The organism is Actinoplanes sp. M2I2 (assembly GCF_023544445.1).
Classification (GTDB): Bacteria; Actinomycetota; Actinomycetes; order Mycobacteriales; family Micromonosporaceae; genus Actinoplanes.
The window spans coordinates 112,816-309,733 of sequence record NZ_JALPVJ010000011.1; the positions used below are offsets into that span (position 1 = coordinate 112,816).

The window sequence follows — 196,918 nt, forward strand, 5'->3', positions numbered from 1 at the left end:
GTGCGGCGGCGACCGTGCAACGTGGTTGCTCAGGCGGTGACGGACTGCCGCTCGGGCTGGGTGGCCTGACGCCGGCCGCTGTAGGACAGCAGGGCGGCGTACGCGAGACCCAGGGCGGTCCACAGCACGACCTGGGTGCCCAGCGAAGCCAGCCGGAACGACCACAGCAGATCCGGCGGGAACGTCGCCGGCACCTCGCTGATGTTCGGCAGCAACGCGTAGCCGACCACCACCACGACCAGGAAGCCGACGACCGCGGCGATCGCCTGGCGCCACTCCGAGGGCTGGGTGCGTTTGGCGACGACCGCGGCCCAGACCGCCACCAGGCCGATCACGACGATCGCCAGGTAGCTGATCGTGCGTTGGTTGATCGTGGCGGGGTCGCCGACGGCCGGTGGGTTGGGCGGGTACTTCACGTACGGCACCAGCACCAGACCGAGCAGGGCCGCACCGGCCAGGCTCAGCGCCGCGCGGGTGTTGCTCGGTGTGCGCAGGCGGCGGCGCAGCAGGGTGTACGCGGTGGCCAGGATGCCGCCCATGGCCGCGCCGTACAGGGCCGTGGCCAGGAACAGGCCGCCCCGCTGGCCGTCGCGGCTGACGAGTTCGTCGGCGTGGTGGCTGGGCTCGCCGGTGGCGTGGGCGGCGGCTTCCTCGAGGGCGATCGCGGCGTCGACCTTGGGCTCGCCGAAGGCGTACGCGAAGACCCCGGCCAGCAGACCGGCGATGAGACCGGCCAGCAGGCCCCGCAGCAGCAGCGCGCCGAAGCCCGGCGCTTTCGAGCTCGTGCTCAGTGACACGGGACGCCGAGGAGGTGGCGGCCGTCGTGCATGAGCTCGTGCAGGAACATGCCGCTGCGCGACACCGCGCCCTGGTCGAAGGCGACCAGGTAGGTGACGAGCAGCATGAGGGCGACGACGGCGAGGGCCGTGACGAGTAGCCGCGGGGAGACAGTGGGCGTGCTCAGCTGGCCGGCGGTGGTGAGTTTGGGCATGACAGAGAACCTCCTTGCGGGATGACGCGTCCCGTTGGACAGGCTGCGACGCGTGAGCGTCCTGACTCACGAGGACCGGGGTCCTCGTTCACAGTGGCGCGACCGCACCGGACTCTCACCGGTTTCCCTCACGACGCCGCAGATGGTTCCCACAACCTAGCTGTGTGATCCCTGGGCGCACAACCGGAACTGTCGCACCCCCTCGATACCATCCATGGGAGTCGTTGCCACAGGCCTCGGAGGTGATCGATGGGCGCGCGTCAGGTGGTCGCCGCCGCGGCGGTGTTCGCCGCGGTGCTGACGGTTCCCGCGCCGGCCCGCGCGGCCGCGGTCTGCGAGCAGCCGGGGGCGGCGGCGCCGGTCGCGGCCGGCGTTCCCGTCGAGGATCGGGTGTACGACCCCGGGCGGCTCGGCGGGTTCGCCACGGGCGCGGGGGTGCGGGTCGCAGTGATCGACTCCGGTGTCGACGCCGAGCATCCCCAGCTGCGGGGACGTGTCGCCCAGGGCAAGGATTTCCTGCGTGGCGAGCGGTCGGGCCGGCAGGATTGTGCCGGGCACGGCACGGCGGTCGCCAGCATCATCGCGGCGGCTCCGGCGGCCGACACGGGCTTCCAGGGTCTCGCCCCCGACGCGGTGATCGTCCCGGTGCGGATCAGTGAGCAGCTCGAGATCGGCGACGACGTCAGGGGCGACCGGGGCAGCCCGGCCGACTTCGCCGAGGCGATCGACTGGGCGGTCGACGAGGGTGACGCCGACGTGATCAACCTCTCGCTGGTGAGCCAGGACAACGACGCCGTCCGGGCCGCCGTCGCCCGCGCGATCGCCGCGGGCGTCGTGGTCGTGGCGGCCGTCGGCAACAAGGGCGGCCCCGACGACGCCAATCCCGACCCGTTCCCGGCCAAGTACGAGGGCGTGATCGGTGTCGGGGCGATCAACAACAACGGCGAACGCGCGACGTTCTCTCAGCGTGGCGACTACGTCGACCTGGTCGCGATCGGTGAGCCCGTCACCGTGGCCAACCGGGTGGCCGGCCACGCCTCGGTGAGCGGCACGAGTTTCGCCACGCCGTTCGTGTCGGCCACGGCCGCCCTGCTCAAGCAGCGCTTCCCGGCGATCACCCCGGCCCAGGTGCGTCAGCGGCTGATCGCCACGGCCGACCCGGCTCCGGGCGGGGCTTCGAGCATCGAGTACGGCTCCGGCGCGCTCAACCCCTACCGGGCGCTCACCGCGACGCTGAACACCCGCGGCCGCCCGGCCCCGGCCCCCGAGGTGGTCAAAGGCGCCGACCCGGCCGTCGCAGCCCTGGCCGCCCGCCGCGAACGCTCCCAGCAGAACGCGATGCTCTTCGCCGCGATCGGCGCCGGCGTGGTCCTGCTGCTCGCCGTGGTGGCCGTCGTCCTCCGCTCGGGCCGCCGCCGCGGTTGGGGTCCCGCCGGCCCAGCCGCCCCCGACTGAGCCGGTCCCGCCGCCCCCGACTGAGCCGGTCCCGCCGTCCCGACCGAGCCGGTCCTGACTGGGCCGGTCCTGACTGGGCCGTCCTGCCGTCCGACTGAGCCGATCCCGCCTCTGCTCGGTCCGCGCCGACACCGACAGGCCGGGCATCATCCGCGCGGCGTCGGTCGGAGAACCGGCCAGTCCGGCGGGGGCGGGGGCAGGGCGACCTCGGGTGAGGGCCATACGATCACCCGGCATCATGACGGCCGGAGATCGACGGACATCACGACCGGCGGAAGCGGCCGGGTGCGAACGCGGGCGGAGGTGGGACGTGCGGCCACTGCGGCACGGGTACACGAACGACACCCAGGGGGACGGGGTCGTGGTGGTCAAGCGGTACCGGGGCGGTATCGACGAGGCGTTGCGCCGGGCCACCGAGCTCGAGGTGCTGGAGCGGCTCCCGGCCGGGCTGCCGGTGCCCAAGGTGCTCGGCGTACCCGAGGGGGCGCTCCACCTGGAGCAGCTGCCGGGAATGCACGGTCAGGATCTGATCGATCAGGGGCTGGCGCGGCCGGTGCTGCGATCCTGCGGGGAGCTGCTGCGGCGGCTGCAGCAGGTGGATGTGAGCCGGGTCTTCCCGGGCACGTCCGCCGGTACGGGATGGGTCGTCGTGCATGGCGACTTCGGCCCGAACAACATGCTGTTCGACCAGGACACGTTCCGGGTGACCGCGCTGCTGGACTGGGAGTGGGCCCACCCGGGGGACCCCGTCGAGGATGTGGCCTGGTGCGAGTGGATCGTGCGGCGTCACCACCCGAAGGCGGTGGACGCGCTCGGCGAGTTGTTCGGCGGCTACGGCGTGCGGCCGTCGTGGGCGCGGCGGCGGCAGGCGGCCGCGGCCCGGTGCCAGGGCTTCGTCGACCGGTTTCGGGCCGGGCCGGCGGCCGCCCGGCGCGAGTGGCAGGACAACCTCGCGGCCACCTTGTCGTGGGCGGAATGAGCAGCTGAACGAACGATCGGCGGGCGGGAAAAATCGCTGCTAGTGTCCGCCGTCATGATCTTGTTTCGGCGTTCGGCCCACGCCGGCCGGCGGCAGCGGAGGGCTCCCGGTCGCGGACTCGAGCGGCTGGCCGTGCTGGCCGGCGCGTTCGCTCTCACGCTGACCGGCCTGGCCGCGCCCGCGCAGGCCGCTCCCGTCGACCTCTCCGTGAGCCTGGACAGTTTCGGCGAGGTTCGCCCCGGTCAGACGCTCGAGGTGAGCGCCCTGGTGTCGGGCGTTGCGCGCGACTTCGACATCAGCTCGGTCCGGACCGTGGTCGACCTGCCCGCGGGCGTCACCCTCGTCCCGTGGACGGGCGGCACCGGCCGCACCGTCGGCGACTGCCTCGGCCCCGGCTCCACGCTGACCTGCACGGTCACCCGCCCGGACAGTCAGGACGACCAGAACTACACGTTGAGCTGGTGGTTCATGGTGCGCGTGGACGCGCCGGCCGGGTCCAAGCTGCCGATCAGGGCGACGGTCACCTCCGACGGCGAGGAAGAGGAGCCGGCCTCCAACACCAGCTCGATCACCGTCACGGTCATCGAGCCGGTCGACGTCGGCATCACGGTGGAGAACGTCTCCGGCCCGTCCGGGCCGGCCAACACCGTCAAGTACACGTACGTGGTGCACAACTACGGCTCCCGGCCGTTGACCGGGGTCGGTTTCGCCGAACGTCAGGAGCCGATGGTTTTCGGGTCGGGCGGTTTCACCCCGGCCGACCTGTCCTGCGTGGCCGAGACGTCGCCCGAGCTGCAGTGCGTCGACGGCAACCCGCTCGCGGCGGGCCGGGACTATCGGGCCACCCGGACCGTGTCGGTGCCGGCCGGCAGCAAGGTGTGGGGCAAGAAGGTCACGGTCACCGCGTCGGTCTCCGACCTGCCGCCGGGCGGCGGCCGCAACGACAACAACGTGGTGTCGTTCGAGCTGGACTTCACCGGTCCCGGCCCGGCGAGCCCCACGGCCGCGCCGACCGATGGCGCCGCGCCGGTGCCGGACGGTGACGAGGGCAGTGGCGAGGGCGGTGGCGGCGGTCTGCCGGTCACCGGCTCGGCCACCGTGCCGCTGCTGATCGGTGGCGTCGTGCTGCTCGTCGCCGGGGTGGGCGCCGTGCTGCTCACCCGGCGCCGCCGCATCTGACGCTCCCCGAGGGCCGCTCCGCTCAGGGGCGGCCCTTTTTACCGGACACGCAACTGTACCGTCCGGACGGTACAGTAAAGCCATGGCGACATCGCGGGAACGCATCCTGGATGCGGCCGAGGAACTGATCACCGCGGGACAGGTGCCCCCGGCGCTGGACGCGGTGGCCGCCCGGGCGGGCGTGAGCAAGGGCGGCCTGCTCTATCACTTCGACAAGCAGTCCCTGTTGCGCGCGCTGGTGTCCCGGGCCGTGCGACGTTTCGACGAGCAGCTCACGGCGGCCGCGGCCGAACGGTCGATGGCGGCGGCCTGGCTGAGGTTGTCGGTGCCCGAGCCGGGCGACCGCACGGTGTACCGGGCGATGATGTCGATGATGCGGCTGACCGCCACGGGCGAGTTCGATCTGCCCGGGGAGGTGGGCGAGGCCGAGCAGCGCTGGCAGCAGATGCTCGTCGCCGAGCTGGGCGACCCGGTCCGGGCCCGGTTGGTGCGGCTCGTGGGGGACGGGCTCTTCCTGTCCGCGCTGACCGGTCAGCCCCCGACGGCGGCCGAGGTGGAGCAGTTGCTGGCCCACCTGGGCCTGCCGGTGCGGCCGTGACCGCGGCGCTGCTCGCCGGGGTGGCCGGCCTGGCTCTGCTCGACGCCCTGAATCCCGCGACGATCGCCGGAGTGGCCCTGCTCCTGCTCGCTCCGATGGCGCATCCCGTCCGGGCGGCGGCGGGCTTTGTGGCCGGCGCCTATCTGACCGTCTTCGCGCTCGGCGCCGTGGTGTACGCCGGCGCCGACGCCGCGGCCGACGCGGTCGGCAACGGTCTGGTCTGGCTGCGCCGGACAGCGTTCACGGTGGCCGCCGTGGCGCTGGCCGTGGCCGGTCTGCGCCGGTTGCGGACCCGGATCCGCCCGGCGGTCACCGTTCCGCGCTGGGTCAATCCGCTGACCGCGGCCGGGCTCGGTCTGCTGATGACCGGCGCCGACCTGCCCAACGCCTTCCCGTACTTCATCGCCATCGAACGGATCGTCGGCGCCGACGTCGGCACCGCTGCGTCCCTGGCGGTCATCGCCGGATACGCGTTGGTGTACTGCCTGCCCTGTCTGCTGCTGCTCCTCGCCGGCGCCGCTCGCGGCGATCGGGTCCGCCGTCGCCTCGGCGTCCTCTACGAACGGCTCGGCGCCGAGAAGAAGCAGCCCCGCAGCGTACCGATCGCGGCGGGTCACCTCGTGGTGGCCGCGGGCGTCCTGGCCGTCGCCGTCCTGGCCTGAGCCGCGAACCGGTCAGATGCGTCCCGCCTCGTCGAGGGCGGCCCGCATCGACTCCTTGGCCGCCGGCAGCAACGGCAGCCGTACGTCCGCGGTCGGGATGCGGCCCTGCTCGTGCAGCACGGCCTTGAGGACGGTCGGGTTCGGCTCGGCGAACAACGCCGCCGACAGCCGGGCCAGCCGGTGACCGAGCGCGGGCTCCCAGGAGCGGGTCAGCCGGGCGAACGAGGCGGTGGCGAGGTGGGCCGACGCCAGGATGCCGCCCTGGGCGCCCAGCGCCAGCAGCGGGGAGATGACGATGTCGTCGCCGCCGAGGATCGCGAAGCCGTCCGGCGGGTCGGCCAGCAGCGCGATCGTGTCCGCGTCGATGCCGCCGACGGCCAGCTTCATGCCGGCGACGCTCGGGAGGGCGGCCAGCCGGCGCACGGTGCCCGGCGTGAGCGGCTGCGCCGTCCGGTACGGCACGTGGTAGATCACCAACGGCACCGGGCTCGCGCCGGCCAGGGCGCTCAGGTGGGCGACCACCCCCTCGTCGCCGGGCCGCACGAACGGCGGCACGAGGGTGAGCGCAGCCGTGGCCGAGGCCGGTACGGCGTTCAGCGTGGCCCGGTCGTTGGCGCCGACGATCAGCTGGCCGCCGGTCGAGCCGCAGACGCCGGCGAGCACGTCCAGGACGGCCGACCGTTCGGCCGGGGACAACGACGACGGCTCGCCGGTCGTGCCCAGCGCGACCACCCCGCTCGCCCCGGCGCCGAGCACGTCCTGCGCCAGCCGTTCCAGCGCGTCCAGCGCGACGCTTCCGTCCGGCGCGAACGGGGTGATCAACGGGACGTAGAGGCCACTCGGAGTCATGCCTGTACGGTCCCAACCCGTACGCGTAAGGTCTATTTAATTCTGCTGGCCCACCGTTAAGCGATGCTGAAATATGCCGCGCAGGCCAGGTTGTCCGGCGCGCCGGCGGTCCGGGCCTCGGCGATCAGCCGGTCGACCGCCTCCTGCGGCGACCCGGCCGAGGCGAGCACCTCCGTGAGGGCTTCGCGGGCGACGACCGTCCACAGCCCGTCCGAGCACAGCAGATAGCGATCGCCCGGCAACGCCGTGCGCAGCGCCAGATCCGCCTCGACGCCGTCGCTCCACCCCAGCGCCCGCACCAGCAGCGCCCGCTGCGGATGGGTCGCCGCCTCCTGCGCGGTGAGCCGGCCCTGGTCGACCTGCGCCCGCACCCAGCTGTGGTCCTGCGTGAGCAGCGACAGCTCGCCGTCGCGCAGCAGGTAGGCCCGGGTGTCCCCGACGTGCACGAGGGTCAGCTGCGAACCGCGGAGCACCAGGGCGGTCAGCGTCGTCACCGGTTGATCGTCCGGGGAGAGCCCGCGGATCGTGCGGTCGGCCGACGCCAGCGCGGTCAGCACCTCCGCGCCGTCCTTGAGCGCGTCGATCGCCGCCGCCGCGGCCGCCGCCCCGAACGGTCCACGGGCGCCGTCGGCCACGGCGATGAGCTGCTCCCCGGCGTACGCCCGGTCTTCGTTGTCGTCGCGGGCGGTCCCGGGGTCGATGGCCGCCGCGTAAGCGAAGTCGTTCATGGTGTCCCTCCCGGACAGGTGCTGGACGAGGGCGGACGTCAACCGGGCCCGGGCCGACGTGTCGGCGCTGACCCGCTGCCAGAAGCCGGCGACCGCGTCGGCCGCCTGCGACGGCGGCAGCGCGCACACCTCCCGGACCGCGGCCAGCGGCATCCCGATCTCGCGCAGCCGCGCGACCAGCCGGGCGTGGGCCACCTGGGACGGGTCGTAGAACCGGTACCCCGACTCCGCGTCGACCGCCGCCGGCGTGAGCACGCCCAGCTCGTCGTAGAGCCGCAAGGCCTTCGGTGTCAGCCCGGCCGCCCGGGCGAACGCCCCGATCGTCAGCAGACCCACGTTCTCCTCCTCGTGCCGGCCACCGCGACCGGCCCGCTCACCCTCGGCCTTGCCCCGAGGCGAAGGTCAAGCCCCGAGGCGAAGGTCAAGGCCCGCGGTCAAGGTCGAGGCCCCGGCGTACGGGCGTTCAGGCGCGCCGCCCGCAAGGTCAGATATCGCCGTTCGGGTTCGCTGCCGGTCGCGGCCGCCGCCACCCGGTACTGCGCTGCGGCGGCCTCGTGGTCGCCGGCCAGCTCGAGCAGGTGCGCCCGGGTGGCCGGAATCCGGTGGTGATCCGGCAGCCGCTGCGCCAGCGCGCCGACCAGCCCCAGACCGGCCGCCGGTCCGTCCACCTGGGCGACCGCGATCGCCCGGTTCAGCGTCACGACCGGGCTGCCGGTGAGCCGCTCGAGGACCCCGTAGAGCGCGACGATCTGCGGCCAGTCCGTCTCGAGCACCGAGGGCGCGCGGTCGTGCAGGGCGGCGATCGCGGCCTGAAGCTGGTATTCGCCGACCCGCCCGCGCCGGAACGCGGCGTCCACGAGCGCGGTGCCCTCCCTGATCCGGTCGGGGTCCCACCGTGAACGGTCCTGCTCGGCCAGCGGCACCAGCTCACCGCCGGCCGCCACCCGGGCCGGTCGGCGCGCGTCCGTGAGCAGCATCAACGCCAGCAGACCGGCCACCTCGCCGTCCCCGGGCAGCCGCTCGTGCACCAGCCGGGCCAGCCGGATGGCCTCGGCCGCCGGCTCGACCCGGTGCACGGCCGGCCCGCCGCTGCTCGCGTACCCCTCGTTGAAGATCAGGTAGAGGACCCGCAGCGCGGCGGTCAGGCGCGGCGGCCCGCCGAACGGCGCCCCGGACGCCCGGATCCGCTGCTTGGCCCGGCTGATCCGCTGACCCATGGTCTTCTCCGGTACGAGGAACGCGCGCGCGATCTGTGCGGTGCTCAGCCCGCCGACCGCCCGCAGCGTGAGCGCGACCGCCGACGTGTCGCTCAGCGCCGGATGGCAGCACAGGAACAGCACGTCCAGGGTGTCGTCGTGCTCCCCGGCGCCGCCGCCCACCTCGCGCGACGCGGCCACGATCTCCCGCCGGCGCCGGGCCTGGTCGCCGCGCACCTGGTCGAGCAGCTTGCGCTGGGCGGCCTGGATCAGCCAGCCCCGGGGGTTGTCCGGCGGGCCGCCGGCCGGCCAGTGCGTGGCTGCCGCGAGCAAGGCTTCCTGCACCGCGTCCTCGGCCGCCGCGAAGTCGCCGAAGCGGTGGGTGAGCACCCCGACGACCTGCGGCGCGAGCCCGCGCAGCAGGTCCTCGACGGCCCGGCCGGTCACCGCTGGGACTGCAGGGCCTCGAAGTCGGCCGCTTCCAGCACCCGGCGTACGCCGATGGGCTGTCGCAGCGGCACCCCGCCCGGCCCCGGCGCCGCGGAGACGCGCGCGGCGATCGCGAAGGCCCGCTGCTCGTCGGCGACCTCGACGATCTGGAAGCCGGCCAGGAACTCCTTGGACTCCGGGAAGACCCCGTCGGTGACCACCGGTGGGCCGCCGTCGCTGGTCACCTCCTTGGCGTACTCGGGCCCGGTCAGCGCGTGCTGGTCGACGAGCTCGCCGCTGTCCAGCAGCTCCTGGCGCAGCGCCCCGTAGTAGTCCATGTGCGCCTCGACGTCATCCGGCGCCCACTCGTCCATCGGGGTCTCCACGGCGCCGGGCCGGTGGTCGACGATCAGCAGGTACTTCGGCATGGGCCTCTCCCGTTCTCGGATGTCTCACCCTCAGGACGGCGCCGCCTTACGGATTTCTACTCCCGTACGGACGATTCTCCGTTCCGCGGCCTCACCGCTGCATGATCCAGGTCGGCAGCGGGTCGGTGAGCTCCCGGGTGACCCGCCAGCCCGCGCGCCGGTAGAAGCCGACGTTGGCCGGGTTGCTGGTCTCGAGCACGGCGGGCAGTCCGTCGGCGGCGGCGCTGTCCAGGCCGGCGTGCATGACGGCCTGCGCCCACCGCTTGCCCGTGTGGTCAGGGTGGGTGCCGAGCACGCCCAGATACCAGAACGGCTCGCGCGGCAGGGCGTCGTGGACGGCTTCGTCGTACGCCCGGACCCGCCGCAGGACGTCGGGCGGCAGCTCGCCGTCGAGGCCGTCGTCCGGGTGCGTGGCGTCCGGCGGCTCCCAGATTGCGGTGGCCGCGCCGCTGTGGACGGTCCAGACCGTACGCCGGTGGACGCGCTTGTCGAAGCAGACCCCGAAGAAGGCCTCCGCGTAGCGCGGGTACGTGTCGTCGTCCGGGAACAGATGGCGCAGCACGGGATCCTTGACGAACGCGGCGACGAGAGCGTCGAGAATGCCCCGGCGGTCCCCGGGCCCGGCAACAGTGATCACGGCGTCCGAGCCTATCGCGGTGATGCGTTGCGTCCGGCCGGTCCGGCGGGCTGAATGTCCGCATGGCCCTCGACTTCGCCGCCGCGTACGACGAGCTCAACCCGGACGACCGGGATCACCGCTTCTATGCCGCGCGGGCCGCCGAGCTCGGGGCCACCCGCGTCCTCGACCTCGGATGCGGCACAGGCGCGCTGTCCCTGCGGCTGGCTTCGGGCGGGCTGACGGTGGTGGGCATCGACCCGGACGCCGGGATGCTGCGGACCGCCGCCCGTCGACCCGGGGCCGATCGCGTCGACTGGCGGCTCGGGTACAGCGACCGCGCCGGCACCGCCTCGGCCGACTTCGCGGTCATGTCCGGGCACGTGGCCCAGGTCTTCGTCGACGACGCGCAGTGGTCGCGCACCCTGCGGGACCTGCACCGGGCGCTCGTCCCCGGCGGGACGCTGGCCTTCGAGTCGCGCAACCCGTCGGCGCGGGCGTGGGAGCGCTGGACCCGTGAGGCCACCCTGCGCACGGTGGACGCCCCGGAGGGCCCGGTCGAGTTCTGGCACGAGACCGCCGAGGTGACCCTGCCGCTGGTCGCCTACGACACGCTGACCCGCAGCCGGCGCACGGGTGAGGAGACCTCGAACCGGGAGGTGCTGGCCTTCCGCGACGCTCCCACCCTGGTCCGCGATCTCGAGGCGGCCGGCTTCGAAACCGTCAGCCTGTACGGGGACTGGACCCGCTCACCGCTGACCCCGGCCGCACCCGAGATCATCGTGACAGCGCGCAGGCGTCCATGATCGTGCCCTCATACGCGGACCGCGGCCAGCTGCGTCGCCTGGGCCACCAGCGTGTCGCGGGCGTCCCAGACCTCGACGATCTCGTCCATGCGGCCGGAGGTGATCTCGCTCGAGTGCATGACCACGCGCACCGGCCCCGGCGCGGGCAACCGGCGGACGTACGCGGTCAGGCTCAGCGTCGGCGCCCACCCGGTGACCCCGAGCGTGAGCGACACCGGGGGCGCCGGATCGGTGGCGATGAGCAGGCTCAGCGGGTCCCAGTCGGCGCCGTCGACAAGCCTGAGCCAGCCGGCGACCCGGCCCTCGCGCGACGGCCGGCCCACGGCGAAGCCCAGGACGGCCGGGTCGTGCCGGTGTTCCACCACGTCGAGCAGCGGAACCGTGAAGGGCGACCCGGGCGCGTCGGAGGGCAGGCGCTGACAGTCCTCCTCGGCCGGCAGCTCGGGCGGCTTGGCCCGGCCCCACCACGGCTCGGCGGCGTCGAGGGTTCCCTGGGTGACCAGCGCCTCGGCGCACGGGCCGTCGTCCTGCACCAGCCGGGCCCGGTACTGCCCGGCCGTACGCCCCTCGCGCAGCGCCTCGACCTCGACCCGGGCCGGTCCCGCGGCCGGCGGGCGCAGGAACGTCGTGCTCATCGCGACGAGGTGGGGGAGCGGCGCGCGGACCGCCACCGCGCGGGCCAGCACCGCCATCAGGTAGCCACCGTGCAGTTTGTCGCCGATGGCCCATTGCGGGTCCAGGTCGGCGCGCAGGTCGTCGTCGACGGCGGTCGCCTCGCGGAAGCTCTTCATCCGTCTCACTCTACGATCGGCCGGCGAAGGCCACGCTCCGGTCGGAGCCCGTCGGACATCACACACCGCGTGGATGGTCGCTCAGTTTCCTTGCGTGCCGGTGAACAGGTCGATGAGTTCGCCGATGCGGTGATCGGCCTCTGCGGGGTGCCGAAAACGGCCGGCGGTGTTGATCGTGTACTCGTTGCGGCGCCCGACGCGTTCGCGGTGCAGGTAGCCGGCGGCTTCGAGGTCGGCCACGATCGCCTGCGCGGCGCGTTCGGTGATGCCGATGGATGCGGCTACGTCGCGCAGCCGGGCGGTCGGCTCGCGGGCGATGGCCAGCAGGACGTGAGCGTGGTTGGTCAGGAACGTCCACGCTCGCACCGTCGCGGGCGTGGTGGCCGGTTGAGCTGCCGGTGACATGTGGCGCCTCCAGGGAGGAATCGGATGGTCGCCCCAATATACGTATCCTGATACACGAAATCAGCATCGTACTTCTTGCGCCGGATCCGTTGACGTGCGAACCGTGCTTCCTGAATACTGGGTCGTAGTTCGAGGGGGAGTACCCGACGATCCGCGCACCGCCGTCAGTACGGGCCGGCCTATCCGATCCCGGCGGTGCAGCCACTGATGCAGTGGCCCGGGGAGACCTTCGTCCAGCAGCGCCGACTTCGCCTCTGTCTCCGCAGGGTTCGGCCGGGACGAAAGGTCTTCCCTTCACCATGTCTGTGTCCTGGTGGATCTGGGCTTCACTCATGCTGGCGATCGCGGCGATGCTGGCCGTCGATCTGTTCCTGCACCGCGACAACCACGTCATCGGCTTCCGTGAGGCGGCGATCTGGTCCGGCGTCTGGATTGCCGCCGGACTGCTCTTCGGCGTCCTCCTGTGGGCCTGGCAGGGCGGTGACGTCGCCGGCACCTACTACGCCGGCTACCTGATCGAGAAGGCCCTGTCGATCGACAACGTCTTCGTCTTCGCGCTGATCTTCACCTACTTCGCCGTACCCCCTGCGTTCCAGCACAAGGTGCTGTTCTGGGGCGTGATCGGTGCCCTGGTCTTCCGGCTGGTGTTCATCTTCGTCGGCGCCGAGCTGCTCGAGACATTCTTCTGGACCGCGTACGTGTTCGGTGCATTCCTGATCTACACCGGCTACAAGATGGCGTTCCGCCACGACGAGCAGACCCCGCCGGACCGCAACCCTGTCGTCCGCCTGGTCCGCCGCATCATCCCCACCGACGCTCGGTACCACGGCGACAAGTTCTTCACCCGCGTCGACGGCAAACGCGTCGCCACCCTGCTGTTGGTCGTGCTCATCGCCGTCGAGGCCACTGACCTGATCTTCGCCATCGACAGTGTCGCCGCGGTTCTGGCCATCACCACCAGCACCTTCATCGTCTGGACGGCCAACGCGTTCGCCATCCTCGGACTGCGCAGCCTCTACTTCTGCCTCGCCGGACTGCTGCGCCGCTTCGTGCACCTGCACTACGGCCTGGCCGTCCTGCTCGCCTTCGCCGGCGTCAAACTCATCCTGTCCGAGACCCCGGTCGGCAAGCTGCCCATCCCGGTCACCCTCGGCGTCATCGTCGTCACGATCACCGTCTCGATCGTGTGGAGCCTGCGCAGCACCCGCGGCATCACCCCGGGACTCGGTGCGGGTGACGACGCCGGCTCCACCGCCGGCTCCCCGAACAGCACGGCCCATTGACCTGCCCGCGGCCCCAGCTGGAATAAGCACGGTGATGACGACGACCCGACTGCGGCTGCCTGCCGATCTGCCGACCTTCACCAATCTGCCGGGACGCCGGACACGGGCTTCATGCGTGCGCCAGTGGCGCCGCCGCATCAGTCGGTCGGTGTCGCGGTCGGACCTTCCATGTGCGTTCGAAGCTGGTAAGCCCCTTTCCTATCTTCCTAGGATGCCTTGCGCGCAGAGATCAGGAACACAAAGGAGAAGCGACCCTTCGGGCCGCTCCCACTCCGATCAAAAGCACTTGGCCGGGTGAGGGGAGCGGCGGCTTGTTGCCACCGGAGGTTCTCGACTATTACGAGCGCGGAGGCGAAAGAGACCGGCTGACGGCCGCGTCCGAGCTTCCCGGGTGGAGGCGGTCGTCGGTGATGCCCGTGACCTGCCGGCCGTCGACGCGAGCGCGGATGTGGTGCCAATGTTCGGTCCGCTGTATCACTTGCAGGACCGGGCCGACCGGGTGTCGGCCTGCCGGGAGGCCGCGCGGGTGGTGGGTCCGGTGTGGATGGCCCGCTCCGGGCTGGCGGATCCTCTCGAGGATCCGGCGCTGGTGCTGGATCTGCTGCGGGAGGTCGAGGACGAGCCGAGCTTGCTGGGGGCGAGCAGTCATCTGCTGACGGTGGCGGTGCGCGACGCGCCCGTGGGTTGATCGCCGGATTTGTCGGTTCGTTGTGGCAAACTGCCGCGCGTGGCTGACGAGAAGGGCGGGCCGGCGGCTCGCGCGTTGATCGCCGCCGAGGGTGGCGGCTGGTCCGGGCTGCTGTTCGACAACCCGGTGGTCGGGGTGGCTCCGGCGTTGACCTGGACGTCTTCGGTGCCGTTGGAGCCGGTGGAGGGTGAGCCGGCGGCGCTCGATCTGGAGTGGTTGCCGTGGGTGGTGGCCGATTGGCGGGCGATGACGGGGCTGGTGGTGTCGAGCGGTTCGTTCGCGGAGCCGGCTGAGGCTTCGGTGCGTTTCCGGGGCCATCATCGGTACGACCGGGTGGTGGCGCGGGTGGCCGAGCAGCGTGGTGAGCGGATCCGGGTGGTCGCGACGGTGTCCGGTGACATCGACGGTCTGGGGCCGGACGAGATCGTGGTCGACTCGTGGCTGGGCTTCGAGGGGATCACCGTGCAGTTGCGGGGTGTTTCGACCGCGGCCGCGGCGGTGGAGCGGCTGGCTGGTTTCACGGCGACGGCGGGGCTGGTGGAGGTTGACGATCCGCGGGGCATCGCGTTCCGGTTCCGGCCCGGTTAGCGTGAGGCATGGCCGACGCGGTGGTGATTCCTGGACGTACGTTCGGGCCGGGTGCTCCGTTGCCCATGTATGCCGGTGATGTGGCCGAGGATCGTGGCGCTGTGGTGCATCGGCATGAGTGGTCGGAGGAGCCACCGGGGCTGGAGGCGTCGCCCGGGGGTTGGGTGCGGGCGCAAATCGAGCCGGTGCTGGCGGGTTTGCCGGGGCAGCCGTTGCTGATCGGTAAGTCGTTGGGGTCTTTCGCGGCGGGGCTGGCCGTGGAGCGGAGTTTGCCGGCGGTGTGGTTGACGCCGGTGTTGACCGCGCCGGAGGTCGCGGCGGCGCTGGGCCGGGCGACGGCGCCGTTCCTGTTGGTGGGTGGCACGGCCGACAAGGTGTGGGACGGCGGGTTGGCCCGGCGGTTGTCGCCTTATGTGGTGGAGGTGCCGGCCGCGGATCATGGCATGTATGTGCCGGGGCCGTTGACGGATTCGATCGCGGTGCTGGCGCGGATCGTGGTGGCGGTGGAGGAGTTCCTCGACGAGGTCGGGTGGCCGTGAGTAATCCGGTTTCGTGGCGGTGCCGGCTCGGCTGATACTGGCCGCTGTTGTCGTCGGAGGGTGTGAAGTGATGGGCCGGACGGTGCGGGTGACCGTGCGTGGCAGTTTCGACGGGTTGAGCGCGGAGCAGGTGGGTGAGCTTCGGGCGGTGGCCGGGTCGCACGATTTCATGAATACGCGGTACACGTCGGAGGGTTATCTGGCGTACGACCTGCCGGCCCGGCCGTTTTTCACGTTCCGGTTCGCGGAGGAGGTCGACGGGGCCGAGGACGTGCCGAAGGCGGCGGTGCGGGCTCGGGCGAAGGCCGAGGCGTGGATGGCTGAGCGGGGTTATCCGGTGAAGAACGTGTCGGCGCAGGCGGTCGACATGGCTGAGGTGCCGCTGGGCAAGCGGGCCCGCCGGGAGGCGGAACGCAGGCTGTAGCGCGGTGTCCCGGGAGCCGGAAAATTTTCTGGGGTGCTGATGTCGATGGGCGGCGGTTCCGATCGTCGTGATGGTGGGCGGCGGGGTTGCCGCTCGGGCCACGAAGGAGGATGACCGTGAAGTACATGCTGCTCATCAATGCCGGTGCGATCACCGGGGAGGGTTCGGCCGCGGACTGCGACGTGCAGGACTGGGTGAACTTCGACAAGGCGGTGCAGGACGCGGGGATCTTCGTGTCCGGTGAGTCGCTGGCCGATCTGGTGACCGCGACGAGTGTGCGGGTGGCGGCCGACGGTTCGCGCACCGTGGTGGACGGCCCGTTCGCCGAGACCCGGGAGGTGCTCGGCGGTTTCTACGTCATCGACGTGCCCGACCTGGATGTGGCGCTGGACTGGGCGGCGCGGTGCCCGGGTGCTCGCGGCAGCGGTTCGGTGGTGGTGCGCCCGGTCGCCGATTTCGGGGCGTGACGGTGTCGTCGGCCGGCGGTTCGGAGCCGTCGGCCGCCGGCCCGCCTCCCGTACCGGTGGAGACGGTGGCGGGGGCGGTGGAGTCGGTGTTCCGGGAGGAGCACGGGCGGTTGCTGGCGGCACTCGTACGGCGTTTCGGGGATCTGGATCTGGCCGAGGAGGTCACCTCGGCGGCGCTCGAGGCGGCGCTGGTGCATTGGCCGGTGCAGGGGGTGCCGCGCAGCCCGGGGGCGTGGTTGATGGCGACCGCGCGGCGTAAGGCCGTGGACCGGTTGCGCCGGGATCAGGCGTACGCGGCGAAGCTGGCCCTGGTGCGGGTGGACATGGTCACGGAGGTGCCGGAGGCGGCCGAGTTCCCGGATGATCGTCTGCAGTTGTTCTTCACGTGTGCTCATCCGGCGTTGCCGGAGGAGGCGCGGGGCGCGTTGATGTTGCGGTGTCTGGCCGGCTTGAGCACGGCGGAGGTGGCGCGGGCCTATCTGGTGCCGGCGGCGGCGATGGCGCAGCGGATCGTGCGGGCGAAGCGGAAGATCCGGGAGGCGCGGATCCCGTTCCGGGTGCCGGGGGCCGACGAGTTGCCGGGGCGCCTGCCCGGGGTTCTGCAGGTGTTGTATTCGGTTTTCACCGAGGGTTATGTGGCGAGTTCCGGGCCGCTGTTGCAGCGGGTGGATCTGGCCGGTGAGGCGATCCGGTTGGTGCGGATCCTGCGGCGGCTGTTGCCGGCCGAGCGGGAGGTGACCGGTCTGCTGGCGTTGATGCTGCTGGTGCATGCCCGGCGGGCGGCGCGGACGGGGCCGGGTGGTGCGGTGGTGTTGCTGGAGGATCAGGATCGGGCGTTGTGGGACGGGCCGATGATCGCGGAGGGTTTGGCGCTGGTGCGGGTGGCGTTGACCGGCGGGCCGGCCGGGCCGTACGCGGTGCAGGCGGCGATCGCGGCTCTGCACGACGAGGCGGCGTCGGTGTCGACGACGGATTGGCCGCAGGTGGTGGCGTTGTACGACGTGTTGCTGGCGTTGGACCCGTCGCCGGTGGTGGCGTTGAACCGGGCGGTCGCGGTGGCGATGCGCGACGGTCCGGCGGCGGGGCTGGCCGCGGTGGATGCGGTGGGTGGTGCGGGGCGGTTACGGGATTACGCGCCTTTTCACCTGGCCCGGGCTGATTTGTTGCAGCGGCTCGGCCGGTTGGTGGAGGCCGTCGAGGCGTACCGGAGGGCTTTAGATCTGGCCGGCACCGATCCGGAACGGGACCATCTGCGCCGGCGCCTGGAGGGGGTGGGCGCTCAGGTCGGTCGGTTGTCCTGAGCGGGGGTGCGGGGCGCGACGGGGGTGGCCACGACGAACGAGCTGTGGGTCTGGCCGTGGATGAGGAACTGGTCGAGGACCGTTTCGAGGTCTTCGATGGTGGCGACGTGCACTTTGAGCAGGAAGCAGTCCTCGCCGGAGATGCGGTGGCATTCGCTGATCTGGGGGGTGCGCCGGGCCAGGTCGGCGATCTTGGGGAGCTGGCCGGGGCCGGGCCGGATCCGTACCCAGGCGGCGACGGGCAGGCCGAGGGCGGCGGGGTCGACGTCGAGGCGGTAGCCGCGGATGACTCCGGCTTCTTCGAGCCGGGTGAGCCGTTCCCGGACGGCCGGTGCGGACATGCCGACCTGGCGGGCGAGTTCGGCCGCGGTGGCGCGGGGGTCGGCGCCGAGCGCGTCGAGCAGCCGTTTGTTGGTCGCGTCGAGCAGGTTTCCGGCGGGAAGGCCGGCTTGGCTTTTGCTTTCTCTGGTGGACATGTGGGGACCCCCGGGCCTTCGATCGTGCCTGGCCTTGCGGTGGTTCTGTTTCGAGAATAGAGGCATGGCGGCGACGCGGACGGTCGGGCAACGGGTGCCGCCGCAGGTGTACTTCGTGGTGAGTGCGGTTTTTCATTACCTGGGGCCGGCGCTGGCCGTGTTGTTGTTCGCGCGGGTCGACGTTCTGGGGGTGGCGTGGCTGCGGATCGCGACCGCCGCGGTGGTGTTCGTGGTGTGGCGCCGGCCGTGGCGGTTGTGGCGGCGCCTCGACCGGCCCACCCGGTGGCTGCTGATCGGGTGGGCGGCGGTGCTGGCCGTGATGAACACCGTGTTCTACCTGGCCATCGACCGGTTGCCGTTGGGCACGGTGGCCGCGATCGAGTTCCTGCCGGTCGTCGTGCTGGCCGCGGTGGCCGCGCGGACCCGCCGCAATCTGGCCGCGCTGGTCGCCGCGGTGGCCGGGGTGTATCTGCTGACCGATGTGCGGCTGGTCGCCGAGCCGCTGGGGATCGCTTTCGCCGTCGTCAACGCGGTGTTGTTCGCCCTGTACATCGTGCTCGGTCATCGGGTGGCGCGCAGCAGCGAGGTCGCGGGTATCGACGGTCTGGCTCTGTCGATGCTGATCGCCGCGGTGGTCGCTCTGCCGGTGGGGTTCGGGCCGGCGGCGCCGGCGTTCACCGACGGGGTGGCGTTGGCCGCGGCGGCCGGGGTGGGTGTCTGCTCGTCGGTCATCCCGTATGTCAGTGACCAGCTGGCCATGGCTCGGCTGCCCCGGGCGACGTACGCGTTGATGGTGTCGTTGTTGCCGGCCACCGCGACTGTGGTCGGCGTGGTCGTGCTCACCCAGATCCCCGGTGTCGCCGAGGTCGTCGGCGTGGTGCTGGTCGTCGCCGGGGTCGCCCTGCACCAGGAGGCCCCGTCCCGGCAGCCCGCTTGAGCCGGTTCTGCTGACGGCGTTCTCTCACGGTTTCGCGGATCACGCGTTCGCCGCTTCGTGGGTTGCTTGCCGCGACGGCGAACGCGAGCCTTTTAGGATGGCCGTGGAGGTGCCCGCGGTGCACACCGACGTTGTTCTGGTTCGTCATGCGGTGGCCGTGCCGTTCACAGCCGACGGTCCCGGCGAGCTGACCCGCCCGCTGACCGGCGACGGGCTCCGGCAGGCGCTCGAGCTGGTGGAGCCGCTGACCGCGTTGCGGCCGGTGGCTGTGTGGTCGAGCCCGTACCGGCGGGCGATCCAGACCGTCGAGCCCACGGCGCGGGCGCTCGGCCTCACCGTTCACACCCGGGTCGAGCTGCGGGAATGGGATGACGGGCTCCGCTACACCGACGACTGGGAGCCGCACTACGCCCGCAGCTGGGCCGATCCCTCGTACGCGAGACCGCCCGGGGAAAGCCTGGACCAGCTCAGCACCCGAGCCGTCGGTGTGGTGCGGGCCCTGGCTGGTGAGCATGCCGGTCGGGTGGTGGTCGCGGCCGGGCACGGCACGTTCATCGCGCGGGCGCTGTGCGGCTTCGGCGTGCCGGTGGACTGGGCCTTCAGCCGGCGGATGCCGATGCCGGCGATCTACCGGCTGCGTTTCGCCGGCCCGCGCGACGGCCCGGCGGTGACCGGCGACGGCCTCTGACCGCAGCCGGCGCCGGGGCCGTGGCCCGCCGGATGGTCAGTACTCCCACCGGGCGTACTCCGGGTTGCGGTGCTTCATGTCCTCGAACAGCAGCACCTGGCGGTCGATGTACCACGCCTTGGCGGTCAGCAGGATCACCAGGCCCCCGATGGTGTCCACCGGGTCGAGACGGATCAGGCCGTAGGTGAGCAGCGCGGCTCCGAGAAGCTGAATGGCGTAGGTGGGGGCCAGCGCCGCCGCGGTGAACTGCGCCGGGACCGGCACCTTGATGCGGTCGGCCCAGACCCGTTCGCCGAAGACGCCTTTGGAGGCCCAGTTCCGGGTGGAGCGGGGTTTCGGGAACAGCAGGGGGTTGACCACCATGAACACCAGGGACAGCACGATCGGTACGAGGCTCCACCAGCCGATCCAGTCGCGGCTCCAGATCGACAGGGCGAGCAGGGGCAGCACCGCGAAACGTGTCCAGACGCTGACCGGGTTGGCGCGCCGGGCCCAGCTCTCCCCTTCCAGTCCGAACATCTTGGCCACCCGCTGCTCGCTGGTGATCCTGGTCGTGGGGGGCGGCGCCGCCGCGGGAGTGTTCATGGGAAGCTCCTTGGTTCGCTCGTTCTACCGGTATGTTCTCGGGCCGGACGTACGTGACCGGCGGATCAGCTTCGGGAGTCCAGATGGGCGCGCAGGCGGACGGTGTCGGCGGTGGTCCAGCCGGGTGGGGCGGCCACCGCGGCCCAGCCGTCCACCGGGCCGGAACCGTAGACGTGACCGTGACCGGCCGGTACGCCGTTCGCGGCGAACTGGTCGACCAGCGTCTGCCAGAACGTGACACCCGGGTACCAGCGCATGTCGGGCGACACGTCGGGCCCGCGCGGGTGCTCGAGCCACACCGGCCGGCTGAGCAGCAGGCCGGGAGTCCACCAGACGATCGGGTCGGAGGCGTTCTGCAGGTAGACGACCCGCGGCCGGGGACCCTGGGTGGTGCGCAGGTCGGCCGGGTCGTGGGCGAACCGCACCGCCGGCCCGGTGGGGACGGGGTTCCAGACGGGGCTGCCCGCGGCCCGGGTGTCGGTGAGGTGCCGGTGGATCGGGTTCGCGAACGGCGGTCCGACCAGCAGCACACCGTCGGCGGCGCCGGTCAGGCCGGACAGACCCGCGAAGGCGCTCTCGGCGCCGTACGAGCCGAGGCTCTCGCCGGACAGCAGCAGTTGGGGCCGGGTCCGCGGGGGCATCGCCGCCCACCGTTCGCGGACCGCCCCGATCAGCTCGGTGGCGGTCTCGCGCACCTTCGAGCGGTCGGTCAGGAACGAGATCCAGCTCGGCAGGTACGAGTACTGCATGGACACCAGCGCCGTGTCACCGCCGTACATGTACTCCAGCGAGTCGGTGACGGCGCTGTCCACCCAGCCGGTGCCAGTCGGCACGATCACCGCGATCGCGGCGCGACTCCAGGCGCCGGTGCGGTCCATCTCGCGCACGAGAAGCTGGGCCCGTTCCCGCGCCGAGCCGGCCGATCGCAGCCCGGCGTAGAGGCGGATCGGTGCGGCCGCGGCGGTGCCGGTGAACGCGCTTAGGTCCTCGGCGGCGGGTCCGGTGCCGACGAAGGTGCGGCCTTGCCGGCCGAGCGTGTCCCACGGCGCCGCCGAGCCGGGACCGCCCGAGCGCAGCCCGGTCACCGGTCGCCGGGCGGCGGCGTCGGTGCCGCCGTCGGTGATCGAGGCGGTGCGGTCGGCCACGTCGAGCAGCCGTTCCTGTGCGAAGCCGTCGACGAAGCCGACGGCCAGCAGCGTGACGATGGCGAAACCCGTGCCGTACGCGACCGGCTTGGGCAGGAAGCGCCCGGCCTGCCGGGCGATCTGCCGGGTGGCCAGCCGCAACGACCGCCCGAGCAGGAGCAGCAGGACGAAGGTCAGGACGCTCACGCCGACGATCCGCAGGATGTCGTACGTGACCATCCGCTCCAGCCCGACCCGGGCCCGCAGTTCCTGTTGCCAGCCGGTGCCGAGCGCCAGGAACACCAGCCCCAGCACCGGACCGGCGACGAACACGACGCCCCAGCCGATCCGGGCGGCCCGCGGGTTGCCGTGCCGCCGGAACCGGCGCACGACCGCGCCGAGGGCCGCGCCGGTCGCGTACCCCATCGTCGCGGTCAGCCCGCTGACCACCCCCTGCAGCAGGACCGGGCGGGGGAGCAGCGACGGGGTCAGCGACGCGCAGAAGAACACGATCGCCAGGGCGCAACCGGCCAGTCCCAGCCGCGCGCGGACCACCCGCAGCCGCCGGTAGGGCGGGTGCGGGTTGCGCCGGTCGGCTGCCGGTGTCACGGTAGCGGGTCGATCTGGACGGCGCCGACGTCGGTCCGCACCTGGATCCGGTGGGCTGACGCCGGGTCCCGGTCGACCCGCACCCGCTCGGCGCCGGCCGGTGTGCGGACGTCGACGGCGTACGCGGTGGTCCCCGGCACCCGCAGGTCGACGGCGCCCATGCTGGTGGTGGTGTCGACGGCCGACGGCGCCTCGGCGAACTCCAGGGAGGTCGCCCCCAGTTCGGTTCTGACGGTCACCGCGTCGCTGGTCAGGGCCCGCCCTTCGACGGCGCCGGCCTCGGTGGTGACCGAGATCTTCCCGCCGACGCCGTCCATCGTCACCGCGCCGGCCTGGGCGGTGATGTCGACCGACACGGCCGCGGGCATGCGGATCCGGTAGCGGACGTCGCAGCGGGCGTCGTCGTCGCCGCAGCCCGACTCGGTGAGCCGCAACGTCGTGCCGTCGACCCGGTGCGCGGTCGTGGGCCTGCCCCGGGAGTAGTGGTGGTCCTCGGTGACGGTCACCGGGCCGTCACCGGTCACGATGTCGACGTTGGCGGCGCGGGCGCCGATCACCAGGGCGGTGACCGACTCGTCGATCCGGTATGCGATCGCGTCGCTGGTGGAGTCGCCGGAGCAGGCGGCGACGGGCAGCAGGAGAATGGCGGCTGTGGTTGCCGCGACACGTCGGGACATGGCGCTCACCTCTCGCAGAAGGAACGGTCGAGCAGGGCGTAGTAGGCCGCGTTCGCGGCGTCGCCCACCGTCTGCGGGTCCTCGTTCATCATCAGGACGGTCTCGTGCCGGGCGTCGGGGCTGATCCACGTGTAGACCACGTATCCGCCGACGTTGCCGCTGTGCCCCCAGGCGACCCCGCACGGCGTCCAGCGCTGCACCCCCAGACCGGACCGGCTGGGCAGGTCGCTGTCGGTGACCGCGATGGTGCGGCGCAGCTCGCGCATCATCGACGGGCCGAGCAGCCGCCCGGTGAACAACGCCCGGTAGAAGGTGGCCGAGTCGTCGGCGTTGGTGGTCAGGCCGCCGGCTGCCCACGCCCACGGGTACATGTAGGCGAGGTCCACCTCGGCCGGCGGGTCGCCCATGACGAAGTAGCCGTGCGCGTGTGGTCCCCAGATCGCGGTGGTCACCGGCAGGTCGGTGTGGCGCAGGCCCAGCGGCCGCAGGATGCGGTGGCGCAGCTCGCGGTCGAACGTGCGCCCGGTGACGGCCTCCACCACGTACGCGGCCAGGAAGTAGTTGGTGTCGGAGTAGTTGAAGGCCGATCCCGGTGCGAACAGCGGCTCGTGCTCGAAGGCGATGTCCAGCAGTTGCTGGGGTGTCCACACGTGACCGAGGTCGCCGGCCAGGTAGGGCGCGATCACCCGCGGGTCGGAGTTGAAGTCGAAGAGCCCGCTGTTCATCTGCAGCAGGTGCCGCACGGTGACCCCGCGGCCGTAGCCGTGCGGGATCACCCCGGGCAGCAGCCGGTCGACCGGGTCGTCCAGCCGCAGCCGTCCCTCCTCGGCCAGTTGCAGGACGACGGTCGCGGTGAAGCTCTTCATCTGGCTGGCCGCCCGGAACCGGTCGGTGGCGCGCATCGGGCGTTGCGTCGCGAGGTCGGCGTGGCCACTGCTGAGCCGGGCGGTCCGGGAACCGTGCCGGTCCAGCAGGACGGCGCCCGGGGCCCCGGCGGTCACCAGCGCGTCGAGCGCGGCCTGCAACCGGTGCGGGCGCGCCGGGGTCGCGTTTGCCGCTGTGGGTGCGGCCACGGCCAGGGCGATGCCGGCGGCGAGGATGCGAACTGCGGTTGCTGTCATGCGGTCCACGCTCGCAGCCGCCGACCGGCCCGGTAAGGCGGTGAACTGGCCGTTCCAGGGGGCGGTTTTCTGGTGTGGAGGGTATGGTGCCGCAGCTATGGAAGGTACGGCCCGGTCGGCGTAGCGTGAGCGGCGACTGCAGGGGGTGCCGATGCCGGCCCGTCCGTCTCCACTTCTGCTCCTCACGATCGGGACAGCGCTGCTGCTCGGTCTGGCCGGCGCCGTGTCGCTGAGCCTGGCCAACGGCCTGTCCCCGGTGAACGCGGCCATCCTGAGCTGGCTGACCGTGACGTACTCGGTCAGCGGACTCGTCGCGTGGTGGTGCCGGCCGGCCAACCGGCTCGGCCCGCTGCTGCTGCTCACCGGCGTGGGTGGCCTGGTGAGCGCGACCGGGCGGGCCGAGCAGGGCATCCTGCAGACCGTCGGCCAGGCCGCCGACCTGGTGCCGCTGGTGCTGATCGTGCACGTGTTCGTGAGCTTCCCGACCGGGCGGTTGCACGGCCGGGCCGAGAAACTCCTGATCGGCGTGGGCTACCTGGCCGCCGTCCCCGGTCAGCTCGTCGTCATGATGCTCGGCGGTCTCCCCCCACATTTGCTGACCGTCGTGGAAGCACCCGGCCCGGCCGTCGTGCTGCACAACGTGGTGCTGACCACCGTGAGCGCCGTCGCGCTGGGCGGCGTGGCCCTGCTGTTCACCCGGCGCCGCACCCACGGACGGCACCTGCGCCGGTCGCTGACCCTGCTGGTCGACTCGTTCGCGCTGGGCCTGGTGATGATCGCCGCGCTGATGGTCGTGGGCGCGTTCGGCGGCCCCGCCTTCCCGGCGGTCCAGCGGATCAGCCTCATCCTGCTGGGGGTCGCCCCGGTCGCCTTCCTGGCCGGCCTGCTGCAGGCCCGGCTCGCCCGCAGCTCCGTCGGTGACCTGGTCGTGGCGCTGCGCGGTGAGCCCGCGGACGTGCGGACCCCGCTGGCCCACGCTCTGCGGGACCCGTCCCTGGTGCTGCTGTACTGGCTACCGCGCTTCGGTGTGTGGGCCGGGCCCGACGGGCGTCCGGTGACGCTGCCCGACGACCCGGACAGGGTCAGCCTGATCGACGACGACGGCGAGCCGATGGCCGCCCTGATCCACGACCCCGCCCTGCGCGACGAGGCGGCCCTGCTCGACGCGGTACGCGCGGCGGCGTGCATCGCGCTGCGCAGCGGCCGGTTGCAGGCCCAGCTGCGAGCCAGCGTGGAAGAGTTGCGCGGCTCGCGGGCGCGGGTGCTGGAAGCCGGCCGGCGTGAGCGGCAGCGACTCGAACGGGACTTGCACGACGGCGCGCAGCAGCGGCTGGTCGCGCTGTCGCTCAACCTCGGCGTGCTGCAGACCCGGCTGGGCGACGACCCGGAGGCGGCGGCGCTGCTGATCGAGGCCCGCGGCGAGATCGCGGTCTCGCTGACCGAGCTGCGTGACCTCGCCCGCGGCCTGCACCCGGCGGTGGTCAGCGCGCACGGGCTCGCGGTGGCGCTGGAGTCGCTGGCCGCGCGGGCCCCGGTGCCGGTCCGGCTGTCCGTGGACCTGCCCGGGCGGGTCGACGAGGCGATCGAGGTCGCGGCGTACTACGTGGTGTGCGAAAGCCTGACCAACGTCGGCAAGCACGCGCGGGCCACGGCCGCCACGGTGGCGGTGTCGCAGCGCAACGGCACCATGGCCATCGAGGTGGTCGACGACGGGTGCGGCGGCGCGGACACCGAGCGGGGCACCGGCCTGCGCGGCCTGGCCGACCGGGTCGAGGCCCTCGGCGGATGCCTGCGATTGTGGACACCGGCCGGCGGCGGCACCGAGCTGCGGGCGGAGTTGCCGTGCGGGTAGCCATCGCCGAGGACAGTGTCCTGCTCCGGGAGGGCATCGCGCGGCTGCTCACCGACGCCGGGTTCGACGTCGTGGCCCGGTGCGGCGACGCCGTCCAACTGCGCTCCGAACTACGCGTCCGCGTCCCCGACGTGGTCATCGTGGACATCCGGCTGCCGCCCACGCACACCGACGAGGGCCTGCGCGCGGCCATCGAACTGCGGGCCGAGCATCCCGGGCTGGCCGTTGTCGTGCTGTCCCAGTACGTCGAGGTGGGGCTGGCCATGAAACTGCTGGCCGACTCGGCCGACCGGGTGGGCTACCTGCTCAAGGACCGGATCAGCGACGTGCCCGACTTCATCGCGGCGGTGCGCCGCGTCGCGGCCGGTGGCTCGGCGATCGACCCCACCATCGTCTCGACGCTGCTCGGCCGGCGCCGTCACGACGACCCGCTCGCCCGGCTCACCCCACGCGAACGCGAGGTGCTCGAGCTGATGGCCGCGGGCACCTCCAACCAGGGCATCGCGGACCGCCTGGTGATCACCCTGCGGGCGGTGGAGAAATACGTGTCCAGCATCTTCGGCAAACTGGGCCTGCCCGCCACCGGCAGCGAAAGCCGCCGCGTCCTGGCCGTCTTGTTATTCCTGCGCACCTAGGGCTTATCTGGTGGGGGCCGGGTCGGCGTCCGGCTCAGGCCAGGCGAAGTTCGACAACCTCCAGTACGTGCCACAGCAGGGCACCGGTCGCCGCGGTGACGGCCGTGGCGCCGAGCAGCGAGGGCCAGGCCCGGCCGAGCCGGTGAACCACGGTCAGCCAGGCGAGCACGGCCAGGGGCAGAACGATCTGGATGTTCTGCCCCAACGCGAACGGGCTGAAAGACGGAACGTCGAAAGTGAGCGGACTCCCGGGCGGTGTCCACGTCGCCGCGTACCAGCCCTCGGCGGACAGCAGCCCGCACCCGACGCCGGCGGCGAGGGCCGCGACGCGTACGGAAGCAGCCCGGATCGCGTGGCCGAGAAGTCCGAGCAGTGGCCCGCCGAGGATCGACCCGGCCAGCCAGACGGCGGCCATCACGGCGACCGAGCGCAGGCCGGACAGACCGGCGGAGCTGCCGTCCTGCAAGTAGCCGCCGCTCCACCGGCGGCTGACCACCGCGATCAGCAGGTAATACAGCGTGGTGGCCCCGATCAGCAGGGCGGCGGCGCCGACGGCGGCCAGCCGGGCGGTGTCCGCCGACCGGCCGGCCAGGATCGCGGCCAGCCCCCAGGCGAACCCGCTGGACGTCAGCGCGATCAGCACCCGGCCACCGGCCCCGTCGACGAAATCGGCGGCGAAGGCCAGCAGACCCAGCGCGGCCGCAGCGGTGGCGACACCAGCCGCGTACATGGGCCGGCGTAGCGGTGTGGCGGTGTCGGTCACGCAGAACCTCCCGGTGGGTGGGCATCCTAGCCGCAGCCCGCGATCCATCGCCGCTGATGGGCCATTGCTGACGGTGTGCGGCCGGGACCGAAAAGGGGAAGTCGGTCGCCGCCTGGTCGATCACTCGGTGCGGAGGGCATCCGCGATGGTGAGCCGGGACGCCGAGCGCGAGGCGAACAGGGCGCCCACTGCCGCGATCACGGCGCCCGCCAGGATGAGCAGGACCACGATCGGCGCGGAGTAGACGTCGAGCATGTGGTCGGGGATGACGATCTGGGCGGCGTGCGCTATGGCGTGCATGGCGTACCGCTGGAACACGATGCCGATCGGGATGCCCACGAGGCCACCCGCCAAGCCCAGTGCGGCCATCGACGTGACCATCATGAGGACTACTTGGCGGGGTGTCATGCCGATCGACTTGAGCGTTCCCAGGTCCCTTCGGCGTTCACGGGCGTTGAGCACGACCGTGTTGAAGACACCGAGCGCGGCGACCGCACCCAGCAGCAGGGTGAGCAGCGTGATGGTGGAATAGACGGCGACGATGACCGACGGTGCGGAAGCCGGTTCGGCGATGAGACCGGGGTCGCCGGCCTTCACGCCGGCAACGTAGGCGGAGACGTCGGCTCCGGTGGCGAGCTTCACCTCGTAGCTGTCGGCTCGGCTGTCGGGCGCGATCCGGGTCAGCGTCGCCCAATGGGACAGCACCGGTTCGGCAGCGCCCATCAGGACCTCGCCGACGATGCGTACGGGCAGTTGCTTGCCGTCCCTCTCGAGCGTGAAGGTGTCGCCGAGGGCGAGCCGGCTCTGCGTCAAAAAGCGCGGGGAGACCGCCACCTCGCCCGCGGCGGCCGGCCAGCGCCCTTTCGGCATTTCGAAGCCGGCGTCGGAACCGCGGTAGAACCGTACCTGGGTGGGCTCCGTACCGCCGATCTGCCGCATGGTCAGCTCTTTGCTCGCCACCACGCGCTCGGCACCGGGCAGGGCGCGAAGCATCGACTCATCGGCCTGGTCGCTCAGTGTCGGCCCGCCTTTCGCCGGGCGCACATCCAGGTGGACGGCGTCGGCGCGGGTGTCCGCGTCCACGTAGGCGGTCACCGAGCTGGACAGCCCGATCGCGACGGTCACACCGGCCACGCCGAGCAGGACGGTGGCCGCGGTGAGCGCGCTGCGGGCCGGCCGGGCCAGCGGAAGGCCGACGCCGAGGCTGACCGCCCGGGGCAGGCGGGTACCGCCGAGCCAACGCTGGACGCGCAGGCCCCGGCCGGGCCTCGGTGCGCTTCCCGCGCTGATCGCCTCGACTGCCGACAGGCGCCGCGCTCGGACGCTGGACAGCAGAGCGGTCAGACCGACAAGGACCGGCACCCCGAACAGGGCAGTGATGGTGACCCAGGGCGCCACGTGGAACGCGCCGGCGCCGTAGCTTTCGAAGAAGGCACCGGAGAGCACGGTGACGGCCAGAACGTTGCCGAGGATCGTGCCGAGGACGGCGGCGGCGACCGTGGGCAGCAGCACCATGGTCAGGTAGACGGCCATCACCTGGTTCGGCGTGAATCCGAGGGCCTTCAGCACGCCGATGTGCCGTAGCCCGGCCACGACGGCCCCGCTGATCACGTTCGCGACGATGAGGACGGCGACGACGAGACCGAAACAGCCGAAGATCATCAGGAACGGGAGGAAGACTCCCGCGGTCAGTTCCGCGTTGAACCGGAGCGTGAGATAGGACTGGGTGCCGAGCAGAGCGCCCGCCGGCATCCCGGCCGTCACAGCCGCCTGGCCGGCGCTGATCTCTGCGTCGGTAGCCGCGGCGGTGAACCGGTAGAGCATCTGTTTGGTGGTCGGGTGCAGGGTCGCCATCTCGCCGGAAGTGACCCAGGCCTGCGCCGACTGGCTCACCGTGTAGGCAAGACCCACGACCTTCACCGTACGGCCGTCGCCCAGCGTCGCCGTGTCGCCGAGCGTCATAGGTACGTCAGCGGTGGGCTCCACATTGATGACGATCTCGCCGGAGCGGACGGCCCAGCGGCCCTGCCAGACATGAAGCTCGTCCACCGCGGTGTCGGGCTGGTCGCGTCCCACGACGGTCATCACCAGCGGAGGAGGCTGCGAGGCAGTCGAGGGTGCCCTGGGGTCGGGCGCGAACGTCACCTCGACGGCGGCTTGATCGAACGGACCGGCGGCAGCCGACACACCGGACCGGTGGGTCGAGTCGGCGAGCGCGGTGTCCGTTGCCTTGCCACTGTCGAAGGAGGCGACCAGGTGGGCACCCCGCTGCTGGGCATAGGCCTGGTCGAACGGGCCGGACGCGGCGGCCAGAAGCGCGAGCGCCACTACGATCAGCACGCAGGAGAGGCCGACGACGATCCCGATGACGGCGGTCTGCAGCCGACGTCGCCGTACTGCCGCGCGCGCCGCACGCCACACCGCGCTCACGCCGTACGTTCCAGGGCACGTTCGCGCAGCACCCGGCCGTCCGCGAGCTCGACGACGCGGCTCGCGCAGCGGGCCGCGAGGCGCTGATCATGCGTCACGATCAGCAGGGTCTGACCGATCTGGTTGAGGTCGAGCAGCAGGTCCATGACCTGCTCGCCGGAGCGGCTGTCGAGTGCACCGGTCGGCTCGTCGGCGAGCAGCAGGGCCGGCCGGTTCATCAGCGCGCGGGCCACCGCGACCCGTTGCCGTTCACCGCCGCTGAGCGCGGCCGGGTAGACGTCGCGGCGATCGGCCACGCCGAGTTCGTCGAGCAGCTCGAGCGCCCGGGCGCGCGCCTGCTTGGCGGGGGCGCCGACCAGTTGCGCGGCAAGCGCGACGTTGTCGAGCGCGGGCAGGTCGTCGAGCAGGTTGAAGAACTGGAACACCATGCCGATGCGGTGCCGACGGAACAACGCGCGCCGAGTCTCGTTCAGTTCTCCCAGGTCCTCGCCCTGCACGACGACCGTGCCGGAGGTGGGGCGGTCCAGCGCGGCGACCATGTTGAGCAGGGTCGACTTCCCGCACCCGGACGGGCCCATCACAGCGACCGCCTCCCCGGCACGGATCTGAAGGTTCACGCCGTCCAGCGCGGTCGTGCCGCCGTATTCCTTGCGGACGTCCTCAAGGCGTACGACATTCTGGTCTTCGGTCATGCCGGAAAGTCTGTGGGGGCCGCCGCCGCCATGCATCAGCCCACAGATGTATGTCACTGGACATGCGGGATGACGCTCGCCGTACGGAATTCTGCGAAGCTGACGTGGTGTGGATGTCCGGTACCGTCTGGCTGGTGCTGAGCCTGGCCGTGGCCTCTCTCGCCGCCGGCTGGCTCGGCGCGGCGCTGTCCCGGTCGCGGCGGCGTCACCGCGCGACCATCGAAGAGCGCAGCTGGCTGCTCGAACGGGAGCGGCAGAGCGCCGCCCGCAGTGCCGTGCACGTCGAGCGGGCGCGTATCGCGCACGAGCTGCACGACATCGTCAGCCACAACGTCAGTCTCATGGTGGTGCAAGCCGGCGCCGCCCGCGACGCGCTCGCCACGATGCCCGGCGAGTCCGCCAAGGCGCTGCTGGCCATCGAGCACGCGGGCCGGGACACGATGACCGAGTTGCGGCACCTGCTCGGTCTGCTCGCCCCGTCGGCCGACGGCGACGAGCTCGAACCGCAGCCCAGCCTCACCAGGCTCAGCAGCCTGATCGACCGGATCTCCTTCGCCGGTCTGCCTGTCGAGGTGCGCTTCTCGGGTGAGCAGCGCCCGCTGCCGACCGGCATCGACGCCACCGCGTACCGCATCGTGCAGGAGGCCCTCACCAACGCCCTCAAACACGGCAACCGGGACAAGGCCGAGGTCTCCATCCGATACGCGGAGCGCTCGCTGCGGGTGGAGGTGCTCAACGGCGGCCCGAGCGTGCTTTCCGGCGACTCCCGGCCACCGTCCACCGACCAGGGCGACGGTACGGGCCGGGGCCTGCTCGGGCTCCGCGAACGCGTCGCCGTCTACGGTGGCCACCTGGACGCCCGCCGGCGCCTCGGCGGCGGCTACCGGGTACGCGCCCGCATCCCCCTGCAGGCGCCATGACCGCCGCCGAACCGCGCGTCCTCATCACCGATGACCAGGCCCTGGTCCGCGCGGGTTTCCGCCTGATCCTGACCGTGCGCGGCATCGAGGTCGTCGGTGAGGCCGCCAACGGCGCCGAGGCGGTGGAGGCAGCCCGCCGTCTGAAACCCGACGTGGTCCTCATGGACATCCGCATGCCCGTCATGGACGGTCTCGAGGCGGCCCGGCTGACCCTCGAACACGTCCCCGGTTGCCGCGTCATCATGCTGACGACCTTCGACCTCGACCGGTACGTCTACACGGCGCTACGACTCGGCGCCAGTGGCTTCCTGCTCAAGGACGTCACCCCGCAACACCTCGCCGCCGCCGTGCGCCTGGTCAACACGGGCGATGCCCTTCTGGCACCGTCCATCACCCGGCGGTTGGTCGAACGCTTCGCCCCTGACTGCCCGGTGTCGTCATCGACGCACCCGGAACTCGCCGCACTGACGCCCCGCGAGCTGGAGGTCCTCGCCCTGATGGGCCGCGGCCTGTCCAACACGGAACTCGCCCGAGAACTCACCCTCAGCGAAGCCACCGTGAAAACCCATGTCGCCCGCATCTTCATGAAGCTGAACCTGCGGGACCGCGCCCAGGCAGTCGTGGTGGCCTACGAGACAGGGCTGGTCTCTCCAGGCCCGTGATCGGCAGTCTTCGGTCTCCCCAGCCGGGGCGGTGATTGCTGGTTCGAGTTCGGGGCGTGCACTCCACGAAGCATCGCCCGGGACGGGGACGTCGTCGTGGCCGACTTCTACGCCGACCTAATTATCGGATTACTAATATTGACAATCCAGTAATAGGAAAATGGACATAACGTTGAACGCACCATAATGACTGCTATGTTGTAACGGCGTGGCAGCGTAAGTAGCGCCCGGGGCGCACCGGTTGTCCTGGCTCCGCGTATCTGGCGAAGGCTCTGCGTATCTGGCGAAGGCTCTGCGTAACTGGCGAAGGCTCCGTGAATCTGGCGGACGGCTCTGGCTATCTGGCAAGCCGGCGGGTTTTGGGTGCGCGGATGGCTGACGTAGGAGCGGAGGCGGGGCTAGCCCGGCTCATTCCCGATAACGTTCCTTACCGTGATTGAGAACCCCGGCAAGCCAGACACAAGCGATCCTCACGTCCCGGTGCTCCCGGACGACTCCGGAGCCGGTGCGGTGGAGTTGTCGGCGAGTACCCGCGACCGGCTGCGCCGGGCCATGCCGGAGAGCACCCGCCGCGCCTACACCGGCGACCTGCGCCGGTTTCTCGCCTGGAGCGCCGACCGCAAGCTGCTCGCCGCGACGGTGCTCACTGACGACGAACGACTCGCGGACGGGATGCAGCACCTGCTCAAGCGGCACGGCGATCTGCACGTGATCGTCACCGAGTACGTCAGCGCCCTGGCCGACCTCGGCCGTGCCCCGGCCACCATCGAACGCGCGCTCGCCGCGATCACCGCCGCACACCGGGCCGCCGGCGCCGGCGGTTTACGCACGGATGGGCCGCGGCAGGTGCTGCGCAGCTACCGCCGGGACCGGGCCAGCACGGGCGCAGGGGTACGGATCCGTAAGGCCGCCCCAGTCACCATCGCCGCGCTGCGCGCCATGACCGACGCTTTGGACCGCAACAGCCTGGTCGGGATCCGCGACACCGCGCTGCTGATACTTGGTTTCGCGCTAGGCGCCCGGCGCAGCGAACTGGCCGCCCTCGACATCGCTGACCTGATCTTCACCGCCGAAGGCGTGCAGGTCGAGGTCCGGACCTCCAAGACCGACCGGGACTCCCACGGCCGTACCGCGGCCCTGCCCTACGGCGCGCACTCGGTGACCTGCCCGGTGCGCACCGCCCAGACATGGCTGGCCGCCCTCGCCGACCACGACCGCAGCTCAGGTCCGCTGTTCGTGCGCATCGACCGGCACGGCGGGCTCGGCCGCACGCCCACGGGCCGCGGCAGCAGCGACGGCCGGCTCACCGGCCAGGCCGTCGCCCAGATCGTGGCCCGCACCGCCACCGCCGCCGGCCTGGATCCGAAGGCCGCGTGGTCAGGGCACTCCCTGCGGCGCGGATTCGCCACCGAGACCTACCGCACCGGTGCCGACCCGTTGCGCATCGCCCGTGCCGGCGGCTGGAAAGATGGCTCGGCCACGCTGCTCGGCTACATCGACGACGTCGACCGCTGGCAGGCCAACCCCCTGGCAGACGTCGGGTTGTAGCGCCTCGTAGTGCCGATCACCGACGGTCGCGAGAGGCCACACGCGCGTCTGTCGGCTGGTGGTGCCTCCGGTGTTCTGGGGCACGTCATGCCGGAGTGCTTCGACGTGTGTTCGCCATTGCCGAATTGCGTTGAGTACCCGTCACCTGTTGTCGTGTTGCTCGTTATTGAGGTCGCCGATCGTTGTTGATGGATCGGTTGACGATGTCGGAGCCCGGACCGGAGGAGGTCGGCATCTCCATCCTGGAGGATCTTGAGGTCGGTGCTGTTGAGCCGTTCCTGGCTTTGGTGCACCGGGTGGTCGGTGTGCAGGTGCGGCGTCGTCCTGGCGCGTACTGGGCGCAGCGGGCGGACTCTGACCTCAGCGCCGTGGTCACCCACGATTTCGTCGCTGATCGTTGGGAACGGACCGTCGCCGCGTTCGTAGGTCAGGGCGGCGACGACGCATCCGTGGAGCGGCAGCTACACACAATTGTGGAGCGCTGGCTCATCGACAAGTTCCGCGACACCGACCGTGGATCGGTGAGCAGGACTCTGGTCAAGCACCTGAGCGCTCACGATGAATTCGCCAAGGTGCCCGCCGATCAGACAGGCGCCGGCCGGTGGCGGCTGGCCGGCACGCAGCAGCCACCGTGGGGTGGCAGCCTGGACGAGCTGGTGGCGGCGGCGTGGACGGTGCGCGCCGCAGCCGTGCGGTGGACGAGTGACTCCCGCCGCGCACCGATCGCCGCGGCGGGAGACTTGTCCGCGGTTTTGCGGGCGGTGATGGTGGCCGCCGCGGGCAGCGTGAGCGAGCAGCAGCTCGTCGAGGTCGTCGTGCGACGGTTCCCCGCCACCTTGTCCACGCCGGCGTCCCCGCCGGGCGTGCTGGATGAGGCGAGCGAGCAGGTCGCCGACTCTCGGCCGTTGCCCGCCGATGTCTGGCAGGCGCGGCAGGATGCCTCCGCGGCCGCGGAGGGTGCTGGCGTGGTGGTGCGGCAACTGGCCGGGCAAGATCGTCACGTGCTGCGGCTGCTCGCGGACCTCGGGTCGGCGGAGGCCGCGCGGCAGGTGCAGAAGGAGTGGGGGTGCGGACGCACCCGGGCGTACCAGCACATCGAGCGGGTGCGCAGCCTCGTGCGGGAACTCGCCGGAGCGTTCGACGACGAGGAGCAGGTGGTGCTGGACGTGCTCGCGGTGTGCCAGGCGGAGGTCGACGTGTCCGCGAGGGTGGACGACGACGGCGATGGGCCGTCGAATACCAGTAAGAGCCCGGCGAACGCGGAAGGGAGGACGTCGTGACGGACTTGCCTGAGTCGCTGCGGGTGCTGGCCGGCTCCCTGCGCGTACCACCGGCGCTGACCACCGACGGTCTCCGACAGCGGTTCGGCGACCCGGACGGCATCGATCCGGTGGCCGGGCAGGTCCGCCGTGCCCAGTGGGCGGAGGTGTCGCTGTTGGTGTTGCTGCTGGGTCCGGCCGATGAGCGGCATTGGCGAGCGGTTCCGGTGTCGGTCGATCCGACCGGGCAGGACGAGGACAGCCTGGTGCTCGGCCCGCAACGCACCACGTTCCCGGTGGACGTGACGGCGTGGGCGGGGCTAGCTGCTCGGCTGCCGACCGGCGTGTTGAGCCGGGTGGTCGACATCTGGGACGCCGACGTGACGACGTGGTGTGCCAGCCCGGGATCGTCGCCGCCGCCGGATACGCGCCGTGGCCTATCGGCTGTGCCGTATGGGCCCGACGCCGAGGTGCGCGCCGACCTGCAGGACATGCTGCAAACCTTGGCTGAGGCCCCGCTGGTCCCGGTCCGCACAACCGCCGCCCTGGATGTGGCTGCGGCGGCGGCCCGAGTCGGGCTGCCTGCGGTGGTCTCGGCGCTCGGCGTGCCGCTGCCCACCGCGGTGAAGATCGTCAAAGGCAAGGCGACGGTGACCGAGGAGCAGGCCGCGATCCTCGCCCGGCTGTTCGGCTCGCCCCTCGGCGACGTGCTGACATCGGTGAACGGGCTGCCCGCCGAGTTGGCCGTCGAGCTGGAGCAGCCGCGGTGGCGCACCGTGTGGCGATCCTGGGCCGCCCAACTACGCCGGGCGGAGGACACTGTCCGGCTGCAGATCGGGACCAGCGTGTCCGCGCTCGGTTACCGGCAGACCGGCGGGACCGGCGCACCGGACTGGACCAGCCGGATCGACCATTGGCTTGCCGACCACGACGTCGAGGACGTGTCCGGTGGGGCGTGACCGGTCACCGGCGGTGGCCGGGCAGGTGCAGGCGATGCTACGGGTGCTGGACCGCCAGCGCCCCGGTGTCATCGAGCATCTTCACGCCGACGCGCTGACCGAGTTGACCGGTTGGCCGGAGATCCAGGTCCGCCTGGTGGACGAGCAGTCCGGGGTCGGCGGTTGCTCGGTGGCGGGCAGCTACGACGACCTGATGCATCCTCCGGCGCTGTGCGTGGCCCGGTCCGCGTCGCATCGGCGGCGTCAGTTCACCGTGCTGCACGAGTTGGGCCACCATCTGCAGATCAACGACATCGGTCTGGCCACCACGTCGCTCGGCTTCGACGACGAGGCCACGGACGCCGCCTGTGACGGCTTCGCCGCCCGGGTCCTGCTTCCGGACGACTTGGTGGCTGGCTGCTTCGCCGGCGGGACACCGTCAGCTGGTGACATCGTGCGGCTGTATGAGGCGTCCACCGCGTCGCGAGCCGCGTGCGTGGTCCGGGCGGCGGAACATCTGCTCAGCTCAGGCGCGGTGGTGCTGTACGACGCGGCAGGGGTCGTCTCGTTCGCGGCCGGTCACGGCGTCTATCCGCCGGCGCGGGGCAGTGACCAGTCCCGCACGGCGCTGGTCGCCGCGGCTCTGCAGGATCCAGGCCGGGCTGACGGTCTGGCGGTGACCGTCGACGCCACCACGATCCGGTACCGCACCCACGACAGCGGCCCGCTGTACGGGCAGGCCGCCTGGTGCGACGGCTATCTCGTCGCCGTGCTGGTCGAGCATCACGCCCCATGGACGATGTTCTCTCCGAACCGAGGGCCGGCCGCGCCGCGGGTGCCGAGATCGGCCGACTGCGGGGTCTGCGACGAGACGTTCCCGGTCGTCGACGTGTGCCCGACCTGCGGTGAGCCGCGCTGCCCGTCCGGGCACTGCCAGTGCATTCACGACCGGGAGCGCCGATGCGACCGGTGCTTCCTCAAGTGGGCGCCCGGGCGATTCCCCGGCGGCGGCACGACCTGCGTCGACTGCCGCTGACGTACCCGGCAGCGGGTTTGTGGACGATCTCCGCGATGCGTCGTCAAACAGGGGTGAGGACCACCGTGGACCTCCGGCACCCGCCGGGCGCCGCACCACCGCACTGTCCAGCGCGGAGAACGGGAACACCTATGTCACTGCAAGAGCAACTCGACGAGGGCCGCCGCAACCTTGAGGTCACGCTCGAAGAGCTGCACGAAGCCCGCCGCCGGCGCACCCTGCTGATCAATGCGTTGCTGAAGAAGTTCCCGGGGGCCCGGGCGTTCATCAACGGATCTGTCGCCCACGGGGACGCGAACACTCCGCTCACCGATGTCGACTGCGGCGTCGTCGTGCAGGAAGAGGGATACGGACCGGACGGCGATGGTCCGCTGGCGTTGATGGAATCAGCCCGAGAGGCGATCAAGGCCGACCTCGGCGACGAGTTCCCCAACCTGGTGGTCACCATCAAGGGGCAGAAACGCGCGGTGCTCGTCCGGTTCGGCGCGCCGGTGACGCCCGGGCAGATCGACTTCACCGCGGACGTCATCCTCGCACTGGACCACCCCAGCGGCACCGGCCTGCTGATCCCGAACACCCGTACCGACGCAGGCTGGGACCGGGCCCACCCGGAACGCCACACCGAACTGGTGCTGGCGGCCAGCGACGCCACCGACAACGTCTTCGCCCGCACGGTCCGGCTGCTCAAGCACTGGCGGCAGCACCACGGCAACCCGCTGTGCTCGTGGAACATCAAGGCGCTGGCGCTCGGCTGTATCGCCGACAAGCCGCGCACCCTCCTGGATGCCTTGTACGTGTTCTTCGAGTACGCGGCGGACGAGATCGACGCCGGGCTCACCGATGATCCGGCCGGTGTCGCCGGCACCATCAAACTGCCGAAGGGAATGACCCGCGAGGGGGCCGCCCAGCGGCTGCGGGAAGCCCGGGACAAGGTCGCGGAAGCCATCGGGCACGAGGAAGCCGGTCGGCCGGCACTGGCGCAGCACGCACTGCACTCGGTGCTGCCGGGCGTGATCGCCGACAGCACCGAGGACGCGCAGATGGTGGAGCAGGCCGGTGTTGTCCTCGGACCGGCCAGCGCCACGTTGGTCGCCGCCCGTACGCCGGTGCGGGCGTGGGCGTCACGGTGACCGGCTGGTACGCGACCGATGCCGCCTGGTGGGCTCCGCTGGAACGCGACGCGCGTCGCCGGCTGGGGCCCGCCCTGCGGCACCGGTACGGCCCAGCCAGGCTGCGGCACCGCGAGGACACCCAGACGTTGAGCTACTTCGTCGACGGCCTCGACGTGGTGGGCGACCGCGATCCGGTGGACGTCGAGATCCAGTTCTACGCCGAGCCGCCCTACGACACCTACGGGCTGGCACCCAGCGAGTATCCGCGGGTGTTCGCCAAGCCGGGCGCGAGTTCCAAGCACCGCCAGCCGGACGGCAGCCTGTGCCTGTGGACGCCGTGGGATCCACCGGATCGGCGCTGGACCGCCGACAAAGGGCTGCTGGAGCTCATCGAACTGACCCGCCAGCACCTTTTCCTGGAAAACTACTGGCGGCGCTTCAAGGTCTGGCTGGTCCAGGACAGCCCACACGGGCTGCCGCAACCCGCCGCGTCACGGGGAAGGACGGTGCACGGTGCTCGTCAGCGCAGCCGCTGATCCGGGCTGGACGGCAGCGCAGACCGCTACCATCCTGGTCCCGCTGATCGCGTTGATCGGCCTCGTCATCGCGGCGGCCGTCACCTACTGGTTCAACCAGCGCGCGGCGCGGCGGGAGCGGCGTGCCGCTGCGTTCGCAGCCGCGATCGGGGTCGTTGAACGGTACGCCGAACTGCCGTACCGGGTACGTCGACGCCGCGACGACGACGAGGCACGGCACAAGCTCACCGAAGAGATCAGTGAGATCCAGTCCGAACTCGCCAATCACCAAGCACTGCTGGAAATCGAGTGCCCCAGGGTGGCCGAGAAGTATGCCGCGCTGGTCCGGGCCGCCAAGATCCAAGCCGGTGGGCAGATGAAGGAGGCATGGCGACAACCGGCTCTGCAGGGCGATGACGCGATGAATCTTGAGGTCCGCTACCCGCGCGAAAAGATCGACACGGCCCGCAACGGGTGCATCAACGCGATGCGGCTCGCCCTGCCCGGGAACCGGCGCAGGAACACGCCGTTGCTTCCCACCGCGAACAGCGATCCGATCCGTCCGGCCGTACCCCCGCAACAGAGCGATCAGATTGGTCCGGCCACCCCGCCGCGGTAGGCCGCAACCATGGCCAGGACGTTCGCCCGCTCGCCGGTGATCGCAGCAGGGGCTTGCACCTACCTTCGGGCAGCATCTGGAACACCTGGCTCGCCCGCATCCCTCCGGAAGCGGGCCAGGTTCGTCCTGCTTCAGTTGCTGATCGCCGGGGCGGCGTTGTGGTAGCGGTTGTCGGTGAGCTGGGCGGCGGTGAAGGCGGCGATGTCGGCGCGGGTGACGCCGAAGCCGATCTTGTCGGTGCCGAAGAAGCCGTGGCGCATGACGCCCTTGGCGGGGCCGTCCTTGGGGGCGATGAACCGGACGATGGTCCAGTCGATGCCGCTGTTCATGATGAGGTCGGACATGCCGAGCAGTTCCTGGTAGGCCCGCGGCAGCATGGTGCGGCCCATGAACCCGACGAACTTCTGCTGCAGGGTGCCCTTGTCGCGCTTGTCGGTGACGCTGGGCGTGCCGTTGCCGATGAAGCGCTTGACGCCGTGCCGGTGCATGGCCTCGATGATCAGCTTGGTGCCGTCGACCAAGGGCAGGCCGGTGGCCTTCTTGTCCATGCTGGGGCCCAGGGCGGAGATCACCGCGTCGGCGCCGGCCACCGCGGTGTCGATGGCGCCCGCGTCGGTGATCTCGCCGACGACCACGCGGACGTCGGCGGGCCACGACGCGGGGACCTTGGCGGCGTTGCGGGCGTAGGCGGTGACCGTGTGCCGGGAGGTGAGCAGTTCGGCGACGACGATCTGGCCGATGGCACCGGTGGCGCCGAAGACGGTGACGTTCATGGGGTCAGTCCTTGTGTGTCGAGGGGTAGGGGAGGTCTGTTGACTTCGGGCGAACCGTTCATCCGACGGCAAGTGGAGCTTGCGCTCCACTTGCCGTCATCATGGTAGCGCATAAGTGGAGTAGTGCTTCCACTTAACGTATGCTGTCGGATGGATCACGTCACACCGCCGTGGAGTGGCTCTTCCGCTTGCGCCGTTAAGCTGCTGGGATGCCCCGAACGAAGACCGCCGCGGACGGCGACCGCGACTTGCGGGTCGACGCCGAACGCAACCGCAACCTGGTCTTGGCCGCGGCCCGCGACGTCTTCGCCGAGCAGGGGCTGCAGGCGCCGATGGCCGCCGTGGCCCGCCGCGCCGGCGTCGGTATCGCCACCTTGTTCCGCCGCTTCCCGACCAAGGACGACCTGGTCACGGCGGTGTTCGCCGACAAGATGCGCATGTACACGCAGATCATCGACGAGGCTCTGGACGACCCGGACCCGTGGCACGGCTTCCGGACCTGCGTCGAGCGGGTCTGCGCGATGCAGGCCGCCGACCGTGGCTTCACCGACGTGCTCACCGTCGCCTTCCCGTCGGCGACTGCGTTCGAGGCGGAGCGCGACCGTGCGGTGGCCCGGCTGTCCGAGCTGATCGACAAGGCCAAGGCCACCGGGCGGTTGCGGGCAGACTTCGTCCACCAGGACATGATCATGGTGTTGATGGCGAACAGCGGGGTCCTCGCCGCGACCACCGAGGCCGCCCAGGACACCTGGCGGCGCCTGGTCGCGTACCTGATCCAGGCCTTCGCCGCCGAGGCCGCCAGCCCGCTGCCCGATCCGGCCACCCCGGACGAGGTGACGTTGGCGCTGTTGCGCCGCAACGCGGCGGCGGGCGACGGTCCGTCCGAGTGAGCGGCGACGCGGGACGGGCCTCGACCACGAGCTCATCCCGCGTCGGCATAGTTGCCCGGGTCAGCCCTGCCGCAGGCCCTCGACCAGGGACATGGTGGGGTGGCCGGTCAGGCGGGACAGGTCGTCGCCGGTGTACGCCATGATGCCCGCGCCCATGCTGGCGTCGAGGGCGACCAGGAACCCGGCGGTGCCCTCGTCCAGGCCGGCGCCGGTCAGCATCGCGTGGTACTGCTTGGCGGGAACCGCCTGATAGGTGACCGGCTTGCCGAGCACCTCACTCATGGCCGCGGCGAGCTCGGCATAGGTGTAGTCGCGGTCGCCGCTGAGGTCGTAGGTGCGGTTGTCGTGATCGTCGCCGGTGACGGCGGCGGCCAGGGCCTCGGCGAAGTCCTGCCGCCCGGCCGGGGCGACGCGCCCGTCACCGACGGCGGCGGCGAAGACCCCGGTCTGCGCCGCGCCCTGCATGGCCTGGATGTAGTTCTCGATGTACCAGCCGTTGCGCAGGATCGTGTAGGTGATCCCGGAGGCTTCGATGGCGTCCTCGGTGGCCTTGTGGTCGGCGCCGAGCAGGAAGGTCGGGTCGTCGACGCGCAGCCCGCTGGTGTAGTAGAGGTGTCCCACGCCGGCGGCCTTGGCGGCGTCGATGACGTGTCGGTGCTGCTGCAGGCGGGTGGGTTCGCCGCCGGAGATGAGCACTACCCGGTCGTGACCGGTGACAGCCGCACGCACCTGCTCGGCGTCGCCGAGCTCCACCTGCACGGTGCGGTAGCCCTCGGCGGCCAAGCCGTCGAGGACCTCCTGCTTGCGGCCGGCCGCGGTGATGTCGGCGGCGGCGGTGCCACGCTTCTGCAGTTCTGGCAGCAGCAGGCGGCCGAGCTTGCCGGTAGCACCGAAGACGAGGACAGACATGTTTGATTCTCCTGTTTTCGTACGGCTGGAAGTGCGGTGTCAGGGAGCCGGACATCGAACGCCGTCCGGTTGACGGTGGGCGCCGCGCCCGCCGGGCGTCGAGGGCCGGGCGGGCGTGCAGCGCCAGCGAGCGGGGGTCAGGAGACCGTGATACCGATCTTGCCGAGGGTGCCGCCGGCGAAGTCACCGAACGCGGCGGGGACCTCGGTCAAGGTGTAGGTCTTGCCGACCGGCACGGTGAGGCGGCCGGCGGCGAGGTCACCGGCGAGACGGTCCAGGGTGGCCTCGGCCGGGTTGGCGTACACGAACGTGGCCGCCGGGTGCTGGTCGGCGCCGAAGCCCATGGTGCTCGCGACGCGGCCCTTCTCGGTCAGCAGGTGCACCAGGGCGGCGGCGTCACCGGCGAGGTGCACGATGACATCGACGCCGTCGGGGCTGGCCGCACGCACCTGGGCGGGCACGTCGCCGGTGTGGTCGACGACCTGGTGGGCGCCGAGGCCGCGCACGAAGTCCTCCTCCGCACCGGGCTTGGCGGTGGCGATCACCGTCGCGCCGGCGGCCACCGCGTACTGCAGGACGATTGCGCCGACACCGCCGGTGGCGCCGCTGACCAGCACGGTCTCGCCCGACTGCGGGGCGGCCGCGGTGAGCGCGTCGACGGCGGCGGTGCCGGCCAGGCCCAGCGCGCCGGCGGCGTTGATGTCGACGCCTTCGGGAAGCTTGGCCAGGCCGACGGCTTCCGGGACGGTCACGTACTCGCCGAAGCCGCCGTCGCCCAGGTAGGCCTTGGTGACCACGCCGAAGACCGTGTCGCCGGCCGCGAATCGGGTGACGCCCTCACCGACCGCCTCGACGGTGCCGGCGAAGTCCTTGCCCAGAACGACGGGGTAGCGGTGCTCCATCATGCCGACCACGTGACCGCCGGCGACCGACAGGTCGAAGCCGTTGATCGACGACGCCTGCACCTTGACGAGGACCTCGCCGGCGGCCGGCTCGGGCTTCGCGACGTCGGTGACCTCGACCTTGGCGCCGTGCTCGCTAACGACTACTGCCTTCATCTCGAATCTCCCAGCAAGAAGTGGAGTGTGCTTTCCAGTTGCTGCACCGAGCGTAGCAGACAAGTGGACGGGCACTTCCACTTGTACGTACTCTTCAGCTATGAGCTCCCCGACAGCACCCCGCGCCAGCACTTCCGGCCTGCGCGTCGATGCCGAACGCAACCGGCAGCGCATCGTCGCCGCCGCCCGCGAGGCCTTCGCCGAATCCGGACTCGACGTGCCGATGGAGGACATCGCCCGCCGCGCCGGTGTCGGTGTCGGCACGCTGTATCGCCGTTATCCCACCCGCGCCGACCTGGTCGCCGCCGCCTTCGAGGTCAAGATGCGCGCCTACGCCGACGCCGCTCGCCAGGCCCTGGCGGACCCGGACCCGTGGCACGGGTTCTGCGTCTACGTCGAGAAGATCTGCTCCATGCAGGCCGGCGACCGCGGCTTCACCACCGTGCTCACCATGACGTTTCCCACAGCCAAGCAGTTCGAGGCCTCGCGTGACCGGGCTTTCGGCGACTTCACCACGCTGATCGAGCGTGCGAAAGCCGCCGGCCGGCTGCGTGCCGACTTCGTCACCGAGGACATGCCGATGTTCCTGATGGCCAACGCCGGCGTGCTCACCTCGATCGGGGATGCCGCCCCCGAGGCGTGGCGCCGGTTCGTCGGCTACCTGCTGCAGGCCTGCGCCGCGCAGTCCGCCCAGCCGCTGCCCGATCCGCCCGCACCGCGGCAGATGTACCGCGCCATGCTGCGCGCCACCGGCTATCAGCGGGGAGCCAGGCGCACCGGTGCGGCAGCGGTGACGGGGCACGGTGGGGATCAGTCCGGGCCCGCAGACGCCGGCGAGCAGGCTCCGCAGACCTTCCTCGCCGGGTAGCCCGAGTGCCGCGTCCGAGCATGCCCGGTGTGGCCTGCAGAGCTCAGAGGTCTGTGTCCGCCTCGCCGCCGCAGGCGCCGGGGTGAGTGGTGCGGACACGGGCGAGCAGCGAGAGCAGGGTGTCGCGTTCCCGTGCCGTGAGGTCGGCGAAGAGTTCGTCCTCGACACGGCCGATGGCGGCGTCGAGAACGGTAGCGGCAGCCGCGCCCGCTTCGGTGATCTCGACGATATGGCGGCGTCGATCGGCCGGATCCCGGCGCCGGCGTACCAGGTCGCGATCCTCCAGGGCGTTGAGGAGAGTGACCAGAACGCTGGGGTCGACACCGAGCCGGGTGCCGAGGTCACGCTGGCTGACCTGACCGTCGTCAAGGTGCATCAGAACGATGGCGTGGCGGGGAGTGACCCCGGAGGTCGTGAGTGCCTCACGGATGCGGGCGTCGGTGCTGCCGCCGTGCCGGGCCAGGAGCAGGGAGAGGCGAAACTCCGGGCCGACGGATGCGGGCGCGCCATCGGCGCCGGGGGTGTCGGCGGGAACGCTGACGGTGAGGGCACTACCGCCGGATCGTGGAGCCATGACCCGACCATACCAAGCTGAACATCGTCGTTTGACGTCGATCGTTGAGGCACTTACATTATCGGCACCCGTACATTAATGCCGCAGTGTGGTCGCGGCAGCTCGGGCCCGTCCCGTCTTTCTCTGGAGCTCTCCATGTTCATCGCCTATGTCGTCGTCGCTGTCCTGCTGTCGCTGGTACTGCTCATGTCCGCCCGTGGCGACATCACCCGCGACCCGAAGATCACTGAGCCACTGAAGGCGATCGGCGTACGTGACAGCTGGTTCCTGCCCCTCGGCCTTGTCAAGATCGCGGGCGCGCTGGGGCTGCTCGCCGGCATCGTCTACCGCCCGTTGGGCATCGCGGCGGCGATCGGTGTCGTCCTGTACTTCCTGGGTGCCGTGATCACGCACCTGCGTGCGGGCGACACGAAGGGCGTCGGTGCGCCGGCCGCCATCATGCTCGTCGCGGTGGCTCCGCTGGTGCTGGGCCTCGCGACGCTCTGAACGCCTTCCACGTTGCTCGCGGCGATCGCGGGCGCAGCGGCGACCTGACGACGGTGCGGCCCGCGGGCCCGGGGGAGGGGCGCTGCCGCCGGCGACCGTCGGCAGCTACTCGCCGCCCCGCAGTCCGGCACGTCATGGCTGCTGAGCCTGGACGGCCTGAACCCGAACGGAGAGAACCCGTGAACGTCACCGTCTTCGGCGCCACCGGCGCTATCGGCTCCCTGACCGTCGCCGAGCTCCTCGATCGCGGCCACAGCGTCACCGCGTACGCGCGCCATCCCGGCAAGGTTCCCGCGTCCTGGGGCGACCGCGTCCGCGTCGTCGTCGGCGAGATGTCCGACAAGGACGCGATCGACGCCGCGATCGCCGGAGCCGACGCCGTCGTGTCCGCCCTCGGCCCCGTGCTCACCCGTGACGAGCGCGGGCACCCGCTCACCGAGGGCACCCGTCATCTGCTCGACGCCATGCAACGCCACGGCGTGCGGCGCTACGTCTGCCACGCCACCCCCGCCGTCTGGGACCCCCAGGAGCGGCCGACCTGGCAGACGCGGCTCATCCGTTTCCTGCCCAAGACGTTCGGCCGCCGCGCCTACGAGGAGATCCGCGGTATGACCGACCCGGTGATGGCCTCCGGTCTCGACTGGACGATCGTGCGCTTCATCCGTCCCACCAACGAGGCGAAGAAGGGCCGGGTGCGCTCCGGCTTCTTCGCGACGGACCGGATCGGTTTCGCCGTGACGCGCGCCGACATCGCCGCGTTCACCGCCGCCCAGGTCGACGACGACACCTACGTCCGCCGGGCCCCCGCCATCAGCAACTGACCTCGCGGGTCCACGTTCTGCGACATCGCCCCCTGGCACCAGGGCAAGATCGTTCTACATCGCCGAGCGGGGCTGCACCGCCTGCCGGCCGCGGCGTTCCAGGGCGTACGCGCCGGCAGCGGCGAGGGTCATCGCGACCGCCGGGAATCGCTCGTTGATCCACACACCACGCACCTGGGGGACGTACTGCGGGAACTCCACCTCCATGCCCGCGGTGCCGGGAAAGGTGAAGGCGGCGCCCATGGAAGCCCAGAACAGCGCCGGCAGTGCCGCGCCGAGGGCCACGTCCCGGTCGTCTGCCCGGTCCCGCAGCAGGTACAGAGCCGTACCACCCAGGGCGGTGCCCAGGGCGATGGTCATCGCGTCGTGGAAGCGGGCATGTGGCGGCCAGGCCGGGTTGAACAGGTGCGTGCGATTCCAGTCGGCCACGAAGCCCGCGACGGCGGTGGCCGCCGCCAGTGTCCGCAGCAGGCCGCGCCCGGCCGTCACCGCGGTGCCACGTTCGTCAGGAAGTGGGTCATGCCGGTCGGCGTACCCGATCGCCTCGGCGCTATTCCCCGCCCGGGCGGGAAGCAGCAGCGACCGTACTGCGGCGATGTGGTCGCCGGGGCGCGGCTCGAGCAAATGGAGACTATCTTCCACTTCACAGGCTGATTAAGTGGTAGATACCTTCCACTTGTGCGACCGTAGGGATGTGACCGCACCCGGCCGACTGGGCCCGGCAGTCGCTCGACCACCTGATCTCGACTAAGGAGCACGCCATGGCGCTTGAACTCGGCGTCTACTCGTTCGGCAACACCCCCCACACCGCCGACGGCGGCCCCGGCACCACCGCTCAGGCGATCCGCAACGTGCTGGAGGCCGTGCACGTCGCCGAACAGGTCGGCCTGGACTTCTTCGGCTTCGGTGAGCATCACACCCCGTCGATGCCGCTGTCGTCGCCGACCTCGCTGGTCAACGCCGCCGCGGCCTCCACCCATCGGATCGGGCTGGGTACCACCGTCACGGTGCTGTCCACCGACGAGCCGCTGCGGGTCTTCGAGCAGATGGCCACCGCCGCGGCGATCGCACCCGGCCGGGTCGAGATCGTCGCCGGGCGCGGCTCCTCCGACATCACGTTCTCCCTGTTCGACCTCGACAGCCGCAACTACGACATGCTCTTCCGGTCCAAGCTCGACCTGCTGATCGCGGCCAATGCAGGCGACCGCGTCACCTTCAAGGGCCCGCACCGGCAACGAGCCCTGCGCGACGCGCTGATCGTGCCGCGCCCGGAGCAGCCGCTGAAGATCTGGCTCGGCACCGGAGGCAGCCCCGAATCGGTGCTGCGAGCCGCCGAACTCGGCCTGCCGATGTTCCTCGGCATCCTGGGCGGCACCGTGGACCGCTGGGCACAGTACGGCCACGCCTACCGCGAAGCGTGGACCCAACTCGGGCACCCCGCCGAGCAGGCGGACATCGCCGTCGCCGTGCACGGGTTCGTCGGTGCGGACAACAAGCAGGCCAAGGCCGACTACCTCGACTACGAGATGGCGATGTTCGCCACCGGCGCCGCCGAGGTCGGCCGCGCACCGATGGCCCCGTCCGGCCGGGAACTCAACTACGAGCCGGGCGCCATGGTCTTCGCCGGTGGGCCCGACGAGATCGCCGACCGCATCCTGCACCTGCACCAGCAGCTCGGACACAGCCGGCAGATCCTGCAGATGGACGTCGGCGGCATGTCCCACGCCACCTTCCTCAAGGCCATCGAACTGCTCGGCACCGAAGTCCTGCCGCAGGTCCGTAAGGAACTCGGACAGCTCTGACTCAGCCGGTGCGCCGGCACCGGATCCGGCGCACCGGCAGCATCGAGGGGAGGCCACCGGTATGAGCGTTTCGGCCGACGACTTCCGCGCCGTGATGGGCGCGGTGGCCACGCCCGTCGCCGTCGTCACCGCGATGGACCACGGCCGCCCGCACGGCACCACCGTCAGCGCGTTCACCTCGCTGTCCCTCGACCCGCCGATGGTGCTCGTCGCGCTGGACCGCGACTCGGCACTGCTGAGCATCGTCACCCGGACCCGGCGGTTCGGGCTCAACGTCCTGACCGCCGAGCAGAGCGGGCTCGCGCTGACGTTCGCCCGCAAAGGCGACGAGAAATTCGCCGGCGTTGCCTGGGCGCACCAGCACGGGCTACCCCGGCTCGACGCCGTCAGCGGCTGGCTCGCCTGCGACGTGGACCAGCTGATACCCGGCGGCGACCACATCGTGGCAATCGGCCGCGTCACGGCCGCCGAGCACGATCCGCGGGCTCCGCTGACCTATCACCGCAGAACCTTCGGGACGCACGCGGTGCTGAGCTGAGTGTCCGCCGGCTCCCACAAAAATGGACGGCCCGTTCCACTTCTTGTGGGGACGTCGGTAGGCTCACCACTCATGACGACCCTTGCCGGCCACACGATCGCGGCCCTGCGCAGCGAGCACGACACCCTCACGGGTGTGGTCTCCGCGCTTTCCGCCGAACAGCTCACCGCCGCGTCCGCCGCGTCCGCATGGACCATCGCCGACGTCCTGTCGCATCTGGGCAGCGGCGCGCAGATCACGCTCGCCGGGCTCCGGGCGGCGCTCGGCGAGGCGCCGGCACCCGGCCCCGACTTCAACCAGGGCGTCTGGGACCGGTGGAACGCGCTGAGTCCGCAGGACCAGGCGACCGGCTGGGTGCAGGCCGACACCGCGCTGGTCACGGCCCTCGAAGCCATCCCGCAGGAACGGCACGACGACCTCAAGGTCGCGATCGGGTTCATGCCCGAGCCGCTGTCGCTCGCGTCGTTCGCCGCCATGCGCCTGAGCGAGGTCGCCCCGCACGTCTGGGACGTCCGCGCCGGCGTCGACCCGGCCGCGGGCCTCGCCGAGCCGTCGGCGGTGCTGCTGGCCGAACACCTCAGCGGTGGCCTCGGCTTCCTGCTCGGCTTCATCGCCAAGCCGGCCGCGGCGGGCGAGCACGCGGTCCTGGACATCAGCGCGACGCCGTACCGGATCGTGCTCGACGACACCGCCCGGCTCACCACACAAGCGCTGCCCGCAACCGCGACGTTCACCGGGCCGCTGGAATCGGCGATCCGGCTGATCTACGGCCGGCTCACCCCGCAGCACACCCCGGCCGACGTCGCGGTGACCGGCAACGTCTCGCTCGACGAGCTGCGCGCCGTCTTCCCCGGCTTCTGACCCGAGTCGAGCCGCCACAGTCGACAACTGACAGGCGGTTCGCCGCTCCGCCATGACCCGGTGAGGCCTACCCGTTCGGGTGACATGCCGGTGGCCCGGACACCTGCATCGATAACGTTGATGCATGGCCCGTCCGGCGCCCCTGCCCAGGCAGAGCATCGAAGCCCTCGATGCGGGCCGAGCCGCGAGCCCAGCGCGACGCCACGACCACGGCGCCTACGAGGTACCCGCCAGGTTCCTGACGACCTGGCTGATCGGCAGGCCCGCGAACACCCGTGACGCGTACGCGACGGACCTGGCTCTGTTCACGGCCTGGTGTGCCGAACAGGGTCTACAGCCGCTGAGTGCCGCGCCCGCCGACATCGACACCTTCATCAACACGCAGGTCAGCACGTACGGGCCGGCCACGGTCGCCCGGCGGGTGTCCACCCTGACGAGCTGGTACCGCCACCTGGTCACCATCGGACGGGTCGCGGCCAGCCCACTCGACCAGGTGGCACGACCCCGCCGTGCCTGGTACGGCAAGCAGCGTCGCACGTTGTCGGCCACGGACCTGGACCGGCTGCGCGCCCAGGCCGACGCCGACATCGTCGCCGCCGCCCATGCCGCACGGGCACGTGCGTACCTGACGGCGTTGTGCCGTGCCGCGATCCTGCGCATGTTCATCGGCACGGACATCGGTCCTGGCCTGGTCGTCGGGTTGGACATCGAACACCTCGGCTTCGACGGTGACGGCGCGCGGGCAGTGATGTGGCTGCGCGACGGCGACGGCGGTCGGTACCGCCACCGGGTACCCGATGACGCGGCGGCCGCCATTCACGCCTACCTGGCGGCCCGGGCGCACACGGACGGCATCGGCGTGCACGAGCTGACCGGGCCGCTGTTCGTCACGGGCCACGGTGCCACCGGTACGCGACTCGGACCCGCGACACCCGCGGCGATGATCCGGCGCGTCGCGGCCACGGCCGGCCTCGACGACCCCGGTCGCGTGTCACCGTCGGTGCTGCGCCACGCTCCCGGCCTCGCCCTGACCCGCAGGACCGCCGCATCCCCGGCAGAAGAGCCACCGGAGCAGACCGCCGACGTGCGCGCCCGGTACCTGCGCCGCTGGGTGAACGAGCCACTCGAACGCGATCCCGCCATGCTCATGGCGGACGTGTATATCGCGCACCACGGCCCGGAAGACACCACCCCGGCACACCCAGCCCCTCCGGCCATGCGGGTGGAACCCACCTTCACACCGCCGCGCAGCGAACGGCGCCCCCGGCGATCGTCGGCGCCGCGTGTCAGCGGACCACGACCGGCTGCTCGTCAACCCGCACCACCGACGGCGACGGTGCGGCGGTTGCCCCGCGACGTGGCACCGTTTCGCGACGAGACAGTGCGGTCCTACGAGGCTCGCCTGGCCGCAGCCAACCATCTGCCCGTGGCCGGCCTGCGCGCCGCCGCCGGCTGTCGTGGCCTGCTCAGCGCCGACGCCCTCGGGGCCCTCACCGGGCGGGCGCCCCGCACACTGCTACTGGCGCTGCCCGAACTACGCGCAACCCAGCACGACCTGCAACTGCCGGCGGACAACCGGTGGCCGCACCCACCGACGCCCCAGCACGCCCGCTCGGGCCGGTCGGTGTTGATCAGGCCGGTATGCCGGCGATGCGCCGCCGCCCATGGTGCCACCGGCGAGGTTCTCGCGTGGACGCCCAGTGAAGTGCAGATCTGCCTCAAGCACGCGCTCTGGATCGGTGGCCAGGATCCCCACGGTCAGTGGGACCTGCGCGACGTCCCCGAGTTGCCGGCCGCCCAGCGTCACCACACCAACCTCGTCCGACGGCACGGCCGGCCCGCGGTGCAGACCGCCTACAGCCAGGCGGTTGAGGTCACGGCATGGTGGGCGCAGCACGGCTGCTGGAGCAGCGGCGCCGTGACCCGCCGACACCTTCTCGCCGGGCTCACGAGCGGCACACCGCGCGACCGTGATCCGATCGTCGCCCTGATGTACTACCCGGAGACGGTCGGACTGCTCAGCCTGTTCGTGTCCCGGTACTGGATCAGGGTTCTCGGCGAGCAACCACGCCGTGATCTGTGGGACAGCCCGCTGATACGACGCTTCCACGCCGAGGTCCGCCGCTGCACCGGATACGACGTCACCGGTGACGCGGTCGATCCGCTGCACCGGTGGTGCGAACAACTCGCCGTACGCGCGGCCGCAGGTCCCCGGATGCCACCGTGAGCGCCGCCGGCATCGACGTGGCGAGGTTGTCGCCGGGACACGATCGGGAAGGCTGCTGATGTCCAGCCTCCTCACGACCGCGCCGCAGCAACCACCCACCAGCGCCCACGGTTGTGTGGTGCGCCACCGCGATCCGGTTCGCGGCGACACCGACGAGTCCCTGACGCTCGCGATGGCGCAGCCGTTCGAACACACCCCACCGGTGGCGCCGCTGCCGGTGTACAAAGGCCAACGCAGCCCGCCGGGCCACTACTGGTCCGCGCGGCTGGGCGATCACGTCAGCTACCGGACCCGCCTCGAACGCGACACCGCCATGGTCCTCGACCACGACAACACGGTGCGCGCCTTCGCGAGCCGCCCGTTCACCCTGTCCTGGACCGGCCCGCACCCTCCGCGGGCACACATCCCCGCATTCTTCGCCCGGCGCGTCGACGGCACCGGCGTCGTCGTCGACTGCCGCTCCCGCAACACCGCAAAGCCCGACGACCCGGCGGCGAACACCGCGATCCGTGACGCCTGCGCGTACGCCTGCTGGGATCACCTGCTGGTCACCGGGTACGACCCGGTGTGGATCGAGAACCTGCGGTGGCTGGCCGGATACCGCCATCCCCGCCACCACCACGACGGCGTCGCACAAGGCCTGCTCACCGCGTACGACCGGCCGGGACCGCTGATGGCGACGGCGACCGCCGTCGGAGATCCGCTCGCCGTGCTGCCGGTGCTGTATCACCTGTTGTGGAACCAGCGGCTGCACGCCGACCTCACCCTGCGCCTCGACAGCGTGTCGATCGTGAGCGTGCCCCGGTGAGGCAGGTACTGCACCTCGGCGACCAGGTCCGCTACGAGGACCGCGAGTACCGGGTCGTCGCGCTCACCGGCACCCATCTGCGCCTCGCCGGCGCCGACGACACCACGATCGCGGTGCTGCTGACCCACCTGCTCACCTCCGACGGCTTCGCACTGCTCAACGCCGCGCCGGTCCCGGCCGTGATCAACCCCCATCTCGACGACCTGGACACTCCCACCGCCGACCTCGCCCGCCAGTGGGAACAGCACATCATCGAAATGGAGACCGGCCTGCCCCTCGGCGCCGGACCCCACGCCCAGCCCCGCCCCGAATACGACCCGGCCACCACCACCCTGACCGAACGCTGTCACGCCAAGGCCCGCGAGTTGACCGCCCTGGGCTGGCAGGCCAGCCCACGCACGATCGACCGGATGCGCCGACGCCTGCGCACCACGGGCGACCCCCGCGCGCTGACCGACGGCCGGGCCCGCCGGCCGGTCAGCATGACCGGCGACACCGACCCCCGGGTCGTCGAGGTGATCCGGCAAGCCCTGCAGGCCGAGGTCCCCGACTCCACCGGCACCAGGGACCGGTTCCGGTGGCGCGTGCAGCAGATCATCACCGACCGGTACCCCGACGACCCGCCACCCGTGCCGGCCAAGAGCACCTTCAACAAACTGCTGCGCACGATGACCACCGGCACCTACACCTTCGACGCCGCCGTCACCCGCAGAAACATGGACAACCGGCCCGCCGGTGGTTTCACCACCCTGACCTTCCCCCGCCCCGGGCAGGTCGTGCAGATCGACACCACCACCATCGACGTCCTCACCCACCTCGGCGACGGCGTCGCCGAACGCGGCGAACTGACCGCCGCCGTCGACGTGGCGACCCGGACGCTGTGCGCGGGCATCCTGCGCCCCCAGGGCACCAAAGCCATCGACGCGGCGCTGCTGCTGCCGAGGATGCTGGTGCCCGACCCGATGCGGCCCGGCTGGGACGACGCCCTGCGGATCACCCACTCCTGCCTGCCCTACGAGCGGCTGATCGGAATCGACGACCGGATGCGGCTGGCCGCCGCGAAACCGGCGATCTACCCGGAGACGATCGTCTACGACCAGGGCAAGGTGTACGTCTCCGCGACCTTCGTGCAGGCCTGCCGCCGGCTCGGTATCTCCCTGCAACCCGCCCCGCCGGGCACACCCACCTACAAGGGCGTCATCGAACGGACCTTCGGATCGATCAACACGTTGTTCTGCCAGTACGTCGTCGGCTACGTCGGCCGCGACACCACCCGGCGCGGCGCCCGGATCGCCGACAAACCGCTCTGGAGCCTGGCCCAACTGCAGGACCTGTTCGACGAATGGGTCATCGCCAGCTGGCAGTCACGCCCACACGACGAACTGGCCAGCCCGGACACCGGCCGCCGCCTGTCACCGAACGAGATGTACGCGACCCTCGTCGAGGCCGCCGGCTACGTGCCGGTGATGCTGCGCGGCGACGACTACCTCGAACTGCTCCCCACCTTCTGGGCGACCATCAACGACTACGGCGTGCGCTGGTCCGGCCGGATCTACACCACCCGCGGCCTGCCCCGGCGCCAACCGTCCGGTGTCACCGCCCAGAAGAACAAATGGCAGGTCGCCTACGACGAGTACGACATCACCCGGATCTGGGTCCGCAACCACCACGGCACCGGCTGGTTCACCCTCGACTGGACGCACCGGGCCATGGTCAACGCCCCGCTGGCCGACTTCACCTGGCGCCACGCCCGCCGTAAAGCCGCCACCATGGACAGCACCGAGCCGTTGGAGACCCGTACCGCCCGGGTGCTCAATGACCTGCTGCGCCGCGCCGGCCAGGGGCCACCGGACCAGCCGCCGTCACCGGGCACGGCCCTCACCCCCGATGAGCGCCGCGTCGTCGGCCGTACCCGAGCCGGTGCCGCCGCCCACCGCCCGACCCTCGACGACCCGCCTTCGGACGGCATCGCCGACGAGCACGACGACGCGAGCGTTGAGGAGCCGCCGGGTGCACCGTTCGGTACGTTCGACGCCGCCGACCACGCCCAGCGGTGGCTGCCATGAGCCCGTCGGACCTGGTCGCCGAACGGTTGGTCCCGACCACCTGGGAAGGCTGGTTCCACTGGGCGCACCACCAGATCCCGAAACCGCAGCCACCCGCCCGAGACACACCCGCGGCCTGTGAGCGCTACGACGCCGACCGGCTCGACTATCTCGGCAAACCGTTCGTGCTCGAGACCCCGACGATCCGCACCGTCATGACCGCCGTCCGCCGGCTGCTGATTCTCAACCGGCACGCCACCTCAGCGCGCCGCGGCCTGATCCTCGAAGGCCTCGGCGGCACCGGCAAGAGCACCTCGGTCACCGAACTCGGCCGCACCCACCACCTCAGCATCGACCTGCGCCACCCCGGCCACGACCGGATCCCCGTCGTCTACATCACCGTGCCGGCCCCCGCCACCGCCAGGATGATCGCCGTCGAGTTCGCCCACTTCCTCGCCCTGCCCGTCAGGTCCCGCGCGAATATGCCCGACATCACCGAATCGGTGTGCCGGACCCTCATCGACGCGCGCTGCGACCTCATCATCGTCGACGAAATCCACAACCTCAACATCAACACCACCCACGGCGGCGAGGTCTCCGACCAGCTCAAATACCTCTCCGAACGCATCCCCGCCACCTTCGTCTACGCCGGCATCAACGTCCGCGACAACCTGTTCACCGGACCCCGCGGCCAGCAACTGGCCAGCAGATTCGCCCTCGTACCCACCCGCCCCTTCGCTTACGGCACCGCCGGCCAGCGCAAGGAATGGGAGACCATGGTGGCTTCCTTCGAAGCGGCACTCTGCCTACGACAACACCGCACCGGCACCCTGGCCCGCCACAGCGAATACCTGTACACCCGCACCAACGGACGAATCGGAAGCCTGTCCACCCTCGTACGCGGCGCCGCCATCGACGCGATCCTCACCACGAAGGAACGCATCACCCGCGACATCCTCGACGACCAACTACTCGACCACGCCGCCGAGAACCCTGGAGCCGCCAAGAACGGTCAGTCCGCCTAAGAGTTCCTAACAGGTCTTGGACTGGCCCACTTGATCAATCGGTGCCAGCAGATCGTGGTGCAAGCGAAGTTGATTAGCAGGGTCCCAGCGACCGACCAACCAAGATCAATTTAGTGCCCGGCTGAGTCATCAGCATCGTTACAGTGGGGGACTCCCGTGCGAGGGTAGGGACCGTATCACCGGTGCGTTCGTAGAAGACTTTCAGATAGGCGACGAGCGCTACGTCGGGCGCGAATTCCGGCGGGCGTCGGGAATATTCCATTCATGTTGCCCTCCACATAGATTGTCAGGCATGCGCCTTCTCGTGGACCCCGCGAAGTGGAAGCAAGGGTTGCACCCTGACCAACATCACCTTCTAGACGAACTCGAAGAACACCTCGCTGGCGGATCCCGCCGCCTCGAACACCGCGAGTGGTTCGGCGGCGGTCGCAGCGGAAACCCAGTCGCGCGCGTCGTGGATGCCGACAGGGCCACCCAGCTCGTCCTCAAGTTCTTCGCATCACGGCATCGAGCTGAACAGTTCACTCGTGCCTTGGTTCCCGGCAATACGTTCGTTCAGCAGCACCTGACCCAGGCTGAGGGGCAACCGTTCCGTATCGGGAACGACGACGCACGAGCTGTATACATGCGGATCGCCGGTGGCGATCTGAGTAGCTATCAGCAGATTGTGGCGCTACGCAACCGTAATCCGCCCAGCGTCATCGACTACGGGATGATCGTCAAGTCGGTGATCAGCAAATGGAACGATCAGGCCCCAAACCGCAGGCTGAGTACCGTCCGGTCGATGGTCGCCCACATCGTCGGGGACCGCCGGGGCCGAGTCGATCGCTGGATCCGCGCCAACATCGATCCTGACAACCGGGACCCACTCTCGTTTCTCACCGGCGGGCCCAGCCGCTGGGTAATGGAGGACCTGCTTATCGGCAGGGCGCACGGCGACCTGAACGGCCGCAACATCCTCATCTGCACCGATCCCACGGTACGAACCGACGATTTCCAACTCATCGACTACGACCACTACTCAGAAAATGCACCTCTGGCCCGTGACCCGATGCACCTGCTGGTGGCCCTCGCGCTCGACGACTTCACGAAGTTCAATCACGAGCCGTCCGCACGACAGGACCTCATCAAGGTCATCGTCGATCCCAACCGGACGGACGTGGCCGACAGCGTCCAGTACTTCAGCACCATCAGCCGGACCATTCATTCGGCCGTCGTGGACGCTCTCTCGGACGGCGGAGGTGGCCTCGGCAAGGAATGGCGGCAACAGTGCCTGCTGGCCCTCGTCGGCGACGCGCTGCTACGGGTCGGTCGTAAAGCTGCAGACGATCGTCCCGAAGAATCTCGTCGCTGGTGTTACGACCTCGCGGTGGCCGCAGCCGCGAGATTCCGCGACCGGTACGGCGACGAGTTCGCGTCGCAGACCGTCGCGCTCCCGCCTCGGGGCGGGATCGTCAACCGGTTCTTCCAGCAGGACGCCCTCGCTGATCGATTCACCCACGGACCGTATGGCGTCCTGTCAGTCCAAGGTGAGACCGGTGCCGGGAAGACCAAACTCGTCGATGCCGTTATCAAGACCCTGCAAGCGCAGGACGACAGTTCGCGGCGCCCTCGTTTCGGTCAGCGTCACGTCACCCCAGACTATCGGCTCGACGTCGCCACGCTCATCGAACTGATCGGCGGCGAACCGGCCCCCGCCGGAGGCCGACCTGGAGCCGCGCTGGTGCGGCTCGAGAAGATACTGAACACATCATCGGGACCGATCGTCATCGTCGTCGAAGCTGCCGAGAACCTTCTCCATCCGAACGCCCACCGGCTTGTCGACCTCGGTCTGGACGAGGCCTTCACAATGCTCAACGCCCACGAGGCACATCAGGTCTCGGTGGTCCTCGAAACCATCGAGGGAGAGTCGCTCGAAAAGGCGGTGTCCTGGCCGGCCGCGGACACGATCACGGTGCCGGCCCTGTCGACGGAGGAGTTTCTCGACCTGCTCCGGTCGATGGATCGGGACGACCGGCTCCGACTGGGCCGCCTGAGCGGCGACGAGCAACTTGAACTGGCGCAACACGCGGCAGGCGTCCCGCGGATCGGTGAACTGATGTACGCGACTGTGTGCCAGGCCAATGTTCCGCTGTCCACAATTCTCGCGGAGCTGCCGGCCCACACCTCGGCGCCTGCCTACCTCATTCAGACCCTGCTCGACGATCGCACACTCGTGAGCCAGGTCATCACGGCGCTCGCGGTGTTCGGCACCCCGGTGCCTGTCCTTGCGGTACAGGCCGCGCTGCCCGGCGTCTCGCCGGGAAAGGCAAGGCAGATGCTGGTGAACCTTCACGCCGACCACCTGGTCAGATGCGATGGGGACCTGTACTACTTACCTGCTGCGGACGCTGCGACCGTCCTCGATCAGACGGCGCCGGACGTTCTTCGATCGATGTCCTACGCTTGCACGAAGGCGCTGCAAGACTGCTTGGTGCACACACCGCGCACCCTGTCAGATCTTCGTTACCATTTCGCGCAGCTTCGCATAGTGCTGCGTACCGAGGACTTCCCGTTCGCGCACAGACTGATCTCCGTTATCGACAACCATCTGCAAAACTGGAGATGCAACGCGCTACTGCTCGAGCAGCGACTCGCCGTTCGTGGCCGGTACGGAAATTCGGAGCTCGAGAGGGTCAACGAGAACGCTCTCGGCGGCATCTACCTCACACTCGGCGATGTCGAGGAAGCGGACGTTGCCTACGGACAGGCCCGGAGTCTGGCCGGACCACAAACCGACGCGCGCGACATCGGGCGGCAGCAGGTGAATCTTGGAAACCTGCACCTGGCGATGAACAACATCGACATGGCGCGGGTCAACTACGAGTACGGGCTGGCCGAGGCGACCAAGGCCGGTGACTCGATCGGACGGATGGGCGCCCTCACCGGCCTAGCCGATTGCCACCGCCGCTGGGGTCAGTTCGCCGAGGCTATCGAATGCGCCCGCAAGGGTTTTCGTGTCTACGGGACGCAGGAGTTCGTGGATCACGACGATGCGGTCACCGATGGGCCGTTACTGGGGGTCGCGCTGGCCGCTCGGCTGTCGTACTGGCACGCCGAACTAGGGAAGACAGAGCCAGCCTGGCACTGGCTGCAGAAGATCCTGAGCATGCATGGGAGCAACAATGCTTCCCACCGCGCTACCTACCTGGACACCCGAGCCGACCTGCTGCTGTTCGAGGGACTCCGGTCGGGCACGGTCGACCGCGCGATCGAGGAAGCCGGACAGGCGATCGATCTCGCCTTCGACGTGCAAGACCGAGCAACCCTGCGGCAGGCTCGTATGACGTTGTGCGTCGCGCACCTGCGCGCCGGACGCCCAGCCGAGGCGAAGACGGCGATCACTCGCGCGAGCTGGCACCGGTCGCGCGGCCAGAATCTCGTCGTGCCTGCACTGGCCGCGCTGGTCTGCCGGATCACCAAGCCGGCGTCCGCCGAAGAGCTGTTCAGGGACCTGTTGCAAGAGACCGACGACCGCATCCGCAAGGACACCGACTCCTGGTCTGCGCCGGACGCCAAGCCATTGGCCCCCCGACCCGGAGACTTCGTTGCCCGGCACATACAGGGTTTCGCGAGATGCGGTCTCGTGCTCGCCGGCCGAGTCGACCTGGCCGCCGCCATTGAGTCGTTCGAAATGCCCGGCATGAAACGACCCGAGCCTGCACCCGGCTTGAACTATCGGATGGAATTCATGCTTACACGCCTCGACGAGACCGGTCCGCGACGCGGACTCCTCCAGCCGGTGATCGACGCTCTCAACCGATGAGGATCAGATCCAGCCCCGATCACGCGCCAGCATGATCGCCTCAACCCGGCTGCTTACGCCGAGATCCCGATACAACACGGTCAGCAGCCGGAACATGGCGCGTTCGGAGTAGCCGACCTGACCGGCGAGCTCGGCTACGGTGCCGCCCGTCGCGAGCTTTCGCAGCCATCCGATCCGATCCGGCGACACCACGGGCGTGTAGCCACCCGGCCCGGCGATCGCCAGCGACGCCAGCACCTCCGCGGGCACCACCGCCTGACCTTCCATGGTGGCCGTAACCGTACGCCGTAGTTCCTCCCCAGAGATGCTGCGCGGCAGCACCGACCTGGCACCGGCGCGCACGGCGCGCACGCCCTGCGCGGCCGACGCGGCGTCGATGAGCACGATGAGCGGCAGCGTGACGCGGGCATCGCGCAGCCGGGCCAGCAGCTGCCACTGCGGCTCGCCTACCAAAGTCAGCAGGATCAGGGCAGAGGTACGGCGGCGGGCCCAGCCCACGACGTCGGCGGGTGTCTCGGCCCGGTGCCCGGCGGCCGCGAGCACCATGGCGACACCCTCCCGGTACAGCGGAAGGGGATCGACGACCGCGACGCGTGCCGTGGTTTGATCCCTCCTCCGGTTGTGCCCTCAGCATCGAGGATCATCTCGCACCGGCTCTGATCCACCCGATCGCGACACGACCCCGACACAACCTGTCAGGTTCGTGCCCGGAGATTAGTCATGGACCGGCACGGAGGTCGTACCTACCGTTCGGAAGGGGGTACTCATGACTTACGACACCAACAACGAGAACTATCCTCACCTGAGGCTCTCGGATCCCAGTCTGCGGGCCCTGGCCGCAGCGATGACCGTCCTCCCGTCCGAGCAGATGCGACAGTCCATCGAGGCGGCCGCTCAGGCGATGCCCCGATCCGGCGACGATGGCAAGGTCGACCCGTACTGGCTGTACTACGAGATACGCCAGATCCATCCGGAGGTGACAATCGACCAGGTTGCCTGGGTCCTCCTGGCGCTGCTCGAAAGTCCGCAGCAGTAGTGGCAGAGTCGGAGGATGAAAACCAACCCCTGGCGTTCACGAGGACTGGTCGTTCTCGGGGCTATGTCCTTCGTGCTTGCCCTGGGTGCCTCGGTCGTCGGGATCGTGGTGCTCGCCCGCTCGCCGTCAACGGGTACGTCGTACGAAATCGGACGATGGCTGCTCCAACTGGCCACAGTACTCGCCGGCGCCGGCCTGATTACCGCCGTCTTACGCCAGGTCGAGGTCACCAGGGCGAAACGCGATGCGTGGACGCAGATGCTGCAGGACCTCGTCGTCGCGCAGGACGCCATCGAGAATGCGTGCCTGCGGCTAACGTCTAACGCCAATGGCGAGACATACGCGGACCTGATCGAGAGATGTCGTGAGATGCGCTCGATGCTCCGGCGCGTCATCGCGCTGCCGGAGGTGTCCGACTCCGAGAACAACCTGCGGCGCCAGGCTCAACGGATGCGCCACTACCTGAAGCCACTGATCCAGGAGTACGAGAAGCACTACCTGCGAATCGCACGACAGAGTCTCCTCGACGACAAGGTTCTCCTCGCCCAACTGGATGAACTCGCGAAGGACCCCAGTTCCAACGCAGTGACGACGCTGCCAAAGGAGCTCCTCCGGCCGTCGGGCGTCGGCGAGATCGTCATGAACCCGGCAGAGTTCCCGGCTCTAACCGCCTGCCTCCAAGACTTCGAGCCGCGCGAGGGCGAGTTTAGGCAGGCAAGCGAGATCGACCGCGCCTACGAGTCTGTGAAGGCAAACCTTCGAAGCAACGCGGGGGTCTTCATTCCCCGACGATGACGAACCCAGACGATGACGAACTGGCCCGCCCTCGCCGGGCATCAGGCCGTTCCCAGCACGCGCCGCAGCGACTGGATGTCAGTGATCTAGACGCCTACAGGATAGGGCGATCTCGTTCCTTCGAGTACTTCCTTCATCCGCCAGGGCCCGAGCGGTAGGACCACGCGAAGCCGCTGAGTGCTGCTCAGGCCGCTGCCGCCTCGATGGTGGGCAGCGCATCCTCCAACCGGCGGAACAGCCGGGCGCCGTCCGGCACCTTGCCCTGCACCCTCATCAGGTAGCTGGTCATCTTCTTCTCACCGACGACGATGTCGGCGTAGGCGCCGGCCGTGCACAGGAAGAGGGTGTCGTTGAGATCGTTACGGTGCCACTTGTCGTCGGCGTTGGACACCCGCAGGTGCACCAGTTCCCGGAACCGTCCGAGCATCGGAACCGCCGAGATGTCGTTCTCGGCGCGGAGGGACCACCACTGCTGGAACTCCTCGGTGCTCCAGCCGGCAACGAGAGCTGCCTGGGCTATGTCCTGGATGAAGTCGTTCAGTGCCCGCACCCGGGTCATCCCGCGCAGATGCTGGCGGGCCTGAGGAGTGTTCCGCACGTGGATCGCGAGCTCCTGGAAGGAGTTCGCCCACTTCTCCGCTCTCTCCGTACCGATGTCCGACACCGTCGGCTCCGGGTCGACGAAGGTCTCCAGCAGCGCCTCGGCCCAGGTGATCCGGTCGAGAAGTCCCTGGAGCTCCGCGGGCAGCGAACCGTCCAGGCAGTCCGCGGGCCGCTGGCGGTTCCTGTCGTCGGCCCACAGGGCGTGGGGATTGAGGGTGAACACCTGGGACTTGCCGAGAGCAGCGGGCTCGGCGCCGAAGAGGTGAAGCAACTCGTGGGCTCGTGCCCGCAAGGGGCTGATCATCTGCCACCCCTGGGAGTACTTCATCATCACCTGGGCGACGTCCCGGCGCTGCCGGCCGGCGTTCTTGGCGATCTCGACAAGGTGGGCTCCGGACACCGGCAGGATGATCTGTCGGGCCTCGACGAGTTCGGTGATCCGGCGGCAGACCCGTACGCGCTCCTCGGAGATCTGCGAGGAGCCGATGCAGTACCGGGCGAGGTCAATCCAGTGGTTCTGATCGAGGTACACCACCGGCCGCTCCACCGTGGCCAGCAGCGTGCCGATCTCCATCGTGAGGGTGATCCCGCTGGTCAGTTCAACCTCCAGGGATGACGTGCGAGGAACGAACACGGACTCACGAATGGAATCGTGTCCACGAGTCGTCCCGGTGTTTCCTCGTACGGTCTGCCCGTCGGTGCGAGTGATCTCCACCTGACCGGTAGCAGGAATGTGCTTGATCGCGGCGATGGGGAACATGGGATGCTGTAGGCCCAGTTCAAGCGGTGGCTTCACGGACATCCGACCATGAGACCATGCGGCTCCACCCCTGTGACAACGCGTTTTATGCCGCCTCGCTTCGAGGTGACGACGATCCGCGACTGCGTGCGGTGGCCGCGGCGTGTGCGGCGGGGGTCAGCTGGGGACGAGGTTCACCGCCCGGCCCTACACTGCTGGAGCCGCTGCACCCTCGTCGGGAAAGGATCGTCGCGTGGCGTCCGGTGCTCAAGAACCCGCCAGATTCCGTCACCCGCACTGGCTGCCGCCCACCGTCCTGACGATCACGTTTCTCATGGCCGCCAGCCTTGCCGCCTGGCTTACTGGTGCCGGTCTCGACGCCGCCGACAAGATGAGCAGTGTCATCGCGATAGTGATCGCCGCAGTGGCGGCCGTTGTGACGGTGGTGCTCTGGCTGCGCCGCCGAAGCCAGCCGGACGCCGACATCCGGTGGGCGGACGCCGATCTGGTCGCCCGTGCCGGTCCCGACCGCCCGGACTGGCCGGCGGCGTGGCCTGGCTATCGGTTCGACCGCGCCGGCGATGCCGTCATCCGGGTGTTCGGCGGCCCGGACCCGCCGTGATCGACGGCTTTCCCGCGACCATGAACGGCTGCGCGCATCAGCTGCTCTTCATCCGGTGGTGGGCTCTCGGCGAGCACCGGGTGACGGCCCGGCTGATGTCGATGCCCGACCTGATCCCGATGTCACATCCGGTTTCCGGGACGTCCGGTTGGTTCGCCTCGCACGGATGCGCCCAACCTGCCTGGTCCAAGCCGGACAGCGAGATCCTCGCCGACGTTCAGGTCACCTGGCAGGTCTGGGTTCCCGCCGCGTGACCCGACAGCCTCCATCAGGTCGTCCGTCACCGTCACGCCGAACTTCCTGGGCATCTGCTGGTCCCGCCGCTGGTGAGAGTGCCAGTCCATCGGCATTCAGCGGCTGTGAGCACCGGCCAAAGGCAGGACCAACGCGCAAACGGCCGTGGCGCACACCATCCATTGCCGCCGGTTGTCGATTCCAACATCACCTCTGGATAAAGTTAATGCGCCCATCGAGCACTTCTAAATTTGACAGATTCGCAGAGCCAAGAGGCCAAGTTTGGGCTCTGCCTATCTGTCAAAACCCAGGTAGGAGCCTTGACCATTCGCCAGATACACGGAGCCAGGACACCGGTGGTGTCCTGCTCAAGATTTCCGGCAAGCGGCTCTGGTACTTGGCAAGGCCGGCCGTGTAGCCGTGCACGATGGGACCGACCCCGAAGACCGACGCACACGCCTCAGCAGAGCAAGTGCCGGATGATGAACCCAGCTCGACGCAGGTCGACCGCGAACAGGGGCACCCTAACGCCGGAACTGGCTGCCTCGGACCGGGTCTTCCTCGCCAGTACGTTGAACCGCATGCGACGAGCGGTCACGGAGAGCGGCCGGCCCGAGCAACTCCTGCACGGCGAACCCCATCCCGGCAACCTGATCTCGACCCGGACCGGCCCTCTTTTCATCGACTTCGAGACGTGCTGCCGCGGGCTGATCGAGTTCGACCTGGCCCACGCGCCCGACGACGTCGGCGACCACTACCCGGGTGCCGATCACCGCCTGCTCAAGGATTGCCGGACCCTCGTGCTGTCCATGATCACGGCGTGGCGCTGGGATCGCGACGACCAGTTCCCCGACGGCCACCGACTCGGCATCGAGTGGCTGAGCCAACTCCGGACGGCAACGAGCAATCTGGATGGGTGAGCCACCTCGCTTAGGCACGACGCGGCGCACGCGCTTGAATCAGCGGGCGACCCTGGCCACCCGCGGATGGGGTCGAACGGCAGGAGGCGCTTGATGAGCGAAGCGTTCTACTCGCACGCGAGGCTGTACGACCTGATGTTCCCGGGCGGCGGGGCCGCAGCCGACTTCTACCGGGCCGAGGCCGATCGGCAGGGCGGGAGCGTGCTGGAGCTCGGGTGCGGCACCGGGCACAAGCTGATCCCCATCGCGGCCGACGGGCACCAGAAGCCACCGGGAGCCCTGATCGGTGGGTGTGACTCGGCGCGGTACGTTGGGCCGGGTCGGAGAGGGGACCGGGCGTGTGGGTTGAGCGGTGGGCGCGGCGGGCACGGCATGCCGCCGTTCTGACGCTCGTGCTGAGTGCCGCCTGGATCGCCCTGGCCGGTGTGGGCCGCGGCGAGTGGTCCTCGGTGGATGAATCGCCCCGCCCCGCGATGGTTGCCGCGGTTCCGTACTCGGTCATGCCGGTGCTCCCGGAAGCTCACCCGGTCGGCAAGCCTCTACGCGGCGCGCTGTTGCTGTTCGTCGCCTCGGTCGTTGCCTTCCTCTTCGGTGTTCGACGGCGGGTCGAGTGGCCGGCCACCGCGGGGACGGCCTCAGCCGCGACGCCTTCGATGCTCCTGCACGCGTTGAGAGGCCGAGCACCGCCACGCCTGCCGGCGTAGCAGTGTCCTGTTCTTTCACCCGCGGTGGCGCCCTGTAGCAGCCGCGCGGGCCTTCTGCGTTGAGGAGCATCCGAAATGTCGCGCGCCATTGTTGTGCGCGCGGTTCTGGCCCTGGTCGTGTTGGCGGTGTCGGGGTGGCTTCTGGCCACCCGGCCGCCCCGGCTCGGGCTGGACCTGCGCGGTGGAACCCAGATAGTTCTCGAAACCCGTGATGGCGAGTTCGCCCAGGCGAACCCGGCTACCACCGATGAGGCGCTCGAAGTGTTGCGCCGCCGCGTCGACGAGCTCGGTGTGGCCGAGCCGACCCTGGCCCGCTCCGGTGAGCGGCGCATCATCGTCGAACTGCCGGGCGTGACCGAACCAGCCGAGGCGGTACGGGTCATCGGCCGCACCGCTCAACTGAGCTTCCGGCCGGTCCTGGGTGCCGCACCCACGCCGTCGGCCTCGTCGTCGGCCCCGGCCGCCCCGACGCCGGCAACGCCTGCGGAGATCGTGCTTACGTCGGAGGACGGGCAGCCCCTGCGGCTGGGACCGCCCGCCCTCTCCGGGCAGCAGATCGACGGCGCCGCCGCCACCCTCAGCGAGTTCGGTGCGTGGCACGTCAACCTCGACTTCCGCGGCAACGGCGGTGAAGCGTGGCGGAAGCTGACCGGTACGGCCGCCTGCGCACCGGTCGGCGACCCGGCCCGGCGGGTAGCAATCGTGCTCGACCAGGAGGTGATCTCGTCGCCTCAGGTTGAGGAGGACGTCGCCTGCGACGCCGGCATCAGCGGCGGCCGCACCCAGATCACCGGATCGTTCACCGAGGCAGAGGCGAAAGACCTGGCCCTGCTCGTCCGCGCCGGCGGCCTGCCGGTCCCGGTCGAGATCATCGAGCAGCGTACGGTCGGCCCGAGCCTGGGCAAGGCGGCGATCGACGCCTCGGCGCTGGCCGCCGTCATCGGGATGATCGCCACGATCCTGTTCATCGTCGCCGTGTACCGGCTCGTCGGCGGCGTCGCCGCCATCGCGTTGATCTGCTACGGCGTCATCTCCTACGCGGCACTACTGGCCATCGGCGCCACCCTGACGCTGCCGGGCCTGGCCGGGTTCGTCCTGGCGATCGGCATGGCCCTCGACGCCAATGTGCTGATCTTCGAACGGGCCCGGGAGGAGTACGCCGCCGGCGGGCAACGGCGCAGCCTGCGTACCGCCCTGCGGTCGGGGTTCGCGAACGCCTGGTCGGCGATCGCCGACTCCAACATCACCACCCTGCTCGCGGCCGGACTGCTGTTCTTCCTCGCCTCCGGCCCGGTACGCGGATTCGGCATCACGCTGTCCATCGGCGTCGTGGCATCGATGTTCACCGCGCTGATACTCACCCGGGTATTGGCATCGCCCCTGGTCAACACCCGCTGGCTGACACGCCGGCCAGGTTGGAGTGGCCTCGCCGGCATCGGCTGGGTACGCCGCAAACTGGAAGCCCGCGAGCCCGACATCATGAAGAGCCGGCGCCTGTGGCTGGGCGTCTCGGTGGCGGCCACCGTGCTGGCGTTGGCCGGCATCGGGGTGCGAGGCCTGGAACTGGGCGTGGAGTTCACCGGAGGCCGACTGGTCGAGTACGCCGCGACCACACCCTTGTCGGCCGACGACGCCCGCACCGCCGTGACATCGGCCGGCCTGGACCGGGCGGTAGTCACCACGTCCGGCGACGGCAACATCAGCGTCCGAGCCGGCAACTTCGACGAGGCAACCGAAACCGACGTACGCTCCGCGCTGGCCCAGGCCGGCGGCGGCGACATTCAACGGCTGCGGGACGAGAAGATCGGGCCCACCCTCGGCGCCGAACTACGCCGCAACGCCCTCATCGCGCTGGCCGTCGCCCTCGCCGCCCAGTTGGCCTACCTGGCCGTGCGGTTCCGCTGGCAGTGGGGCGCCGCGGCCGTGCTGGCGATGGCCCACGACGTGCTCGTGCTGGTCGGCGTGTTCGCCTGGCTGGGCAGGCCGGTCGACGGAGTCTTCCTCGCCGCCCTGCTCACCGTGATCGGATACTCGGTCAACGATTCGGTCGTCACCTTCGACCGCATCCGGGAACTGGTCAGGGCCAAGGACAACGACCGGACTCCGTTCGCCCGCCTGGCCAACACCGGCTGCCTGCAGACCGTGCCACGCACGGTGAACACCGGCCTGGGTGCGATCTTCATCCTCACCGCGCTTGCTGTGCTCGGCGGGGACTCGCTGGTGGACTTCGCCGTGGCGCTACTCATCGGTATCAGTGTCGGCACGTACTCGTCGGTGTTCCTTGCCACCCCGTTGGCGGTGGTATTCGAGTCGGGGCGCAGCGGTCTCGTCGCCCGGCACGGACGGCGTGCATCCCGTGCCCGAGCGGACCTGACGACACCGAACCCTTCATGAGAACCGCCGCCCGTCCCGGCGTCCTTGCCGGGGCGGGCGGCGGTTCGGCTCCTTCGCCGGAGGATGCGGTCAAGTCGACCGAGGTTGCCGTGGCCACCGGTGTGGTGCGGGGTCAGCCTGGCCGTCGGCTGAGCCGCTCGGCCCCGGCACCGAGCCGGGCCCGGCGGTGGAAATGCGGACCCCGCGTGCGGCCCGGTGGGCGGGGAGCACGGGTTACCGCTGAACCGCTACCCGTTGGCTGAGGCCGCCGCGGCCCCGGAGAAGTCCTGATCGGCGTCGCCTGAAGTCCAACCGGCGGCCACGAACGCCCGGAACAAGGTCACGCCCTGACCGGGCGGTAGCGCACGCTCAGCTCGGCCGTCGGGTCGCCGGCGCCGACCCGGTGCAGGTAGTGCGGGCGGGCGCCGGGCAGGTCGAGCAGCCGGACGCCCTGGCCGAGCAGCACCGGCGCGATGTGCAGGTCGATCTCGTCGATCAGGTCCCGTTCGAGCAGCTGGGCGCCGATGGTGGGCGACAGCACCTCGACGTTGGCGCCGCCGGCCGCGGCCAGCGCGATCCGCACCGCCTCGGCCACGTCGCAGTCGAGGAACGTGACACCGTCGGCCGGTTTCGCGTCCTCGGGGTGATGGGTGAGCACGAAGATGGGCCCGGTCCAGGCGCCGCCGTAGACGGCGTTCGGGTCGGGGAAGCTGTCCCAGCCGCGCCGCCCGCCCAGGACCGCGCCGGTGGTGGCCACGTACTGCTCGATCAGGCCCGGCTGGGGTGAGATACCGGTCATCATCCAGTCCATGTCGTCGTCCGGGCCGGCCACGAACCCGTCCAGGGACATGGTGAAGTGCCAGAGCACCTTGCCGTCCGCGGTCTGTGCTGCGATGTCGCTCATCGGTGTCTCCTCTACCGGCGGGTTGTCCTGTCAGTAGTGAGACGGCTCCGGCCGCGGAAACTCATCAGTGCCGGGCGTACCGCAGCTGGTGGGTCAGCTCGCCGCCCATCGGGGCGTCGCGGGTGGTGCCGTCGGCCAGCCATCCGGCCTTCTCGTAGAACCGGCGGGCCCGGGTGTTGCCCTCCAGCACCCACAGCACCGCGCGCGGGCCCAGGTGCGGCAGCGCGTCGTCCATCAGCGCCCGGCCCACCCCGGTGCCCACGTGCCCGGGCTGGACGTGGATGGCGTACAGCTCGGTCACGCCCTCGTCCTCGCTGGGGCCCAGGTAGCTGAAGCCGACGATGCCGTCGTCATCGACGGCGACGGTCAGCCGGTGGGTGTCGGCCTCCCACCGGCGGCGTTCGGCCCACCACTCGCCGAGGGCCTGCTCCGAGCCGAAGGTCAGCGCGTCTGGGCCGACCAGCCCGGCGTAGGCCGAGGCTCGGGACCGGTGGTGCAGGGCGCCGACGGCGGGCATGTCGGCATCGGTGGCGGGGCGCAGGCGTACGGTCACCCGCCCGACGGTATCGGGGCCGGGCGCGGGGGCCTGCGGCGGCCTATCTTGATGATCGTGACTGTGCGGGTACGGGTCGAGGACGCGAGGCGGATCTGGCTGCGGGCGCAACGGCTGAGCACCGCCGAGCCGTTCGGGGCGGGGCCGCAGGCGGTCGCGGCGGCGGTGACCCATCTGGGGTACGTGCAGATCGACACGATCCACGTCATCGAGCGCGCCCACCACCACATCCTGTTCAACCGCATCCCGGCCTATCGGCGAGCCGACCTGCGCCGGGCGCAGAGCGTCGACAAGAGCGTGTTCGAGACGTGGACGCACGCCTTGTCGTACGTGCCGGCCGCGGACCTGCGGTTCTTCCTGCCGCAGATGCGGGAGCTGCGGACCGGGCCGTGGCACCGCAACGCCGGCCCGCAGGACGTGCGGCGCGTGGTGGCCCGGGTGCGCGAGGGCGGCCCGCTGACGATCCGCGACATCACCGACGACGTGCTGGTCGACAAGGACTGGGCCTGGGCCAGCCGGAAGCCTTCCAAGCTGGCCCTGGAGGTGGCGTTCACGTGGGGGCTGCTGACGGTCAGCGAACGGGCCGGCATGGTCAAGACGTACGAGCTGATGGACCGGCACTTCGGCTGGGACAAGCCGCCGCGCCCGGCCACCGCGCGGCAGGAGCTGGCGTACCGGCTGGACCGGGCCCTGCGCAGTCAGGGGGTGGTCAGCCTGGCGTCGGTGTGTTTCCACGCGCCCCGGCTCAAGCCCGCGGTCCGCGACCTGATCGGGCAACGGGTCCGCCGCGGGCAGCTGGTGGCCGTGGACGTCGCCGGCGTCGAGCACTGGGCCACCCCGCAGACCCTGGACATCATCCCGCCGGCGCCGGAGGTCGCCGCCGTCCGGTTGCTGTCGCCGTTCGACCCGCTGATCATCCAGCGGGACCGGCTGGAGTTGTTGTTCGGCTACCGGCACGTGTTCGAGGCGTACGTGCCGAAACCGCGCCGGCGGTACGGCTATTTCGCGCTGCCGGTGCTGGCCGGTGACCGGATCGTCGCCGCGATCGACCTGAAGACCGACCGGGCCGCCGGCCGGCTGCTGGTGCAGCAGTGGACGTGGGTCGGCGACGGCGACGAGCGCACCCACCGCGCGGTCGTCGACGCGGAACTGGAACGCTTCGAACGGTTCCAGCTCGAACCGCCCGGCTGAGAACCGCCCGGGTCACGGCTGCGGGCGCAGCCCGGCGATCAGGACCTCGACCATTTTGCGGGCGTCGTAGCGCACGTCGTGCTCGGCGCCGATGCACAGGTTGCCGACGCCGCGCATCAGGGTGAGCGCTTCCACGTCGGAGCGGATCTGCCCGGCCGCTGCGGCCGCGTCCAGCAACTGCGCGCACACCGGCACCAGCCGGTCCAGGAAGTAGGCGTGCAGCGCCTCGAACCCGGCCTGGTCGCCGCGCAGGACGGCGGCCAGTCCGTGCTTGGTGACCAGGAAGTCGACAAACAGGTTGATCCAGCGGCCCAGGGCCGCGTACGCGGTGGCGCAGGACTCGAGCAGGGCCGGCCCGGCCTGCGCGCAGGCCTCCACCTGGTGCCGGTAGACGGCGATGATCAGATCGGCGCGGGTCGGGAAGTGCCGGTAGATGGTGCCCATGCCGACGCCGGCCTTGGCGGCGATGTCGCGCACGGGCGCCTCGACCCCGTCGGCGACGAACACCGCGGCGGCCGCGTCGAGCAGCGTCTCCTCGTTGCGCCGCGCGTCGGCCCGCTTGCCTGCCACCGTCGTCCCCCGTCACCGCAGCGAAATGCTGTTCCGCTTACCAGCATGCCAGAGGCGGCATCCGGTCGGCCAGACGGCACTTGCCAATCGGAACATCGCTCCGTATGTTTGCGGAACAAGGTTCCGATTAGCAGACGGGAAGCAACCATGGACGCCATCATCTCCGTCAAGCCGGTGCGGCTGGCCGCACCCGGGCGCGGCGCCGACCTTCAGGTACGGGTGTCCGCGCCGGTCACCGGCACCGGCCTGCCGGTCGTCGTGTTCTCCCACGGGTTCGGGTGGTCGCTGGACGGCTATGGCCCGCTGGCCGACCACTGGGCGGCCGCCGGGTTCGTGGTGGTGCAGCCCACCCATCTGGACTCGCGCACGCTGGCTCTGCCGCCCGAGGACCCGCGGACGCCCGAGATCTGGCGGATCCGCACCGAGGATCTGCTCCGCGTGCTGGACCACCTCGACGAGCTGGAGAGCGCCGTGCCCGGGCTGGCCGGGCGGGCCGACACCTCCCGGATCACCGTGGCCGGCCACTCGTGGGGCGCCCAGACCGCGAGCACCCTGCTCGGGGCGGGCGTGCGCGGCCCCGGCCGGCCCGACCCGCGCGTCACCTCCGGCATCCTGCTGGCGGTCCCCGGCCGCGGCGGGGCCGACCTGAGCGAGTTCGCCGCCGAGCACCTTGCCTTCATGACCCCCGGCTTCGCCACCATGAGCACCCCGGCCCTGATCGTGGCCGGCGACAAGGACCAGTCCGTGCTGACCACCCGCGGCCCCGACTGGTTCACCGACGCCTACCACGACAGCCCGGGGGCCAAGACGCTGCTCACGCTGCACGGCGCGGAACACTCGCTGGGCGGCATCGTCGGCCCGGGCGCCGCCGAGACTACCGACGAGAACCCCGAGCGGGTCGCCTACCTGCAGCGGGCCACCGTCGCCTACCTGCGGGGCGAGCCGCTGCCGGCCGCCGGCCAGGGAGAGCTCGCATGGAAGTGAAGCCGACCTTCGGCATCATGACCGCGCCCATGCACGTCGGCTACCACGACCTGCTGCGGGTGTGGCAGCAGGCCGACACGATCGATGCCATCGACCACGCCTGGGTGTTCGACCACCTCATGCCCATCGGCGGCGACCCGGACGGTCCCGTTTTGGAGGGCTGGACGCTGCTGGCCGCCCTGGCCGCGCTGACCAGCCGGCTCGAGGTGGGCGTGCTGGTCAGCAGCAACCGGTTCCGGCCGCCGGCCGTGCTCGCCAAGATCGCCGCCACGGTCGACGTGATCGCCGGTGGGCGGCTGCAGTTCGGCATCGGGGTCGGCTCGCGCCCGGATCACCCGCTGGGCCGCCGCGAGTACGACGCGTACGGGCTGCCGTTCGCCGCGACCGCCGACGCCGTGACCGGTCTCGACGAGGCGTGCACGGTGATCCGGCGGCTGTGGACGGCGACCGAGCCGTTCGACTTCGCCGGCGAGCGGGTGCGGCTCACCGGCGCCTTCGCCCGGCCCGTGCCCGTACGGGTGCCGCCCGTGCTGATCGGCGGGCGGTCGGCCGCGACGCTGCGGGTGGCCGCCCGGCACGCCGACATCTGGAACATCCCCGGCGGCGACCACGACGACGTCGTGGCCCGCAGCGCCCTGCTCGACCGGTACTGCGCCGAGCTCGGCCGCGACCCGGCGGCCATCACCCGCTCGATCCACCTGGCCGCCGACCGGGAGCACCCGCACCGCACGAGGGACGCGATCAACGCGTCGCTGGACGCCGGCTTCCGGCATTTCGTGCTGAGCGTGCCTGCCCCGTACCCCGACGGGGTGGCGCACTGGCTGGCCGAGCGGGTCATCCCGGCGCGGGGATAGCGGCGGGTCAGCCCAGGGCGAACTCCTCCAGGGTCGTCCAGGACGGGCCGGGGCCGGGGCAGCCCACGGCCAGGCGCATCGAGGTCACCCGGGCCCGGACGGGCAGTTTGCCGGCGACCGCTTCGGCCGCCGCCTTGAGCTCGGCCGGGGGATGGTCGTGCCCGATGGTCAGGTGGGGGACGACCTCGTCGTAGAGGCCCTCGTAGGGCCGGGCGGCCGGGAACCGGGCGGTCACCGCGGCCGTCAGCGCCTGGAACGGCCCGCACGGCTCGGGGGCCAGCCACACGACGCGCTCACCGAACCAGCCGACCCGGTCGAAGCTGCAGAAGAACGCGGGCACCCCGGCCGCGGCGCGGCGCAGACCGGTCAGCACCCGCCGGTCGATCTGTGGCGGCGGCAGGAACGGGAACACCACGGTGACGTGGGCCGGAACTCCCCAGGAGGCGGCCTGGTCGAGGCGGTCGCGGTGGTCGGCGACGACGGGTTCGGCCTCCGCGACGGCGACGATCAGCGCGCTGTGGCTCGGTTCCATCGCCGCATTCTGCTGGCCCCGGCACCCGTACGCCAGGGGGCGGCCCTGACGAATGTCACGCCCGGCCCGGGGCCCACGATGAAGAGCATGACCCTCACCACCAGGGTCACCGCCGCGCGGGACACCGCTCGCGTACGAGCCGTAAGTTCCTCGGTATGACGGCGCAGCGCTACGGGTGGATCTTCGCCGCCGTCTGGCTGTTCTACCTCGGCGGCAACGTCAGCGCGCTGCTGGAGCAGCCCAACCTGTACTGGCGGGTCGCCGGGCTGATCTCCGTTGGGCTGTTCGCCGCCGGTTACCTGTACCTGGTGTCGCGCGGCCGCCGGGCCCCGTCTCCCTGGCGCTGGGTGCCCCCGCCGGGCCCGGCCTCGCCGTCGCGGCGGCACCTGCGGATCTGGCTCGGGATCGCCGCGCTGCTGGCCCTGTTCGGGTTGCAGGTGCCGGGCTCCGGTGACCACGCGCTGACCTGCCTGGTCTTCGTCGCCGCGCTGGCCATGGTCAACCTGCCGATCGTGCAGGCCGTGCCGCTGGCGCTGATCCTGTTCGCCGGGGCGGAGATCGCCCCGCGCGCGGTCGACGGGTGGGCCGACCGCGGCTACGGCCTGGCCGTGCTGCTCGGGTCGCTGGCCACGTACGGGATCCGGATGGCGGCCGAACGCCAGCAGCGCCTCATCGCCGCCCAGCGCGAGCTGGCCGACCGGGCGGTGGCCGACGAGCGGGCCCGCATCGCCGCCGACCTGCACGACATCCTCGGGCACTCGCTGACCGTGGTCACTGTGAAGGCCGAACTGGCGCAGCGGCTGCTCGACGTCGACCTCGACCGGGCCCGCCGGGAGCTGGCCGACCTGGAGGCCCTGGCCCGCGACGCGCTGGCCGACGTGCGGGCCACCGCGATGGGGGTCCGCGGCATCTCCCTGCCGGGCGAGATCGCCGCCGCCCGCGAGGCCCTGGCCGCCGCGAACATCGAGGCGGAGCTGCCCGGCGCGGCCGACGAGGTGCCGACCCGCAACCGGGAGTTGTTCGCCTGGACCATCCGCGAGGCGGTCACCAACGTGGTGCGGCACAGCTCGGCCCGCCATGTCCGGGTGCGGCTGGCCCCGGCCGGCGTCGAGATCCTCGACGACGGGGTCGGCTGTGACTCCCCGGCGCCGGGCGGGCAGGGATTGGCCGGGCTGCGCCGGCGGGCCGAGGCCCTGGGCGGGCGGCTGACGGCCGGGCGCCGCGACGACGAGCCGGGTTTCCGGGTACGCGTGGAGGTACCGGCATGATCAAGCTGTTGCTCGCCGACGACCAGGCTCTGGTGCGCGGGGCCATGGCCGCCCTGCTCGACATGGAACCCGACCTGACGGTGGTGGCCGAGGTCGGCCGCGGTGACGAGGTGGTCGCGGCCGCGCTGGCCGCCGGGCCCGACGTGGCGCTGCTGGACGTGGAGATGCCCGGCCTCGACGGCGTCGCCGCGGCGCGGGCGTTGCATCAGGCGATGCCCGCGGTGCGGGTGCTGATGGTGACCACGTTCGGGCGGGCCGGTTATCTGCGCCAGGCCATGGCGGCCGGCGCGGGCGGGTTCATCGTCAAGGACACCCCGGCCCGTCAGCTCGCCGACGCGGTCCGCCGGGTGCACGAGGGGCTGCGCGTGGTCGACCCGGGCCTGGCCGCGCAGTCGCTGGCCCAGGGCGACTCGCCGCTGACCGATCGCGAGTCCGGGGTGCTGCGCGCGGCCCGCGACGGCGGCACGGTCGCCGACATCGCCCGGGAACTGCACCTGTCCGAGGGCACCGTGCGCAACCACCTGTCCGCGGCGATCGGCAAGACCGGCGCCCGCACGCGGGCCGAGGCCGTACGGCTGGCCGTGGAGAACGGCTGGCTGCTCACTTGAGCATTCCCCGGCACCTTTTCTGAGAGCAACCAATCAGCAACCGTGAGTGACCTCCGGTTGCACCCGGCGCCCACAAAAGTTCCCTCCTGTCAGCAACGACAAGGGGGAACCACCGATGAACGCCACCACGACCGTCAGCCGCGAGCAGGAAACACTGATCCGCGAGAACATGGCCCTGGTCGGCCACATGGTGCGCGAGCTGCTGTTCAAGGTTCCGCCGCACGTGCACCGCGACGACCTCGCCTCGGCCGGCTACACCGCGCTGGTCACCGCCGCCCAGGCGTTCGACCCGGCCCGCGGCATCCCGTTCGGCCGCTTCGCCGCCCTGCGGGTGCGCGGCGCCCTGCTCGACGAGCTGCGCGGCCTCGACTGGGCCAGCCGGTCGGTGCGGGCCCGCGCCCGCCGCGCCGAGCAGGCCCGCCAGGAGCTCACCGCCCAGCTGGGCCGCACCCCGACCGACACCGAGCTGGCGTCGCTGCTGGGCGTCGGCGTCAGCGAGCTGGCCAACGTGCAGGACGACGTGCAGCGCGCCGCCGTGCTGTCGCTGCAGGGCTTCGCGGCCGGCACCGCCGAGGAGATGGTCACCGAGACCTCGCTCAACCCCGAGGAGATGCTGCTGCACCGCGAGCGCATCGGCTACCTGCACGACGCCGTCGCCGTGCTGCCCGAGCGGCTGCGCTTCGTCGTCGAGGCGTCGTTCCTGCGCGAGCGGCCCCTCTCCGAGGTCGCGGCCGAGCTGGGCGTCACCGAGTCGCGGGTGTCGCAGCTGCGCACCGAGGCCCTCGCCCTGCTCAAGGACGGCCTGACCACCCACATGGACCAGCAGGACACCGGCGCGGCCAAGGACGGCTGCGTCGCCCGCCGCCGCGCCGTCTACGCCGCCAAGATCGCCGCCCGTACCACGATGGCATCCCGCCTGGGCGCCACCGACCTCCAGGGCCTGCGCACCGCCGCCTGATCGGGGCCGCAGCCCTAGGGGGAAGATCGACGGCATGGACACCGCTGCCGCGCTTGCCGATGACCTGCTCGACGTTCTGGCCCGGGAGGACCCGCTCAACGAGTTCCTGCAGGGCCTGCCGGGCTACGAGCATCTCCTCAGCGACCATGACGAGGCAGCCGAACAGGGGCTGCGCCGGCGCGCGGCCGAGCTGGCCGCCCGGGCCGGGCAGGACCGCCCGGACCGGGTCACCCGGGCGGTGGTCGCCCAGCAGGCGGCCGCCCTGATCGACCGGCTCGACGCGCGGCTGGTCGAGCACACGATGGCCGACTACGTGCTCTCGCCGCTGGTGCGGCTGCTGACCATGGTGCCGGCCGTGCGCCCGGCCGGTGTGGCCCAGGAACAGGCCTACCTGGCCCGGCTCGCGGCCGTCCCCGCGTACCTGGCCGGGGTCACCGGGCGCCACCGCGCCGGGGTCGCCGCCGGGCGCACCCCGGTCGCCGAGCGGGCCCGGTACGCGATCGCCCGCCTCGACCGGTATCTGGCCGACCCGGCAGGTGACCCGTTGCGGCAGCCACCGCTGACCGGGTCGCGCGAGGCCGAACGCGACCGGTTGCTCCAAGGCACGGTCCGCCCGGCCCTGGCCGCCTACCGCGAGGCGCTCGACGCCGGCGTCGCCCCGCACGGCCGCCCGCCCGAGCAGCCCGGGTTGTGCTGGCTGCCCGACGGCGAAGCCCACTACGCGGCCCTGGCGCGGACCCACACCACGACCGGCCACACCCCGCAGCAGCTGCATCAGCTCGGCCTCGACCTCGTCGAGCAACTGACCGACGAGTACGTGTCGATCGGGTCCCGTGTGTTCGGCGTGCGGACCGCCGCCGAGGTGCAGGACCGCCTGCGCACCGACACGACCCTGCGGTGGGGTGGCGCCGATGAGGTCCTGACGGCGGCGCGGTCCTCGATCGAACGGGCCGAACGGGCCGCGCCGGACTGGTTCGGCCGCACCCCGTCGCACCGGTGCGTGGTGGAGCCCGTCCCCGAGGCCGACGCCCCCAACGCGGCCGAGGCGTCGTACAGCCCGGCCGCCCTCGACGGCTCCCGGCCGGGGACGTTCTTCGTCAACACCTACCGGGCCGGCGAACGCAACCGGTACGTGGCCGAGGCGATGGCCTTCCACGAGGCGGTCCCCGGGCACCACTTCCAGATCACCATCGCCCAGGAGCTGACCGGGGTCCCGCCGCTGCGCCGCCTGGTCGGGATCAACGCGTACAGCGAGGGCTGGGGCCTCTACAGCGAACGGCTGGCCGACGAGATGGGCCTGTACTCCGACGACCTGGCCCGGCTGGGCATGCTGGCGATGGACTCGACCCGGGCCGCCCGCCTGGTGGTCGACACCGGGCTGCACGCGTTCGGCTGGAGCCGGCAGCGGGTCCTGGACTACCTGCGGACCACCACCGTGATGGCCGACGTCGCGATCAGCTCCGAGACCGACCGCTACATCGAGATGCCCGGGCAGGCCCTGTCGTACATGGTCGGCCGGCTCGAGCTGCAACGGCTGCGGGCCCGGGCCGAACACGAGCTGGGCCCGGACTTCGACCTGCGGGGCTACCACGACCTCGTGCTCGGCGGCGGGGCCCTGCCGATGGGCGTGCTCGACGACGAGGTCGCCCGGTGGACCGCGCTCAGGGCTGAGGCTTCGGGGAGCTGACCCTCTGCAGGAACGGCAGCAGCACCGCGTTCAACCGGTCCGGGTCCTCCAGGCTGGGCAGGTGACCGGCCCAGTCCAGCTCGACGTGCCGGGCGTCGGGCAGGCGGGTGGCCAGGTCGGCGGCCAGCGCTCCGAACTCGGGCAGGTCGTGCGCCCCGGAGACCAGCAGGGCCGGGGCCGTGATCACCGCCGGGTCGTACGCGGTCTCCAGCTCTTCGGCCCCGGGCGAGGCGAGTTGCACCTCGAACGCGTGCCGCTGCATCTCGCGGACCAGCGCCCGCGCCTGGTCATCGGCGTGCGGCCCCACCCAGAACCGCACGTTGAGCTCGGTCGCCGCCTCGACGTCACCGGCGTCGAGCAACTCGTTCTCGCGCTGCCACAACGACCGCAGCTCCGGGCCGGGGGACAGCTCGGGCGAGGCCGCGCACAGCAACGCCAGCGCGCTCACCCGTCCCGGCCACCGCCCGGCCAGCTCCAGCGCGACCTGACCACCGCCGGACGAGCCGACCACCGCGGCCGGGCCGATGCCCAGGGCGTCGAGCACCCCGAGCACCTCCGCGGCGACATCGACCGGGCCGGGCGGCACCGGCGAGTCGCCGTACCCGGGAAGGTCGCAGCGCACCACCCGGAACCCGGCCGCGGTCAGCGGGGCCACCTGGGGCCCCCACATGCGCCGGTCGCACACCGTCGAATGCAGCAGCAGAACAGCCGGGCCGGTGCCGTCACTGTCATGGGATAGCGTCATCGACGCGCACGTTATCGGCCCCGGGCCCCGGAGGGAAACGACTTATGGTCACCTTGCAGGACGTGCGGGACGCGGCCGCGCGCCTCGACGGCGTCGCCCACCGCACCCCGGTCATCCACTCACGCACCCTGGACGCCCGCGTCGGCGCCGAGGTGTTCCTCAAGGCCGAGAACCTGCAGCGCATCGGCGCCTTCAAGTTCCGCGGCGCCTACAACGCCATCCGCAAACTCAGTCCCGAGCAGCTGCGCCGGGGCATCGCCGCGTACTCGTCGGGCAATCACGCCCAGGCCGTCGCCCTGGCCGCGAAGGAACTGGGCACCACCGCGGTCATCGTCATGCCCGAGGACACCCCGCGCTCCAAGCTCGACGCGGTCGCCGGGTACGGCGCCGAGGTGATCACCTACGACCGGTACACCGGCAACCGGGAGCAGATCGGCGCCCGCCTCGCCGCCGACCGCGGCCTCGCGCTGATCCCGCCCTACGAACACCCCGACGTCATCGCCGGGCAGGGCACCGCCGCCCTCGAACTGCTCGACGAGACCGGCCCGCTCGACGCCATCGTCGTCCCGGTCGGCGGGGGCGGGCTCATCGCCGGCAGCGCCGTCGCCGCCACCGGCCTGCAACCGGGCATCCGGGTGATCGGCGTCGAACCCGAAGCCGGCAACGACACGTTCCTGTCGCTGGCCGCCGGCCGGCGCGTCAGCATCCCCGTGCCCCGCACCATCGCCGACGGCCAGGCCGCGCCCACCCCGGGCGAGCTCACCTTCTCCATCAACCGCGAACTCGTCGAGCAGATCGTGCTGATCAGCGACGACGAGATCCGCGACGCCCTGCGCTTCGCCGTCGACCGGCTCAAACTCGTCATGGAGCCCAGCGGCGCCACCGGCCTGGCCGCCCTGCTCGCGGGCCGGCTCGACCCGCCCCCGGCCCGCCTCGGCGTGATCATCTCCGGGGGCAACATCGGCGCGGCCCGCCTCGCCGAGCTACTCGCCTAACAGCTTCGCCTCCACCTGCGGGTCGAGCCCCACCCGGGGCCGATCGGCCCGCTGCGGCGCCTCGCCCGGCAACGCCCGCAGCCACGCCCACGTGTCCGCCACCGTCTCGCGCACCGGCCGGCAGACCAGACCTTCCCCGTACGCCTTCGAGACGTCACCTTCGTGCAGCAGGTCGTGCAGCTCACCCGGCGGCAGCCAGATCGGCAGCTGCGTCCACGGCTCGACACCGGCCGCCTCGATCACCGCCGGATCGGTCCAGCGCAGCTCGGCGCGCCCACCGGTCACCTCGTTGGCGACCTCCAGCAGCTCACCCATCGTGGTGTGCCCGGCCCGGCTGAACAGATCGATCGGGCCGCCGAGCCCGCGGCCCGCCGCGTCCAGCAGAAAGGTCGCCAGGTCGCGGGCGTCGATGTACTGCAACGTCAGCTCCCGCGGGCCCGGCGCCAGCGTCGGACCGCCCCGGGCCAGCCGGTTCAGCCACCACGGCAACCGGCCCACATCCTCGTGCGGTCCCAGGATCAGCCCGGCCCGGGCCAGCAGCACCGGCCCGTCGAACACCGCCGCCCCGCGCTCACCGCGCACCTTGTCCCCGGCATAACCGTCGTCGCCCTCGTCGACCAGTGGGGCCTCCTCGGCCCGGTCGCGCTGCTCGCCGGAGTAGACCGACCGGCTCGACACGTACGCGTAATGACCGGCCCGGCCACTGAGCAGCTCAGCCGTACGCCGCACCGCGTCACCCTCGGCCGACCAGGTGTCCACGACCGCGTCCCAGGCCCCCGAGCCCAACGCGCCCAGATCACCCAGCCGGTCACCGGTCAGCACCGTCACCCCGGCCGGCGCCGGCCGAAGGCCCCGGTTGAAAACGGTCACGTCGAAACCACGGCGCACAGCCTCGTCGGCGACAGCCCGGCCCACGAAGCCGGACCCGCCCAGGATCAGCAATCTCATGGGCCCGACCCTGCCCGGCCCGGCCACCCGCGCGGAAGGATTTCTCGCTACGAGCGAAACGCCCGCAACGCCTCCACCACCAGCGCGTGATCCTCGGCCTGGGGCAGACCCGACACGGTCACCACCCCGACCACCCCGACCTCGCGGATCCGGACCGGGAACGCCCCACCGTGCGCCGCGTAGTCGGCCGGGTTCACGCCCATGCCCGCGTCCAACTCCTGACCCTTCGCGGCCAGCCGCCGGCCGACCAGGAACGACGACGCCCCGTAGCGCTCGACCACCCGTACCTTGCGCTCGATCCACCGGTCGTTGTCGGCCACACTGCCCGGCAGCGCCGCGTGGAACAACTGCTGCGGGCCCCGCCGGATGTCGATCGCCACCGGCAACTGCCGCCGCGACGCCAGATCCACCAGCAGGCTGCCCAGCCGCCACGCGTCGGTGTTGTCGAAACGGCTCAGCTCGAGCTCGCGCTCCTGCGACTCGAGCTCGGCGATCAGATCATCAGTCATGCCCAGCATTATCGGTCGCGGCGGCGCTGCAACCAGATGCCGATCGCCGCGACTGCGATGAAGATCATCACTGAACAGCAGAGCGCCTTGATGAACATCTGCCTCTCCCGGTTCGTTAGGGTCTGACTCGTGCGCCTGGCCACCTTCAACCTGCTGCACGGCAGATCGCTGTCCGACGGCACCGTACACGCCGATCGGGTCGCCGACGCCGTGGCCGACCTCGACGCCGACGTGCTGGGCCTGCAGGAGGTCGACAAGGCCCAGCCCCGCAGCGGCATGCTCGACCTCACCGCCATCGCCGCCGACGCCCTAGGCGCCCCCGTGCACCGCTTCGCCGCCGCCGTCGTCGGCACACCGGGGGAGACGTGGCAACCCTGGCGCAGCGACGACGACAACCAGCACCCCCTGTACGGCATCGCCCTGGTCAGCCGCTACCCGGTGACCCGCTGGCAGATCACCACCCTGCCCGGCGCGCCCATGCGCTCACCCATCTACGACCCCGACAACGGGCTGCGGCTGCTCAAGGACGAACCCCGGGTGCTGCTCGCCGCCGTCCTGGACACCCCGCGCGGCCCGATGACCGTCGCCACCACCCACCTGTCGTTCGTCCCCGGCTGGAACCTGCGGCAACTGCGCCACGCCGTCCGCGCCCTGCGGGCCCTGCCCGCGCCCCGGGTGCTGCTGGGCGACCTCAACATGCCCGCCCGGCCGGTCCGCGCCGTCACCGGCTGGCGCACCCTGGCCCGCGCCGCGACCTTCCCCAGCCCCATGCCCCGGGCCCAGCTCGACCACATCCTGGCCGACCCGCGCGGCCTCGACGACCTCGGCCGGGTCGTGCAGGTCACCACCAGCCGCCCGGCCGTCTCCGACCACCTGCCCCTGGTCGTCCAGCTCGACCGCTGAGAGCTCCTACCGGCCGTTGCTCGCCGGCCTCAGGTACACGTCCTCCAGACCGTCCTCCGGGTCCCACTGCTCGCCGACCTTGCGGAACCCGAACCCGGCGATCGTCGCCCGCGAACCCACATTGTCGGGACGGATACTGGCCCGCACCGCCGTCACCCGAGGGTCCGCGTCGGCCCGTTCCAGCAGCGCCCGCAGCATCGCCTTGGCGTAACCCCGGCGCCGGTGCTCGGGCGCCACCGAGTACGCCACCTCGACCACACCCTCGGCATCCGGCGGCCCATGGAACCCGGCGTGACCGACCGTCACACCCTCCGGCTCGGCCACCGCCGCCCGCGCGATCCACTCCGCGGCCGCCGGGTCGGCCTCGATGTCCTCCAGCCGGACGCGCCACAGCCACGCCTCATCCACCAGATATCGGCTCAGAACGGTGCCCGCGGCCGCACTCGCGGCGGCCAGGTCACCCTCGATCAGCGCGGTCAGCGTCGCGGGGGAGAGCTGTACGAATCGGATGTCCGGCACGCGAGCGATGATCACACACCGTGGCGATCATCGCCAGATACCGGTTGTGCGCAACTAAATTGGGCGCTACCGTTCGGTCATGGTCGACAGCACCGGACTCGAACAGATGGTCTGCTTCCAGCTCTACGCAGCCAGCCGGGCCATGACCGCCGCCTACCGCCCCGCACTCGACGCCCACGGCCTCACCTACCCGCAATACCTCGCCCTGCGCGTCCTCTGGCACCGCGGCCCCACCACCGTCCGCGACCTCGGCCACCACCTCGACCTCGACAGCGGCACCCTCTCGCCCCTGCTCAAACGACTCGAGACCGCCGGCCACGTCCGCCGCGAACGAGGCACCGCCGACGAACGCACCGTCGTCGTGCACCCCACCGAATCCGGCACCCGCCTGCGCGACGACCTCGGCGACCTGCCCCGCCGCATCGCCTGCGCCACCGACCTCACCGACGACGAATTCCGCCGGCTCCACCACCTGCTCAGCCGCCTCCGCGGCACCACCTGACAGAAAGAGGCCCCATGTCCACCCTCTACACCGCCAGCGCCACCGCCTCCGGCGACGGCCGCAACGGCCACGTCCGCTCCAGCGACGGCGTCCTCGACTTCGACCTCGCCGTCCCCAAGGAGATGGGCGGCCCCGGCGGCGCCCACAGCAACCCCGAGCAACTGTTCGCCGCCGGTTACGCCGCCTGCTTCCACAGCGCCATCAAAGCCGTCGCCCGCCAGCAGAAGGTCACCCTCGCCGACACGGCCGTCACCGTCGACATCGGCATCAGCCCCAAGACCGACGGCACCCCCGGCCTGCAGCTCGACGCCACCATCGAAGCCGAGATCAACGGCGTCGACGAAACCACCGCCCAGCAGCTCATCGAAGCCGCCCACCAGCTCTGCCCCTACTCCCAGGCCACCCGCGGCAACATCGAGGTCAAGCTCAGCGTCGCCTGACCTCAGCCGTGTCAGTTCAGCCGTTGGTTCAGCCCAAGCGGCCCAGCGCGCGGTTCGTGCGGTTCGCCCGCACAGCCGCGCGCTGCTGCTCCGCCGTCACCTCGATGTAGTTCTGCGACGTCGCCAGCGACGCATGCCCCAGCAACCGCATGATCTCGCTCGCGTTGGCCCCGTCCTCAGCCAGCCGCGTCGCGAACGTATGCCGCAACGCATGCAACTGGGCACCCCGCGGCACCCGATCGTTGACCCCGGCCCGGCGATAACACGAACTCACCAGATATTGCAGACCACCGCGCTGCAACGGAGCACCCTGGCGATCCACCATCAGCGCGTCACCGGCACCGACCCGGCCGAACCGCAACCGGCGGCTCTCCACATAACGCTCCACCACAGCATCCAGCTCCGGCTCGATCGGCACCGTCCGCGGCCGCCCACCCTTACCGGCCACGTCGACCCGCCGCTCACCCGGACGCCCCACGAACGACCCCACCCGCAACGCCAGCAACTCCGACAACCGCAGACCCGCACACAGGGCCAGCGCCAGAACGGCCACATCACGCTCCGGCCAAGGATCACGCTGCCGGTCATCGGCCCGGCTCACCGCGTCGAGCAGCTGCTCCGGAGTGTCCTCACCCCGCAACGGCTTGGGGGAGTGGACCGCCGGCCGCGGCTTGTCCACCGCCGACATCGGATTGCCGGCCACCACCTGCTCGGTCACCAGGAACGTGAAGAACGCGTTCCAGCTCGACCAGGCCCGCGCCACCGACGCCGGCGCCCGGGAACTCGCGAAGCGGGCAAAGGCCGCCCGCAGCGAGCGAGGGGAGAGGTCACCCAGAGTGACATCGTCACGGTCCATCAAGGCGACGACCGAGGTCAGATCCCGTTCGTACGCCGCCAGCGTGTGAACCGAGGGCTTGCGTACGGCCCGCGCGGCCAGAAAGTCCCGGATGAGCTCACTGATCATCATGTCGCCGCTGTCATGCATATGTCTTATTATACAGCACTTTCGCACGTTTGTACTGTTTGGGTTCTCACGATAAGCAGTCGGACGCGTTGGGTCCGAGCGCCGTCGGGAGGGCCGGCCCACCCGGGACGGCGCTGGGCTCGGCCGGGCCGGTACGCCTCGAAGGTTCAGCGCGCCCGCCCGGCCTATAGGGGACCGAATCTCTGCACGGAAGCGGCAGGTGATTCCTCGACGCGTAAAGGCGTCGCGGGGCGGTTTCAGCGAACATTGAGCGCTTGGCCGGGGCTGTCCGGTGTGGCTTTTGGCGCGTGATGAGTTGTGCCCAGCCAGCTGTTTGGTGCGGCCTTTGGGCCTCGGGCGCATCCGACTGTGCGGCCAAGCGCAAGCCCATGCCGTTCGGCCCACATGTCGCGCTCGGCAACGCGACGGCTCCTAGGGCACCCCTTCCCCTGGCTAGGTTTACATAATACACATTCTCGACCTGGAATATTGTCGATGTAACGGGCGGCGTCGTGCGTGCCGGATGGTTATTTGCGGCGGGCGGGCTCGCGGCCTTCGCACAGCACGAGCGGGTCATCGTATGGTCCCTGGACGAGGCAGACCTTGATGGTGCCGTCGGGCAGGATCAGCATGTTGGGCGGGTCCACGGACGAATACCACTCCACCGTGCCGCCCACGGGCCGGATCCCGTACTTCTCGGCGATGCGGCTCACGCCGTGCTCCTGCCGGGCCCGGGCCGCCGGTGTGTGCCACAGGATCAAACCCAGCCCGGCGGCGGTGAGCGTCCCCAGCAGCAACTTGAGCGGCAGATCCCGGTCGCGAGTGCGTCGCCGCGCCGGCTTGTCCGCACCGCCGTGCGGGTGCTCGTCGCCTGTCGTCACGGCGTTCATGGTGGCGGACCGGACAGCCCGGCCGACGCGACACGGCGATCCGGCTCGTGAATTTCAGCCGATTCAGGCGGAAACGGTCGCAACTCCCCCGGGCGCGAGTGTTCCGGTTGATCCGGCATCGCCTTGGTCAGGTGTCTCGCTGACACGTTCCTCGGTTTTCGGGCGCTGGCACAATGGTCGCCTCACGTCTGTCGGCGACCGCCGGGCGATGTTGTCCGTGGTGTATCGGGAAGAGTGTGGTGCGCGTGGCCTACGGGGTGGTGCTGCGACCGGACGCGGAGACGTCACGGTCGCTGGTCGAGCTGTCGCACGTCGTCGGGGACGGTCATGAGCCGCTGATGCTGCTGGGTGACGACGCTCCCCCGCATGTGTCGGTGCTGCACGTCGAGGAAGCCGCCGACCGGACGGCCGATCTCGCCGCGGCGGTCGCACGTCACCGCGGCCGGACGTTCCCGGCGAGGATCATCGGGTTGCTGTACTCGGTGGTGCCGCCCGGCGATTACTACGTGCCGACCGGCGGCTACTACTTCGGCCTGGAGATGATCCGGAGTCCGGAGCTGGATGCGGTGCACCGCGAGTTCCTGAGCCTCGGTCACAGGCCGTTGGGTCTGGTCGGCCCGGATTACCGTCCGCACATCACGTTGGGGGTGACTGCCGTGCCGCCGTCGCTGCCGCCGTTGTCGCGGGTTCCTACCGGGGTGATCTCGCTGACGATGGCCGGCGGTGCCGTTGGCCCGTTCGGAACGTTCCCCAACCTCGTGGAGTGACGGAACTGCTTCGGCGAGGCGCCAGGTGGTAGTCCCGGGATCTGTTCACCGTCCGTGCCAATGATCATGAAGGGCCTCGGGGCGAGCTGCTGGCCTCATAACGACGCGGCCCAGACCTATACGCTGAGTTTGTGCCCGACGATCTTCCCTGGGAGGAATACCGACGTGATCGCCCGCGGTCCGGCATGTCGTTTCCTGTCGGGCGCGGTCTCGTCGAGCAAGCGCTCCGAGACGCCGACACCGTCGTCGGCACGCTCGAGTTGGTCATAGCGGACTACGGCGGTCGGCCGGCGAGGGCCGACCTGTTGGCGGTCACCGTCGACTGGTTCAGTGACGCGCAAAGCGGCTACGTTTCCCATCGCAAACGCAGTGAGGCCAGCCACCTGCTGATGAGGGTCTGGGCCGTACCTGCCGAGCAACGCCAGCAGCTGCGGATCCTTGCACCCGACGCCGTTGCGCTGGCCTGCCGATGGGCTGCAGAAGCGCGAGAACGAGGCACGGCATGGTCGGCGTCGAACCACTCGCTCCTGCTGCGGTATCAACAGCACACGCTGACCGTGGAAGAGACCTGACCAAGCCCACAAGCGAGTCCGTCGCCTGCGCTTCCATGAGTTGACGCCCGATTCCGGCTCGGGCGGTCGTTCCCCAGATGGCCGGTAATGCGCGGCTTTGCCGGTGGTCGCCGTGGTGCTGGTCCTGCCGGCCGACGGCCCGCCGGATCGAGGGGTCAGTGGCTGCCGAGTTCGACGAGCAGGACGCCGGTGATGACCAGCGCTATGCCGCCGGCCATCGTTTTGGTGAGGGGGTCCTTGAAGGCGGCCCGGGCGATGATGGCGGTGCCGGCGATGCCGATGGCCGACCAGATGCCGTACGCGATGCCGATGGGCATGCCTTCCTGCAAGGCCAGGGAGAGCAGCACGAACGACACGGTGTAGCCGGCAACGATCGGGACGATCCACTTTTTGACGCGCAGGCCGTCGGAGACGCGCAGGGCCATGGTGGCGCTGATCTCGATGGCGATGGCCAGGGCGAGGTAGACGAAGCTCATCGGGGGCCTTCCTGTTCGGCGCGGTGGGAGCCGAGTTCGATGAGCAGGACACCGCCGATGATGGCGGCGAAGCCGACGGTCATGAGCCAGGTGAGCGGGTCGCCGAACAGGACCGCGGCGGCGAGGGCGGTGAGGGCGACGCCGCTGCCGGCCCAGATGCCGTAGGCGACGCCGATGGGCATGCCCTGGCGCAGCAGCAGGGACATGAGGATGAACGCAGCCAGGTAGCCGGCGACGACGAGGGCGTACCAGCCGGGGTGGTCGACGGCGGCGCGCAGTGCGAGGCTGGCGCTGACTTCGGTCATGATGGCGGCGCTGAGGGTGAGCCACTTCATCGGGTGCTCCTTCGATGAGGTGGGTGCAGTGTGTCAGGAGGTGATCGTGTGGAGGTCCGGTGGGTCACCGGGTTCCTGGATTCGCCGTCGGCCGGGGTGGAGGCGTTCTGGCTGGGCGTGACCGGGGCGTCGTTGTCGCCGCGGCGGGGCGATTTCGCGACGTTGCTGCCGGTGGACGGGGACGCGTATCTGCGGGTGCAGGTTCTGGCTGGTGCTCCCCCGCGTACGCATCTGGATCTGCATGTCGTGTCGGTGCCGGAGGCGGCCGGGGAAGCGGTGGGTCTGGGCGCGTCGGTGGTGCTCGACGAGGGTGATCTGGTGGTGTTGCGCTCCCCCGCCGGTGCGGTGTTCTGCCTGGTGCCGTGGGGTGGTGAGGCGGTGCGGCCGGCGCCGGTGGAGTGGCCCGGTGGGCCGGTCAGCGCGGTGGATCAGGTGTGTGTCGACGTACCGTCGGGGGCTTTTGATCGGGAGGCGGGTTTCTGGTCGGCGTTGACGGGGTGGGCGCGGCGGCCGTCGGATCTGCCGCAGTTCGAGCATCTGGAGCGGGGCGCGGGGAAGCCGCTGAAGTTGTTGCTGCAGCGGGCCGGTTCGGCGTCGGCGGGCATGCACCTGGATCTGGCCTGCGACGACGTGGATCGTGAGGTGGCGCGGCAGGTGCGGTTGGGGGCCGTGGTGGTGCGCCGGGTCGAGGGTGAGTGGACGACGTTGCGGGACCCGGCCGGTCGGGAGTATTGCGTCACTGGCCGGTCGCCTCAGATTTGCTAGCGTGGGTGGTGGTACCGCAGCAGCGGCTATCCCGGACGAGGACGTGTCGTACCCGGCAGGCGAAGACGACCGCGTGAGGGTGGTGTGTCGCCGTGGCTTGGCTGGTTCTGGTCTTCTCCGGGGTTCTCGAGTCGGTGTGGGCTGTCGCTCTGGGCCGTTCGCAGGGTTTCACCCGGCTGGTTCCGAGCGTGATCTTCGTGGTGGCGCTGGTGGCGTCGATGGTCGGGCTGGGTTACAGCTTGCGCAGCATTCCCATCGGTACGGGTTACGCGGTGTGGGTGGGTATCGGCGCGGTGGGCACGGCCCTGGCCGGGATGGTGTTCCTGGGCGAGTCGGCGAGCCTCCTGCGGATCCTGTCGTTGTTGCTGGTCGTCGCCGGGGTGGTCGGTCTCAAGCTGTTCCACTGATGAGCGCGGCCGTGCGGGTGGGCCGTTCCAGGTGGACCTGGTGGCCGCAGTCCAGCTCGGCCAGGGTGAAGTCGTCGTGCAGCGTTTCCCGGCACAGCTCGGCGTATCCGGCCGGGACGGCCTGGGAGCGCAGGGCCACGACCAGGGTCGTTCTCGTGCCGGCCGGCGGGGTGACGGCGGGCCGGGCGAGTTCCGAATAGGTCGCGACGACCATCGGCGGGCTGTAGCGCCAGTGCCAGCGGCCGTCGGCGCCCTGCCTGAGATGGTCACGGATTTCGTCGTCGACCAGGGTGGCGGCCTCGGCCGGCCAGGTGCGGGCGCGCTCCCCCGCGGCGTCGGCCGGGTTGTCGAACACCGGTGGGGTCAGGGCGTCGCCGGCGCGCTCCTCGGCCAGGGCCGGGGGCAGCGCCATGCCGGGGTCCAGCAGGACGAGCCGCTCGATCCGGCCGGGATGACGGCGGGCCAGGTGTACGGCGACGGTGGCGCCCAGGGAGTGCCCGACGACCGTGGCCCGGGTGAGGCCCAGGTGGTCCAGGACGTCGACGACATCCTCGGCGTGCTGTTCGAAAGTCCACGGCGCGTGGGTGGTGGAGTGGCCGTGGCCGCGCAGGTCGGGGGCGATGATCTGGTGGCCGGGCAGGTGACCGGCCAGCGAGCGCCAGCGGCCGCCGTGACCGGTGAGGCCGTGCAGCGCGATCAGCGGGCGGCCGTTGTCGTCGCCGAAGCGGTGGAGGTGCAGCACCCGCTCAGGATGCCGGTCGCCGTCGCGCCGCGCTGCCCCGCTTCCGTGCCGGGGCGGTGCGCGATCAGCCGGGCCGGGAGGCGAGCGCCTCGGCGATCATGCGGTGTCCCTGGGCTTCGAACGGCTCGTCGCCTGCCTGGTGGGCCCAGACCGCGGTGCCGATCCCGTCGCGGACCCGGTTGCGGTGCCAGGCGGACGGCTCGCGGGGATCGGTCCCGTACCCGTCGAGGAAGGCCTTTTCCAGTCTCGGGTCGCGGCGGAAGTCCTGGACGGCGAGCCGGCCGAGGTCCGTGTAGGCGGGACGCATCGCCGCGCGGCCGAAGTCGATGACGCTCACGACGTCGTCGTGGATGAGCCAGTTCCGGGGCTGCCAGTCCCCGTGGGTGGGTACGAGGGTCGCGGGCGGCGCCGGCCAGGCGGTGATGTCGGCTCGAAGGCGTTCCACGGTGGCCGGGGCGATCCGGTGCGGTTCGCTGAGCCAGCCCAGGGACTTCTCGTTCTCGCGTCGCTCGTAGTCGTCGTCCGTGACGGCAGTCTGGGCGTGCAGCGAGGCCAGCAGTTCGCCGGCCTGCCGGTAGGTGGCGGGCTCGTCGGCGTGCTCGCTGCCGAGCACCAGGTCACCGGGTAGGTAGCGGGTGACGAGGAGCTTCGCGTCCGCGCTGCCGTGCACCAGCTCCGGTGCGCGGCCCCGGCTGGTCCAAGGGTGCAGCCAGTGGAGGTGGGCGTGGAGTTCGCGCCCGATGTGACGGTCGTCGTCGCCGCCGGCTTTGACGATGAAGCGGGACCCGGCGTGGGTCAGCTCGAGGACGGTGGTGGCCACCAGGCCCCAGCTGTGGTCCTTGTCGACGGTCGCGGAGGGAAGCCACCGGTCCACCAGCATCCGCTGCTGCGGGGAGAGGCCGAGCGCAGAGGTCACGGCGGAAATCCTAAGGGGTGACCCATCGGGCCGGCTTCTGCCGCTGAGTCTGCGCCGGCGTTGCCGGGGCGTCTCGCGGGAATGTCGGTGGGACCTGGTAGAAGTGTCATACAAACGTTCGAAGACGTGTGAAGGGCTGAGGCGATGGCTGGGCTGAGCACCGACGAGTTGCAGACGATCCGGGACGGGCTGGCCGCCGGTCGCAAGCCGCGGGTCCAGTTCACCGAGGGGGCCGGGCAGATGGCCGGGCAGCTGGGCCAGGTGATCGAGCTGGGCGATCCGGCCTCGTCCGATGAGTGGGTGGTGGTGCGGTTCGGGCGTGACGAGCTGCCCTTCTCCCCCGGTGATCTGCAGGTGGCGCCGCGGGGCGCGGCCGCGCGGAAGGCCGCGGCGCCACCGGCTCCCGCAGCGCCGGTGCCGGCGGTGCCGGCTGGTCCGGCGTTCGTGCTCGATCAGCCGGCGCCCGGTTCCAAGCGGACGCCGGCCAAGGCAGCGGCCGTTTCCGGCAGGCCGGTTCCCGCGAGCGACGTGGCGTCGAATGGCTCCGGCGGGTCGCCGGCGGGGTCGAACGGCTCCGGCGGGTCGTCGGCGGGCCGGGCGGGCGGCGGCGAGGATAGGGCGGGCGCACCCGCGCCGCGGAAGGGTGGCGATGACGTGACGGCGGCTCCTGGGCCTCGCAAAGCGGCGGGCCGGTCGGCGAAACCGAAACCGCCGCCGGCGTTGACGGTCACGCTGGCCTACGGCGACGGTGAGTGGACGGTGGCGGCCTCGCAGGGGGCGAAGGTGCTGGCCAAGCCCTATGTGGTGCGGCCGGCCGAGGCGTTGCGGATGGTGTCGCTGGTCGACGTGCCGGGCGTTCAGGAGGCGGTCGAGCAGATCCTGTCGGCTGAGCGGGCCGAGGCCGAGGATCAGGCCCGCCGGTTGCGGGCCGAGCTGGCCGAGGTCGAGGCGCGGCTGGCCGAGCTGACCGAGAAACCGTGACGGCGCCGCTTACCGGCCGGCGTCGGTGAGGATGGTTCGGAGCCGGGTCGTGCACTCGGCGACGAAGCCGGGATAGGTGTGCCGGTAAGGGGAGATGCCGCTGACGCCCACGGCGATGGCCAGGCCCGGGCCCGGGTCCAGGTCGGCTCGTCGAGGCTCATCCGGTCCCGGTACGCCTGCCGGGCCGGCTCGGGCAGGTCCCAGACGGTGGAGTGCTCGGGCAGGTCCCAGACGGTGGAGTGCTCGGCGTCCGGGTGGCCGACCGAGAGGCAGCCGAAGTCGACGACGGCGTGCAGCTTGCCCGCTTTCACGAGCAGGTTCGTGGGTTTGAGGTCGCCGTGCAGCCAGACGTGCGGGCTGGACGGCTCGGGCAGCGCGAGCGCCTCACGCCAGAGCCGGTCGAGGGTGTCCACGTCCAGATCGGCGCCGACGGCGGCCCGGCAGTCCTGCAGGCACGCGCTGATCCAGCGTGCGGTCGTCCGAGTGGTTCGACGACGTTCGGCCATGAGCGCCCGCGACTACGTCGGTCACCTCTCGACCGTGTCGGCGTACCTGGAACTGCCGGACGCGCGGCAGGAGCAGCTCTTCCGCGAGATGCTGCGGGTTCTGCCCGAGACGGTCGCGATCACCACTGACGTCACCGTCCATCTCGCCCGCCGGGTGCCCGGCGACGCACCATGATGCGGAGCCAGGAGCTGCATCCGAGCACCTTGGTCGGCGCACCAGGCGGCGATGCCCGCGTTGACTGTGCCGGTGATGACGAATGCTGCCGCCGAGGGCAGGCTCGGGTTCGGGCGTGACGTTCGCCGGCGTGGCAGACCCCTGCGCGACATGCCGGGGGAGGTTTTGTTTCGGAGCTCTCAGGTCAAAGCTGGGTGATGCCCTCCGTAACCTCGCACGCCCGCGGCGCAGCCTCCCGCGCCGCCGACAACACCTGGCTCGAACGGCTGACCCGTGCGGGTTTCCTCGGGTACGGCGTACTCCATCTTTTGTTCGCCTACGTGATCGTGCAGATCGCCGTCGGTGATCCGGCCGCCGACGGCGACCAATCCGGCGCAATGCACAAGCTCGCCGAGGAGCCCTTCGGTGCGGCGCTGATCGCGGTCATGGTGGTCGGCCTGGTCGCGATGGCGGTGTGGCAAATTCTCGAGATCTTCACGGTGCGCCGCCACCTCGAGCGGGCCGCGTCCGCCGTCCGCGCCGCGTTCTATCTGTATCTGGGCTGGAACGGTGTGAAGGTCCTGCGCGGCAAGAACACGTCCAGCGCGGACACCCAGCAGAACGCGACCGAGGGCCTGCTCGGCTCCGATCTGGGCCGGCTGACTGTCGTCGGTGCCGGGCTGGTGGTCGCCGGGATCGGCGTCGGCCTGGCGATCGTCGGCCTCACCCGGAGATTCGAGAAGCACCTGAAGGTCGGGCAGATGACTGCCGCGATGCGTCGGCTCATCGGCCGGCTGGGCATGGTGGGCTACATCGCGAAGGGAATCGCCTACGCCATCGCCGGAGTGCTGTTCGTGGTGGCTGCCGTGCAGTACGACTCGGACAAGGCGCGTGGCCTGGATGCTGCGCTGCGGGCGCTGTCCGAGAGTAGTTACGGCATGTGGCTCCTGCTGCTGGCCGCGATCGGCTTCACCGCGTACGGATTGTTCGCCATCGCGGAGGCCCGCTACCGCAAGGTCTGACACCGGCCCGCGCCGATGACGTCGAATCCGCAACTACGGTCAGCCGATGCACCGGCGTCTTCCGTTCGAGTAACTGGTCGCCGAAGCGCTGGCCGCACCACTGGAGGGCTCGGGATTTCAGCCGGCTCATGAAGCGGGACTACGTCGCATCGATGCGCACATCCGGACCGAAGGCCATTTCCGGGTACGGGCACACCGTTTCCTCATCCAAGCCCGTCGAGCCTGACCTTCCGGCCGGCCATCCTCATCTGCTCCTGACCCGAAGACCGGCGAGCCGGGGCGGACGTGCGGGGAAGGGTCGCCGGAAGGTCAGTCCCGGTGGGCCGGGCTTGAGGCCGGCGCGCGGTCCGGGCGGCGGGGGCGGATGCGGGAGTTGTCGTGGGCGCGGGTCACGTCGACGAAGCGGGGCGTTTCCAGTTCGCCGGGGCGCAGCGGGATCAGGGTGTCGTGGATGCCGTCCATGATGAGCCGGGTGGCCTGCATGGCCTGGGCGCCGGTCGTGCCGGACAGCCCGGACAGGTCGACCGGGGTGCCGAAGCGGACGTGGACGACCGGGCGGTGGCGGATCGCTCGGAGCACCGAACGCAGCAGGTGCTTCGGGGTGTCGTACGGCAGGACGGCGTGGGCGCCCCACTGGGCGACCGGCAGCACGGGGGCGTGGGACATCGCGGCCATGCGGGCGACGCCGGTCTTGCCGCGTTCGGGCCACATCCACGGGTCGAGGCCGATGCGGCCCTCCGGGTAGACCAGGACGAGCGCGCCGTCCTTGAGGGCCTGGGCGGCGGCGGGCAGCGCGTCGGCGACGTGGGCGGTCTCGCGGTCGACCCGGATGTGCCCGGCGGCGCGCATCGCGGCGCCGGCGATCGGGGCGGTGAACAGGCCGCCGGTGGCCAGGATGCGCGGGGCGATGCCGGCCTTGTGGCAGGCCGCGGTCATCACGATCGGGTCGAACGGGCTGACGTGGTTGGCCGCGAGGATCAGCGGGCCGGCCCGCAGGTCAGCCGGGATGTCGCCGGAGACCCGCAGCCGGGCCAGCGGGAAAACGACCACGCGGGACAGCGCGAGCATGAACCGCCACATGAGCGGAACGGAGGTGCTGGTCATCAGGCCGCCAATGATCGCATGGGCGTCGCCGGGGACTCGATCACCCGTGCGGCCGGTCTCCGGTGTCACCCGGCCGGGCCGGACGGCGCCGCCGGGTGACCGGGCGGGTCATCCGGGCAGGCCGGACTCGGCGACGCCGAGCCAGTGGTCGACGGTCGCGTCGTCGTGGTGGCGGATGGACCAGTCGACCATGCGCAGGCTGATGTGGGCCCAGTAGGTGTCGCGGCGGCGCTCGGAGATGGCCGCCAGGCGCCGGTCGATCGGGGTGAGCAGCCGTTCGTCGCGGCCGGTGAGCCAGAAACGCAGCGTCACCAGGTCGAAGTGGCGGTCACCGCGGGCGGCGCCGTCCCAGTCGATCAGCCCGGTGACGCGGCCACCGTCGACCAGCACGTTGCCCGGGTGGTAATCGAAGTGCACGAGGTCGTCGCCGACCATCGCCGAGCCGTGGGCGGCGCCGACGGCGTGGACCCGGTCGAGCAGCTCGGCCGTGCGGGTGCTGTGCTCGGCCAGGGGCTGGTGCAGGCAGAACCCGGGGCCGTCGCCGGTCAGGTACAGCTCGGTGGGCTCGGGCGCGGGCACGTCGAGGAGCAACCCGGCCAGCCGGTCGTTGAGCGCGACCATCTGTCGTACCAGGGAAGGGTCGATCGTCGCGGGCGGCGCCCCGGGCAGCCGCTGCTGGACGATGACGCGGGCCCCGTCGACGTGCGCGGCGAGCTCGTGACGGGCGGTCGGGACACCGGCGCGGCGGGCCCGGTCGACCAGCGGGCCGCTGCGGGACCGCCCCTCGGTCAGCACCGACTGCCGGCCGTCGGGCCAGCGCACGTACGCCGCGCCGACCTCCCCGCCGGGGGCCGGGCCCTCCAGGGTCAGGCGCACGCCGGTGATGTCGGCGATCCGCTCGATGATCCGCGGGGCGTCGAGCTTGGCCGTCCGCGGCCACGCCCGGCTCACCGTTCCGGTCACTTCGGCCCCCGCCCGGGTGACGTCACACGCATAGCGCGCACGACCATATCGCCGATCGGCGTCGGCCGCTGTCCGGCATCCGACTCGCGCCGGTTTCCCCGTACGCGGGTCAGCCGGGCCCGCCCAGGCCGAGCACGTCCTCGACGCGGGCGGTCAGCTCGTCCACGCCCAGGCCGGGCTCGACGTCGATGGCCGCCAGCCCGAGCCGCCGCGTCTCGGCGCGCAGCCGCTCGGTGAACAGCGCGTCGCGTTCCAGCAGGTTGGCCAGGGCCGTGCCGGGGTCGCTGGTGCCCCCGGCGATCTGCCACGTCGAGCCGCGGCTGTCGAACGCCGCCCGCCGGAACGCCGGGCTGGGCAGCAACCAGACGGCCCGGGCCGGGCGGGGTACGAGGCCGGGCAGCAGCCGGAACCCTTCGGCGATCACCGGCGGGCCCGGCGGCAGCGCGGCCAGGTCGTCGAGGATCAGGCCGAAGCTCTCCCCGCGGAACCAGTGGAACGTCTCCAGCATGGTCCGCGGCGGTCGCAGCCACCGTTCGTCCATGCTCATGCCCAGGAACGCGGCCAGCTGCGGGCTGGTGGCCGGGTCGCTGCGGGCGGCGTGCTCGCGCATGACCGCGTCGGTGTCGTACAGGCGCAGCCCGTGCCGCCGCGCGAGCCGCCGGGCGACGGTGCTCTTGCCGCCGCCGCTGCCCCCGCCGATCCAGTGGACGTCCATCCGCCACAGTGTCGTACCTCAGCGCCCGGTGGGCTTTCCCGCCACCGCTAGGGTGCGATGAATGGGGAATTTGCGGCTCGAGCCGATGACCGGGGAACAGTTCGTCGACTACCGCAGATACACCGAGGAGCACTTCGCGCAGAGCATGATCAACGCCGGCCGGTCCGAGGCCGAGGCGCGTGCCGAGGCCGCCCGCAGCACGTCCGGTCTGCTGCCCGACGGGCTGGCCACCCCCGAGCACCACGTGTGGACGGCCTACGACGGCGACCTCGACGTGGGGGTGCTGTGGCTGCGTATCCGGGGGACCTCGGCGTTCGGGTTCGACCTGCTGGTGCACGAGCATCTGCGCCGCCGGGGCTACGGCCGGGCGATGATGCTGGCCGCCGAGCAGAAATGCCGTGAGCACGGCGTCGTCACGATCGGCCTGCACGTGTTCGCCCACAACCCGGGCGCGGTGAGCCTGTACGAGCAGATGGGCTTCACGGTCTCGTCGTACAACATGAGCCGGACCCTCTGACACCGTCAGGGCTTGGCGCCGCGGGCGAGCAGGTGAATGGAGGCGTCGGGAATCGTGGCTTCGGCCAGGCGGGCCAGTTCCAGGGTGCCGGCGTTCAGCGACGGGTCGCGGCGGGCCCACTCACCGGTCGGGCCCTCGACGCCGACGACCTCCACCCTGTGCAGGCCGGCGGTCTCCAGCTCGGTGGCGAGCTCGCGGCTGTCATGCAGGTAGGCCACCTCGTCCCAGGTGGTGGTGGCGTCCTCGACCCGGCCGTGGCGCACCGACGCCAGGGTGTGGGCGTGGCGGGCCGGATCCCCGAGCTCCCCGGCGGCCGCGCGGACGAGGACCCGGCCCCATCGTGACAGCGCCGCGGCGATCACGACACCGCCGCGGCGCAGCACCCGGACCGCTTCGCCCAGGGCCCGCCGGCGGTCGCCGGGCGCCGGCAGGTGGTAGAGCGGGCCCAGCAGCAGGACGGCGTCGGCGCTGCCGTCCGGGGCGGGCAGATGACGGGCGTCGGCGACGTGCGCGGGCACCCCGCGGGCCGTGGCCTGGTCGACGTGCCTGGGCACCAGGTCGAACAGGGTGACCGCGTAGCCGTGTTCGAGGAGGTGCCGCGCCTGCCGTCCCGGCCCGCCGCCGACGTCGAGCACCGTCGCCGGGGCCGCGGGCAGCCACCGGCGCAGCAGTTCGGCCGTGCGCTCCCACTCGACGGCGTTGCGCCGCTCGGCCATCCGGCTGTCCTCGTCGCCCGCCGAGTAGTGCCCGATCACGCCGCTCATGAGCATTCTCCGTCCGCCGGCCCGGTTTCATCCTCGCGGCGGCCGCGGCGCGCCGGCAACCCCGCGCCGGGTCACCCGCGGAGGTGGGCGTTGAGCCGGGCCGCCTGACGGGTGAGGTGGTCGCGTTCGGCGAGGTTGGAGGCCGCCCGGGCGGCCTCGGCGTACAACCGGGCCGCGCGCACCGGGTCGCCGGCCTGCTCGTGCAGGTAGGCCGCGGCCGCGGTGTGCCGGGGCAGGGCCGGGTCGAGGTCGGCCAGGGCAGCCAGCCCGGCCCGGGGCCCGTCGGCCTGACCGACTGCGACGGCCCGGTTGAGCCGGGCCACCGGGCTGCCGCCGGTCAGCCGCACCAGTTCGTCGTACCACTCGACGATCTGCACCCAGTCGGTCTCCCCGGCCGTGCGGGCGTCCGCGTGCAGCGCGGCGATGGCCGCCTGGGCCTGGAACTCCCCCAGCCGGTCGCGGGCCAGGGCCGCCTGCAGCACGTCGACGCCCTCGGCGATCAGGCCGGTGTCCCACCGGCCGCGGTCCTGCTCGGTCAGCGGCACCAGGCTGCCGTCGGGACGGGTACGGGCCGGGCGGCGGGCGTGGTGCAGCAGCATCAGCGCCAGCAGGCCCGCCGCCTCCTCGTCCTTCGTCGCGGCGGCCACCTGCCGGGTGAGCCGGATCGCCTCGGCGGCCAGGTCGACCGGGCCGGAATACCCCTCGTTGAAGACCAGGTAGAGCACCCGCAGCACCGTGGCGAGGTCGCCCGGCTGGTCGAACCGGACGCCGGACACGGCCCGCTTGGCCCGGCTGATCCGCTGCGCCATCGTCGCCTCCGGCACGAGGTAGGCCTGCGCGATCTGCCGGGTGCTCAGGCCGCCGACCGCGCGTAACGTCAGCGCGACCGCCGAGGCCGGGCTCAGCGACGGGTGCGCGCACAGGAAGTACAACTGCAGCGTGTCATCGACCGCCGCGCCCGGTTCCGGTGCGGGATCGGCGACGACGAGGTCCTCCCGCTGCCGGCGGGCGGCGTCGGCGCGGGCCGCGTCGAGGAACTTGCGCCAGGCCACGGTGATCAGCCAGCCGTGCGGGTCGCGCGGGCGGTCGCGCGGCCACCCCCGTACCGCCTCGATCAGGGCCTCCTGGACGGCGTCCTCGGCCGCCGCGAAGTCGGCCCCGCGGCGCACGAGGACGGCGATCACCGTGGGGGTGAGGGTCCGCAGCAGGGCCTCGTCCGCCATGCTCACTCCGTGATGGTCGGGGCCGCGGTGTAGAACGGGCGCAGCTCGAGCCACTCGTGGATCGGTTGCCCGCCCGCGCCCGGCGCCGCGGACAACTCACCGGCGAGCTCCAGCGCCCGCTCGTAGCTGTCGACGTCGATCGCCATCCACCCGGCGATCAGGTCCTTGGTCTCGGCGAACGGGCCGTCGGTGACCGGCGGGCGGCCCGGGCCGTCGAAGCGTACGAAGGTGCCCTCGGCCGACAGCGCCTGGTTGTCGACCAGTTCGCCGGTGGTCTCGAGCCGCGCCGCGAACTCCTCCATGTAGCGCATGTGGGCCGACACCTCCTCGGGTGTCCACTGGTCCATCGGCACGTCGTTGACCGCCGCCGGGGCGCCGCGGTAGTGCTTGAGCAGAAGGTACTTGGCCATGGTGTTCTCCTCGATGCGATGGCGGGCACTGCTGGGACGCGATGATGCCGGGTCAGCTCGCGGGTTGCCGTTCGGCGCGCCGCCGCACCAGCTCCTCGACGGCGCTCGGCAGCGTCGTCTCGAAGTCGATCAGCTTCGCCCAGGTCGGGGTCACCACGATGCGGACCATCCCGTCGTACAGCGAACGCACCTCCGCCTCCCACGCGACCCGCTGCTCGGCGGTCATCCGGTAGGTGCCGTTCATGGTCAGGTACTCCGGCGGGATGCCGTCGACGACGTCCAGTTCGGCGCGGCCGCGGACGAGCAGGATCGTGGGCGGGTGGACCTCGGTGTCGATGGTCAGCGCGACCATCGGGTTCGCCCGCAGGGCCGGCAGCTTCGGCGCGTTCTTCGTCGTGCACAGGACGATCCGGGTGCCGTTCCAGGTGAAGGCGATGGGGATGGTGCGCGGCGTGCCGTCCTGGGCGACGTAGCCCATCCGGGTCAGGTCGCGGGCCAGCAGCTCGCGGCTCAGCGGCCGGTTCAGCACCTCGGAGACCTCGTCCGATCGCATGATCGTTCCCCCTGTCGTCGTCCCACTGCCGGCCTCGGGCGGCCGGTGCTGTGGCGGGGACGGAGCCGGCGCCGCGTTCTCGACACGGCCGCGGAAAGATGTATTAAAGTCGCGCGATGTTCACTGTCGAACAGCGCGACCACCTGCGCGAGCGACTCCTGGGTCTGGCCGAGCAGGATGCCGCGATCGTCGGCGCCGCGGTGACGGGGTCCTGCGCTGTCGACGGTGGGGACCGGTGGTCCGACATCGATCTGGTGTTCGGGGTCGAGGGCGCGCTCGAAACGGCCCTGCACCGGTGGGCCGAGGTGCTCTACCGTGACGGCGAGGCGGTCCATCACTGGGACCTGCGGGCCGGGCCGGCCGTGTATCGCGTGTTCCTCCTGTCGAACGGGCTCGAGCTCGACGTGGCGTTCGTGCCCGCGGCCGAGTTCGGTCCGCACGGCCCGAGCTGGCGTACCGTCTTCGGGCGTCCCGCACCCGAGAAGGCGATCCCGGCCGCAAGCCGCCGGGAGCTGACCGGGCTGGCCTGGCATCACGCGCTCCACGCGCGTGTCTGCATCCGGCGGCGCCGCTGGTGGCAGGCCGAACACTGGATCAGCGCCCTGCGCGGCCAGATCCTCGCCCTGGCGTGTCTGCGCCTGGGGTACCCGACCGGCTACGCGAAGGGCGCGCACCTGCTGCCGGCCGACGTGACGGCTCCGCTGAGCGCCACGCTGGTCCGGGTCCTCGACGAAGCCGAGCTCGGCCGCGCTCTCGACGCGGCCGCGAGCGCGCTGATCGCGGAGGTCTCGCAGGTCGACCCGGCGCTTTCCGGCCGGCTCGCTCCGCTTCTCGGCGCCGGCTCGAGCGCACCCTGACGAAGGCGTCAGACCTCGCCGAGCCAGCGCTGGCCGGCTTCGCCGAAGGGTTCCGCTCGGCCCGTCACAGCGGACCGGAGCCGCTCGGCGGTCGACTCGGCCCGGCTGACGACGTCCGGAGGGTAGCCGTATCGCCGTCGGTTCACGGCGAACTCGTCCCGGTCGAGGACCTCGACGGCGCCGGCCGGCCGGGTACGCCAGACGTCGAGGTCCAGATCGACCATGGTGACCTCAGCCGGATGCGGCCACGTAGCCGGCGTGGTGATGTCGCAGTAGACCTCGCACTCGGCCGGTGGGGCGCAGTACAGGGCCGTCCACCACTCGTGCCGCGGGATGAGCATGACCCGCGCTTCGGCGCTGGTGTAGATGGGCCCCTCGTCGCCGCGGTGGTAGACCGTCCCGGCCGGGCACCCCAGCCAGATGCCGTGCTCGTCGGTTCCGAGGCGCTGGGTGGCGTGATGCCAGTGCAGCCGCCCGTCGTACTTGCGGACCACGACACGGACTTCGCTCGCCTCCATGGACGAACCCTAGATCGGGCCGCGCCGCAGGGGTGCGTTCGAGCGGGGTGCTGACAGAACTCGATCATGACGGAAGGCCGTGTCGCCGGCGGTGAGCCGGGCTGCGGCTGGTGAGCGCGCGGGAACAACACGCGGGCTGACCGGGCGGGGCTGACCGGGCGGTTTTGAGCGGCTCGTTGGCGGCCGAGCCGGTCGTGAAGGACCGCGTCAGCGGGAGCGGGGTGGAGCCCCGCGCTGGCGCAGGTAGGCCAGGACGGCCTCGCGGGTGGTGCGGACGCCGAACAACGCCCGGGCCTCGGCTATGCGGCGGTTGGCCGTCCGCAGGGACAGGAATTCGGCTGCGGCGGCCGCGGCGATGGTGTCACCGGCGGCCAGGCGGTCGAGCAGGGCTCGTTGTTCGGGGACCAGGTCGGCCACCGTGCTGTCACCGCCGGCCGGTTCGGTGCTGTCCTGGTTGACCGGGCCGAGGCGGGCCAGGTCGTCGACCAGGGCCCGGCCCAGCGCGGACTCGGTGTCGCAGACCGCGATGATGCCGGCTCCGCGGGCGGCGGCCAGCACCGCCAGTTGCAGGGTGTCGGGGTCGCCGACCCGGCCGTGCAGCACCAGGCGGCTGCCGGTGACGTCCCACGCCGGGTCGGGCAGGGCGAAGCCGTCACGGGCCACCCAGCCGTCGCGGGTGAGTCGGCGCAGCAGGGTGTCGGCGTCGCCGTGATTGGCGACGACGTGTCGGGGAGCGTCGGGCTGTCTGGTCACCGGCCATCCTTGTACGTGTCATTCGTGTCGGTTTCTGGTTGAGGGGTGGCGAAGGCCAGGGCGGCTGCTTCCGTACGGGTCCGGGCGCCGAGCTTGCGCATGCCGGCGCGGATGTGGGTGTCGACCGTCTCGGCGGAGATGCCGAGCTGGCCGGCGATGCGGCGGGTGGGTTCACCGGCGGCGACCAGCCGCAGGACGTCGGTCTCGCGGCGGGTCAGCTGGTCGCCCGAGCGGGGGCTGCGGGTGTCGCGGTGCACGTTGTGGCGGCGCAACCCGCGGCGGGCCCGGCCGGCCAGCACGGTCAGCCCGGCGGCGTCGGCGAGTTGCTCGGCGGTCAGCAGCGCGGCGACGGCCCGCGCGGGGTCGGTGTCGCTCACCCCGGCGGCGAGCAGGCAGCGGATCCGTTCGCGCAGGGCGACGGGCCGCCAGGCCTCCGCGGCGGCGGTGAAGCCGTTGCCGGTGGCCCAGGCGGTCAACGTACGCCGGGCGGCCGTGGGCAGCCCGCCCGGAACCGGCGCGGGGGTGAACTCGCCCAGGTCGTGGGCGGCCCACCGGGCGGTGATCGCGTGCAGGCCGGCCAGCAGCCCCGCGGTCGCCGCCGCCGGGCCGCTGCGGGTGGCCCGGTCCGGTTGCCCGTCCAGCCACGCCGTCTCCTGCGCCACCCACGCGGTGGCCGGGTGCTCCGGCCCGCTGTCCAGATGCGCCCGGGCCGCCCCGAGCAGCCCGGTGTCGGCTTCGATCAGCGCCGCCGCCGCGGTGGCGTAGCCGCGGGCCTCCTCGGGCACGGCCCGGTCGGTGAGGTTGGTGACCCGGCGCAGGACACCGTCGGCGCCGTCCCACAGCCGCGCCGCGAGGGTCGCGGCCGGCGCCCCGGCCCCGGGTGTCGTGGGGACGAGGTCGCCGGGCAGCGAGCCGTGCAGGGCCAGGGCCCAGTCGGCGGCGGCGGTGAACCGGGTCTGCCAGCCGTAGGCCAGGTCGTCGGCGGCGGCCCGGGCGGCGGCCAGGGCGGCGTCGGCGGAGGCGGTGAGCCGGCCGTCGGCGGCCAGCTGTTCGACCAGCAGCCACGCCGACCAGCGGCTGATCAGCGGGTCGCCGCCGGCGGCGGCCGCGGCCAGCGCGGTGTCCCAGCCGGGTGTCCGCTGGTGGGCCTGCACCGCGGCGAGGGCGGCGGCCACCCCGGGCGCCGGTTGCGGGTGCCGGGCGCTGATCTTGTCGGCCAGGTCGGGGGCGTCGGACGGGTCGGTGGCCAGTTCGGCCAGCAGCAGCACCCGGTCGCGGCCGGCCAGCACCGGCCCGGTCGCCGCGTCGGGCACGGACCGGACGGCGGCGCGGGCCCCGGCCGGGTCGCCGGCCTGCAGCAGGGCTTCGCCGCGGAGCACGTCGGCTTCGGGCCCGAGGGGCTCACCGGTCTGCAGCACCCGCGCGGCGGCGGCCGGCCGCCCGGCGGTCAGGGCCGCGTCGGCCGCGGCGATCCGCACCCGCGGGTCGATCGGCACGTCGAGCTCGCAGGCGAACAGCAGCAGCGCCGCCCGGTCACCGCCGGTGCTGTGGTCGGCGGCGATCAGGGCCCGGCGGTGCGCGCCCACGAAGTCACCGGCCGCCGCGAGGTGCCGGGCGGCCTCGGCCGGCGGGGTGAGCTCGGCCAGCCGGGTGTGCAGCTCGACCCGCGCCGGCGCGTCCAGCAGCCCCGCCGCCGTCTCGGCCACGTAGGTCGACACCGGCAGCAGCAGGTCTTCGGCGGCCGAGGGGGCCGGGGCGACCAGGCCCGCGGCGAGCAGGTCGGCGGCGCCGGGGCCGAGCAGCCCGGCCGGGGCGGGCCGTCCGAGCAGGCCGAGCGCGGCCAGCGCCGTGCGGGCCGGGCGGGGCAGGTCGGCCAGGGCGGTCGCGATCGCGTACGCCACCTGGTCGATGCCGGGCCCGGACGTGGCCCGCCCGGCGGCGGCCTGCCGGGCCAGCGCGGTGACGGCCAGCGGGTTGCCGCCGGCCTGGTCGGCCACGGCGGTCAGGGCCGTCTCGTCGAGGTGCCCGGCGGTGCGCCGGGCCAGCTCGAGCGCGGCCGCCCGGTCCAGCGGCGGCACGTCGATCCACCCGGCCGCCGCGTCCCGCAGCGCCCGCAGCGCGGCCGGGGGCAGCCGGTGGGGTGTGCGCACGGCGGCCAGCACCCGGCAGTGGGCGGCCAGCAGCGGCAGCGCGGCCAGGGTGGCCGGGTCGGCGTAGTGGACGTCGTCGAGGACCAGCAGCCCGCCGCGGACCCGGGAGCGGACCGCCTCGGCCAGCAGGTGCACGTCGTCGGCGGGCAGCCGGGCGCGCACGGCCCGCGACAGGGCCAGGGCGGGAACGGTCTGCAGCATCGCCAGCCCGCCGCCGGCGTGCACCGGGCCGGGCACCGCCGCGGCGATCTCGCGCAGCGCAGTGCTCCGGCCGCAGCCGGGCGGGCCGGTCAGCACGACGAGACCGGGGCGTTGCAGCATGGCGGCGGCCTGACGCAGCGCTTCCGCCACCTGATCTCCTTTCCTCTGCGATGTACCGGTGCGGGTGGCACGAACACGGGATCCCCTGCTCGTGCGCTGTCCGTAGGCTGGGCCTGCGGCGGCCGGCACCGGCGGCCCGCCCCGACATGCGAGGAGGGCCGGCAGTGACACCCGCCGTGGTCTGCACATTCTCTCCGACAGTGTGCCCGGCTGACGAGTCGTGGTGAGCGGCCCGCTGAGCGCCAGCGTAGCGACGCTCTGTGACGAAATGGTCCCCCGTGTCGGGTCGGAGGCCGGTAACCAGCTCATACAGATCCGCGATCGACTCGGCGAGCCGCTACGCGTTGCGATTGCGGGTCGTTTGAAAGCCGGAAAGTCGACACTCGTCAACGCGTTGATCGGGCGCCGGGTGGCCCAGACGGCCGTCGGGGAGTGCACCCGGGTCGTCACCCGCTTCCGGTACGGGCCGGCCGACCGGGTCGATGTGGTGTGCCGCGACGGGCAGCGCCGGAGCCTGCCACTGGACGACGACGGCATGATCCCGCAGCGGCTCGGCGTGCCCGCCTCCCGGGTGGCGTACGTGGACGTCACCCTCACCAGTGAGAAGCTGCGCGAGCTGACCGTCGTCGACACGCCGGGGCTGGCCTCGACCGACACGGTGGTCAGCGCCCGCGCCGAGGAGGCCGTCGGTGTGTCGGCCGCCCCGTTCGACGCCGACATCGACGCCGACTCCGCGTCCGAGGTCGCCGCGGCCGAGGCCGTGGTCTACGTGTTCACCCAGGCGGTGCGGGCCGACGACCTGCGGGCCCTGGAGGCGTTCCGGGACGCGTCGGCGCGGCTGGCGTCCAGTCCGATCAACGCGCTGGGCGTGTTCGGCAAGGTCGACACCCTGGTCGGCGGGGCCGGCGACCCGTGGCCGGTGGCGGCGCCGCTGGCCGGGCAGCAGGCCGCGCTGCTGGTCCGCACGGTGTCCGACGTGGTGCCGGTGGTGGGGCTGCTCGCCGAGACCGGCGAGTCGGGCCGGCTGACCGGCGCCGACCGCGACGCCCTGCAACGACTGGCCGGGCTGCCGGCCGCTCAGGTCAAGCTGCTGCTGGCCTCGGTCGACCTGTTCCGGGCCCGGGCCACCGTGATCGGCGCCGAGCAGCGCGAGCGGCTGCTGACCCAGCTCGACCTGTACGGCATCGGGTTCGCGCTGGCCCAGCTGGCCGCCGACCCGGCCCTGTCCACCGGGGAGCTGGTGCGCCGCCTGGTCGCCGCGTCCGGGTTCCCGCGGCTGCGGCACACCCTGCAGGAGACGTTCCGCTGGCGCTCCGACGCGATCAAGGCCGGCTGGGCGTTGTCCCGGCTGGAACGGCTGGCCGGGCACACCCGCGACGAGGGCGACCGGGAACGGCTGCGTGACGCCGTGGAACGCCTGCTGCGCGACCCCGCCTACCACCGGCTGCGGCTGCTCGACGCGGCGCAGCGGGTGGCCACCGGCTCGGTGCCGATGGCTCTGGAGTGGGAGCAGGAGCTGACCCGGCTGGCCACCTCGGAGGACCCGCGCTGGATCCTGCGGCTGCCCGAGGCCGGCGACGACGAGCTGGCCACCGCCGCGGTCGCGGCCGCCCACCGCTGGCGGGTCTACGCCGTCGCCGGCGCCGGCCCGGCCCAGTCCCGGGTGGCGCAGATCGCCCACCGCGGTTTCCACCTGCTGTCCCAGCAGCTGCGCGGCTCGCAGGTGCGCCGATGACCGACCTGACCGCCACCCTGGACACCGCCGTCAAGGACGCCCTGGCCTATGTGCGCACCCACGACCCGGACGCGGGGGCCGAGCTGGCCGAGCTGCGCCGCCGGCGTCTGACCCGCCCCGAGGTGGTCGTGGTCGGCGAGACCAAACGCGGCAAGAGCTCCCTGATCAACGCGTTGCTGGGCGTGCCCGGCCTGTCCCCGGTCGACGCCGCCGTCGCCACGGCCACCTACCTGCAGTTCGTGCCGGGCGAGCCGGGTGCGCGGGCGTGGCTGCCCGGCTCGGCCGACCCGGTCACGATCGACGGGCTGGCCGGGTGGGCGACCGGCGAGCAGCGGGCCCGCCGCATCGAGGTCAGCCACCCGGCGCCGCTGCTGCGCTACGTCAGCCTGCTCGACACCCCGGGGGTGGGCGGGCTCGACCCGGCCCACACCGCGGTCGCGCTGGCCGCGGTGGAACGGGCGACCGCGCTGATGTTCGTGGCCGACGCGTCCGCGCCGCTGTCCAAGCCCGAACTGGACTTCCTGGTCGCCGCCAGCGAACGCGTCGACGCGGTCGTGTTCACCCTCACCAAGATCGACGCCTATCCGGGGTGGCGGCGCATCCTCGACGACAACCAGGCGCTGCTGCGCGCGCACGCCCCGAGGTTCGCCGACGCCGCCTGGTTCGCCGTGTCGTCGGCCCTGGCCGAGCTGGCCGTCGAGGCCGGGCCGGACGACCAGGCCGCCCTCGTCGACGCGTCGAAGATCGCCGAGTTGCAGCACGCGCTGGTCGAACTGGCCGGCCGCGGCCACCAGCTGAGCCTGGCCAACGTGCTGCGCGCCGCCCGCGGGGAGCTGGCCCGGCTCGAGTCGGCCGCGCACGACCGCGTACGGGCGGTGGAGGCCGACCCGGTCCGGACAGCGCAGCTGCGCGCCGAACGGGCCGCGCTGGCCGCCCGCAAACGCACCGAGTCGCGGCAGTGGACGCTGCTGCTGAGCACCGAGACCCAGCGGGCCCGGGTGGAGACCGTCGGGCAGCTGCGCACCCGCATCGCCGGGGTCCAGCTGGAGTTCTCCGAGCGCATCGACGCCGGGCGCGGGGAGACCCTGACGCAGCTGCCCGAACGGCTCGACACCGAGTTGCAGGCCGTCGCCGTGCAGCTGTCCGACCGGCTGGAGGAGACCTTCGCCCAGGTCGGCGAGAAGGTCCTGGCGTCGGTGTTCGACCACGACGAGCGGGCCCAGATGCTGGGCCGGCTCAACGCCACCCTGCGGCACGCGATGGACACCGCCCCGCCGCGCGACGGCTCGGCCGACAACCTGCTCATCGCCCTGTCCGCCGGGGGGATCGCGTTCATGGCCGGGCGCGGCGCCATGCTCGGCGCGTCGGTGCTGGCCGTGGGCGGCGGGCTGCTCGTGCCGGTCGCCGGGATCGGGCTGGGCCTGGCCGCCGGCGGGTACGTGCTGTACCGCCGGCGGGTGCAGACCGACCGGCAGCAGGCCCGCATCTGGCTGCGCGACGTGCTCGGCGAGGCCCGCGCCGCGCTGGCCGACGAGATCGCCAACCGGTTCACCGACCTGCAGTACGCGCTCAGCGTCGCCGTCGACGACGCCGTCGAGAAGCGGCTGCGCGACCTGGACGCGCACATCGCCGACATCGACGCGGCCGCCGCCGAGGACGCGGCCGGCCGGGCCAGGCGCCGCGCCGCCGCCCAGCGCGAGCTCGACGCCGTACGGGCCCGGCTGCACGCCACCGACGCGGCCCTGGGCAAGGCGCGGGCGCTCACCCCCGTACCCCACGACGAGGAGAACCGATGACCGACCACCACGACTTCGGCCACGACGGCCACGACGACTTCCCGATCTTCGAGGAGCCGCACGCCGACCACTACGAACCCCCGCCACCGGACGAGCACCACGACCTGTACGACACCGACGACGCCCCGGGACCCGTCGAGGCGCCGTTCGAGCACCACGACGACACCCCGTACGCCGAACCGGTCGCCGCCGAGGACCACGCCGCGCTCACCGGCGTCACCGCCGAGGACCCGGTCGACGTGTTCCCGGCGACGCTGGACGTGGGCGACCTGCCCGAACCGGTCGACGGGTTCCCGTGGATCGACACCGGCAGCCTCGGGGTGGTGCCCGCCGCCGCCCTGACCGAGACCCCCGACCCGGTACGCCCCGAGGAGCTCGCCGAGTACGCCGGCGTCGACCTGCCCCCGGCGCAGGACCCGTGGGCCGCCCTGGCCGACTCCGACGACCCGGCCACCAGCACCCTCGCCCGGTGGTGGAACGAAAACTGAGTACCCGGCCCCTCCCCGCCGCCCGCACGGGGATGACATAGTTTCGGCGCTGACGATCGACACCTGGAGCCGAAGCACATGGCCGCACCCGGCACCGACCTGACCGCTACGACCGGGCGCCGGGAGCGCACCGGCTGGTACTTCTACGACTGGGCCATGTCGGCCTTCTCCACGACCGTCCTGACCGTGTTCCTCGGCCCGTTCCTGACGACGGTCACCGAGATAGCCGCCGGCTGCCCGCTGGGCACCGACGACTGCACCGGCCGGGTCCACCCGTTCGGCATCGCCGTCGCCGCCGGCTCGTTCTACCCGTACGTGGTGTCGCTGTCGGTGCTGCTGACCGTGTTCGTCCTGCCGGTCATGGGAGCCGTCGCCGACCGGGCCGCGCGCAAGAAGCCGCTGCTGGCCGGGGCCGCGTTCCTGGGCGCCGCCGCCACCGTGGCCATGGTCTTCGTGACCGGCGACCGCTACTGGCTGGGCGGGCTGCTGTTCCTGGTCGCCAACATCGCGTTCGGCGCGGCCGTGGTCGTCTACAACTCGTTCCTGCCGCAACTGGCCGGCCCCGACGAACGCGACAAGGTCTCCAGCCGCGGCTGGGCGCTGGGCTACCTCGGCGGCGGTCTGCTGCTGGCGGCCAACCTGGTCGCGGTGATGCTGCTGTCGGTCGACGGCGACGACCAGCGCACCCTGGACATCGCCCGGTTCTGCATCGTCAGCGCCGGCCTGTGGTGGGCCGCGTTCACGCTGGTCCCGTTGCGCTGGCTCAAGGAACACCCGGCCGCCGGGGCGGCCACCACCCGCGGCAACGTGCTCACCGACGGGTTCAAACAGCTCGGGCACACGCTGCGCAGCCTCAAGGCGTACCCGTTGACGCTGTTCTTCCTGCTCGCCTATCTGATCTACAACGACGGCATCCAGACCGTCATCGCGCTGGCCGCCCAGTTCGGCAGCGAGGAACTCGACCTGGGCCAGTCCACCCTGATCGTGACCATCCTGATCGTGCAGTTCCTCGCGTTCGGCGGCGCCCTGGCCCTGGGCGCGCTGGCCGCCCGGATCGGCGCCCGCAAGACGGTGCTGCTCAGCCTGGCCCTGTGGCTGGTCGTCATCGTCGCCGCGTACTGGCTGCCGGCCGGGCAACCCCTGCCGTTCATGCTGCTCGGCGCGGGCATCGGCATCGTCCTGGGCGGCAGCCAGGCCCTCAGCCGCAGCCTGTTCTCCCAGCTCATCCCGCACGGCAAGGAGGGCGAGTACTACGGCTTCTACGAGATCAGCGACAAGGGCACCAGCTGGCTCGGCCCGCTGCTGTTCGGCCTGATCTTCCAGCTCACCGACAGCTACCGGCTCGGCATCATCTCGCTGGTCGTGTTCTTCGTGGTCGGCGGCGTCCTGCTGGCCTTCGTCCCGATCCGCCGCGCCATCACCGCCGTCGGCAACACACCCCCCAGACTGCTCTGATGGACATCACCATCGACGCCGCCTCGGCCACCCCGCCCTACGAGCAGGTGCGGCTGCGCATCGCCGCGCTGGCCGCCGAGGGCGCCCTGACCGCCGGGGACAAACTGCCTCCCGTACGCGCCCTGGCCGCGGACCTGGGCCTGGCGGCGAACACGGTGGCCCGCGCCTACCGCGAGCTCGAACTGGCCGGCCTCGTCGAGACCCGGGGCCGGCTCGGCACGGTCGTCACCGCCCGCGCGGCCGGCACCTCGGCCCAGGCCCAGAGAGCCGCCCAGGCGTACGCCGAGAAGGTCCAGGGCTTGGGGGTGCCGCCCGAAACAGCGCTGGCGCTGGTCCGGGCGGCCCTCGGCCTGCCGAACGCGGCACCCGGCTGACCACCGGCGCGAAGCCGCTCAGAGACCGTGCCGGGGCTCCAGCTCCTCGTACAGCTCACCCGGCTCGGCGTACCAGACCGGCGCGTCCGGGTCGGCGGTGGTCGCGATCCGCAGTTTCGTCAGGCCGCCGAGCTCGGGCAGCTCGTCCGGGGCGAACCAGCCGACCTCCAGCGACTCGTCACCGTCGGGCCGGGGCTCGCCGCCCACGGCCCGGCAGCGGAACCACACGGCCAGGTACGAGCACTTGTCCCCGTTGGGGTACTCGGTCTCGTGCACGGCCACCCCGGCCAGGTTCTGGATCTCGGCGACCACCCCGGTCTCCTCGGTGACCTCGCGCAGGATCGCCTCGGCGGGCTGCTCCCCCGGCTCGATCATCCCCGCCGGCAGCGACCACTGGCCGTTGTCGGAGCGCCGCAGCAGCAGGATCCGCCCCTGCTCGTCGCGGACCACCGCGCCGGCGCCGGGCAGCAGGAGCAGGTCGTGTCCGATGTGCTCACGCATCCGCGTGACGTATTCCGGGACTGGCATACGGCCGACGCTAATCGATCACGGCCAGCCCGGCCGTCACCCGCCGGTGGGTACGCAAATCCGGTGGACACCGATGCGAGGATCGGAGCATGACTGCGCGGACACCGGCCGGCTCCGACGGGTTCGCCGGCTACCTCGCATCGCTGGCCCGCTCCTGGGAAGCCCTGGCGGCGCCGCACGACGACGCCGCCGTCACCCGCGGCGACGGGTTCTTCGCGGCCCGGTTCGCCCGCCACCCGGTGCTCAACAACGCCGTGCTGCTCGACCCGGCCCGGGTCGGCGACGCCCGGGCGGTGTTCGAGGGCACCGGCTCCTACGCGATCTGGTCGGCCGACGAGCCGGCCGGGGCCGCGCTGGCCGCGGCCGGGCTGCGCCGGGACATGACGACCGTGCCGATGCGGGCCGACCTGGCCGCCCTCGACGAGGCCCCCGGCCCGGACGACGGCGTGCTCGTCGAGGTCGACCCGGGGGTGGTCGCCACGATCTGCGAGGTCGACGACGAGTTGCTGCGCGACGTGCCGGGCCTGCTGGCCTTCGCCACCGCCGGGCACGAGTCGTGCCTGGTGCTGCTCGACGCCGGCGACGACGTCAACGTGTCGTTCGTCGAGACCCGGCCCGCCGACCGCCGCCGCGGCCTGGCCCGCGCCGTCCTGCGGCGGGCGCTGTGGGAGGCCCGCCGGCGGGGTTACGCCTCGGCCAGCCTGCAGTCGACCGAGATGGCCGAGACGCTGTACGCCGGGGCCGGGTTCGTGCCGGTCGGCCGCTGGCAGGAATGGGTGCCCTGACCCGGCACCGGCTCACCGGCCGCCGGGCGGGGCCCCGCGCATGACCAGGATGTGCCACACGTACTTGAGCAGTTGCAACACCTCGGCCGGGGACCCGAACGACGCCCACGCCCGCGGCTCCCGCGTGGCCCGGCCGACCAGCGCCGCGTCCAGCACCTCCCGGCCGTACCGGTCGGCGACGGCCCGCGCCAGCGGCGGCACCTGCGGGCCCTTCAGATCGGCCGGGAAATCGTCCGCGGGCAGCACGAAACCGGGCGCCCACCGCACCGGCGGGCCCAGACCGCGCAGCTGCGCCTCCACCGGCGTACCGCGGAAACCGGGGTCGGCCACGACGGCCGTGACGTCCTCGGCCAGGGTGATGCCGCCGTGGACCTGGGCCTCGACGTAGTCGTCCATCGCCCGGCCCGCGTGCACCCGGTCCGCCCCCAGCTGCCGCACCCACTCGGCGGGCGAGGACGCGGCCAGGTTGAGCGCCCGCCCGGTGCCGGCGACCTCGTCGAGCAACGCCGCCCACACCGCACCGAACGTGGCCGCCGTCCCGAACACCGTCGGCTCCGTGAAACTGTCGCCATGACTGAACGTGGCCCGCTGCGACACGTGAGCGGCCAGGACCAGATGGCAGCTGCCGAACCGCGGCGACGCCCCGTCCGGATGACCGGCCAGATTCAGCGCGCCGTACACCGGCCGGCCCACCGGACCCGCATAGACGCCCGGGAACATGCGCTGCTCCCACCCGTCCCGGTCGCCGCCCGCGAACGCGGTCAGCCCGCCGTTGGAGATCCGCGTCTCGAACTGGCTGCGGTAGACACCCTCGGCGGCCAGATGCTCGGCCACCGTCAGACCGTCGGCCAGCAACCTGTCCGGATGGAAGTTCACCGTGATCGCCGCCGACGGCACCTCCGCGGGCGTCACCTGCGGAAACAACTCCCGCACGTGCCGCAACGCGCGCTCGCCGGCCGACGTCACTTCGGCTCGATCGTATTCGTGATCAGCAGCACCATCAGCAGGACACCCAGCGCCACCCGGTAGTAGATGAAAACGCTGTACGAGTGCCGCGACACGAACCTCAGCAACCAGTTCACCGAGAAGTACGCCACCACGAAACTCACCGCGGTCGCGATCAGCGTGTTCGCCCAGCCCACCCCGGCCGAGATGTTCCCGGCCTCCTCGACGCCCTGCAGCACCGACGCGCCCAGCAGCGCCGGGATCGACAGGAAGAACGACAACTTCGTCACCGTCACCCGGTCGAAGTCACGCAGCAGACCGGCCGACATGGTGGCGCCCGACCGCGACACCCCCGGGATCAGCGCCAGACACTGCACCAGGCCGATGATCAGCGAGTCCTTCCACGTCACATCCTCCTGATGGCGCACCTGGGTGGCCGCGCGATCGGCGAACGCCATCACCCCCGACCACAGGATCAGCGCGCCGGCCACGAACCACAGGCTCCGCAGCGTCGTCTCCACCTGATCCTTGAACAACAACGCCACGATCACGATCGGGATCGCGCCCAGCAGCACCGCCCACCCGAACCGGAAATCCGGGTTGTCCCGCTTGTCCTTGCTGAAAACCCCGGCCAGGAACGCCGGAACCACCCGGACGATGTCCTTGCGCAGGAAGATGATCGTCGCCAGCACCGCACCCGACTGGATGATCACCGTGAACGCGGTGATCGCCGGATCGTCGATCCGGTAACCCAGCAGCTTCTCGAGAATCGTCAGGTGGCCGGTGCTCGACACGGGCAGGAACTCGGTAAAGCCCTCAACGGCGCCCAGCAGCACCGCTTCGAAGATGTTCAACCCCGACCGCCTCTTTGATCCGCTTTTTACCGCCGCCGAGCATAGGGGTCCCCGTCATCCCCCGGCGCGGCGGGCACGCGCGGCAGCGATCATGTAGGCCGGATCACGATCCAGATTGTGCCGGTCCCGGTCGTACCGGCGGGTCGTCCGCGGATCGGCGTGACCCATCGCGTCCTGCACATCCTCCAACGGGACACCCTCGGCCCGGGCTGCCGTCGCGAACGCGTGCCGCAACGAGTGCGGCGACAACCGGTCGGCCTCCTGGATCCCCGCCTCACCGGCCAGCCGCCGGATCAACCGGAACACCGCGTGCCGATCCAGCCGCCCACCCGTCGACGTGACGAACAACGGCCCCTCCGCGTCACCACGCACCGCCAGATAGCCGTCCAGCGCCGCCGACGCCGCCGGAGTCAGAGCCCGGCGCCGCTGCTTGCCGCCCTTGCCGACGAACCGGACCGTCCGATGACCACGCTCCCAGCCCAGATCACCCAGATCCAGGCCGACCAGCTCACCGACCCGCAGACCCAGATCGGCCAGGATGGTCATCACCGCGAAATGGCGCACCCCCGCCGACGCCGCGGCCGCCAGCAGCGCGTCGACCTCCTCCGGAGCCAGGCCCAGGGTCGCCGAATGATCCCGCGACACATACGGGCGGTCCGCCCCGGCCACCGGGTTCGCGTCGATCGCCCGGATCTTCATCAAGAAGTCGTACCAACTCGACAAACCCGACAACTTGCGGGCCACCGTCGCCGGCGCCAGCTTCAACGACTCCAAACCCCGCGCGTACGCGTTCACATCCAGGAACGACACCCGCAGCGGATCAGCGCCCCGCTCCGCACACCACGCCAACCACGCCGACACATCCCGCCGGTACGCCGCCCGCGTGTGCTCCGACAACCGCCGGTTCGCCAGCCACGCCTCCGTGACCTGCTCCGCCGGCCCACCGACGGCCAGCTCCCCACCCTGTCTCGGCACCACGACCATCCGCCCATGGTGTCAGCTTTCGATCACCGCGCCGTCCGCGACATGCCAGCGCCGGCCGAACCCGAGCGCCTCCGCGAAATACCGGTCATGAGTCACCACCACCAGAGTCCCCCGATACCGGCGCAACGCCTCCTCGACCACCTCCAGCGCATCCAGATCCAGGAAGTTGGTCGGCTCGTCCAGCAACAACACCCGCGCCGGGCTGTTCACCAGCACCGCCAGCAGAAGCCGCCGCAACTCCCCCGCCGACAAAGAACTCAACCGCGCGTCCCACTGATCCGCGCCGAACTGATGACCCTCCAGCAGCCGCTCGGCATCATCGAGATACACCGGCACCCGCGACCGGAAGAACTCCATCACCGTCGACCCCGACCGCAACCCGTCCGTGGTCTGCGGCAACACCGCCGTCTCAGGCCCGGCCAGCGCGTTCAGCAACGTCGTCTTCCCCGCCCCGTTGCGCCCCGTGACCAAAATCCGGTCACCGCGCCGCACCTCGACCGCCACACCGTCGAGCAGCACCCGGTCGCCGGCCCGGACAGTCACATCCCGTACGGCCAGCACCACCTCACCCGCGGGCGCCCGATCAGCCGGAAACGCCAACGTCAGCGGCGGCCGCGTCCGGGGCCGCGCGATCCACCGCACCGACTCCATCTGCCGGCGCAACCGCCGCTCCCGCACCTTCGCCTTGCGCGCCACCAACCGGGCCACCCGCCGCAGATGCGGACCGGCCACCCCCAGCCCCGACGCGTTCTCCACCCCCCGCGAGAACTCCTTCGTCCGCTCGATATCCGCCTCCCACCGCCGGCGGTCCTTCTCCTGCGCCTCGAAATCCAGCAACAACCGCTCCCAGCGACGCTGCTTCTCCGCCCGGTACGCCGTGTAACCGCCACCCGGATAGTCCTGCACCTCGGTGTCGATCCCGTCGATCTCCAGGACCCGCGACACCACCGCGTCGAGAAACGCCCGGTCATGGCTGACCGTCAGAACCCCACCCGGGTACGCCTTCAACCAGCCCTGCAACCACGCCACACCCTCGGCGTCCAAATGGTTGGTCGGCTCGTCCAGCAACAACACCTCAGGCTCGTCCAGCAACGCCCGGGCCAACAGCAACCGCGCCTGCTCACCCCCACTGACCTGCCACAACGCCAGATCGTCGGGCAAGTGCGCGATGTCCAGCCGCTGCCGGATCTCGGTGATCCGCGCCTCCGCCGACCACCCCTCGAGAGCCGTCCACCGCTCCTGCACGGCCCCGTACTCGGCCAGCACATCGTCACCGACGGCCAGACGCCGCTCCAGCTCCCGCATCGACCGGGTCACCCCGGCCAGCTCCCCCAGCCCGCCGGTGAGGAAATCACCCACCGTCCCGTCCGGATCGGGCATCTGCTGCGGCACATGACCCACCCGGGCACCCGGCCCGTACGTGACACTGCCCGCCTGCGGCCGCAACTCCCCCGCCAGCACCCGCAGCAACGTCGACTTACCGGCCCCGTTCGGCCCCACCACCCCGACCCGGTCACCGTCCCCGATCACCAGATCGAGCCCGGCGAACAACGGCTCGCCGTCATACGAGCAACTCAGACCGACAACCTTCAACACAAGACCCTCCACGGGGGCGAGAACCGACAGGACAGCGCCTGCGAGCCGCGGCAGCGGCGAGGCGTTCACGAAAGTCGGGTCGCTCTCACATGGAAAAGGGCACTCCCTGCGCTGGACAACAGATCCGACGCCCACAATGCCCGCCCCCGACCACCTCCGCAACCGAAATCCCGCCGCGCCGCCGGCTGCCTTCGCCGTGTCGGTGGGCACGGTCGTCCCCAGGTCCCCGCCTTCGCAACACCGCGAGTCCACCCGGAGGCCCGCCCGCGCAGCCTGAAATCGAAAGGGGGGATGTCGTTGATTCCTTTTTGTTCTTCGGTTTTGGGTTTTGAGGTGCGCCGGTGTTCAGGCGCACGCCTGCTAAGCCGTCCTAGGATGGTGGTTGGTTACTGCGTTCTCGCTCACCTCGGAGTGGGCCCGGATCGATCGGGCCGGAGCGGTACGGAGAATTGACGACGTGCCGAGACCCCCCGCCAGCGCCGGTCCCGGCCGGACCCGCGACGACCTCTCGGTGCTCCGGCCCGACCTCCTCGCGCGGTACGACGCCGAGCTTGCGGGAGCACGGGCGTCGATCCTGGGCCGGCTGCTCGGCGCGGTCGACCGCGAGCCCCTGCCCGGCCTGACCGAGCGTCACGCCGGTGCGGCCACCTTCGCGATCGCCGGCGCCGGCCCCGTGACCGTGCGCTATCCGGTCGAGGCCGCGCAACCCTTCGCCATCGCCCGGGCCGGGCTCGCCGCCGAGGCCGGGGAGCGCCGGTCGATCGTGGACCCGGCCGAGCTCGTACGGCTGCTCTGGGGAGACGTCGCCCTGGCCGGGGAGGTCGACAACAGCGTCGCCAACCTGGCCCTGGCCCGCGCCGACCGGCCCGCCGACCAGCTGCCCGAGGCGGGTGACCCCGACGCGCTCGGGCGCATCGAGCAACTCGTCACCGACGGCCACCCGCTGCACCCATGCTGCCGCACCCGCGGCGGCATGACCGTCGCCGACGTCCTCGCGTACGCCCCCGAACACTCCCCCGTCCTGCGGCTGCGACGGCTGCGCGTGCCGCCGGACCGCTGGTACGGCACCGCCCCGCCGACCCTGTACGCCCACCCGTGGCAGGCCGACCGGCTCGCCGGGCGTTACCCGTGGCTCACCGCCGACGGCGAGTCCGATCCGGTACGCCCGTTGATGTCACTTCGTACCGTCGCGCCCGTGAACGGTGGCCCGCACCTCAAGACCGCGGTCGACGTACGGATGACCAGCGCCGTCCGGACCGTGTCCCCGGCCGCCGTGCACAACGGCCCGGTGCTGTCCCGCCTGCTGCGCCGCCTCCTGGCCGACCAGCCGATCGACCTGCTGGCCGAGATCGCCGCCGGGGCGGTCGTCGTCGACGGCGTCCCGCAACGCCACCTGGCCCACGTCGTCCGCGAGGCCCCACAGCTGGGAGCGGGTGAGCTGGCCGTCCCGCTGGCCGCCTTCGGCGCGTCCCCGGCCCTGCAGGCGAGGGTCCAGGACCCGTACGCGTGGCTGGCCCGGCTGTCCGAGGTGTTCTTCGCCCCGATCACCCGGGTCCTCGCCCGCGGCGTCGCGCTCGAGGCCCACGGCCAGAACACGCTGGTCGTACTCCGGGACGACCGCCCGGCCCGGATGCTCTACCGCGACCTCGGCGGGGTGCGGGTCAGCCCGGCCCGGCTGCGCGCCGCCGGCCTCGAACCCCCCGCCCTGCACGGCGACCTGCCCAGCGACGACCCGGCCGAGCTGCGGGCCAAGCTGTCGGCCGCCGCGTTCGGCACCGTCGCGGCCGAACTGATCGCCACGTTCGCCCGTACCCGCAACGCCGACCCCGACCGCATGTGGGGCATCGTCGCCCGGGCGGTCCGGGCCACCGGCACCGAGGACGCCCCGCACCTGCTCCGCGACCCCCTCCCGGTCAAGGCCACCACCGCGATGCGGCTGGCCGCCGACCCGCTCGACGACCGATGGGCCCTGCTCCCCAACCCGATGGCGGCACACGCATGAACAAGACGCTGCGACCCGAACGCATCGCGCACACCGAGGCCGCCCTGGCCGTCCACGCCCCCGGCCTGGTGCCCGGCTTCCTCGCGGCGCTGCCCGAGGCGGCCGACACCGTCGGGCGGCGGCTGCGCGGAGCGCTCGTCCGGGAAGGGTTGCGCGACATGGGCCCGGGCCCGGCACACGGCTTCGGGCGCGTCGAATACGCCTCGGCCGGCGTCGGCGACCCGGTCGAGCTGCTCGGCGACATCGACGCCCCCGGCTTCGCGGCCGAACTGCGCAACGCGGTGATGAACCTGGCCATCGCGATGGCCCGCCCCCGCCCCGCGGTCGCCGACGACCCGGACGAGCAGGCGATCGGCCTGGAACGGCTGGCGGTGGCCGGGCACAACCTGCACCCCTGCGGGCGCACCCGGCTGGGCTGGGACACCGGCGACGTGCTGGCCCACGACCTGGAGACCGACCGGACCCGGGTCGGCTTCGTGGCCGTACGCTCCGCCCTGCTGATCGGCGACGACGTGTTCCCCGAGGTGGCCAAGCCGGCCGGGTACGCGGTCCAGCCCGTGCACGCCTGGCAGCGCGACAACGTGCTCCCCGACCGCTACGGCGACCTGCTCCGCGACGGCACGATCAGGATCCTCGACGAGGAACGCGACGCCATCCCGACCGCGGCCCTGCGCACCCTGCTGCTGCCCGGCACCGGGCAGTACCTGAAGGTCTCGCTCGACATCCAGGTCACCTCGACCCGGCGCAGCATCAGCATCGCCAGCACCCGCAACGGCCCGGCCGTCTCCACGCTGCTGCACCGGCTCACCGCCGGCGAGGACAACCTGATCCTGATGGCCGAGACCGCGGGCGCCGCCGTGCCCGTCGGCTCCGGCCGCGACCTCTCCGCGATCCGCCGTGACGGCCTCACCGGGCGCCTGCGTCCCGGCGAGCGGGCCGTTCCCGGCGGCGCGCTGCCCCTGCTCCTCGACGAGCTGGTCACCGGCGACCCGGGGGACTGGCTCCGGTCGTACGCGGAACTGGTCGTGCCCCCGCTGCTGCGGCTCACCGCCCAGGGCGTCGCGCTCGAGGCGCACCTGCAGAACTGCCTGCCCACCTTCGTCGGCGGCCGCCCGCACCGGCTGGCCCTGCGCGACTTCGCCGGCCTGCGCCTGCACCGGCCGCGCCTGGCCGCCGCCGGCCACGAGATCGACCTGTGGCCCGGCTCGGTGGTCGGCACCGACGACCTCGACGTGTTCCGCGCCAAGATCGGCTACACCCTGTTCCAGGCCCACCTCGGCGAGATCGTCCTGCGCCTGAACCTCGACGAGGACCGCGCCTGGCGCATCATCCGGGCGGTCGTCGACGAACACGCCACCCCCGACGACCACGCCGCCTTCACCGCGCCCACCGTGCCGCACAAGGCGCTCGTGCGCATGCGGCTCGCCGGCGACGGCGACATCTACGTCCCGGTGCGGAACCCGCTGCATGCGCCCACCTGAACACGTCGTCCGGGCCCTGCTCGACCTGCCCGGCCCGGCCTGCGCCTACGTCTACGACACGGCCACCCTGCGCGCCCGGGTGGCGGCGGTCCGGCAGAGCCTGCCGGTGCCGGCTTCCCTGCTGTACGCGGTGAAGGCCAACGGCCACCCGGCGGTGCTCGACACCCTGGCCCGCGAGTGCGACGGCCTGGAAGTGGCCTCCGGAGGAGAACTGGCCCTGGCGTTACGGGCCGGGGCACGGCGCATCGTCTTCGGCGGCCCGGCCAAGACCGACGCCGAGCTGACCGCCGCCCTCGACGCCGGCGCGCAGATCAACGCCGAAAGCGTCCACGAACTGCACCGCATCGCCGCCCTGCGCCCCGGCGCCGAGGTGGTGCTGCGGGTCAACCGGGCCGGCGCCGCCCTGACCGGCAGCCACAGCATGACCGGCACCCCCACCCCGTTCGGCGTCGACGAGACCCAGCTGCCGGCGGCCCTGGCCGTCCCCGGCGTCCGGATCATCGGCTTCCACCTGCACGCCGTCTCCAACAACCTGGACGGCCACGCGCACGCCGCCTTCGTCCGCGACGCGCTCAGCTGGTCCCAGGCCACCGGCATCCACCCGCGCGTGGTCAACGTGGGCGGCGGCTTCGGCGTCGACTACCTCTCCGACACCGCCATGGACCTCGACCCGCTCCGGTCCATCACCGTCCCGCGAGGCATCGACCTGATCTTCGAACCCGGCCGCTACCTGGCCGCCGACGCCGGCTGGTACGCCGCCTCGGTGATCGACGTCAAGACCACCCACGGCCGTACGTTCGCGGTCCTGCGCGGCGGCACCCACCATTTCCGGCTGCCCGCCGCGTGGGGCTACGACCACCCGTTCACCGTGCTCCCGGTCGACGACTGGCCCCACCCGTACCCCCGCCCGTCGGCCACCGACACCGACATCGACGCCGTCGGCGAACTCTGCACCCCGCGAGACGTCCTGTGCCGGGGCCGGCACGTCACCCAGATCCGCGCGGGCGACCTGCTCGTCTTCGGCCGCACCGGCGCCTACGGCTGGGACATCTCCCACCACGACTTCCTGCGCCACGACCCGCCGGTGTTCCGCATCCTGTAGGGCCTCTGAACGCGTGGCGCTTAGGGTGTGCCTCATGACTTTCCTCTGCTGCTGCGCCGCTGCCGGGCGAACCCGCCGCTCCTGAGCGGCGAGCAACCTCCGCATTGCTCCGCCGCTTCCAACGTCTCCGGCCCCTACGTGTCACGTATCGGCCTTCGTCGTTCTGAAACGGAGCACCCGCATGCCCGAACAGTCCCGCATCGTCGAGCCGTCGCAGCAGATCCGGCCGCTGACACCGGCCGACCTGGAAGCTGTCGTCGACCTGTCTCTCCTGGCCTGGGAGCCGGTCTTCGTCTCGTTCGAGAGAATTCTCGGATCCGCGATCTTCAACCGGTTGTACCGCCCGGACTGGCGGGCAGCGCAAGCCACCGCCGTCCGGAAGACCTGCCTCGCCCCCGACGCCGAATCTTTCGTCCTGGCCACCGGCGACAGCACCCCGGTGGGCTTCGTCGTTCTCCAGCAGGACCGGGACGAGTCCCTGGGAGTGATCGAGATGATCGCCGTGCACCCGGAGCACCAGCGTCGTGGCCACGGCCGAGCCCTGATGGAGTTCGCCATCCACCGGCTCCGCGATCAGGGGCTCAAGCTCCTCAATGTCGGAACAGGTGGCGATCCCGGGCATGCGCCCGCGCGCGCCCTCTATGAAGCAGTCGGGTTCACCGGACTGCCGCTCGTGAACTACTACCTGGCGACCGAGTAGCGCAGAACAAACCGCGGCTGGGCCTGGCCCGTGCGTTCTCGCGCGGGCAGGCTCAGTCGCGGTCCCGCCCGGCCATGCTGCGGCTCCCTCAGGCCGGCCCCCACCTCGCCGGGCAGCGGACACCCGGCCGTGCTCGTCCCCCGTAGCCTCCAGCTGGGGAAGTTCGACGTCGGCGGCCTCCAGGGAGCGGTGAGATATGCGTCAGCGGTGGTTGCGCGTCTTCGGCCTCGGTGCTGCTGCGAGTCTCTTGGGAGGGGCGGCCGGCTGTTCCGCCGACGAGCGTGAAGCCGTTGCCTCGGCCAAGTGCTCCGTGCCGGTGGCCGAGGAGGCCGGTTTCGACGACTGGTTCGACAAGCGAGACACGACGGTGACGGGTCTCGGTGAGGGCCGGTACCGCGTCACCGGAGTCATGCTGAGCCGGCCCGAGGTTGCCCGAAGCGTTGATTTCGTGTGTGAGGTCGCCCCGGACCCGAGCGACCAGCTCCGGGGCTTCAAGGTGACCCTCCTGGAAGTGACACCAATCAACTGACGCCCGAGAGCCCAAGTCGAAACAGGGCTTCTTGACGGGGAGTGGCCCATGGCTGGACCGTCGATCTGACGACCGGCAACGAACGACGTGGGGAGGCATGGTGATTCAGCGCTCGCGGCAACAACGAGGCCGGTGCCCCGTCTGCCGGCGTGTCGTGGCCCTTACCGCCGACGGGAAGGCCACGCGGCACAACAGCACCATCCGGGCCTACGTACCGCCTGAGGAATGCCCAGGCGGCGGACAGCGAACGGAAGCCGCGGGTCCATGAGTGACGACGGCAGCTGCGGGCCATGTGCTGGTTCCGCGGCATCGGGACCTCTCCGGCCTGAGAGCCGGGCCGCTCAACGCCGGCTGCTCACAGGTGTTCGCGGTCCGTCGGCCGCGTATCGACGAGGCTCAGGAGCTCGGCGGCGAACTCGGCCGGGCGTTCGACATGTGGTGAGTGGCCGCAGTTGTCGTAGACGATCTCACGGTAGCTGCCACCGCTCGCCGCGTATCGCTGCAGCACCGCGCGAGTCTGGCCGACCATCGGTTGCGGCGGGCAGGCGTCGGCGCCGGGCCAGTCCGGCACTGCGCCGATCGAGCCCAGGTACGCGCGGTCGAACAGCGACGTATCCGAGACGATCACGTCCCGCTCGCCGCGTACCCAGACGATCGGCGGCTTCTGGGCGGCGTCGACCAAGGCGTCGGCGACGTTGAAGTGGTTGGGCGCCATGGCGTTGAGGACACCACGGTCGCCCGGCCCGAAGAACGGCCAGCTGTCAGCCGGCTTGCTGTCGCCCGGGTAGTTGTCCTCGCCGATCGCGGTGCTGAGCATCGTCGTGAGCAGAAGCTGCTCGTCGTCGCCGAGCGATGCCGGGTCAGCCACGTACAGGGAGCGCAGCACCGACAGCGGGCTGGTCCGCGCCTCGTCGCTGCGGTCGGCCGCCTCGATGCGCGCCACGAAGTCGGGGTTGGCGCCGCCGCCCCCGGTGCCGGCGAAGTCCGCGGTCGTCGGCGTGCCGTCGAGGTCGCGGGTGCCCCCGAACCCGTACGGGCTCAGCGGCGCCTCCAGCAGGACAGAGGCGAACCGGCCCGGGTGGTCGACGAGCATCTGCATGACCACGCCGCAACCCATCGAATGCCCGGCCGCCACCACCGGGCCACCGCGCGGGAACAGGACGCGGTCGTCGAGCAGCGCGGCGACGTCGTCGGCGAAGTCCCGCAGGCCCCGGGTGGCGTCCACCGGCGCCGCCTCGCTGCGGCCGTACCCGCGCAGGTGCGGGGCGACGACCCGGAGGCCGTCCGGGAGCCGGCGGATGAGGGGCAACCAGAATTCCGCGGAGGAGCAGTTGCCGTGCACCAGCAGAACCGGCAAGCCGTCGTCCGGCCCGCCGGCAAGCACGTCATAGGTGACGCCGCGGGCCGGGCGAAGCCACTCGATGTTCTCCATCGGCCGATCCTGGCACAGGGGCTCAAGCAACCCGTACGGCTCGGAGCAGCCGATGGCGTCCTCGGCGCACCACGGATGCCCGGGACCGTCACTCAGGCCGAACGTCCTCGTCGATCTTCAAGCGCACGAGATAGCCGGCGAATTCGAGTTCACCACGGTCGGGTGTCCACCCGTCCGCGAACCGGATCGCGTCGAGCGTGCCGGAGCCGGGAACGGGACCGAGCACAGTCTCCGCTCCACCGGGCGGCGGAGCATACCGGCAACGCACGGCATGGATGGAAGTAACAATCCCCACCGTCGATGTGCCGCCGTCGCCTATGCCTCCATGATGTTCCTCCGCCTTGTCGACGCCACCGGCCGACTCGCTGCCCAGCACGCTCTCCAGCCATTCGGTGTCCGGGTCTCGCAGCGTCCAGGACACCTCGTCACCTACCGCGAACGGCTCCCCGCAGCACTGCATCTGCCAGTTGTCCATCCAGACTCTGATCTCCACCGCCACATACCTTTCTGTTGCCGACAAGGCGCGCACTGTCTCCAGTACCCGTCACCGTGCCGGCGCTGCATCAGTCGATGACACGTCGGCCGGTCCCGGCCACAGGCTCTCCCCTGATACCAGCCTCACAGCACCAGCAGAGTCTCCGCCCAGCGGCGGAAACCGGACTCCGGGGCGCGCTCGCAGTAGCGCCGGAACTGGTCCTGCACCTGCGCCCGGCGCAGCCCCCCGACCACGACCGGCGGCCGGTACCAGGGCAGATCCGGGCTCCCCGGCCAGCCCGCCGCCACTGCGGCACCGCCGTCGGCCGGTGACTCCAAGCCGTAGTACACCTCGTCGACCCGCAAGGCCATGGCCGCGCCCAGGCACATCAGGCAGGGCTCCAGGTTGACCGCGAGCCGCACCGGATGCGGCCGGGCCCGCCACCCGAGCTGCTCGTCGGCCGCGGTCATCGCCAGCAGATCGGCGTGCACCAGCCGGCGCCCCAGCGAGACGTCCCGGGTGAACGCCCGGGCGATGATCTCGCCGCCCGTCTCCACCACCGCCCCGATCGGCAGCTCTCCGCTGGCCATCCCGTCCTCGGCGACATCGACAGCGGCCCCGACCAACTCGTCCGGCGTCATGGGCGCAGGCTACCGACGGTGCCGGCGATTCGGCGCCCGGTTTCTCGCCGGCGGTGAACCGGGCTCACCGAGCCCCGGCATCTGCCGTTATATCTTCGCACCCGATACATTGAGGGCGTGGAGACACCGTTACGCGAACCCACGTTCCTGATCCTCACCGCTCTGGCCGCCGAGCCGCTGCATGGTTACGGATTGATCCATGAGGTGGCCCGGCTCTCCGACGACCGCGTGTCCCTGCGCCCTGGCACGCTCTACGGCGCCCTCGACCGGCTGCTCGACGCGGGTCTGGTCACCGTCGAGCGGGAGGAAGTGGTGGACAGCCGGTTGCGCCGCTATTACCGGCTCACCGAGCACGGTGGTGAGCTGCTCGCCGACGAGACCGAGCGGATGCGCCGCAACGTCGAGGCCGCGACCGCCCGGTTGACCGCCCGCACCCGTCCGCGCCTGCCCCGGCTGAGTGGAGAAACCGCATGAGCGACCTGGAAAGCCGCTACCTGCGGTTGGTCCGGCTCTTCTATCCGGCCGGCTACCGCGACGAGCGCGGCACCGAGATCGTGGATACGTACCTCGCCCTGTCCTCACCCGGCCGGCAGTGGCCTTCGGTCGCCGACGTGAGCGACCTGGCCGGCGGCGGGCTGCGTCGGCGCCTGCGCGTGGTCGGCGCCACCGGCATCGGGCCGGGCCTGCGCCTGGCCGCGATACTGGCGTTGACGACCGCCACCGGACTCGCCGGCGCCTGGATCACGCTGGAGCTCAATCCGTGGACGACGTCGTGGTTCCGCTCCGAGCAGGACGGACTGTCCCTCACTCCCGGCCTCGGCATGTGGTCGGCCTGGCTGCTCACAGCCGTGGCGTACGCGGTCGCCCCCGGCCGGTGGACGCGCCTGGCGATCGGTCTCGCCCTCGCCCTCACCATTGCTGTCGTACCGCTTGCCGCCGTCGTCAACCAGTTCCGGCCTCCGCTGTACATGCTCGTCGCCCAGGCCGGCCTCGGAGTCGTGGCGCTCGCCGTTCCCCGCCGCGGGCCTGGGTGGCTGCGACTCGCGCCCCTGGGCGGCGGCGCCGCGGCGCTACCCATCGCGGCGACCTACGCCTACAACAGTCGCGACGTTGACTACGGGTACTTCGGCTGGCCCGCCGGTCAGGTCCTTCCCGCCGCCGGGATCGCGCTTCTGGTGGTGACGTTGCTCGTCGGCGTGAGGCCGGCGGCCCGCCGTGACCTCCGTGGCGCTTGGGCTCTGCTGGTGCTGCTCGGCCCGATCGGCATGCTGTGGCTGCATCCGCTGGCCGAAGAGCTCGCCGTCAGCCTGTACGGCGGCGGACCGAACGTGGACCGGACCACACTCACGACAGCGGCGGCCGTCGTGTCAGCGACTGCGGTGGCGATCGTCGTACCGGTTGTGCTGCTGGCCCGCCGAAGGGCCCTTCTGCACGCACACGCCTCCGCCGGAGGTCGCCCGGCCCGCGACGGCCTCAGCGCGGGGCGATAGCGGCCGGCGCTGAGGCCGTCGCCTCCCCGCCGGTGGGACAGTCCTTCGGCCTACGGCACGTCCGACACAGCGGCGGCCAGGCGCGTGCAGTGCGGCACGTGGCGGATTCGCGAGCACCACTGTGACAGCGCAACGAACGATGGGCCAGCGGATGGGCGACACCGGCTCCGCGACGGGCGTCATGGCGGGAACGGCACGGTGCCGCGCAGACGCGCACGGCCGAACTGGCGGCTCATCGGATTGTTGACGTCGCTTCCGACCCTCGCTACCTGCTCTGTGTTTTGTACCGAGGGCGGGAGCGGCCCGTAGGGTCGCTCTTCCGGTGTGCTGCTGATCTCGACCCTTAGGGCATCCTAGGATGCTGGTTGCCATCGCCGCTCGATGTCCGAGGGGGGCGGCACCGGCTGCCTGGCCGGCGGGGCGTCTGGAAGGCAGGCTTCCCTTGTCGTTCGACCCGCCGGCACCATCGGTCGAACGCTGCTCGCTGTGGCAGTCTGCTCCCGCCGGTCCGATCAGGCCCTCGACTGACGATCTTGTGAAAACTAGCGGTACGGCTGCTCAGAGGGCATGTGGCTGAGTTTCGGACGTCCCTGCTTCGTGGGAGTCGGTCGTGTCTGATGGGTGGCTGTCCGCTGCTGGGTCACCGTGGATGATGCGGTGGATGGTGGAGCGGCCGACGCTGTATTCCTCGGCGAGGTCGGCCCGGGATAGGTCGCCTTCGGCGTAGCGGGAGCGGATGGAGCGTTGGGCGGACTCGGGCAGCTTGGGTTGCTTGCCGCGGAGTTGCCTTTGCGTTTGGCGACGGCCATGCCTTCGCGGGTGCGTAGCCGGATCAGGTTGGCCTCGAACTCGGCGACCTGAACTGTTCGCCCAGCACAGGGCTCGGCCACTCTTGAGGATCAACGGCACGGTGTCGCCCGGCCGGTCCGTCCCCGGAGCGGAGCTCTCAGCCCGACCACAGACGTCGCGTGTTTCGATGCCGGGGCCTGCAACGGGGGGATCGACCATGGCAGTCAGTATCGGAACCACACCACCGCGGTGGGCGAGGGTGCAACGTGTCGCCGGCTACGGGGCGGCGTTGGCGATGCTGCCGTACTTCGTCGTCAAAACCGTCTGGACACTCGACGGCCTGCGCGGCGGAGGACTGCACGACGGGGCCTGGAGCAGGCTCGACTGGTCGCTGATCAACGGTCTGACCGTCGGTATGGCGGGAGCCGCCATCCTGCTGGGCCTGGCCCTGGGTCAGGGGTGGGGGATGCGGATCCCCGGATGGACGGTGTTGGGACCGGCCTGGATCGGCGGGGGTTTCCTGGTACCGATGATCCTGGTCATCCCGGCGTTACTGGCGGTCGCCCCCGAAGGGGAGGCAGCGCCGGTGACACCGGCGGTGCCGTCCTGGGAGCTGATCATGCTGTCGCTGTCGTTCGCCGGCTTCGGCCTCGCGGTGGCGATCGCTTTCCCGCTCTACGTACGCCACCGCTGGCCCGACGCCTTCACCGGCCGGGCGCCGACGGCCGGCGCGACCCGGGCCGTACAGGGCACCGTGGCGACGGTCGCCGCAGCCGTCGCCGTCGGCATCGGCCTGCCGCAGATGTACTGGTCGCTCGGCGGCACCGCCGGCCTCAACCAGGCGACCCTCGACAACCGTGACGGACAGTGGCACCTGCTCACCGGCAACAGTGGCCTGTGGGCCCTGATCGCCGCCTGGAGCGTGTGGACGGTGACGCGCCGCACCGCGGCGGGGTCACCGATTCCCCTGCTGCTGAGCTGGATCGCGTCCGGCTTCCTGTTCGCGTGGGGCTCATGGAAGGCGGTCTTCGCATTCGCCGTCGTACCCGATTTCCCGCCGCCGGAGCCTCTCTGGGCACTGGCGGGAATCAACCACTTCGGCGCTCTCGCCGGCTTGGCGATCCTTCTCCTGGCACTGATGAGCACAGCCCGGGCCTCCGAGACGGCACAGAAGGTCACAGCACGAGGCGACGTGTCCGGTCATCACCGCCTGAGCCTCGAAGGTCGACGGCCCACGCGAAGTCCCGATTTGTGAGACGCCCGCGCGTCACGCTGCCGACAACTGTTCCCGCCCATTCCGGTTCGAAAGGACACCATGGCTCGCCCCGCTGCACGCATCGAACTGAACACCGCCACCGACGAGGCAATCGACGGCCGGCACCTGCGCGCCATCGCCTTCAACAGCGTCCGGATGCAGTATGTCCAGGAACTTATCGCCCGCCTCGGCGTCGCGCCGACCGGCAGATCGGCGCTGGTGATCGGCAGTGTCCGCGGTGACCTGGCCCGCGACCTGGCCACCCTGGGCCTGCGGGTGACCGCGGCAGACCCGTCCCCGGTCGCCACCGGCCGCGCCCGTAACCGTGACCGGTATCCCGGCCGCGAAGTGCGCTACGAGACCGCCGACGCGGACGACCTGAACCGTCTGGGCGGTCCGTTCGACCTGGTCTACTGCGCCGACACCCTGGAGATCACCGACGACCTCGACCGGGTCATCGGTGCGGCGGCCTCCGTCCTGGCTCCCGGCGGCGTCCTGTTCTACGACACCGTCACGCGCACCCCGCTGGGCCGGATCGTCTACCTCGGCCTGTTCCAGAAACTGCCGTCCACCCGCATCATGCCGCCCGGCCGCTACGCGGCCGCACGCCTGCGCCGGCCCGAAGAGGTGATAGAAGCCCTGCGTGCGCACGGCCTGACCAGTGAAGACGTCCGAGGCTTCAAGCCCAACAACCCAGTCGACCTGATCAAGGCGGTGCTCGCCCGGCGTAGCGGGCGGATTTCCGACGATGGTGTGGCGCCCCTGGTGAACTTCGTGTTGGAGAAGCCCGGCGCCCGCCCGGTGGTGACCTACCTGGGCTGTGCCCGCCGGGCCTGATCCTCAACGGCCTGCGCCCGGGGCGCGGTGCTCGCTTCGAGGCCGTCGAACAGCAGACGTAGGCTGATCCGCCAGCCGCTATGCGTTGTCTCCGGGGTCGTCGGGGGCGAGCCGACCGCAGGGGCGTGACCACCCCGGTCGTCGGCGAACCTGGCGGTGGCGTTCAGGAGCCCAAAGCGGGTTCGATATGTGCGGCGGCCGGGCTGGACTTTCCCAAGGCCATCCCCCCAGTGAGCCTCGTGAGGACGCCTCGCACTCACATCAAGATCACCGGTACCGTGATTCTCGCGAGCAATAGTCCTCAAGTCCCGACCCGGGTCATTCCGCGGCCGCAGCATCAGGATCCCGCAGGGGCCGACGCGCGTCGCCCAGATCGGGAGCGGCGAACGCGCGATCCCGCAGGCAGCGCAGCACGCCGAGCAGCGCTATCACCTGGTCCTCGTCAAGTGGCCGGGGTACTCGCTGGACGGTCTTGACGCGCACCGCCCGGCGCACCGGCCGTTGCCGACTGGCCCTGCCCATGAACGGCTGGTGCCGTTCGGATACTCGTGCCAGCGCCGGGTCGGGGCGCTTCTCGATCGGGTTCGCCGTGTCCAGACGGCCGGCGAGGATCAGGTACTCGTAGAACGACGATACGGCCGCGAGGATCCGGTTGACGGTCGTCGCGGCCAGCTTCGTCGCCGGCGTCCCGGCATCGGTCGTCCCCGCCACCACCTCGATCGGCTCGCCCGTCTCATCGAGCAGCTCAACCCGGTGCATGCCGTTCTCACGACGGTGCTTCCCGACCCGCACGACCACCTCCGCGACCGCCCCGCTGGACGATGCAAGCAAACGCCCGCATCCAGCAACGGGGCACGAGGTGTCCAGGTAACCGCATGCGAACCGGTATCCGAAATGAGCACCTGAGGCTGGCGTCCGCCGTCCCGGCGGTACAGCAGGTCGACCGCGTTCAGCGAGTCGCCGGTCAGCTCAGCGGCCGGAACGGGGCCAGGGTCGCGCGGATGTGGTCGGCGGCGCCCCAGTCGTCGTCGAACTGGGCCAGGACGGCGAGGTGCTGGCGCAGCTGCAGGATCGGCATCCGCGCCGGCCAGCCGGCGTCGAGGGAGGTCAGCTCGGCGTAGCGGGTGAAGAACCGTTGCGCCTCGGGCGGGGGCACGGTGGTCCACACGTGGGCGAGGTCGACTTCGGCCCACGTGTACGACACCGCGGGGTCGATCAGCGCCGGCCGGTCGTCCGGGGTGGCCAGCAGGTTCTGGGTCCACAGATCGCCGTGGGTCAGGGCGGCCGGGCGATGGGGCAGCAGCTCGGGCAGGCGTTGGCACAGGCGCTCCAGCGCAGCACGGTCGGCCGCGTCGAGGGCCGCGTCCACGCGGGGCTCGCCGAGCCACCGCAGCAGCCGGTGCTCGGCGAAGAAGGCGAAACCGTCCTCGCTCCAGGTGTTGATCTGGCGGCGACGGCCCAGCCAGTTGTCGCGGTGCCACCCGAAGCGTGGGTGGGTCGTGCTCAGATGCAGGCGGGCCAGCGTGTGCGCGAACTGCTCCCAGAAGGTCTCGCTGGACGGCCTCGGCTTCAGGACCGACAACACGAGCAGTTCCCGGTCCGCATGGATCACGTCGGGGGTCGGCACGCCGCCGAGTTCCCGCAGAGCCGTCAGCCCTTCGGCCTCGGCGGCGAAGACGTCGTCGTCCGGAGTGTCGGCGAAGGCCTTGACGAACACCGGCGGCGCACCCCGGCGGGTTGCTATGCCGGCGAGGGCCGCCAGCCCGCCTGTCACCGGCTCGACCGTCACCACATCGCGGATTCCGGCTCGCCGCAGGCCGTCGAGGAGGAACGCCGCCGGGTGCATCACGAAATGTTCTCCTGCCGCGGTGGCTGATCGCCGACACCGGCTCTCAGGTCTCGAGACGGTAGACCTTCGAGTCCCGGCGGTGGAAGCCGAGCCGCTCGTAGAGCCGATTCGCGGCCTCCCGTGCCGGGCGTGAGGTCAGGTCGACCGTACGGGCTCCGTCGGCGCGGGCGAGGTCGATGGCGGCTTGCGTCAGGGCCGCGCCGACGCCGTGGCCGCGCGCCGCCTCGTCGACCACGACGTCCTCGATCCAGGCCCGCAGGCCCGACGGGATGGGAAACGTGACCAGGGTCAGCGTGCCGACGATGATGCCGTCGAGCCGGGCGACGAGCAGGCGGTTCCCCTGCCAGTCGACCAGCGTACGCAACGCCGCCGCGTCGAGGGGGCGGGCCGAGCGCGACAGTTGGGGCAGCAGCCGGGCGAAGGCTTCGACCACGTCCTCGGTGATGTCCTGGACGACCGCGATCTCGACGCTCATGGCTGTCGACCCTAGCCGGACCCGTCCCTAACCGGAGCGGGCGGCCAGGAAGTCGGTCAGGGAGCGAGGTGGGCGGCCGGTGACCCGTTCGACCGTGTCGGTGGTGCGGTCCTCGGCGCCGCCGGCGATGGCGACGTCGAGGCCGGCCAGGAACGGCGCGAAGTCGGCCGGCAGGCCCGCGGCCGTGAGCCGGGTGGCCAGTTCGCCGGCCGTGACCGCGCGGTGGCGGACCGGGCGGCCCCAGTGGACGGTCATCCGCTCGGCCACCTCGGCGTAGCTCAGCGGCTCGGGGCCGGTGAGGAGGTGGTCGGTGTTGTGCGGTTCCGGGTCGGTGAGGGCGCGGACGGCGACCTCGGCGATGTCGTCGGGGTCGATGAAGGCGACCCGGCCGTCGCCGGTGGCGCTGACGATCTCGCCGTCCTCGCGGGCGGAGACCGCGTGCGGGTGGTCACCGACCACGTTCTCCATGAACCAGGACGGGCGCAGCACGGCCCATTCCGGCAGGATCTGGCCCAGCCGGGCGTGGACCCGGCCCAGACCGGTCTCGCCGGGCGGGATCGCCGACGACGAAAGCAGGACCGCGCGGGTGACCCCGGCGTCGCGGGCCCGTTGCAGGAACGGGACCACGACCGGTTCCGGATCGGGTACGCCCACCGGGGGGAGCACGTACGCCGCGCGCACGCCGGCCAGCGCCGGGGCGTGGGTGGCCGGATCGTGCCAGTCGAACCGGACGCCGCCGTCCGGGGGCCGCCGGGCCGCCACCCGGACGGCCTGACCGCGGTCGTCCAGTTTGCGGGCCACGAGCCGGCCGGTGGTGCCGGTGCCGCCGAGGACGAGGATCATCGGACCAGTCCCCCGCCCAGCAGTTCCCGGGTCACCAGCGGGTTCCAGTAGTCGCGGTAGCGGACGATCAGCCCGTCGCGGATGGTCAGGACGGCGATGTACCGCAACTCGTACGGCTTACCGGTGGCCACGACGAAGCCGGAGGCGTCGATCTCGGCGACGATGACCTCGGGGTCCTTGGTCTCGTGCAGCGCGATGACGGTGAACTCCCGCAGGTCGAGCAGCTCCGGGTAGTGCAGCAGGTAGCCCTCGAGCGCGGCCCGGCCGGCGACCTCGGTGGGCTGGCCGGGCGGGGCGAACGGGAACTCCATGACGGCGTCGTCGGCGTACAGGTCGATGAAGCCGGCCATGTCCTTGGCCAGCAGCCGGCGCGCGGCCTGCTGGAGGACTTCGGCGGGGGTGGCGGTCATGTGCGGGTGCTCCTCGGGTCGGAGGCGGTTCACGCTACGATGCGGACCAGTAGTCCGTATCCACTATACGGACTGACGGTCCGGTTGACGAGGGGGTCTCCATGCGTGCCGACGGCGCCCGGAACCGCGAGGTCGTGCTGGCCGCCGCGGGCAGGCTGTTCGACCAGGTCACCGACCCGGACCAGATCACCATGGACCACATCGCCGCGGCGGCCGGGGTGGGCAAGGGCACGCTGTTCCGCGGCTTCGGCGACCGGGTCGGGCTGATCCGGGCGCTCTACGCCGACCGGTCACAGGATCTGCAGGCGGCCCTGAGCACGATCGACCCCGGCCCGGCGGCCGGCGACCACCCCGGGCCCGTCAAGGTCACGGCGGGCAGGGACCACACCGGGCCCGGCCCGGCCGAGCGGGTCCTGGCGGCGCTCGGGGCGATGCTGGACTTCAAGCTGGCCAACTCCACGCTGACCCGGGCCCTGGAGAACGCCGGCGCCGGCAGCCCGTTCGACAACGAGCTCTACAACCTGTGGCACGCCCGGCTCACCAGGATCGTCGCCGAGGCGCGCGGCCCGGAGAACGCCGACTACCTGGCCCACGCGCTGCTGGCCGCCGTGCGCAGCGACCTGCTCCACCAGCTCCGTGACTGGCCCCGCGCCCGCCTCGAAGCGGGATTGTCGGCTCTGGTCGACGCGATCCTCCCGAGCTGACGTCGGCGGGCGAAGGCCCGACGGTCAGGGTCCGGCGGCCTGACCGCAAGCCCAGCGGTCAAAGGCTTGCCGCCCGGCTGACGGCCTTGCAGTCAGAAGGCCGGTTGGAACCGGCGGTCAGCGTGACGGCGACGGCGGCGGGGCCGGGCGGACGCGGCGCAGCTCGCGCAGGGCCTGGCGGCGGACGTCGCCGGTCAGGGTGTCGATGTAGAGCGTGCCGTTGAGGTGGTCGGTCTCGTGCTGCAGGGCGCGGGCCAGGAAGCCGGTGCCGTGGATGACCAGCTCGTCGCCGTTGCGGTCGAAACCGCGGGCGGTCACCGACATCGCCCGCTTGGTCGGGAAGTAGAGGCCGGGGATCGACAGGCAGCCCTCGTCGTCGTCCTGCTCGCCTTCGAAGTCGGAGAGGACCGGGTTGATCAGGTGCCCGATGGTGTCGTCGACGTTGTACGAGAACGCCCGCAGGCTCACCCCGATCTGCGGGGCGGCCACACCGGCCCGGCCGGGCTCGCGGACGGTGTCCTCCAGGTCGTCGATCAGGGCGCGCAACGCCGCGTCGAACGTGGTGACCGGGTCGGCCTCGGTGCGCAGCACCGGGTCGCCGAAGATCCTGATGGGCCGCACTGTCATGGCGCACAGGTTATCCGCCCATTACGGGCACCCCCGGCCCGGGCCCGCGCCGGGTCAGGCGAACAGGGCCAGCTGGTCCTCGGCGAGGAGTTCGCGCAGCCGGGCCAGCGAGCGACGGGTCTGGCTCTTGATCACGCTGACCGGCAGGTCGAGGACGTCGGCGACGCGGTCGACGCTGTAGTCCTCGAAGTAGCGCAGGACGACGATCGCCCGGTCCCGTTCGGGCAGGTGGGCCAGCGCGTCCAGCATGGTCAGGCGCAGCTCGGGGCTGTCCCGGTGGACCGGTTCGGGCAGGACCGCCGTGGTCGACTCGCTGGAGGATCGGCGCCGGCGGTGGTCGAGGAAAACCCGCAGGAGGATTTTCTGCGCGTAGGCCACCAGGTTGTCCGACTGGACGGCCCGGCGCCAGCTCAGGAACAGCTTGGTCAGCGCGGTCTGGGTGAGGTCCTGGGCCAGGTGCCAGTCGCGGCACAGCATGAACGCGGTGGTCCGCAGCCGCTCGGCGTGCGCGTGGGCGAACTCGGCGAACTGCTCGTCGTCGGTCATGACACGAGCACCGGCACCCGGCCGAACTCCCTCGCGCCCGCCTTGATCAGGTCGGGGTCCATGGTGACGCCCCACCGCGCGTCGGCCGCGACCGTGGCCGCCTCGTCGGCGGTGAGCGCCCGGGGACCCCGGCTGGAGCCGGTGAGGCAGGACGCGACGTCGACCTGCACGGCCGTGCCGTCGGGCCAGCGGGCGATGGCGACCGTGTCCTGCAGGCAGTTGTCGGCCACGTGCAGGATCGTCACCGTGGCCGTGCCGCCGCGCGGTGGCCGGGCGCCCTCGACCGGCAGGAGGCCGACGGTCACCCGGAGCAGGCCGGGCCCGGTCCCGCGGTCGAGCCGGATCTGCACGTGCGGGTCGCCGGCGCCCGAGACGGCCGCGTTGCTCGTCCGCCCGGCCGGCAGAAGCTGCGTCAGTAGGTGAAGCATGGCCCCCGTTGTCGCTTTCTCGCGCGTTCCGGCGGCTTGATCGACGCCGCTGTGGATCGCCAACGTACGCCCGGGGCGGCCGGTCAGGAGGGCAGTCGGGCCTACTGGCACAGATCCGGGAGAGACCGTGGCCTTTTGGGCGGCCTGGCCGGGCGCATTGGGCCACGCCGTCGCGGCCGGTGACGGCGCCACCACCGGGGCGGCGGGGGCGGACCCGACGCCGGCGGAATGGCGGGGTTCCGAGTACGCGGCCACGCCACCGGCCAGGACCAGCGCGAGGACCGTGGCGGAGCCGCCCGCCATGAACCCGGCCCGGCGGCGTCGCCGGACGCGGCGCCCGTCGCGCAGGGCGGCGCCCACCACGTCGCCCAGCGGCGGCGGCCGCTCGTTGTTCAGCTCCGCCCGCAGCAGCGCACGCAGGTCTTCGGTCACAACCCACCCTCTCCGCACCCGTCTCTGAACCCAGACGTGCCGACCGGGCCGTTCGGTGACCGTGGCGGAGGCCTCGAACGGGTCCCATGGTGCCCGCCGCGGCCCGATCCGGCCAGCCGGGGCGTCAGGCCGGGGCGGCCACGGCGTACGTCAGGTAGGCGAAGGGCCCGCGCCGCTCGACGCCGGTGAGGCTCAGGCGCGACGAGCTCAGCCGGCGCGGCAGCAGCGGGGCGCCGCCGCCCAGGGTCACCGGGGCGACGCCCAGGATGATCTCGTCGAGCAGGCCCGCGTCGGCGAACGTGGCGGCCAGCTCGCCGCCGCCGACGATCCAGACGTTGCGCCCGCCGGCGGCCGCCGTCATCGCCGCGTGCACCGGGCGCACGTCACCACGCACGAAATGGACCGTGGAACCGGGCAGCGGCGGCAGGTCGCGGTGGGTGAACACCCAGCACGGCACGTCGCCGTAGTACTCCCGCCACTTCTGCGGCTGCTCGGCCAGTCTCTCGTGCGCGAACACCCACTCGTACGTGGTGGCGCCCATGGCGAACGCGCCCACCCCGGCGAAGAAGGCCGCGAACGGCTCGGTGCCGGTGTCGTCGGCGCGCCCGTCGCCGGTCTCGAAGAGCCAGTCGAGCGAGTTCTGCCGGTCGGCGATGTAACCGTCGATCGACGTGGCCGTGTAGTACTGCGTCTTCGGCATGCCCGGCACTCTCTCACCGGGATACGACAAGAACCGGGCTCAGGGAAGCACGGCGGCGGCGAGGGCGGTCCTGACCGGCGCCAGCTTCGCCTCCGCCTCGGCCACCTCGGCCCACGGGTCGCTGTCCCAGGTGATGCCACCGCCGGCCCACGCGTGCACCCGCGACCCGTCCACCGCGACGGTACGGATGGTCAGCCCCAGGTCGAGGTGGCCGGGCCCGACCCACCCGACCGCGGCCATGCTCACGCCCCGCCCGACCGGCTCGAGCCGCGCGATCTCGGCCAGCGCGGCGATCTTGGGGGCCCCGGTCACCGATCCGCCCGGCACGAGCGCCCGCAGCAGCGAGGCCAGATCGAGCTCGCCCACGACCGGCGCCGACACCACCGACTCGGCCTGCCACAGACCCGACCACCGGCGTACGGCGAAGAGGTCCTCGACCTCGACCGGCCCCAGCCCGGGCAGCCGGGCCAGGTCGTTGCGGGACAGGTCGACGATCATCACGTGCTCGGCGCGTTCCTTGGCCGACGCGAGCAGCTCCCGGCGGCCCAGCGCGGTGGCCGGGCGGGTCCCCTTGATCGGCCGGGTCACGACGCGGCCGTCGCGCACCTCGACGAGGGTCTCCGGCGAGGCGGTGGCCAGGGCCCAGCCGTCGCCGGCCAGCACGCCGCCGTAGCGGGCCCCGGGCAGCGCGGCCACCCGGCGCAGCGCGGGCAGCGGATCCCCGCCGTACGGCGCGCTGGCGTGCCCCACGACGTTGACCTGATAGACGTCGCCGCGCCCGATCGCCGCCCGCACGGCCCCGACCGCCGCGGCGTGGGCGGACGGGGTCCAGCTCGGCGTCCACTCCCCCAGGGTGAAATCCGGCCGGGCCGGCTCGGGGCGGTCGTCGCCGGGGACGTGTTCGTAGACCACGGCGTAGACGTCCGGGATCGACGGCACGGGCGAGGGCGCGCCCGGAGCGCCGCCGGCCATCACGGAACCGGCATCGGCCGATACGTACAGTGCCGCTCCGCAGATCGAGCCAGCGCCGATCGGCCGGACGTGGTCAGCCGTTCGGCCAATGTTTCGCACGCTCAGTCCGTTGTCGGCCAGGAACTCGGAGACAAGCTCTGCGGGGTCGCCACCGTCACACCTGGACCAACGGAACCATGTTGACGCACGGTGACCGCCCTGGCAGGACCCCGGAGCACCCGGCGGAGCGACGAAGGGGGGTGCCGGGAAGTGGCCGATCGACCGGCTTCCGTGGACCATCGGAGACGAGGATTCTGTCAATGGCGACACCGTCACCGGCTCGAACCGTCGTCGTTCGATTTGAGGTAACGTCCGTCACCGTCGTTGTGAGTCATCACACAAGCCCCCCGACCGGAGAAACACCTGATGTGCCAGCACATGAACCCCTGCCCCACCGCCGAAGCCGTCGATCGTGAGGCCGCGCGGACCGTCGCGACGTGCCGCGAGCAGGGCTGGAGCCTCCTCTGCAACGGCGTCATCGTCTTCGAGGACACCGGTGAGATCCTGCCCGACGGCACCATGATCGAACCGCACCGCGGTCCGGCCCCGCACGCCCTCGCGGCCTGACGGGGAAGGACCTGAAAACCCCCGGAGAGTTCGACCCACATCACTACTCACCGTAGTTGAATGCATCCCCTGAGCCGGACGATTCCGACCCGGACGAAGCTAGCCGGATGTTCTACCCGCGCGGACAACGACGACACGCGCGACGCGGGACGAAGCGCGCCCCCGACCCGAGGGCGCGCCCCATCGCTCATCCGAAACGCCCTCAGTCCTCGAACGCCTCGGGCGCCGGGCACGAGCAGACCAGGTTCCGGTCGCCGTAGGCCCCGTCGATGCGCCGCACCGGCGGCCAGTACTTGGCCGTCCGGTCCACCCCTGACGGGAAACCGGCCACCGACCGCGGGTACGCGTGCTCCCACTCGTCGGCGGTGACCGCCGACGCGGTGTGCGGGGCGTTGGCCAGCGGGTTGTCGCCCTTGGGCCACACCCCGGCGGCGACCTGGTCGATCTCGCCCTTGATGGCGATCATCGCGTGGACGAACCGGTCGAGCTCGGCCAGATCCTCGCTCTCGGTCGGCTCCACCATCAGCGTGCCGGCCACCGGGAACGACATCGTCGGCGCGTGGAAGCCGTAGTCGATCAGCCGCTTGGCCACGTCGTCGACCGTGACACCGGTGGCCTTGGTGATCGGCCGCAGGTCGAGGATGCACTCGTGCGCGACCAGCCCGCCGGAGCCGGTGTAGAGCACCGGGTAGTGCTCACGCAGCCGCGAGGCCACGTAGTTCGCCGTCAGCACCGCCGTGCCGGTGGCCGCGGCCAGGCCATCGGGGCCCATCATCCGCAGGTACGCCCACGAGATCGGCAGGATGCCGGCCGAGCCGTGCGCCGCCGCCGAGACCGCGTGGTGGTCGCCGGGCTCCAGCGGGTCACCGGGCAGGAAGTCGGCCAGGTGCGAGCGGACCGCGACCGGGCCGACGCCGGGACCGCCACCGCCGTGCGGGATGCAGAACGTCTTGTGCAGGTTCAGGTGCGACACGTCGGCGCCGAACTTGCCCGGCCGGGCGAAGCCGACCAGCGCGTTCAGGTTGGCGCCGTCCACGTACACCTGACCGCCGGCCTCGTGCACGGCCGCGCACAGGTCGGCGATCGAGGACTCGTACACGCCGTGGGTCGACGGGTAGGTCACCATGATCGCGGCGAGCGAACCGGCGTGCTTCTCGATCTTGGCGTGCAGGTCGTCCAGGTCCACGTTGCCGGCGTCGTCGCAGGCCACCACGACGACCCGCATGCCGGCCATGACCGCGCTGGCCGCATTCGTGCCGTGCGCGCTCGACGGGATCAGGCACACGTCGCGGTGGGCCTCGCCCCGCGAGCGGTGGTAGCCGCGGATGGCCAGCAGACCGGCCAGCTCACCCTGCGAGCCGGCGTTGGGCTGCACGCTCACCGCGTCGTACCCGGTGATCTCGGCCAGCCAGCCCTCGAGCGTGGCCACCAGCTGCTCGTAGCCGGCGGTGTTGGCAGAAGGGGCGTACGGGTGGATGTTGGCGAACTCGGGCCAGGTGACCGGTTCCATCTCGGTGGTCGCGTTGAGCTTCATCGTGCACGAGCCCAGCGGGATCATGCCGCGGTCCAGCGCGTAGTCCCGGTCCGACAGCTTGCGCAGGTAGCGCAGCATGCTCGTCTCGGAGTGGTGGGTCCGGAACACCGGGTGGGTCAGGTAGTCGCTCGTCCGGCCCAGCCCGCGCACCCCGGAGACGGCCGGCTCGGCCGCCGCCGCGCCGAACGCGGCCAGCACGGTCGCGACGTGCGCCTCGGTGGTGGTCTCGTCGGCCGAGACCGACACGCGGTCGTCGTCGACCAGGCGCAGATCCACGCCGTCGGAGGCGGCCGCGGCGACGATCGAGGCGGCCCGGCCCGGCACGACAGCGGTCACCGTGTCGAAGAAGGCGTCGTGCGTCACCTCGACACCGGCCGCGGTCAGCCCCCCGGCCAGCGCCAGGGCCCGCTCGTGCACCCGTGCGGCGATCGCCCGCAGACCGGCCGGGCCGTGATAGACCGCGTACATGCTGGCCATCACGGCCAGCAGCACCTGCGCCGTGCAGATGTTGCTCGTCGCCTTCTCGCGGCGGATGTGCTGCTCACGGGTCTGCAGGGCCAGCCGGTAGGCCGGCGCGCCGTCCGCGTCCTTGGACACCCCGACCAACCGGCCGGGCAGCGACCGCTCGAGCCCGGCCCGGACAGCCAGGTAGCCGGCGTGCGGGCCACCGAAGCCGAGCGGCACCCCGAAACGCTGGGTCGTGCCGGCCGCGATGTCCGCGCCGATCTCGCCCGGCGCGCGCAGCAGCGTCAACGCCAGCAGGTCGGCCGCCACGGTCACCAGCGCGCCCTGCTGATGGGCCGCCTCGATCAACGGCTCGTGGTCGCGTACGGCGCCGGAGGCTCCCGGGTACTGCAGGTGCAGGCCGAAGAAGTCGTCCGGCAGCGGGGCGCCGGCGTCCAGGTCGAGCAGGTGCAGCGTGATGCCGAGCGGCTCGGCCCGGGTCCGCAGCACCGCGAGGGTCTGCGGCAGGGTGTCCGCGTCCACCACGTACACCTGGGACTTGGACTTGGAAGCCCGCTTGGCCAGCGTCATCGCCTCGGCGACGGCCGTGCCCTCGTCCAGCATCGAGGCGTTCGCCGTCGTGAGGCCGGTGAGGTCGGTCACCATGGTCTGGAAGTTCAGCAGCGCCTCGAGCCGGCCCTGGCTGATCTCCGGCTGGTAGGGCGTGTACGCCGTGTACCAGGCCGGGTTCTCCAGCACGTTGCGCCGGATCACGGCCGGGGTGAACGTTCCGTAGTAGCCGAGCCCGATCATCGAGGTCGTGACCCGGTTACGACCGGCGATCGCCCGCAGCTCGGCGATCGTCTCCTCCTCGGAGGCCGCCGCCGGCAGGTTCAGCGACCCGTGCCAGCGGATCACCTCGGGGATCGCGGCGTCCATCAGAGCGTCCAGCGACGCGTACCCGATGGCTTTGAGCATGTGGGTCTGCTCGTCGTTGTCCGGCCCGATATGCCGGGAAGCGAACGTCATGACGGCTCCTAAGAGAGGTCGACAAGGCGGCCTCCCCCTCTGTCACGCCGCGCACGCACGAAAGCTTCAGAGTCGCTTGCCCACGCGGTCCTTTTGCCTGAGAGGTTCCGGGGAGGATTTGCCCCTTCGGCGCCGTCGCGAACCACTGAGATGCGATCGGTCTCTCCCGCATGGCTGGCAACCAACCTACCAGCGGCCATGTTTCCGACGCGTGTCTCTAGGGTGGGGTTGTGATCTACACCCCCGCGGGCGACCGCTACGACACCATGCCCTACCGGCGGACCGGGCGCAGCGGCCTGCGCCTGCCCGTCATCTCGCTCGGCCTGTGGCACAACTTCGGCGACGAGCGGCCCTGGCAGCGCCAGCGCGACATCGTGCGCCGCGCGTTCGACCTCGGCGTCACCCATTTCGACCTGGCCAACAACTACGGCCCGCCGGCCGGCAGCGCCGAGAGCAACTTCGGCCGCATCCTCGCCACCGACCTCAAGGCCCACCGCGACGAGATCGTCGTCTCGACCAAGGCCGGCTACCTCATGTGGCCCGGCCCGTACGGCGAGTGGGGCTCACGCAAATACCTGGTCAGCTCGCTCGACCAGTCCCTGCAGCGGCTCGGCCTGGACTACGTGGACGTCTTCTACCACCACCGGCCCGACCCGGACACCCCGCTCGAGGAGACCATGGGCGCGCTCGACGCCGTGGTCCGCGCGGGCAAGGCCCAGTACGTCGGCCTGTCCAACTACACCTCCGCGCAGACCGCCGAGGCCGCCGCCATCCTCTCCCGGCTGGGGACGCCGCTGCTGATCCACCAGCCGTCGTACTCGATCCTCAACCGCTGGATCGAGAAGGACAACCTGCTCGACACGCTGCAGGAGGCCGGCGCCGGCTGCATCGCCTACAGCCCGCTGCAGCAGGGCCTGCTCACCGACCGCTACCTCGGCGGCATCCCCGACGACTCCCGCGTGCGGACCAGCACCTTCCTCAACGAGAGCGACCTGGACAACCAGACCCTCGGACGGATTCACGCGCTCAACGACATCGCCCAGCGGCGCGGGCAGTCGCTGGCCCAGATGGCGCTGGCCTGGGCGCTGCGCGACGAGCGGATGACCAGCGTCATCATCGGCGCCAGCAGCGTCGAGCAGCTCGAGAACAACGTCGCCACCATCGGCAACCTGTCGCTGAGCGCGGGCGAGCTCGGCGACATCGACGGGACCGTGCTCGACCTGTAAATCGCTTCCCCGGGGCCGATAGCCTCAGTTCATGATCGAGAACATGATCCTCGGGGTCGTGGTCGGATCGCGCGCCTACGGACTCGACGGGCCCGGCTCCGACCACGACCGCCGAGGCGTGTTCGCCGCGCCGACCCGGGCCTTCTGGTCGCTGGACAAGCCGCCCACCCACTTCGACGGGCCCCTGCCCGAACAGTTCTCGTGGGAGATCGAACGCTTCTGCACGCTCGCGCTGCAGGCCAACCCGACCGTGCTCGAGGTGCTCTGGTCCCCGCTGGTCGAGGTGCTGACCCCCGACGGCTCGGAACTGCTGGCGGTACGGTCGGCCTTCCTCTCCCGCAAGGTCGCCGCGACCTACGGGGAGTACGCCCGCGACCAGCTCACCCGCGTCGCCGCCCGCCGCGACCGCACCGGCGAGACGAACGGGAAGCAGGCCATGCACATGATCCGCCTGCTGCTGGCCGGCGCACACGTGCTGCGCACCGGCGAGGTGCTGGTCGACGTGCGCCCGATGCGCTCCCGGCTGCTCGACGTCCGCAACGGCACGATGCCGTGGGAATCGGTCACCGCCTGGGCCGGCGACCTGCGCGGCGAGCTGGCCTCGGCCCTGGACACCACCGGCCTGCCCGCGGACCCGGACCGCGCGGCGATAGATCAACTGCTTCTGGGCGTACGGGAGAGGGGCTTGACGTGACGACAGTCGTTCCGCAGTGGTCGGCCGAGGTGGTGGCCGAACTGCCGTACCCGGTGGTGTTCGCGACGGTGAGCGGGGCCCACCTGTACGGGTTCGCGTCCGTCGACTCCGACCTCGACCTGCGCGCCGCCCACGTGCTGCCGGCCGCCGAAGTGGTCGGCCTGCGCGTCGGACCCGAGACGCTGACGACCAGCGGCGTCCGCGACGGCGTGGAGCTCGACGTCGTCAGCCACGACCTGCGCAAGTTCGCCCGCCTGCTGAACAGCCGCAACGGCTACGTCCTGGAGCAGTTGCTGTCGCCGCTCGTGGTCACCACCGGGCCGCTGCACGAGCAGCTCGTCGCGCTGGCGCCGGCGTTCGTGACGTCCGGGCACGCCCAGCACTACCTCGGCTTCGCCGCGTCGCAGGAGCGGCTGTTCGACAAGACCGGGCGGCTCAAGGCGGCGCTGTACTGGCTGCGGGTCCTGCTGACCGGGCAGCACCTGATGCGCACCGGTGAGCTGGAGACCGACCTCGCGGTGCTGGGCACCTCCGTGCCGTACGTGCCGGAACTGATCGCCCTCAAGCGGTCGGCCGAGAAGGCGCCCTTCCCGGCCGGGCTGGAGGAACGGCTGCGCTCGGACGCGGCCGTGCTGCGGGCCGGGCTGGAGGAGGCTCGCGACGCCTCTGCCCTGCCCGCGTACCCGGAAGAGTCCGCCGTGGCCGCGTTGAACGACCTCGTGGTGCGCACCCGCCTGTCCACTGTGTGATCGTCGCGTCGTCGCCGGTCAATTGCCGTGTGATCGTCGCCGAAGGCGTCGTTCCGTGGTGTGCGGCTCCGCCGCTAAGGCATCCTAGGAGGCTAGGAACTCGGTTTGAGCAGCGTGTCGGTTTACGCTGATCGCATGTCCGCCGTTGCTGAGGTCGCCGTCCACCTCTCCCGGCCCCACCGGCCGGTCCTGGTGGCCGGCACGTTGGGTGAGCTGTGCGGGCCCACCGCGGGGCTCGTCGAGCTTCCGTTGCGGTTGTGGTGGGGCCCGCAGCGGGCGTTCGACCTGGCCGAGCCGACCATGCTCGCCTGGATGTACGAGAACGTGCTCCGCGAGGCCATCCGCGTCGAGGAGCTGCGCACCCACCTGCACGGGCCGACCCTGGTGCGGGTGTGGCCCGAGCTCAACCTGCCGCGCGGCGTGCGCGCCGCCTGGGAGGCCCGGCACGGCCGCCTGCGCCACGCCGCGAGGCTGGCCGACGCCGTCGCCTGAGCCGCGCGCCCGGCGCTACCCTGACGCGGTGGCGAGCGTCGACGACTTCTACTCCGACGTGGCCCGCATCGCGCTGGCCGTGGCCGACAAGCACGGGTTCGTCCTCGGCGGCGGCTTCGCCTGGCTGGTCAGCGGGCTCGTCCAGCGCCCGACCGAGGACGTCGACCTGTTCACCGACACCGCCGGCGGGGTGGCCGCGGCGGCCGGCGAGGTCTCCACCGCCCTGCGCGAGGCCGGCTACCGGGTCGTCCGCGAGGAGGGCGACGAGCTCTTCGAGGGCATGGACGAGGACCTGCAGGAGTTCCTGGTCGCCACCGACAAGCGGGCCCTGCGGCTCACGCTGTGCCGGCTCGACCGTTCCAAGAAACCGGTCGTCATGGAGCTCGGCCCGGTCATGCACCTCGACGACCTGGTCGCCACCAAGGTCGCCGCGCTGGTCAACCGGCGCGAGGTGCGCGACTACATCGACGTGGCGGCCGCGCTCGATCGCTATCCGCTGGAGCGGCTGCTGGCCCTGGCCCGCGCGGCCGACCCGGCGCTCGACCCGGAAGATGTGGCCGACGCCGGGCGTTATCTCGATCGGCTGAGCGACGCGCGGTTCGCGCTCTACGGCCTCACCGTGGATCAGATCGCCGAGCTGCGGCAACGCCTCGGGCAATGGCCACGTCACTGATCTCAGGAAAGCGCGGCATCCATATAGTGAACGCATCATGACGCTGACCGACCGCCTCCCGGGCACCACCGATCCCGACGCCGTCTTCGACGCCTTCCAGAAGTGGGCGACCGAGCAGGGCCTGGCCCTCTACACCCATCAGGAAGAGGCGCTGATCGAGATCGCCACCGGGGCGAACGTCATCCTCAACACCCCGACGGGGTCGGGCAAGAGCCTGGTCGCGACCGGCGCGCACTTCGTCGCGCTGGCCGACGGCCGCACCACCTTCTACACCGCACCGATCAAGGCCCTGGTCAGCGAGAAGTTCTTCGCGCTGTGCGCGGTCTTCGGCGCCCACAACGTCGGCATGCTCACCGGCGACGCCAACGTCAACGCCGACGCGCCGATCATCTGCTGCACCGCCGAGGTGCTGGCCAACCTGGCGCTGCGCGAGGGCGCGGACGCCGACGTCGGCCAGGTCGTCATGGACGAGTTCCACTTCTACGCCGAGCCCGACCGGGGCTGGGCCTGGCAGGTGCCGATCATCGAGCTGCCGCAGGCCCAGTTCATCCTCATGTCCGCGACCCTCGGCGACACCACCCGCTTCGTCGACGACCTGTCCCGGCGCACCGGCCGGCCGACCGCCGTCGTGGCCAGCGTCGAGCGGCCCGTCCCGCTTCTGTTCTCGTACGCGATGACGCCGTTGCACGAGACGATCGAGGAGCTGCTGCAGACCAAGCAGGCGCCGGTCTACATCGTGCACTTCACCCAGGCGGCCGCCCTGGAACGGGCGCAGTCGCTGATGAGCATCAACATGGCCACCCGGGCGGAGAAGGACGCGATCGCCACCGCCATCGGCGGCTTCCGGTTCACCGCCGGGTTCGGCCGGCAGCTGTCCCGGCTGGTGCGGCACGGCATCGGCGTGCACCACGCGGGCATGCTGCCGAAATACCGCCGCCTGGTCGAGACGCTGGCCCAGGCCGGGCTGCTCAAAGTCATCTGCGGCACCGACACGCTCGGCGTCGGCATCAACGTGCCCATCCGCACGGTGCTGTTCACCGGTCTGTCCAAGTACGACGGGGTCAAGACCCGCCTGCTCAAGGCCCGTGAGTTCCACCAGATCGCCGGGCGGGCGGGCCGGGCCGGGTACGACACGCTGGGCACGGTCCTCGTGCAGGCACCCGAGCACGTGATCGACAACGAGCGGGCGCTGGCCAAGGCGGGCGACGACCCCAAGAAACGGCGCAAGGTCGTCCGCAAGAAGCCGCCGGAGGGTTCCATCGGCTGGGGCCAGCCCACGTTCGACCGGTTGGTGTCGGCCGATCCCGAACCACTGACCTCGTCGTTCCAGGTGTCGCACGCGATGCTGCTCAACGTGCTGGCCCGCGGCGGCGACCCGTTCCAGGCGATGCGCCACCTGCTCACCGACAACCACGAGGAGCCGGCCGCCCAGCGGCGCCACATCCGCCGGGCCATCGCCATCGCCCGCGCCCTGATGGCCGGCGGGGTCATCGAGCGTACGGAGGACGGGGTCTACCGGCTCACCGAGGACCTGCAGCTCGACTTCGCGCTCAACCAGGCGCTGTCGCCGTTCGCGCTGGCCAGCCTGGAGCTGCTCGACCGCGAGGCGCCCGACTACCCGCTCGACGTCGTGTCGGTCATCGAGTCGACGCTGGAGGACCCGCGGCAGGTGCTCTCGGCGCAGCGGCAGAAGGCCCGCGGCGAGGCCGTGAACGCGATGAAGTCCGAGGGCATCGAGTACGAGGAGCGGATGACGCTGCTCGAGGACGTCACCCACCCCCGGCCGCTGCTCGAGATGCTCGAGGCGGCGTACGAGACCTACCGGCGCGGCCACCCGTGGGTCGCCGACTACGAGCTCAAGCCCAAGAGTGTCGTCCGGGACATGTACGAGCGGGCGATGACCTTCACCGAGTACGTGTCGTTCTACGGGCTGTCCCGCTCCGAGGGCCTGGTGCTGCGCTACCTGGCCGACGCGTTCCGGGCGCTGCGCCAGACCGTCCCCGAGGACGCCCGCACCGAGGAGCTGACCGACCTCATCGAGTGGCTGGGCGAGCTCGTCCGGCAGGTCGACTCCAGCCTGCTCGACGAGTGGGAGCGGCTGCGCAACCCGGGCGCCGACGTCGAAGAGGTCCGCATCGACGACAAGCCGCCCGCGGTCACCCGCAACACCCGCGCGTTCCGGGTGCTGGTGCGCAACGCCCTGTTCCGCCGGGTCGAGCTGGCCGCGCTGCGCCGCTACACCGACCTGGGCGAGCTCGACGGCGAGTCGGGCTGGACGGCCGGCCGCTGGCAGGACGCGATCGAGGACTACTTCGACGAGTACGACTCGCTCGGCACCGGCCCGGCCGCCCGCGGCCCGGCTTTCCTGCACATCGACGCCGGCCCGACCGCCTGGGTCGTCCGGCAGGTCTTCGAGGACCCCGAGGGCGACCACGACTGGGGCATCGAGGCCACCGTCGACCTGGCCGCCTCCGACGAGATCGGCGCGGCGGCGATCGTCGTGACCGCGGTCGGCCCGCACTCGGCGTGACCGGAAGGCCGCCGTCCCCGTCCCCGTCCCCGTCCTCGTCCCCGGGCGGCGACGGCGACGGCGCGCCCGCGCCGCCGGCCCGCGCCGGCCGCGATCGGGCTGCCGCGGGACACGGCCGGCGGGTCGCGGCCGGCTTCGCGGTGACGCTGCTCGGGTTGCCGGCGCTGACCGCGGTGGTCGACGCGGCCGGGCTCGAGCTGGCCGGCGGGGTGATCCTTTTCCTGGCCGCCGTGGTCGGGGTGGCGCTGCTGGGCGGGCTGTGGCCCGCCCTGCTGGCCGCGGTCGGCGGCTTTCTGCTGCTGAACTACTTCTTCACCGCACCGGTCCGCAGCCTCGACGTGAGCACCCGCGAGGGCGCGCTCGCGCTGGCCGTCTTCGTGCTGGTCGCGCTGGCCGTGTCGTGGATCGTCGACCTGGCCGCCCGGCGGACCCGGCAGGCCGTGGCAGCCGCCGCCGACGCGCACATCCTGGCCGCGGTGGCCGGCGGGGTGCTGGCCGGGCCGGACCCGCTGCGCGGGCTGCTCGGGGAGTTGCGGGAGCTCTTCGGCCTGGATTCCGTGGCGCTGCTGGAGCGCGCAGCCGCCGGCCGCTCGGTCGTCGCCGCCTCACCGGACGTTCTTCTGAAGGTGCGGGGTGCCACCGCCTCCCCCGCCCATCAGGGTGGGCCGAACGCTACCGCGCCGCCGGCGGGCGAAACGGGTTCTCCACAGGCCGGCCACGGTGTCGTTTCTCCCAGTGACCGCAACCTGGATCCCGACGAGCTCGTGATACCCGCGGGCGACGGGCTCGTCCTCGCCCTGCGCGGCCGCCCGCTCGACGACAACGAGCAGACGATCGCCCGCGCCTTCGGCGCCCAGGCCGCCGTCGCCCTGCGCCAGCAACGCCTGGCCACCGCGGCCGAGGGCGACCGCGTCCGCTCGGCCCTGCTGGCGGCGGTCAGCCACGACCTCCGCACGCCGCTGGCCTCGGCCAAGGCCGCCGTCGCCGGCCTGCGCAGCGACGGCGTGCACTTCGACGAGGACGACCGCCGGGAGCTCCTGGCCACCGCCGACGAGTCGCTCGACCGGCTCGCCGCGCTGCTGGCCAACCTGCTCGACCTGAGCCGCCTGGAGGCCGGGGCGCTCGCCGTGCACCTGACCGACGTGGGCCTGGAGGACGTCGTCCCGGCCGCGCTGGACGAGCTCGGCCCGGCCGGGCGCCGGATCACCGTACGGCTGCCGGACGACCTGCCGGCCGCGCGGGCCGACCCCGGGCTGCTCGACCGGGTGCTGGTCAACGTCGTGGGCAACGCGCTGCGCTACAGTCCGGCCGACCGGCCGCCCGAGATCACCGGCGGCACCGACGGCGACCGGGTCCAGCTGCGCGTCGTCGACCACGGCCCCGGGGTGCCCCCGGGCGACCGCGAGCGGATCTTCCAGGCCTTCCAGCGGCTGGGCGACCGCGACAACCACACCGGCGTGGGCCTCGGCCTGGCCCTGTCGCGCGGCCTGACCGAGGCGATGGACGGCACCCTGACCCCGCAGGAGACCCCCGGAGGAGGCCTCACCATGGTCCTGACGCTGCCGATGGGCACGATGTGACGCGCATCCTCGTCGTCGACGACGACCCGCAGATCCTGCGCGCGCTGCGGATCAACCTGCGCGCCCGCCGGTACGAGGTGGACGTGGCCGCCGACGGCGCGAGCGCGCTCAAGGCGGCCGCCGCCCACTCCCCCGACCTGGTCGTGCTCGACCTGGGACTGCCCGACCTGGACGGCACCGAGGTCATCCGGGGCCTGCGCGGCTGGACCACCGTGCCGATCATCGTGCTGTCCGGGCGGGCCGAGGGCGGTGACAAGGTGGCCGCGCTCGACGCCGGCGCCGACGACTACGTGACCAAGCCGTTCGGCGTGGACGAGCTGCTCGCCCGCATCCGCGCGGTGACCCGCCGGGCGCAGTCCTCGGACACGCCGCCCGGCCCGATCACCCTCGGGCAGCACACGATCGACCTGGCCGGCCACACGATCACCCCGGAGCAGCGGCTCACCCCGACCGAGTGGCAGCTGCTGGAACGGCTGCTGCGCAACCCCGGCAAACTGATCACCCAGCGCAGCCTGCTGCACGACGTGTGGGGTCCGCAGTACGACACCGAGACCAACTACCTGCGCCAGTACATGGCCCGCCTGCGCCGCAAGCTCGAGGACGACCCCACCCGGCCGAGGCACCTGATCACCGAACCGGGAATGGGTTACCGCTTCCAGCCCTGACCCCCGGCCGGCTGGGCAGGCCCGGCCGGCCTGGTATAGACAGAGGCCATGACTACCTTCGTTCTCGTCCCGGGGGCCTGGCACGGCGGCTGGTGGTACGAGCCGCTCGCCACCGAACTTCAGAAGCGGGGCCACCGCGCCCACGCCGTCACGCTGGCCGGGCTGTGGCCCGACGACGATCTCACCCGCCGCCCGGTCAACCTGACGACCCACGTCGAGCAGCTCGACACCCTGGTCGAGGACCTGACCGCCGGCAGCGACCCGGTCGTGCTGGTCGGTCACAGCTACGGCGGCCCGGTGATCAACGCCGCGGCCGACCGGGCCCCGGCGCGGGTGAGCGCGCTGGTGCACCTCGACAGCGACATCCTCGAGGACGGCGAGTCGTGCTGGGACGTCACCACCGAGGAGAACCGGAAGTACTTCCTCGACTCGGTCGGCGCGGACGGGCTCGGGCTCGCGCCGATGCCGTTCTTCGCCGACCGGGCCCGGCCCCACCCGTTCGCCACGCTGCTCGAGAAGACCCGGCTGACCGGCGCGTGGAAGTCGGTGCCGGTGAAGCGCTACGCCGCCGCGCTCGAGACGCCCGGCGGGCTGCAGGCGCCGGTGGCCATGGAGCGGGTGCGCGACGATCCGGCGTGGCAGTACGTCGAGTGGCCGACGACCCACAACGTCCTGCGCGACGGCCCCGAGCGCGTGCTCGGCCTGCTGCACGACCTGTGACCGGCGGCGCCAACCACCGACCGGCAGGTCGGCAGCGGCGGTCGCCCCCATGATGCGCCACCTCGAGGCCGAGCTGGCCGTACCTGACCCCGGCTGCCGGGTGCCGCTCTTCATCCGGGTCATCGGCCAGTCCTCCGACGGGCCGAGCGGTGCGCCTGACCCCGGCTGTCCGGTGCTGATCCAGCCGGGGGTCGTGCTCGGTCGCCGGCGCCGTGGCCGACCTCGTCGCGCAGGACCACACCGACCGCGTACGGGGCGTCGTCGCCCTCGACCGGGTGGGGGCTGCGGATCTCGCCCGCGTGGCGCAGGCCGAGCCGCTCCATCACGGCCCGCGAGCGGACGTTGGACCGCACCGCGCACGAGACCACAGCGCGAACCCCGAGAATCTCGAAGCCGTACGCCACCGCCGCCCGCCCCATCTCGGACGCGTAGCCGTGGCCCTGGAACGCGCCCCGCACCGCCCATCCGAGCTCGACCCAGTGCGCGTGCGCGACGTAGGGACGGCGGCTGGGATGCGCGGCCCGGACCCACGGCTCGCCGGGCAGGAACGCGTAGAGCTGACCCCAGTCGTCGTCGACCGGCGTCCGGGACAGGCCCCCACGCCCGACGACCTCGCCGCTGCGCCGGTCGTACGCGAGCCACTTGTGCACGCCGTGGAGCTGCCACGACTCGCCCAGGGCCGCCGCCGTCCGCTCCACCTGCTCGTGGGTGGGCCGCACTGTCCCGTAGGACGGCCACACCGCGTCGTCGCCCAGAACCAGCGCCAGATCGCGAGCGTTGCCCGGCCCGGCCGGCTCGAGCCGCAGCCGAGCCGTGAGCCGCTCACCCTTCATCGCCCGGCCGCCCAAGCCCGGACCCGAGGTCTCGCCCGCAGACGTGGAGGGCCCGGCCGGACAGCCGGCGTCGCCGGCCCCGCACACGTACCTGAAGGCCCGGCCGGCAGGCGCAACCCGGCGTTGCCGACCCGCCCGTGTTCGTAGCCGAGGCGACCGGCGCAACCGCACGTCACCGGCTGATCCGCGTCCTCGGATCGGTCGGGCGGCCGCAGCCCGGCATCGCCGGTCGGCCCGCGGGCACGGAGGTGGCCGGCCCGATCGACAAGGATCATGCCAGCCATCCTCCCGCGCGGGTACGACAGAACCGGGGCGTCAGGCCTCCGCCGCCACCAGCACCTCTTCGGCGCGCTCGGGGCTGCCCTCGGCCAGACCGCGGTCGATCGAGCGGCGGGCCGCGAGCCACAGGCCCACCCCGACCAGGAAGACCAGGCCCTCGGTGACCGTCAGCGCCCAGATGATGCCGGTCAGGCCGAACAACGCGTTGCCGGCCAGCACGATCGGGACGAAGAGGATGCCCTGCGCCATCGACATCACGATCGCCGGGGTGGCCCGGCCGGCCGCCTGGAACAGCGAGGTGATCAGGCCGGCGAAGCCGTTCGCGACCGTGGCGACGAGCTGGGCGACCAGGATGGTCACGCCGATGGTGAGCACGGACGGGTCCGCCGAGAACGCCGAGAGCACCTGCTCGCGGAAGAGGAAGACCGCCCCGCCGAGGACGAGCAGGACGCCGCCGACGGTGATCGCCGACGCCCGCAGCGCCGAGTGGAGCCGGTCGCGGTCCCCCTTGCCGTACGCGTAGGCCAGCAGCGGCAGCACGCCGAGCGTCACTCCCATGATCAGGAACTCGGGCACCTGGGCGATGCGGACCGCGACCCCCATGGCGGCGAGCGGGCCGTCGCCGTAGGCGGCCGCGAGATTGTTCAGCACCAGCACCGTGACGATCATGAACGCGGACTGGAGCAGCTCGCCGACGCCGACCCCGAAGACCGGCTTGACCACGGCCGGGCGCAGGGTGAACCAGCGCGGGGCGAGGCTGATCTGCTCGCTGCGGCGCAGCCGGTGGGCGAAGTAGGCGACGGTCACGAGGTTGGCCAGCCCGGTGCCGAGCGCCGCCCCGGCCACACCCCAGTGGAAGACGAGGATGAAGACGACATCGAACACCACGTTGGCCACGGCCGAGAGGATGAGCCCGGTCATCGCCTGCCGGGCGGCACCCTCGGCGCGGACGATCTGCTCGAGGCAGAACGCGGCCGCGAGCACCGGCACGAAGGCCAGCATCACGGCGACGTACTCGCGGGTGGCCGGCACCGCGGCGGTGTCCGCGCCGAGCAGCGTCACCAGCGGGTGCAGCAGGAGCAACCCGGCCCCGCCGACCACGGCGCCGGCGATCACCGAGCCCCAGACGGCGAACGACGAGACGTGCTTGATCTCGCCGGCCTGCGCGGGGTCGTTCTCGGCCGCCCCGAGCAGGCGCGAGATGAGCGCGCCGCCGCCCACCCCGAACACGCCGCCGATGGCCATGACCAGGCCCAGCAGCGGCGTACCGAAGGTGATCGCGGCCAGCAGCGCGGTGTCGTGCTGTGAGCCGATGAAGCCGGCGTTGGTGACGTTGTAGACGGCGCTGACGATCATCGCGGCGGCCATCGGCACGCACAGGTGCACGAGGGCGCGGACGATCGGCGCGGTGGAGAGGTACCAGCGGTTGGTGCCGACGACGCCAGCTCCGGCGGGTTCGTGGGTGACAGCGGTCATGACAGCCTCTTTCGGCAGGTCCGGGGCAGAGCGGATCGCGCGGCGGCGGGGCCGGCGCGGCGGTGTTCCGGGCAGGGCGGATCGCGGCGGCGGGGCCGGCGCGGCGGTGTTCCGGGCAGGATTCAGCGTCCGGCGGCGAGGCCGGCGCGGTGGCGATGCGGGGGTCCGGCGGCGGCGGAATGCCGGCGCGGTGGCGATCGAGCAGCGTTCAGCGGGCGGCGGCGGGACGCCGGCGCCCGGTGGACCGGGGGGTCAGTCGCGGGTGGGTTGCGGCAGTTCTGCCGTGATCTTGGCCAAGAGGGTGTGCAGGGTCGCCCGCTCCTGCTCGTCGAGCGGCGCCAGGATCGTCTCGTCGGCGGCGGCCATCGCGGTGTCGAAGCCGGCGATGAGCTCCTGGCCGGCCGGCGTCGCGAAGACCTGTTTGACGCGCTCGTTGCCGGGCTCGGACCGGCGCTCGACCAGTCCGCGGCGCTCGAGACCCTGCAGCAGGCTCGACACGCTGGCCGCGCTCGTGCGGGTCATCCGGGCGATGTCCCGCTGGATGGCGCCGGGCTGCCGCGTCAGGTAGCCCAGCACGAAGGCCTGCTCGTGGCTGAGCTCGCGGGCCCGGATCCAGTCCTCACCGGCTCGGCGCTGAGCCCAGCCGATCCAGCGGACCAGTTCGAGCGAGGTGGTGAGCCGGGGTGCGTCCATAATCAAAACTCTAACTGTTAGGGCTCTAACCGTCAAGGCTCTAACGTTCGCCGCTCCGGAGCATTCCGGCGGTACGCGGCGCACGCCTGGTCGACGAGCGCCGGCGCCCGCTCGACGAGGCGGTCGGCGTCGCGCAGCAGGGTGATGCGGCCCCGGGCGATCCCGGCGGTCACCAGGGTGTCGGCCACCGTGGCGTGCAGGGTGGCGCCGCGCGCGGCGTACTCGGGATCGGACCGGTCGGCGAGCAGCAGCACGCTCGCCCACTCGGGGATGCGCCCGGTCAGCGCGGAGAGCCGTTCGAGCCCGTCGGGAGTGGCCGCCGCCCACGGGTCGATCAGCACCAGGGCGGCCCCCTGACCCAGCGCGAACATGTCGGCCGGGCGGTCCACGACGCGGACCGGCTGCCCGAGCCGGTCGGCCACGTCGGCCACGTACGCGGCCACCGGGAAGCGGCGCAGGTCACGGTACGGGGACCAGGCGCGCGCGGCCGGCCCGTACGAGGCGGCCGACCGGCCCGGCGGCAGGTCGAGGCGGGTGGGGGCGAGCACGGCCACCGTGAAGACGATCGCGCCGGCCGCAGCCGGTCCGGCGCTGACGTCGTCGATCGCCGCCGCCAGCGGCGCCGGGCGCGGGGCGTCGGCGGCCAGGGTGACGATCCGGTACGCGAGGCGGCGCACCAGGGTGCGGTACTGCCGGCGGTAGAGGCTGAGCCGCGACATCGCCTGCAGCCCCTCCTCGGCGTACTCGGGAATCCCGGCGCCGAGCCGCAACGCGGCGACCCGCTCGCTGTCGTGCTCCCCGGGCGGCCAGGGCACCCAGTGCACCGGCAGCAGGAAGCGCTCACCCATCGCCGGGTCGGCGTAGCGGCTGACGAACGAGGCCCGCTCGCGCAGCGGCCACGACTTGTTGAAGTAGCCCGGCGCGTAGAGCGCGACGAACACGTCGGTGCCGCTCAGCGCGCCGGCCAGGGCGGCCTTCCGGTCGGCCAGGGGGCGCACCAGGCCGTCGTGGTGGCCGACCGGGACGCGGCGGTCGGCGCCGGCCAGCCGGGCCACCTCGGCCGACAACGCGGTGAACAACTGCCCCGGCCAGTGGTCGGCGCCGGGCCGGTCGTCGGCGCGCAGCCGCACCGAGTGGCCGTGGCTGAGGTGGAAGTAGTACCGCGGCTGCCTCATCGGCCACCCCGTTCGAAGGTGGTGCGCAGGCCGGCCGGGCCGGGCAGATGCAACGGTTCGACCCGGTGGTGCCGGCGGATGCGCTCGACGTGCTGGGCGATCCGCCAGACGACGGCCTGGTAGATCGGCTCCTTGCCGGTGCGCAGCAGGCCGAGCAGGCCCTCGGCCCGGTAGTCGGCACGGAAGTCGTCACGCAGCCGGCCCGGCACGAACAGGGGGACATCGGCGACCGCCGGGGGCAGCGGGCCGGCCGGCGGCGCCCACAGCACCGGCACGATCGCGCTCGCGTCGTGACCCGTGGGTTCCGCCCGGCCCGGCCGGGGAACCACCCGCCTCCGCGAGAACAGATCCCATTCCCGCGCGCACCACGCGCTGCCCGCCAGGTACGGCCCGGAGAGCAGGCTGACGAAGACCTGGCAGGTGCCGGCCGCGTGCAGAAGGCGTTTCTCCCACAGCTCGCCGCCGCGGACCACGTCGAGGAAGCCCGGATGCCGCCCGGGCAGCGAGCCGATCAGGTTGTCGACGTCCTCGGTGAGGTCGTCGAAGAAGCGCCGGACGAACCGGTTGGCCTCGCGCGGCGGACCCGCGCCGGACGCCGGCGGGTCGGGTCGCCAGTAGCTCACGAAGAAGACCGGGGCCGCCGGGTCGTCCGGCTCGGCCGCCTCCGCCACGCTCACGTCCTGTGCCACCAGACGCTCAGTCAACCACGGGAGCGCACCCTCCATCCAGGACGGTGCCGACCCGGCCGCCGGTCAGTGGCGGGTGGGGCCGAGCACGCGGTAGACCGTCGTCTGCTCCAGGACCCGCGGCTCCTCGACGTCGCCGTCGCAGAGCAGGGCCACCGGCTGGCGCGGCAGACCGGAGATCTTGTCGGGCATCCAGCCGACGACCAGCCAGACCTTGTCGTCGGCGGGACGGGCCCCCGGCTCGCGCAGATAGAGCGGAAAGTGCTGCGGAATCACAACCTGACGCTACAGCTTCTCCCTGGTGCCGCGGCGCGTGTTGAGCACTTCGGCCGGCACGGTGACGGGCCCGTCGCCGGCCGCGAGCCGGTCGATCAGGGCCACGTCGACGGCGTCGTCCGGCCCGGGCATCGGCGCCCAGGCGTCCCACGGCAGAGCCTCGACGCCGGCCAGCGCGGCCCGGTCGAGGATCACCGAGCGGGCCACGAACCACTCCCCCTTCATCTCGGGCGCACCGCTGAAACCGAAGGAGTCCGGGTCGGTCGTTCCGGAGCGGACCTGGCGCCACGCGTCCGGACCGGTCAGGAAACGGGCGGCCGGAAGGTCGAGCGGGTCGAAGGCGAGCCCCAGGGCGTCGCGCTGCAACGCGTCGATCTGCGGGTCGGCCAGCCGCCACCGGTCGCCGTCACGCCACTGCACCACCCAGTGATCCTCGTGGAAGCCGGGCAGGAAGTAGTCGGCGAACCCGGCGCGGGCGCGGGCCTCGAAACCGTGCGCGCGCAGCATCGCGACCGTGACCACCGAGAAGCTGCGGCACATGGTGGCCACCCGGTCGGCCGGGTCGCGGGCCTCACCGAGCGGGCGCTCCCCGGCCGCGTCCAGCAGGTCCTCCGTACGCCGGAGGTGGGCGCTGCCGGGGTGGGCCACCGTCACCCCGTACCGACCGGCCCAGCCCTCGTGCAGGAACAGCCCCTGCACGGCGGAGACGATCGCGGCGAGGTCACCGGGCAGTCCGGCCACCGCACCCGCGTGGCGGCCGAGATCAGTCATCGTTGTCGATGTCATGTCTTCAGGCTCCCGACTGACACCATGTGAGGGTCAAGCCCGGCGGCGGAGCTTCACGGTGTTGTCGGAGCGTTCGTGCGCCACCCCGTCGATGATGTGCTCCCGCGGGTGGATCTCGGCGACGAGGACGTCCCAGCCCTCGTCGAGCTCGAGCCGCTCGATCACCTCGGCCGGCCCGGGCAGCTCGGGCGCGTTCTCGTGCTCGGCGCGGCGGACCGGGCCGGTGTCCAGGTGGCCCTCGATCAGCAGGATGCCGCCCGGCGCCACCGCGGCGGCCGCCCGGCGCAGGATGCCCTCCCGGTCGAACCGGCCCCAGAAATGCAGGAACTGGGCGCTGACCAGGTCGAACTCGCCCTCGGGGAAGTCGGTCAGCAGGTCGCGCTTCTGCCAGTCGACGGTCACCCCGGCTTCGCTCGCGTGCTTCTGAGCCCGGGCCAGGGCCACTCCCGAGATGTCCACGGCGGTGACCTGCCAGCCTCGCCGGGCCAGCCAGATCGCGTCGCCGCCCTCGCCGCAGCCCAGATCCAGGGCACGCCCGGCCGGCAGGTCGCCGACCTCCCGCACCAGCACGACGTTCGCGTCACCGCTCCAGATGCGGTCGTTCTCGGAGTACCGGGCGTCCCACGCTTGTTCGTCGCTCATGGGACCAGCCTGGGGGACGGCGAGCCGCAGGCCAACGAACCTTGCCAGGACAGCAAAACCGCGTTGCGGAGCTGGGCGTCAACCGGCCCGGCGGCGGGCCCGGCGCGCGGCCAGTTCGTCCCCGGCGGCCGGTTCCGGGTCGGTGCCCACCGGCACCGGGCCACCGGCCGGCTCGGCCGGCAAGTGGGACAGCGAGCCCTGGATCTCCTTGAAGGCGCCGCCGATGGCGATGCCGAACACACCCTGACCGCCCTGGAGCAGATCGACGACCTCCTCGGGCGACCGGCACTCGTAGACGGTCGTGCCGTCGGAGATCAGCGTGATGCCGGCCAGGTCCTCGACGCCGCGCGACCGCAGCGTCTCGATGGCCCGGCGGATGTTCTGCAACGACACCCCGGCGTCCAGGAGTCGCTTGACGACCTTGAGAACCACCAGGTCACGGAACGAGTAGAGCCGCTGCGTGCCCGAACCGGAAGCATCCCGGATGCTCGGGACCACGAGCGTGGTGCGGGCCCAGTAGTCGAGCTGGCGGTAACTGATGCCGACCGCCTGACACGCCGTAACCCCGCGATAACCGACCGAGCCGTCCTCGCCGACGAGGGGCCCATCTTGTTCAAGAGGCTGCTCGTGCACGCGACCACCTCCCCGCTGCGCGGTGCCGCCGCTTCACCTGGACTTCACGAGCGTATATCTCAGCGCCCGCGGAAACAGAGAAGTAACGCGACGACACGCCGCGCACGGGGAGGCAGTTGTCGATCTTTGAGGCCCTCGGCGAGGGTCGTCAGCCTGCGAAATCCTCGGGCCGGACCTGGTCGAGGAACTCGCGGAACTTCTCGACCTCGTCCTCCTGCTCGTCGGGGATGACGATGCCGGCCTCGGTCAGGACCTGCTCGGCGCAGCGGATCGGCGCCCCGACGCGCAGGGCCAGAGCGATCGAGTCGCTGGGCCGCGCCGAGACCCGCACGTCCTCGCCGATCAGCAGATCGGCGTAGAAGACGTTGTCCTTGAGCTCGGTGATCTCGACCGCGGTCAGCGGCGCGTCGAGCGCCGTCAGGATGTCGCGCAGAAGATCGTGGGTCAGCGGCCGGGCCGGCTTGACACCCTGCTGCTCGTACGCGATCGCGGTCGCCTCGACGGCGCCGATCCAGATCGGCAGATACCGATCGCCGTCAACCTCTCGCAGCAGGACGATCGGCTGGTTGCTGGGCAGCTCCACCCGAACTCCGACCACGCTCAGCTCGCGCACAGCCCCGCCTCCGTGTCGTTGTCGCGCCGTCCCGCACGGCTGCCCCTCACCTGCACGTTACACGCCTGCCGTCCGGATCCGACGGGTGCGGCATACCCCTGGAAAGCCTAGGCGAATCCGCCTCAACGACCGAGTTCGCCGCGCAGTCCGGCGCGGACCAGAGCGGCGTGCAGACGCTGCGACAGCGCCTGCAGATCCCGGGCCGTCTCGTTGGCGCGGGCCCGCGCGGCCGGGTCGCTCTGCCGCACCAGGGGCGCCAGCAGCTGTGTGAACAGGCCGACCTCCCGGTCGGAGGCGGTCCGGAAGCCGCGCAGGTGACGCAACTCGAGGCCGTACTTGGTCAGACCGACGACCGCCTCGACGATGATCACGGCGTCGCCGTCGTACCACCCCGGCGGTCGCGCGGTCACCAATCCCATCCGCTCGAGCTCGTCGAGGAGCTCGGCGGTGGCGCCCGTGCGTTCGATCACATCCTCCCGGGGGACCCGGGTGTCGGACGGATCGGCCGCCTTCTCGGCGCCCACGGCGACCAGAGCCGGGCGGCTGGGCGCCACCGGCTCGGACTCCAGCTGCTCCAGCTGCTCGCGGATCACGCGCAGCGGAAGGTACTGATCGCGCTGGGCGGTCAGCACGAACCGCAGCCGCGCGACGTCGTTCCACGAGTACTTGCGATACCCGGAGGCGGTGCGCTGGGGATCGACCAGCCCCTCCGCCTCCAGGAACCGCAACTTGGAGATCGTCGTGTCGGGGAATTCGGTGCGCAGGTGGGCCAGCACCTCCCCGATGCTCATCAGCGCGGACTCACGCCCGCCCTGGGGGCGTGAAGCCCCCGGGTCGCGCGCCGCCGCCCCCGACGAATTCACTGCTAGCTGCCCTCTCCCTCGGGCCGCGGGCCGGCGATGAACACCAGCCGGAACTTGCCGATCTGCACCTCGTCACCGTTGCTCAGCGTGGCCGCCTCGACCCGCTCACGGTTGACATAGGTGCCGTTCAGCGAGCCCACGTCGCGCACCGTGAAGGTGCCGCCGTCGCGGTGGAACTCGGCGTGGCGGCGGGAAACCGTCACGTCGTCGAGGAAGATGTCACTGTCGGGATGCCGGCCGCTCGTTGTCACGTCGTGATCCAGCAGGAAGCGGGCGCCCGCGTTGGGACCCCGGCGCACCACCAGCAGCGCCATCCCGGGCGGGAGCGAACCGGACATGCGGCTCGGCACCACGTCGGTGTCGGGACCCTCGAGCACCTCGTCGAGGGCGCCGAGGTTCAGCGTGGACGTGACGTCGAGTGGGGGGAACTCGTCGTCTGGGCGCGTCATGGACCACCTCACGGATCAGTTGGTCGTCGCCTCGCGGCACGGGTCTCCCCCGCCGCAGCCGGAAGGCTTGGACGCACGACTATCGGTTTCAAAGGCATAACATTCGTTGTGCCCCGCGAGCCTAGTCAGCGCCAATATCGCGGGGCAACCGGACGCGCTGACTTCCGTCAGCCCGGCCCGGGACAGCATCGGCTCGGCTCAGCGGGAAAGCCGCGGCTCAGCTCTCCGTCAAAGCTTTGTAGGCGCTCGCGTCCAGCAGAGACGCAATCGCCGCGGAATCGGCCGGCGCGATTTCCACCAGCCAGCCCGCCGCATAGGGCTCGGCGTTGATCAGCTCGGGCTCATCGGTCAGCGAGGCGTTCTTGGCCACCACGGTGCCCGAGATCGGCGCGTAGAGCTCGGAAACGCTCTTGGTCGACTCGACCTCGCCGAACGTCTCGCCGGCCGTCACCTCGGTGCCCTCGTCGGGCAGGTCCACGAAGACGATGTCGCCGAGCGCGTCCTGCGCGAAGTGGGTGATGCCCACCCGCACGGGCCCGCTGCCGTCTCCGGCCACCCACTCGTGCTCAGCCGTGTACCGCAGGTCCTCAGGAATCACGCGTTCTCTCCCGTTTTCACGAATCCCCGCCGCCCCTTTCAGGACGCCGGCCGTGCGTATTGCAATGTGGTCGCATCGCGGACCGCGGTCACCTCGACCAAGGTCCGTTGTTCCAACGTCACGCTACCGCCGCCGCTGTTCACGGACGCCACCACCCCGCCGGGGATCTGCAATGCCGTCTGCATGACCTGGGGAACGCCGATGACGGTCAGAACATAGGGCCCGGTGAGCCGGTCGCCGTCCACGATCACACCGCCGCCCTCGGCGTCCACGAAATAGCTGGACGCGACGACCCGGACCGCCCGGCCACCGGCCCCGGCGATCTGCATGACCTCGCCGCCGGCGCCGCGCAGCTCCTGGACGGTGTTGAGGATCGCCGACGCCTTGACGCCGTCGATCACCAGCCGCAGGCCCGGTCCGCGCCCGGCCACGGTGCCGGCCAGCAGCCCCAGCTCGTCGGCGCGCTTGTCGGCCTCGGCCAGCGCCGCCTGCCGTCCGGCCACGCCCGAGGTGAGCTGACGCTGGCTGGTCTCGAGCGCCCCGATCTCGCTCTGCAGGCGGCTGTCGCGCGCCTCGAGGTCGCTCAGGATCCGGACCAGGTCTTCCTGGCGCGCGCTGGCCAGGCCGTCGTCGCCGTCGTTGCTGCGCAACTGCACCACCAGGGTGAAGCCGAACAGCGCGAGCAGCGCCAGGATCAGCAGCCCGGCCGGGGTCGGCCGCCGGCCGAGCGCCCGCATGAGACCGGCCACCGGGTGCTCCGGCGCCGCCTCGACCGGCTTCCCGGGCGTGTCGGTGTTTCCGGGTACGACGACCGGGCCCGGTACGTCGGCCGGTGGCTCATCGATCGGCGACTTGCCGGTCGGAGGTTCGCCGGTCGGCAGTTTGCCGGCCGGCGGGGCCGGCTCCGTCTCCACCGGTGTCACCGGATCGGGTGACGGCAGGGACAGCCGCCGGGTCGGTCCGTCGAGTTCGACCGTGGCCGGCGCCGTCGGGCGCGGTGTCGCCACCGTGGGCGCGTCGTCGGTCCTCCCGGCGTCCCGTGGCTCGCCGGAGTCCTGGTTCTTCGCCGCGGCCCTGGTCGGGTCGCTCAGCAGCTGGGTGGCCTCACCGGGGTCCTCGCCGGGCGGCCGCAGATGGTTGCTGAGCAGCCGGGTCACCTCGCCGGGGTCGCGGGCGGGGCGTCTCGGCCGACCGCCCATCAGCTGGGTGACCTCGTCGGCCTCGTTCTCGACGGGACGCGGCTTGCGGCCGGCCGTCGGCATGCCGTTCTCCGGCTGGTGATCGGTCATCGAGTCCTCACCCGCTCAGGCCCGGAACAGGTGCCGGCGGATCGCCGCCACATTGCCGAAGATACGCACCCCGAGGACGACCACCACACCGGTGGACAGCTGCGTGCCCACGCCCAGCTGGTCCCCCAGATAGACGATGAGCGCCGCGACCAGCACGTTCGAGATGAACGACACCACCCACTGCTTGTCGTCGAAGATGCCGTCGAGTTTGGCGCGCACCCCGCCGAACACCGCGTCCAGCGCGGCCACCACCGCGATCGGCAGGTAGGGCTGCAGCTCCGGCGGCACCGTGGGGTGGAACACGATGCCCAGGGCGACACCGGCGATCAGGGCGAGTACGGCGATCATCGGCCGCCTTCCGACGATGAGCGGGACGGCTCGGCCGGGGTCGGCGCCGAGCCGGAGGACTGGGTGGACGGCCGGGGGGTCGTGGACGGCTCGGCGACCCGCAGCTTGAGCTCGGTCGCGGCCTCCAGGCGCAGGTCGTCGGCCTTCCGGGCGTCGAACGACATCCCGTACTTGGCCGCGAGCTGCTCGAAGAACCGTCCGGCGTAGCCGTCCTGGAAGTCCTTCGCGAGGTCGTCGGGGCCGATCGCGACCACCTCGTACGGGGTGGTGACCGGGCTCAGGTCGACCAGGATCGCCTCGCCGGCCTGCCGGATCGTCGACGTCGCGGTCAGCCGTTGCCCGTTGACCGCGATCGCCTCGGCGCCCAGCGACCACAGGGCGTTCGCGGCCAGCTGCAGGTCGGAGTCCTTGACCCGGGCGACCGTGTTGCGCTCCCCGGTGACCGCGTTGACCGGCGTCGGCCCGTCCCCCACCGTGATCTTGGCGCCCGAGCCGCGCACCGGCGCCAGGCCGGTGGCCGCCTCGGTGTCGTGCAGCCGGCGCGCCGTCTGACCGCCGAGTTCGCGCTCGCGCAGCTGGGACACCTCGTCGGCCAGCCGGTCGGCCCGCTGCTGCAGCTCGTTGGTGGTCTCGCGGCGCTTCTTGACCTGGTCGATCAGCTCGGCGCGGGCGGTGGTGCGGGCCGGCTCGTCGGCGACGGTCTGCTGATAGGCGACCACGAGCAGGAAGCCGAGCCCGACGAGGGTGATCGCCAGGACGGCACTGGACAGCATCTTGCGGACCCCGGTGGGCTCACCGTCGCGCAGCTTGCGGGCCGCCGCGTCGGCGTAGCCGGGGTCGAGCGGGTTGCGGAACAGCTCGGTCAGGAAGTCCGGCGCGTAGACCCGCTTGGGCGGTTGCTCAGGCTCATCGTCGCCGGTTTCCGCGGTCTCCCGGTCAGCGACCGGCCCACCGGGTGCCCGGGCGACGTGATCATCAGCTCGCGGGCCGGAAGCGGCGGCGGCCTCGTCCTCGTCCTCGTTCCGGCGGACAGATCCAGCGACAGCCTCATCGGCGCCCGGGGCAGCATCATCGTGGGGCCGGCGGGTTGATCCCGCGGTAGCCTCGCCGGCTCCCGGACCAGCATCACGGTCGGGCGGGCGGACGGATCCCACGACGGCCTCGTCGTCCGCCCAGCGGTGAATCTGCTCGGCGGTCTGGTCGCCGCCCGGCCGCCCAGGGTCCCCGGCCACAGGGTCTGCGGCCATCGGGTCGCCGGCCACCGGGTCGCCGGCCCGCCGGGGCGCTCCCACGGCGGGCTGGTCGTCGGCCCGGTCGGCGGACGAATCGGGTGGAACAGTCATCAGGCCGCCGCCCGGGAGACCCGCAGGAGCCGGGCGGTCTGCACGAGATAGAGCACCCCGGCGGCCCAGTACAGCCCGAGCGCCCACCACGCGAGTCCCCACCCGAGCGGCCCGGCCCACGAGTCGATCGACGGGACGGCCCGCGCCAGCAGGATCACCGGGAACGCCGCCAGCAGCACGAAGGTGCCGGTCTTGCCGACGTAGTGCACGGGCGGAGGCCCGTACCCGTGACGCCTCAGGACCAGCAGGGCGATGGCCAGCACGAGCTCGCGCAGCAGGAGGGCGCCGGTCAGCCAGTACGGGACGACGCCGCGCACGGTGAACCCGATGAGCGTGGCCAGGATGTAGAGCCGGTCGGCGAACGGGTCGAGCAGCTCGCCGAGGCGGCTGACCGAGTTCATCCGCCGGGCCACGAAGCCGTCGACCCAGTCGGTCGTCCCACCGATGGCCAGCACGATCACCGCGGCGACGTCGCGCTCGGGGCCGAGCAGGAGATAGAGGAAGAGCGGCACACCCAGCAGACGGATGAAGCTGATGACGTTGGGGATCGTCCAGATGCGGTCGGACGGGGCGGCGATGGACGGCGCAGGGTGCTGCGACATCGCGACTTCCTCTCCCCCTCCGGTGCCGGGCGGCCCGGCGACATCCCGGCGAGCGGCACGGCTCAGCCCGGATGCATGCGTCCCCCGACGCCCGGATCCCCCGACCGGCCACTCGCCGAGCAACTATAACGAGCTTCAGAACCCTCGGCGCGATCCCGTCACGTGTCGCACAATCCGTCCGCCGTCCTAGGAACCTAGCTTATTGTCGCCGGACGCGATCATGCGGTCCTACCTGGGCTCTCCCGTCCGGGACAAAGACAGCATCGGTCAGGAAAAGGTGCCATCGGTTGTCAGGTTTCGGACCGAGCATGAACGACATGGCGAAGCAGGATCTGAACGACAGAGTGGCACTCGTCGCCGGGGCGACCCGGGGCGCCGGACGGCAGATCGCGGTGCAGCTGGGCGCGGCGGGGGCCACGGTCTATGTGACCGGGCGCAGCACCCGTGGGCAGCGATCCGAGATGGACCGGCCCGAGACGATCGAGGAGACGGCCGAGCTGGTCACCCGGGCCGGCGGGACCGGAATCGCCGTGGCCGTCGACCACCTCGTACCGGATCAGGTCGAGCGGCTCGTCCGGCGCATCGACGACGAGCACGGCCGGCTGGACGTGCTCGTCAACGACATCTGGGGCGGTGATCCCCTGGCCACCTGGCACAAGCCGGTCTGGGAGCAGTCGCTCGAGAAGGGCTTCCGGTTGCTCCGGCTGGCCGTCGACACGCACATCGTGACCAGCCACTACGCGATGCCGTTGCTGATCCGCCGGCCGGGCGGACTGGCGATCGAGATGGGGGACGGCACGACCGCCTACAACGAGGTCAACTACCGGTTGTCGGTGTTCTACGACCTCGCCAAGATCAGCGTCAACCGGCTGGCGTTCGCCTGGTCGCAGGAGCTGGCGCCGCACGGGGGCACCGCCGTGGCCCTGACCCCGGGGTGGCTGCGGTCCGAGATGATGCTCGACACCTTCGGGGTCACCGAGGAGAACTGGCGCGACGCCACCGCCAAGGACCCGCACTTCGCGATTTCGGAGTCCCCGGCCTACGTGGGACGGGCCGTCGCCGCGCTGGCCGCCGATCCCGATCGGGCCCGATGGAACGGCCGGTCCGTGTCGAGCGGTGAGCTGGCCCAGGTGTACGGCTTCACCGACCTGGACGGCAGCCGGCCGGACGCGTGGCGCTATCTGGTCGACGTGCAGGACCCGGGCAAGCCGGCCGACGTGACCGGTTACCGGTAGAGCTGGGCCGGACCCGCGGCCGGTTACCGGTAGAGCTGGGCCACACGCGGCCGGTTACCGGTAGAGCTCGGCCACACGCGGCCGGTTACCGGTAGAGCTCGGCCACACGCGGCCGGTTACCGGTAGAGCTCGGCCACACGCGGCCGATTACCGGTAGAGCTCGGCCACACGCGGCCGATTACCGGTAGAGCTCGGCCACACGCGGCCGATTACCGGTAGAGCTCGGCCACACGCGGCCGATTACCGGTAGAGCTCAGCCACACGCGGCCGATTACCGGTAGAGCTCGGCCACACGCGGCCGATTACCGGTAGAGCTCAGCCGTCCGCGCGGCCGCGGCGGCCAGCCGGGACCGCAACGACGCCGGTTCCAGCACCTCGACCTCCGGCCCGAGCCGGAGCATGTAGGAGTACGCCACCTCGAGGGACTCGACCGGGAGCCGGGTCCGGACCCAGCCGTCCGGGTCCGGCTCGGCCGCGCCGTCGAGAGCCTCCCGCACGGCGACCGCCTCGGCGACGAACCCGAGCACACGGACGCCGTCGGGCGACAGCCGGATCGTGATGGTCTCGCGCAGCATCTGCCGGACGAACTCGACAGCCCGTTGGGCCCAGAAGGACGGCAGGTCGAAGGCGGGATCCCGGGCGAACGTCGCGCCGGTCGGCTCGATCGAGACGATCCGGTCGACCCGGTAGGAGCGCAGCTCCTCCCCCACCTGACCGACGAGATACCAGGTCCCGTTCTTGAGCACCAGGCCGTACGGGGCGACGACGCGCGTCACCTCGTCGCGGCGCCGGTAGACCATGGTGAGTTCCCGGTCCTGCCAGACGGCCTGGGCCAGGGCGAGCAGCACCGGCGGCGTCTCGGCGTCGTGGAACCAGCCCGGCGCGTCCAGGTGGAACCGCTGGCCGGCGACCGATGACGCGTCCCGCAGCCCGGGCGGCAGCGCCGCGAGCACCTTGAGCCGGGCCGCCCGCACCGGCTCGCCCAGCCCCATCTCGGCGGCCGGCCCGGGCAGCCCGGCCAGGAACAGGGCCTCGGCCTCGGCCCGCGACAGGCCGGTCAGCCGGGTGCGGTAGCCGTCGACCAGGTGATAGCCGCCGGTGCGGCCCTGCGACGCGTAGACCGGCACGCCGGCCGCCGACAGCTCCACCACGTCGCGGTAGACGGTCCGCTCCGACACCTCGAGCTCAGCGGCCAGCTCGGCCGCGGTCATCGTGCCGCGCGACTGCAACAGCAGTACCAGGTTGATCAGTCGCGCGGCCCGGATGACCGATCAGCGCCCCCGCCGGGCGCGCACGTAGTCGTCGACCACGTAGCGACCGAGCTCGTCGGCGTCCGGGCTGAACACCCGGCCGCCGTTGCGTTCGGCGACCGCGCCCACGAACCGCTGCAGGCCGGGGTCCTCGCCCAGCATGAAGAAGTTCAGCGTGGCGCCGGCCCGGGTCAGGTGGTCGACCTCGTGGATGGTCGCCCGGATGGTCTCGGGCAGCGGCGGCCACCAGAACGTCGCCTCGCCGTCGGGCTCGAGGTGGGCCGTCGGCTCGCCGTCGGTCACCACCAGCACCACCGGCTCAGCCCCCGGGTGCCGGCGCAGGTGCCGGCCGGCCAGCTTGAGCGCGTGCTGCAGGTTGGTGCCCTTCTCGGCGGTCGGGTCGATCGCCGCGAGCTGGCCCTGCGACAGCGCGTTGGCGTACTTGCCGAACCCGATGATCTGCAGCGAGTCCTGCGGGAACTGGGTGGCGACCAGATGCGAGAGGGCCAGGGCGGTCTGCTTCATGGGGCCCCAGCGCCCGTCGGCGTACATCGAGTAGGACAGGTCGACGCAGAGCGCCACCGCCGCCGAGGCCCGTCGTTCGGTCTCGGCCACCTCGAAGTCGTCGGGCTCGAGCCGGACGGGCAGCACGCCCACCCCGCCCGTCCCGGAACGCCGCCGGACCGCGTTGCCGATCGTGCGGACGACGTCGAGCGGCTGCTCGTCGCCGAACTCCCAGCGCCGCGACGACCCGATCAGGTCACCGGCCGCCCCGGCGTCACGCAGGTCGTGCTGGCCCTGCTTACGACCGGAGAGATCGTCGAAGACCTGGGCCAGCGCCGTACGCCCGAGCCGGCGCAGCGCCTTGGGCGAGAGCGTCAGCCCCTCGGAGTCGCGGGTGACCCACCCCTGGCGGCTGAGCTCCCGTTCGAGCTCACGGAGCCGGCGGACGTCGTCGGCCGCGGCCCGGCCGAGCTGTCGTTCGACCGTCTCGACGTCCACGTCGTCGAGCGTGGCCCCCGGATGCTCCTGGCCGAGCTGGTCGAGCAGCTCGTCCAGCTCACCGATCTCGCCCAGGGCGGCGGCCGCGTCGCCGTACCCGAGGTCCTCGGGCCCCCGCATGCGCTCGCCCCGGCCCCAGTTGAGCTGCGGGCGCAGCGCCCGGAGGTTGTCGGTCAGCTCGCCCAACTGCCCCCGCAGCGGACCCTCACCGAGGGCCTGGTCCATCAGCCGGGACAGCTCCTCCTGCTGCTGCGGGCTCAGCGACCGCATCAGCCGCTCGGCCGCCGCGGCCCGCCGGGCCAGGGAGTCGATGAGCTCCTCGACGTCCTTGGGCTGCTCGGGGAAGAACTGGCCGTGCTTGTCCATGAACTGCTGGAAGGCGTCGTTGGTGTCCTCGCCGCGGGCGTGCTTGGCCAGCAGGTCGTTGAGGTCGGACACCATCTCGTTGACGCCCTCGAGGTCGCCCTGCTGCAACGCCTGTTTCATGCCGGCGAACCGCTGCTCGACCACCTCGCGGCGCAGCCCGTCGAGGATCTGCTGGTAGAGCTGCTGGGCCTCGGCCGACGCCCAGTTGTAGTCGGACAGCTCCTCGACCGCGCGCGACGTCGAGCGCGGCAGATTGTCGAGCACGGCCTCGCTGAATCGCGCCTCGTCGTCGTCGCGGCGGGTCAGCTCGTCGCGCTCGGCCGCGATCGCCTGGTCGAGCAGTTGCTGCGCCCGGGTGACCGCGCCGTCCAGGTTGCCCCGGCGCAACGCCTCGCGGCGCATCCGGCGGGCGCGGTCGCGCAGCTCGTCGAGCCCGCGACCCTCCTGCGGGCCGCGCCGCACCAGATCGCGCAGCACGTCGCGCAGGCTGTCGCCGGCCAGCACGCGCTCGCCGACCTCGTCGACGGCCGCGCGCACGTCGTACGGCGGGGCGAGCGGGTCGGGCCCGTCCCGCCACGCGCCGTACCGGAATCGACTGCCGGCCATGATCAGCTCCCGTACAGGGTGCGGCCGTCGTCGGTGAGCTCCTTGGCCAGCCGCCTGGTCAGATGGAGACCCTCGAGCACGAACTCGATGGCCGAGGCCGCCTGCCCGGGTGAGGGCGCGTCGCCCAGCCCGAGCCGGTCGAGCACCTTGGCCAGCCCCGGCACGGTGCCGATCTGACCGAGCAGCTCGTCGGCGCTGACCAGATCACCGGTCTCGATGATCGCGCCCTCGGCGACCAGCTCGGTGAAGCCGGACAGGTCGAGCCCGGCCAGCCGGTCACGGAACGTCTCGGCCGTCGCGACCCGCAGCAGGTGCGCGAGCACCTCGGTCTCGCGTCCCTCCTCGCCGCTCTCGAACTCGACCTTGCCGCGCAGCGTGGACGTCACCGACACGGTGTCGCACACGCGGGCCACCGCCTCACGCTCCTGCCGCAGACCGGCCCGCCGCAGCGCGGAGGCCGCCGTGGTCTCGGCCGCGGCGATCGCGAACCGGGCCGAGATGCCCGACCGCGCGTCCACCGCCGGCGACTCGCGCACCGCGCGGGTGTAGCGCGCGAGCACGTCGATCAGGTGGTCGGGCACGGCGGCGACCAGAGCGGCCTCCTGCCGTACCAGAGCCGTCTCGAGAGCCAGGTCGACCGGGTAGTGGGTGCGGATCTCGGCGCCGAACCGGTCCTTGAGCGGGGTGATGATGCGCCCGCGGTTGGTGTAGTCCTCGGGGTTGGCCGAGGCCACCAGCAGCAGGTCGAGAGGCAGCCGCAGCTGGTAGCCGCGGACCTGGATGTCGCGTTCCTCGAGCACGTTGAGCAGCGACACCTGGATGCGCTCGGCCAGGTCGGGCAGCTCGTTGACCGCGAAGATGCCCCGGTTGGTGCGCGGCACGAGCCCGAAGTGGATCGTGTCGGGGTCGCCCAGCGCCCGGCCCTCGGCCACCTTGATCGGATCGACGTCGCCGATCAGGTCGCCCACGCTCGTGTCGGGCGTGGCCAGCTTTTCGCCGTAGCGTTCCGAGCGGTGCAGCCACGAGATCGGCAGCAGGTCGCCCGTCTCGGCCACCAGCCGCCGGGTCGCCGGGGTGAGCGGATGGTAGGGATGCTCGTGCAGCTCGGAGCCGGTGATGACCGGCGTCCACTCGTCGAGCAGGTCGATCAGCCCCCGGATGAGCCGGGTCTTGCCCTGGCCGCGCTCGCCCAGCAGGACCATGTCGTGACCGGCCAGCAGGGCCCGCTCGACCTCGGGCAGGACGGTGTCGTCATAGCCCACGATGCCCGGGAAGCGCGGCGCGCCGGAGCGGAGCCGGGAGAGCAGGTTGTCGCGCAGCTCCTCCTTGACGGTGCGGAACTCGTGACCCGAGGCCCGTAGCTCGCCCAGGGTGCGCGGAAGGTCGGTTGGCGGTGTGATCGCGGTTGGTGCGTCTGTCACCGAAAGAACGCTACTCCGCCCCTGTGACAACCTGCCGTCGCTCGGCCGCCGGGAACAACCGCCGCACGCCGTCAGCACCACCGCCCGCCGCTCGGCGCTCGGCCGGGATGTCGACCCGCGCCGGCAGCCCGGCAACTACGAGAAGAACACTCGACGCCGTACGGAAGCTCGAAGCCCTGGCCGCAGGCCGAGGCGCCACCGTCTCGCAGCTCGCCGTGGCCTGGCTGCCGGCCCGGTGCCGATCCCCGGGCACCCGCCACGTCGCCGCCGCCGACTTCGAGCTGACGCCCACCTGGATCTGACCTGTGACGTGGACCTCGTCCAGGGTCTCCCAGGTGGCCCTGGACCACGTCGCGCGCGGGGCGGCAGGCTGAAGTCATGACTGAGGTGCTGAGGTACACGGCGTTCAGCGACGACCCGGCCGGCGGCAACCCGGCCGGCGTGGTCCGCGACGCCGACGAGCTGGACGACGCGGGCATGCTGAAGATCGCGGCCGACGTGGGCTACTCGGAGACAGCCTTCGTCACCCACGACCTCGGCGGCGGGCGCTACCGGGTGCGCTACTTCAGCCCCCTGATCGAGGTCCCGTTCTGCGGCCACGCGACCGTCGCCACAGCGGTAGCCCTGGGCGACGGCGCCTATACGTTCACGACCAAGGCCGGCGACGTGCCCGTGACGGTCGAAGAGGGACGAGCCACCCTGACCAGCGTCCCGCCGACGATCGCCGACCTGCCCCCGGGCAGCCTGGCCGCGTTGCTCACGGCGCTGCGCTGGAACGAGGCGGACCTGGACCCGTCCCTCCCGCCGCGGGTCGCGTACGCGGGCGCCCACCACCCGGTCATCGCCGTCCGCACCCGCGAGCGGCTGGCCGATCTGGACTACGACTTCGAAGCCTTGAAAAGCCTGATGGAGGCCCGCGGCTGGACCACGATCCAGCTCGTCCACCGAAGTGCCGACGACACCTTCGACGTCCGCAACCCGTTCCCGGTCGGCGGGGTCGTCGAGGACCCGGCCACGGGGGCAGCCGCGGCGGCTCTGGGGGGTTATCTGCGGGCGTTGCGGCTGGTGCCGGCGGACGCGACCCTGCACCTGCGGCAGGGGGACGATCTCGGGCGGCCGAGCCGGCTTCTGGTGAGGCTGGTGCCGGGCGAGGCGGGGGTGCGGGTCAGCGGGGCTGCGGTTCCGCTGGCCTAGGTCGATGCTGTCGGTGGGGCTTCATCGCTTTGATCGGCGGGAACGGGGTCGTGCCGGTTGATGGTCGGGCTGCCGGGCCGGGCTGATCTCATGTTGACTGCCGCCGATCGCGGCCTATGGGTGGGCGGCTGCCGTCCGTCACTGTTCGGTGGTGGCTACGAGGGCTGACCAGGCGTGCGGCGTCGTGGTTGGGCCGGGTGCCGCCCTCGCCGCTCACCGGATGGGCGGGCCGCTGACCAGGCCGCCGCCGTCGTGGCCAGGCCGGGTGCCGCCACTCGCCGCCCAGGGATGGTCCAGCAGCTGACCAGGCCGCCGCCGTCGTGGCCAGGCCGGGTGCCGCCACTCGCCGCCCAGGGATGGTGCAGCAGCTGACCAGGCCGCCGGCGTCGTGGTCGGGCCAGGTGCCGCCACTCGCCGCCCAGGGATGGTCCAGCAGCTGACCCGGCCGGCGGCGTCCTGACCAAGCCGGGTGCCGCCTCCACCGCTCACCGGATGGGCCGGGCAGTTGACCAGGCTGGCGGTGTCATGGCCAGGCCGGGTGCCGCCCTCACCGCCCACCGAATGGTCCGGCAGCCGACGACGCCGCGGCATCGTCCGGCGGCTGTCCAGGCCAGCGGCGTCCTGAGCCGGCCGACAGCCTCCGTTGTGGTTCCGCACGGCCCGATCTCCGTTGTGGTTGCGCATGGCCCGATCGATGACCCAGCGCGTGGCGTAGCTGGGTCTTCGGTTGCCGCCGCGCGACCTACTAATAGTGACGGTGGCGGACCATGCGGGGCCTGCGGACAAGGTGGCTGCCGTTCCTGAGATCTCTCGGTGAGTACCAGGGGGCCCGAGCGCTTGGTGTCTTCGTTGTGCCTCGCGGCGGCCGTATTGAGGCCGGATCGCGCGTGAAGCGGAGCACCCGGTCAGCGTGGGCGGCAACTGGCGGTGGATCGTCGCGGGCCGCGGTTGACACGGCCCGCGCGGGTTGGCCGGTCTTCGTGAGCGAGGCACGACGATGTCGCGCTCGTACCAGCCTCCGCACGCTGACATTTCGGCCTGCGAGTGGCTTTTCTCGAAGGCGTCGGCGCGCGCGGGGTCCGCCGGAGAAGTCTCGGCCGGTCGGCCATTCGCGTCGTCCGTGATCGTGGCCCGCCCGTCGATTGTCGGCGCCGGCCGAGCTCGTGCGGGGGCGTCCTTGGACTCCTCCGGTGGCGTGGACGGCTCGGATGCCTGGAGCAGTTCGGGCCTATCGATGGCCTCGCTTCTGACACGCAGTTGGGGACAGTTTCCTTCATCTGCACCGATGCCGGCACCTGAGCGAACGCCTGACATGGCTCGGCCACGCAACCTGGAGCTGTCACCCAGCTCTGAGCTGCGGCGTGGCTGCGGAATCCCTCCCGCCTGGGCGCTGCCACATGTTCCCGCACCATCTGCGCCGGCGCCGCTACCGGCTCCCGCGCCGCCTGCCCCGGAGCCACCTTCCCCGGCGCCACCACCTTCTCCTGCGCCAAGAACTGCCTCCGCGCCGCCACTGGCTCCCGGGCCCACGCCTGCCTCGGGATCGCCGGCTGGCTTGGCAGCGTCACCGTGCTCGACGCCGACGCCGACGCCGACGCCGACTTCGTCGTCGCGCGGACGCTCCTGGTCAGCGAGATCGAGACTTTCGCGCCGGTCGCATTGAGCGGCTTCCCGGCGCAGGAGACTCAGGCGGGCTGCGTGCCGCTGCTTCAGGCCCCAGGCTCGGTGCCGTTCATGCTCGCGGCGGAACTCGTCGCGCTCCGGAGAATAGTTGCGAGCTCGCGTACGGTCACGCATCTTCGCCAGCTCCACCGTGCTGAAGAACTGCAGCTGCCGCATACAGATATTCTCCCGCAATCCGCTCCGGAAAGCTCGCCGCGGCCAGGAAGGATCATGCCAAAAAAACTTCATTCATATGATTGGTCAGTTCTTGAATCAAGGCGCTGAAGGAATGGGGGGTTTGCTCGACCGGAAGCATACCCGACGACGAAGGGCAATATGGAAATCCGCAAACTTGGAGCACATCCGGATGCCATGCTTCAAATTCGTCAAAGCATATTGCGCGATCGATCTTCCTGGCCGGTGTTGCGGGGCGGGGTGGGAGAACTGGGGCGAAGCAGCGGGGCGAAGCGGGGTGTGACGGGTTCGGGCGAGACGGGCTCGGGCGAGACGAGCGGAGCAAGACGGGTTCAGGCAAGACAGGCGGGCGGGCGAGCGGAGCAAGACGGGCTCGGGCGAGACGGGCGCGGGCGAAATGGGGGGCACGCGGCCCGGAGCGGGTTCGGCGGAGGCACAAATCAGGCGCCGAGCCTGGCCGGGCCGGGCGCACGGCACGGAATCGAGCGCCCGGCGCAGGGTCGGGCACGAGCGAAATGTGGACGCGGGATGAGGCGGGGCCAAGCGCCCTACGCGACCCACGCGGGACCAGGCGCGCGAGGCGGCGGGGCACGGGACCAAGCGCCCGACCCGGGACCAGTCGAGGTGCGGACGAGGGGTGACTCGGGACCATGCGCCCAACGCGGGACCAGGCGCCGAGTGAAGTGCGCGGCGCGGGACCAGGCGCCCGATCAGGCGCGCGGGGCGGCGGGGTGCGGGATCAGGCGTAGAACGAAGTGCGGGGTGAGGTGCGCGGCGCGGGACCAGGCACCAGGCCAGGCGCGTGGAGTGGCGGGGCGGGAGCCCAGGCGCAGGGCAAGAGCGGGCAGGTGTGGACGCAGGGTGAGGCCGGGCCACGCGCCCGATGTGGGGTGATGTGCGGGGCGAGGTGCGCGGCGCCGGGGGGTGAGGCGGGGCCAGGCGCCGGACGTGGGGGCCGGGTGCACGGCGAGGTCGTGCGACCGGGCGCTGGCGAGACGCGGGCGCGGGAAAGGTGCGGAAGCGGGGCATGGCAGAAGAGAGCACGGCGAGGGATGGGCGGCACGAATGCCTGCGGCCGGCCCGGCACGACGGGAGCTGGGCGGGTGGAGGCGATCGCGAACTGGTGGCAGGATCGAGAATCGACACGAGAGTGTGCGGGCCGGCCAGGTGGCGAGGATCGGATTCGGTGAGGAAGTGCGCGGGTGAATAGCGGCAGGACCCGAGCGCGACGGCAACTAGCATAGGGAGTACGAAGTCGATTTAAAACAACGTTGGAGGCTCGCCGAATATCGCTCGACGAAGACAGTCGCAGTATAGCAATTGAGCAAGGATGCGAATTCCGCACTGCCCGGATCGGTGGCATTCACATCAGTTGCGAGATCGCCCGTGCGGTGATTTGTCCGGCAATCTGAAAAGAGCTACCGGCGGCAGCCACCGCAACCACAGCGCTGGCCGCAGTCCAGGACGGCAGCCGTCCGACCACCGACAACGGTTCGGAACGACAACCACCCCGGGCCCGCAGCCGCGCACAAGGTCGGAGGCCTCCGGCGACCCGTCGAGAGGCGGCCCCGACCGGCGTCCTCCCCTCGCATAGGATGACCCGGCGATGAGTGCCACTCTGATTGCCCGGGATCTCGCCGCTGGGCACGGCGACCGCGTTCTGTTCTCCGGCCTCGACCTCGTGGTCGCGCCCGGTGATGTCATCGGGCTGGTCGGGGTGAACGGCGCCGGCAAGACCACCCTCCTGCGGACGCTGGCGGGACTGGTGCCGCTCGAAGGCGGGACCGTGTCGCTCAGTCCGCCCACCGCCAACGTCGGCTATCTGCCGCAGGAGCGGGAGCGCCGGGACGGTGAGACGGTCCGGGACTTCCTCGCCCGGCGTACGGGGGTCGGGCCCGCGCAGCTGGCTTTGGACACCGCCACCGAGGCGCTCACCGAGGGGCGGGCGGGGGCCGATGACGAGTACGCCACCGCGCTGGAGCGCTGGCTCGACCTGGGCGGCGCCGACCTGGACGAGCGGGCGGAGCAGGTCGCGGCCGAGCTCAATCTGACCGTCGGCCTCGAGCATCCGATGACCGCGCTGTCCGGTGGGCAGGCGGCCCGGGCCGGGATGGCGTCGCTGCTGCTCAGCCGGTATGACATCTTTCTGCTCGACGAGCCCACCAACGACCTGGACCTGGACGGGCTGCGGCGGCTGGAGCGGTTCGTGGAGCACCAGACCAAGGGCACGCTGCTGGTCAGCCACGACCGCGAGTTCCTCACCCGTACGGTGACCAAGGTGCTCGAGCTCGACCTGGCCCAGCAGCGGGTCGCCCTGTACGGCGGCGGCTACGCCGGTTACCTGGAGGAGCGCGACCGGGCCCGCCGGCACGCCCGCGAGGAGTTCGAGGAGTACGCCGGCAAGAAGGACGACCTGCTGGAGCGGGCCCGGATGCAGCGGGCCTGGATGGACAAGGGCGTGCGCAACGCCCGGCGTAAGGCTCCGGACAATGACAAGATCGCCAAGCACGCGCGCGGGGAGACCAGCGAGAAGCAGGCGGCCAAAGCGCGGCAGACGGAAAAGATGATCGAGCGGCTGGACGTGGTCGAGGAGCCCCGCAAGGAGTGGGAGCTGCGGATGGAGATCGCCGCCGCGCCGCGGTCCGGTTCGGTGGTGGCCACCCTGCGCGACGCTGTGGTGCGGCGCGGGGACTTCCGGCTGGGGCCGGTCACCTTGCAGATCGACTGGGCCGACCGGGTGGCGATCACCGGCGCCAACGGCTCGGGCAAGTCCACATTGCTGGGGGCGTTGCTGGGGCGTGTCCCGCTGGTCGAGGGGGCTGCGCATCTCGGGTCGGGTGTCGTCGTGGGTGAGATCGACCAGGCGCGGGGGCTGTTCCTGGGCGATCAGGGGCTGGCCGTCGCGTTCGGGGAGGCGGTGCCCGAGCTGAGCGACGCCGACGTCCGCACGCTGCTGGCCAAGTTCGGCCTGCGGGCCGCGCACGTGCCGCGGCCGGCCGCGAGCCTGTCGCCGGGTGAGCGCACCCGGGCGGCGCTGGCGCTGTTGCAGGCGCGGGGCGTCAACCTGCTCGTGCTGGACGAGCCGACCAACCACCTCGATCTGGCCGCGATCGAGCAGCTGGAGTCGGCCCTGGGGTCGTACGAGGGAACTCTGCTCCTGGTCACCCACGACCGCCGGATGCTCGAGGCGGTCACCATCACCCGCCACCTCGAGGTGGCCGGCGGCAAGGTCAGCGGGTGAGTGTGCGGGCCACCCGGAAGCCGACGTCGTCGACGCGGAACGCCGGGTGGCTGCGCCGGCGCACCGAGGCGCGGCAGCTCCAGTGCTCGTCGAACCAGCCGCCGCCGCGCAGCACCCGGTAGCTGCCGTAGACCTCCGGGTCGTACAGGTCCCAGCACCAGTTCCAGACGTTGCCGAGCATGTCGTGCAGGCCCCACGCGTTGGGTTCCTTGCCGCCGACCTCGTGCGGGCCCTCCCCCGCGTTGTCCCGGTACCAGGCGATCGCGTCCAGGGGGCCGTAGCGCGGGCCCTCGGTCCCGGCGCGGCAGGCGTACTCCCACTCGGCCTCGGTGGGCAGGCGGTAGCCGGGCGAGGCGAGCAACCGGACGTCGCCGTCCGGCCCCATCTCGTACGCCGGGGGCAGTTCCTCGGCCGCGGACAGCGCGTTGCAGCAGGCGACGGCGTCCAGCCAGGACACGTCGGCGACCGGGAGCCGGGGGTCGCCGGGCCGGCCGTACTCCTCGCGGGTCACCGGAAAGACCCCGATCTCGTACGGCAGCAGCGTCACCGTCCACCGGCGCTCGGTGCGGCGGTCGGAAAGCGTGACCGTTCCGGGTTCGATCGGGGCCATCACGGGCATGCAGCGATCCTGACATCGCGGTTGATGAATCGCCGGCGCGGGGGCACCCTCGCCGGCGAGACGACGAGGAGGGCCGATGGCGGCGAAGCGTCTGTTCACGACGGGCCTGGTGATGGCCATCGGCCTGCTGAGCGGGTGCTCGGTCATTCCGTTCGAGGAGGAACGCCGGTCGGTCCGGCCGACCGAGGACGTGGTCACCCCGGCGCTCCAGGACGTCGAGCGGTTCTGGGGGGCCCAGTTCGGCAGCATCGCCGACGGCGCCAAGTTCGTCCCGGTGCAGGGCGGCCACTTCCCGTACTCGGAGGCCGACCCGCCACCGGCCTGCGGCGGGCAACAGTCCTCGTACGAGCCGAACGCCTTCTACTGCCCACCGGACGACTTCATCGCCTGGGACGCCCAGACGCTGATCCCGGAGCTGCAGAAGGACTTCGGCCCGCTGCTGGTCGGGTTCGTGATGGCCCACGAGTACGGGCATGCCATCCAGACCCGCATCGGCCCGGAGAACCAGCCCACCGTCGTCCTCGAGCAGCAGGCCGACTGTTACGCCGGAGCCTGGCTGGCCGACGTGCTGGCCGGCCGGTCGACGGCGTTCAAGGACGTGACCCCGGCCCAGCTGGACGACACCGTCGCGGGCATGTTGTCGCTGCGCGACCAGCCGGGCACCCCGGCGCTGGCCGAGGGCGCGCACGGCAACGCGTTCGACCGGATCCGCGCGCTGCAGGACGGGGTGGACGAGGGTGTGAAGACCTGCGCCGGTTACCGCCGGACCAACCTGCCGGTCACCGAGGTGCCGTTCAGCACCGAGGAGGAGGCGGCCAGCGGCGGGAACCTGTCCTACGACGACGCCGTCAGCGGGCTGGCCGACGACGCCCAGTCGTACTGGCAGCGCACGTACCCGCGGCTCGCCGGTGGGCAGTGGGCCGACCTGGCGATCCAGCCGTTCCGGGCCGGCGACCCGCCGGACTGCGCGCAGCCCGACGCGTCGGCCGAGGGCGCGGCGTTCTACTGCCCGGCCGGCGACTTCGTGGCGTTCGACAGCACCGAGCTCGGCCCGGCGCTGCACGACCGGATCGGCGACTTCGCGATCGGCATGCTGCTGGGCGACCTGTTCGCGCGGGCCGCGCAGACCCGCCGCGGTCAGCCCACCCGCACCGAGCAGGGCCAGCTGGTCGTCGACTGCCTGGCCGGTTCGTGGACCAACGACCTGCTCACCCGGCCCCCGGGTTCCCGGCTGCAGCTCTCCCCGGGCGACCTCGACGAGGCCGTGCAGGCGCTGCTGGCGTTCGGCCGCAACTCCGAGGGCGACGGCGCGACGGCCTTCGACCGCATCGCCGCCTACCGCGAGGGCACCCTGAAGGGCCTGGCCGCCTGCACGGACTAGCATTCTCACGTGCCGGAGATCGTCGAACTGCTCGCGTCGCCGCTGCACCGTTTCGAGGGCCGCCCGTCGGCCGGGCCCGCGCCCGCGCCGCCGGGTGAGCTGGTCGATCACGTACGGATCCGGGCCGGACTGGGCATCGTCGGTGATCGCTATTTCGGTAAGCCGGCCCACCGCGACGCGAGCGTCACGGTGATCAGCCAGGAGTCACTGCCACCGGGCGCCGGTCTGGCCGCCGTGCGGCGCAACGTCCTGCTCGCCGGTCACCCGGTCGACGACCTGATCGGCTCGGTGCTCACCCTCGACTCGGGCGACGGCCCGGTGCGCCTGCGGGTCACCAGCCGGGCCCACCCCTGCGCCTGGATGGACGTCACGGTCGGCCCGGGCGCCTGGAAGGCCCTGCGGGGCAAGGGCGGCATCCGGTGCACCCCGCTCGACGACGGGATCCTCCGCGTCGGCGCGGTGCGGGTCGTCGTCAGCTGAGCCCCGCCGTGGCCGTGCCGACCAGCGCGGTCAGCGCGTCGGCGACCTCGGCCAGACCCGCGTGCGGGGCGCCGCCCGGCCCGGTCAGGTAGGTGTCGCGCCGGATCTCGACCATCACCGCGCTCACCGCCCGCTCCCGGCGGTAGAAGCGCAGCGGCACGTAACAGCCGGCGAACGGCGTGTTGACCCCGGTCGGGAACGAACCGAAGCCGGCGAGCAGCGCGGGCGGGGTGTGGAAGTCGTCGGCGCCCAGGCAGACCGGTGGGCGCGGGCCGTCGCCGTGCAGCTCGTAGGGCAGCGCCCGGGCCGGATAGGAGTGCACGTCGATGATCACCGCGCGGCCGGTGGCCCCGAGGCGGGCGGCGACCAGGCCGGTCATCGCCGCGGCGTACGGGTCGTAGTGGTCGGCCACCAGCGCGGCGTCGCGGACCGGGTCGTCGTCGCGCAGCCGGCGACCGGCGTAGCCGTGGGTGTAGACCGCGCCCATGCCGGCCGCCCGCATCTCCTCGCGCTCGTCGGGGAACCGCTCGGGGTCGACGACCAGCCGGGACAGCCCGTTGACGAAGATCCACGGCCGGACCGCCGCGGTGTCCGCCGCCCGCAGCGCGATCCGGTCGGTGTACGCGTCGGTGAGGTGGTCGAGCTCGTCGGCCAGCGCCGGGTCGCTCAGGACGATGGCGGCGCGGGCGTCCGCGGTCAGCTCCCGGGAGGCGTGCGGCACGTGCAGGATCACCGGTGACAGCGGATCCCCCGGTACGACGTCGAACCCCACCCGGCGATGCTAACCGCGGGCGCCCGGCGCGGTCAGCTCCGGTCGCCCGACCGGCTCTCGGCGGCGAGCGCGACGATCAGCAGGGCCGCGCCGGCCCATCCGGCCGGCCCCAGGCGCTCGCCCAGGATCAGCACGGCCAGCGCGGTGCCGACCAGTGGTTCCAGCAGCGCCATGAGGGCCGCCGTCCCGGCCGCCGTGGTGCGCAGTCCCCGGAAGTACGCGGCGTAGCCGATCGCCGTCGGCCCGAGACCGAGCAGCAGGAGCAGACCGACGGCGGCCGGGGTGGCCGTGAAGGCGAGACCGCCCGCGAGCGCGAGCGGCGCGAGCGCCACCGCGCCCAGGGTGAAGCCGAGACCGGTGGCGGCGAGCTCGTCGAGGCCCTCGACCGGGCGGGCGGCGACGACCGTCAGGGTCGCGAACCCGGCCGCGGCCAGCAGCGCGAAGCCGCCCCCGGTGATCAGCTCACCGGTGCCGGGGCCGCCGGACGGCACCCCGACCAGCAGTGCCAGCCCGGCCAGGGCGACCGCGGCCGTGGCCAGGGCCCGGGCCCCGAGCCGGCGGCGGCCGGTGACCGCCTCGGCCGCCAGCACGAGCACCGGCGAGGCGCCGATGGTGAGCAGCGTGGCCAGGCCGACGCCGGTGTGCGCGACCGCGGCGAAGTAGGTGGCCTGGAACTCGGCGGCGAGCAGGCCGACCACGGCGACGCGGGTCCAGGCGGCACGGCCGCGGGGGAACGCCCGCCGGGTGACCAGGAGGTAGGCGACCAGCAGCAGACCTCCGACACCGAGCCGGGCCGCGGCGACCCCGAGCGAGGACAGGCCGGCCTCGCGGGCGAGCAGCGTGCCGGTGAGACCGCCGGTGCCCCACAGGCAGCCGGCGACGACGAGCCAGAGAAGTCCGTGGGTGGTACGGGTTCGTTCGATGACAGACAAGGGTTATCGCTCCTGCGACTGGAGGGGAAGGGTCGCGGAAGCGGGACATGCCGGAGGTGCGCGCCGACGCGCGGCGGGCCCCGGTCAGGGCCGGACGCGGATCGACCGGTCAGCCGTCCCGCTCAGGAGCGGGGCGGCGAGAGGGCGGGCCTCGGGCGCATGCGCTCATGGTAGCGGTGTGCTCGCCGGGCGTACGAGACGGGCGGTCGCGGGAATCGCCCGGCCACGGTCAGGGTTGGAGGAGGACGTGAAGAAGATCGGTTTCTTGTCGTTCGGGCACTGGCGCAACGCCGCCGGGTCGCAGACCCGCACCGCGGGTGACGCGCTGCTGCAGACCATCGAGCTGGCGCAGGCCGCCGAGGAGCTCGGCGTCGACGGCGCGTTCGTCCGGGTGCACCACTTCGAGCGGCAGCTGGCGTCGCCGTTCCCGCTGCTCGCCGCGATCGGGGCGCGCACGTCGCGCATCGAGATCGGCACCGGCGTGATCGACATGCGCTACGAGAACCCGTTCTACATGGCCGAGGAGGCCGGCGCGGCCGATCTGATCAGCGGGGGGCGGCTGCAGCTGGGCGTGAGCCGGGGATCGCCCGAGTCGGTGCTGCGCGGGGCCGAGGTGTTCGGCTACGTGCCGCCCGAGGGGGCCACCGCGGCCGACCTGGCCCGCTCGAAGGCCGAGATCTTCCTCGAGGCGATCTCCGGCGCGGCGGTGGCGCAGACCGACCCGGCTCGCACCGGCGTCAGCGGTGGGCTGGCCATCCAGCCGCAGGCGCCCGGGCTGCGGGAGCGCATCTGGTGGGGAGCCGGCACGCGGGCGACCGCGCAGTGGGCCGCCGGCGTCGGCCTGAACCTGCAGAGCTCGACCCTGCTGTCCGAGGACACGGGCGTGCCGTTCGACGACTTGCAGGCCGAGCAGATCGCGCTCTACCGCTCGGCGTGGGCCGAGGCCGGCCACAGCCGCGAGCCCCGGGTCTCGATCTCCCGCAGCGTGCTGCCTATCACCGAGGAGATCGACCGCATCTACTTCGGCGGGCAGGAGAACGAGGACCAGGTCGGCCTGCTCGAGGGGGTCCGGTCGCGCTTCGGCCGCACGTACGCCGGGGAGCCGGACAAGATCGCCGAGGAGCTCGCCGCCGACGCCGCCGTGCGCGCGGCCGACACGATCCTGTTCACCGTGCCGAATCAGCTCGGCGTCGCCTACAACGCCCGGATTCTCGAGACGATCACCAAGTTCATCGCGCCCGCCATCGGCTGGACGCCCTGACAACCCGACAGCTCCGGACAAGGGATTGCGCGTAGTCTGACCGCGATGACGGAATTCCGCGACCCCGACCTGTCCGCGATGGAACCGGCCGCGGTCGACCTCCGTCTGCCCCCGCCCGACCACTACCCCGTCCCGTTCCCCGTGGTGGCGCTGGTCGCCTCGGCCGGCGGGGTCGACGCGCTGCTGCAGGTGATGACGGCGCTACCGGCCGACCTGCCCGCGGCCGTGCTGGTCGCCCTGCACCAGGACCCGGCTCGGACCAGTCAGCTCGCCGAGATCCTGCGCCGGGGCACCCAGCTGCGGGTGGAGATGGCCGACGACCACACGTTGATGGAGCCGGGCCTGGCGCTGGTCATCCCGCCGGCCCGGCACCTGCTGGTCACCTCGGAGGCGCGGATCGGCCTGATCCCCACCGGGGCGCTGCCGCCGGCCCGGCCCTCGGCCGACCTGATGCTGGCCACGCTCGCGGTGACCTGCGGCAAACGGGCGCTGGCGGTCATTCTCACCGGCATGGGTCACGACGGCCAGGCCGGCGTGCGGGCGATCGCCCACTGCGGCGGCACCGTGATCGCCCAGGACCAGGCCACCTCCACCTACCCGTCGATGCCCGCCGCCGCCGTCACCACCGGGCGCGTCCACCACGTCCTCGCGCTCGAGGCCATCGCCGACGCGATCGGCAAGCACGTCGGCTGACGCCATCGTGGCGCACCGCGATCACCCGATCACGTGACACCATGCGGGCATGACCATGCCGGCGCCAGGCGCGTCCTCTGCCCCGGTCACCGGCCCGCGCTCGTCGGCGCCACAGCCGGGCCCGGCATCGCCGGCCCGGCTGGTGCGGGCGCCGGGCGGTGGGTCGTTCGCTCTCCCTGCCCGGCGCGCGGTCGTGATCGGCACGGCGCCCGACGCGGACCTGCGGCTCACCGACTCGTACGCGAACCGCCGGCACGCCCGGGTCAGCCCGTCGGACGGCGCCTTCTGGGTGGAGGACCTGGGCACCACCAACGGGACCACCCGCAACGGGCACCGGGTGGACGGGCGCGAACGGCTGCGCCCGGGTGACGTGATCGGCGTCGGGCGCACCCGGCTGGAGTTCACCCGGACCGACGCCCCGGTGCCGGTGGACGCGGCCCAACCGCCGGGCCGGGGCGGGGCTGCCCGGGCGCTGAGCGCGGCCGGCGCGGGCCTGGCGTGCGCTGGGCTGGGCTGGTGGCTCGTGTCGGCGTACGCTGCCGCCTTGGTGGGTTCGGCCGCGCTGGTCTCCGGTGTCCTCCTGATCGCCGGGGGATGGATCCGGGCCGGCCGGCGGCTGCCCTCGAGCGGGTGAGACGGGACGGTGACGTCATGGAGGTACGTCCGGCGCGAAACGCCACGGACGCCCGGCGCGTGCGGCAACTGGTCGACGACGCCTTCACGCACTACATCCCCCGGATCGGCGCGCCGCCCAGGCCGATGACCGCCGACTACGACGCCCTGGTCGCCGCCGGGCGGTGCTGGGTCGCGGCCGACGGGGACGACGTCCTCGGCATGCTGCACCTCGAGCCGGCCGGGGACCACCTCGAGGTGGAGACCATCGCGGTGGCGCCCGCCGCCCAGGGCCGCGGCGTCGGCGGGCGGCTGCTCGCCTTCGCCGAGGACCGGGCCCGCGAGCTCGGGCTGCCCGAGGTGCGCCTGTGCACCAACGAGGCGATGACCGAGAACCTCGCCTACTACCCGCGGCGCGGGTTCCGCGAGGTCGGCCGGTCGACCGAGCACGGTTTCCGGCGCGTCTTCTTCGTCAAGCCGCTCTGAGGAGGCGTCAAGCCGCCCTGAGGAGGAACGGCTGGTCAACCGGTACGGCCCCGGGGCGGCAGCCGGGGCCCGCCGCGCGGGCGGTTAGATGGATGCGGAGCCGGAACCTTGGAGGTTTGAGCATGCCGACGCCGTTCACCGTGGCGCGGGCCGGAAACGGTCTGCTGGCCCACTTCCCCGACATCGTGAAGCTGCCCGACGGCCGCCTGCTGGCGGGCTACCGCGAGGGCACCGCGCACGTCCGGTCGGACGGGCGGATCAGCCTGGTCGAGAGCGCCGACGGGGGCCGGACCTGGTCGGAGCCGCGCGTGGTGGTCGACGGGCAGTGGGACGACCGCGACCCCAAGCTGGGGGTGCTGGCCGACGGGACCGTACTGCTCAGCTACTTCGTCATCAACTGGAGCACGAACCCGCCGCTGCACTCGACCTACGGCACGTTCGTGCACCGCAGCACCGACGGCGGCCGCACCTGGAGCGAGCCCATCGAGGTCGGCACCCACATGATCCACGAGAACGGCCGCTACCACCCGGCCGTGCCGACCTGGGCCGCCTCGCACGGCAGCGCGACCCAGCTGCCGAACGGCGACGTGCTGCTGCCCCTGTACGGGCGGCTGCCCGGCCGCAAGTGGATGCAGGCGACGGTCGTCCGCAGCACCGACGGCGGGCTGACCTGGCCGGCCGACAGCGAGGTGCTGCTGGCCGAGGACGAGGCAGGCGGCATCCACTACCAGGAGCCGACCCTGACCCTGCTGGACGACGGCGAGCTGGTCGCGCTGATCCGTACGACCGACAACCGGGCGTACCTGTGCCGCTCGTCCGACGGCGGCCACACCTGGACCGAGAAGCAGCCGACCGACATGCCCGCCTCGTCGCACCACGCGCTGCCGCTGAGCACAGGCGAGGTGCTGGTCACCTACGGCGACCTGTCCGAGCGGTGGGTGAAACACCGCGAGACGGTCGGCCGCCTGGTCCGCGACCCCCGCAAGACCTGGGACGGCTACGGCGACGTGCAGCTCTACGACTCGGGCCACGGCGACCAGGCCAACCCGTCGAGCGTCGAGGTCGAGCCCGGCCGGTTCCTGACCCTGGGCTTCGACGTCAACGAGGCCACGGTCATCGGCTTCTTCACCACCCCGGCCGACTACCCGGCCTGAGCTGTCCTGAGGTCCGCCGAGCCGTGGCCCAGCCGCGGCTCGGCGTGCTCCAGTACGGTCGACATCGTGTGATCCGTCAGATACGCCTAGGGGCTGCCGTCAGTCACCAGCGCCCAGGGCCCTGGTTTCGTTCGCGAGTTTCGGCGCCGGTGTTCGCGACTTCCGGCACCACGTTCGCTGGCGCCGAGTGCCGAGACGCTCACGAGAATCGGCACCACTTGTGGATCTCTATCGGCGGTGAAGCCGGCAATAGCTCCGGAGCCCGTTCACTCTCCGTGCAGACGATCATGGTGCGACTGACCGTGAGTGCGCGGATCTGCCGAGGTGAATTCGCTGAGTATTCTGTCGGAATCGATTGCGGCAGTCACTTCGGTCGGTCGGTATTGCCTCGGGGTGTCTCGTCGACTCTTGGGAGATCATGCCACCGGCGCGGATTCCGCGCATGCTCGGCGAGATCGAGACTCAATGCCTTCGCCATTGCCGTGGCCGCGTGCCCTTTGTGGCGCTGCTGTTGTCGGTCGAACTACTCAACGCGCTTTGAAGCGGTTTCGCCTCCAAGCTGCCACATTTCATAGTTCCCGCATTCTGCTGTGATGTCGGACGTCGCCTGCGCCGCGGTGAGGAAGTCGGCGACCAGCGGCGAGGTGCGCGATTCCGCCACCGCGAGGCACACCTGGTCGGGTGCCAGATCTGTGACGGGCACATAGCTGACTTCCGGGTGTGAGTAGAACACGGTCGCCGAACGGGCCAGGAACGAGATACCCCGGCCGGCTGCGACATGTTCGAGCGTCTCGTCCACCCCGCGCACCAGGTATCCGGCGTTAGGGTGCGGGCGCTTGGTGGGCTGCGTACTCGTGTCGGCATGCCAGAGCAGCGGCTCGCCGGCCAGGTCGGCCTCGGTGATCTGCTCCTTGCCGGCCAATCGGTGGCCGGCGGGCAGCACTGCCACCCGCGGCTCGGTGTAGAGCGGGGTGATGCGCAGGCCGGTCTCGTCGATGGGCGGCCGCACATAGCAAACGTCGATGCGGCCGTCGAGCAGCATCGTGGCCTGGTCGTCGGATTCGATCCGTTGCAGGTCGACGATCACGTCCGGGTGCCGGATGGCGAACTCCCGTACCGCCGCGGTGGCCGTGATGCCCGCGCGGAAGCCGACCATCAGCCGTTGGCTGCCGCTCGCGGCCTCGGTCACCCGGCGGCGGACCGCGTGCGCGGAGGCCAGCAGCGGGCCGGCGTCGGTCAGCAACTGCCTGCCGGCGTCGGTCAGCGCCACGCCGTGGCTGTCCCTTGTCAGCAACGGGGTGCCGAGATCGTGTTCCAGAGCGCGGATCTGCCGGCTGAGCACCGGCTGTGCGATGTGCAGCTCATCGGCGGCGCGGCTGAAGTGCAGCTTTTCGGCGACGGCGACGAAGTAGCGTACCTTGCGCAGATCCAAATCCAGATCCATGGAGCCTCCCGGTGGCGATGCCTCCAGGGTATCGCAATCGCTGAAATAGGTCTTGGACACCCGCTCAGGCCAATGACATCCTCAATTGGTACCCGACAGGCCGGAGCGAATTCGGTACCAGATTCAGACATCGGGGCTTGATAACAGGTCCCAGAAGTTGACCTAGCACGTCCTGAATTGGGCCAGGCCCGTCATGTCGTTCGATGGCATCGACGACACAACCGTTAACAATAACGGAGTGGGCGTGGCGTTCTTTCCAGATATTCCCTCCAGAAAGCAGGCGCTCCATGAGCAGCATCAGCATTATCGGCCTCGGGGGTATGGGCCGCGCCATTGCCGCCCGCGCGGTCGAGGGCGGCCACGCCGTCGAGGTCATCGGTCGCGACGCGGCCAAGGCCAAGGACCTGGCCGCCGCGCTCGGCGGCGGCGCCACGGCCGGGACATTCGGCACCGCCCCCGCCGGCGACATCGTCATCCTCGCCGTGCCGCACGCCGGCGCCGTGCCGGTCGTCGCCCAGTACGGAAACGCGCTGGCCGACAAGGTCATCATCGACATCACCAACCCCATGAAAGCCGACGCCAGCGGGCTGACCACCACGGACGGCACATCCGCCGCGCAGCAGATCGCCAAGGCCGCCCCGGCGAGCGCGCACGTCGTGAAGGCGTTCAACACCGTCTTCGGCCACGTCCTGGCCCCGGGTCGTTCCCTGGACGTGCTCTTGGCCGGCGACGACGCGCGGGCCAAGGCGAGCGTGTCGGCGTTCATCGAGAGCCTCGGGTTGCGCCCCCTGGATGCCGGAGGCCTGGAGATGGCGCACTGGCTGGAAGGTACCGGCCTGCTGATGGTCAGCCTGGCCCGCCACGGCGTGGGGGACTTCAACTTCGCCCTCGGCGTCAGCAATCTCGGCTGAGCACAGCCGCACTACCACTTCTCGCGCCACCTCACCCATAAGGAACAGAAGCATGCGCGTTTTCGTCACTGGCGGGACCGGCCATTCCGGGTCGTACATCGTCGCCGAGCTCATCGCCGCAGGGCACGAGGTCACCGGCCTGGCTCGGTCGGACACGGCCGCGGCGGCATTGTCCGCGCTCGGCGCGAAGGTGCGCCGCGGCGACCTCCAGGACCTCGACGGGCTCAAGGAGGCGGCTGCGGGCTCCGACGGCGTCATCCACGTCGCGCACCGGCAGGACCTGCTTTTCTCCGGCGGGGTCCACGCCGTCGCCGCCGCGGAGGTCCCGATCATGCTCGCCTACGGCGAAGCACTGGGGGGAACCGGGAAGCCGCTGGTCGCGGCCGGGAGCATCGGCTCGCCCGGGCAGGGATTCCTGGGCCGGACAGCCACCGAGGAGGACCCGGCCCTGCCCAGCGACGATGAGCACAAGGGCACCCTGCGGGCTCGTAACGTCGTGGAAACCACCGTGATCGGACTCGCCGAGCAGGGCGTGCGGTCGTCGGTCGTGCGGATCGCCAACATCGCACACGACACGACGGATCGTGCCGGCTTCCTCCCGGCGCTGATCGCGCTCGCGAAGGAGAAGGGCTTCATCGGCTACCCCGCGGACGGCGCGAACCTGTGGAACGCCGTGCATGCCCGCGATGTCGCGTCCTTGTTCCGCCTGGCGCTGGAAAAGGGCCCGGCCGGCAGATACTGGCACGCGGTCGACGACGGGGGCATCCCGTTCCGCGAGATCGCCGAGGCCATCGGCAGCCGCCTTGGCGTGCCCGCCGTGAGCATTCCCGTGGACGAACTGGTGCTGCCGGGATACTTCGGGTTCCTCGCGAACATCGTCACGCAGAGCTACCCGGCGTCCAACCTCATCACCCGCCGGACCCTCGGCTGGGAACCCGCTCAGCCCCGCCTGCTCGCCGATCTGGACAACGGCCACTACTTCCCCACCAGCTGACGGCAGGGACCCGAATGGAGGCGCAGAAAATGACAACTATGGGTTTCATCGGCAGCGGCGCCATCGGCAGCACCATCGCGCGGCTCGCCGTCGAGGCCGGACACCAGGTCGTGCTCAGCAACTCACGCGGTCCCGGAACGCTCGCGGACACGGTCGCGGAACTGGGGCCGCGGGCGTCCGCCGCGACCAGCGAGGAAGCCGCGGCAGCCGGTGACATCGTCGTGGTAACGGTGCCGGTCAAGGCCTTCCCCCACCTGCCCGCGGCGCCACTGGCCGGGAAGACGGTCATTGACACGTGCAACTACGGCCCCGAGCGTGACGGGCCCATCCTCGAGCTCGACAACAATTCGCTCACCTCGAGCGAGCTGCTGGTGCGGTACCTCTCAGACGCCATGATCGTGAAAGCGTTCAACAACATCTTCTTCAAGCACCTGCTGTCACTCCCCCGCCAGGCGGAGGCAGGCGACCGCTCGTTCCTGCCGATCGCCGGGGACTCCGCGCCGGCGAAGGCGGCGGTGACCGTATTCATCGAATCCATCGGGTACAGCGTGCTGGACGCGGGACCGCCGGCCGACAGCTGGCGGCAAGCGACCGACACCCCGGTATGGGGGACCCCGTACGGGCCGTACTCGAACGAGAAAGGCCAACCGGCTGGCGAGGACGCCATCCGCACGGCACTGGCCGCCGCAACGCGGTAAACCGCGAGTGGTCCCGGGCCGCGGTGATCGGGAAAGCCCAACCACCCGAGTAAAGATCGTGGTGGTGTCGCCGGATTGTTCCTCGGCCGTTCTGCGCTGCTGGAATCGATTTTCAGCCAGCCCCGACTGATCCGCACATTCCCCTGACGCCTCAGTTTAGGGAACTGCAGCGAACATCCTAATCTGCCGCCGAGCGTGCGCGCCGTCCACTGAGATCGGCTACAGCGTGTCACGCCATCGAGCACGCTCGTGCCGAAAGTAGGGCGTCAGCTGATGGCGAGCAGCACCGCCTGGCCGCTGGCCGAGGCGCGACCGTAGAACGACCGAAGCTGCACGAAGTAGGGCGCAAGGTAGCTGCCGAAGTCGACGTCGGTCTGCGTCCAGATCGCAGAATAGATGTCGGCGGCCGCAAGAGCCTCCGGAACGAACCGCTTGCGCAGATTGTCAACATCGATCGCGTCGAGGGCTGCGGCTACCACCCGCACCGTGTCCGAGGTGAGCAGCCGAGCTGGTCCGTACCCGTTGTCCTCACCGATTTCGTCGCCGCCGAGCATAGCTGCGCCGGCGCCTTCGCTCACGTCCCACGCGGTCCCGGTGAGGAGGTAGTGCATGGCGTGCCACGACTTGTCCAGGTTCAGGTCCAGTTCCGGGTCGGGCATTCCGTCTTCCTCGTCGGGGTCGCCGTACAGCAGCGTTTCCACCGTCGCCGGATCGTCACGCCCAGAGGAGCACACCTGGCCACGCCACTCATCGCTTAACACTCCTGTTGGTGTTACGCAGACAGCGGTAATCCCCGACGCCGCTTCTGCTCGTCGATGCCGCCAATCAGTTCATCTCGCACGGCTGCCGCATCAGCTTCGACTCGATCCCGAAAAGCACCAGCCTGCTCGTATAGATCTCGAACATAATCCCGGTCATCAGTCGGATCGGATTCAATAACTTGCCTTAGCTTGCCGAGCGCCTCCATCGCATCATCGGGGCGGCTCAGCATGACGGCTGTCGCCGCCTGCCTGAAAAGCTCATTAACGTCTCCGCGCCCATTGGGATGGGTGTCATTTCTTCGTCGGCAGTGTTCAAGATAGCCTTCCAAGCTGCCATTCTCCACAAGAAAGGGGTACGCCGTGTCATTAATCGCTTCAGCCAAATCGTTCATGTATTTCTCGGCATGCTCACCGCCAAGTTTGAGGTCGTTATACGAAAAGGTCCGGCGCATGTTGCAGTCGGTCGCGATCAGCCAACTCGCTTGAAAGGAGTCGAGCGGCATGAAGAGAGGCTCAAGAATGGCGAACACGGTAAACTGTTGGGCTGTGACGCCTCTGACTATCATGCCTAGCGGGCGAAGCATCAGCTGCCTGCTGCCTACGATCAGCCATTCTCCCATAAGCCGCGGTATCGCATACCTGTCGGCGGCCGCCTTCCACACGCTCCGTCGATCCGCCGAAGGGCTCACGACGTCACCCCTATCCGCTACTCGGCGCCCTCTCGACGACCACGGTACGGGCGAGCCAAGTTGACGCGGGGCACTTTCACCACGACCAGCTTTGGAAGTAGGCGTCTGTTCCGTGCGCCAACGAATCATCGACCATAGGCCGATGTTGCCACCCGACAACCCGCTTCTGTCGTCGACAGCGCGCGCCGGGCTACCGGACTCGAACCGGCTCATACCTCGCGGTCGTCAGCATAGGAGCACTGGCACGGAATTTCCCACCCGCCTTTGCCCGGCGCGCCGCACCAGGTTAGCTGCTGGCCAGCGCCGATGCACGGGAGCCTTCTGGGCGCGCGCTCTCATGCCGCGACCCGCGCTGGGCCTGTCTGTTTCATATCCTGACTCGGTGGCCGGTGACTATGCAGATCGACTGGACCCAAGCCAATACGACAACGATCTCATCGTCGCGTTGTACCGGAAGGACCCGGCCGACAGCTTCGATGTGCCGGAACGGGTCTTCCGACGATTGGTGCAGGTAGCGAAGGGTTACGAGCTGCACCTTCTGCCGATGCTCGGTGACACAGAGCCCGTCTCATTGAGCGCACCCATGATCCAAACGCGGCTGCATGAGCTGCGCTTCGTCGGTGATCGGCTCAACGATCCCGTCACTGACCTCTGGATCAGCCGGCTCTTACCGGTCGTCCAGGCCGTGGCATGGGAAGGGCCCAGCGCCAGCTTGACCGTCGAGGGCGAGTAGAGCTCGAGTGCTCCGGCTCTGGATTAACCTTGGAGACCGCAACGTACTCTTCCGCGATTCGCGTCGTGGCTGGTTCGGACGACGGTGTAGTCGTGCGGGTCTGCTGATGGAAATGTGTCTGATCGGAGCGGCAGGCATACGGGGCTACCGGCAGCGCACAATTGTGATCTGCCTGAGCGAGTGCCGAGTGTGCCGGGTCGGAGGCTCTGGCTCGGGAGGGTGCTCATTGCCGATCATGGAGCGGTGGATGACGATGCGGCCCTCGATTGGGCTTGAACGCCCCCTCCGCGGCCCCGGGGACTTGCTACGCCACGATGCGGGCCTCGTCCGCCGTGCACCTGGTCACCGCCGTTGGTTCTCGGGTTTCTCGCCCGTGACCATGGGCATCACAGACGCATGGCGGCTTGTGAAGTATGCGGAAACGACTATCGGCTCAGCTTCGAGGTGCACGCGGCGGGCGCCGTGCACGTGTTCGACTCCTTCGAATGCGCCATCCACCGCCTCGCACCGATCTGTGAGACCTGCGGCTGCAAGGTCGTTGGGCACGGCGTCGAAGCTGACGGGGTGTTCTACTGCAGCGCACACTGTGCACGGCGAGGCGAGCAGGCCAGCGCAGCTGAGCTGGTCGACCACGCCGGGCAAGCGCCCGGCGACTGATCGGCCAAATGGGATAGACGTTCATGACAGTGACTTCACGGAGGCCTCCTGTCATCCCGCCGGGCCAGGAAGGGGGAGGATGAGGATGGGGATGAGCCGGACCTCGACGATGCCGATGTGTTCGTCGAGGTGACGACTGCTCGCTTCATTCATGCGCTGGGCCTGCCGGCGGTCGACGACCTCCCGCAATAAACGGCGTGGGTCTGTCAGCGGAGCAGGACGCGCTTGCGCAGCAGATCGAAGCCGGCCCGGTGACCGCGACCATCAGGTCATACCACCGGCCCGACGCCCTGGAATGGACGGATCCCGTCGTGCGATGGTCATGCCCGGCATCGTCGGGTGGACCTCACGGACGAGCAGTGGGGAATATCGCCTCAGGCGTCCGGGAAGACCTGGTCGGCCATGGTGAGCAGGGTGGCGGCGAGCAGCCGGTGCACCTGGGGCCGGGTGAGGACGCCGCGCCGCAGCCACTCGCTGGCGGTGGAGACGGCCAGGCCGACGTAGGAGCGGGCCATCGCGTGCAGCGCCGGGCCCGGCGTGGGGTGGCCGACGGCTTGCAGGACGGCGTCGGCGGCCGCGTCGATGGCGTCGGCGATCACCTGGTCGACGTCGCGGTCGCCGGCCATGCCGCCCGCCGTGATCGCGGCCAGCCAGGAGCGGCTGTGCCGGGAGACGACGTCGAGGAACCAGCCGACGATCGCGTCGACCCGGGTCGGCAGGTCGCCCTCGGGCAGCGCGGCGATCGCCACCCGGGGGACGGTGAGCATGACCCGGATGACGTCCAGATACAGGTCTTTCTTGGTGCCGAAGTAGTGGTTGACCAGGCCCCGGGCCACCCCGGCAGCGCGGGCGACGTCGGTGGTGGACACGTCGGCGTAGCCCCGTTCGCCGAAGAGCCGCACGGCCACCGACAGGATCTGCTCCCGCCGCGCGTCCGGTTCCAGCCGGCGGCGCGGTCCCGCCTGGACACTCACGACGACGACCATACGGCACCGGCTTTTTGACACCCTGCCAACAAGCCGGGAGGGTGGGACCATGCCGACCCCAGGACTGGACGGGTACACCCCGGCGTGGCTCAAGCCCGAGCACGACGACCTGGCCGGGCTGGCCCGTGCCTTCTTCACCGAGCAGGTGCTGCCGCACGCGGCCCGCCACGAACGGCAGGGCCACCCCGATCGCGAGCACTACCGGCAGGCCGGCGCGCTGGGGCTGCTCGGGCTGAGCGTCCCCGAGCAGTACGGCGGGGGCGGCGGCGACTTCACGCACGAGGCGGTGGTGCTGCACGAGCAGACCATGACCGGCGAGGGCAGCCTCGGCCTGGCCGTGCACAGCGGCATCGTCACGGGCTACCTGGTGGCGTACGGGACCGAGGAGCAGAAGCAGCGCTGGCTGCCCGGTCTCTGCTCGGGCGAGCTGGTCGGCGCGATCGGCATGACCGAGCCGGGCGGCGGCTCGGACCTGCAGGAGATGCGGACCCGCGCCGTCCGTGACGGCGACGACTATCTGGTCAGCGGGTCCAAGACCTTCATCACCAACGGGGGCCTGGCCGACCTGCTGATCCTGGCCGTGAAAACCGACCCGGAGCAGCGGGCCGCGGGCATCAGCCTGCTCGTGTGCGAGCTGGGCGAGCCGGGCGAGCCGGGCGAGCTGGGCGAGCCGGGCGAGCTGGGCAAGCAGGGCGAGCTGGGCAAGCTGGGCGAGCAGGGCAAGCCGGGCAAGCAGGGCGGCGCCCCGGCGGGCTTCCGGCGGGGGCGGCTGCTCGACAAGATCGGCCTGCACGCCAACGACACCGCCGAGTTGTTCTTCGACGACCTGCGGGTGCCGCTGGCCAACCGGCTGGGGGCCGAGGGCTCGGGGTTCCTGGCGATGATGCGGCAGCTCCCCCAGGAACGGCTGGTCATCGGCGTGGCCGCGGTGGCCGCGATGCAGCGGGCGGTCGAGCTGACCACGGCGTACGCCAAGGAGCGGACCGCCTTCGGCAAGCCCCTGACCGGCCACCAGAACACCCGGATGGTGCTGGCCGAGTGCGCGACCCGCACGAGGGTGTCGCGCGTGTTCCTCGACGACTGCGTCGTGCGGCACGCCCGCGGGGAGCTCGACGTGTCGACCGCGGCCATGGCCAAGGCCTGGCTCACCGAGGGACAGTGCGAGGTGGTCGACCGCTGCCTGCAGATCTTCGGAGGGTACGGCTACACGACGGAGTATCCGATCGCCCGCATGTACGCCGACGCCCGCGTCCAGAAGATTTACGGCGGCACGAACGAGATCATGAAGGAGCTGATCGCCCGTGCCCTCTGAGGCCTATGTGTACGACGCGTTGCGCACGCCGCGAGGCCGGGGCAAGCCGACCGGCGCGCTGCACGGGGTGAAGCCGATCTCGCTGGTCACCGGCCTGCTCGACGCGTTGCGGGCCCGCCTGCCCGGCCTCGACCCGGGCCGCGTCGACGATCTGGTGCTCGGCATCGTGACGCCGGTGGGCGAGCAGGGCGGGGACCTCGCCCGCGCCGCCGCCCTGCTGGCCGGGCTGCCCGACACGGTCGCCGGCGTGCAGCTCAACCGGTTCTGCGGCTCGGGGCTCGAGGCGGTCAACCAGGCCGCGGCCCGCATCCGCGGTGGCTGGGAGCACCTGATCGTGGCCGGCGGCGTCGAGTCGATGTCGCGCAACCCGATGGGCTCCGACGGCGGCGCCTGGTTCCTCGACCCCGAGACGGCGCTGGCCACCGACTTCGTGCCGCAGGGCATCAGCGCCGACCTCATCGCCACGCTCGAGGGCCTCACCCGCGAGGACGTCGACGCGTACGCCGTGCGGTCGCAGGAGCGGGCGGCCAAGGCGCAGGCCGGCGGCCACTTCGCGCGCTCGATCGTGCCGGTGCGCGACGCCAACGGTCTGGACATCCTGACGGCCGACGAGCATCCCCGGCCGGGCACCACCGTCGAGGCGCTCGGCAAGCTCCGGCCGTCGTTCGCGGGCACCGACTTCGACACGGTGGCGCTGCGCAAGTTCGGCCGGCTGGAACGCCTGGAGCACGTCCACCACGCGGGCAACTCGTCCGGCATCGTGGACGGCGCCGGGCTCGTCCTGATCGGCAGCGAGGCGGCCGGGCGCGACCTGGGCCTCACGCCGCGGGCCCGCATCGCCGGGGCCGCCGTCACCGGCGCCGACCCGACGCTGATGCTGACCGGGCCGGCCCCGGCCACCCGCAAGGCCCTCGCCGTGGCCGGCCTGACCACCGGCGACATCGACCTGTTCGAGATCAACGAGGCGTTCGCCGCGGTGGTCCTCCGCTACGTCCGCGAGCTCGACCTCGACCCGGAGCGGGTCAACGTCAACGGCGGCGCGATCGCGCTCGGGCACCCGCTCGGCGCGACCGGCGCGATGCTGCTCGGCACCGCGCTGGACGAACTGGAGCGACGCGACCAGCGGCGGGCCGTGGTGACCCTGTGCATCGGCGGCGGCATGGGCGTCGCGACCGTTCTCGAGAGGCTCTGATGATCGGCTACGAGCGCGGCGGCGACGGCGTCGTCACCCTCACCCTGGACGACCCGGCGCATAGCGCCAACACGATGAACGCCACCTACGTGCCGGCCATGACCGCGGCGCTGGACCGGCTCGAGGCCGAGCGCGACCGGGTCACCGGGGTCATCGTGACCAGCGCCAAGACCACGTTCTTCGCGGGCGGCGACCTGCCCTCGATGGCCCGGGCCACCAAGGAGGACGCCCCGACGCTGTTCGAGCTGCTGACCACGATCAAGCGGGACCTCCGGCGCCTGGAGACCTACGGCCGCCCGGTGGTCGCCGCGATCAACGGCGCCGCGCTCGGCGGCGGCCTGGAGGTGGCGCTCGCCTGCCATCACCGCATCGCGCTCGACGCGCCGGGCACCCGGCTGGGCTTCCCCGAGGTCACGCTGGGGCTGCTGCCGGGCGCGGGCGGCGTCACCCGCACGGTCCGCCTGCTCGGCCTGGCCCCCGCGCTCACCACCTGGCTGCTCAGCGGGCGGCGCCTGCGCCCGGCCGACGCGCGCGACAACGGCCTGGTCGACGAGGTCGTGGCCACGCCGCGGGAGATGCTGGCGCGGGCGCGGGCCTGGATCGCCGCGAACCCGGACGCGGCCCAGCCCTGGGACCGCGACGGCTACCGGATGCCCGGCGGCACGCCGTCCTCGCCCGGGCTCGCCGCCCAGCTGCCCGCCTTCCCGGCCGCCCTGCGCCGGCAGCTCAAGGGCGCTTCCCTGCCCGCGCCCGAGAAGATCCTGGCCACCGCGGTCGAGGGCGCGCAGGTCGACTTCGCCACGGCCCAGGTCATCGAGACGCGTCACCTGATCACCCTGCTCACCGGGCCGATCGCCAAGAACCTGATCGGGGCGCTCTTCTTCGACCTGCGCGCGGTCGACGGCGGGCTGGCCCGGCCCGCGGTCGAGGCGCCCCCGGCTCACCGGGTGGCGGTGCTGGGAGCCGGGATGATGGGCGCGGGGATCGCGCTCGCGTGCGCCCGGGCCGGTCTCGACGTGGTCGTCAAGGACGTGTCGCCCGAGCTGGCGGCCCGGGCGGCCCGGCATGAGCGGATCACGACCACCGCCGACGTGGCCGACCTGGCCGGCTGCGACGTCGTCATCGAGGCCGTCTTCGAGGATCCGGCGCTCAAACGGGAGGTCTTCGCCTCGGTCGAGCCGGTGCTCGCGCCCGGGGCCCTGCTCGCCTCCAACACCTCGACCCTGCCGATCACCGGCCTGGCCGCCGGGGTCGCCCGGCCGGCCTCGTTCGTCGGCCTGCACTTCTTCTCGCCGGTCGCCAAGATGCCGCTGGTCGAGATCGTCGTCGGCGAGCAGACCGGCGACGAGGCCGTCGCCCGGGCCTTCGACCTGGCCCGGCGGCTGGGCAAGACGCCCATCGTGGTCGGCGACGGCCGGGGGTTCTTCACCAGCCGGGTGATCGGCACGTTCCTCGACGAGGCGATCGGCATGCTGACCGAGGGGGTGCCGGCCGCGGCGATCGAGCACGCCGCCCTGCGGGCCGGTTACCCGACCGGTCCGCTGGCCCTGGCCGACGAGGTCAGCCTGTCGCTGATGCAGCGCATCCGCCGGCAGAGCGCGGCCGCCGCGGGCGACGCGTTCGTGATCCGGCCGTCCCATGCCCTCGTGGACGCCATGGTCGACGACCACGACCGGCCGGGCCGCGCGGCCGGGCGGGGCTTCCACACGTACGAGGAAGGAAAGCGCACCGGACTCTGGCCCGGACTGGCCGAGCTGGCCACCGCCGGCGGCCGGGCCGTGCCGTTCGAGGACCTGCGCGACCGGTTCCTGTTCGCCGAGGCTCTCGACGCGCGGGCCTGCCTGGCCGAGGGGGTGCTGCGCACCGAGCCGGACGGCAACGTCGGCTCGATCCTGGGCATCGGCTACCCGGCGTGGACCGGCGGCGTGCTGCGCTTCGCCGACCAGCATCCCGACTTCCGGGGGCGGGCCCGGGCGCTGGCCGCGCGCTACGGCAGCCGGTTCGAGCCGGCATGACCACCCTGTCCGGCGTACGGGTGGTGGAGCTCGCCGGTCTCGCGCCGGGACCGTTCGGGTGCATGGTCCTGGCCGACCTCGGCGCCGACGTGGTGCGCGTCGACCGGCCCGGCGGACCGCTGATGCCGCCCGGGCCGGTCGACCGCGGCCGCCGTACGGTCGAGCTCGACCTCAAGACGGCGGCCGGGCGGGCCGGCCTGCTCCGCCTGATCGAGCGGGCCGACGTGCTGGTCGAGGGGCACCGGCCCGGCGTGGCCGAACGGCTCGGCTTCGGCCCGGCGGACTGCGAGAAGATCAACCCGCGGCTGGTCTACGCCCGGATGACCGGGTGGGGGCAGGACGGGCCGCTGGCCGCGCGGGCCGGGCACGACATCGACTACCTTGCCGTCGCCGGCGCGCTCGAACCCCTGGGCCGGGCCGGAGAGCGCCCGCATGCCCCGATCAACCTGCTCGCCGACTTCGCCGGCGGCGGCCTGCTGCTCGCGGTGGGCGTGCTCGCCGCGTTGCTGGAACGTTCCCGCTCCGGGCGCGGGCAGGTCGTCGACGCGGCCATGGTCGACGGGTCGGCGCTGCTCACGACGTTCCTGCACGGCCTGATCGGCGCCGGCGTCTGGACGGGCGGGCGCGGCGACAACCTGCTCGACGGCGGCGCGCCCTTCTACGACACGTACGAGACGGCCGACGGCGGGCACATGGCGGTCGGGGCGCTCGAGCCGCCCTTCTACCGGGCCCTGCTCGACGGTCTCGGGCTGACCGGCGAGGACCTTCCCGAGCAGGACGACCGGTCGGGCTGGCCGGTGCTGCGGGCCCGGTTCACGGCCCGTTTCGCCTCGCGGTCGCGGGCCGACTGGACGCGGGTGTTCGAAGACCTCGACGCCTGCGTGGCCCCGGTCCTCTCCCCCACCGAGGCGCCCGCCCACCCGCACAACCGGGCCCGGCGCACGTTCCTCGACGTCGACGGTCTCACCCAGCCCGCGCCGGCCCCGCGCTTCGGGCGTACACCGGCCCGGGAACCGCGACCACCCACCGCGGTGACCGTCGCGGAGGTCCTGGCCGGATGGCCGGCGGCGGGGGCTGTGCCAGGATGATCGCGTGCCCTACGGATACATCGCCTCGATGAGGACCCGGCCCGGTCACCGCGACGAGGTCGCCGCCATCCTCACCGGTGGCGCCGACGGGCTGCGGGCCGCCGGTTGTCACCTCTACCTGGTCGGCCTGGCCGCGGACGACGAGGAAACCCTGTGGGTGACCGAGCTGTGGGAGTCCAAGGAGCACCACGACGCGTCCCTGCGGCTGCCCGAGACGCGGGAAGCGATCGCCCGGGCCAGGCCCATGCTGACCGGTGAGTTCACCAGCCGGGAGACGACGATCGCCGGGGGTCTCGGCGCCCCTTGACCGTGGCCCGGCTCGACTACGCTGGCCCGGTGGAGATCGAGCAGGAGCGGCTGCTGATGCTGGCCAAGCACCTTCGCGAGGCCGCCGAGGCGGCCGGTCGCACCGACGTCGTGGCCAAGGTCGACGACCTCGTCCTGATGATCGCCGACGCCGAGCCGCCGGCCGCCCAGGGCAAGACCAACGTCGTGCTGCGCATCCTCGACGGGCTCGGGTTGTAGAAACTTCCTAGTGATCCTTGGTCACATGCTTTATGTCACAGCCTGGGCGCCGCCTTGCTGGCATGCCAGAACATCGCGGCGCGTTACTACTTCACCCTCGGCCGCGAAGGTGTCTTCCCACGTGTCCTCGGCCGCACCGACTCGAAGACGAAAGCGCTCAAGTTCGGGTCATGGCTGCAATCGGCCGTCGCGTTCGTCTGGATCGGCCTGTATGCCGCGAACGGCTGGGATCCGTTCACTCACATGTTCTTCTGGCTGACCGGGCAGGGCGCAGACCGGTCCACCGCCGCCGTCAATTAGCTCGGCCAGGAAGACGGAAGAGAGCAAGACAAGCTGTCCATCCGCATGGGAGGAGTCTACGGCCTGCAACGATTGATGATCGACTCCTCGACCGACGCGTACGCGGTTGTCCAGGTGTTGTCCGCCTTCGTGCGCACCCACGCCCCACGCCCCGCCTCCAAGCCGAAGTCGGTGCCCTCGTCGCCCGCCGACGTCCGAGCCGCCTTCAATGTTCTCAGCCACCGCCCCTATCCGGAGATGCACCGCACAGACCTCTCCAACACCCTGCTCGGCCTCGACCGAGAGGATCTGGCCAACGCGGAGCTTGCCTACGCATACCTCGCCGACGTGAACCTGAGCGACGTGAACCTAAGAAAGGCGATCCTAAACGGGGCGTAGAATAAGTGACGCGGACCTGAGCTAAGCGGACCTGAACTTCGCGTCGCTCAAAGACTCGAACCTGACGGGGGCTCGCCTGGATAATGCCAAACTGGATCACGTAACTCTGGCAGGTGCAAATCTGACGGCGGCGAGTCTAAGGAAGGCGAACCTGACCGACGCGAACCTGGAAGACGCGGACCTGACCGAAGTAGTAGGCGTTACGTCACAACAGCTGGCTCAAGCACGGGTGAACAAGGGAATTCGGCTGCCGGCGGGTGTGGTGCTGCCATCACCGCCTCAACCTCGATGACTTCGCAGCCTTCAGCAGCTCAGCGCTGGTCTCTGGACCGTCGCTTCCACGCAGACCATCGTTCGCCCGTGGGAACGTCGCCTCGGCCGGTGACGATTAGGTCGCTCGGCGCGGCGTTCTGATGTGCCGCCTGTTCGCGTGGGCGGCGCCGCGTGGACTGGGTCAGGAGCAAGAGAATTTCGAGGGTCGCGCCGCCGGCCGCGCCGATGAGGGCTCCGCCGGTAAGTAGGGCGACGTCACGTTGTCGGGTGAGGTCGCCGTTGGTGATTAGCGCTCGCGGACTTCGGGCGGGCTCGCCAATGTCCAGATGGTCGGTCAACACCCATTTGAGCTGCGACTGACGTGATCTCAGCAAGGTTCGTTGAGGTACCGGTATTCGAAATGGGTGAGGTGTAGCGCTGCGGCGACGACGTCGCCGATTCTGCGGGGGCTGATCGTGCTGTGGCGCAAGGTTTTCCAGCGGCT

The 196,918-nt window shown here is 71.6% G+C and carries 213 protein-coding genes and 2 riboswitches; of the genes, 117 read left to right on the forward strand and 96 right to left on the reverse strand.

What is annotated here, in order from left to right:
• Positions 1 to 29 precede the first annotated feature (29 nt).
• Positions 30 to 797 carry a CbtA family protein gene (locus HJC40_RS23530; RefSeq protein ID WP_250003557.1) on the reverse strand — a complete coding sequence of 256 codons (768 nt, stop codon included), beginning with the start codon at positions 795 to 797 and terminating at the stop codon, positions 30 to 32.
• Complete coding sequence (locus tag HJC40_RS23535) at positions 788 to 991, reverse strand: CbtB domain-containing protein (RefSeq protein ID WP_250003558.1); 204 nt, start codon at positions 989 to 991, stop codon at positions 788 to 790. The genes HJC40_RS23530 and HJC40_RS23535 overlap by 10 nt, the downstream gene beginning before the upstream one ends.
• Before the next feature lie 56 nt (positions 992 to 1,047).
• A riboswitch (cobalamin riboswitch) is annotated at positions 1,048 to 1,118 on the reverse strand.
• Positions 1,119 to 1,240: 122 nt separating this feature from the next.
• Between HJC40_RS23535 and mycP the strand changes: the two genes are divergently transcribed.
• From mycP to HJC40_RS23560, 5 genes are all read left to right on the forward strand, one after another.
• Entirely contained in the window at positions 1,241 to 2,446 is a 1,206-nt protein-coding gene (gene mycP, locus HJC40_RS23540) for a type VII secretion-associated serine protease mycosin (RefSeq protein WP_250003559.1), read from the forward strand.
• A 310-nt stretch (positions 2,447 to 2,756) separates the two neighbouring features.
• A complete protein-coding gene (locus HJC40_RS23545; protein WP_250003560.1) occupies positions 2,757 to 3,425 on the forward strand; it encodes a phosphotransferase in 669 nt (222 codons plus the stop codon).
• A 54-nt stretch (positions 3,426 to 3,479) separates the two neighbouring features.
• Complete coding sequence (locus HJC40_RS23550; protein WP_250003561.1) at positions 3,480 to 4,604, forward strand: LPXTG cell wall anchor domain-containing protein; 1,125 nt, start codon at positions 3,480 to 3,482, stop codon at positions 4,602 to 4,604.
• 82 nt (positions 4,605 to 4,686) lie between these two features.
• Positions 4,687 to 5,202: a TetR/AcrR family transcriptional regulator gene (locus tag HJC40_RS23555; protein WP_250003562.1), complete on the forward strand. Its 516-nt coding sequence runs from the start codon at positions 4,687 to 4,689 to the stop codon at positions 5,200 to 5,202.
• Positions 5,199 to 5,864 carry a GAP family protein gene (locus HJC40_RS23560; RefSeq protein ID WP_250003563.1) on the forward strand — a complete coding sequence of 222 codons (666 nt, stop codon included), beginning with the start codon at positions 5,199 to 5,201 and terminating at the stop codon, positions 5,862 to 5,864. The genes HJC40_RS23555 and HJC40_RS23560 overlap by 4 nt, the downstream gene beginning before the upstream one ends.
• A 12-nt stretch (positions 5,865 to 5,876) precedes the next feature.
• Here the strand turns inward: HJC40_RS23560 and HJC40_RS23565 are convergent, their stop codons facing one another.
• The 5 genes from HJC40_RS23565 to HJC40_RS23585 form a co-directional block, all read right to left on the reverse strand.
• Positions 5,877 to 6,713, reverse strand: coding sequence for a dihydrodipicolinate synthase family protein (locus HJC40_RS23565; protein ID WP_250003564.1), 837 nt, complete (start codon positions 6,711 to 6,713; stop codon positions 5,877 to 5,879).
• A gap of 56 nt (positions 6,714 to 6,769) precedes the next feature.
• On the reverse strand, positions 6,770 to 7,777 hold the full coding sequence (locus HJC40_RS23570) for a MerR family transcriptional regulator (RefSeq protein WP_250003565.1): 1,008 nt from the start codon (positions 7,775 to 7,777) through the stop codon (positions 6,770 to 6,772).
• A 98-nt stretch (positions 7,778 to 7,875) separates the two neighbouring features.
• On the reverse strand, positions 7,876 to 9,084 hold the full coding sequence (locus HJC40_RS23575) for a sigma-70 family RNA polymerase sigma factor (RefSeq protein ID WP_250003566.1): 1,209 nt from the start codon (positions 9,082 to 9,084) through the stop codon (positions 7,876 to 7,878).
• On the reverse strand, positions 9,081 to 9,494 hold the full coding sequence (locus tag HJC40_RS23580; RefSeq protein ID WP_250003567.1) for a YciI family protein: 414 nt from the start codon (positions 9,492 to 9,494) through the stop codon (positions 9,081 to 9,083). The genes HJC40_RS23575 and HJC40_RS23580 overlap by 4 nt, the downstream gene beginning before the upstream one ends.
• Positions 9,495 to 9,585: 91 nt before the next feature.
• On the reverse strand, positions 9,586 to 10,131 hold the full coding sequence (locus HJC40_RS23585) for an N-acetyltransferase (protein ID WP_250003568.1): 546 nt from the start codon (positions 10,129 to 10,131) through the stop codon (positions 9,586 to 9,588).
• Positions 10,132 to 10,193: 62 nt separating this feature from the next.
• Between HJC40_RS23585 and HJC40_RS23590 the strand changes: the two genes are divergently transcribed.
• Positions 10,194 to 10,916, forward strand: coding sequence for a class I SAM-dependent methyltransferase (locus HJC40_RS23590; RefSeq protein WP_250003569.1), 723 nt, complete (start codon positions 10,194 to 10,196; stop codon positions 10,914 to 10,916).
• 8 nt (positions 10,917 to 10,924) lie between these two features.
• Here HJC40_RS23590 and HJC40_RS23595 read toward each other — a convergent pair whose 3' ends face one another.
• Together HJC40_RS23595 and HJC40_RS23600 are read right to left on the reverse strand one after the other, a co-directional pair.
• On the reverse strand, positions 10,925 to 11,707 hold the full coding sequence (locus tag HJC40_RS23595) for a thioesterase family protein (protein ID WP_250003570.1): 783 nt from the start codon (positions 11,705 to 11,707) through the stop codon (positions 10,925 to 10,927).
• Between the two features lie 81 nt (positions 11,708 to 11,788).
• Positions 11,789 to 12,112: a MarR family winged helix-turn-helix transcriptional regulator gene (locus tag HJC40_RS23600; protein WP_250003571.1), complete on the reverse strand. Its 324-nt coding sequence runs from the start codon at positions 12,110 to 12,112 to the stop codon at positions 11,789 to 11,791.
• A gap of 299 nt (positions 12,113 to 12,411) precedes the next feature.
• Between HJC40_RS23600 and HJC40_RS23605 the strand changes: the two genes are divergently transcribed.
• The 7 genes from HJC40_RS23605 to HJC40_RS23635 all read left to right on the forward strand — a co-directional run bounded on the left by HJC40_RS23605 (position 12,412) and on the right by HJC40_RS23635 (position 17,402).
• Entirely contained in the window at positions 12,412 to 13,395 is a 984-nt protein-coding gene (locus HJC40_RS23605) for a TerC family protein (RefSeq protein ID WP_250003572.1), read from the forward strand.
• A 391-nt stretch (positions 13,396 to 13,786) separates the two neighbouring features.
• Positions 13,787 to 14,083: a class I SAM-dependent methyltransferase gene (locus tag HJC40_RS23610; RefSeq protein ID WP_250003573.1), complete on the forward strand. Its 297-nt coding sequence runs from the start codon at positions 13,787 to 13,789 to the stop codon at positions 14,081 to 14,083.
• A gap of 39 nt (positions 14,084 to 14,122) precedes the next feature.
• Positions 14,123 to 14,671, forward strand: a complete 549-nt coding sequence (locus tag HJC40_RS23615; RefSeq protein ID WP_250003574.1) for a hypothetical protein — start codon at positions 14,123 to 14,125, stop codon at positions 14,669 to 14,671.
• 8 nt (positions 14,672 to 14,679) lie between these two features.
• A complete protein-coding gene (locus HJC40_RS23620) occupies positions 14,680 to 15,210 on the forward strand; it encodes an alpha/beta hydrolase (protein ID WP_250003575.1) in 531 nt (176 codons plus the stop codon).
• A 70-nt stretch (positions 15,211 to 15,280) separates the two neighbouring features.
• Positions 15,281 to 15,634 (forward strand): DUF6204 family protein, encoded by a 354-nt coding sequence (locus HJC40_RS23625; protein ID WP_250003576.1) that lies wholly within the window; start codon positions 15,281 to 15,283, stop codon positions 15,632 to 15,634.
• A 110-nt stretch (positions 15,635 to 15,744) separates the two neighbouring features.
• Entirely contained in the window at positions 15,745 to 16,101 is a 357-nt protein-coding gene (locus tag HJC40_RS23630; protein ID WP_308200935.1) for a YciI family protein, read from the forward strand.
• A gap of 56 nt (positions 16,102 to 16,157) precedes the next feature.
• On the forward strand, positions 16,158 to 17,402 hold the full coding sequence (locus tag HJC40_RS23635; RefSeq protein WP_250003881.1) for an RNA polymerase sigma factor: 1,245 nt from the start codon (positions 16,158 to 16,160) through the stop codon (positions 17,400 to 17,402).
• Here the strand turns inward: HJC40_RS23635 and HJC40_RS23640 are convergent.
• Positions 17,381 to 17,878 carry an Lrp/AsnC family transcriptional regulator gene (locus HJC40_RS23640; RefSeq protein WP_250003577.1) on the reverse strand — a complete coding sequence of 166 codons (498 nt, stop codon included), beginning with the start codon at positions 17,876 to 17,878 and terminating at the stop codon, positions 17,381 to 17,383. The genes HJC40_RS23635 and HJC40_RS23640 overlap by 22 nt on opposite strands.
• Before the next feature lie 64 nt (positions 17,879 to 17,942).
• On the opposite strand from HJC40_RS23640, the gene HJC40_RS23645 reads away from it, so the two are divergent.
• Together HJC40_RS23645 and HJC40_RS23650 are read left to right on the forward strand one after the other, a co-directional pair.
• Positions 17,943 to 18,815 (forward strand): DMT family transporter, encoded by an 873-nt coding sequence (locus tag HJC40_RS23645; protein ID WP_250003578.1) that lies wholly within the window; start codon positions 17,943 to 17,945, stop codon positions 18,813 to 18,815.
• A 97-nt stretch (positions 18,816 to 18,912) separates the two neighbouring features.
• Positions 18,913 to 19,503, forward strand: coding sequence for a histidine phosphatase family protein (locus HJC40_RS23650; RefSeq protein WP_250003579.1), 591 nt, complete (start codon positions 18,913 to 18,915; stop codon positions 19,501 to 19,503).
• A gap of 36 nt (positions 19,504 to 19,539) precedes the next feature.
• Here the strand turns inward: HJC40_RS23650 and HJC40_RS23655 are convergent, their stop codons facing one another.
• From HJC40_RS23655 to HJC40_RS23670, 4 genes are all read right to left on the reverse strand, one after another.
• Entirely contained in the window at positions 19,540 to 20,088 is a 549-nt protein-coding gene (locus HJC40_RS23655; RefSeq protein WP_250003580.1) for a DUF6653 family protein, read from the reverse strand.
• Positions 20,089 to 20,153: 65 nt separating this feature from the next.
• On the reverse strand, positions 20,154 to 21,821 hold the full coding sequence (locus HJC40_RS23660; protein ID WP_250003581.1) for an alpha/beta-hydrolase family protein: 1,668 nt from the start codon (positions 21,819 to 21,821) through the stop codon (positions 20,154 to 20,156).
• Complete coding sequence (locus HJC40_RS23665; RefSeq protein ID WP_250003582.1) at positions 21,818 to 22,498, reverse strand: hypothetical protein; 681 nt, start codon at positions 22,496 to 22,498, stop codon at positions 21,818 to 21,820. Before HJC40_RS23665 ends, HJC40_RS23660 begins: the two co-directional genes overlap by 4 nt.
• Before the next feature lie 5 nt (positions 22,499 to 22,503).
• Positions 22,504 to 23,619 (reverse strand): serine hydrolase, encoded by a 1,116-nt coding sequence (locus HJC40_RS23670; RefSeq protein ID WP_250003583.1) that lies wholly within the window; start codon positions 23,617 to 23,619, stop codon positions 22,504 to 22,506.
• A gap of 151 nt (positions 23,620 to 23,770) precedes the next feature.
• Between HJC40_RS23670 and HJC40_RS23675 the strand changes: the two genes are divergently transcribed.
• Together HJC40_RS23675 and HJC40_RS23680 are read left to right on the forward strand one after the other, a co-directional pair.
• Positions 23,771 to 25,471 (forward strand): histidine kinase, encoded by a 1,701-nt coding sequence (locus tag HJC40_RS23675; protein ID WP_250003584.1) that lies wholly within the window; start codon positions 23,771 to 23,773, stop codon positions 25,469 to 25,471.
• Positions 25,462 to 26,106, forward strand: coding sequence for a response regulator transcription factor (locus tag HJC40_RS23680; RefSeq protein WP_250003585.1), 645 nt, complete (start codon positions 25,462 to 25,464; stop codon positions 26,104 to 26,106). Before HJC40_RS23675 ends, HJC40_RS23680 begins: the two co-directional genes overlap by 10 nt.
• 34 nt (positions 26,107 to 26,140) lie before the next feature.
• Here HJC40_RS23680 and HJC40_RS23685 read toward each other — a convergent pair whose 3' ends face one another.
• From HJC40_RS23685 to HJC40_RS23695, 3 genes are all read right to left on the reverse strand, one after another.
• Positions 26,141 to 26,869 carry a hypothetical protein gene (locus tag HJC40_RS23685; RefSeq protein ID WP_250003586.1) on the reverse strand — a complete coding sequence of 243 codons (729 nt, stop codon included), beginning with the start codon at positions 26,867 to 26,869 and terminating at the stop codon, positions 26,141 to 26,143.
• A gap of 120 nt (positions 26,870 to 26,989) precedes the next feature.
• Complete coding sequence (locus HJC40_RS23690) at positions 26,990 to 29,209, reverse strand: ABC transporter permease (RefSeq protein ID WP_250003587.1); 2,220 nt, start codon at positions 29,207 to 29,209, stop codon at positions 26,990 to 26,992.
• Positions 29,210 to 29,295: 86 nt separating this feature from the next.
• Positions 29,296 to 29,991 carry an ABC transporter ATP-binding protein gene (locus tag HJC40_RS23695; RefSeq protein ID WP_250003883.1) on the reverse strand — a complete coding sequence of 232 codons (696 nt, stop codon included), beginning with the start codon at positions 29,989 to 29,991 and terminating at the stop codon, positions 29,296 to 29,298.
• A gap of 113 nt (positions 29,992 to 30,104) precedes the next feature.
• Between HJC40_RS23695 and HJC40_RS23700 the strand changes: the two genes are divergently transcribed.
• The 9 genes from HJC40_RS23700 to HJC40_RS23740 all read left to right on the forward strand — a co-directional run bounded on the left by HJC40_RS23700 (position 30,105) and on the right by HJC40_RS23740 (position 38,600).
• Positions 30,105 to 30,911 carry a sensor histidine kinase gene (locus HJC40_RS23700; protein WP_250003588.1) on the forward strand — a complete coding sequence of 269 codons (807 nt, stop codon included), beginning with the start codon at positions 30,105 to 30,107 and terminating at the stop codon, positions 30,909 to 30,911.
• The gene (locus HJC40_RS23705) at positions 30,908 to 31,573 is read left to right on the forward strand and encodes a response regulator transcription factor (protein WP_250003589.1); all 666 of its coding nucleotides are present in this window, start codon (positions 30,908 to 30,910) and stop codon (positions 31,571 to 31,573) included. The genes HJC40_RS23700 and HJC40_RS23705 overlap by 4 nt, the downstream gene beginning before the upstream one ends.
• A gap of 432 nt (positions 31,574 to 32,005) precedes the next feature.
• Complete coding sequence (locus HJC40_RS46205; protein ID WP_250003590.1) at positions 32,006 to 33,121, forward strand: site-specific integrase; 1,116 nt, start codon at positions 32,006 to 32,008, stop codon at positions 33,119 to 33,121.
• 188 nt (positions 33,122 to 33,309) lie between these two features.
• A complete protein-coding gene (locus HJC40_RS23715; protein WP_250003591.1) occupies positions 33,310 to 34,401 on the forward strand; it encodes a hypothetical protein in 1,092 nt (363 codons plus the stop codon).
• A complete protein-coding gene (locus HJC40_RS23720) occupies positions 34,398 to 35,339 on the forward strand; it encodes a hypothetical protein (RefSeq protein WP_250003592.1) in 942 nt (313 codons plus the stop codon). The genes HJC40_RS23715 and HJC40_RS23720 overlap by 4 nt, the downstream gene beginning before the upstream one ends.
• Positions 35,329 to 36,354 carry an ImmA/IrrE family metallo-endopeptidase gene (locus HJC40_RS23725; RefSeq protein ID WP_250003593.1) on the forward strand — a complete coding sequence of 342 codons (1,026 nt, stop codon included), beginning with the start codon at positions 35,329 to 35,331 and terminating at the stop codon, positions 36,352 to 36,354. The genes HJC40_RS23720 and HJC40_RS23725 overlap by 11 nt, the downstream gene beginning before the upstream one ends.
• Positions 36,355 to 36,485: 131 nt before the next feature.
• Positions 36,486 to 37,484: a hypothetical protein gene (locus HJC40_RS23730; RefSeq protein ID WP_250003594.1), complete on the forward strand. Its 999-nt coding sequence runs from the start codon at positions 36,486 to 36,488 to the stop codon at positions 37,482 to 37,484.
• A complete protein-coding gene (locus HJC40_RS23735) occupies positions 37,469 to 38,002 on the forward strand; it encodes a hypothetical protein (RefSeq protein WP_250003595.1) in 534 nt (177 codons plus the stop codon). Before HJC40_RS23730 ends, HJC40_RS23735 begins: the two co-directional genes overlap by 16 nt.
• Complete coding sequence (locus HJC40_RS23740) at positions 37,980 to 38,600, forward strand: hypothetical protein (RefSeq protein ID WP_250003596.1); 621 nt, start codon at positions 37,980 to 37,982, stop codon at positions 38,598 to 38,600. Before HJC40_RS23735 ends, HJC40_RS23740 begins: the two co-directional genes overlap by 23 nt.
• Positions 38,601 to 38,731: 131 nt before the next feature.
• On the opposite strand, the gene HJC40_RS23745 is transcribed toward HJC40_RS23740, so the two are convergent.
• Positions 38,732 to 39,373, reverse strand: coding sequence for an NAD(P)-dependent oxidoreductase (locus HJC40_RS23745; protein WP_250003597.1), 642 nt, complete (start codon positions 39,371 to 39,373; stop codon positions 38,732 to 38,734).
• A 209-nt stretch (positions 39,374 to 39,582) separates the two neighbouring features.
• On the opposite strand from HJC40_RS23745, the gene HJC40_RS23750 reads away from it, so the two are divergent.
• Positions 39,583 to 40,263 carry a TetR/AcrR family transcriptional regulator gene (locus HJC40_RS23750; RefSeq protein ID WP_250003598.1) on the forward strand — a complete coding sequence of 227 codons (681 nt, stop codon included), beginning with the start codon at positions 39,583 to 39,585 and terminating at the stop codon, positions 40,261 to 40,263.
• Between the two features lie 60 nt (positions 40,264 to 40,323).
• Here HJC40_RS23750 and HJC40_RS23755 read toward each other — a convergent pair whose 3' ends face one another.
• Both HJC40_RS23755 and HJC40_RS23760 read right to left on the reverse strand, forming a co-directional pair.
• Positions 40,324 to 41,172, reverse strand: coding sequence for an SDR family oxidoreductase (locus HJC40_RS23755; RefSeq protein WP_250003599.1), 849 nt, complete (start codon positions 41,170 to 41,172; stop codon positions 40,324 to 40,326).
• 137 nt (positions 41,173 to 41,309) lie between these two features.
• Positions 41,310 to 42,230, reverse strand: coding sequence for an NADP-dependent oxidoreductase (locus HJC40_RS23760; protein WP_250003600.1), 921 nt, complete (start codon positions 42,228 to 42,230; stop codon positions 41,310 to 41,312).
• Between the two features lie 100 nt (positions 42,231 to 42,330).
• Here HJC40_RS23760 and HJC40_RS23765 point away from each other — a divergent pair, with 100 nt between their 5' ends.
• Entirely contained in the window at positions 42,331 to 43,098 is a 768-nt protein-coding gene (locus HJC40_RS23765) for a TetR/AcrR family transcriptional regulator (protein WP_250003601.1), read from the forward strand.
• Positions 43,099 to 43,141: 43 nt separating this feature from the next.
• Here the strand turns inward: HJC40_RS23765 and HJC40_RS23770 are convergent, their stop codons facing one another.
• A complete protein-coding gene (locus HJC40_RS23770; protein ID WP_250003602.1) occupies positions 43,142 to 43,672 on the reverse strand; it encodes a MarR family winged helix-turn-helix transcriptional regulator in 531 nt (176 codons plus the stop codon).
• 135 nt (positions 43,673 to 43,807) lie between these two features.
• On the opposite strand from HJC40_RS23770, the gene HJC40_RS23775 reads away from it, so the two are divergent.
• Positions 43,808 to 44,158: a DoxX family protein gene (locus HJC40_RS23775; RefSeq protein ID WP_250003603.1), complete on the forward strand. Its 351-nt coding sequence runs from the start codon at positions 43,808 to 43,810 to the stop codon at positions 44,156 to 44,158.
• Positions 44,159 to 44,337: 179 nt separating this feature from the next.
• Positions 44,338 to 44,979, forward strand: coding sequence for an NAD(P)H-binding protein (locus tag HJC40_RS23780; protein WP_250003604.1), 642 nt, complete (start codon positions 44,338 to 44,340; stop codon positions 44,977 to 44,979).
• 54 nt (positions 44,980 to 45,033) lie between these two features.
• On the opposite strand, the gene HJC40_RS23785 is transcribed toward HJC40_RS23780, so the two are convergent.
• Positions 45,034 to 45,603, reverse strand: coding sequence for a DUF6640 family protein (locus tag HJC40_RS23785; RefSeq protein WP_250003605.1), 570 nt, complete (start codon positions 45,601 to 45,603; stop codon positions 45,034 to 45,036).
• Positions 45,604 to 45,740: 137 nt separating this feature from the next.
• On the opposite strand from HJC40_RS23785, the gene HJC40_RS23790 reads away from it, so the two are divergent.
• The 8 genes from HJC40_RS23790 (at position 45,741) to HJC40_RS23825 (ending at position 58,090) form a co-directional block, all read left to right on the forward strand.
• Positions 45,741 to 46,781 (forward strand): LLM class flavin-dependent oxidoreductase, encoded by a 1,041-nt coding sequence (locus tag HJC40_RS23790; protein ID WP_250003606.1) that lies wholly within the window; start codon positions 45,741 to 45,743, stop codon positions 46,779 to 46,781.
• A gap of 61 nt (positions 46,782 to 46,842) precedes the next feature.
• Positions 46,843 to 47,319, forward strand: a complete 477-nt coding sequence (locus HJC40_RS23795; RefSeq protein WP_250003607.1) for a flavin reductase family protein — start codon at positions 46,843 to 46,845, stop codon at positions 47,317 to 47,319.
• Between the two features lie 72 nt (positions 47,320 to 47,391).
• On the forward strand, positions 47,392 to 48,180 hold the full coding sequence (locus HJC40_RS23800; protein ID WP_250003608.1) for a maleylpyruvate isomerase family mycothiol-dependent enzyme: 789 nt from the start codon (positions 47,392 to 47,394) through the stop codon (positions 48,178 to 48,180).
• A 124-nt stretch (positions 48,181 to 48,304) separates the two neighbouring features.
• The gene (locus HJC40_RS23805) at positions 48,305 to 50,407 is read left to right on the forward strand and encodes a TniQ family protein (RefSeq protein ID WP_250003609.1); all 2,103 of its coding nucleotides are present in this window, start codon (positions 48,305 to 48,307) and stop codon (positions 50,405 to 50,407) included.
• 58 nt (positions 50,408 to 50,465) lie between these two features.
• The gene (locus HJC40_RS23810) at positions 50,466 to 51,215 is read left to right on the forward strand and encodes a TnsA-like heteromeric transposase endonuclease subunit (protein ID WP_250003610.1); all 750 of its coding nucleotides are present in this window, start codon (positions 50,466 to 50,468) and stop codon (positions 51,213 to 51,215) included.
• Complete coding sequence (locus tag HJC40_RS23815) at positions 51,212 to 53,281, forward strand: Mu transposase C-terminal domain-containing protein (protein WP_250003611.1); 2,070 nt, start codon at positions 51,212 to 51,214, stop codon at positions 53,279 to 53,281. Before HJC40_RS23810 ends, HJC40_RS23815 begins: the two co-directional genes overlap by 4 nt.
• Positions 53,278 to 54,285 (forward strand): TniB family NTP-binding protein, encoded by a 1,008-nt coding sequence (locus HJC40_RS23820; RefSeq protein WP_250003612.1) that lies wholly within the window; start codon positions 53,278 to 53,280, stop codon positions 54,283 to 54,285. The genes HJC40_RS23815 and HJC40_RS23820 overlap by 4 nt, the downstream gene beginning before the upstream one ends.
• Positions 54,286 to 54,577: 292 nt before the next feature.
• Positions 54,578 to 58,090 (forward strand): hypothetical protein, encoded by a 3,513-nt coding sequence (locus HJC40_RS23825; RefSeq protein WP_250003613.1) that lies wholly within the window; start codon positions 54,578 to 54,580, stop codon positions 58,088 to 58,090.
• A 3-nt stretch (positions 58,091 to 58,093) separates the two neighbouring features.
• Here the strand turns inward: HJC40_RS23825 and HJC40_RS23830 are convergent, their stop codons facing one another.
• Entirely contained in the window at positions 58,094 to 58,636 is a 543-nt protein-coding gene (locus HJC40_RS23830; protein ID WP_250003614.1) for a DNA-binding response regulator, read from the reverse strand.
• Between the two features lie 220 nt (positions 58,637 to 58,856).
• Between HJC40_RS23830 and HJC40_RS23835 the strand changes: the two genes are divergently transcribed.
• The gene (locus HJC40_RS23835; protein ID WP_250003615.1) at positions 58,857 to 59,126 is read left to right on the forward strand and encodes a hypothetical protein; all 270 of its coding nucleotides are present in this window, start codon (positions 58,857 to 58,859) and stop codon (positions 59,124 to 59,126) included.
• 15 nt (positions 59,127 to 59,141) lie between these two features.
• Positions 59,142 to 59,921, forward strand: coding sequence for a hypothetical protein (locus tag HJC40_RS23840; RefSeq protein WP_250003616.1), 780 nt, complete (start codon positions 59,142 to 59,144; stop codon positions 59,919 to 59,921).
• 184 nt (positions 59,922 to 60,105) lie between these two features.
• Here the strand turns inward: HJC40_RS23840 and HJC40_RS23845 are convergent, their stop codons facing one another.
• Positions 60,106 to 61,098 (reverse strand): hypothetical protein, encoded by a 993-nt coding sequence (locus HJC40_RS23845; protein WP_250003617.1) that lies wholly within the window; start codon positions 61,096 to 61,098, stop codon positions 60,106 to 60,108.
• Positions 61,099 to 61,516: 418 nt separating this feature from the next.
• Here HJC40_RS23845 and HJC40_RS23850 point away from each other — a divergent pair, with 418 nt between their 5' ends.
• The 5 genes from HJC40_RS23850 (at position 61,517) to secD (ending at position 66,137) form a co-directional block, all read left to right on the forward strand.
• Positions 61,517 to 61,885, forward strand: a complete 369-nt coding sequence (locus HJC40_RS23850) for a hypothetical protein (protein ID WP_250003618.1) — start codon at positions 61,517 to 61,519, stop codon at positions 61,883 to 61,885.
• Positions 61,882 to 62,139, forward strand: coding sequence for a hypothetical protein (locus tag HJC40_RS23855; RefSeq protein WP_250003619.1), 258 nt, complete (start codon positions 61,882 to 61,884; stop codon positions 62,137 to 62,139). Before HJC40_RS23850 ends, HJC40_RS23855 begins: the two co-directional genes overlap by 4 nt.
• Positions 62,140 to 62,601: 462 nt before the next feature.
• On the forward strand, positions 62,602 to 63,039 hold the full coding sequence (locus HJC40_RS23860) for a phosphotransferase (protein ID WP_250003620.1): 438 nt from the start codon (positions 62,602 to 62,604) through the stop codon (positions 63,037 to 63,039).
• A 93-nt stretch (positions 63,040 to 63,132) separates the two neighbouring features.
• Complete coding sequence (locus HJC40_RS23865; RefSeq protein ID WP_250003621.1) at positions 63,133 to 63,426, forward strand: hypothetical protein; 294 nt, start codon at positions 63,133 to 63,135, stop codon at positions 63,424 to 63,426.
• A gap of 392 nt (positions 63,427 to 63,818) precedes the next feature.
• Positions 63,819 to 66,137: a protein translocase subunit SecD gene (secD, locus tag HJC40_RS23870; RefSeq protein ID WP_250003622.1), complete on the forward strand. Its 2,319-nt coding sequence runs from the start codon at positions 63,819 to 63,821 to the stop codon at positions 66,135 to 66,137.
• Between the two features lie 319 nt (positions 66,138 to 66,456).
• Here the strand turns inward: secD and HJC40_RS23875 are convergent, their stop codons facing one another.
• Together HJC40_RS23875 and HJC40_RS23880 are read right to left on the reverse strand one after the other, a co-directional pair.
• Positions 66,457 to 67,020 carry a dihydrofolate reductase family protein gene (locus tag HJC40_RS23875; RefSeq protein ID WP_250003623.1) on the reverse strand — a complete coding sequence of 188 codons (564 nt, stop codon included), beginning with the start codon at positions 67,018 to 67,020 and terminating at the stop codon, positions 66,457 to 66,459.
• A 64-nt stretch (positions 67,021 to 67,084) separates the two neighbouring features.
• Entirely contained in the window at positions 67,085 to 67,573 is a 489-nt protein-coding gene (locus HJC40_RS23880; RefSeq protein ID WP_250003624.1) for a GNAT family N-acetyltransferase, read from the reverse strand.
• 57 nt (positions 67,574 to 67,630) lie between these two features.
• On the opposite strand from HJC40_RS23880, the gene HJC40_RS23885 reads away from it, so the two are divergent.
• Positions 67,631 to 68,764, forward strand: coding sequence for a winged helix-turn-helix domain-containing protein (locus HJC40_RS23885; protein WP_250003625.1), 1,134 nt, complete (start codon positions 67,631 to 67,633; stop codon positions 68,762 to 68,764).
• A 12-nt stretch (positions 68,765 to 68,776) separates the two neighbouring features.
• On the opposite strand, the gene HJC40_RS23890 is transcribed toward HJC40_RS23885, so the two are convergent.
• On the reverse strand, positions 68,777 to 69,334 hold the full coding sequence (locus tag HJC40_RS23890; RefSeq protein WP_250003626.1) for a TetR/AcrR family transcriptional regulator: 558 nt from the start codon (positions 69,332 to 69,334) through the stop codon (positions 68,777 to 68,779).
• Between the two features lie 147 nt (positions 69,335 to 69,481).
• Between HJC40_RS23890 and HJC40_RS23895 the strand changes: the two genes are divergently transcribed.
• Together HJC40_RS23895 and HJC40_RS23900 are read left to right on the forward strand one after the other, a co-directional pair.
• Positions 69,482 to 70,318 carry a chlorophyllase gene (locus HJC40_RS23895; protein ID WP_250003627.1) on the forward strand — a complete coding sequence of 279 codons (837 nt, stop codon included), beginning with the start codon at positions 69,482 to 69,484 and terminating at the stop codon, positions 70,316 to 70,318.
• Complete coding sequence (locus HJC40_RS23900; RefSeq protein WP_250003628.1) at positions 70,309 to 71,172, forward strand: LLM class flavin-dependent oxidoreductase; 864 nt, start codon at positions 70,309 to 70,311, stop codon at positions 71,170 to 71,172. The genes HJC40_RS23895 and HJC40_RS23900 overlap by 10 nt, the downstream gene beginning before the upstream one ends.
• Positions 71,173 to 71,179: 7 nt before the next feature.
• Here the strand turns inward: HJC40_RS23900 and HJC40_RS23905 are convergent, their stop codons facing one another.
• Positions 71,180 to 71,704, reverse strand: a complete 525-nt coding sequence (locus tag HJC40_RS23905) for a 2'-5' RNA ligase family protein (protein WP_250003629.1) — start codon at positions 71,702 to 71,704, stop codon at positions 71,180 to 71,182.
• A 155-nt stretch (positions 71,705 to 71,859) separates the two neighbouring features.
• Here HJC40_RS23905 and HJC40_RS23910 point away from each other — a divergent pair, with 155 nt between their 5' ends.
• From HJC40_RS23910 to HJC40_RS23925, 4 genes are all read left to right on the forward strand, one after another.
• Positions 71,860 to 72,972: a sensor histidine kinase gene (locus tag HJC40_RS23910; protein WP_250003630.1), complete on the forward strand. Its 1,113-nt coding sequence runs from the start codon at positions 71,860 to 71,862 to the stop codon at positions 72,970 to 72,972.
• Positions 72,969 to 73,580 (forward strand): response regulator transcription factor, encoded by a 612-nt coding sequence (locus HJC40_RS23915; RefSeq protein ID WP_250003631.1) that lies wholly within the window; start codon positions 72,969 to 72,971, stop codon positions 73,578 to 73,580. The genes HJC40_RS23910 and HJC40_RS23915 overlap by 4 nt, the downstream gene beginning before the upstream one ends.
• Positions 73,581 to 73,695: 115 nt before the next feature.
• Entirely contained in the window at positions 73,696 to 74,538 is an 843-nt protein-coding gene (locus tag HJC40_RS23920; RefSeq protein WP_250003632.1) for a sigma-70 family RNA polymerase sigma factor, read from the forward strand.
• A gap of 34 nt (positions 74,539 to 74,572) precedes the next feature.
• A complete protein-coding gene (locus HJC40_RS23925; protein ID WP_250003633.1) occupies positions 74,573 to 76,225 on the forward strand; it encodes a DUF885 family protein in 1,653 nt (550 codons plus the stop codon).
• Here HJC40_RS23925 and HJC40_RS23930 read toward each other — a convergent pair.
• Positions 76,200 to 76,970 carry an alpha/beta fold hydrolase gene (locus HJC40_RS23930; RefSeq protein ID WP_250003634.1) on the reverse strand — a complete coding sequence of 257 codons (771 nt, stop codon included), beginning with the start codon at positions 76,968 to 76,970 and terminating at the stop codon, positions 76,200 to 76,202. The two genes, HJC40_RS23925 and HJC40_RS23930, sit on opposite strands and share 26 nt — an antisense overlap.
• Positions 76,971 to 77,014: 44 nt before the next feature.
• Between HJC40_RS23930 and HJC40_RS23935 the strand changes: the two genes are divergently transcribed.
• Complete coding sequence (locus HJC40_RS23935) at positions 77,015 to 77,965, forward strand: pyridoxal-phosphate dependent enzyme (protein ID WP_250003635.1); 951 nt, start codon at positions 77,015 to 77,017, stop codon at positions 77,963 to 77,965.
• Here the strand turns inward: HJC40_RS23935 and HJC40_RS23940 are convergent.
• Both HJC40_RS23940 and HJC40_RS23945 read right to left on the reverse strand, forming a co-directional pair.
• The gene (locus HJC40_RS23940; RefSeq protein WP_250003636.1) at positions 77,954 to 78,913 is read right to left on the reverse strand and encodes an NAD-dependent epimerase/dehydratase family protein; all 960 of its coding nucleotides are present in this window, start codon (positions 78,911 to 78,913) and stop codon (positions 77,954 to 77,956) included. The two genes, HJC40_RS23935 and HJC40_RS23940, sit on opposite strands and share 12 nt — an antisense overlap.
• 47 nt (positions 78,914 to 78,960) lie before the next feature.
• Entirely contained in the window at positions 78,961 to 79,422 is a 462-nt protein-coding gene (locus HJC40_RS23945) for a heme-degrading domain-containing protein (RefSeq protein WP_250003637.1), read from the reverse strand.
• Between the two features lie 129 nt (positions 79,423 to 79,551).
• Between HJC40_RS23945 and HJC40_RS23950 the strand changes: the two genes are divergently transcribed.
• Entirely contained in the window at positions 79,552 to 80,325 is a 774-nt protein-coding gene (locus tag HJC40_RS23950; protein WP_250003638.1) for an endonuclease/exonuclease/phosphatase family protein, read from the forward strand.
• Between the two features lie 6 nt (positions 80,326 to 80,331).
• Here HJC40_RS23950 and HJC40_RS23955 read toward each other — a convergent pair whose 3' ends face one another.
• Positions 80,332 to 80,844 carry a GNAT family N-acetyltransferase gene (locus tag HJC40_RS23955; RefSeq protein WP_250003639.1) on the reverse strand — a complete coding sequence of 171 codons (513 nt, stop codon included), beginning with the start codon at positions 80,842 to 80,844 and terminating at the stop codon, positions 80,332 to 80,334.
• Positions 80,845 to 80,923: 79 nt separating this feature from the next.
• Between HJC40_RS23955 and HJC40_RS23960 the strand changes: the two genes are divergently transcribed.
• The gene (locus HJC40_RS23960; RefSeq protein ID WP_250003640.1) at positions 80,924 to 81,346 is read left to right on the forward strand and encodes a MarR family winged helix-turn-helix transcriptional regulator; all 423 of its coding nucleotides are present in this window, start codon (positions 80,924 to 80,926) and stop codon (positions 81,344 to 81,346) included.
• 14 nt (positions 81,347 to 81,360) lie between these two features.
• On the forward strand, positions 81,361 to 81,786 hold the full coding sequence (locus tag HJC40_RS23965) for an organic hydroperoxide resistance protein (protein ID WP_250003641.1): 426 nt from the start codon (positions 81,361 to 81,363) through the stop codon (positions 81,784 to 81,786).
• Between the two features lie 28 nt (positions 81,787 to 81,814).
• Here the strand turns inward: HJC40_RS23965 and HJC40_RS23970 are convergent, their stop codons facing one another.
• Positions 81,815 to 82,771, reverse strand: a complete 957-nt coding sequence (locus HJC40_RS23970; RefSeq protein ID WP_250003885.1) for a tyrosine-type recombinase/integrase — start codon at positions 82,769 to 82,771, stop codon at positions 81,815 to 81,817.
• 506 nt (positions 82,772 to 83,277) lie between these two features.
• On the reverse strand, positions 83,278 to 83,640 hold the full coding sequence (locus HJC40_RS23975) for a hypothetical protein (protein ID WP_250003642.1): 363 nt from the start codon (positions 83,638 to 83,640) through the stop codon (positions 83,278 to 83,280).
• A gap of 239 nt (positions 83,641 to 83,879) precedes the next feature.
• Here HJC40_RS23975 and HJC40_RS23980 point away from each other — a divergent pair, with 239 nt between their 5' ends.
• Positions 83,880 to 84,407, forward strand: coding sequence for a 2'-5' RNA ligase family protein (locus tag HJC40_RS23980; protein ID WP_250003643.1), 528 nt, complete (start codon positions 83,880 to 83,882; stop codon positions 84,405 to 84,407).
• Positions 84,408 to 84,538: 131 nt separating this feature from the next.
• The gene (locus HJC40_RS23985; protein ID WP_250003644.1) at positions 84,539 to 84,979 is read left to right on the forward strand and encodes a hypothetical protein; all 441 of its coding nucleotides are present in this window, start codon (positions 84,539 to 84,541) and stop codon (positions 84,977 to 84,979) included.
• A gap of 155 nt (positions 84,980 to 85,134) precedes the next feature.
• Here the strand turns inward: HJC40_RS23985 and HJC40_RS23990 are convergent, their stop codons facing one another.
• Positions 85,135 to 85,455, reverse strand: coding sequence for a multidrug efflux SMR transporter (locus HJC40_RS23990; RefSeq protein WP_250003645.1), 321 nt, complete (start codon positions 85,453 to 85,455; stop codon positions 85,135 to 85,137).
• Positions 85,452 to 85,790 carry a multidrug efflux SMR transporter gene (locus tag HJC40_RS23995; RefSeq protein ID WP_250003647.1) on the reverse strand — a complete coding sequence of 113 codons (339 nt, stop codon included), beginning with the start codon at positions 85,788 to 85,790 and terminating at the stop codon, positions 85,452 to 85,454. Before HJC40_RS23995 ends, HJC40_RS23990 begins: the two co-directional genes overlap by 4 nt.
• 48 nt (positions 85,791 to 85,838) lie before the next feature.
• Here HJC40_RS23995 and HJC40_RS24000 point away from each other — a divergent pair, with 48 nt between their 5' ends.
• Positions 85,839 to 86,555, forward strand: a complete 717-nt coding sequence (locus HJC40_RS24000; protein WP_250003649.1) for a VOC family protein — start codon at positions 85,839 to 85,841, stop codon at positions 86,553 to 86,555.
• 92 nt (positions 86,556 to 86,647) lie between these two features.
• The gene (locus HJC40_RS24005) at positions 86,648 to 86,962 is read left to right on the forward strand and encodes a multidrug efflux SMR transporter (RefSeq protein ID WP_250003651.1); all 315 of its coding nucleotides are present in this window, start codon (positions 86,648 to 86,650) and stop codon (positions 86,960 to 86,962) included.
• On the opposite strand, the gene HJC40_RS24010 is transcribed toward HJC40_RS24005, so the two are convergent.
• Positions 86,946 to 87,704 carry an alpha/beta hydrolase gene (locus tag HJC40_RS24010; RefSeq protein ID WP_250003654.1) on the reverse strand — a complete coding sequence of 253 codons (759 nt, stop codon included), beginning with the start codon at positions 87,702 to 87,704 and terminating at the stop codon, positions 86,946 to 86,948. The genes HJC40_RS24005 and HJC40_RS24010 overlap by 17 nt on opposite strands.
• Before the next feature lie 64 nt (positions 87,705 to 87,768).
• A complete protein-coding gene (locus HJC40_RS24015) occupies positions 87,769 to 88,620 on the reverse strand; it encodes a phosphotransferase (RefSeq protein ID WP_250003656.1) in 852 nt (283 codons plus the stop codon).
• Positions 88,621 to 88,764: 144 nt separating this feature from the next.
• Here HJC40_RS24015 and HJC40_RS24020 point away from each other — a divergent pair, with 144 nt between their 5' ends.
• Positions 88,765 to 89,601 (forward strand): hypothetical protein, encoded by an 837-nt coding sequence (locus HJC40_RS24020; RefSeq protein ID WP_250003659.1) that lies wholly within the window; start codon positions 88,765 to 88,767, stop codon positions 89,599 to 89,601.
• Here HJC40_RS24020 and HJC40_RS24025 read toward each other — a convergent pair.
• A complete protein-coding gene (locus HJC40_RS24025) occupies positions 89,529 to 90,107 on the reverse strand; it encodes a phosphotransferase (RefSeq protein WP_250003660.1) in 579 nt (192 codons plus the stop codon). The genes HJC40_RS24020 and HJC40_RS24025 overlap by 73 nt on opposite strands.
• Between HJC40_RS24025 and HJC40_RS24030 the strand changes: the two genes are divergently transcribed.
• Both HJC40_RS24030 and HJC40_RS24035 read left to right on the forward strand, forming a co-directional pair.
• A complete protein-coding gene (locus tag HJC40_RS24030) occupies positions 90,106 to 90,282 on the forward strand; it encodes a hypothetical protein (protein ID WP_250003662.1) in 177 nt (58 codons plus the stop codon). The genes HJC40_RS24025 and HJC40_RS24030 overlap by 2 nt on opposite strands.
• Positions 90,283 to 90,479: 197 nt before the next feature.
• Complete coding sequence (locus HJC40_RS24035; protein ID WP_250003664.1) at positions 90,480 to 91,283, forward strand: DUF1206 domain-containing protein; 804 nt, start codon at positions 90,480 to 90,482, stop codon at positions 91,281 to 91,283.
• Positions 91,284 to 91,592: 309 nt separating this feature from the next.
• On the opposite strand, the gene HJC40_RS24040 is transcribed toward HJC40_RS24035, so the two are convergent.
• The 3 genes from HJC40_RS24040 to HJC40_RS24050 form a co-directional block, all read right to left on the reverse strand.
• Positions 91,593 to 92,387 carry a 1-acyl-sn-glycerol-3-phosphate acyltransferase gene (locus HJC40_RS24040; protein ID WP_250003667.1) on the reverse strand — a complete coding sequence of 265 codons (795 nt, stop codon included), beginning with the start codon at positions 92,385 to 92,387 and terminating at the stop codon, positions 91,593 to 91,595.
• A 108-nt stretch (positions 92,388 to 92,495) separates the two neighbouring features.
• On the reverse strand, positions 92,496 to 93,350 hold the full coding sequence (locus HJC40_RS24045; protein ID WP_250003669.1) for a phosphotransferase: 855 nt from the start codon (positions 93,348 to 93,350) through the stop codon (positions 92,496 to 92,498).
• A gap of 109 nt (positions 93,351 to 93,459) precedes the next feature.
• Positions 93,460 to 94,065, reverse strand: coding sequence for a (d)CMP kinase (locus HJC40_RS24050; protein ID WP_250003671.1), 606 nt, complete (start codon positions 94,063 to 94,065; stop codon positions 93,460 to 93,462).
• A 61-nt stretch (positions 94,066 to 94,126) separates the two neighbouring features.
• Between HJC40_RS24050 and HJC40_RS24055 the strand changes: the two genes are divergently transcribed.
• Complete coding sequence (locus HJC40_RS24055) at positions 94,127 to 94,582, forward strand: N-acetyltransferase (RefSeq protein WP_250003673.1); 456 nt, start codon at positions 94,127 to 94,129, stop codon at positions 94,580 to 94,582.
• Between the two features lie 5 nt (positions 94,583 to 94,587).
• On the opposite strand, the gene HJC40_RS24060 is transcribed toward HJC40_RS24055, so the two are convergent.
• From HJC40_RS24060 to HJC40_RS24075, 4 genes are all read right to left on the reverse strand, one after another.
• Complete coding sequence (locus tag HJC40_RS24060; RefSeq protein ID WP_250003675.1) at positions 94,588 to 95,346, reverse strand: class I SAM-dependent methyltransferase; 759 nt, start codon at positions 95,344 to 95,346, stop codon at positions 94,588 to 94,590.
• 71 nt (positions 95,347 to 95,417) lie between these two features.
• Complete coding sequence (locus tag HJC40_RS24065) at positions 95,418 to 96,569, reverse strand: RNA polymerase sigma factor (RefSeq protein WP_250003677.1); 1,152 nt, start codon at positions 96,567 to 96,569, stop codon at positions 95,418 to 95,420.
• Between the two features lie 2 nt (positions 96,570 to 96,571).
• Positions 96,572 to 96,979 carry a YciI family protein gene (locus HJC40_RS24070; protein WP_250003679.1) on the reverse strand — a complete coding sequence of 136 codons (408 nt, stop codon included), beginning with the start codon at positions 96,977 to 96,979 and terminating at the stop codon, positions 96,572 to 96,574.
• Between the two features lie 52 nt (positions 96,980 to 97,031).
• A complete protein-coding gene (locus tag HJC40_RS24075) occupies positions 97,032 to 97,532 on the reverse strand; it encodes a pyridoxamine 5'-phosphate oxidase family protein (protein WP_250003681.1) in 501 nt (166 codons plus the stop codon).
• Positions 97,533 to 97,648: 116 nt separating this feature from the next.
• Here HJC40_RS24075 and HJC40_RS24080 point away from each other — a divergent pair, with 116 nt between their 5' ends.
• Positions 97,649 to 98,389, forward strand: coding sequence for a hypothetical protein (locus HJC40_RS24080; protein WP_250003682.1), 741 nt, complete (start codon positions 97,649 to 97,651; stop codon positions 98,387 to 98,389).
• Positions 98,390 to 98,397: 8 nt separating this feature from the next.
• On the opposite strand, the gene HJC40_RS24085 is transcribed toward HJC40_RS24080, so the two are convergent.
• The 3 genes from HJC40_RS24085 to HJC40_RS45435 all read right to left on the reverse strand — a co-directional run bounded on the left by HJC40_RS24085 (position 98,398) and on the right by HJC40_RS45435 (position 102,161).
• The gene (locus HJC40_RS24085; RefSeq protein WP_250003683.1) at positions 98,398 to 98,907 is read right to left on the reverse strand and encodes a DUF402 domain-containing protein; all 510 of its coding nucleotides are present in this window, start codon (positions 98,905 to 98,907) and stop codon (positions 98,398 to 98,400) included.
• 207 nt (positions 98,908 to 99,114) lie between these two features.
• Positions 99,115 to 99,660 carry a LuxR family transcriptional regulator gene (locus HJC40_RS24090; protein WP_250003684.1) on the reverse strand — a complete coding sequence of 182 codons (546 nt, stop codon included), beginning with the start codon at positions 99,658 to 99,660 and terminating at the stop codon, positions 99,115 to 99,117.
• Positions 99,657 to 102,161 carry a LuxR C-terminal-related transcriptional regulator gene (locus HJC40_RS45435; protein WP_308200936.1) on the reverse strand — a complete coding sequence of 835 codons (2,505 nt, stop codon included), beginning with the start codon at positions 102,159 to 102,161 and terminating at the stop codon, positions 99,657 to 99,659. Before HJC40_RS45435 ends, HJC40_RS24090 begins: the two co-directional genes overlap by 4 nt.
• A 238-nt stretch (positions 102,162 to 102,399) precedes the next feature.
• On the opposite strand from HJC40_RS45435, the gene HJC40_RS24105 reads away from it, so the two are divergent.
• The 5 genes from HJC40_RS24105 to HJC40_RS24125 all read left to right on the forward strand — a co-directional run bounded on the left by HJC40_RS24105 (position 102,400) and on the right by HJC40_RS24125 (position 107,979).
• The gene (locus tag HJC40_RS24105; RefSeq protein WP_284043636.1) at positions 102,400 to 103,866 is read left to right on the forward strand and encodes a dynamin family protein; all 1,467 of its coding nucleotides are present in this window, start codon (positions 102,400 to 102,402) and stop codon (positions 103,864 to 103,866) included.
• A complete protein-coding gene (locus tag HJC40_RS24110; RefSeq protein WP_250003686.1) occupies positions 103,863 to 105,662 on the forward strand; it encodes a dynamin family protein in 1,800 nt (599 codons plus the stop codon). Before HJC40_RS24105 ends, HJC40_RS24110 begins: the two co-directional genes overlap by 4 nt.
• Positions 105,659 to 106,150 (forward strand): hypothetical protein, encoded by a 492-nt coding sequence (locus tag HJC40_RS24115; protein WP_250003687.1) that lies wholly within the window; start codon positions 105,659 to 105,661, stop codon positions 106,148 to 106,150. Before HJC40_RS24110 ends, HJC40_RS24115 begins: the two co-directional genes overlap by 4 nt.
• A 78-nt stretch (positions 106,151 to 106,228) precedes the next feature.
• Positions 106,229 to 107,605: an MFS transporter gene (locus HJC40_RS24120; RefSeq protein WP_250003689.1), complete on the forward strand. Its 1,377-nt coding sequence runs from the start codon at positions 106,229 to 106,231 to the stop codon at positions 107,603 to 107,605.
• A complete protein-coding gene (locus HJC40_RS24125; RefSeq protein ID WP_250003691.1) occupies positions 107,605 to 107,979 on the forward strand; it encodes a GntR family transcriptional regulator in 375 nt (124 codons plus the stop codon). Before HJC40_RS24120 ends, HJC40_RS24125 begins: the two co-directional genes overlap by 1 nt.
• A gap of 18 nt (positions 107,980 to 107,997) precedes the next feature.
• Here HJC40_RS24125 and HJC40_RS24130 read toward each other — a convergent pair whose 3' ends face one another.
• Entirely contained in the window at positions 107,998 to 108,507 is a 510-nt protein-coding gene (locus HJC40_RS24130) for an NUDIX domain-containing protein (protein ID WP_250003694.1), read from the reverse strand.
• Positions 108,508 to 108,596: 89 nt separating this feature from the next.
• Here HJC40_RS24130 and HJC40_RS24135 point away from each other — a divergent pair, with 89 nt between their 5' ends.
• Entirely contained in the window at positions 108,597 to 109,292 is a 696-nt protein-coding gene (locus tag HJC40_RS24135; protein ID WP_250003696.1) for a GNAT family N-acetyltransferase, read from the forward strand.
• Positions 109,293 to 109,304: 12 nt separating this feature from the next.
• Here the strand turns inward: HJC40_RS24135 and HJC40_RS24140 are convergent, their stop codons facing one another.
• The 4 genes from HJC40_RS24140 to HJC40_RS24155 are packed head-to-tail and all read right to left on the reverse strand — an operon-like array spanning position 109,305 to position 113,881.
• Positions 109,305 to 110,258, reverse strand: a complete 954-nt coding sequence (locus tag HJC40_RS24140; protein ID WP_250003698.1) for a DUF3626 domain-containing protein — start codon at positions 110,256 to 110,258, stop codon at positions 109,305 to 109,307.
• The gene (locus HJC40_RS24145) at positions 110,255 to 111,091 is read right to left on the reverse strand and encodes an undecaprenyl-diphosphate phosphatase (RefSeq protein ID WP_250003699.1); all 837 of its coding nucleotides are present in this window, start codon (positions 111,089 to 111,091) and stop codon (positions 110,255 to 110,257) included. Before HJC40_RS24145 ends, HJC40_RS24140 begins: the two co-directional genes overlap by 4 nt.
• A gap of 54 nt (positions 111,092 to 111,145) precedes the next feature.
• Positions 111,146 to 112,075 (reverse strand): tyrosine-type recombinase/integrase, encoded by a 930-nt coding sequence (locus tag HJC40_RS24150; RefSeq protein WP_250003701.1) that lies wholly within the window; start codon positions 112,073 to 112,075, stop codon positions 111,146 to 111,148.
• Between the two features lie 12 nt (positions 112,076 to 112,087).
• Positions 112,088 to 113,881, reverse strand: a complete 1,794-nt coding sequence (locus tag HJC40_RS24155; RefSeq protein WP_250003703.1) for an ABC-F family ATP-binding cassette domain-containing protein — start codon at positions 113,879 to 113,881, stop codon at positions 112,088 to 112,090.
• A 247-nt stretch (positions 113,882 to 114,128) separates the two neighbouring features.
• Here HJC40_RS24155 and HJC40_RS24160 point away from each other — a divergent pair, with 247 nt between their 5' ends.
• The 5 genes from HJC40_RS24160 to HJC40_RS24180 all read left to right on the forward strand — a co-directional run bounded on the left by HJC40_RS24160 (position 114,129) and on the right by HJC40_RS24180 (position 119,485).
• Entirely contained in the window at positions 114,129 to 115,673 is a 1,545-nt protein-coding gene (locus HJC40_RS24160; RefSeq protein WP_250003705.1) for an IucA/IucC family protein, read from the forward strand.
• A complete protein-coding gene (locus HJC40_RS24165) occupies positions 115,670 to 117,154 on the forward strand; it encodes an IucA/IucC family siderophore biosynthesis protein (RefSeq protein ID WP_250003707.1) in 1,485 nt (494 codons plus the stop codon). The genes HJC40_RS24160 and HJC40_RS24165 overlap by 4 nt, the downstream gene beginning before the upstream one ends.
• Positions 117,141 to 118,256: an alanine racemase gene (locus tag HJC40_RS24170; RefSeq protein WP_250003709.1), complete on the forward strand. Its 1,116-nt coding sequence runs from the start codon at positions 117,141 to 117,143 to the stop codon at positions 118,254 to 118,256. The genes HJC40_RS24165 and HJC40_RS24170 overlap by 14 nt, the downstream gene beginning before the upstream one ends.
• Before the next feature lie 181 nt (positions 118,257 to 118,437).
• A complete protein-coding gene (locus HJC40_RS24175) occupies positions 118,438 to 118,956 on the forward strand; it encodes a GNAT family N-acetyltransferase (protein ID WP_250003711.1) in 519 nt (172 codons plus the stop codon).
• 196 nt (positions 118,957 to 119,152) lie between these two features.
• Positions 119,153 to 119,485, forward strand: a complete 333-nt coding sequence (locus HJC40_RS24180; protein ID WP_250003713.1) for a hypothetical protein — start codon at positions 119,153 to 119,155, stop codon at positions 119,483 to 119,485.
• A 355-nt stretch (positions 119,486 to 119,840) separates the two neighbouring features.
• Here HJC40_RS24180 and HJC40_RS24185 read toward each other — a convergent pair whose 3' ends face one another.
• From HJC40_RS24185 to HJC40_RS24195, 3 genes are all read right to left on the reverse strand, one after another.
• The gene (locus HJC40_RS24185) at positions 119,841 to 120,917 is read right to left on the reverse strand and encodes an alpha/beta fold hydrolase (protein WP_250003716.1); all 1,077 of its coding nucleotides are present in this window, start codon (positions 120,915 to 120,917) and stop codon (positions 119,841 to 119,843) included.
• Positions 120,918 to 121,005: 88 nt separating this feature from the next.
• On the reverse strand, positions 121,006 to 121,410 hold the full coding sequence (locus HJC40_RS24190) for a DUF6578 domain-containing protein (RefSeq protein ID WP_250003718.1): 405 nt from the start codon (positions 121,408 to 121,410) through the stop codon (positions 121,006 to 121,008).
• A 125-nt stretch (positions 121,411 to 121,535) separates the two neighbouring features.
• Positions 121,536 to 122,033, reverse strand: a complete 498-nt coding sequence (locus HJC40_RS24195; protein ID WP_250003720.1) for a nucleoside deaminase — start codon at positions 122,031 to 122,033, stop codon at positions 121,536 to 121,538.
• Positions 122,034 to 122,150: 117 nt separating this feature from the next.
• On the opposite strand from HJC40_RS24195, the gene HJC40_RS24200 reads away from it, so the two are divergent.
• On the forward strand, positions 122,151 to 122,507 hold the full coding sequence (locus HJC40_RS24200; RefSeq protein ID WP_250003723.1) for a helix-turn-helix transcriptional regulator: 357 nt from the start codon (positions 122,151 to 122,153) through the stop codon (positions 122,505 to 122,507).
• Entirely contained in the window at positions 122,504 to 123,523 is a 1,020-nt protein-coding gene (locus HJC40_RS24205) for a hypothetical protein (protein ID WP_250003725.1), read from the forward strand. Before HJC40_RS24200 ends, HJC40_RS24205 begins: the two co-directional genes overlap by 4 nt.
• Positions 123,524 to 124,081: 558 nt before the next feature.
• Here HJC40_RS24205 and HJC40_RS46640 read toward each other — a convergent pair.
• On the reverse strand, positions 124,082 to 124,531 hold the full coding sequence (locus HJC40_RS46640) for a helix-turn-helix domain-containing protein (protein WP_374272580.1): 450 nt from the start codon (positions 124,529 to 124,531) through the stop codon (positions 124,082 to 124,084).
• Positions 124,532 to 124,571: 40 nt separating this feature from the next.
• Between HJC40_RS46640 and HJC40_RS24210 the strand changes: the two genes are divergently transcribed.
• Both HJC40_RS24210 and HJC40_RS24215 read left to right on the forward strand, forming a co-directional pair.
• Positions 124,572 to 125,567: a hypothetical protein gene (locus HJC40_RS24210; RefSeq protein ID WP_250003727.1), complete on the forward strand. Its 996-nt coding sequence runs from the start codon at positions 124,572 to 124,574 to the stop codon at positions 125,565 to 125,567.
• A 60-nt stretch (positions 125,568 to 125,627) separates the two neighbouring features.
• On the forward strand, positions 125,628 to 126,404 hold the full coding sequence (locus tag HJC40_RS24215; protein ID WP_250003729.1) for a bifunctional 2-polyprenyl-6-hydroxyphenol methylase/3-demethylubiquinol 3-O-methyltransferase UbiG: 777 nt from the start codon (positions 125,628 to 125,630) through the stop codon (positions 126,402 to 126,404).
• A 318-nt stretch (positions 126,405 to 126,722) separates the two neighbouring features.
• Here the strand turns inward: HJC40_RS24215 and HJC40_RS24220 are convergent, their stop codons facing one another.
• From HJC40_RS24220 to HJC40_RS24240, 5 genes are all read right to left on the reverse strand, one after another.
• Entirely contained in the window at positions 126,723 to 127,196 is a 474-nt protein-coding gene (locus HJC40_RS24220; RefSeq protein WP_250003732.1) for a hypothetical protein, read from the reverse strand.
• A 172-nt stretch (positions 127,197 to 127,368) separates the two neighbouring features.
• Positions 127,369 to 128,250 carry a fructosamine kinase family protein gene (locus tag HJC40_RS24225; protein WP_250003889.1) on the reverse strand — a complete coding sequence of 294 codons (882 nt, stop codon included), beginning with the start codon at positions 128,248 to 128,250 and terminating at the stop codon, positions 127,369 to 127,371.
• Between the two features lie 46 nt (positions 128,251 to 128,296).
• Positions 128,297 to 128,728, reverse strand: a complete 432-nt coding sequence (locus HJC40_RS24230) for a GNAT family N-acetyltransferase (RefSeq protein ID WP_250003734.1) — start codon at positions 128,726 to 128,728, stop codon at positions 128,297 to 128,299.
• A 27-nt stretch (positions 128,729 to 128,755) separates the two neighbouring features.
• Positions 128,756 to 129,571 carry an ergot alkaloid biosynthesis protein gene (locus HJC40_RS24235; protein ID WP_250003736.1) on the reverse strand — a complete coding sequence of 272 codons (816 nt, stop codon included), beginning with the start codon at positions 129,569 to 129,571 and terminating at the stop codon, positions 128,756 to 128,758.
• Positions 129,568 to 129,981, reverse strand: a complete 414-nt coding sequence (locus HJC40_RS24240; RefSeq protein WP_250003739.1) for a nuclear transport factor 2 family protein — start codon at positions 129,979 to 129,981, stop codon at positions 129,568 to 129,570. Before HJC40_RS24240 ends, HJC40_RS24235 begins: the two co-directional genes overlap by 4 nt.
• 101 nt (positions 129,982 to 130,082) lie before the next feature.
• On the opposite strand from HJC40_RS24240, the gene HJC40_RS24245 reads away from it, so the two are divergent.
• The gene (locus HJC40_RS24245) at positions 130,083 to 130,685 is read left to right on the forward strand and encodes a TetR/AcrR family transcriptional regulator (RefSeq protein ID WP_250003741.1); all 603 of its coding nucleotides are present in this window, start codon (positions 130,083 to 130,085) and stop codon (positions 130,683 to 130,685) included.
• Positions 130,686 to 130,802: 117 nt separating this feature from the next.
• Here the strand turns inward: HJC40_RS24245 and def are convergent, their stop codons facing one another.
• The 5 genes from def to HJC40_RS24270 form a co-directional block, all read right to left on the reverse strand.
• Positions 130,803 to 131,312 (reverse strand): peptide deformylase, encoded by a 510-nt coding sequence (def, locus tag HJC40_RS24250; protein ID WP_250003743.1) that lies wholly within the window; start codon positions 131,310 to 131,312, stop codon positions 130,803 to 130,805.
• Between the two features lie 54 nt (positions 131,313 to 131,366).
• On the reverse strand, positions 131,367 to 131,858 hold the full coding sequence (locus tag HJC40_RS24255; RefSeq protein WP_250003744.1) for a SigE family RNA polymerase sigma factor: 492 nt from the start codon (positions 131,856 to 131,858) through the stop codon (positions 131,367 to 131,369).
• Positions 131,855 to 132,718 carry a hypothetical protein gene (locus tag HJC40_RS24260; protein ID WP_250003746.1) on the reverse strand — a complete coding sequence of 288 codons (864 nt, stop codon included), beginning with the start codon at positions 132,716 to 132,718 and terminating at the stop codon, positions 131,855 to 131,857. Before HJC40_RS24260 ends, HJC40_RS24255 begins: the two co-directional genes overlap by 4 nt.
• A gap of 124 nt (positions 132,719 to 132,842) precedes the next feature.
• A complete protein-coding gene (locus HJC40_RS24265) occupies positions 132,843 to 133,418 on the reverse strand; it encodes a dihydrofolate reductase family protein (RefSeq protein ID WP_250003749.1) in 576 nt (191 codons plus the stop codon).
• A 39-nt stretch (positions 133,419 to 133,457) separates the two neighbouring features.
• Positions 133,458 to 134,669 (reverse strand): chorismate-binding protein, encoded by a 1,212-nt coding sequence (locus HJC40_RS24270; RefSeq protein ID WP_374272584.1) that lies wholly within the window; start codon positions 134,667 to 134,669, stop codon positions 133,458 to 133,460.
• A 126-nt stretch (positions 134,670 to 134,795) separates the two neighbouring features.
• Here HJC40_RS24270 and HJC40_RS24275 point away from each other — a divergent pair, with 126 nt between their 5' ends.
• A complete protein-coding gene (locus HJC40_RS24275; protein WP_250003750.1) occupies positions 134,796 to 134,996 on the forward strand; it encodes a DUF5999 family protein in 201 nt (66 codons plus the stop codon).
• 202 nt (positions 134,997 to 135,198) lie between these two features.
• Here HJC40_RS24275 and gcvP read toward each other — a convergent pair whose 3' ends face one another.
• Positions 135,199 to 138,003 (reverse strand): aminomethyl-transferring glycine dehydrogenase, encoded by a 2,805-nt coding sequence (gcvP, locus tag HJC40_RS24280; protein ID WP_250003752.1) that lies wholly within the window; start codon positions 138,001 to 138,003, stop codon positions 135,199 to 135,201.
• Positions 138,004 to 138,078: 75 nt separating this feature from the next.
• Positions 138,079 to 138,182, reverse strand: a riboswitch (glycine riboswitch).
• A 51-nt stretch (positions 138,183 to 138,233) separates the two neighbouring features.
• Here gcvP and mgrA point away from each other — a divergent pair.
• The 9 genes from mgrA (at position 138,234) to HJC40_RS24325 (ending at position 147,332) form a co-directional block, all read left to right on the forward strand.
• On the forward strand, positions 138,234 to 139,229 hold the full coding sequence (gene mgrA, locus HJC40_RS24285; protein ID WP_308200937.1) for an L-glyceraldehyde 3-phosphate reductase: 996 nt from the start codon (positions 138,234 to 138,236) through the stop codon (positions 139,227 to 139,229).
• A gap of 31 nt (positions 139,230 to 139,260) precedes the next feature.
• Positions 139,261 to 139,923, forward strand: coding sequence for a DNA polymerase beta superfamily protein (locus HJC40_RS24290; protein ID WP_250003754.1), 663 nt, complete (start codon positions 139,261 to 139,263; stop codon positions 139,921 to 139,923).
• Entirely contained in the window at positions 139,920 to 140,672 is a 753-nt protein-coding gene (locus HJC40_RS24295) for a DNA polymerase beta superfamily protein (RefSeq protein ID WP_250003756.1), read from the forward strand. The genes HJC40_RS24290 and HJC40_RS24295 overlap by 4 nt, the downstream gene beginning before the upstream one ends.
• Before the next feature lie 135 nt (positions 140,673 to 140,807).
• Positions 140,808 to 141,164 carry a hypothetical protein gene (locus tag HJC40_RS24300; RefSeq protein ID WP_250003758.1) on the forward strand — a complete coding sequence of 119 codons (357 nt, stop codon included), beginning with the start codon at positions 140,808 to 140,810 and terminating at the stop codon, positions 141,162 to 141,164.
• A gap of 28 nt (positions 141,165 to 141,192) precedes the next feature.
• Entirely contained in the window at positions 141,193 to 141,837 is a 645-nt protein-coding gene (locus HJC40_RS24305; RefSeq protein ID WP_250003760.1) for a nucleotidyl transferase AbiEii/AbiGii toxin family protein, read from the forward strand.
• A 37-nt stretch (positions 141,838 to 141,874) separates the two neighbouring features.
• Entirely contained in the window at positions 141,875 to 144,367 is a 2,493-nt protein-coding gene (locus HJC40_RS24310) for an RNA helicase (protein WP_250003763.1), read from the forward strand.
• A complete protein-coding gene (locus HJC40_RS24315) occupies positions 144,364 to 145,947 on the forward strand; it encodes an ATP-binding protein (RefSeq protein ID WP_308200938.1) in 1,584 nt (527 codons plus the stop codon). The genes HJC40_RS24310 and HJC40_RS24315 overlap by 4 nt, the downstream gene beginning before the upstream one ends.
• Positions 145,944 to 146,612 (forward strand): response regulator, encoded by a 669-nt coding sequence (locus tag HJC40_RS24320; protein WP_250003766.1) that lies wholly within the window; start codon positions 145,944 to 145,946, stop codon positions 146,610 to 146,612. The genes HJC40_RS24315 and HJC40_RS24320 overlap by 4 nt, the downstream gene beginning before the upstream one ends.
• A gap of 48 nt (positions 146,613 to 146,660) precedes the next feature.
• Positions 146,661 to 147,332, forward strand: coding sequence for an alpha/beta hydrolase (locus HJC40_RS24325; RefSeq protein ID WP_250003768.1), 672 nt, complete (start codon positions 146,661 to 146,663; stop codon positions 147,330 to 147,332).
• Between the two features lie 119 nt (positions 147,333 to 147,451).
• Here the strand turns inward: HJC40_RS24325 and HJC40_RS24330 are convergent, their stop codons facing one another.
• From HJC40_RS24330 to HJC40_RS24410, 17 genes are all read right to left on the reverse strand, one after another.
• Positions 147,452 to 148,165 carry a GNAT family N-acetyltransferase gene (locus tag HJC40_RS24330; RefSeq protein WP_250003770.1) on the reverse strand — a complete coding sequence of 238 codons (714 nt, stop codon included), beginning with the start codon at positions 148,163 to 148,165 and terminating at the stop codon, positions 147,452 to 147,454.
• Between the two features lie 315 nt (positions 148,166 to 148,480).
• Positions 148,481 to 149,920 (reverse strand): MATE family efflux transporter, encoded by a 1,440-nt coding sequence (locus tag HJC40_RS24335; RefSeq protein ID WP_250003772.1) that lies wholly within the window; start codon positions 149,918 to 149,920, stop codon positions 148,481 to 148,483.
• Between the two features lie 252 nt (positions 149,921 to 150,172).
• Positions 150,173 to 150,613: a MarR family winged helix-turn-helix transcriptional regulator gene (locus tag HJC40_RS24340; RefSeq protein WP_250003774.1), complete on the reverse strand. Its 441-nt coding sequence runs from the start codon at positions 150,611 to 150,613 to the stop codon at positions 150,173 to 150,175.
• A 32-nt stretch (positions 150,614 to 150,645) separates the two neighbouring features.
• Positions 150,646 to 151,788, reverse strand: a complete 1,143-nt coding sequence (gene fsxC, locus HJC40_RS24345; RefSeq protein ID WP_250003776.1) for an FxsC protein — start codon at positions 151,786 to 151,788, stop codon at positions 150,646 to 150,648.
• Positions 151,785 to 152,477, reverse strand: coding sequence for a hypothetical protein (locus HJC40_RS24350; protein WP_250003778.1), 693 nt, complete (start codon positions 152,475 to 152,477; stop codon positions 151,785 to 151,787). Before HJC40_RS24350 ends, fsxC begins: the two co-directional genes overlap by 4 nt.
• A gap of 63 nt (positions 152,478 to 152,540) precedes the next feature.
• Complete coding sequence (locus HJC40_RS24355; RefSeq protein ID WP_250003780.1) at positions 152,541 to 152,750, reverse strand: hypothetical protein; 210 nt, start codon at positions 152,748 to 152,750, stop codon at positions 152,541 to 152,543.
• 9 nt (positions 152,751 to 152,759) lie between these two features.
• Complete coding sequence (locus HJC40_RS24360) at positions 152,760 to 153,536, reverse strand: transglutaminase-like domain-containing protein (protein WP_250003782.1); 777 nt, start codon at positions 153,534 to 153,536, stop codon at positions 152,760 to 152,762.
• Positions 153,537 to 153,569: 33 nt separating this feature from the next.
• Positions 153,570 to 154,178, reverse strand: a complete 609-nt coding sequence (locus HJC40_RS24365) for a bifunctional 2-polyprenyl-6-hydroxyphenol methylase/3-demethylubiquinol 3-O-methyltransferase UbiG (protein WP_250003784.1) — start codon at positions 154,176 to 154,178, stop codon at positions 153,570 to 153,572.
• 78 nt (positions 154,179 to 154,256) lie between these two features.
• Complete coding sequence (locus HJC40_RS24370; RefSeq protein WP_250003786.1) at positions 154,257 to 154,811, reverse strand: MerR family transcriptional regulator; 555 nt, start codon at positions 154,809 to 154,811, stop codon at positions 154,257 to 154,259.
• Positions 154,812 to 154,959: 148 nt separating this feature from the next.
• Positions 154,960 to 155,424, reverse strand: a complete 465-nt coding sequence (locus tag HJC40_RS24375; protein WP_250003788.1) for a bifunctional nuclease family protein — start codon at positions 155,422 to 155,424, stop codon at positions 154,960 to 154,962.
• A 122-nt stretch (positions 155,425 to 155,546) separates the two neighbouring features.
• Positions 155,547 to 156,215 (reverse strand): MerR family transcriptional regulator, encoded by a 669-nt coding sequence (locus HJC40_RS24380; protein WP_250003790.1) that lies wholly within the window; start codon positions 156,213 to 156,215, stop codon positions 155,547 to 155,549.
• A 74-nt stretch (positions 156,216 to 156,289) separates the two neighbouring features.
• Positions 156,290 to 156,736, reverse strand: coding sequence for an FHA domain-containing protein (locus tag HJC40_RS24385; protein ID WP_202994510.1), 447 nt, complete (start codon positions 156,734 to 156,736; stop codon positions 156,290 to 156,292).
• A gap of 217 nt (positions 156,737 to 156,953) precedes the next feature.
• Positions 156,954 to 157,334 (reverse strand): glycine cleavage system protein GcvH, encoded by a 381-nt coding sequence (gene gcvH, locus HJC40_RS24390; protein ID WP_250003792.1) that lies wholly within the window; start codon positions 157,332 to 157,334, stop codon positions 156,954 to 156,956.
• 38 nt (positions 157,335 to 157,372) lie between these two features.
• A complete protein-coding gene (locus HJC40_RS46645; RefSeq protein WP_374272613.1) occupies positions 157,373 to 158,071 on the reverse strand; it encodes a DUF881 domain-containing protein in 699 nt (232 codons plus the stop codon).
• Between the two features lie 567 nt (positions 158,072 to 158,638).
• Complete coding sequence (locus tag HJC40_RS24400) at positions 158,639 to 158,971, reverse strand: small basic family protein (RefSeq protein ID WP_250003796.1); 333 nt, start codon at positions 158,969 to 158,971, stop codon at positions 158,639 to 158,641.
• Positions 158,968 to 160,314, reverse strand: coding sequence for a DUF881 domain-containing protein (locus HJC40_RS46650; protein ID WP_374272595.1), 1,347 nt, complete (start codon positions 160,312 to 160,314; stop codon positions 158,968 to 158,970). Before HJC40_RS46650 ends, HJC40_RS24400 begins: the two co-directional genes overlap by 4 nt.
• On the reverse strand, positions 160,314 to 160,916 hold the full coding sequence (locus HJC40_RS24410) for a CDP-alcohol phosphatidyltransferase family protein (RefSeq protein WP_250003798.1): 603 nt from the start codon (positions 160,914 to 160,916) through the stop codon (positions 160,314 to 160,316). The genes HJC40_RS46650 and HJC40_RS24410 overlap by 1 nt, the downstream gene beginning before the upstream one ends.
• A gap of 317 nt (positions 160,917 to 161,233) precedes the next feature.
• On the opposite strand from HJC40_RS24410, the gene HJC40_RS24415 reads away from it, so the two are divergent.
• The gene (locus tag HJC40_RS24415) at positions 161,234 to 162,151 is read left to right on the forward strand and encodes an SDR family oxidoreductase (RefSeq protein ID WP_250003800.1); all 918 of its coding nucleotides are present in this window, start codon (positions 161,234 to 161,236) and stop codon (positions 162,149 to 162,151) included.
• A gap of 302 nt (positions 162,152 to 162,453) precedes the next feature.
• Here HJC40_RS24415 and HJC40_RS24420 read toward each other — a convergent pair whose 3' ends face one another.
• Genes HJC40_RS24420 through HJC40_RS24430 form a run of 3 tightly spaced genes read right to left on the reverse strand, consistent with a single transcriptional unit; the run spans position 162,454 to position 166,796 of the window.
• Complete coding sequence (locus HJC40_RS24420) at positions 162,454 to 163,416, reverse strand: YafY family protein (RefSeq protein WP_308200943.1); 963 nt, start codon at positions 163,414 to 163,416, stop codon at positions 162,454 to 162,456.
• 6 nt (positions 163,417 to 163,422) lie between these two features.
• Complete coding sequence (locus HJC40_RS24425) at positions 163,423 to 165,375, reverse strand: VWA domain-containing protein (RefSeq protein WP_250003802.1); 1,953 nt, start codon at positions 165,373 to 165,375, stop codon at positions 163,423 to 163,425.
• Between the two features lie 2 nt (positions 165,376 to 165,377).
• The gene (locus HJC40_RS24430; protein WP_250003804.1) at positions 165,378 to 166,796 is read right to left on the reverse strand and encodes a sigma 54-interacting transcriptional regulator; all 1,419 of its coding nucleotides are present in this window, start codon (positions 166,794 to 166,796) and stop codon (positions 165,378 to 165,380) included.
• Positions 166,797 to 166,903: 107 nt separating this feature from the next.
• Here HJC40_RS24430 and HJC40_RS24435 point away from each other — a divergent pair, with 107 nt between their 5' ends.
• The 4 genes from HJC40_RS24435 (at position 166,904) to HJC40_RS24450 (ending at position 173,088) form a co-directional block, all read left to right on the forward strand.
• Positions 166,904 to 167,098: a hypothetical protein gene (locus HJC40_RS24435; RefSeq protein WP_250003806.1), complete on the forward strand. Its 195-nt coding sequence runs from the start codon at positions 166,904 to 166,906 to the stop codon at positions 167,096 to 167,098.
• 76 nt (positions 167,099 to 167,174) lie between these two features.
• The gene (locus HJC40_RS24440; RefSeq protein ID WP_250003808.1) at positions 167,175 to 167,990 is read left to right on the forward strand and encodes a PhzF family phenazine biosynthesis protein; all 816 of its coding nucleotides are present in this window, start codon (positions 167,175 to 167,177) and stop codon (positions 167,988 to 167,990) included.
• Positions 167,991 to 169,559: 1,569 nt separating this feature from the next.
• Positions 169,560 to 169,937, forward strand: a complete 378-nt coding sequence (locus tag HJC40_RS24445) for a hypothetical protein (protein ID WP_250003810.1) — start codon at positions 169,560 to 169,562, stop codon at positions 169,935 to 169,937.
• Positions 169,938 to 171,453: 1,516 nt separating this feature from the next.
• The gene (locus HJC40_RS24450; RefSeq protein WP_250003812.1) at positions 171,454 to 173,088 is read left to right on the forward strand and encodes an ABC-F family ATP-binding cassette domain-containing protein; all 1,635 of its coding nucleotides are present in this window, start codon (positions 171,454 to 171,456) and stop codon (positions 173,086 to 173,088) included.
• On the opposite strand, the gene HJC40_RS24455 is transcribed toward HJC40_RS24450, so the two are convergent.
• The gene (locus tag HJC40_RS24455) at positions 173,078 to 173,707 is read right to left on the reverse strand and encodes a formylglycine-generating enzyme family protein (RefSeq protein WP_250003814.1); all 630 of its coding nucleotides are present in this window, start codon (positions 173,705 to 173,707) and stop codon (positions 173,078 to 173,080) included. The two genes, HJC40_RS24450 and HJC40_RS24455, sit on opposite strands and share 11 nt — an antisense overlap.
• Positions 173,708 to 173,783: 76 nt before the next feature.
• On the opposite strand from HJC40_RS24455, the gene HJC40_RS24460 reads away from it, so the two are divergent.
• Together HJC40_RS24460 and HJC40_RS24465 are read left to right on the forward strand one after the other, a co-directional pair.
• Positions 173,784 to 175,088 (forward strand): neutral zinc metallopeptidase, encoded by a 1,305-nt coding sequence (locus tag HJC40_RS24460; protein WP_250003816.1) that lies wholly within the window; start codon positions 173,784 to 173,786, stop codon positions 175,086 to 175,088.
• Between the two features lie 9 nt (positions 175,089 to 175,097).
• Positions 175,098 to 175,568: a molybdenum cofactor biosysynthesis protein gene (locus HJC40_RS24465; protein ID WP_250003818.1), complete on the forward strand. Its 471-nt coding sequence runs from the start codon at positions 175,098 to 175,100 to the stop codon at positions 175,566 to 175,568.
• On the opposite strand, the gene HJC40_RS24470 is transcribed toward HJC40_RS24465, so the two are convergent.
• Positions 175,561 to 176,340: an N-formylglutamate amidohydrolase gene (locus HJC40_RS24470; RefSeq protein ID WP_250003821.1), complete on the reverse strand. Its 780-nt coding sequence runs from the start codon at positions 176,338 to 176,340 to the stop codon at positions 175,561 to 175,563. The two genes, HJC40_RS24465 and HJC40_RS24470, sit on opposite strands and share 8 nt — an antisense overlap.
• A gap of 32 nt (positions 176,341 to 176,372) precedes the next feature.
• Positions 176,373 to 177,272, reverse strand: a complete 900-nt coding sequence (locus HJC40_RS24475) for a DMT family transporter (RefSeq protein WP_250003823.1) — start codon at positions 177,270 to 177,272, stop codon at positions 176,373 to 176,375.
• 247 nt (positions 177,273 to 177,519) lie between these two features.
• Between HJC40_RS24475 and HJC40_RS24480 the strand changes: the two genes are divergently transcribed.
• The 5 genes from HJC40_RS24480 to HJC40_RS24500 all read left to right on the forward strand — a co-directional run bounded on the left by HJC40_RS24480 (position 177,520) and on the right by HJC40_RS24500 (position 181,478).
• Positions 177,520 to 178,533 carry an LLM class flavin-dependent oxidoreductase gene (locus HJC40_RS24480; RefSeq protein ID WP_250003825.1) on the forward strand — a complete coding sequence of 338 codons (1,014 nt, stop codon included), beginning with the start codon at positions 177,520 to 177,522 and terminating at the stop codon, positions 178,531 to 178,533.
• 45 nt (positions 178,534 to 178,578) lie between these two features.
• A complete protein-coding gene (locus HJC40_RS24485) occupies positions 178,579 to 179,226 on the forward strand; it encodes a chemotaxis protein CheB (RefSeq protein WP_250003827.1) in 648 nt (215 codons plus the stop codon).
• A gap of 49 nt (positions 179,227 to 179,275) precedes the next feature.
• Positions 179,276 to 179,860 carry an FHA domain-containing protein gene (locus HJC40_RS24490; protein ID WP_250003829.1) on the forward strand — a complete coding sequence of 195 codons (585 nt, stop codon included), beginning with the start codon at positions 179,276 to 179,278 and terminating at the stop codon, positions 179,858 to 179,860.
• A gap of 17 nt (positions 179,861 to 179,877) precedes the next feature.
• Entirely contained in the window at positions 179,878 to 180,324 is a 447-nt protein-coding gene (locus tag HJC40_RS24495) for a GNAT family N-acetyltransferase (protein ID WP_250003831.1), read from the forward strand.
• Between the two features lie 122 nt (positions 180,325 to 180,446).
• Positions 180,447 to 181,478 carry a sialidase family protein gene (locus tag HJC40_RS24500; RefSeq protein ID WP_250003834.1) on the forward strand — a complete coding sequence of 344 codons (1,032 nt, stop codon included), beginning with the start codon at positions 180,447 to 180,449 and terminating at the stop codon, positions 181,476 to 181,478.
• A gap of 523 nt (positions 181,479 to 182,001) precedes the next feature.
• On the opposite strand, the gene HJC40_RS24505 is transcribed toward HJC40_RS24500, so the two are convergent.
• Positions 182,002 to 182,982, reverse strand: coding sequence for a LysR family transcriptional regulator (locus HJC40_RS24505; protein WP_250003836.1), 981 nt, complete (start codon positions 182,980 to 182,982; stop codon positions 182,002 to 182,004).
• Between the two features lie 227 nt (positions 182,983 to 183,209).
• Between HJC40_RS24505 and HJC40_RS24510 the strand changes: the two genes are divergently transcribed.
• From HJC40_RS24510 to HJC40_RS24520, 3 genes are read left to right on the forward strand one after another with little or no spacing between them, the layout of a single operon-like run.
• The gene (locus HJC40_RS24510; protein WP_250003838.1) at positions 183,210 to 183,833 is read left to right on the forward strand and encodes an NADPH-dependent F420 reductase; all 624 of its coding nucleotides are present in this window, start codon (positions 183,210 to 183,212) and stop codon (positions 183,831 to 183,833) included.
• A gap of 52 nt (positions 183,834 to 183,885) precedes the next feature.
• Positions 183,886 to 184,827, forward strand: a complete 942-nt coding sequence (locus HJC40_RS24515; RefSeq protein ID WP_250003840.1) for an SDR family oxidoreductase — start codon at positions 183,886 to 183,888, stop codon at positions 184,825 to 184,827.
• A gap of 38 nt (positions 184,828 to 184,865) precedes the next feature.
• Complete coding sequence (locus tag HJC40_RS24520) at positions 184,866 to 185,525, forward strand: NAD(P)-binding domain-containing protein (RefSeq protein ID WP_308200939.1); 660 nt, start codon at positions 184,866 to 184,868, stop codon at positions 185,523 to 185,525.
• A gap of 266 nt (positions 185,526 to 185,791) precedes the next feature.
• On the opposite strand, the gene HJC40_RS24525 is transcribed toward HJC40_RS24520, so the two are convergent.
• Together HJC40_RS24525 and HJC40_RS24530 are read right to left on the reverse strand one after the other, a co-directional pair.
• The gene (locus HJC40_RS24525; RefSeq protein WP_250003842.1) at positions 185,792 to 186,226 is read right to left on the reverse strand and encodes a YfbM family protein; all 435 of its coding nucleotides are present in this window, start codon (positions 186,224 to 186,226) and stop codon (positions 185,792 to 185,794) included.
• Between the two features lie 71 nt (positions 186,227 to 186,297).
• Entirely contained in the window at positions 186,298 to 186,816 is a 519-nt protein-coding gene (locus HJC40_RS24530) for a hypothetical protein (protein ID WP_250003843.1), read from the reverse strand.
• A gap of 541 nt (positions 186,817 to 187,357) precedes the next feature.
• Between HJC40_RS24530 and HJC40_RS24535 the strand changes: the two genes are divergently transcribed.
• Complete coding sequence (locus tag HJC40_RS24535; RefSeq protein ID WP_250003845.1) at positions 187,358 to 187,708, forward strand: hypothetical protein; 351 nt, start codon at positions 187,358 to 187,360, stop codon at positions 187,706 to 187,708.
• A 396-nt stretch (positions 187,709 to 188,104) separates the two neighbouring features.
• Complete coding sequence (locus HJC40_RS24540; protein WP_250003847.1) at positions 188,105 to 188,365, forward strand: Prokaryotic metallothionein; 261 nt, start codon at positions 188,105 to 188,107, stop codon at positions 188,363 to 188,365.
• A 374-nt stretch (positions 188,366 to 188,739) separates the two neighbouring features.
• On the opposite strand, the gene HJC40_RS24545 is transcribed toward HJC40_RS24540, so the two are convergent.
• Positions 188,740 to 189,339 (reverse strand): TetR/AcrR family transcriptional regulator, encoded by a 600-nt coding sequence (locus HJC40_RS24545; protein WP_250003849.1) that lies wholly within the window; start codon positions 189,337 to 189,339, stop codon positions 188,740 to 188,742.
• Between the two features lie 61 nt (positions 189,340 to 189,400).
• On the opposite strand from HJC40_RS24545, the gene HJC40_RS24550 reads away from it, so the two are divergent.
• Genes HJC40_RS24550 through HJC40_RS46655 form a run of 9 tightly spaced genes read left to right on the forward strand, consistent with a single transcriptional unit; the run spans position 189,401 to position 196,453 of the window.
• Entirely contained in the window at positions 189,401 to 190,663 is a 1,263-nt protein-coding gene (locus tag HJC40_RS24550; protein ID WP_250003851.1) for an acyl-CoA dehydrogenase family protein, read from the forward strand.
• On the forward strand, positions 190,653 to 191,855 hold the full coding sequence (locus HJC40_RS24555; RefSeq protein WP_250003853.1) for an acetyl-CoA C-acetyltransferase: 1,203 nt from the start codon (positions 190,653 to 190,655) through the stop codon (positions 191,853 to 191,855). Before HJC40_RS24550 ends, HJC40_RS24555 begins: the two co-directional genes overlap by 11 nt.
• The gene (locus tag HJC40_RS24560) at positions 191,855 to 193,870 is read left to right on the forward strand and encodes a 3-hydroxyacyl-CoA dehydrogenase NAD-binding domain-containing protein (RefSeq protein WP_250003855.1); all 2,016 of its coding nucleotides are present in this window, start codon (positions 191,855 to 191,857) and stop codon (positions 193,868 to 193,870) included. The genes HJC40_RS24555 and HJC40_RS24560 overlap by 1 nt, the downstream gene beginning before the upstream one ends.
• On the forward strand, positions 193,867 to 194,958 hold the full coding sequence (locus HJC40_RS24565) for a CaiB/BaiF CoA-transferase family protein (RefSeq protein ID WP_250003857.1): 1,092 nt from the start codon (positions 193,867 to 193,869) through the stop codon (positions 194,956 to 194,958). Before HJC40_RS24560 ends, HJC40_RS24565 begins: the two co-directional genes overlap by 4 nt.
• 4 nt (positions 194,959 to 194,962) lie before the next feature.
• Positions 194,963 to 195,265 carry a putative quinol monooxygenase gene (locus HJC40_RS24570; RefSeq protein ID WP_250003859.1) on the forward strand — a complete coding sequence of 101 codons (303 nt, stop codon included), beginning with the start codon at positions 194,963 to 194,965 and terminating at the stop codon, positions 195,263 to 195,265.
• A gap of 29 nt (positions 195,266 to 195,294) precedes the next feature.
• Positions 195,295 to 195,483: a hypothetical protein gene (locus HJC40_RS24575; protein ID WP_250003861.1), complete on the forward strand. Its 189-nt coding sequence runs from the start codon at positions 195,295 to 195,297 to the stop codon at positions 195,481 to 195,483.
• A gap of 54 nt (positions 195,484 to 195,537) precedes the next feature.
• Entirely contained in the window at positions 195,538 to 195,783 is a 246-nt protein-coding gene (locus HJC40_RS24580) for a hypothetical protein (RefSeq protein WP_250003863.1), read from the forward strand.
• 45 nt (positions 195,784 to 195,828) lie between these two features.
• Positions 195,829 to 196,161 (forward strand): pentapeptide repeat-containing protein, encoded by a 333-nt coding sequence (locus HJC40_RS24585; RefSeq protein WP_250003865.1) that lies wholly within the window; start codon positions 195,829 to 195,831, stop codon positions 196,159 to 196,161.
• A 31-nt stretch (positions 196,162 to 196,192) separates the two neighbouring features.
• The gene (locus tag HJC40_RS46655) at positions 196,193 to 196,453 is read left to right on the forward strand and encodes a pentapeptide repeat-containing protein (protein ID WP_374272616.1); all 261 of its coding nucleotides are present in this window, start codon (positions 196,193 to 196,195) and stop codon (positions 196,451 to 196,453) included.
• The last annotated feature ends 465 nt before the right edge of the window (positions 196,454 to 196,918 follow it).

What these genes read in the sequence shown, in the direction of transcription:
- HJC40_RS23535 (WP_250003558.1), bottom strand. Translation starts at nt 991, where the DNA reads ATGCCCAAACTCACCACCGCCGGCCAGCTGAGCACGCCCACTGTCTCC.
- mycP (WP_250003559.1), top strand. Translation starts at nt 1,241, where the DNA reads ATGGGCGCGCGTCAGGTGGTCGCCGCCGCGGCGGTGTTCGCCGCGGTG.
- HJC40_RS23550 (WP_250003561.1), top strand. Translation starts at nt 3,480, where the DNA reads ATGATCTTGTTTCGGCGTTCGGCCCACGCCGGCCGGCGGCAGCGGAGG.
- HJC40_RS23555 (WP_250003562.1), top strand. Translation starts at nt 4,687, where the DNA reads ATGGCGACATCGCGGGAACGCATCCTGGATGCGGCCGAGGAACTGATC.
- HJC40_RS23565 (WP_250003564.1), bottom strand. Translation starts at nt 6,713, where the DNA reads ATGACTCCGAGTGGCCTCTACGTCCCGTTGATCACCCCGTTCGCGCCG.
- HJC40_RS23580 (WP_250003567.1), bottom strand. Translation starts at nt 9,494, where the DNA reads ATGCCGAAGTACCTGCTGATCGTCGACCACCGGCCCGGCGCCGTGGAG.
- HJC40_RS23590 (WP_250003569.1), top strand. Translation starts at nt 10,194, where the DNA reads ATGGCCCTCGACTTCGCCGCCGCGTACGACGAGCTCAACCCGGACGAC.
- HJC40_RS23595 (WP_250003570.1), bottom strand. Translation starts at nt 11,707, where the DNA reads ATGAAGAGCTTCCGCGAGGCGACCGCCGTCGACGACGACCTGCGCGCC.
- HJC40_RS23600 (WP_250003571.1), bottom strand. Translation starts at nt 12,112, where the DNA reads ATGTCACCGGCAGCTCAACCGGCCACCACGCCCGCGACGGTGCGAGCG.
- HJC40_RS23605 (WP_250003572.1), top strand. Translation starts at nt 12,412, where the DNA reads ATGTCTGTGTCCTGGTGGATCTGGGCTTCACTCATGCTGGCGATCGCG.
- HJC40_RS23620 (WP_250003575.1), top strand. Translation starts at nt 14,680, where the DNA reads ATGGCCGACGCGGTGGTGATTCCTGGACGTACGTTCGGGCCGGGTGCT.
- HJC40_RS23625 (WP_250003576.1), top strand. Translation starts at nt 15,281, where the DNA reads ATGGGCCGGACGGTGCGGGTGACCGTGCGTGGCAGTTTCGACGGGTTG.
- HJC40_RS23630 (WP_308200935.1), top strand. Translation starts at nt 15,745, where the DNA reads ATGACCGTGAAGTACATGCTGCTCATCAATGCCGGTGCGATCACCGGG.
- HJC40_RS23640 (WP_250003577.1), bottom strand. Translation starts at nt 17,878, where the DNA reads ATGTCCACCAGAGAAAGCAAAAGCCAAGCCGGCCTTCCCGCCGGAAAC.
- HJC40_RS23645 (WP_250003578.1), top strand. Translation starts at nt 17,943, where the DNA reads ATGGCGGCGACGCGGACGGTCGGGCAACGGGTGCCGCCGCAGGTGTAC.
- HJC40_RS23650 (WP_250003579.1), top strand. Translation starts at nt 18,913, where the DNA reads ATGGCCGTGGAGGTGCCCGCGGTGCACACCGACGTTGTTCTGGTTCGT.
- HJC40_RS23655 (WP_250003580.1), bottom strand. Translation starts at nt 20,088, where the DNA reads ATGAACACTCCCGCGGCGGCGCCGCCCCCCACGACCAGGATCACCAGC.
- HJC40_RS23665 (WP_250003582.1), bottom strand. Translation starts at nt 22,498, where the DNA reads ATGTCCCGACGTGTCGCGGCAACCACAGCCGCCATTCTCCTGCTGCCC.
- HJC40_RS23670 (WP_250003583.1), bottom strand. Translation starts at nt 23,619, where the DNA reads ATGACAGCAACCGCAGTTCGCATCCTCGCCGCCGGCATCGCCCTGGCC.
- HJC40_RS23675 (WP_250003584.1), top strand. Translation starts at nt 23,771, where the DNA reads ATGCCGGCCCGTCCGTCTCCACTTCTGCTCCTCACGATCGGGACAGCG.
- HJC40_RS23695 (WP_250003883.1), bottom strand. Translation starts at nt 29,991, where the DNA reads ATGACCGAAGACCAGAATGTCGTACGCCTTGAGGACGTCCGCAAGGAA.
- HJC40_RS23700 (WP_250003588.1), top strand. Translation starts at nt 30,105, where the DNA reads ATGTCCGGTACCGTCTGGCTGGTGCTGAGCCTGGCCGTGGCCTCTCTC.
- HJC40_RS23705 (WP_250003589.1), top strand. Translation starts at nt 30,908, where the DNA reads ATGACCGCCGCCGAACCGCGCGTCCTCATCACCGATGACCAGGCCCTG.
- HJC40_RS23715 (WP_250003591.1), top strand. Translation starts at nt 33,310, where the DNA reads ATGGATCGGTTGACGATGTCGGAGCCCGGACCGGAGGAGGTCGGCATC.
- HJC40_RS23730 (WP_250003594.1), top strand. Translation starts at nt 36,486, where the DNA reads ATGTCACTGCAAGAGCAACTCGACGAGGGCCGCCGCAACCTTGAGGTC.
- HJC40_RS23745 (WP_250003597.1), bottom strand. Translation starts at nt 39,373, where the DNA reads ATGAACGTCACCGTCTTCGGCGCCACCGGTGCCATCGGCCAGATCGTC.
- HJC40_RS23750 (WP_250003598.1), top strand. Translation starts at nt 39,583, where the DNA reads ATGCCCCGAACGAAGACCGCCGCGGACGGCGACCGCGACTTGCGGGTC.
- HJC40_RS23755 (WP_250003599.1), bottom strand. Translation starts at nt 41,172, where the DNA reads ATGTCTGTCCTCGTCTTCGGTGCTACCGGCAAGCTCGGCCGCCTGCTG.
- HJC40_RS23760 (WP_250003600.1), bottom strand. Translation starts at nt 42,230, where the DNA reads ATGAAGGCAGTAGTCGTTAGCGAGCACGGCGCCAAGGTCGAGGTCACC.
- HJC40_RS23765 (WP_250003601.1), top strand. Translation starts at nt 42,331, where the DNA reads ATGAGCTCCCCGACAGCACCCCGCGCCAGCACTTCCGGCCTGCGCGTC.
- HJC40_RS23770 (WP_250003602.1), bottom strand. Translation starts at nt 43,672, where the DNA reads ATGGCTCCACGATCCGGCGGTAGTGCCCTCACCGTCAGCGTTCCCGCC.
- HJC40_RS23775 (WP_250003603.1), top strand. Translation starts at nt 43,808, where the DNA reads ATGTTCATCGCCTATGTCGTCGTCGCTGTCCTGCTGTCGCTGGTACTG.
- HJC40_RS23790 (WP_250003606.1), top strand. Translation starts at nt 45,741, where the DNA reads ATGGCGCTTGAACTCGGCGTCTACTCGTTCGGCAACACCCCCCACACC.
- HJC40_RS23795 (WP_250003607.1), top strand. Translation starts at nt 46,843, where the DNA reads ATGAGCGTTTCGGCCGACGACTTCCGCGCCGTGATGGGCGCGGTGGCC.
- HJC40_RS23800 (WP_250003608.1), top strand. Translation starts at nt 47,392, where the DNA reads ATGACGACCCTTGCCGGCCACACGATCGCGGCCCTGCGCAGCGAGCAC.
- HJC40_RS23805 (WP_250003609.1), top strand. Translation starts at nt 48,305, where the DNA reads ATGGCCCGTCCGGCGCCCCTGCCCAGGCAGAGCATCGAAGCCCTCGAT.
- HJC40_RS23810 (WP_250003610.1), top strand. Translation starts at nt 50,466, where the DNA reads ATGTCCAGCCTCCTCACGACCGCGCCGCAGCAACCACCCACCAGCGCC.
- HJC40_RS23820 (WP_250003612.1), top strand. Translation starts at nt 53,278, where the DNA reads ATGAGCCCGTCGGACCTGGTCGCCGAACGGTTGGTCCCGACCACCTGG.
- HJC40_RS23825 (WP_250003613.1), top strand. Translation starts at nt 54,578, where the DNA reads ATGCGCCTTCTCGTGGACCCCGCGAAGTGGAAGCAAGGGTTGCACCCT.
- HJC40_RS23830 (WP_250003614.1), bottom strand. Translation starts at nt 58,636, where the DNA reads ATGGTGCTCGCGGCCGCCGGGCACCGGGCCGAGACACCCGCCGACGTC.
- HJC40_RS23835 (WP_250003615.1), top strand. Translation starts at nt 58,857, where the DNA reads ATGACTTACGACACCAACAACGAGAACTATCCTCACCTGAGGCTCTCG.
- HJC40_RS23840 (WP_250003616.1), top strand. Translation starts at nt 59,142, where the DNA reads ATGAAAACCAACCCCTGGCGTTCACGAGGACTGGTCGTTCTCGGGGCT.
- HJC40_RS23845 (WP_250003617.1), bottom strand. Translation starts at nt 61,098, where the DNA reads ATGGAGATCGGCACGCTGCTGGCCACGGTGGAGCGGCCGGTGGTGTAC.
- HJC40_RS23860 (WP_250003620.1), top strand. Translation starts at nt 62,602, where the DNA reads ATGAACCCAGCTCGACGCAGGTCGACCGCGAACAGGGGCACCCTAACG.
- HJC40_RS23865 (WP_250003621.1), top strand. Translation starts at nt 63,133, where the DNA reads ATGAGCGAAGCGTTCTACTCGCACGCGAGGCTGTACGACCTGATGTTC.
- secD (WP_250003622.1), top strand. Translation starts at nt 63,819, where the DNA reads ATGTCGCGCGCCATTGTTGTGCGCGCGGTTCTGGCCCTGGTCGTGTTG.
- HJC40_RS23875 (WP_250003623.1), bottom strand. Translation starts at nt 67,020, where the DNA reads ATGAGCGACATCGCAGCACAGACCGCGGACGGCAAGGTGCTCTGGCAC.
- HJC40_RS23895 (WP_250003627.1), top strand. Translation starts at nt 69,482, where the DNA reads ATGGACGCCATCATCTCCGTCAAGCCGGTGCGGCTGGCCGCACCCGGG.
- HJC40_RS23900 (WP_250003628.1), top strand. Translation starts at nt 70,309, where the DNA reads ATGGAAGTGAAGCCGACCTTCGGCATCATGACCGCGCCCATGCACGTC.
- HJC40_RS23905 (WP_250003629.1), bottom strand. Translation starts at nt 71,704, where the DNA reads ATGGAACCGAGCCACAGCGCGCTGATCGTCGCCGTCGCGGAGGCCGAA.
- HJC40_RS23910 (WP_250003630.1), top strand. Translation starts at nt 71,860, where the DNA reads ATGACGGCGCAGCGCTACGGGTGGATCTTCGCCGCCGTCTGGCTGTTC.
- HJC40_RS23915 (WP_250003631.1), top strand. Translation starts at nt 72,969, where the DNA reads ATGATCAAGCTGTTGCTCGCCGACGACCAGGCTCTGGTGCGCGGGGCC.
- HJC40_RS23920 (WP_250003632.1), top strand. Translation starts at nt 73,696, where the DNA reads ATGAACGCCACCACGACCGTCAGCCGCGAGCAGGAAACACTGATCCGC.
- HJC40_RS23925 (WP_250003633.1), top strand. Translation starts at nt 74,573, where the DNA reads ATGGACACCGCTGCCGCGCTTGCCGATGACCTGCTCGACGTTCTGGCC.
- HJC40_RS23930 (WP_250003634.1), bottom strand. Translation starts at nt 76,970, where the DNA reads ATGACGCTATCCCATGACAGTGACGGCACCGGCCCGGCTGTTCTGCTG.
- HJC40_RS23935 (WP_250003635.1), top strand. Translation starts at nt 77,015, where the DNA reads ATGGTCACCTTGCAGGACGTGCGGGACGCGGCCGCGCGCCTCGACGGC.
- HJC40_RS23940 (WP_250003636.1), bottom strand. Translation starts at nt 78,913, where the DNA reads ATGAGATTGCTGATCCTGGGCGGGTCCGGCTTCGTGGGCCGGGCTGTC.
- HJC40_RS23945 (WP_250003637.1), bottom strand. Translation starts at nt 79,422, where the DNA reads ATGACTGATGATCTGATCGCCGAGCTCGAGTCGCAGGAGCGCGAGCTC.
- HJC40_RS23960 (WP_250003640.1), top strand. Translation starts at nt 80,924, where the DNA reads ATGGTCGACAGCACCGGACTCGAACAGATGGTCTGCTTCCAGCTCTAC.
- HJC40_RS23965 (WP_250003641.1), top strand. Translation starts at nt 81,361, where the DNA reads ATGTCCACCCTCTACACCGCCAGCGCCACCGCCTCCGGCGACGGCCGC.
- HJC40_RS23970 (WP_250003885.1), bottom strand. Translation starts at nt 82,771, where the DNA reads ATGCATGACAGCGGCGACATGATGATCAGTGAGCTCATCCGGGACTTT.
- HJC40_RS23975 (WP_250003642.1), bottom strand. Translation starts at nt 83,640, where the DNA reads ATGAACGCCGTGACGACAGGCGACGAGCACCCGCACGGCGGTGCGGAC.
- HJC40_RS23990 (WP_250003645.1), bottom strand. Translation starts at nt 85,455, where the DNA reads ATGAGCTTCGTCTACCTCGCCCTGGCCATCGCCATCGAGATCAGCGCC.
- HJC40_RS23995 (WP_250003647.1), bottom strand. Translation starts at nt 85,790, where the DNA reads ATGAAGTGGCTCACCCTCAGCGCCGCCATCATGACCGAAGTCAGCGCC.
- HJC40_RS24020 (WP_250003659.1), top strand. Translation starts at nt 88,765, where the DNA reads ATGGCTGGGCTGAGCACCGACGAGTTGCAGACGATCCGGGACGGGCTG.
- HJC40_RS24030 (WP_250003662.1), top strand. Translation starts at nt 90,106, where the DNA reads ATGAGCGCCCGCGACTACGTCGGTCACCTCTCGACCGTGTCGGCGTAC.
- HJC40_RS24025 (WP_250003660.1), bottom strand. Translation starts at nt 90,107, where the DNA reads ATGGCCGAACGTCGTCGAACCACTCGGACGACCGCACGCTGGATCAGC.
- HJC40_RS24035 (WP_250003664.1), top strand. Translation starts at nt 90,480, where the DNA reads ATGCCCTCCGTAACCTCGCACGCCCGCGGCGCAGCCTCCCGCGCCGCC.
- HJC40_RS24040 (WP_250003667.1), bottom strand. Translation starts at nt 92,387, where the DNA reads ATGACCAGCACCTCCGTTCCGCTCATGTGGCGGTTCATGCTCGCGCTG.
- HJC40_RS24050 (WP_250003671.1), bottom strand. Translation starts at nt 94,065, where the DNA reads ATGGACGTCCACTGGATCGGCGGGGGCAGCGGCGGCGGCAAGAGCACC.
- HJC40_RS24055 (WP_250003673.1), top strand. Translation starts at nt 94,127, where the DNA reads ATGGGGAATTTGCGGCTCGAGCCGATGACCGGGGAACAGTTCGTCGAC.
- HJC40_RS24060 (WP_250003675.1), bottom strand. Translation starts at nt 95,346, where the DNA reads ATGAGCGGCGTGATCGGGCACTACTCGGCGGGCGACGAGGACAGCCGG.
- HJC40_RS24065 (WP_250003677.1), bottom strand. Translation starts at nt 96,569, where the DNA reads ATGGCGGACGAGGCCCTGCTGCGGACCCTCACCCCCACGGTGATCGCC.
- HJC40_RS24070 (WP_250003679.1), bottom strand. Translation starts at nt 96,979, where the DNA reads ATGGCCAAGTACCTTCTGCTCAAGCACTACCGCGGCGCCCCGGCGGCG.
- HJC40_RS24075 (WP_250003681.1), bottom strand. Translation starts at nt 97,532, where the DNA reads ATGCGATCGGACGAGGTCTCCGAGGTGCTGAACCGGCCGCTGAGCCGC.
- HJC40_RS24080 (WP_250003682.1), top strand. Translation starts at nt 97,649, where the DNA reads ATGTTCACTGTCGAACAGCGCGACCACCTGCGCGAGCGACTCCTGGGT.
- HJC40_RS24085 (WP_250003683.1), bottom strand. Translation starts at nt 98,907, where the DNA reads ATGGAGGCGAGCGAAGTCCGTGTCGTGGTCCGCAAGTACGACGGGCGG.
- HJC40_RS24105 (WP_284043636.1), top strand. Translation starts at nt 102,400, where the DNA reads ATGGTCCCCCGTGTCGGGTCGGAGGCCGGTAACCAGCTCATACAGATC.
- HJC40_RS24110 (WP_250003686.1), top strand. Translation starts at nt 103,863, where the DNA reads ATGACCGACCTGACCGCCACCCTGGACACCGCCGTCAAGGACGCCCTG.
- HJC40_RS24115 (WP_250003687.1), top strand. Translation starts at nt 105,659, where the DNA reads ATGACCGACCACCACGACTTCGGCCACGACGGCCACGACGACTTCCCG.
- HJC40_RS24120 (WP_250003689.1), top strand. Translation starts at nt 106,229, where the DNA reads ATGGCCGCACCCGGCACCGACCTGACCGCTACGACCGGGCGCCGGGAG.
- HJC40_RS24125 (WP_250003691.1), top strand. Translation starts at nt 107,605, where the DNA reads ATGGACATCACCATCGACGCCGCCTCGGCCACCCCGCCCTACGAGCAG.
- HJC40_RS24130 (WP_250003694.1), bottom strand. Translation starts at nt 108,507, where the DNA reads ATGCCAGTCCCGGAATACGTCACGCGGATGCGTGAGCACATCGGACAC.
- HJC40_RS24135 (WP_250003696.1), top strand. Translation starts at nt 108,597, where the DNA reads ATGACTGCGCGGACACCGGCCGGCTCCGACGGGTTCGCCGGCTACCTC.
- HJC40_RS24150 (WP_250003701.1), bottom strand. Translation starts at nt 112,075, where the DNA reads ATGGTCGTGGTGCCGAGACAGGGTGGGGAGCTGGCCGTCGGTGGGCCG.
- HJC40_RS24165 (WP_250003707.1), top strand. Translation starts at nt 115,670, where the DNA reads ATGAACAAGACGCTGCGACCCGAACGCATCGCGCACACCGAGGCCGCC.
- HJC40_RS24170 (WP_250003709.1), top strand. Translation starts at nt 117,141, where the DNA reads ATGCGCCCACCTGAACACGTCGTCCGGGCCCTGCTCGACCTGCCCGGC.
- HJC40_RS24175 (WP_250003711.1), top strand. Translation starts at nt 118,438, where the DNA reads ATGCCCGAACAGTCCCGCATCGTCGAGCCGTCGCAGCAGATCCGGCCG.
- HJC40_RS24180 (WP_250003713.1), top strand. Translation starts at nt 119,153, where the DNA reads ATGCGTCAGCGGTGGTTGCGCGTCTTCGGCCTCGGTGCTGCTGCGAGT.
- HJC40_RS24185 (WP_250003716.1), bottom strand. Translation starts at nt 120,917, where the DNA reads ATGGAGAACATCGAGTGGCTTCGCCCGGCCCGCGGCGTCACCTATGAC.
- HJC40_RS24195 (WP_250003720.1), bottom strand. Translation starts at nt 122,033, where the DNA reads ATGACGCCGGACGAGTTGGTCGGGGCCGCTGTCGATGTCGCCGAGGAC.
- HJC40_RS24205 (WP_250003725.1), top strand. Translation starts at nt 122,504, where the DNA reads ATGAGCGACCTGGAAAGCCGCTACCTGCGGTTGGTCCGGCTCTTCTAT.
- HJC40_RS46640 (WP_374272580.1), bottom strand. Translation starts at nt 124,531, where the DNA reads ATGGTCGATCCCCCCGTTGCAGGCCCCGGCATCGAAACACGCGACGTC.
- HJC40_RS24215 (WP_250003729.1), top strand. Translation starts at nt 125,628, where the DNA reads ATGGCTCGCCCCGCTGCACGCATCGAACTGAACACCGCCACCGACGAG.
- HJC40_RS24225 (WP_250003889.1), bottom strand. Translation starts at nt 128,250, where the DNA reads ATGCACCCGGCGGCGTTCCTCCTCGACGGCCTGCGGCGAGCCGGAATC.
- HJC40_RS24230 (WP_250003734.1), bottom strand. Translation starts at nt 128,728, where the DNA reads ATGAGCGTCGAGATCGCGGTCGTCCAGGACATCACCGAGGACGTGGTC.
- HJC40_RS24235 (WP_250003736.1), bottom strand. Translation starts at nt 129,571, where the DNA reads ATGATCCTCGTCCTCGGCGGCACCGGCACCACCGGCCGGCTCGTGGCC.
- HJC40_RS24240 (WP_250003739.1), bottom strand. Translation starts at nt 129,981, where the DNA reads ATGACCGCCACCCCCGCCGAAGTCCTCCAGCAGGCCGCGCGCCGGCTG.
- HJC40_RS24245 (WP_250003741.1), top strand. Translation starts at nt 130,083, where the DNA reads ATGCGTGCCGACGGCGCCCGGAACCGCGAGGTCGTGCTGGCCGCCGCG.
- def (WP_250003743.1), bottom strand. Translation starts at nt 131,312, where the DNA reads ATGACAGTGCGGCCCATCAGGATCTTCGGCGACCCGGTGCTGCGCACC.
- HJC40_RS24255 (WP_250003744.1), bottom strand. Translation starts at nt 131,858, where the DNA reads ATGACCGACGACGAGCAGTTCGCCGAGTTCGCCCACGCGCACGCCGAG.
- HJC40_RS24265 (WP_250003749.1), bottom strand. Translation starts at nt 133,418, where the DNA reads ATGCCGAAGACGCAGTACTACACGGCCACGTCGATCGACGGTTACATC.
- HJC40_RS24270 (WP_374272584.1), bottom strand. Translation starts at nt 134,669, where the DNA reads ATGGTCCACGGAAGCCGGTCGATCGGCCACTTCCCGGCACCCCCCTTC.
- HJC40_RS24275 (WP_250003750.1), top strand. Translation starts at nt 134,796, where the DNA reads ATGTGCCAGCACATGAACCCCTGCCCCACCGCCGAAGCCGTCGATCGT.
- gcvP (WP_250003752.1), bottom strand. Translation starts at nt 138,003, where the DNA reads ATGACGTTCGCTTCCCGGCATATCGGGCCGGACAACGACGAGCAGACC.
- HJC40_RS24290 (WP_250003754.1), top strand. Translation starts at nt 139,261, where the DNA reads ATGATCGAGAACATGATCCTCGGGGTCGTGGTCGGATCGCGCGCCTAC.
- HJC40_RS24300 (WP_250003758.1), top strand. Translation starts at nt 140,808, where the DNA reads ATGTCCGCCGTTGCTGAGGTCGCCGTCCACCTCTCCCGGCCCCACCGG.
- HJC40_RS24310 (WP_250003763.1), top strand. Translation starts at nt 141,875, where the DNA reads ATGACGCTGACCGACCGCCTCCCGGGCACCACCGATCCCGACGCCGTC.
- HJC40_RS24325 (WP_250003768.1), top strand. Translation starts at nt 146,661, where the DNA reads ATGACTACCTTCGTTCTCGTCCCGGGGGCCTGGCACGGCGGCTGGTGG.
- HJC40_RS24330 (WP_250003770.1), bottom strand. Translation starts at nt 148,165, where the DNA reads ATGAAGGGTGAGCGGCTCACGGCTCGGCTGCGGCTCGAGCCGGCCGGG.
- HJC40_RS24335 (WP_250003772.1), bottom strand. Translation starts at nt 149,920, where the DNA reads ATGACCGCTGTCACCCACGAACCCGCCGGAGCTGGCGTCGTCGGCACC.
- HJC40_RS24340 (WP_250003774.1), bottom strand. Translation starts at nt 150,613, where the DNA reads ATGGACGCACCCCGGCTCACCACCTCGCTCGAACTGGTCCGCTGGATC.
- fsxC (WP_250003776.1), bottom strand. Translation starts at nt 151,788, where the DNA reads ATGAGGCAGCCGCGGTACTACTTCCACCTCAGCCACGGCCACTCGGTG.
- HJC40_RS24360 (WP_250003782.1), bottom strand. Translation starts at nt 153,536, where the DNA reads ATGACATCGACAACGATGACTGATCTCGGCCGCCACGCGGGTGCGGTG.
- HJC40_RS24365 (WP_250003784.1), bottom strand. Translation starts at nt 154,178, where the DNA reads ATGAGCGACGAACAAGCGTGGGACGCCCGGTACTCCGAGAACGACCGC.
- HJC40_RS24380 (WP_250003790.1), bottom strand. Translation starts at nt 156,215, where the DNA reads ATGAGCATCGGGGAGGTGCTGGCCCACCTGCGCACCGAATTCCCCGAC.
- HJC40_RS24385 (WP_202994510.1), bottom strand. Translation starts at nt 156,736, where the DNA reads ATGACGCGCCCAGACGACGAGTTCCCCCCACTCGACGTCACGTCCACG.
- HJC40_RS46645 (WP_374272613.1), bottom strand. Translation starts at nt 158,071, where the DNA reads ATGCGGGCGCTCGGCCGGCGGCCGACCCCGGCCGGGCTGCTGATCCTG.
- HJC40_RS24400 (WP_250003796.1), bottom strand. Translation starts at nt 158,971, where the DNA reads ATGATCGCCGTACTCGCCCTGATCGCCGGTGTCGCCCTGGGCATCGTG.
- HJC40_RS46650 (WP_374272595.1), bottom strand. Translation starts at nt 160,314, where the DNA reads ATGACTGTTCCACCCGATTCGTCCGCCGACCGGGCCGACGACCAGCCC.
- HJC40_RS24410 (WP_250003798.1), bottom strand. Translation starts at nt 160,916, where the DNA reads ATGTCGCAGCACCCTGCGCCGTCCATCGCCGCCCCGTCCGACCGCATC.
- HJC40_RS24415 (WP_250003800.1), top strand. Translation starts at nt 161,234, where the DNA reads ATGGCGAAGCAGGATCTGAACGACAGAGTGGCACTCGTCGCCGGGGCG.
- HJC40_RS24425 (WP_250003802.1), bottom strand. Translation starts at nt 165,375, where the DNA reads ATGGCCGGCAGTCGATTCCGGTACGGCGCGTGGCGGGACGGGCCCGAC.
- HJC40_RS24435 (WP_250003806.1), top strand. Translation starts at nt 166,904, where the DNA reads ATGTCGACCCGCGCCGGCAGCCCGGCAACTACGAGAAGAACACTCGAC.
- HJC40_RS24440 (WP_250003808.1), top strand. Translation starts at nt 167,175, where the DNA reads ATGACTGAGGTGCTGAGGTACACGGCGTTCAGCGACGACCCGGCCGGC.
- HJC40_RS24450 (WP_250003812.1), top strand. Translation starts at nt 171,454, where the DNA reads ATGAGTGCCACTCTGATTGCCCGGGATCTCGCCGCTGGGCACGGCGAC.
- HJC40_RS24455 (WP_250003814.1), bottom strand. Translation starts at nt 173,707, where the DNA reads ATGCCCGTGATGGCCCCGATCGAACCCGGAACGGTCACGCTTTCCGAC.
- HJC40_RS24460 (WP_250003816.1), top strand. Translation starts at nt 173,784, where the DNA reads ATGGCGGCGAAGCGTCTGTTCACGACGGGCCTGGTGATGGCCATCGGC.
- HJC40_RS24485 (WP_250003827.1), top strand. Translation starts at nt 178,579, where the DNA reads ATGACGGAATTCCGCGACCCCGACCTGTCCGCGATGGAACCGGCCGCG.
- HJC40_RS24490 (WP_250003829.1), top strand. Translation starts at nt 179,276, where the DNA reads ATGACCATGCCGGCGCCAGGCGCGTCCTCTGCCCCGGTCACCGGCCCG.
- HJC40_RS24495 (WP_250003831.1), top strand. Translation starts at nt 179,878, where the DNA reads ATGGAGGTACGTCCGGCGCGAAACGCCACGGACGCCCGGCGCGTGCGG.
- HJC40_RS24500 (WP_250003834.1), top strand. Translation starts at nt 180,447, where the DNA reads ATGCCGACGCCGTTCACCGTGGCGCGGGCCGGAAACGGTCTGCTGGCC.
- HJC40_RS24510 (WP_250003838.1), top strand. Translation starts at nt 183,210, where the DNA reads ATGAGCAGCATCAGCATTATCGGCCTCGGGGGTATGGGCCGCGCCATT.
- HJC40_RS24515 (WP_250003840.1), top strand. Translation starts at nt 183,886, where the DNA reads ATGCGCGTTTTCGTCACTGGCGGGACCGGCCATTCCGGGTCGTACATC.
- HJC40_RS24520 (WP_308200939.1), top strand. Translation starts at nt 184,866, where the DNA reads ATGGGTTTCATCGGCAGCGGCGCCATCGGCAGCACCATCGCGCGGCTC.
- HJC40_RS24540 (WP_250003847.1), top strand. Translation starts at nt 188,105, where the DNA reads ATGGCGGCTTGTGAAGTATGCGGAAACGACTATCGGCTCAGCTTCGAG.
- HJC40_RS24550 (WP_250003851.1), top strand. Translation starts at nt 189,401, where the DNA reads ATGCCGACCCCAGGACTGGACGGGTACACCCCGGCGTGGCTCAAGCCC.
- HJC40_RS24560 (WP_250003855.1), top strand. Translation starts at nt 191,855, where the DNA reads ATGATCGGCTACGAGCGCGGCGGCGACGGCGTCGTCACCCTCACCCTG.
- HJC40_RS24565 (WP_250003857.1), top strand. Translation starts at nt 193,867, where the DNA reads ATGACCACCCTGTCCGGCGTACGGGTGGTGGAGCTCGCCGGTCTCGCG.
- HJC40_RS24585 (WP_250003865.1), top strand. Translation starts at nt 195,829, where the DNA reads ATGGGAGGAGTCTACGGCCTGCAACGATTGATGATCGACTCCTCGACC.